General features: G+C 66.7%; 163 protein-coding genes, 1 tRNA gene and 2 pseudogenes. 72 read left to right on the top strand and 94 right to left on the bottom strand.

Annotation, left to right across the window (positions count from 1 at the left end; genetic code table 11):
• Both D2T30_RS10925 and uvrA read left to right on the top strand, forming a co-directional pair.
• Nucleotides 1-449, top strand: a pseudogene (locus tag D2T30_RS10925) (dihydrolipoyl dehydrogenase); the annotation flags it as partial.
• 151 nt (nt 450-600) lie between these two features.
• On the top strand, nt 601-3,471 hold the full coding sequence (uvrA, locus tag D2T30_RS10920) for an excinuclease ABC subunit UvrA (RefSeq protein WP_128208895.1): 2,871 nt from the start codon (nt 601-603) through the stop codon (nt 3,469-3,471).
• Nucleotides 3,472-3,507: 36 nt separating this feature from the next.
• On the opposite strand, the gene D2T30_RS10915 is transcribed toward uvrA, so the two are convergent.
• The 3 genes from D2T30_RS10915 to D2T30_RS10905 all read right to left on the bottom strand — a co-directional run bounded on the left by D2T30_RS10915 (nt 3,508) and on the right by D2T30_RS10905 (nt 5,871).
• Nucleotides 3,508-3,882, bottom strand: coding sequence for a hypothetical protein (locus D2T30_RS10915; RefSeq protein WP_128208894.1), 375 nt, complete (start codon nt 3,880-3,882; stop codon nt 3,508-3,510).
• A gap of 63 nt (nt 3,883-3,945) precedes the next feature.
• On the bottom strand, nt 3,946-4,818 hold the full coding sequence (gene mmsB, locus D2T30_RS10910; protein WP_128182536.1) for a 3-hydroxyisobutyrate dehydrogenase: 873 nt from the start codon (nt 4,816-4,818) through the stop codon (nt 3,946-3,948).
• Between the two features lie 15 nt (nt 4,819-4,833).
• Nucleotides 4,834-5,871 carry an enoyl-CoA hydratase/isomerase family protein gene (locus D2T30_RS10905; protein ID WP_128208893.1) on the bottom strand — a complete coding sequence of 346 codons (1,038 nt, stop codon included), beginning with the start codon at nt 5,869-5,871 and terminating at the stop codon, nt 4,834-4,836.
• Nucleotides 5,872-6,039: 168 nt separating this feature from the next.
• Here D2T30_RS10905 and D2T30_RS10900 point away from each other — a divergent pair, with 168 nt between their 5' ends.
• From D2T30_RS10900 to D2T30_RS10890, 3 genes are all read left to right on the top strand, one after another.
• Nucleotides 6,040-6,474 carry a CBS domain-containing protein gene (locus tag D2T30_RS10900; protein WP_128208892.1) on the top strand — a complete coding sequence of 145 codons (435 nt, stop codon included), beginning with the start codon at nt 6,040-6,042 and terminating at the stop codon, nt 6,472-6,474.
• 121 nt (nt 6,475-6,595) lie between these two features.
• Nucleotides 6,596-7,090 carry a pantetheine-phosphate adenylyltransferase gene (gene coaD / locus D2T30_RS10895; RefSeq protein WP_128182530.1) on the top strand — a complete coding sequence of 165 codons (495 nt, stop codon included), beginning with the start codon at nt 6,596-6,598 and terminating at the stop codon, nt 7,088-7,090.
• 63 nt (nt 7,091-7,153) lie between these two features.
• A complete protein-coding gene (locus D2T30_RS10890; protein ID WP_128208891.1) occupies nt 7,154-8,413 on the top strand; it encodes a glycerate kinase type-2 family protein in 1,260 nt (419 codons plus the stop codon).
• Between the two features lie 59 nt (nt 8,414-8,472).
• Here the strand turns inward: D2T30_RS10890 and D2T30_RS10885 are convergent, their stop codons facing one another.
• The 7 genes from D2T30_RS10885 to purB all read right to left on the bottom strand — a co-directional run bounded on the left by D2T30_RS10885 (nt 8,473) and on the right by purB (nt 15,473).
• Complete coding sequence (locus D2T30_RS10885; RefSeq protein ID WP_128208890.1) at nt 8,473-10,116, bottom strand: Na/Pi cotransporter family protein; 1,644 nt, start codon at nt 10,114-10,116, stop codon at nt 8,473-8,475.
• Nucleotides 10,117-10,273: 157 nt separating this feature from the next.
• On the bottom strand, nt 10,274-11,275 hold the full coding sequence (gene gap, locus D2T30_RS10880) for a type I glyceraldehyde-3-phosphate dehydrogenase (protein ID WP_128182524.1): 1,002 nt from the start codon (nt 11,273-11,275) through the stop codon (nt 10,274-10,276).
• A gap of 83 nt (nt 11,276-11,358) precedes the next feature.
• Nucleotides 11,359-11,502, bottom strand: coding sequence for a hypothetical protein (locus D2T30_RS23090; RefSeq protein WP_164881721.1), 144 nt, complete (start codon nt 11,500-11,502; stop codon nt 11,359-11,361).
• Between the two features lie 33 nt (nt 11,503-11,535).
• The gene (gene gap / locus D2T30_RS10875; RefSeq protein ID WP_128182520.1) at nt 11,536-12,540 is read right to left on the bottom strand and encodes a type I glyceraldehyde-3-phosphate dehydrogenase; all 1,005 of its coding nucleotides are present in this window, start codon (nt 12,538-12,540) and stop codon (nt 11,536-11,538) included.
• Between the two features lie 174 nt (nt 12,541-12,714).
• Entirely contained in the window at nt 12,715-13,707 is a 993-nt protein-coding gene (locus D2T30_RS10870) for a flagellar motor switch protein FliG (RefSeq protein WP_128208889.1), read from the bottom strand.
• Nucleotides 13,708-13,946: 239 nt separating this feature from the next.
• Nucleotides 13,947-14,099 (bottom strand): hypothetical protein, encoded by a 153-nt coding sequence (locus D2T30_RS23085; protein WP_164881722.1) that lies wholly within the window; start codon nt 14,097-14,099, stop codon nt 13,947-13,949.
• Nucleotides 14,100-14,168: 69 nt separating this feature from the next.
• Entirely contained in the window at nt 14,169-15,473 is a 1,305-nt protein-coding gene (gene purB, locus D2T30_RS10865; RefSeq protein WP_128208888.1) for an adenylosuccinate lyase, read from the bottom strand.
• A 77-nt stretch (nt 15,474-15,550) separates the two neighbouring features.
• Between purB and D2T30_RS10860 the strand changes: the two genes are divergently transcribed.
• The 3 genes from D2T30_RS10860 (at nt 15,551) to mprF (ending at nt 19,520) form a co-directional block, all read left to right on the top strand.
• The gene (locus D2T30_RS10860) at nt 15,551-15,988 is read left to right on the top strand and encodes a DUF6314 family protein (RefSeq protein WP_128208887.1); all 438 of its coding nucleotides are present in this window, start codon (nt 15,551-15,553) and stop codon (nt 15,986-15,988) included.
• Nucleotides 15,985-16,770, top strand: coding sequence for a heme-dependent oxidative N-demethylase family protein (locus D2T30_RS10855; protein ID WP_128208886.1), 786 nt, complete (start codon nt 15,985-15,987; stop codon nt 16,768-16,770). The genes D2T30_RS10860 and D2T30_RS10855 overlap by 4 nt, the downstream gene beginning before the upstream one ends.
• Before the next feature lie 89 nt (nt 16,771-16,859).
• A complete protein-coding gene (gene mprF, locus D2T30_RS10850; RefSeq protein WP_241651241.1) occupies nt 16,860-19,520 on the top strand; it encodes a bifunctional lysylphosphatidylglycerol flippase/synthetase MprF in 2,661 nt (886 codons plus the stop codon).
• Between the two features lie 371 nt (nt 19,521-19,891).
• Here the strand turns inward: mprF and acnA are convergent, their stop codons facing one another.
• A complete protein-coding gene (acnA, locus tag D2T30_RS10845; protein ID WP_128208885.1) occupies nt 19,892-22,645 on the bottom strand; it encodes an aconitate hydratase AcnA in 2,754 nt (917 codons plus the stop codon).
• 323 nt (nt 22,646-22,968) lie between these two features.
• On the opposite strand from acnA, the gene D2T30_RS10840 reads away from it, so the two are divergent.
• The gene (locus D2T30_RS10840; protein WP_164881723.1) at nt 22,969-23,901 is read left to right on the top strand and encodes a DUF1223 domain-containing protein; all 933 of its coding nucleotides are present in this window, start codon (nt 22,969-22,971) and stop codon (nt 23,899-23,901) included.
• A 4-nt stretch (nt 23,902-23,905) separates the two neighbouring features.
• Here the strand turns inward: D2T30_RS10840 and D2T30_RS10835 are convergent, their stop codons facing one another.
• Genes D2T30_RS10835 through tkt form a run of 3 tightly spaced genes read right to left on the bottom strand, consistent with a single transcriptional unit; the run spans nt 23,906 to nt 27,735 of the window.
• Nucleotides 23,906-24,793: a lysophospholipid acyltransferase family protein gene (locus tag D2T30_RS10835; protein WP_128182506.1), complete on the bottom strand. Its 888-nt coding sequence runs from the start codon at nt 24,791-24,793 to the stop codon at nt 23,906-23,908.
• A gap of 3 nt (nt 24,794-24,796) precedes the next feature.
• On the bottom strand, nt 24,797-25,720 hold the full coding sequence (locus D2T30_RS10830) for a DMT family transporter (RefSeq protein WP_128182504.1): 924 nt from the start codon (nt 25,718-25,720) through the stop codon (nt 24,797-24,799).
• Nucleotides 25,717-27,735: a transketolase gene (gene tkt / locus D2T30_RS10825; protein ID WP_128208883.1), complete on the bottom strand. Its 2,019-nt coding sequence runs from the start codon at nt 27,733-27,735 to the stop codon at nt 25,717-25,719. The genes D2T30_RS10830 and tkt overlap by 4 nt, the downstream gene beginning before the upstream one ends.
• 202 nt (nt 27,736-27,937) lie before the next feature.
• Between tkt and D2T30_RS10820 the strand changes: the two genes are divergently transcribed.
• Both D2T30_RS10820 and D2T30_RS10815 read left to right on the top strand, forming a co-directional pair.
• Nucleotides 27,938-28,522, top strand: coding sequence for a hypothetical protein (locus D2T30_RS10820; protein WP_128208882.1), 585 nt, complete (start codon nt 27,938-27,940; stop codon nt 28,520-28,522).
• The gene (locus D2T30_RS10815) at nt 28,515-28,940 is read left to right on the top strand and encodes a cell division protein ZapA (RefSeq protein ID WP_128182498.1); all 426 of its coding nucleotides are present in this window, start codon (nt 28,515-28,517) and stop codon (nt 28,938-28,940) included. The genes D2T30_RS10820 and D2T30_RS10815 overlap by 8 nt, the downstream gene beginning before the upstream one ends.
• Before the next feature lie 293 nt (nt 28,941-29,233).
• On the opposite strand, the gene purF is transcribed toward D2T30_RS10815, so the two are convergent.
• The 9 genes from purF to pyrC form a co-directional block, all read right to left on the bottom strand.
• Nucleotides 29,234-30,718 (bottom strand): amidophosphoribosyltransferase, encoded by a 1,485-nt coding sequence (gene purF, locus D2T30_RS10810; protein ID WP_128182496.1) that lies wholly within the window; start codon nt 30,716-30,718, stop codon nt 29,234-29,236.
• Between the two features lie 144 nt (nt 30,719-30,862).
• Complete coding sequence (locus D2T30_RS10805) at nt 30,863-31,456, bottom strand: CvpA family protein (protein ID WP_128182494.1); 594 nt, start codon at nt 31,454-31,456, stop codon at nt 30,863-30,865.
• A gap of 27 nt (nt 31,457-31,483) precedes the next feature.
• On the bottom strand, nt 31,484-32,851 hold the full coding sequence (radA, locus tag D2T30_RS10800) for a DNA repair protein RadA (RefSeq protein WP_128208881.1): 1,368 nt from the start codon (nt 32,849-32,851) through the stop codon (nt 31,484-31,486).
• Between the two features lie 164 nt (nt 32,852-33,015).
• On the bottom strand, nt 33,016-33,762 hold the full coding sequence (locus tag D2T30_RS10795) for an ABC transporter ATP-binding protein (protein WP_128182490.1): 747 nt from the start codon (nt 33,760-33,762) through the stop codon (nt 33,016-33,018).
• Nucleotides 33,759-34,538 (bottom strand): MlaE family ABC transporter permease, encoded by a 780-nt coding sequence (locus D2T30_RS10790; protein ID WP_128182488.1) that lies wholly within the window; start codon nt 34,536-34,538, stop codon nt 33,759-33,761. The genes D2T30_RS10795 and D2T30_RS10790 overlap by 4 nt, the downstream gene beginning before the upstream one ends.
• Entirely contained in the window at nt 34,535-35,584 is a 1,050-nt protein-coding gene (alr, locus tag D2T30_RS10785; RefSeq protein ID WP_128208880.1) for an alanine racemase, read from the bottom strand. Before alr ends, D2T30_RS10790 begins: the two co-directional genes overlap by 4 nt.
• A gap of 60 nt (nt 35,585-35,644) precedes the next feature.
• Entirely contained in the window at nt 35,645-37,141 is a 1,497-nt protein-coding gene (locus D2T30_RS10780; protein WP_128208879.1) for a replicative DNA helicase, read from the bottom strand.
• A 212-nt stretch (nt 37,142-37,353) separates the two neighbouring features.
• Complete coding sequence (locus D2T30_RS10775) at nt 37,354-38,031, bottom strand: orotate phosphoribosyltransferase (RefSeq protein WP_128208878.1); 678 nt, start codon at nt 38,029-38,031, stop codon at nt 37,354-37,356.
• A 3-nt stretch (nt 38,032-38,034) separates the two neighbouring features.
• On the bottom strand, nt 38,035-39,075 hold the full coding sequence (gene pyrC, locus D2T30_RS10770) for a dihydroorotase (protein ID WP_128208877.1): 1,041 nt from the start codon (nt 39,073-39,075) through the stop codon (nt 38,035-38,037).
• A gap of 132 nt (nt 39,076-39,207) precedes the next feature.
• On the opposite strand from pyrC, the gene D2T30_RS10765 reads away from it, so the two are divergent.
• From D2T30_RS10765 to D2T30_RS10725, 9 genes are all read left to right on the top strand, one after another.
• Complete coding sequence (locus D2T30_RS10765; protein ID WP_128182478.1) at nt 39,208-39,513, top strand: hypothetical protein; 306 nt, start codon at nt 39,208-39,210, stop codon at nt 39,511-39,513.
• A gap of 124 nt (nt 39,514-39,637) precedes the next feature.
• The gene (locus D2T30_RS10760) at nt 39,638-39,850 is read left to right on the top strand and encodes a hypothetical protein (protein WP_128208876.1); all 213 of its coding nucleotides are present in this window, start codon (nt 39,638-39,640) and stop codon (nt 39,848-39,850) included.
• Between the two features lie 246 nt (nt 39,851-40,096).
• Nucleotides 40,097-40,951, top strand: coding sequence for a hypothetical protein (locus D2T30_RS10755; protein ID WP_128208875.1), 855 nt, complete (start codon nt 40,097-40,099; stop codon nt 40,949-40,951).
• A gap of 116 nt (nt 40,952-41,067) precedes the next feature.
• The gene (locus tag D2T30_RS10750) at nt 41,068-41,601 is read left to right on the top strand and encodes a VIT1/CCC1 transporter family protein (protein WP_206612914.1); all 534 of its coding nucleotides are present in this window, start codon (nt 41,068-41,070) and stop codon (nt 41,599-41,601) included.
• A 29-nt stretch (nt 41,602-41,630) separates the two neighbouring features.
• Nucleotides 41,631-42,188: an NADPH-dependent FMN reductase gene (locus D2T30_RS10745; RefSeq protein WP_128208874.1), complete on the top strand. Its 558-nt coding sequence runs from the start codon at nt 41,631-41,633 to the stop codon at nt 42,186-42,188.
• Between the two features lie 91 nt (nt 42,189-42,279).
• Entirely contained in the window at nt 42,280-43,233 is a 954-nt protein-coding gene (locus D2T30_RS10740) for a 3-hydroxyacyl-CoA dehydrogenase NAD-binding domain-containing protein (protein ID WP_128208873.1), read from the top strand.
• Nucleotides 43,234-43,299: 66 nt separating this feature from the next.
• Nucleotides 43,300-44,448 carry a CaiB/BaiF CoA transferase family protein gene (locus tag D2T30_RS10735; RefSeq protein ID WP_128208872.1) on the top strand — a complete coding sequence of 383 codons (1,149 nt, stop codon included), beginning with the start codon at nt 43,300-43,302 and terminating at the stop codon, nt 44,446-44,448.
• Between the two features lie 74 nt (nt 44,449-44,522).
• Entirely contained in the window at nt 44,523-45,563 is a 1,041-nt protein-coding gene (locus D2T30_RS10730) for an aldo/keto reductase (protein WP_128208871.1), read from the top strand.
• Nucleotides 45,564-45,593: 30 nt separating this feature from the next.
• Nucleotides 45,594-46,094 carry a lipocalin family protein gene (locus D2T30_RS10725; protein ID WP_128208870.1) on the top strand — a complete coding sequence of 167 codons (501 nt, stop codon included), beginning with the start codon at nt 45,594-45,596 and terminating at the stop codon, nt 46,092-46,094.
• Here D2T30_RS10725 and D2T30_RS10720 read toward each other — a convergent pair.
• On the bottom strand, nt 46,091-46,741 hold the full coding sequence (locus D2T30_RS10720; protein ID WP_128208869.1) for an NUDIX domain-containing protein: 651 nt from the start codon (nt 46,739-46,741) through the stop codon (nt 46,091-46,093). The two genes, D2T30_RS10725 and D2T30_RS10720, sit on opposite strands and share 4 nt — an antisense overlap.
• A 155-nt stretch (nt 46,742-46,896) precedes the next feature.
• Here D2T30_RS10720 and D2T30_RS10715 point away from each other — a divergent pair, with 155 nt between their 5' ends.
• The 4 genes from D2T30_RS10715 to D2T30_RS10700 all read left to right on the top strand — a co-directional run bounded on the left by D2T30_RS10715 (nt 46,897) and on the right by D2T30_RS10700 (nt 49,077).
• The gene (locus D2T30_RS10715; protein ID WP_206612913.1) at nt 46,897-47,568 is read left to right on the top strand and encodes an EF-hand domain-containing protein; all 672 of its coding nucleotides are present in this window, start codon (nt 46,897-46,899) and stop codon (nt 47,566-47,568) included.
• Nucleotides 47,569-47,639: 71 nt separating this feature from the next.
• Entirely contained in the window at nt 47,640-48,224 is a 585-nt protein-coding gene (locus D2T30_RS10710) for an RNA polymerase sigma factor (protein ID WP_128208868.1), read from the top strand.
• Nucleotides 48,217-48,579, top strand: a complete 363-nt coding sequence (locus tag D2T30_RS10705; RefSeq protein ID WP_128208867.1) for a hypothetical protein — start codon at nt 48,217-48,219, stop codon at nt 48,577-48,579. Before D2T30_RS10710 ends, D2T30_RS10705 begins: the two co-directional genes overlap by 8 nt.
• Nucleotides 48,580-48,609: 30 nt before the next feature.
• Nucleotides 48,610-49,077, top strand: coding sequence for a periplasmic heavy metal sensor (locus tag D2T30_RS10700; RefSeq protein WP_164884282.1), 468 nt, complete (start codon nt 48,610-48,612; stop codon nt 49,075-49,077).
• Nucleotides 49,078-49,351: 274 nt separating this feature from the next.
• Here D2T30_RS10700 and D2T30_RS10695 read toward each other — a convergent pair whose 3' ends face one another.
• Complete coding sequence (locus tag D2T30_RS10695; protein ID WP_128208865.1) at nt 49,352-50,737, bottom strand: diguanylate cyclase domain-containing protein; 1,386 nt, start codon at nt 50,735-50,737, stop codon at nt 49,352-49,354.
• 114 nt (nt 50,738-50,851) lie between these two features.
• Here D2T30_RS10695 and D2T30_RS10690 point away from each other — a divergent pair, with 114 nt between their 5' ends.
• The 7 genes from D2T30_RS10690 to dacB all read left to right on the top strand — a co-directional run bounded on the left by D2T30_RS10690 (nt 50,852) and on the right by dacB (nt 57,784).
• The gene (locus tag D2T30_RS10690) at nt 50,852-51,130 is read left to right on the top strand and encodes a DUF3572 domain-containing protein (protein ID WP_128208864.1); all 279 of its coding nucleotides are present in this window, start codon (nt 50,852-50,854) and stop codon (nt 51,128-51,130) included.
• 9 nt (nt 51,131-51,139) lie between these two features.
• Entirely contained in the window at nt 51,140-51,859 is a 720-nt protein-coding gene (locus tag D2T30_RS10685) for an HAD family hydrolase (RefSeq protein ID WP_128208863.1), read from the top strand.
• Nucleotides 51,860-51,955: 96 nt separating this feature from the next.
• Nucleotides 51,956-53,689 (top strand): DUF4153 domain-containing protein, encoded by a 1,734-nt coding sequence (locus tag D2T30_RS10680; RefSeq protein ID WP_128182446.1) that lies wholly within the window; start codon nt 51,956-51,958, stop codon nt 53,687-53,689.
• Between the two features lie 76 nt (nt 53,690-53,765).
• On the top strand, nt 53,766-54,359 hold the full coding sequence (locus D2T30_RS10675; RefSeq protein WP_128208862.1) for a heme NO-binding domain-containing protein: 594 nt from the start codon (nt 53,766-53,768) through the stop codon (nt 54,357-54,359).
• Nucleotides 54,356-55,393: a GGDEF domain-containing protein gene (locus D2T30_RS10670; RefSeq protein WP_128208861.1), complete on the top strand. Its 1,038-nt coding sequence runs from the start codon at nt 54,356-54,358 to the stop codon at nt 55,391-55,393. The genes D2T30_RS10675 and D2T30_RS10670 overlap by 4 nt, the downstream gene beginning before the upstream one ends.
• An 85-nt stretch (nt 55,394-55,478) precedes the next feature.
• The gene (locus D2T30_RS10665) at nt 55,479-56,087 is read left to right on the top strand and encodes a nicotinate-nucleotide adenylyltransferase (RefSeq protein ID WP_128208860.1); all 609 of its coding nucleotides are present in this window, start codon (nt 55,479-55,481) and stop codon (nt 56,085-56,087) included.
• A 254-nt stretch (nt 56,088-56,341) separates the two neighbouring features.
• Nucleotides 56,342-57,784, top strand: a complete 1,443-nt coding sequence (gene dacB / locus D2T30_RS10660; protein ID WP_128208859.1) for a D-alanyl-D-alanine carboxypeptidase/D-alanyl-D-alanine endopeptidase — start codon at nt 56,342-56,344, stop codon at nt 57,782-57,784.
• On the opposite strand, the gene D2T30_RS10655 is transcribed toward dacB, so the two are convergent.
• Complete coding sequence (locus tag D2T30_RS10655; RefSeq protein WP_128208858.1) at nt 57,775-58,203, bottom strand: tellurite resistance TerB family protein; 429 nt, start codon at nt 58,201-58,203, stop codon at nt 57,775-57,777. The genes dacB and D2T30_RS10655 overlap by 10 nt on opposite strands.
• 120 nt (nt 58,204-58,323) lie before the next feature.
• On the opposite strand from D2T30_RS10655, the gene D2T30_RS10650 reads away from it, so the two are divergent.
• Nucleotides 58,324-59,931, top strand: a complete 1,608-nt coding sequence (locus tag D2T30_RS10650) for a lysine--tRNA ligase (protein WP_128208857.1) — start codon at nt 58,324-58,326, stop codon at nt 59,929-59,931.
• A 325-nt stretch (nt 59,932-60,256) separates the two neighbouring features.
• Complete coding sequence (locus tag D2T30_RS10645; protein ID WP_128208856.1) at nt 60,257-62,548, top strand: glycosyl hydrolase family 28-related protein; 2,292 nt, start codon at nt 60,257-60,259, stop codon at nt 62,546-62,548.
• Nucleotides 62,549-62,656: 108 nt separating this feature from the next.
• Here the strand turns inward: D2T30_RS10645 and D2T30_RS10640 are convergent, their stop codons facing one another.
• From D2T30_RS10640 to D2T30_RS10615, 6 genes are all read right to left on the bottom strand, one after another.
• The gene (locus D2T30_RS10640) at nt 62,657-63,655 is read right to left on the bottom strand and encodes a site-specific integrase (RefSeq protein WP_128208855.1); all 999 of its coding nucleotides are present in this window, start codon (nt 63,653-63,655) and stop codon (nt 62,657-62,659) included.
• Nucleotides 63,649-63,858, bottom strand: a complete 210-nt coding sequence (locus D2T30_RS10635) for a hypothetical protein (protein WP_128208854.1) — start codon at nt 63,856-63,858, stop codon at nt 63,649-63,651. The genes D2T30_RS10640 and D2T30_RS10635 overlap by 7 nt, the downstream gene beginning before the upstream one ends.
• Nucleotides 63,858-64,406, bottom strand: a complete 549-nt coding sequence (locus D2T30_RS10630) for a MerR family transcriptional regulator (protein ID WP_128208853.1) — start codon at nt 64,404-64,406, stop codon at nt 63,858-63,860. Before D2T30_RS10630 ends, D2T30_RS10635 begins: the two co-directional genes overlap by 1 nt.
• A 66-nt stretch (nt 64,407-64,472) precedes the next feature.
• The gene (locus tag D2T30_RS10625) at nt 64,473-64,835 is read right to left on the bottom strand and encodes a hypothetical protein (RefSeq protein WP_128208852.1); all 363 of its coding nucleotides are present in this window, start codon (nt 64,833-64,835) and stop codon (nt 64,473-64,475) included.
• A complete protein-coding gene (locus tag D2T30_RS10620; protein WP_128208851.1) occupies nt 64,832-65,035 on the bottom strand; it encodes a hypothetical protein in 204 nt (67 codons plus the stop codon). The genes D2T30_RS10625 and D2T30_RS10620 overlap by 4 nt, the downstream gene beginning before the upstream one ends.
• Nucleotides 65,032-65,223, bottom strand: coding sequence for a hypothetical protein (locus D2T30_RS10615; protein ID WP_128208850.1), 192 nt, complete (start codon nt 65,221-65,223; stop codon nt 65,032-65,034). Before D2T30_RS10615 ends, D2T30_RS10620 begins: the two co-directional genes overlap by 4 nt.
• An 89-nt stretch (nt 65,224-65,312) precedes the next feature.
• On the opposite strand from D2T30_RS10615, the gene D2T30_RS10610 reads away from it, so the two are divergent.
• Both D2T30_RS10610 and D2T30_RS10605 read left to right on the top strand, forming a co-directional pair.
• Nucleotides 65,313-65,561: a helix-turn-helix domain-containing protein gene (locus D2T30_RS10610; RefSeq protein ID WP_128208849.1), complete on the top strand. Its 249-nt coding sequence runs from the start codon at nt 65,313-65,315 to the stop codon at nt 65,559-65,561.
• 195 nt (nt 65,562-65,756) lie between these two features.
• Complete coding sequence (locus tag D2T30_RS10605; protein WP_128208848.1) at nt 65,757-65,966, top strand: hypothetical protein; 210 nt, start codon at nt 65,757-65,759, stop codon at nt 65,964-65,966.
• Nucleotides 65,967-66,121: 155 nt separating this feature from the next.
• Here the strand turns inward: D2T30_RS10605 and D2T30_RS10600 are convergent, their stop codons facing one another.
• The 8 genes from D2T30_RS10600 to D2T30_RS10565 all read right to left on the bottom strand — a co-directional run bounded on the left by D2T30_RS10600 (nt 66,122) and on the right by D2T30_RS10565 (nt 72,199).
• The gene (locus tag D2T30_RS10600; protein WP_128208847.1) at nt 66,122-67,189 is read right to left on the bottom strand and encodes a phage portal family protein; all 1,068 of its coding nucleotides are present in this window, start codon (nt 67,187-67,189) and stop codon (nt 66,122-66,124) included.
• Nucleotides 67,189-67,740, bottom strand: a complete 552-nt coding sequence (locus D2T30_RS10595) for an HK97 family phage prohead protease (protein WP_128208846.1) — start codon at nt 67,738-67,740, stop codon at nt 67,189-67,191. Before D2T30_RS10595 ends, D2T30_RS10600 begins: the two co-directional genes overlap by 1 nt.
• Complete coding sequence (locus D2T30_RS10590; protein ID WP_128208845.1) at nt 67,740-68,993, bottom strand: phage major capsid protein; 1,254 nt, start codon at nt 68,991-68,993, stop codon at nt 67,740-67,742. The genes D2T30_RS10595 and D2T30_RS10590 overlap by 1 nt, the downstream gene beginning before the upstream one ends.
• A 2-nt stretch (nt 68,994-68,995) precedes the next feature.
• A complete protein-coding gene (locus D2T30_RS10585) occupies nt 68,996-69,334 on the bottom strand; it encodes an HNH endonuclease (protein ID WP_128208844.1) in 339 nt (112 codons plus the stop codon).
• Nucleotides 69,325-70,974: a terminase large subunit domain-containing protein gene (locus D2T30_RS10580; protein WP_128208843.1), complete on the bottom strand. Its 1,650-nt coding sequence runs from the start codon at nt 70,972-70,974 to the stop codon at nt 69,325-69,327. The genes D2T30_RS10585 and D2T30_RS10580 overlap by 10 nt, the downstream gene beginning before the upstream one ends.
• A 354-nt stretch (nt 70,975-71,328) precedes the next feature.
• A complete protein-coding gene (locus tag D2T30_RS10575; RefSeq protein ID WP_128208842.1) occupies nt 71,329-71,565 on the bottom strand; it encodes a hypothetical protein in 237 nt (78 codons plus the stop codon).
• Nucleotides 71,562-71,852, bottom strand: coding sequence for a head-tail connector protein (locus D2T30_RS10570; RefSeq protein WP_128208841.1), 291 nt, complete (start codon nt 71,850-71,852; stop codon nt 71,562-71,564). The genes D2T30_RS10575 and D2T30_RS10570 overlap by 4 nt, the downstream gene beginning before the upstream one ends.
• A complete protein-coding gene (locus D2T30_RS10565; RefSeq protein ID WP_128208840.1) occupies nt 71,849-72,199 on the bottom strand; it encodes a hypothetical protein in 351 nt (116 codons plus the stop codon). The genes D2T30_RS10570 and D2T30_RS10565 overlap by 4 nt, the downstream gene beginning before the upstream one ends.
• Nucleotides 72,200-72,482: 283 nt before the next feature.
• Between D2T30_RS10565 and D2T30_RS10560 the strand changes: the two genes are divergently transcribed.
• Nucleotides 72,483-72,794, top strand: a complete 312-nt coding sequence (locus tag D2T30_RS10560; protein WP_128208839.1) for an ETC complex I subunit — start codon at nt 72,483-72,485, stop codon at nt 72,792-72,794.
• Between the two features lie 327 nt (nt 72,795-73,121).
• On the opposite strand, the gene D2T30_RS10555 is transcribed toward D2T30_RS10560, so the two are convergent.
• On the bottom strand, nt 73,122-74,960 hold the full coding sequence (locus tag D2T30_RS10555; RefSeq protein ID WP_128208838.1) for a M3 family oligoendopeptidase: 1,839 nt from the start codon (nt 74,958-74,960) through the stop codon (nt 73,122-73,124).
• A 347-nt stretch (nt 74,961-75,307) separates the two neighbouring features.
• Here D2T30_RS10555 and D2T30_RS10550 point away from each other — a divergent pair, with 347 nt between their 5' ends.
• The 4 genes from D2T30_RS10550 to D2T30_RS10535 are packed head-to-tail and all read left to right on the top strand — an operon-like array spanning nt 75,308 to nt 79,262.
• A complete protein-coding gene (locus tag D2T30_RS10550) occupies nt 75,308-76,720 on the top strand; it encodes a circularly permuted type 2 ATP-grasp protein (protein WP_128208837.1) in 1,413 nt (470 codons plus the stop codon).
• Between the two features lie 4 nt (nt 76,721-76,724).
• Nucleotides 76,725-77,678 carry an alpha-E domain-containing protein gene (locus D2T30_RS10545; RefSeq protein WP_128182424.1) on the top strand — a complete coding sequence of 318 codons (954 nt, stop codon included), beginning with the start codon at nt 76,725-76,727 and terminating at the stop codon, nt 77,676-77,678.
• A complete protein-coding gene (locus D2T30_RS10540) occupies nt 77,675-78,487 on the top strand; it encodes a transglutaminase family protein (RefSeq protein WP_128182422.1) in 813 nt (270 codons plus the stop codon). Before D2T30_RS10545 ends, D2T30_RS10540 begins: the two co-directional genes overlap by 4 nt.
• Nucleotides 78,488-78,536: 49 nt before the next feature.
• Nucleotides 78,537-79,262 (top strand): peptidase, encoded by a 726-nt coding sequence (locus D2T30_RS10535; protein ID WP_128182420.1) that lies wholly within the window; start codon nt 78,537-78,539, stop codon nt 79,260-79,262.
• Here the strand turns inward: D2T30_RS10535 and D2T30_RS10530 are convergent.
• Together D2T30_RS10530 and D2T30_RS10525 are read right to left on the bottom strand one after the other, a co-directional pair.
• A complete protein-coding gene (locus D2T30_RS10530) occupies nt 79,259-80,203 on the bottom strand; it encodes an alpha/beta fold hydrolase (protein ID WP_241651239.1) in 945 nt (314 codons plus the stop codon). The two genes, D2T30_RS10535 and D2T30_RS10530, sit on opposite strands and share 4 nt — an antisense overlap.
• Nucleotides 80,200-80,487, bottom strand: coding sequence for an SCP2 sterol-binding domain-containing protein (locus D2T30_RS10525; RefSeq protein WP_128208899.1), 288 nt, complete (start codon nt 80,485-80,487; stop codon nt 80,200-80,202). The genes D2T30_RS10530 and D2T30_RS10525 overlap by 4 nt, the downstream gene beginning before the upstream one ends.
• 159 nt (nt 80,488-80,646) lie before the next feature.
• On the opposite strand from D2T30_RS10525, the gene D2T30_RS10520 reads away from it, so the two are divergent.
• The 5 genes from D2T30_RS10520 to D2T30_RS10500 all read left to right on the top strand — a co-directional run bounded on the left by D2T30_RS10520 (nt 80,647) and on the right by D2T30_RS10500 (nt 85,577).
• Nucleotides 80,647-81,147 carry a tetratricopeptide repeat protein gene (locus tag D2T30_RS10520; RefSeq protein WP_206612912.1) on the top strand — a complete coding sequence of 167 codons (501 nt, stop codon included), beginning with the start codon at nt 80,647-80,649 and terminating at the stop codon, nt 81,145-81,147.
• A gap of 24 nt (nt 81,148-81,171) precedes the next feature.
• Entirely contained in the window at nt 81,172-84,000 is a 2,829-nt protein-coding gene (locus D2T30_RS10515) for a helicase-related protein (protein ID WP_128208835.1), read from the top strand.
• Between the two features lie 6 nt (nt 84,001-84,006).
• Nucleotides 84,007-84,309, top strand: coding sequence for an RNA-binding S4 domain-containing protein (locus tag D2T30_RS10510; protein WP_128208834.1), 303 nt, complete (start codon nt 84,007-84,009; stop codon nt 84,307-84,309).
• A gap of 111 nt (nt 84,310-84,420) precedes the next feature.
• Entirely contained in the window at nt 84,421-84,759 is a 339-nt protein-coding gene (fdxA, locus tag D2T30_RS10505) for a ferredoxin FdxA (RefSeq protein WP_128208833.1), read from the top strand.
• A gap of 308 nt (nt 84,760-85,067) precedes the next feature.
• Nucleotides 85,068-85,577 carry a CarD family transcriptional regulator gene (locus D2T30_RS10500; protein WP_128182405.1) on the top strand — a complete coding sequence of 170 codons (510 nt, stop codon included), beginning with the start codon at nt 85,068-85,070 and terminating at the stop codon, nt 85,575-85,577.
• A gap of 211 nt (nt 85,578-85,788) precedes the next feature.
• Here D2T30_RS10500 and D2T30_RS10495 read toward each other — a convergent pair whose 3' ends face one another.
• The 16 genes from D2T30_RS10495 to fdnG all read right to left on the bottom strand — a co-directional run bounded on the left by D2T30_RS10495 (nt 85,789) and on the right by fdnG (nt 106,421).
• Entirely contained in the window at nt 85,789-87,681 is a 1,893-nt protein-coding gene (locus D2T30_RS10495) for a monovalent cation:proton antiporter-2 (CPA2) family protein (RefSeq protein ID WP_128208832.1), read from the bottom strand.
• 142 nt (nt 87,682-87,823) lie between these two features.
• Nucleotides 87,824-90,448 carry a type IV pilus biogenesis protein PilM gene (locus tag D2T30_RS10490; RefSeq protein WP_128208831.1) on the bottom strand — a complete coding sequence of 875 codons (2,625 nt, stop codon included), beginning with the start codon at nt 90,446-90,448 and terminating at the stop codon, nt 87,824-87,826.
• A 170-nt stretch (nt 90,449-90,618) separates the two neighbouring features.
• Nucleotides 90,619-91,611, bottom strand: coding sequence for a hypothetical protein (locus D2T30_RS10485; RefSeq protein WP_128208830.1), 993 nt, complete (start codon nt 91,609-91,611; stop codon nt 90,619-90,621).
• A gap of 29 nt (nt 91,612-91,640) precedes the next feature.
• A tRNA-Sec gene (locus D2T30_RS23080) sits at nt 91,641-91,736 on the bottom strand.
• A 66-nt stretch (nt 91,737-91,802) separates the two neighbouring features.
• Nucleotides 91,803-91,979, bottom strand: coding sequence for a hypothetical protein (locus D2T30_RS23075; protein ID WP_164884281.1), 177 nt, complete (start codon nt 91,977-91,979; stop codon nt 91,803-91,805).
• A 656-nt stretch (nt 91,980-92,635) separates the two neighbouring features.
• Nucleotides 92,636-92,800: a hypothetical protein gene (locus tag D2T30_RS23070; RefSeq protein WP_164884280.1), complete on the bottom strand. Its 165-nt coding sequence runs from the start codon at nt 92,798-92,800 to the stop codon at nt 92,636-92,638.
• Between the two features lie 358 nt (nt 92,801-93,158).
• Nucleotides 93,159-94,088 (bottom strand): glycosyltransferase family 2 protein, encoded by a 930-nt coding sequence (locus tag D2T30_RS10480; RefSeq protein ID WP_206612911.1) that lies wholly within the window; start codon nt 94,086-94,088, stop codon nt 93,159-93,161.
• Between the two features lie 177 nt (nt 94,089-94,265).
• Complete coding sequence (gene cysN, locus D2T30_RS10475; RefSeq protein WP_128208828.1) at nt 94,266-96,203, bottom strand: sulfate adenylyltransferase subunit CysN; 1,938 nt, start codon at nt 96,201-96,203, stop codon at nt 94,266-94,268.
• Nucleotides 96,203-97,129, bottom strand: coding sequence for a sulfate adenylyltransferase subunit CysD (gene cysD / locus D2T30_RS10470; protein WP_128208827.1), 927 nt, complete (start codon nt 97,127-97,129; stop codon nt 96,203-96,205). Before cysD ends, cysN begins: the two co-directional genes overlap by 1 nt.
• 111 nt (nt 97,130-97,240) lie before the next feature.
• Complete coding sequence (locus tag D2T30_RS10465) at nt 97,241-97,444, bottom strand: hypothetical protein (protein WP_128208826.1); 204 nt, start codon at nt 97,442-97,444, stop codon at nt 97,241-97,243.
• Nucleotides 97,437-99,341, bottom strand: a complete 1,905-nt coding sequence (selB, locus tag D2T30_RS10460) for a selenocysteine-specific translation elongation factor (protein WP_128208825.1) — start codon at nt 99,339-99,341, stop codon at nt 97,437-97,439. The genes D2T30_RS10465 and selB overlap by 8 nt, the downstream gene beginning before the upstream one ends.
• Nucleotides 99,338-100,714: an L-seryl-tRNA(Sec) selenium transferase gene (gene selA / locus D2T30_RS10455; RefSeq protein ID WP_128208824.1), complete on the bottom strand. Its 1,377-nt coding sequence runs from the start codon at nt 100,712-100,714 to the stop codon at nt 99,338-99,340. The genes selB and selA overlap by 4 nt, the downstream gene beginning before the upstream one ends.
• Nucleotides 100,714-101,625, bottom strand: coding sequence for a formate dehydrogenase accessory protein FdhE (gene fdhE, locus D2T30_RS10450; protein WP_128208823.1), 912 nt, complete (start codon nt 101,623-101,625; stop codon nt 100,714-100,716). Before fdhE ends, selA begins: the two co-directional genes overlap by 1 nt.
• 34 nt (nt 101,626-101,659) lie before the next feature.
• Nucleotides 101,660-102,349, bottom strand: coding sequence for a formate dehydrogenase subunit gamma (locus D2T30_RS10445; RefSeq protein ID WP_128182385.1), 690 nt, complete (start codon nt 102,347-102,349; stop codon nt 101,660-101,662).
• On the bottom strand, nt 102,349-103,341 hold the full coding sequence (fdxH, locus tag D2T30_RS10440) for a formate dehydrogenase subunit beta (protein ID WP_128208822.1): 993 nt from the start codon (nt 103,339-103,341) through the stop codon (nt 102,349-102,351). The genes D2T30_RS10445 and fdxH overlap by 1 nt, the downstream gene beginning before the upstream one ends.
• The gene (fdnG, locus tag D2T30_RS10435; protein ID WP_338325442.1) at nt 103,338-106,421 is read right to left on the bottom strand and encodes a formate dehydrogenase-N subunit alpha; all 3,084 of its coding nucleotides are present in this window, start codon (nt 106,419-106,421) and stop codon (nt 103,338-103,340) included. The genes fdxH and fdnG overlap by 4 nt, the downstream gene beginning before the upstream one ends.
• 553 nt (nt 106,422-106,974) lie before the next feature.
• Here fdnG and selD point away from each other — a divergent pair.
• On the top strand, nt 106,975-108,051 hold the full coding sequence (selD, locus tag D2T30_RS10425) for a selenide, water dikinase SelD (protein ID WP_128208819.1): 1,077 nt from the start codon (nt 106,975-106,977) through the stop codon (nt 108,049-108,051).
• A 17-nt stretch (nt 108,052-108,068) separates the two neighbouring features.
• On the opposite strand, the gene D2T30_RS10420 is transcribed toward selD, so the two are convergent.
• From D2T30_RS10420 to infC, 9 genes are all read right to left on the bottom strand, one after another.
• Nucleotides 108,069-109,013: an AEC family transporter gene (locus D2T30_RS10420; protein ID WP_128182375.1), complete on the bottom strand. Its 945-nt coding sequence runs from the start codon at nt 109,011-109,013 to the stop codon at nt 108,069-108,071.
• Complete coding sequence (locus D2T30_RS10415; protein WP_128182373.1) at nt 109,010-109,810, bottom strand: MBL fold metallo-hydrolase; 801 nt, start codon at nt 109,808-109,810, stop codon at nt 109,010-109,012. The genes D2T30_RS10420 and D2T30_RS10415 overlap by 4 nt, the downstream gene beginning before the upstream one ends.
• Entirely contained in the window at nt 109,807-110,652 is an 846-nt protein-coding gene (locus D2T30_RS10410; RefSeq protein WP_241651238.1) for a TatD family hydrolase, read from the bottom strand. Before D2T30_RS10410 ends, D2T30_RS10415 begins: the two co-directional genes overlap by 4 nt.
• Nucleotides 110,653-110,677: 25 nt before the next feature.
• On the bottom strand, nt 110,678-111,763 hold the full coding sequence (locus D2T30_RS10405) for a DNA polymerase III subunit delta' (protein ID WP_128208818.1): 1,086 nt from the start codon (nt 111,761-111,763) through the stop codon (nt 110,678-110,680).
• Nucleotides 111,760-112,371, bottom strand: coding sequence for a dTMP kinase (gene tmk / locus D2T30_RS10400; protein ID WP_128208817.1), 612 nt, complete (start codon nt 112,369-112,371; stop codon nt 111,760-111,762). The genes D2T30_RS10405 and tmk overlap by 4 nt, the downstream gene beginning before the upstream one ends.
• 6 nt (nt 112,372-112,377) lie before the next feature.
• Nucleotides 112,378-113,601: a D-alanyl-D-alanine carboxypeptidase family protein gene (locus D2T30_RS10395; protein WP_128182367.1), complete on the bottom strand. Its 1,224-nt coding sequence runs from the start codon at nt 113,599-113,601 to the stop codon at nt 112,378-112,380.
• A 9-nt stretch (nt 113,602-113,610) separates the two neighbouring features.
• Complete coding sequence (locus D2T30_RS10390; RefSeq protein ID WP_128208816.1) at nt 113,611-114,588, bottom strand: SPOR domain-containing protein; 978 nt, start codon at nt 114,586-114,588, stop codon at nt 113,611-113,613.
• A 250-nt stretch (nt 114,589-114,838) separates the two neighbouring features.
• Complete coding sequence (locus tag D2T30_RS10385; protein WP_128182363.1) at nt 114,839-115,432, bottom strand: L,D-transpeptidase; 594 nt, start codon at nt 115,430-115,432, stop codon at nt 114,839-114,841.
• A gap of 168 nt (nt 115,433-115,600) precedes the next feature.
• The gene (infC, locus tag D2T30_RS10380; RefSeq protein WP_164881729.1) at nt 115,601-116,149 is read right to left on the bottom strand and encodes a translation initiation factor IF-3; all 549 of its coding nucleotides are present in this window, start codon (nt 116,147-116,149) and stop codon (nt 115,601-115,603) included.
• A 199-nt stretch (nt 116,150-116,348) separates the two neighbouring features.
• Between infC and D2T30_RS10375 the strand changes: the two genes are divergently transcribed.
• Nucleotides 116,349-117,167: a hypothetical protein gene (locus D2T30_RS10375; protein ID WP_128208815.1), complete on the top strand. Its 819-nt coding sequence runs from the start codon at nt 116,349-116,351 to the stop codon at nt 117,165-117,167.
• A 208-nt stretch (nt 117,168-117,375) separates the two neighbouring features.
• On the opposite strand, the gene D2T30_RS10370 is transcribed toward D2T30_RS10375, so the two are convergent.
• The 5 genes from D2T30_RS10370 to D2T30_RS10350 all read right to left on the bottom strand — a co-directional run bounded on the left by D2T30_RS10370 (nt 117,376) and on the right by D2T30_RS10350 (nt 121,391).
• Nucleotides 117,376-118,200: a ferredoxin--NADP reductase gene (locus tag D2T30_RS10370; protein ID WP_380729476.1), complete on the bottom strand. Its 825-nt coding sequence runs from the start codon at nt 118,198-118,200 to the stop codon at nt 117,376-117,378.
• A gap of 118 nt (nt 118,201-118,318) precedes the next feature.
• A complete protein-coding gene (locus D2T30_RS10365; RefSeq protein WP_128208813.1) occupies nt 118,319-118,690 on the bottom strand; it encodes a DUF934 domain-containing protein in 372 nt (123 codons plus the stop codon).
• Entirely contained in the window at nt 118,687-119,442 is a 756-nt protein-coding gene (locus D2T30_RS10360) for a phosphoadenylyl-sulfate reductase (protein ID WP_241560634.1), read from the bottom strand. The genes D2T30_RS10365 and D2T30_RS10360 overlap by 4 nt, the downstream gene beginning before the upstream one ends.
• Nucleotides 119,417-121,078 (bottom strand): nitrite/sulfite reductase, encoded by a 1,662-nt coding sequence (locus D2T30_RS10355; protein WP_128208812.1) that lies wholly within the window; start codon nt 121,076-121,078, stop codon nt 119,417-119,419. Before D2T30_RS10355 ends, D2T30_RS10360 begins: the two co-directional genes overlap by 26 nt.
• Nucleotides 121,071-121,391, bottom strand: a complete 321-nt coding sequence (locus tag D2T30_RS10350) for a DUF2849 domain-containing protein (protein ID WP_128182354.1) — start codon at nt 121,389-121,391, stop codon at nt 121,071-121,073. Before D2T30_RS10350 ends, D2T30_RS10355 begins: the two co-directional genes overlap by 8 nt.
• Nucleotides 121,392-121,541: 150 nt before the next feature.
• Here D2T30_RS10350 and D2T30_RS10345 point away from each other — a divergent pair, with 150 nt between their 5' ends.
• Nucleotides 121,542-122,003, top strand: coding sequence for an Lrp/AsnC family transcriptional regulator (locus D2T30_RS10345; protein WP_128182352.1), 462 nt, complete (start codon nt 121,542-121,544; stop codon nt 122,001-122,003).
• Nucleotides 122,004-122,303: 300 nt separating this feature from the next.
• Here D2T30_RS10345 and tpiA read toward each other — a convergent pair whose 3' ends face one another.
• The 4 genes from tpiA to D2T30_RS10325 all read right to left on the bottom strand — a co-directional run bounded on the left by tpiA (nt 122,304) and on the right by D2T30_RS10325 (nt 125,154).
• Complete coding sequence (gene tpiA / locus D2T30_RS10340) at nt 122,304-123,047, bottom strand: triose-phosphate isomerase (protein WP_128182350.1); 744 nt, start codon at nt 123,045-123,047, stop codon at nt 122,304-122,306.
• Nucleotides 123,048-123,156: 109 nt separating this feature from the next.
• Nucleotides 123,157-123,516: a HesB/IscA family protein gene (locus D2T30_RS10335; protein ID WP_128208811.1), complete on the bottom strand. Its 360-nt coding sequence runs from the start codon at nt 123,514-123,516 to the stop codon at nt 123,157-123,159.
• 87 nt (nt 123,517-123,603) lie between these two features.
• Entirely contained in the window at nt 123,604-124,677 is a 1,074-nt protein-coding gene (locus tag D2T30_RS10330) for an alkene reductase (RefSeq protein ID WP_128208810.1), read from the bottom strand.
• A 99-nt stretch (nt 124,678-124,776) separates the two neighbouring features.
• The gene (locus tag D2T30_RS10325) at nt 124,777-125,154 is read right to left on the bottom strand and encodes an SUF system Fe-S cluster assembly protein (RefSeq protein WP_128182344.1); all 378 of its coding nucleotides are present in this window, start codon (nt 125,152-125,154) and stop codon (nt 124,777-124,779) included.
• Nucleotides 125,155-125,404: 250 nt separating this feature from the next.
• On the opposite strand from D2T30_RS10325, the gene prfA reads away from it, so the two are divergent.
• The 3 genes from prfA (at nt 125,405) to D2T30_RS10310 (ending at nt 128,313) form a co-directional block, all read left to right on the top strand.
• Nucleotides 125,405-126,460 carry a peptide chain release factor 1 gene (prfA, locus tag D2T30_RS10320; RefSeq protein ID WP_128208809.1) on the top strand — a complete coding sequence of 352 codons (1,056 nt, stop codon included), beginning with the start codon at nt 125,405-125,407 and terminating at the stop codon, nt 126,458-126,460.
• Complete coding sequence (gene prmC, locus D2T30_RS10315) at nt 126,457-127,314, top strand: peptide chain release factor N(5)-glutamine methyltransferase (RefSeq protein WP_128208808.1); 858 nt, start codon at nt 126,457-126,459, stop codon at nt 127,312-127,314. The genes prfA and prmC overlap by 4 nt, the downstream gene beginning before the upstream one ends.
• A gap of 264 nt (nt 127,315-127,578) precedes the next feature.
• Nucleotides 127,579-128,313 carry a DUF4167 domain-containing protein gene (locus D2T30_RS10310; RefSeq protein WP_128208807.1) on the top strand — a complete coding sequence of 245 codons (735 nt, stop codon included), beginning with the start codon at nt 127,579-127,581 and terminating at the stop codon, nt 128,311-128,313.
• 78 nt (nt 128,314-128,391) lie between these two features.
• On the opposite strand, the gene D2T30_RS10305 is transcribed toward D2T30_RS10310, so the two are convergent.
• The 7 genes from D2T30_RS10305 to lptF form a co-directional block, all read right to left on the bottom strand.
• A complete protein-coding gene (locus tag D2T30_RS10305) occupies nt 128,392-128,682 on the bottom strand; it encodes an alkylphosphonate utilization protein (RefSeq protein ID WP_128182336.1) in 291 nt (96 codons plus the stop codon).
• Nucleotides 128,683-128,702: 20 nt separating this feature from the next.
• Nucleotides 128,703-129,542 (bottom strand): 16S rRNA (adenine(1518)-N(6)/adenine(1519)-N(6))-dimethyltransferase RsmA, encoded by an 840-nt coding sequence (gene rsmA / locus D2T30_RS10300; RefSeq protein WP_128208806.1) that lies wholly within the window; start codon nt 129,540-129,542, stop codon nt 128,703-128,705.
• A gap of 99 nt (nt 129,543-129,641) precedes the next feature.
• Nucleotides 129,642-130,646 (bottom strand): 4-hydroxythreonine-4-phosphate dehydrogenase PdxA, encoded by a 1,005-nt coding sequence (gene pdxA / locus D2T30_RS10295; protein WP_128208805.1) that lies wholly within the window; start codon nt 130,644-130,646, stop codon nt 129,642-129,644.
• Nucleotides 130,643-131,914, bottom strand: coding sequence for a peptidylprolyl isomerase (locus D2T30_RS10290; protein WP_164884278.1), 1,272 nt, complete (start codon nt 131,912-131,914; stop codon nt 130,643-130,645). Before D2T30_RS10290 ends, pdxA begins: the two co-directional genes overlap by 4 nt.
• A 132-nt stretch (nt 131,915-132,046) precedes the next feature.
• A complete protein-coding gene (locus D2T30_RS10285) occupies nt 132,047-134,254 on the bottom strand; it encodes an LPS-assembly protein LptD (protein WP_128208803.1) in 2,208 nt (735 codons plus the stop codon).
• Entirely contained in the window at nt 134,254-135,360 is a 1,107-nt protein-coding gene (gene lptG, locus D2T30_RS10280; protein ID WP_128182326.1) for an LPS export ABC transporter permease LptG, read from the bottom strand. Before lptG ends, D2T30_RS10285 begins: the two co-directional genes overlap by 1 nt.
• Nucleotides 135,357-136,487 (bottom strand): LPS export ABC transporter permease LptF, encoded by a 1,131-nt coding sequence (gene lptF, locus D2T30_RS10275; RefSeq protein ID WP_128208802.1) that lies wholly within the window; start codon nt 136,485-136,487, stop codon nt 135,357-135,359. The genes lptG and lptF overlap by 4 nt, the downstream gene beginning before the upstream one ends.
• A gap of 181 nt (nt 136,488-136,668) precedes the next feature.
• On the opposite strand from lptF, the gene D2T30_RS10270 reads away from it, so the two are divergent.
• From D2T30_RS10270 to tgt, 3 genes are read left to right on the top strand one after another with little or no spacing between them, the layout of a single operon-like run.
• Nucleotides 136,669-138,126 carry a leucyl aminopeptidase gene (locus D2T30_RS10270; protein ID WP_128208801.1) on the top strand — a complete coding sequence of 486 codons (1,458 nt, stop codon included), beginning with the start codon at nt 136,669-136,671 and terminating at the stop codon, nt 138,124-138,126.
• A complete protein-coding gene (locus D2T30_RS10265; RefSeq protein WP_128208800.1) occupies nt 138,126-138,578 on the top strand; it encodes a DNA polymerase III subunit chi in 453 nt (150 codons plus the stop codon). The genes D2T30_RS10270 and D2T30_RS10265 overlap by 1 nt, the downstream gene beginning before the upstream one ends.
• A 55-nt stretch (nt 138,579-138,633) precedes the next feature.
• Nucleotides 138,634-139,764, top strand: a complete 1,131-nt coding sequence (tgt, locus tag D2T30_RS10260) for a tRNA guanosine(34) transglycosylase Tgt (RefSeq protein ID WP_128208799.1) — start codon at nt 138,634-138,636, stop codon at nt 139,762-139,764.
• Between the two features lie 18 nt (nt 139,765-139,782).
• Here tgt and D2T30_RS10255 read toward each other — a convergent pair whose 3' ends face one another.
• The 3 genes from D2T30_RS10255 to ccmI are packed head-to-tail and all read right to left on the bottom strand — an operon-like array spanning nt 139,783 to nt 141,666.
• Nucleotides 139,783-139,953, bottom strand: a complete 171-nt coding sequence (locus D2T30_RS10255) for a DUF1289 domain-containing protein (RefSeq protein ID WP_128182316.1) — start codon at nt 139,951-139,953, stop codon at nt 139,783-139,785.
• Nucleotides 139,946-140,425 carry a Holliday junction resolvase RuvX gene (ruvX, locus tag D2T30_RS10250; protein WP_128182314.1) on the bottom strand — a complete coding sequence of 160 codons (480 nt, stop codon included), beginning with the start codon at nt 140,423-140,425 and terminating at the stop codon, nt 139,946-139,948. Before ruvX ends, D2T30_RS10255 begins: the two co-directional genes overlap by 8 nt.
• The gene (ccmI, locus tag D2T30_RS10245) at nt 140,422-141,666 is read right to left on the bottom strand and encodes a c-type cytochrome biogenesis protein CcmI (protein ID WP_128208798.1); all 1,245 of its coding nucleotides are present in this window, start codon (nt 141,664-141,666) and stop codon (nt 140,422-140,424) included. Before ccmI ends, ruvX begins: the two co-directional genes overlap by 4 nt.
• Nucleotides 141,667-141,892: 226 nt before the next feature.
• Between ccmI and D2T30_RS10240 the strand changes: the two genes are divergently transcribed.
• The 6 genes from D2T30_RS10240 to rarD all read left to right on the top strand — a co-directional run bounded on the left by D2T30_RS10240 (nt 141,893) and on the right by rarD (nt 149,120).
• On the top strand, nt 141,893-143,140 hold the full coding sequence (locus D2T30_RS10240) for a sarcosine oxidase subunit beta family protein (RefSeq protein WP_128208797.1): 1,248 nt from the start codon (nt 141,893-141,895) through the stop codon (nt 143,138-143,140).
• Nucleotides 143,141-143,237: 97 nt separating this feature from the next.
• A complete protein-coding gene (locus tag D2T30_RS10235; protein WP_128208796.1) occupies nt 143,238-143,561 on the top strand; it encodes a sarcosine oxidase subunit delta in 324 nt (107 codons plus the stop codon).
• Nucleotides 143,558-146,512, top strand: coding sequence for a sarcosine oxidase subunit alpha family protein (locus D2T30_RS10230; protein WP_128208795.1), 2,955 nt, complete (start codon nt 143,558-143,560; stop codon nt 146,510-146,512). The genes D2T30_RS10235 and D2T30_RS10230 overlap by 4 nt, the downstream gene beginning before the upstream one ends.
• A complete protein-coding gene (locus D2T30_RS10225) occupies nt 146,505-147,056 on the top strand; it encodes a sarcosine oxidase subunit gamma (protein ID WP_128208794.1) in 552 nt (183 codons plus the stop codon). The genes D2T30_RS10230 and D2T30_RS10225 overlap by 8 nt, the downstream gene beginning before the upstream one ends.
• A 495-nt stretch (nt 147,057-147,551) precedes the next feature.
• Nucleotides 147,552-148,151 carry a superoxide dismutase gene (locus D2T30_RS10220; RefSeq protein WP_128208793.1) on the top strand — a complete coding sequence of 200 codons (600 nt, stop codon included), beginning with the start codon at nt 147,552-147,554 and terminating at the stop codon, nt 148,149-148,151.
• Between the two features lie 72 nt (nt 148,152-148,223).
• A complete protein-coding gene (gene rarD / locus D2T30_RS10215) occupies nt 148,224-149,120 on the top strand; it encodes an EamA family transporter RarD (RefSeq protein WP_128208792.1) in 897 nt (298 codons plus the stop codon).
• 28 nt (nt 149,121-149,148) lie between these two features.
• Here the strand turns inward: rarD and D2T30_RS10210 are convergent, their stop codons facing one another.
• Nucleotides 149,149-149,718 (bottom strand): LOG family protein, encoded by a 570-nt coding sequence (locus tag D2T30_RS10210; protein WP_128208791.1) that lies wholly within the window; start codon nt 149,716-149,718, stop codon nt 149,149-149,151.
• 138 nt (nt 149,719-149,856) lie between these two features.
• On the opposite strand from D2T30_RS10210, the gene D2T30_RS10205 reads away from it, so the two are divergent.
• The 5 genes from D2T30_RS10205 to der all read left to right on the top strand — a co-directional run bounded on the left by D2T30_RS10205 (nt 149,857) and on the right by der (nt 156,710).
• A complete protein-coding gene (locus tag D2T30_RS10205; protein ID WP_128208790.1) occupies nt 149,857-150,984 on the top strand; it encodes a LysM peptidoglycan-binding domain-containing protein in 1,128 nt (375 codons plus the stop codon).
• A gap of 157 nt (nt 150,985-151,141) precedes the next feature.
• On the top strand, nt 151,142-152,977 hold the full coding sequence (locus D2T30_RS10200) for an ABCB family ABC transporter ATP-binding protein/permease (protein ID WP_241651242.1): 1,836 nt from the start codon (nt 151,142-151,144) through the stop codon (nt 152,975-152,977).
• Between the two features lie 90 nt (nt 152,978-153,067).
• Entirely contained in the window at nt 153,068-153,742 is a 675-nt protein-coding gene (locus D2T30_RS10195) for a tetratricopeptide repeat protein (RefSeq protein WP_164884277.1), read from the top strand.
• 82 nt (nt 153,743-153,824) lie between these two features.
• Complete coding sequence (locus tag D2T30_RS10190) at nt 153,825-155,108, top strand: outer membrane protein assembly factor BamB family protein (protein ID WP_128208896.1); 1,284 nt, start codon at nt 153,825-153,827, stop codon at nt 155,106-155,108.
• Between the two features lie 45 nt (nt 155,109-155,153).
• A complete protein-coding gene (gene der / locus D2T30_RS10185; protein ID WP_128182290.1) occupies nt 155,154-156,710 on the top strand; it encodes a ribosome biogenesis GTPase Der in 1,557 nt (518 codons plus the stop codon).
• 315 nt (nt 156,711-157,025) lie between these two features.
• Here der and serS read toward each other — a convergent pair whose 3' ends face one another.
• Together serS and D2T30_RS10175 are read right to left on the bottom strand one after the other, a co-directional pair.
• Nucleotides 157,026-158,315 carry a serine--tRNA ligase gene (gene serS, locus D2T30_RS10180; RefSeq protein WP_128208787.1) on the bottom strand — a complete coding sequence of 430 codons (1,290 nt, stop codon included), beginning with the start codon at nt 158,313-158,315 and terminating at the stop codon, nt 157,026-157,028.
• A gap of 77 nt (nt 158,316-158,392) precedes the next feature.
• The gene (locus tag D2T30_RS10175; RefSeq protein WP_449295452.1) at nt 158,393-158,707 is read right to left on the bottom strand and encodes an ArsR/SmtB family transcription factor; all 315 of its coding nucleotides are present in this window, start codon (nt 158,705-158,707) and stop codon (nt 158,393-158,395) included.
• A gap of 255 nt (nt 158,708-158,962) precedes the next feature.
• On the opposite strand from D2T30_RS10175, the gene D2T30_RS10170 reads away from it, so the two are divergent.
• A complete protein-coding gene (locus D2T30_RS10170; protein WP_128182286.1) occupies nt 158,963-159,931 on the top strand; it encodes a magnesium transporter CorA family protein in 969 nt (322 codons plus the stop codon).
• Here D2T30_RS10170 and D2T30_RS10165 read toward each other — a convergent pair.
• Both D2T30_RS10165 and D2T30_RS10160 read right to left on the bottom strand, forming a co-directional pair.
• Nucleotides 159,928-160,506 (bottom strand): retropepsin-like aspartic protease family protein, encoded by a 579-nt coding sequence (locus D2T30_RS10165; RefSeq protein ID WP_128208786.1) that lies wholly within the window; start codon nt 160,504-160,506, stop codon nt 159,928-159,930. The two genes, D2T30_RS10170 and D2T30_RS10165, sit on opposite strands and share 4 nt — an antisense overlap.
• Nucleotides 160,507-160,576: 70 nt before the next feature.
• The gene (locus tag D2T30_RS10160; protein WP_128208785.1) at nt 160,577-161,221 is read right to left on the bottom strand and encodes a MarC family protein; all 645 of its coding nucleotides are present in this window, start codon (nt 161,219-161,221) and stop codon (nt 160,577-160,579) included.
• Between the two features lie 159 nt (nt 161,222-161,380).
• Between D2T30_RS10160 and D2T30_RS10155 the strand changes: the two genes are divergently transcribed.
• Genes D2T30_RS10155 through D2T30_RS10140 form a run of 4 tightly spaced genes read left to right on the top strand, consistent with a single transcriptional unit; the run spans nt 161,381 to nt 163,991 of the window.
• On the top strand, nt 161,381-161,620 hold the full coding sequence (locus tag D2T30_RS10155; protein WP_128182280.1) for a twin-arginine translocase TatA/TatE family subunit: 240 nt from the start codon (nt 161,381-161,383) through the stop codon (nt 161,618-161,620).
• Between the two features lie 27 nt (nt 161,621-161,647).
• Complete coding sequence (gene tatB, locus D2T30_RS10150) at nt 161,648-162,331, top strand: Sec-independent protein translocase protein TatB (RefSeq protein ID WP_128208784.1); 684 nt, start codon at nt 161,648-161,650, stop codon at nt 162,329-162,331.
• Nucleotides 162,328-163,158, top strand: a complete 831-nt coding sequence (gene tatC / locus D2T30_RS10145; RefSeq protein ID WP_128208783.1) for a twin-arginine translocase subunit TatC — start codon at nt 162,328-162,330, stop codon at nt 163,156-163,158. The genes tatB and tatC overlap by 4 nt, the downstream gene beginning before the upstream one ends.
• Nucleotides 163,155-163,991 (top strand): ATP-binding protein, encoded by an 837-nt coding sequence (locus D2T30_RS10140; protein ID WP_128182274.1) that lies wholly within the window; start codon nt 163,155-163,157, stop codon nt 163,989-163,991. Before tatC ends, D2T30_RS10140 begins: the two co-directional genes overlap by 4 nt.
• Nucleotides 163,992-164,552: 561 nt before the next feature.
• Here the strand turns inward: D2T30_RS10140 and hrpB are convergent.
• Complete coding sequence (gene hrpB, locus D2T30_RS10135; protein WP_128208782.1) at nt 164,553-166,988, bottom strand: ATP-dependent helicase HrpB; 2,436 nt, start codon at nt 166,986-166,988, stop codon at nt 164,553-164,555.
• Nucleotides 166,989-166,995: 7 nt separating this feature from the next.
• Nucleotides 166,996-167,748: a DUF3108 domain-containing protein gene (locus tag D2T30_RS10130; protein ID WP_128208781.1), complete on the bottom strand. Its 753-nt coding sequence runs from the start codon at nt 167,746-167,748 to the stop codon at nt 166,996-166,998.
• A gap of 180 nt (nt 167,749-167,928) precedes the next feature.
• Here D2T30_RS10130 and D2T30_RS10125 point away from each other — a divergent pair, with 180 nt between their 5' ends.
• On the top strand, nt 167,929-168,849 hold the full coding sequence (locus D2T30_RS10125; RefSeq protein ID WP_128208780.1) for a manganese-dependent inorganic pyrophosphatase: 921 nt from the start codon (nt 167,929-167,931) through the stop codon (nt 168,847-168,849).
• Nucleotides 168,850-169,009: 160 nt separating this feature from the next.
• Nucleotides 169,010-170,038: pseudogene (locus D2T30_RS10120) on the top strand (IS5 family transposase).
• Nucleotides 170,039-170,395: the final 357 nt, after the last annotated feature.

The following is a 170,395-nucleotide window of genomic DNA, read 5'->3' as shown; positions in this document are numbered from 1 at the left end:
GGCTTGCGCACAAGGCCAGCCACGAGGGCGTCATGGTGGCGGAACTGATCGCGGGCGGCCATCCGCATCCGATCAAGCCGGGCGCCATCGCCGGCTGCACCTATTGCAGCCCGCAGGTCGCCTCGGTCGGTCTGACCGAGGAAAAGGCCAAGGCCGCGGGATATGAGATCAAGGTGGGCCGCTTCCCCTTCATCGGCAACGGCAAGGCGATCGCGCTTGGCGAACCCGAGGGGCTGATCAAGACGGTGTTCGACGCGAAAACCGGCGAGCTTCTGGGCGCCCACATGGTCGGCGCCGAGGTGACCGAGCTGATCCAGGGCTACATCATCGGCCGCACGCTGGAAACGACCGAGGCGGAGCTGATCGAAACCGTCTTCCCGCATCCGACGCTTTCGGAAGCCATGCACGAATCCGTCCTCGACGCCTACGGCCGCGCCATCCATTTCTGATCGCGCTCCCGGGGCCGTGCCGCGCTGAAAAAGCGGGCGCGGCCCCGGTCCACCCGCGCAGGGTGTGAAAATGTTCTCTTTCCGTTCGTATTATTTTATTGGAGACTCGCCTCCGGTCCCCTATCTAGGGAAGGGTTAACCGGGGACAGTCATGGCCGAGCAGAAATTCATCGAAATCCGCGGTGCGCGCGAACACAATCTCAAGAACATCGACCTCGATATTCCGCGCGACAAGTTCACGGTGATCACGGGCCTGTCGGGGTCAGGGAAATCCAGCCTCGCCTTCGACACGATCTATGCGGAAGGCCAGCGGCGCTATGTCGAAAGCCTGTCGGCCTATGCGCGGCAGTTCCTCGACATGATGGGCAAGCCCGATGTGGATCATATCTCGGGGCTTTCCCCGGCGATTTCCATCGAGCAGAAGACCACCTCGAAAAACCCCCGCTCCACCGTCGGCACGGTGACCGAGATCTACGACTACCTGCGCCTTCTGTTCGCCCGCGCGGGCACGCCCTACAGCCCCGCCACCGGCCTGCCGATCGAGGCGCAACAGGTTCAGGACATGGTCGACCGCGTCATGGCCATGCCCGAGGGCACGCGCGGCTATCTGCTGGCCCCCGTGGTGCGCGACCGCAAGGGAGAATACCGCAAGGAATTCCTTGAATGGCGCAAGGCCGGGTTCCAGCGGGTCAAGGTCAACGGCCAGTTCTACGATCTTGAGGAACCACCCACCCTCGACAAGAAGTTCCGCCACAATATCGACGTGGTGGTGGACCGGATCGTGGTGCGCGAGGGGCTGGAAACGCGGCTGGCGGACAGCTTCCGCACGGCGCTGGACCTCGCCGACGGGATCGCCTTCTTTGAAGAGGCTTTGCCCGCCGACGCGCCCGAGGATGCCGAACCCGCCCGCGTCACATTCTCGGAAAAATTCGCCTGCCCGGTCAGCGGCTTCACCATCCCGGAAATCGAACCGCGGCTGTTCTCCTTCAACGCGCCCTTCGGGGCCTGTCCGGTCTGCGACGGGCTGGGGGTGGAGCTGTTCTTCGATGCGCGTCTCGTGGTGCCGGACCAGTCGCTGAGCATCGCGGCGGGGGCCATCGCGCCCTGGGCGAAATCGAAAAGCCCCTATTTCACCCAGACGATCGAGGCGCTGGCGAAGCATTACAAATTCGACAAGCGCGCCGCGTGGAAGGATCTGCCCGAGAAGGTGCAGAACCTGTTCCTTTATGGTTCCGGCAAGGAAGAGATCCCCTTCCGCTTTGACGAGGGCGGCCGCGTCTATCAGGTCAGCCGCACCTTTGAAGGCGTGATCCCCAACATGGAACGCCGCTACCGCGAAACCGAATCCGCCTGGTCGCGCGAGGAGATGGAGCGGTATCAGAACAACCGCCCCTGCGGCGCCTGCCACGGCTACCGCCTGCGGCCCGAGGCGCTGGCGGTCAAGATCGCCGGGCTGCATATCGGCCAGGTGGTCGAGATGTCGATCAAGGATGCCTATGCCTGGGTCGCCACGGTGCCGGGGCAACTGACGCAACAGAAGAACGAAATCGCAAGATCGATTCTGAAGGAAATCCGCGAACGTCTTGGATTCCTTGTGAATGTCGGTCTGGACTATCTGACCCTGTCGCGGGCGGCGGGCACCTTGTCGGGCGGTGAAAGTCAGCGGATCCGGCTGGCGAGCCAGATCGGCTCGGGGCTGACCGGCGTGCTTTACGTGCTCGATGAACCCTCCATCGGGCTGCATCAGCGCGACAATGACCGGCTGCTTCTGACGCTCAAGAACCTGCGCGATCAGGGCAATACCGTGCTGGTCGTGGAGCATGACGAGGATGCGATCCGCCACGCCGATTTCGTCGTGGATATCGGGCCGGGGGCCGGGGTGCATGGCGGCAAGGTCATCGCCAAGGGCACGCCCGAGGAAATCGCGCGGGATCCCGCCTCGCTCACCGGGCAGTATCTGGCCGGCACCCGGCGGATCGAGGTGCCGAAGGTGCGCCGCAAGGGCAATGGCAAGAAGCTGACGGTGGTCAAGGCCTCGGGCAACAACCTCAAGAACGTCACCGCCGAGTTCCCGTTGGGCAAATTCGTCTGCGTTACCGGCGTTTCGGGGGGCGGCAAGTCCACCCTGACGATCGAGACGCTGTTCAAGAATGCGGCGATGCGGCTGAACGGCGCGCATGAGACCCCGGCGCCCTGCGAGACGATCAAGGGCTTCGAGCATCTGGACAAGGTGATCGACATCGACCAGCGGCCGATCGGGCGCACGCCGCGCTCGAACCCTGCGACCTATACCGGCGCCTTCGGCCCGATCCGCGACTGGTTCGCAGGTCTGCCCGAGGCGCAGGCCCGCGGCTACAAGCCCGGCCGGTTCAGCTTCAACGTCAAGGGCGGCCGCTGCGAGGCCTGTCAGGGCGATGGCGTCATCAAGATCGAGATGCACTTCCTGCCCGACGTTTACGTCGAATGCGAGACCTGCAAGGGCAAGCGCTACAATCGGGAAACGCTGGAAATCAAGTTCAAGGACAAGAGCATATCCGACGTTCTTGAGATGACGGTTGAGGATGCGCAGGCCTTCTTCAAGGCCGTCCCGTCGATCCGCGAAAAGATGGATGCGCTGGTCGAGGTGGGCTTGGGCTACATCAAGGTCGGCCAGCAGGCCACCACGCTGTCAGGCGGCGAGGCGCAGCGGGTGAAGCTGTCCAAGGAACTCAGCCGCCGGGCCACGGGGCGCACGCTCTACATCCTCGACGAGCCCACGACGGGGCTGCATTTCGAGGATGTGCGGAAACTCCTTGAGGTGCTACATGCGCTGGTCGATCAGGGCAATACGGTGGTGGTGATCGAGCACAACCTCGACGTCATCAAGACCGCCGACTGGATCATCGACATCGGTCCCGAGGGGGGCGAGGGTGGTGGCCGGATCGTGGCCGAGGGCACGCCCGAACAGGTCGCCGTCGATCCGCACAGCCACACCGGGCGGTATCTGGCGCCGCTTCTGGGCATCAGTCTGGCCGCGGAATAGGGTGCCCGCCGGGCGGGCGAACCGGCGGGCCTCCGGTCATTTCAGGATGTCTTTCACCATGCCGATGACGGCGACGACCTTCATCGTCTTGTCGTCGACCCGCACCACGCGGTCATCGAGAACGCGGTAATGCTGGTTCTTCGGCGGGGCTGGAAGGCGGCTGTTCCTTGCCTGCTGCAAAGGCGGCGCCTTGCGCGCGGAATCGCCGATGCGCGGCGCCGTCTGCGCCGTCTGGGGCGCGGGTTTGGCGGCGACTTGTTTGGCGCAGGGTTGCTTCTGCCCCTGCTGGCATCCGACAGCCGCGACGGGCTTCTGCTGCGGTCCCGGCTGCTGCGCCATGACGGCGGGCGCGGCGAGGCCGAGCGTGAAGGCCGTGGTCGCGGCGATCAGGATGGCGTTCTTCATTCGCATGACTGCTCTCCTTGCGATGGTGCGGATTATACGCCGGGTGCCGGCGTTTCCATCGCGGCGGTGTCAGGCGTGGCCGCGTTTTTCGAACCGCGGCAGCATGGCGGAGAAATCCTTGCCCGCGCCGCCTTCCTCCTCGACGAAACGGGCGTAAAGCTCGGTCGCCAGCGCGGCCATCGGCGTGTCGGCATCGGCGCTTTGCGCCGAAAGCTGCGCCATCCGCAGATCGCCCAGCATGAATTCCGATGAAAATCCGGGCAGGTAGCCATTGTCGGCCGGCGTCTTCGGGCCAACGCCCGGGGCCGGACAATAGGCCTCCAGCGACCAGTTCCGCCCCGAGGAATTGGACACCACCTCATACATCTTCTGCCGGTCGAGATCGAGCTTGTCTGCCAGTGCAAAAGCCTCGCAGGTGGCGATCATGCCGACGCCCAGCATCATGTTGTTGATCAGCTTCGCCGCCTGCCCGGTGCCCGATCCGCCGCAATGGACCACCCTCTGGCCGAGAATGTCCAGAAGCGGCATGACCCGGGTGACCGCCTCGTCCGTGCCGCCGACCATGAAGAACAGCCGCCCTTCCTCGGCCCCGATCCGTCCGCCGGAAAAGGGCGCATCGACGGGATGAAGCCCCGCCGCCAGCGCCTCGGCCGCGATCGCGCGGGCGGTGTCGACATCGACGGTCGAGCAATCGCACAGCACCGCCCCTTCGCGCATCGCCGGGATCACCGTCGCCGCGGTGACGCGCAGCCCCTGCGCATCGGGCAGCATGGTCATGACCACATCCGCGCCCTCGACCGCCTCCGGCGCGCTTGCGGCGGCGGTGACGCCCTCGGGAGCCGGGGCCTCGGGGTCGTAGCCGGTGACCTGATGGCCGGCCTCCACCAGATTGGCGGCCATCCGCGCGCCCATGCCGCCAAGACCGATGAATGCGATCTTCATGCTGTCCTCACCCGTTCATATGAAATCGATGCGCCACTCCGCAGGCAGGGGGGCGAGCATCTCGTCCGGTTTCGCCGCGGGCAGGGTATCAAGCGTCCAGGTCCAGTTCGGGTTCCGGTCCTTTTCGATCAACTGGGCGCGCACGCCCTCGATGAACTCGCCGCGTTTCGCCGCCCGCAGGGTGAAGCGGAATTCGTTCGACAGCGCATCGCGGATCGTCGGCGTTTCGCGGGTCATCCGCACCAGCCGCAAGGTCGCCTCTTCGGACAGTGCGCAGTTGCGGCGCAGGACGGCCAGCGTCTCGGCGGCGAAAGCGGTTCCGGTCGCTTCCAGCGCGTCGATGATCGCGCGCATGTCGGGCAGGGCAAAGATCCGGTCGATCTCGGCCTGCAGGTCGGCAAGGCGGCCGGGCGGCGGGACATGGCCCGAGGGCAGCACGCCGGGATCGCCGGTTTCCGCCAGCCGCGCCTTGAGCGATGGCCATTCCGCCTCGGGGATATACAGATCCGCGAAGCCCGCAAGCAGCGCATCCGCCGCCTCGATCCGGCTGCCGGTCACGCCCAGATATTCGCCGATGCGCCCCGGCGCGCGTGCAAGGATCAGCGTCCCGCCCACGTCGGGGACCAGCCCGATCCCGGTTTCCGGCATCGCGATCTTGGTGGTTTCGCCGACGATCCGGTGGCGCGCATGGCCGCCGACGCCGACCCCGCCGCCCATGGTGAACCCCTGCATGAAGGCGATGACCGGCTTTGGATATTCCGCGATCAGCGCGTTCATCCGGTATTCGTCGCGAAAGAACTCCGCGCCGGTGCGGAAATCGCCGCGCCGGGCGGCGTGCCAGACCGCCGCGATGTCGCCCCCGGCGCAAAAGGCACGCGGGCCCTCGGCGTCGATCATCACCAGATCGACCTCGGGATCGTTGCGCCAGTCCCGCAGCGCCTGCACCACGACCGCCGCCATCCCGCCGTCGAGCGCGTTCAGCGCCTGCGGCCGGGTGAAGGTCAGCCAGCCCGCGCGCCCGACCTTGCGGGCGGACATCCAGGTTTCGGTCATTCTCTCCTCCTTTGGTTTCGCTTCGGGGATGGGCATGTCGCCTTCCCCGAAGTCAGTCGGCCGAGATTAGCCGCGGGACGGCCCCCGCCACAACCGCCTTGGCCCACGCCGCTTGACAGAACTGCACATGCTTGTGACGCTGACCGGACATCATTGGGGGAGGATGATATGCAAGTTCTTCAGATACTGAAAAGCAAGGGCGATGCCAGCGTCATCACCGTGCCGCCCGAAATGACGATCACCGCCGCGGCGCGGCTTCTGTCGGAAAAGCGGATCGGGGCGGTTGTCGTTTCGGGCGCGGACCGGCATGCCGACGGCATGCTGTCGGAACGCGACATCGTGCGCGAGGTGGGCCGGCAGGGCGCGGCGGCGCTGGAGCTGACGGTCGATGCGATCATGACGCGCAAGATCGTGTCCTGCACCCGTACCGACACGATCGAGGACGTTCTGGAACGCATGACCGCCGGCCGCTTCCGCCACCTGCCGGTGATCGAGGAAGGGGAGATGGTCGGCCTGATCTCGATCGGGGATGCGGTCAAGGCGCGGCTCGAGGCGCTGCACATGGAAAAGGAAGCCCTGACCGGGATGATCATGGGGACCTGATCCCGCATGGCGGCGCGCCGAACTGCGCCGCCGCCGACGCTCGGCGCTTGCAAAAGCGCGCGCGATATTGTTGCGTGCGCCCATCCGCGCCATTGCGGGATGACTGAGGAGGACCAACCCGATGCGCATCGGACTTTACCCAGGAACATTCGATCCGGTGACGCTCGGGCATATGGACATCATCCATCGGGCGACGGCGCTTGTCGACCGGCTGGTGATCGGCGTGGCGATCAACCGCGACAAGGGGCCGCTGTTCTCGCTCGAGGAACGGGTCGAGATGATCGAGGCGGAATGCGCCTGCCTGAGCATCCCCCCTGGCTGCGAGATCGTCGTGCATCCGTTCGAGAACCTGCTGATCCATTGCGCCCAGGACGTGGGGGCGAATGTCATCATCCGCGGCCTGCGCGCGGTGGCGGATTTCGAATATGAATTCCAGATGGTGGGGATGAACCGCGCGCTGGACGCCAAGATCGAGACGGCCTTCCTGATGGCGGATGTGCGGCGGCAGGCGATCGCCTCGAAGCTGGTGAAGGAGATCGCCCGGCTCGACGGCGATGTGACGAATTTCGTGCCCGCGGCGGTGGCTGAAAAGCTGCGCGAGCGGCTGGGGCGGTAGGGCGCTCTTGCAGGCTGCCGGAAGGGGCGGCAATCTGCGCGGACCGGATGGGAGGAAGATGGAATGAACAGCGAAGATCGCGCGTTTCTGACGGGGCTTTTCGATGCGGCGGTGCAGGCCGCGGATCCGCAGGCGGCGCTGGCGGCGCATCTGCCGGAACGGCCGCGCGGGCGCACCGTCGTCGTTGGCGCGGGCAAGGGGGCGGCGCAGCTCGCCGCCGCGTTCGAGGGGCTGTGGCAGGGGCCGGTGTCCGGCGTCGTCGTGACGCGCTACGGCTATGGCTGCGAAACGGAACATATCCGGGTGATGGAGGCCGCGCATCCCGTGCCGGACGAACCGGGGCTTGCCGCCTCGGCCGCGCTGCTGGAGGCGGTGTCCGGGCTGACCGAGGATGATCTGGTCATCGCGCTGGTCTGCGGCGGGGGCTCGGCCCTGCTGCCGGCGCCGCCCGGCGATCTGACGCTGGCGGATGAACAGGATCTGAACCGGGCGCTTCTGGCCTCGGGCGCGCCGATTTCGGTGATGAACGCGATCCGCGCGCAGGTGTCGGACATCAAGGCCGGGCGGCTGGCGCAGGCGGCGGCGCCCGCGCGGGTGGTGTCGCTGATCGTGTCGGACGTGCCGGGGGACGATCCCTCGCAGGTGGCCTCGGGTCCGACGGTGCCGGGGACGCTCAGCCGCGAACAGGCGCGGACGCTGGTGCGCAACTGGCGCATCGAGCTGCCGCCGAAGGTGGCGGACTGGCTGGCCGGGGACGCGGGCCTGCCGCCCGATGCCGCCGATCCGGTTTTCGCGCGCAATGAGGTGCGGGTGATCGCCTCGGCGGGGATCTCGCTCGAAGCGGCGGCGGCGCGGGCCGAGGCGGCGGGGATTCCCGCGGTGATCCTGTCCGACGCGATCGAGGGCGAGGCGCGCGAGATCGCCCGCATGCACGCCGCCATCGCGCGCGAGGTGGCGACCCGCTCGCGGCCTTTCGAGGCGCCGGTGGTGATCCTTTCGGGCGGCGAAACCACCGTGACCCTGCGCGGCGAGGGGCGGGGCGGGCGCAACAGCGAATTCCTGCTGTCGCTAGCACTGGCATCCGAAGGGCTGCCCTTCGCGGCGCTGGCCGCCGATACCGACGGGATCGACGGCAGCGAAAGCAATGCCGGGGCCTTCACCGATGGCGCGGCGATGGCGCGGCTGCGCGAGGCGGGATCGGATCCGCTGGCGCTGCTGGCCGACAACGACGCCTATACCGCCTTCGAGCGGCTGGGGGATTTGTTCGCCCCGGGGCCGACCGGCACCAATGTCAACGATTTCCGCGCGATCCTGATCCGCTGATCCAGACAGAAGCCCTGCACCCCCGGGCGCAGGGCTTTTGCAACACGCGGGTGAACCCGTCAGGTCGGGGCGGGCTGCGGCGCCTTCTTCAGGCGGCTTTCGATCAGCAGCCCTTCCTCATCCAGAATCGGATGCGCGACCGACACGATATGGGCGTTGACCCGTTTCAAGTCGCGCAGCATGTCCAGATGCAGCGACGAGGTCTGCTGGCTTTCCGAATGCCCCTCGCGCAGCCGCATCAGATGGCGCTGCGACGACAGGCGTTCGAGCTTGCGGATGTCGACCTTCACCTCCATCATCCGGCGCGCCAGCGTGCGGTCCCGGGTCATGAAGATCGTCTGCCCGACGCGCAGATTTTCCAGCGTCATCAGGAACATGGTGTTCAGCTCGGCATAGCCTTCGTCGGAAAAGCGCAGCCGCAGGCCGACCTTCTTGCGCACCTCGGGGGCGAGGCCCTTGTCGATGATGTCGCCGATATGCTCGAGGTTGATGACATAATCGAGGATGACGATGGCGCGGCGGCGGTCTTCATCATCCGCGGCGCGGCCGAGGCGCGAGAGGTAAGCCTTCACCTCCTGCTGCAGCCGGTCGACACGCTCTTCGAGCTGGCCGACCTCGGCCAGCGGCGCGGCGTCGTTCTTCTGGAAGGCGATCTGCGTCTGCTGCATCATCCGTTCCACCAGATCGCCGATGGCAAGCGCCTCGCGGCTTGCGCCCGCCAGCGCGACGGTGGGTGTTTCCAGCGCGGAGTCGTCCAGCCATTGCGGGCGGATCTCTCCGGGCGTTTCCTGTTCCGGCAGCATCCGCGCGATGAAGGCGGCGAGGCGGCCGACAAAGGGCCAGACCAGCACCGCCAGCGCCAGATTGAAGAGCAGATGGAATTCCACGGCGAGCCCGGTGCGCAGCGGCAGGGCCGTCATCGCCGCACCGATGGGGGCGCAGAAGGGCAGGGCGACCAGCACCCCGATCGCGCGGACGAGCAGGTTGCCGACCGCCACCCGCCGCGCCGCGACCCCGGCCGCCGCCGTCGCCAGCACCGGCGTCACCGCCCCGCCGACATTCGCGCCCAGCACCATCGCCACCGCCAGATCCGGCGGCAGCGACAGGCTCAGCACCAGCATCACCACCGCGAGGGACGAGGAACAGATCACCGCCAGCACCGCGGCGACCGCCGCAGCGACGGGCCAGGCGCCATCCAGCAGCGACAGAAAGGCGGCCAGCGCCGGCGCATCGCGCAACGGCTCGGTCGCGATGTCCAGGAGCCCCAGCGACAGCAGCATCAGCCCGAGCCCGATCAGCGCCCGCCCGCCGCCGCTCCACGCCGGGCCCTTGCGCCGCCCCGTCAGATAGCCCACCAGAATCAGCACCGGCGCCAGCACCTGCATCCCCGCCGCCACCAGAACCGCCGTCAGCGCCGTGCCGACATTCGCGCCCAATAGGACGATCTGCGCCATCCGGGGGAGAATCATCTCCCGCTCGACAAAAGATGCCGTCATCAGCGCCGTTGCGGTGGAGCTTTGCAGCCCGAGCGTCGCCACCAGACCGGAACAGAAAGCCTTGATGCCAGATTTCGTGCCCCGGCCCAGAATCATCCGCAGCCGCATGCCGAACGCCTCCGTCACGCCCTCGCGCACCAGACGCAGGCCGAACAGCAGCAGCGCCACGGCGCCGGCCATCTGCAGGAAGACGAGGATGGACTGCACGGCGGAGCGACCCCTCAGGGCTGGAGATACGTCAAACTGTCATCTGTCCGTTACAATTTGGTGTATTCCACACAGGGTCAAGGGCGTCCGGCGGCGAACGGCCCATGAAACCGGCAAACGCCCGGGAAACGCCCACGCGGCGGCGTTCCCCGGCGGGTCAGATCAGCTTGCCCATCGCGACGGCGGTATCGGCCATCCGGCAGGAGAAGCCCCATTCGTTGTCATACCACGACAGGATGCGCACCATCGAGCCTTCCAGCACCTTGGTCTGGTCCAGATGGAAGACCGAGGAATGGCTGTCGTGGTTGAAGTCCATCGAGACGTTCTTGTAGGTCGTATAACCCAGAATGCCCTTCATCGGGCCATCGGCGGCGGCGCGGATGGCTTCGTTCACCTCTTCGACCGTGGTGGGGCGCTGCGCGTCGAACACCAGATCGACGGCGGAGACATTCGGCGTCGGTACCCGGATCGCCACGCCGTCAAGCTTGCCCTGCAATTCCGGCAGCACCAGCCCCACGGCCTTCGCCGCCCCGGTCGAGGTGGGGATCATGCTCAGCGCCGCGGCGCGCGCGCGATACAGATCCTTGTGCAGCGTGTCGAGCGTCGGCTGATCGCCCGTATAGCTGTGGATCGTGGTCATGAAGCCCTTCTGGATGCCGATCGCGTCATTCAGCACCTTCGCTACCGGGGCAAGGCAGTTCGTCGTGCAGGAGGCATTCGAGACGACAAGATCATCCTTCGTCAGGGTCTTGTCGTTCACGCCGAAGACGATGGTCTTGTCCGCCCCGGCGCCGGGGGCCGAGATCAGCACCCGCTTCGCACCATTCTGCAGATGCGCCTCGCATTTTTCCTTCGAGTTGAACTTGCCGGTGCATTCCAGCACCACGTCGATGTCCGACCACGGCAGCTCCGCCGGATCGCGCAGCGCGGTCACCTGCATCGGGCCTCGCCCTGCGTCGATCCAGTCCTCGCCGGTAGTCACCTCGCCGGGGAAGCGTCCGTGAACGGAATCGAACCGCAGCAGATGGGCGTTCGTTTCCACCGGGCCAAGGTCGTTGATCGCCACGACCTCGATATCCGTCCGTCCGCCTTCGATGATCGCGCGCAGAACGTTGCGCCCGATCCTGCCGAAGCCGTTGATTGCCACCTTCACCGTCATCCTCGCCTCCTTTTCCGCGACCCTTTCGCAGTTAGCGCTAACATCGCCGAGCGCCGCGAAAGGTCAAGGGCAGAGTGCCGCAGTCAACGCCAGAACGCCACCCAATCGATGAGTTCGGTGACCTTGATGGCCAGAAAAAGTGTCGCAGCCCAGTGGTTCGCCAGCCCGTCGAGGGCAAGTGCGAGCAAAAGCAACAGGGCGAGCCCGATGGCGACCGGATTGGTCATCCGTTTCCCCGCTCCGGGCACGCCCCGAGGAGGTCAGTGCAGCAGACGCCCGATCGCGCCGGCCACATCCGCCATCCGGCAGGAGAAGCCCCATTCGTTGTCATACCACGACAGCACCCGCACCAGCCTGCCGCCGGTGACCTTGGTCTGGTCGGGGGCGAAGATCGAGGATTGCGTGGTGTGGTTGAAGTCGATCGAGACCTTCGGCTCCGGATCATAGCCCAGCACCGCGCCCATATGGCCCTGTGCCGCTTCGCGCATGATCTCGTTGATCTCGTCGCGGGTAACCGATTTCGAGGCGATGAAGGTCAGGTCCACCGCCGAAACATTGGGCGTCGGCACCCGGATCGAGCTGCCGTCGAGCCGCCCGGCCAGTTCCGGCAGAACCTCGCCAATCGCCTTGGCGGCGCCGGTCGAGGTCGGGATCATCGCCAGCGCGGCGGCGCGGGCGCGATACAGGTCCTTGTGGCGGCGGTCGAGCGTCGGCTGGTCGCCGGTGTAGCTGTGGATCGTGGTCATGATGCCCGATTCTATGCCGACCGTGTCGTTCAGCACCTTGGCGAGCGGGGCGAGGCAGTTCGTCGTGCAGGAGCCGTTCGAGACGACCAGATGTTCGGCCCGCAGTTCGCGGTGGTTGACGCCATAGACCACGGTCTTGTCGACGCCGGTCGCCGGGGCGGAGACCAGAACCCGCTTGGCCCCGCGGCCAAGGTGGACCGAGGCCTTGTCCTTCGAGTTGAACTTGCCGGTGCATTCGAGGACGACATCGACGCCCTCCCAGTCCAGATCTTCGGGATTGTAGGTCGACATGACCTCGATCGGGCCTTGGCCGAGGTCGAGCGTCTTGCCCTCGACCGTGATCGGCCCGCCAAAGCGGCCGTGGACCGAATCGTATTTCAGCAGATGGGCGTTGGTTTCGATCGGGCCGGTGGCGTTGATCTTGACAACCTGAACGTCGTTGCGCGCCGCCTCGGCGATATGGGACAGCGTGCAGCGCCCGATACGTCCGAAACCGTTGATGCCGATGGTGACGGTCATTTGGCTCTCCTGTCTGGGCGGTGCGCAGACACCGCGCGTCAATCTCCCGGAGGATTTGATGCGCGAATACCACGGTATTCAATACAGGAAAACACACGATTTCAGGGTGATAGCGGAAACATCGACTGGTTGCGTTAACATTGGCTGCGATGGGTGGAAAAAACCGGCACCGGGTCATTCATCCTCGGGCGCGACAAAGGCCAGCTCGCCCGCCGCCTCCAGATCGCGGGCCGCGGCAACGACCTGTGCCCGGGCCGCCTCGCCTTCGCTTTCTCGGATCTTGCCAAGCTGCTCCATCTCTTCGCGCAGGGTGGCGGCGAGACGTTGCGAGATGTTCGCAAAGATGAATTCCGCCGCCGCCGCATCCGGCCCGGTCGCCGATGCGAGCGCGGTGAGAATCACCTTCTGGTCCAGCCCGCGCAGGATCTTCGGCACGTCGCGCGCCTCGATCCGCTGCGGGATCAGCGCGAAGGTGAAGATCGCTTTCCGGACCTGTTCGGCGAACTGCCTGTCCTCCTCCTCCAGCCCCTCGATCACCGAATCGCGCACCCGCGAGGGCGACTGGTTGAGGATCGCGCCGACCCGTTCCACCGGCCCGGAGGTGAACGCCTTCGCCGCCACCACATCGAGCTGCTGCGCCAGCACCATGCCGATCCGCTGGACGACCTCGGGCGCGACATTCCCCGTCAGCGACACCGCATAGGCGATGCGCCGCGCCTTTTCGCCCGGCAGTTTGCCCAGAATCTCGGCCGCCGTAGGCACCGGCAGTTTCGACAGGATCACGGCCGCCACCTCGGGGCTTTCCTCCAGAATGGCGGGCTCCAGCACCTCGGGCGCAAGCCCGGCGATCCGCTGCCAGGGGTCGCTGTTCGCGCTGTTGGAGATCATCCGGCGCAGGCGGCTTGCGGCGGTGGTGGACAATTGCCCGTCCAGCAGCGTCAGCGCCCCGTCCAGCCCCTTGGGAAAGGTCAGGCCGATCGATTCGAGCTGGGTGCAGAATTCCTCGATGATCTCGTTCAGCGTGTCGCGGTCGATCGGGCGCATCTGCGCGATCTGCCCGGTCAGCAGCGTCTGCTGTTCATCGCTCAGCTCCTGCAAGGGCAGGGTCATCCCCTCGGCGTTCAGTAGCCGCACGATCACCGCGGCCTTCTGCCGCGGCGTGAGCATCGGGCGGATTCCGCCGCTTCTGATGGTCGCGTTCGGTTGTGTCTGCGCCAAGACTGCACCCCTTCCTGCGGCGAATGATTCCGCCGGGTGCAGGGTGTCAGCAGCACGTTAAGAGCCAGTTATCGCAAACCCTCAAGAACCGCGAAACGGCCTTCCCGCCTTCATTCTTCCATAAATATCCCGGGGGTGAGGCCGCAGGCCGAGGGGGCGGCGCCCCCTAGCCCCCGTCAGGCACGCGCTCAGCTCGACGTCGAAACGCATCTGTGCGTTGCCGCATCCCATGTCTGGCCGGTTTCGCAGGCCATCGCGGTCCGTTCCGAGACGGGACAGTTGGCATATGCCAGCGCCGGCAGGAGCGTCAGCGCCAGCGACGCGAGGATCGTGGTCTTCATGGTCGTCTCCTTTCCTGAAAGGGAAATGACACCACGAATCGCCGCGATCCCCGCATCACGCTTTCGCGATCACTCCCCGAAGACGCGGCGGAAGATCGTGTCGACGTGCTTGGTGTGATAGCCGAGGTCGAATTTCTCCTCGATCTCGGCGGGGCTCAGCGCCGCGGTCACCTCGGGATCGGCCAGCAGCTCGGTCTTGAAATCGGCGCCCTTTTCCCAGACCTTCATCGCGTTCCGCTGCACCAGCCGATAGGCATCCTCGCGCGAGACACCGGCCTGCGTCAGCGCCAGAAGAACCCGCTGCGACATCACCAGCCCCTTGAACTTGTTGAGGTTCTTCAGCATGTTCTCGGGATAGATCACCAGCTTCTCGATCAGCCCGGCCAGCCGGTTCAGCGCGAAATCCAGCGTCACGGTGGTATCCGGACCGATGCCGCGCTCGACCGAGGAATGCGAAATGTCGCGCTCATGCCAGAGCGCCACATTCTCCAGCGCCGGGATCACCGACATCCGCACCAGCCGCGCAAGGCCGGTGAGGTTTTCCGACAGCACCGGGTTGCGCTTGTGCGGCATCGCCGACGAGCCCTTCTGCCCGGGGGAGAAGAATTCCTCCGCCTCCAGCACCTCGGTCCGCTGCATGTGGCGGATCTCGATGGCGATATTCTCCATCGACGAACCGATGACGCCGAGCGTGGCGAAGAACATCGCATGCCGGTCGCGCGGGATCACCTGGGTCGAGATCGGCTCGGGCCGCAGGCCCATCATCTTGCAGACATGTTCCTCGACATAGGGATCGATGTTGGCGAAGGTGCCGACCGCGCCGGAGATCGCGCCGGTGGCGATTTCCTCGCGCGCAGCCTGCAGGCGGCGCCTGTTGCGGTCCATCTCGGCGTAGAAGCGCGCGAAGGTCAGGCCCATGGTGGTGGGTTCCGCGTGGATGCCGTGCGAGCGGCCGATCCGCACCGTGTCCTTGTGCTCGTAGGCGCGCTTCTTCAGCGCCGCCAGCACCCGGTCCAGATCCGCCAGCAGGATGTCCGAGGCCCGCACGAGCTGCACGTTCAGCGTGGTGTCCAGCACGTCCGAAGAGGTCATCCCCTGATGGACGAAGCGCGCCTCGTCGGCGCCGATATGTTCCGCCAGATGGGTGAGGAAGGCGATGACGTCATGCTTGGTCACGGCCTCGATCTCGTCGATGCGGGCGACGTCGAAGGCCACGTCCTTCGCCTTCCACACCGCCTCCGCATTCGCCTTGGGGATCACGCCAAGCTCGGCCTGCGCGTCGCAGGCATGGGCCTCGATCTCGTACCAGATCTTGAACTTGGTGGCGGGTTCCCAGATGTCGACCATCTCTTTGCGGGAATAACGCGGGATCATGGCGTCTCTCTCGGTTGTGGAGGATTTGGGGCGCTTCTAGACTGCGCGCGCCCGTGGGGCAAGGCAAAGGGGCGGCGATGCGGGTTGGTCTGGCGGATTTCGAGGGCGAATGGGGGATTTCGCGGCGCATCTTTCAGGCCACGGGCACGGCGCATTTCACCGGACGGGCGGTGTTCCGGCCCGATGGCGCGGGGCTGCACTACCATGAGGAAGGCCTGATGCACCTGCCCGGCACCGTGCCGATGCGGGCCGAACGCGACTATCTGTGGCGCCAGACGGACGACGGGATCGCGGTGCTGTTCGCCGATGGTCGGCCATTTCACGATTTCCGCCCCGACGCGCCCGAGGCCGCGCATTGGTGCGACCCGGACGATTACCGGGTGCGCTATTCCTTCGGCCTCTGGCCCGAATGGCAGGCGGAATGGCGCGTGCGCGGCCCGCGCAAGGATTATCGGATGGTTTCGCGCTACAGCCACTTGCAAGCTGCGGAATTTGCGGAAAATCTCGCGCCATGAGCCATGTTCTCCAAAGCCGCCTGTCCTTTGCCCCCTGGGCCGATCCGCGCACCCGCCGCCTGCCGGGCGTGGTGCCGGTCACGCCAGAAGAATGGCTGGAGGTCGACGATGCCTATGCCGGCCAGATGGCCCTGCGCGAGGATCTGATCGCCCATGAACGCGACCGGGTGATCGGCTGCGCCCCGGCGGCGGCGGACGCCGTGCGGGAACTCTACGCCCTTGTTCTGGAACAGCTCCCGGCGCTTGGCTTTCGCGTGACGGGGCAGGGGATCCGCCGCCCCGACGGGGTCGAGGTCACGCCCGATCCCGCCGATCCGCTCGCCACGCTCGGCCGGCTCGTGCAGGAGGATCTGTGCCTGATGCGCGCGGGGCCAGAAGGTCATGTCCTCGACGCCGCGGTGCTGTGCTTTCCGGCGGGCTGGACATTGGCCGAGAAATTCGGTCGCCCGATGATGGGCATCCACCGCCCCGTCAGGATCTACACCGAGGATGTCGGCGCCCGTGTGCAGCGCCTGATGGACGGGGTGCAGCCCGGCCGTCCGCTGATGCGCGGCACCGCCCACCATTCCGACGCTCCCCTCTTCAACCCGAGGACCGAGGCAGACGGCCGCCATCCCCCCGCCGATCTGCCCTATATCCGGGTCGAGCGTCAGGTTCTGCTGCGCCTGCCCGTCACCCGCTACGTCGCCTTTTCCATCCATACCTATGTGGTCCTGCCCGAAGCGCTCAGCCCCGAACAGGCGGCCCTGCTGGCGGAATTCCCCATCCGCTCCGCCGCCTGACCGGGGCAGACAGGGCAAGCCTTGCCTTCGCCGCCGAATCCTATAACTCAGGACCGGATGAGGAGGAGTGACACGATGCGGAAAGGTTCATGATGACGGAACCGGCCGGTCCCCATTCTTCCTCCCACCCCCATTCCCGTTCCGGCATGTTGCGGCATCTCGCGCCGGTGCTGGTGGGGCTCGGGCTGTTCGGCGTCGGGTTGTGGGCGCTGCACCGGCTGCTCAAGCCGGTCGATCCCGCCGATGTCCTTGCGCAGATGCAGGCGACGCCGCTGCATGTGCTGCTGATCGCGCTCGGGGCGACGGCGATGGGCTATCTCGCGCTGATCGGGTATGACTTCTGGGCGTTGAAATACCTCGACAAAAAGCTGCCGGTGCGGGTCGTGGCGCTTGGCGGTTTCCTTGGCTACGCCTTCGGCAACACCATCGGGGTCAGCGTGCTGTCGGGCGGCGCGGTGCGCTACCGGATCTATTCGGCCTTCGGGCTGAATGCGTTCGAGGTGGCGGCGCTCGCCTCCTACATCGCCATCGCCATGGGGACCGGGCTCAGCCTTGTGGGCATCCTCGCGCTGGCGCTGCATCCGGCCGCGCTGGCAGGCCTGTTGCCGCTGTCCGAGGGCGCGGTGCGGGCGCTGGCGCTTCTGGGCGGGGGCGGGACGCTGGCGCTCCTTTACGCGCTGGCCTTTTCCGGCAAGTCGCTGCACTGGCGCCGGTATGAGCTGTCGATGCCGAACCCGAAGATCCTGACCGGGCAGATGGTTGTCGCGCTGTTCGATTCCACCATGGCCTCGCTGACGCTCTATATCCTGATGCCGGCGGGCACGCCCGATTTCGTCACCTTCCTCGCCATCTACGCCGCGGCCACCATGGTCGGCGTGATGAGCCACGTCCCCGGCGGCGTCGGCGTGTTCGAGACGGTGGTGATGGCCGCCATGCCCGCGGGCGTGAACGCGGGCGAGGTGGCGGCCGCGCTGCTGATGTTCCGCATCATCTATTACCTGCTGCCCTTCGCCATCGCCTTCATCATCGTCTCGCTGAACGAGGCGCGCCTTGCCGGAGGCTGGGCCGTGCGCCTGTTCGGAGAGGTGTCCGAGCCGATGCGCCCGGCCTTCAGCGCGCTGTCCGGCGTGGTGCCCTGGCTTGCCGGGGCATGGGCGCTCGGCTTCGGCAGCTATCTGCTGGCGGTGTCGCTGATGCCCTCGGTGCGGGCGGCGGCGGCGGATGACAATGACATCGTGGGGGCGATCCTGCTCGAAGGCGGAACGCTGACCTCGGCGGTGACGGGGATCGTGCTGCTGATCCTGTCGCAAGGGCTGGCGCGGCGGATCTCGGGCGCCTTCGTGCTGACGCTGGTGGCGCTTGGCGGCGGGGCGGTGGCGGCGCTGCTGAATGGCCTGAGGATCGACAGCGCGCTGCTGCTGATCGGCGGGGCCTTGCTGCTGTTGCCGTTCCGGCATGAATTCTACCGCCGCGCCGCGATCACCGAGGGTGTGCTCAGCCCGGTCTGGTTCGGGCTGGTGCTGGCGGTGGTGCTGTCGGCGGGGACCTTCTTCTTCTTCATCCACGCGGCCACGCCCTGGTCGCAGGCCATGTGGTGGGATTTCGCCACGTCGGCCAATACGCCGCGGGCGCTGCGGGCGGGGCTGCTGGCCTCGGCGATGCTGCTGGTGTTCACCATCGTCCTCGCGCTGCAACCCGTGCGCCGCCGCGCCGCCGCGCCGCCCTCCGACCCGCTTGAACATGCGGCGCGGATCGTCGTCGCGCAAGACCGCCCGCAGGCCTGCCTCGCGCTGACCGGCGACAAGGAATTCCGCTTCTCGCCGGACGGGCGCGCCTTCATCATGTTCGCGCGCCGCCGCAACCACTGGATCGCCTTCGGCGACCCGGTCGGGCCGGAAGATGCGCTCAACGCCGCCGGCTGGGCCTTCGTCGAGGCGGCGCAGAATGCCAACGGCCGCCCGGTCTTCTACGAAATCTCGCAGCGCCACCTGCCGCTGATGGTGGAAATGGGCCTTTCGCTGCATGAGGTGGGGGAAGAGGCGGTGGTGCGGCTTCCGGATTTCTCGCTCGCGCGGTGCGACCTGCTGCGGCCCGCCCATGCGGCCGCGCTGCGCGCCGGGCTGACGGTCGAGGTGATGCAGCCCCCCCATGCCCCCGAACTGATCGAGGAACTGCGCGCCATCTCCGACGCCTGGCTCGCCGCCCCCGTGGGGCTCGAAAAAGGCTTCTCCGCCGGACGGTTCGAGACCGCCTATCTGAACCATTTCCCGATCGCGGTGGTGCGGCGCGCGGGCAAGGCCGTCGCCTTCGCCAATATCCTCTCGCCGGGCTCGGGGCGGCGGGTGGCGCTCGACCTGATGCGCTATCTGCCCGAGGACGCGGCGGGCCTTTCGCCCGTGGCGATGATCGAATTCCTCTTCGTCTCGCTGATCGAGCGGTATCGGGATGCCGGGGCGCAGGAATTCAGCCTCGGCATGGCGCCGCTCGCGGGTCTCTCCGAACGGCGGACCGATCGGCTGTGGAGCCGCTTCGGCTCGATCATGTTCCGCCACGGCGGCGCCTTCGAGGATTTCGACAGCCTGCGCAGCTTCAAGCAGAAGTTCCTCCCCGACTGGCGCCCGCGCTACATCGCCCTGCCGGTGGGGGTGTCGCCGATGATGGCGATGGCCGATGTGGCGACCCTGATCGCTGGCGGCCCGCACGGGCTGCTGCGCAGGCCCGGAGGGGCGAAGGCACCGGCCAAATCCTAGGGGATTCTATCCTTCCGCTCGGGACATGCCGTCATGGCCCGTAGCGATGCGCCGTCGGTTTTCCGTCGCCCGCAGAGACGGAGCATTTCGCTGCGACAGGCGCGGCACCCCCTTGGCTTGCCGTATCGACCGCATCCACGGCCGGGGCAGGTATGCCGCTCGGCCACCCCTCCGCCGAAGGCCGCCCCGCCTTGAACACCTCAATCCTTGAGGCATCACGCTAGGGACCGCTGTTGCCGTCGTTTTTCCAAAAATATCCTCGGGGGTCCGGGGGCAGACAGCCCCCGGCGCTCAGACAAGAGCGGGACCGCCGATATCCCAAAGAAAAACGCCCGGCGCAGGCCGGGCGTCTGACATGTCCGTAGACCCGATCAGGACTTGGCGAGGTTGCGCAGCACGTAGTGCAGCACACCGCCGTTCTTGAGGTAGACGATCTCCACCTCGGTATCGATCCGGCTCTTGAGCTGGATCGTCTTCACCGTGCCGTCGGCATACTGGATCGTGCAGGGCACCAGCGACAGCGGCTTGATGTCGCCTTCCAGCCCCTCGATCGTCACCACCTCGTCGCCCTTGAGCCCGAGCGTCTTGCGGTTCTCGCCGCCGGTGAACTCGAACGGGATGACGCCCATCCCGATCAGGTTCGAGCGGTGGATCCGTTCGAACGACTCGGCGATCACCGCCTTGACGCCCAGCAGGTTCGTCCCCTTGGCCGCCCAGTCCCGCGAGGAGCCCGCGCCATATTCGATGCCGCCGAAGATGACCAGCGGGATACCCTCCGCCTGATATTCCATCGAGGCGTCGAAGATGGTCGTCTGTTCGCCGTCCGGCCCCTTGGTGTAGCCGCCCTCGACGCCATCCAGCATCTCGTTCCGGATGCGGATATTGGCAAAGGTGCCGCGCATCATGATTTCATGGTTGCCGCGGCGCGAACCGTAGCTGTTGAAATCCTTCGGCGCGACCTGCCGCTCGATCAGATATTTGCCGGCCGGGGTGGTCGGCTTGAACGAGCCGGCGGGCGAGATGTGGTCCGTGGTGATCATGTCGCCGAGGATCGCCAGAATGCGCGCATGCTCGACGTTCTTGATGACCCCGGGTTCAGGCGACATGCCTTTGAAATAGGGCGGGTTCTGGATGTAGGTCGAGGTCGGAGGCCAGTCGTAGGTCTCCCCCTCGGTCACCTTCACCGCCTGCCAGCGTTCGTCGCCCTTGAACACATCGGCGTATTTCTCAAGGAAGGCGTCGCGGGTCACGACCCGTTCGACGATCTCGGCGATTTCCTTGTCGGTCGGCCAGATGTCCTTCAGATAGACCGGCTTGCCGTCCTTCGAGGTGCCAAGCGGTTCGGTCGTCAGGTCGATGTTCATGTCGCCCGCGATCGCATAGGCGACGACCAGCGGCGGGCTTGCCAGATAGTTCGCCCGCACGTCGGGGGAAATCCGCCCCTCGAAGTTGCGGTTGCCCGACAGCACGGCGGTGGCGACAAGATCGTTTTCGTTGATCGCCTTGGAAATCGCCGGATCGCCGAGCGGGCCGGAGTTGCCGATGCAGGTGGTGCAGCCGAAACCGACGATGTTGAAGCCGAGTGCGTCCAGATCGTCCTGCAGATCGGCCGCCGCCAGATATTCCTGCACGACCTGCGACCCGGGGGCGAGCGATGTCTTGACCCACGGCTTGCGCGTCAGGCCGAGCGCGCGCGCCTTGCGCGCCACCAGCCCCGCGCCGATCAGCACATAGGGGTTCGAGGTGTTGGTGCAGGACGTGATCGCCGCGATCACCACCGAGCCGTCGTTGATGGTGAAATCCTTGCCCTCGACCGGGACGGACCGGCAGACCTGGATCTGCTTGGTCGCGACCGGGCCTTCGTCGGCCATTTCCTTGGCAGCCGAGGAAATGTCGATGCCACGGTAGGAGGCGACGACATTGGTGAAGGCGGTCGAGGCGTCGGTCAGCGGCAGGTAGTCCTGCGGCCGCTTCGGCCCCGAGATCGCCGGGACGATCGTCGCCATGTCGAGTTCGAGATGCGAGGAATAGATCGGCTCGTAGAATTCATCGCGCCAGAAGCCGTTTTCCTTGGCATAGGCTTCGACAAGGGCGATGCGGTCTTCGTGCCGGCCGGTCTGGCGGAGATAGCGCAGGGTTTCCGCGTCGATCGGGAAGAAGCCGCAGGTCGCGCCGTATTCCGGCGCCATGTTGGCGATGGTGGCGCGCTGCGCCAGCGGCAAACGGTCCAGACCGGGGCCGTAGAATTCGACGAACTTGCCGACCACGCCATGCTTGCGCAGCATCTGCACGACCTTGAGCACGAGGTCCGTGCCGGTGGTGCCCTCGACCATCGCGCCGGTCAGCTTGAAGCCGACGACCTCGGGGATCAGCATCGAGATCGGCTGGCCCAGCATCGCGGCCTCGGCCTCGATCCCGCCGACGCCCCAGCCCAGAACGGCCGCGCCGTTGACCATCGTGGTATGCGAGTCGGTGCCGACGAGCGTATCCGGGTAGGCCACTTCCTCGCCGCTCTGGTCCTTGTCGGTCCAGACCGTCTGCGCCAGATATTCGAGGTTCACCTGATGGCAGATGCCGGTGCCGGGCGGCACGACGCGGAAGTTCTCGAACGCGCCCTGACCCCATTTCAGGAATTGGTAGCGTTCCATGTTGCGCTGGTATTCCAGATCGACGTTCGCCTGAAAGGCGCGCGGGGTGCCGAATTCGTCGATCATCACCGAATGGTCGATGACCAGATCGACGGGGACCAGCGGGTTGATCTTGCGGGCGTCGCCGCCAAGCGCCTTGATCCCGTCGCGCATCGCCGCAAGGTCGACCACCGCCGGAACGCCGGTGAAGTCCTGCATCAGCACGCGCGCCGGGCGATAGGCGATCTCGCGCGGGTTCTTGCCGCCCTGCGCGGCCCATTCGCCGAAGGCCTTGATGTCATCGACCGACACCGTGAAGCCGCCGTCCTCGAACCTCAGCAGGTTTTCCAGAACGACCTTGAGCGAGGCGGGCAACTTCGAGAAGTCGCCGAGCCCGGCGTCCTGCGCGGCCGGAATGGAATAATAGGAATAGGACTTGTCGCCGACCGTAAGTTTCCGGCGGGTCCCTGCGGTATCCTTGCCTGTAACGATGGACATGTTGGCCTCCCCTGGCTGAATGGGTGTCGCTGCGAGTGTCATGCATGATAGCGCGGAGTCGATCAAGGGGGACACGGAAAATTTGTATACCGTTGCACACCGAAATCCCTCCGGTCCTCGTCCGGCGGCGGGGCGGGACGGGGTTTCGGCCCAAATTACGGGAAAATCCCGGAAAAATTCCGGCATCGGCACATCGGGTGACTTGCAGGGGCGGAAAAATGCAGGCGTTGCAGCTATGCCCGGATGCCGGAAAAATCGCAAAACCTTGATTGGCAAAGCCCCCGCCGCCGTCTTAGGTAGGAAACGCAATGGAGAGAGGCGGAATGACACGGGTTTGCGCGATCATCGGCGCCACTGTCGGGGGATGGCTGGTTTTCGGCCTTTTGCCGGGGATATGGCAACCCGCCACGGCGCAGGATCTGTCCGCGCCGAGCGTCGTGCCTGTCGAACAGCCCGCCGTCCCGCCGGCCGGGGAAATGACCGGTCAGTCGCTGATCGAACATCTGAACCACGCGCTGGACAAGGCGCTGTCGGGATCGGTGGGGGCGGTGACCGGCAGCGGCGCGATGCCGCTTGTCGCCAGCCGCAAGGCGCGGCCCGCGCGTGGTCCGGTGGTGGTGGAACTGTTCACCTCGCAGGGCTGTTCCTCCTGCCCGCCGGCGGATGAGATGTTCGCCCGCTTCGCCGCGCGGCCCGATGTCATCGCGCTGTCGCTGCATGTGGACTATTGGGATTACCTCGGATGGGAGGATCCCTTTGCCCAGCCCGCCTTCACCCAACGCCAGAAGGGCTATGCCCGCGCCGCCAAGAGCCGCTCGATCTACACGCCGCAGATGATCGTCGAGGGGCGGCAGTCCCTGATCGGCGGCGACGAGACCGCGCTCGACATGATGGTGCGGGAAGAGAAGGGGCGGCAGAAGGCCGTCTCGATCTCGGTTTCCGGCAGCGACGGGCAATATCAGATCGAACTCAGCGCCGATCCGCCGCAGCCGCAGGGCGCGATCGTGCAGATCGTGCGCTACATGCCCGCGGCCCGGGTGGAAATCCTGCGCGGCGAGAATGCCGGCATGGTGGTGAATTACGCGAATGTGGTGACGGCGTGGCATGCCGTGGCCGAATGGGACGGCCGCACCGCCACCCGGTTCAACGCCAAGATCGAGGGCGACGATCCCGCCGTGGTGATCGTGCAATCGGCCGTGCCGGGGAAATCCGCGCCGCTGCCGGGGCCGATTCTGGCGGCCGAGCGGCTGAACTGACGGCTCAGCCGCCCTTCACATCCTTCCAGCGCCGATGCACCCAGAGCCACTGGTCCATATGGGCGCGGATCTGCGCCTCCAGCTGGTCGTTCAGCGCCTGCGTCATGGTGTCGGCATCGGTGTGCGGCACCGGCGCCTCGGTGATGATGCGGAAGGACAACCCGTCGGGCTGGCGGATCGCATAGATCGGGATCAGGTCGCAGCCGAGCTTCAGCGCCATTTCCGCGGCCGAGGTCGGCGTCTTCGCCGGCAGGCCGAAGAAGGTCAGCGGTGCGCCCTTGCGGAAATACTGGTCGAAGCCGAAGGCCACCATGCCGCCCGAACGCAGAAAGCGCAGCATGTCGCGCAGGTCCTTGTCGCGGGCGAAGAGCGGCTTGGCGATGGCCGAGATCGCCTCGACGTAATGGTTGTTGAACAGCACATTGTCCATCGGCCGGTAGATCGCGCCTACCGGATAGCCGCGCCCGGTCAGCGCCCCGCGCCATGCGTCGTAATTGCCGAAATGCCCGGCGGCGATGATGACGGGGCGGTTCGCGGCATGGGCGGCCTCAAGGGCGGCGGCACCGGGGCCTTCCAGCGGCAGGTCCCGCACCCGGCGCAGGAATTCCTCGCCCGAATAGATCTCGGCCACCATGCGGCCGATGTTGTCGGGCACGGCGCGGACCAGATGTTCCACCTTGTCATGCGGCATGCCGGGAAAGGTCAGCGCCAGATTGCGCCGGATCCGCCGCCGGTAGCCCGCGACGGGCGCGATCAGCCGCGACACGATCCAGCCCACCATCGGCACCCGCCGCTCATAGGGCAGGGCGCGCGCGACCGACATCATCGCGCGAAAGGCGGCGTCGGAGATCCGGTCGGTCAGACTGGGTAGCGGGGGGGGATTGTGCTGCATCGCTCAGGTGCTTTTCCGTTCACGATACCAGACATAAATACCCGCGCCGACGATCACAAGCGCACCGGCCACCGTCCAGCGATCCGGCAGCTGGCCGAAGAACAGCCAGCCCCAGAAGCCCGAGAACAGCAGGCTGAAATAGCCGAAGGGCGCAAGGACGGATGCCTCGGTCAGCGAAAAGGCGCGGATCACAAGGAATTGCCCGATGGTGCCAAGCACGCCGATGGCAAGGAAATAGGGCATGTCGGCAAAGGCCACCTCTTTCCACACGAAGGGCAGCACGGCGGAGGCCATGACCGTGCCCACCGCCGCCGACCAGATCACCGAGGTGGCGATGGAATCCGACCGCACCGCCCGCGTCAGCAGGTTGCCCGCCGCATAGGAAAAGGCCGAGGCGAAGGCGAAGACCGCGCCCAGTTCCATCGCGCCCATGCCGGGCCGCAGGATGACCATCGCGCCCACGAAGGAAATGGCGATGGCGACGGCCCGCCGCGGGCCGATGCGCTCGCCCAGAAACAGCGCCGCGCCAAGCGCGATCAGCACCGGGTTGATGTCGAACAGCGCATCCGCCTCGGCCAGACCGATGGTCTGGAGCGCGATGAAGAACAGCGTGATGGTGATGACCTGCATCACCCCGCGCGCAAGCTGCAACCCCGGCTGGCGGGTGCGGAACAGGGGCAGGAAGCTGCCCCGATACATCAGCCCGACGATCGCCAGATTGATCGCGAACCGCGCCCAGATGAGCTGGGCGGGGTGATAGCTGTTGCCCAGATGCTTGGCGGCGGCATCCATAAGCGTGAAGAACGCCAGCGCGCCGAGCAGCAACAGCACCGCCAGCCCGAGCCGCGACGGCGGCACGGGGGGCGCAACGAGAGAGGGGGCCGCAGCCGGCCCCCCCGCATCGCTCTGGGTCTCGACTGGGCTCAAAGCAGGCTCACGACCTTCTGGGCCACCGCTTCGGGCGTGATGCCGAATTCCTGATACAGCCGTTCCGCCGGGGCCGAGGCGCCGAAGCCCTCCATCCCGACGAAGCCCGCCTTGCGCTCGCTGCCGCGCTCGCCCAGAAGCCAGCGGTCCCACGGCTGGCGCACGGCGGCCTCGACGGCCACGCGCACCGCGCCCGGCGGCAGGATGCGGCGCCGGTAGGCCTCGTCCTGCGCGGCGAACAGCTCCATGCAGGGCATGGACACGACGCGGGTGCCGATCGCCTGCGCCTGCAGGATGTCGCGCGCCTTCAGCGCGATCTCCACCTCGGAGCCGGTCGCCATCAGGATCGCCTGCCGCTTGCCGGCGGCTTCCTCGATCACATAGGCGCCCTTGGCGGTCAGGTTGGCGTTGCTGTGGGTCTTGCGCAGGGTGGGCAGGTTCTGCCGGCTGAGCGCGAGGACCGAGGGCGTCTTTTCCGACGACAGCGCCAGCTCCCACGCCTCGGCGGTTTCGATCACGTCGGCGGGGCGGAACATCCAGGTGTTCGGCGTCGCGCGGCAGATCGCCAGATGCTCGACCGGCTGGTGCGTCGGGCCATCCTCGCCCAGACCGATGCTGTCATGCGTCATGACATAGACCGCAGGCACCCCCATCAGCGCCGACAGGCGCATCGCGCCGCGCGCGTAATCGGTGAAGCAGAAGAAGGTCCCGCCATAGGGCCGCACGCCGCCATGCAGATAAAGCCCGTTCATCGCCGCCGCCATGCCGTGTTCGCGGATGCCGTAGCGGATATAGCGGCCCTTGCGGTCCTCGGGCGTGAAATCGGTGATGTCCGGCGTCTTGGTCAGGTTCGAGCCGGTCAGGTCGGCCGAGCCGCCGACGATTTCCGGAATGACCGGGTTCACCGCCGCCAGCACCATTTCGGATGCCTTGCGGGTCGCGACCTTGGGCGCGGCCTCGGACTGCGCCTTCTTGAAGGCGCGGATCGCGGTGGCGAGCTTCTTCGACACGACATGATCCATCTGCCGTTCGAATTCCGCCTTCTTCGCGGCGGACAGCGCGTCGAGCCGCTCTTCCCATTCGGCGCGGGCGGCAGCGCCCCTGGCGCCGATCTCTTCCCATTCGGCCTTGATCTCGGCCGGGATCTCGAACGGACCATAGGGCCAGCCATAGGCTTCCTTGGTCGCGGCCAGTTCCTTTTCCCCAAGGGCCGAGCCGTGGACGGCATAGCTGTCGGCCTTGGTCGGCGCGCCGAAGCCGATGATCGTCTTGCAGTCGATCATCACCGGGCCCTTGGCCTTCTTCGCCGCGGTCAGGGCGCGGTCGATGTCGTCGGGGTCATGGCCGTCGCAGGCCAGCACGGTCCAGCCCGAAGCCTCGAACCGCTTGCGCTGGTCGGTGATGTCGGACACCGTGACCCGGCCGTCGATGGTGATGTTGTTGTTGTCCCAAAGCACGATCAGGTTGTCGAGCTGCTGCTTGCCCGCCAGACCGATCGCCTCCTGCGAGATGCCTTCCATCAGGCAGCCGTCGCCGACGATCACCCAGATCTTGTGATCCACGACCTTGGCGCCGAACCGCGCTTTGAGCGACTTTTCCGCGATCGCCATGCCGACCGAGGTGGCGATGCCCTGACCCAGGGGGCCGGTCGTCGTCTCGATCCCCTCCAGATGGCCGTATTCCGGGTGCCCCGCCATGCGCGAGCCCCATTGCCGGAACGACTTGATCTGATCGAGCGTCGCCTGTTCGTAGCCGGTCAGATAGAGCAGCGCATAAAGCAGCATCGAGCCATGGCCCGCCGACAGGATGAACCTGTCGCGGTCGGCCCAGTGCGGGGCGCTCGCGTCGAACTTCAGGTGGTTGCGATAGAGCACCGTGGCCACGTCGGCCATGCCCATCGGCATGCCGGGGTGGCCGGAATTCGCCGCCTGCACCGCATCCATGGCAAGCGCGCGGATCGCGGTGGCGAGTTTCCAGTGATCGGGGTGATTGGCGCGGAGCGTGGCGATATCCAAGAGCCTCTCCTCTAGGGTCTGGTGACGGGAACTTGCATTCCTGATAGCAGGGATCGGGGCAAGTTCAAGCGCAACCCCCAAGTCTTTGAAGACAAAGGGTGGGCGGCCCGGGGACTGCGCGATAAACTGCCGGAAGGCCGGGGCTTGGCGCGATTCGCCCGCCCCGGAGCCGGATTGGGCGGAGGAAGCTGAAAGGGTGCCGATGACCGACATCGCGGAATATGAACGCCGGATCGCTTTTGCGCTCGAACGGATCGGGCGGCAGGTCGGGGCTTTGCAGGCCCGCGCGGCCGGCCCCGCGCCGGAGGCAGCGCCCGCGGCGGCGGCGGCGCCGTCCGGACTTGGAGAGGATGCGGATGCGGCGATGCTCGCGGCCGCCGATGAAATCCACAGCCTGCGCGCCGAGCTGGAGGCCGAACGTCAGGCGAATGCGCAGATGTCCGATCGTGTCCGGGCGCTGCGCGAGAAACAGGAAACCACCCTGTCGGCGATGGAGCGCCGGCTGGTCGCGGCGGCGCAGCAGGCCGAAACGGCGCAGGCGGAACTCGACCGGCTGAAACGGGCCAACCTTGATCTGGCGCAGGCGAACCGCGCGCTGATCGAGGCCGCGGGCGACGCGCCGCAGCATCTGATCAACAGCGCCCTGCAGGCCGAAGTCGAAACCCTGCGCGCCGCCCGGGCGATCGAGGCGGCGGAGCTGGACCAGATCATCGCCGCCCTGACGCCGATTCTGTCCGCCCATGAGAAGTCGGGCCATGCGAAACAGGAGGCCGACAAGGATGCCTGATCTGAAAATCACCATCGGCAGTCGCGATTTCGACGTGTTCTGCCAGCCCGGCGAGGAACATTTCCTGCGCACCGCCGCCACCCTTCTGGACGCCGAGGCAAGCCTGCTGATCGGTCAGATCGGGCGCATGCCGGATATCCGGATGCTGCTGATGGCGGGGCTGATGATCGCCGACAAGACCGCCGCGATGGAGGATCAGCTGCGCGATCTGCGCGCCCGACTGGCCGAGGCCGAGGCACAGGTGGCGCAGGCACAGACCCTGCTGGAAGAGGCGCAGGCCAATCCGGGCACGGTCGAAGTGCCGGTCGAAGTCCGCGTCGAGGTCCCGGTGGTGCCCGAGGATCTGCTCGACCGGCTGGAGCAGCTCGCCGAGGATGCCGAGGCGCTGGCCGACCGGGTCGAGGACGCGGCGCCCTGATCCGATTCCCGCGCCGGTATCCGGGCGCGCTTCCGGCCCTGAAAACGGATTTCTCCGTGCTCTGGGCTGTCGTTTTTCCATAAATATCCCGGGGGTGAGGCGCTTGCGCCGAGGGGGCAGCGCCCCCTTGCTCCGCCGACGCATAGACAACGCCGGTCCTGAGGCGCCGACCTCCAAGCCGCTCAGGGAAACCCCGACAAACGGATCCCCGGAAGGGAGTCATTCCGCGCCCGGGACCAACGGAACAATCCCGTCCCGCCGGTCCCGCCAAATCGCGCAGCCTTTCCCTCGGCTTATTCGGCGGCCTTCATTTCCTTCATCTCGAAGCCGCGCGCCAGTTGATCCGCCGGGGCCACCGGATATTCGCCCGAGAAACAGGCATCGCAATATTGCGGACAGGCGTCGTTGCGGCCATTCACCTCGCCCGCCGCACGATAAAGCCCGTCGAGGGAGATGAACTTCAGGCTGTCCACGCCGATCCATTCGCGCATCTCGTCCTCGCTCATCTTCGCGGCGAGGAGCTTCGAGCGGTCCGGCGTATCGACACCGTAAAAGCACGGCCACGCGGTGGGCGGCGAGGCGATGCGGAAATGCACCTCGGCCGCGCCGGCTTCAAGGATCATCTCCTTGATCTTGCGCGAGGTGGTGCCGCGCACCACCGAATCGTCGACGAGGATCACCCGCTTGCCCTTCACCAGCGAGCGGTTGACGTTGAGTTTCAACCGCACGCCCATGTTGCGGATCTGCTCGGTCGGCTCGATGAAGGTCCGGCCCATATACTGGTTGCGGGTGATGCCGAGCGCGAAGGGGATACCCGATTCCTGACTGAAGCCGATCGCCGCCGGGGTGCCGGAATCGGGAACGGGGCAGACCAGATCCGCCTCGACCGGGGCCTCGCGCGCCAGCTCGACGCCGATCTGGCGGCGGGTTTCATAGACCGACCGGCCGCCGATGATGCTGTCGGGGCGCGAGAAATACACATGTTCAAAGATGCAGAAACGCGGCGTCGCATTGTGGAAGGGGCGGGAACTGTCGACCTTGCCGTCCTGGATGACGACCATCTCGCCCGGTTCGATCTCGCGCACGAAATGCGCGCCGATGATGTCGAGGGCGCAGGTCTCGGACGACAGCACATAGCCATTGTCGCCGATCCGGCCCAGCACCAGCGGCCGCACACCCAGGGGATCGCGAACCCCGATCAGCTTGCTGCGGGTCATGGCGACGACGGAAAAGGCCCCCTCGCAGCGGCGCAGCGCATCGGCGATCCGGTCGGCATGGGTCTTCTGATAGGACCGCGCCATCAGGTGGATGATGCATTCGCTGTCCGAGCTGGACTGGAAGATGGCGCCATGGTCGATCAGTTCGTGGCGCAGGGATTCCGCATTGGTCAGGTTGCCGTTATGCGCGATGGCCGCCCCGCCCATCGAGAACTCGCCGAAGAAGGGCTGCACATCCCGGATCGCCGCCGCCTTCTTGCCCGCGGTCGAATAACGAACATGCCCGATCGCAAGGGGACCGGGCAGCGTTTCCATCAGCGAAGCCTTGGTGAAATTGTCGCGCACATAGCCGAAGCGATGGGCCGAGTTGAACCCGTGGGCAGGGTCATGCGCGACGATGCCGCCCGCCTCCTGTCCGCGGTGCTGCAGGGCATGCAGCCCGAGCGCCACGAAGTTCGCGGCATCCGTCACGCCGATGACGCCGAAGACGCCGCATTCTTCCTTGAGCTTGTCGTCGTCGAACGGATGGGAATAGAAAACTGGGCTGGCCGGTTGGGTCATTGGGGGGTGCTCCGGGTCCGGGGTGCTTGCGCAGGTCATTTAGTGCGAAACGGGAAGGCTGTTAAGCCCTCCCGTCCGAAATTCGTTCATCTGTCTGTCATTATGACCGCACCGGCCCTGTGCGTAAAGGGCCGGATGGGCCGATCACTCCTGCACGGGGGTCGTGGCGTCGACCGGCGCGTTCGGCGCCGGGCAGGAGGAGACGAGCTGTTCATACCGCGCGACGATCCAGCCCGGCGCATCGGTCGGCACGGATTGTTCAAGCCTGTTGCTGAAATTGGCGAAGATCTGCGCCGAACGGGACTGATCGACGACGGGGACCGCCTCGTCCGCCATCAGCCGGTCGTAGACCACGAAGGCCACCGCGATCAGGATGATCCCCCGCAGCGCGCCGAACAGGAAGCCGAGCGCCTGATCCACCCCGCCAAGCGCCGAGCGCTGCACCACCGAGGCGAAGAGCGGCGTGATGATCGAAAAGACCACCAGCGCCAGCGCGAAGACCGCGGCGAATCCGCCGATCGTCGCCAGTTCGCAGCTCTCGCCGAGGAACTTGTTGACGAAGGGCAGCTGCGCGATCAGCGGCCGCGCGGCGGAGGCGAACATGAACGCCACGACCGCAGCCGCGATCCAGCCGACGATGGCCAGCCCCTCGCGCACGAACCCCCGGCTGTAGGCGAGGATCGCCGACAGGATGATGACGACCGCCACGATGGCGTCAACGATGGTAAAGCCTTCCATGATCCCCGCGCTGCCTCTCGGTCCGTGTTATCCGGCGCCGAACATGTCCCCAACAAAAGTCACGAGATCGGGCAACTTGCGCAGCCGCATTCCGCCGCCCCCTTCGACCTTGGTTCCCCGGGGCGCGATCGCCTGTGTGAAACCAAGTTTCGCCGCCTCTTTCAACCTGTTTTCCGCCTGACCGACCGGCCGAAGCGCGGCAGAGAGCGAGATTTCTCCGAAAATCACCATATCGGCGGGCAGGGCAACGTCCTCGCGCGCGCTCAGCAGCGCCGCCGCCGCCGCCAGATCGGCGGCCGGTTCGCTGACCTTCATGCCCCCCGCGACGTTCAGAAAGACGTCGAGCCCGGTGAAGGGAATCCCGCAGCGGCTTTCGAGCACGGCAAGGATCGTCGAGATCCGCCCCGAGTCGAGCCCCACCACCGTCCGCCGGGGCGAGGCCAATGTCGAGGGCGCGACCAGCGCCTGGATTTCCGTCAGCACCGGGCGCGTGCCCTCGATCCCCGCGAAGACGGCCGATCCCGGCGCCGCCTCGCCGCGTTCGGACAGGAACAGGGCGGAGGGATTGGCGACCTCGGCCAGCCCCGCGCCGGTCATTTCAAACACGCCGATCTCCGAGGCCGGGCCGAAGCGGTTCTTCACCGCGCGCAGGATGCGGAACTGGTGGCCGCGCTCGCCCTCGAAATAAAGCACCGTATCGACCATGTGTTCGACCACGCGCGGCCCGGCAAGCTGGCCTTCCTTGGTGACATGGCCGACGAGGACGACGGACACCCCGCGGGTCTTGGCGAAGGTCACCAGTTCATGCGCGGCGGCGCGGACCTGACTGACCGAGCCGGGCGCGGCCTCGACCATATCCGCCCAGACGGTCTGGATCGAATCGATCACCACGAGATCGGGGCGTTCGCTGTCCATCGTCGTCAGGATGTCGCGCAGGTTGGTTTCCGCGCCCAGACCCACCGGCGCATCCGCCAGCCCCAGCCTGCGGGCGCGCATCCGCACCTGCTCGGCCGCTTCCTCGCCCGAGATGTAGAGGCATTTCAACCCTTTGCGGGCGAAGGCCGCGACGGCCTGCAACAGCAGCGTGGATTTGCCGATCCCCGGATCGCCGCCCACGAGGATCGCCGAGGCGGGCACCAGCCCGCCGCCCAGCACCCGGTCGAATTCCGCCATGCCCGACAGCGCGCGGGGCGGTGGTGTTTCCTGCGTCGCCAGCGTCGTCAGCGTGATGACCTTGCCCTTCGCCGCGCCGAGCGTGCGGCTGGCGGGGCCGGCGCTGAGCGGCGCCTCCTCGACGATCGTGTTCCAGGCGCCGCAGGCATCGCAGCGCCCCGACCATTTGCGATGGACGGCGCCGCAGGCGGAACAGATGAACTGGGCGGATGTCTTGGCCATCGTCTGCTTTCGGCTGTCTGCCCCTGTGAGCGGGTGCGGAGTGGGGCGCTGCCCCACACCCCGGGATATTTATGGAAACACGAAAACAGGCATTGCTTTCATCTTTCTCTAAATATCCCGGGGGTGAGCCCGGAACGGGCGAGGGGGCTGGCCCCCTGCGCGGCTTACCTCAGCGCGGTGATCGGACCCTTGGCGCGCCCGTGAATGAACTGGTCCACGTAAGGGTCGTCTGTCGTGTCCATCTCGGCCACCGTGCCGTGCCAGTGGACGCGGCCTTCATGCAGCATCGCCACCTTGTCGGCGATCGCCCGGACCGAGATCATGTCATGCGTGATGGTGATCGCCGTCGCGCCCATTTCGGTGACGATCGAGCGGATCAGATCGTTGATCACCCCCGCCATGATCGGGTCGAGCCCCGTCGTCGGCTCGTCGAAGAAGATCACCGCCGGATCGGTGGCGATGGCGCGGGCAAGGCCGACGCGCTTTTGCATGCCGCCCGACAGCTCGGCCGGGTAAAGGTCCGCGACCTCGGGGCCCAGACCGACGCGGCGCAATTTGTCGAGCGCGATGGCGCGCGCCTCGTCCTTCGGCCGGCGGGTCGAGCCGCGCAGCAGGCGGAAGCCGACATTCTGCCAGACCGTCATGCTGTCGAACAGCGCGCCGCCCTGAAACAACATGCCGAAGCGGGCAAGGAAGGCCTCGCGTTCCGCGCCGTCCACGGGCTTGCCGTCGATCCGGATCTTTCCGCCGTCGGGCCGGACCAGCCCGAGCACGCATTTCAGCAGCACCGATTTGCCGGTGCCCGAACCGCCGATCACCACAAGGCTTTCGCCCTTGGCCACCTTCAGGTTCACATCCCGCAGGACGACCTTCTTGCCGAAGGATTTCTTCAGGCCCTCGATCTCGATCATGAGGAGAAGAACACCTCCGTCAGCAGATAGTTGGTGGCGAGGATCAGCACCGAGGCGGCGACCACAGCGGTTTTCGTCGCCCGGCCCACGCCCTGCGCGCCGCGATCCGAATTCATCCCGTAGTAGCAGCCCATCACCGCGATGACGAAGCCGAAAACCGCACCTTTGACGAGGCCCGATCCCACGTCCCAGAATTCCAGATAGGCCCAGGTGTTCTTGAGATAGGTGGCCGAGTTGAAGCCGAGCCGTTCCGTCCCCACGAGCCAGCCGCCCATGATGCCGATGATGTCGCCGATGCCGACAAGGAACGGCACCGAGACGACGGCCGCCAGCACCCGCGGCACCGCAAGGTATTTCGTCGGATCGGTGGACAGGGTGACCAGCGCGTCGACCTGCTCCGTCACCTTCATCGTGCCGATTTCCGCCGCGATGGACGATGCCACCCGCGCCGCGACCATCAGCCCGCCCAGAACCGGGCCAAGCTCGCGCGTCATGCCGATGGCGACGATCGACGGCACCACCGATTCCGCCGAGAACCGCGCCCCGCCCGCATAGATCTGCAGCGCCAGCGCCGCGCCGGTGAACACCGCCGTCAGCCCGACGACCGGCAGCGACAGCCAACCGATCTGCAGCACCGATTGCAGGAATTCCCGCCAGTAGAAGGGCGGGCGGACCAGATGCGACAGGATGTTCAGCGCGAAAAGCGCGATGCTGCCCGCACCCGCCAGCCCGTCGAGCACGAAGCGCCCGATCGTGGCGAAAAATCGTCCGATCACGAAGCACCCCCGACATAGTGACGTTCATAGCGATGGCCGAGCGAGGTCATCACCTCATAGCCGATGGTGCCGATCACCTCGCCCACGGCATCGACGCCCTGACGCGGCCCGAGCAGGTCGAATTCCCGCGGCGTGTCGTCCAGATGGGTGATGTCGACGGTGATCAGGTCCATCGAGACGCGGCCGATCACCGGGCAGGGCACGTCGCCGAACCAGACCTGCGCGGCATTGCCGAGCCGGCGCGACAGGCCGTCGGCGTAGCCAGCGGCGACGGTGGCGACGCGGCTCGGCACTTCGGCCGTCCAGGCGGCGGAATAGCCGACCGTCTCGCCCGGATGCACGTCGCGCACTTGCAACACCGGCAGGGTCAGGGTGACGACGGGCTTCGCCTCGGCGAAGGGCAGACCGCCATACATGCCCATGCCGGGGCGCGTCACGTCGAAATGGTAGTCCTTGCCCAGCAGGATCCCCCCCGTCGCCGCCAGAGAACGGGGAACATTCATCCCCTCGGTCATGCGGCGGAATTCGGTGAGCTGCGCGAGGTTCGCCGGATGTTCGGGCGTGTCGGCGCAGAACAGATGGCTCATGATCAGCTTCGGCCCGGCATGGAGCACGGCGGGCGCGGCCTTGAACCAGTCGTCGGCCTCGAACCCCAGACGGTTCATCCCGGTGTCGAGCTGGATGCCGAAGGGCTTGCCCGGCAGCGCCTCGAAATGGCGGTTGAGCTGTTCGGGCGAATTCAGCAGCGGGATCAGGTTCAGATCACCGATCATGTCGCTGTCGCCCGCCGCATGGCCGCCGAAGATATAGATCTCGGGCGCCTCACCCACGGCCTGCCGGATGTCGGCGCCTTCCTCGGCGCAGGCGACGAAGAACTTGCGGCAGCCCGCCCGCGCCAGCACCGGCGCCACGCGCGCGGCGCCCAGGCTGTAGCTGTCCGCCTTGACGACGGCGCCCGATTCCGTTTGCGGGCCGCTCAGCGCGTCGAGGGCGCGCCAGTTCGAAAGGATGGCATCGAGGTCGATGCGGAGGGATGCAGTAGCCATGAGCGATTTCTTGGACTTGGGGAGGGGAAGGTCAAGCACATTCGGGGGGAGGGGGCGGGGTCAGAACCCGTCCGGACCATCCCCCTGCCAGGCTTTGGCGAGATCGGAGAAGCGGGTGAAGCGGCTTTCAAACGCCAACTCGACGGTGCCGATCGGCCCGTGGCGCTGCTTGCCGAGGATCACTTCGGCCTTGCCGTGGACACGTTCGGCCTTCTGCATCCATTCGGCGAATTTCGGGTCGTCTTCCTGCGGTTTCATCCGTTCATGGTAATATTCGTCGCGGTAGACGAACATCACAACATCGGCATCCTGCTCGATCGAGCCGGATTCGCGCAGGTCCGACAGCTGCGGGCGCTTGTCCTCGCGGCTCTCGACGGTCCGCGACAGCTGCGACAGCGCGACCACGGGGATGTTCAGTTCCTTGGCGATCGCCTTGAGGCCCATCGAGATCTCGCCGATTTCCTGCACGCGGTTGTCGGTCCGCCCGGTGCCGCGCAGCAGTTGCAGGTAGTCGACGAACACCACGTCCAGCCCATGCGTGCGCTTCAGCCGGCGGCAGCGCGCGGCCACCTGACTGATCGGCAGGGCGGGCGTGTCGTCGATGTAAAGCGGGCAGGTTTCGAGCGCCTTCGCCGCCTCGACGAAGCGGCGGAACTCGCCCTCGGTCATGTCGCCGCGGCGGATCTGTTCCGAGGGCACCTCGGACGCCTCCGACAGGACGCGCGCCGCCAATTGCTCCGCCGACATTTCGAGCGAGAAGAACCCGACGACGCCGCCTTCGACCGCGCCCTCGGTCCCGTCATGGCGCAGGCCGCGCTTGTAGGCCTTGGCGATGTTGAAGGCGATGTTGGTGGCAAGCGAGGTCTTCCCCATCGACGGACGCCCCGCAAGGATCAGAAGGTCCGAAGGATGCAGCCCGCCGAGCTTCTTGTTCAGATCGGTCAGCCCGGTGGAGACACCGGCGAGCCCGCCCTCGCGCTGATAGGCGGCGTTGGCGGAATGCACCGCCTCGGTCACCGCCTTGAGGAAGCTGACGAAGCCCTTTTCCGCGGTGCCGGTTTCGGCCAGCTTGTAGAGCGCGCCTTCGGTCCGCACGATCAGCTCGTCGGGTTCCAGCCCCACCTCGACCTTCTGCGCGGCCGAGGACAGGTCCTTCCCCAGCCGGATCAACTCACGCCGCAGCGCGAGGTCATGGATCATCTGCGCATAGTCGCGCGCCGCGTAGGACGAAATCGCCGCCCCCGCCAGCCGCGCGAGATAGGCCGCGCCGCCAAGCGCCTGAAGCCCCTGATCGTCCTCAAGGTAAGCCTTGATCGTCACCGGCGAGGCCAGCGCGTTCTTCTGGATCCGCGCGATCGCGGTTTCAAAGATCGTGCGGTGGACGGGTTCGAAGAAATGCTCGGGCTTCACCACCGCGGCGATGCGGTCGTAAATGTCGTTGTTGGTCAGAATCGCGCCCAGCAGCTGTTGCTCGGCCTCGATGTTGTGGGGCAGGGCGTCGCCCTCGGGCTCGGCGGGGGTGTCCTGCGCGTCGCGGATCGCGGTCGTTTCGTTCATCTCTGCCTCATGCCATGAGGCGCCCGGATAACCGATCAGGACAGAAATCCCAACGGGGAAATCTTTGTGGATAACCGGCCCTTTCGGGCGTCACTTGCGGCTTTTCTTGTGGTTGTCTGGCGCAATCCTACCACGGATTGCGATGCGGTGCGAGGCCCGCCGAGTCGCGGACAGGTTGATCCACAACCTGTCCACAGGGTTGTCCCCGGAAATCACTTCTTGCGGGCGTCCTGCCAGGCGCGGGGCGCTTCGAGGAAGGCGCCGACCTCGTTCAGGGTCTTGTCGTCGAAGGCGCCCTGGGCACGGGCCTCGGCCAGAACGTCCCACCAGGTGCAGAGGTAATGCAGCTCGACCCCGTGGTCCTGCAGCTTGCCGACCGTTTCCGGGAAGATGCCGTAGTAGAAGATCACCGCCGTATGGGCGCAGCTGGCCCCCGTCTCGCGGATCGCATCGACGAAGCTGAGCTTCGAGCCGCCATCGGTCGTCAGATCCTCGACCAGCAGCACCCGCTGGCCTTCGGTCATGGCGCCCTCGATCCGGGCGTTGCGACCGTAGCCCTTGGGTTTCTTGCGCACATAGGTCATCGGCAGCGCCAGCCGTTCCGCGACCATCGCGGCGAAGGGGATGCCCGCCGTCTCGCCGCCGGCGATGTTGTCGAAGGCCTCGAAGCCCGCCTCGCGCAGCACCGTCACCGACAGGAAATCCATCAGCGTCGAACGGATGCGCGGGTAGGAGATCAGCTTGCGGCAGTCGATATAGGTCGGGCTCGGCAGGCCGGAGGCAAGGATGAAGGGGTCCTCGGCGTTGAAATGCACCGCCTTGATTTCCAGAAGCATCCGCGCCGTCAGGCGGGCGATCTCTTCCTTGGTGGGGTAGGAACTGGGGATCATGGATCAGCCTTTCACATGCCAGTAGACCGGGAAGCCCGGATCGAAGACGGTGACCGGCCCCGCGCCGGTGACGATCTTTGCGGGCCATTCGGCGGGGGTATCGGTCTTTTCAAGCACCAGCGTGCCCGCGTTCACCGGCAGCCGATAGAAGGCGGGGCCGTTCTCGGACGCGAATTTCGCGAGGTTCTCGAGCTTGCCCTCGCGCTCGAACACATGGGCGAGGAGCGCCATCGTGTTCGTCGCGGTGAAGCAGCCCGCGCAGCCGCAGGCGCATTCCTTGGCGGGGTCCGCATGGGGGGCCGAGTCGGTGCCGAGGAAGAAATGCCCGTCGCCAGAGGTCGCCGCGGCGACCAGCGCCAGACGGTGTTCTTCGCGCTTCGCCACGGGCAGGCAGTAGTAATGCGGCTTGATCCCGCCGACGAGGATATGGTTGCGGTTGATGATCAGGTGATGGGTGGTGATCGTCGCCCCCATGTCGTCGCCCTGCGCGGCCACGTAATCCACGCCGTTCTTGGTGGTGACATGTTCCATCACCACGCGCAGCCCCGGCGTGCGGCGGCGCAGCGGGTCCAGCACGGTGTCGATGAACACCGCCTCGCGGTCGAAGATGTCCACGGCCGGATCGGTGACCTCGCCATGCACGCAGAGCGGCAGGCCGATCTCGGCCATCTTTTCCAGAACCCCCGCGACCCGCGCGAAATCGCGCACGCCCGAGGCGGAATTGGTCGTGGCCCCCGCCGGATAGAGCTTCACCGCCTTCACCAGACCCGAGGCATGGGCGGCGGCCACATCGGCGGGGTCCGTCTCCTCGGTCAGATAGAGCGTCATCAGCGGGGTGAAATCCGCGCCCTCGGGCAGGGCGGCAAGGATGCGGTCGCGGTAGGCGGCGGCCTCGGCGCCGGTGACGACCGGCGGCACGAGATTTGGCATGATGATCGCGCGGGCGAAATGGCGCGTGGTTTCCGGCACGATGCCTTGCAGCATGGCGCCGTCGCGCAGATGCAGGTGCCAGTCGTCGGGGCGGGGAACGGTGATCTGGGTCATGCGTTTCGCCTACACCGGGACGGGGTGCGAATCCAGTGGGCCCGTTGCGGATTCAGGCCGGATTCCGGCCGGGGGATTGTCGCCGCCCGCGGCATTTGGCAATCTGGCCCGACCCGGAAGTGGAGATCTGTCATGAAAGCCGTCCTGTCGCCCGTCATCGCCTTTGCCTTGTTGGCCGGATGCAACGATCCGGGGTTCCGCGGCAGCAGCGCCGTGCGCGTCGCCTCGGCCGATGAGGTCGGTGCCTGCCGGTTCATCGAGAACGTTTCCGTCAAGCCAAGCGTCTATGGCCCGATTCTCGGCGATCAGGGGGTGAAATATTCGCGCAACCAGCTGCTGGAAAGCGCGCGGCGCGACGGCGCGAATACCGTGGTCTTCGATCAGGTCGATCCGGGGGCGGCGGTCTATGTGGTTTCGGCCAAGGCTTATGCCTGCTGACCTTGGCATGATTTCGGCGCATATCCGACATGCGCAATGCGCATTGGATATGGCAGCGAAGCTGACGCATCCTGAGAACGTGGGAGGAACCTGACCCGACGTTTGATCTCAGGAGGTTTCGACGATGTTCACGACACTATCGACTTCTGAAGACAAGACTGCGCGGCTGGATTTCGCGGCGCGGATGAGCGGTGTTTTCGGACGAAAGCCCGACCGCGAACCGCAGTTGCGGGAAATCGACCGGCTTTCGGCGCTGAGCGATGCGGAACTGGCGCAGATGGGGCTGAGGCGCGGCGGTATCGCCGGGTCGGTTCTGGGCAACCGCTTCTGTTACTGAGAACGGACTTGTTATTGAGAACGGGTTTCAAAGCCCGGATCCGGGGTGCGAACGGATGGCGGGCAGGGGGCCAGCCCCCTCGCGCGTTCCGCGCTCACCCCCGGGATATTTATGGAAACACGAAAAGAAGAAGGGGCGTTCGGGGATCCTGAAATGCGTGAAGGCCTGAGCGGGCGCGGGGCGGGCTTGGTTCGCGGGTCCCGCGGCGCTATAGCGGGGTGAGAGATCCTTGCCGGAACCACGCCCTTGAATGCCGAAGATCTGACCCTTGTCTTTCCGCTGAGACCCGGCGCCGGCAGCCTGATGGCGCGGATCCTGAGCTTTTCCGCCCGCATGTTCCTGCCCGGCGGGGTGCGGATCGTGGCCATCGCGCCGCTTCACGCCACGCCGCCGGCGCCAGAGACGCTCGATTTCCTCGACGAGATGGAGGTCGAGCGACGCGCGATCCCCACGCCCCTGCTGTTTCGGCACAATATCGGGGCGCTGCTGAAGGTCGATGCGGCCGCGGCGGAATATGACACGGGCCGGGTGCTGCTGCTGAACCCCAACTGCCTGTTCCTGCAACGGACCGATCTGGCGGATCTGCCCGATCCGGCGGGCGGGTTTTCGGCGTGCCGCACCTTTCGCCGGACCCTGTTCGAGGGCGACACCGCCCGCGCGCTGACCACATTCGCGGCCCGACGGTTCGGCATTCCCGTGGCGGCCGACGGCGATGGCGTCGGTTTCGAGACCTGCAATTCCGGCGTGGTGCTGTTTTCGCGCGGCGCGGCGCTGCGCGGCCAATGGGGGCGGGTGGCGGCGGAATTCCTTGCCGCGAAGATCGGCGGCGATGACGTGCCGGCGGAGGCCGATCAGCTTGCGCTTGGCGTATTGGCGGCGCGGGCGGGTGCGGGGTTCACCCGGCTTCCGCCGCATTACAACATGCTGGCGCGCGATGCGGGGCACGCGACGCTTGCGCAGTATTTCAGCCTTGCCGAACTGATCCGCAGCCCCCGCCTGCGCGAGGTGCTGCTGTCGCTGGCCGAGGCGGCGGATGAACGCGGGCTCAACCTTCTGGGGGAGATCGAGCCGCGAGATATCCGCCAGCTTGCCCGTCCCTGAACTGCGCCGCCGATCTTGCGGAAATCGCCGAAAATTTCGTCGCTGTGGAAGATTCGCCTTGGCAACGGCGGAGTCCGAGTATTCACTATCCCGTGTCGCGCGGGACGCAGGGAACCATGACCGAAAGCCAGTCGCAGGAAAAGCCGCCGGAAAATCAGGGTGATGCCGCATCGCGCCGGGCGGTGGTGTTGCAGGAGGTGCAGCCCGCGCTCCTTGGGCTGATGGACGGTTCGGTGTCCACGCTGGCGCCGATCTTCGCGGCGGCGGGCATCGCCTCGACCACCTTTTCCGCCTTTCTCGTCGGGCTCGCGGCCTCGCTCGGGGCCGGGATCTCGATGGGGCTGTCCGAGGCGCTGTCGGACGACGGATCCATCACCGGGCGCGGCCGGCCGGTCAAGCGCGGCGCGATCACCGGGGGGGCGACGGCGCTTGGCGGGATGCTGCACACGCTGCCCTTCCTGATCCCGGATCGCGATACGGCGCTGAACATCGCCTATGCGGTCGTGGTGGTCGAACTGATCGCCATCGCCTGGATCCGCCACCGTTTCATGGGCGGAAAGCTGGGCAAGACCATCGTTCAGGTTATCTTCGGTGGTGCCATCGTTTTCATGATCGGGGTCTGGCTGGGCCAGATGGGGGCCAGCAGTTAACCCCCCGGTCGCAATCAGGAGTCCTTCCCATGAAACTGAACGTGATCCTTACCAGCACGCGCCCGGGACGCAACGGCAAGCCCGTGGCGGACTGGTTCACCGACTTTGCCCGCCAGAACGCGGCGGGATTCGACATCGAATTCACCGATCTGGCCGAGGTCGCGCTGCCGATCATCGACGAACCGAACCACCCCAAGGCGAAGAAATACCAGCACGAGCACACGAAGAAATGGAGCGCGATCGTCGACAGTTCGGACGCCTTCGTCTTCGTGCTGCCGGAATACAACTACACCATGCCGCCGGCCTTCGTGAACGCGGTGGATTACCTCTACAGCGAATGGAACTACAAGCCCGCGGGCTTCGTCAGCTATGGCGGCGTCTCGGGGGGGCTGCGGTCGGTGCAGACGGCCAAGACGCTGCTGACCACGCTCAACGTCATGCCGATCAACGAACAGGTGACGATCCCGATGGTCTTCAATCATCTGGCGGACGGCAAGTTCAATGCCGAAAAGGTGCATGAAGACAGCGCGAAGCTGATGATCAGCGAGCTTGCGCGTTGGGCCTCGGCTCTGGCCGTGCTGCGCTGACGCAGCGATGCGCTTGCGCCCCGGATCGGGGCGGGCATAACCGTGACGGCGCGCCCCCTGCGGGCGCGTCTTTGGTTTCAGGAGGAAAGACATGACGGATATCAATGCGATCCGCACCATCGCGGTGATCGGCACCGGCACCATCGGCGCAAGCTGGACGGCGCTGTTCCTGGGCGCGGGCAAGGCGGTGCGCGCCTCGGACCCGGCGCCGGGCGCGGAGGAGCGTCTGCGCGCTGCGGTCGGGCAGGCATGGCCGTCGCTCGAGGTGCTCGGGCGTCATGGCGATCAGACCGCGGAAGAGGCGCTGGCCCGGCTGACCTTCCACGCCGATCCGGCCGAGGCGGCGACGGGCGCCGATTTCGTGCAGGAAAACGCCCCCGAACGGATCGAGATTAAGCGCGACACCTATGCCAAACTCGAATCGGCACTGCGCGACGATGTGATCATCGCCTCTTCGACCTCGGGCATCATGCCGAGCGAATTGCAGGCCGGGATGACGCATCCAGAACGGCTGGTCGTCGGGCATCCGTTCAACCCACCGCATCTGGTGCCGCTGGTGGAGATCGTGCCGGGCGGGCAGACCTCGGAACAGGTGGTGGAGGATGCGACGGCCTTCTACCGCGCCATCGGCAAGACCCCGGTGCGGCTGCACAAGGAAGTCACCGGCCATATCGCCAACCGGCTGCAGGGCGCGATCCTGCGCGAGGCGGTCTATCTGGCGCTGGAGGGCGTGGCCTCGGTCAAGGACATCGACCTCGCGCTGGCCGAAGGGCCGGGGCAGCGCTGGTCGATCATGGGGCAATGCGCGGTGTTCAACCTTGCGGGCGGCATCGGCGGTATGGCGCATTTCCTCGAACATCTCGGCCCGGCGGTGCAGGACTGGTGGGACGATCTGGGGGCGCCGAAGCTGGACGACCGGGCGAAGAAGGTGCTGATCGACGCCTTTCCGAAGATGGACGAGGACAGCTTCAAGGCCGCGCTCGACCACCGCGATCATGCGCTGCTGCGCCGGCTGAAGGCGCTGGCGGAAGACAAGCTCGACTGATCCGCAAAAGGCCTCGCCTCCCGTTTCCGCCGCGCTAGAGTGTGGGGGAGGAAACGGGAGGACGGAATGAACGAGGATGCGCCCCTCAAGGGGCTTCGTGTGGTGGAGCTTGCGCGGATTCTGGCGGGGCCGTGGATCGGGCAGACGCTGGCCGATCTGGGGGCGGAGGTGATCAAGGTCGAGGCGCCCGAGGGCGACGACACCCGCCGCTGGGGTCCGCCCTTCATCGACAGGCCGCGCCCGGATGGGACGACGGAACGTGTGGCGGCCTATTTCCACGCGGCGAACCGGGGCAAGACCTCGGTCCTGTGCGATTTCTCAAACCCGGAAGATTTGAGCAATCTCAAGGCACTAATCGCCAAAGCTGATGTTCTGGTCGAGAATTTCAAGGTCGGTGGTCTCAGGCGCTACGGGCTGGACTACGCAAGCCTTTCGGCGCGGCATCCGGGGCTGGTCTATGTCTCGGTCACCGGTTTCGGGCAGACGGGGCCGCGCGCGGCGCAGCCGGGATATGACTTTCTGATCCAAGGGTTGTGCGGGATCATGGATCTGACGGGTGAACCGGATGGCCCGCCGGAAAAGATCGGTGTTGCGTGGATCGACATCCTGACCGGGCTTTACGGCGTGATCGGGGTGCAGGCGGCGCTGGCGGAACGGGCGCGCTCGGGCCTCGGGCAGCATGTCGATCTGTCGCTCTTCGATTGCGGGGTGGGCGCGCTTGCCAATCAGGCGATGAACTACCTGCTGGGCGGGCGGGTGCCGCATCGGATGGGGAATGCGCATCCCTCGATCGTGCCCTATTCGGTCTTTCCGGCTTCTGACGGCCATTTCATCATCGCCTGCGGAAATGATCGACAGTTCAGGGATTTGTGCGCCCTTCTTCAGATGGAAGAAGCGGATGACCCGGCTTTCGCCACCAATCCCGCGCGGGTGCTCAACCGAGACGAGATCTGCGCCCGCATCGCCGCCCGCACCGCGCTGCGCCCGAAGGCCGAGCTGATCGCCGCGATGGAGGCCGCGGGCGTTCCGGGCGGGCCGATCAACGATCTGGCCGAGGCGCTGGCCGATCCGCAGGTGACGGCGCGCGGCATGCGCATCGCGCCCGAGGGGATCGCCGCGCTGCGCACGCCCATCCGCTTTTCGCGCAGCCCGCTGGCGACCGGAACGGCGGCGCCCGCGCTTGGCGCCGGTCGATGGGCCTTTCGTGCCGACTGACGTTGGGGCAGGATCGGGGCTTTTCCGCCGCCCCGCTCTGTGGCAGGGTCGCGCCGACACGACAGGGGACCGATATGGAAAAGCGCGAATTGGGCGGCAGCGGAGTGATGGTTTCGGAGCTTTGCCTCGGCACGATGACATGGGGCACGCAGAACACCGAGGCCGAGGCCCATGCCCAGATCGACCTCGCGCTCGGCCGCGGCATCGACTTCATCGACACGGCGGAAATGTATCCCACCAACCCCGTCAGCGCCGAAACCATCGGCCTGACCGAGGATTATATCGGCAGCTGGATCGCCAAGACGGGCCGGCGGGATGCCTTCGTTCTGGCGACGAAGATCACCGGCGAGGGGCGCAGGCAGGTGCGCGACGGCGAGGGGATCACGCCCGCCTCGATCCGCCGCGCGCTCGAAGCCTCGTTGCGCAGGCTGCGGACGGATTACGTCGATCTCTACCAATTCCACTGGCCGCAGCGCGGCAGCTATTCCTTCCGCCAGAATTGGGATTTCGATCCGCGCAAGCAGCCCTCGAAAGCCGAGGTCGAGGAGGACATGGCCGCCTGCCTCGCCGTGCTGGCCGATCTGGTGGCCGAGGGCAAGATCCGCCATTTCGGCCTGTCGAACGAAACCACCTGGGGCATGGCGGAATGGCTGCGTCTGGCCGGGCCGGGGCCGCGTGCGGTATCGATCCAGAACGAATATTCGCTGATGTGCCGCCTTTACGACACCGATCTGGCCGAGCTGGGCCAGCAGGAAAAGGTCACGCTGCTGGCCTATACGCCCCTTGCCGCCGGGATGCTGAGCGGGAAATATTCTGGCGGCGCGGTGCCTGCGGGCTCGCGCATGTCGCGCACGCCCGATCTGGGCGGACGGGCGCGGCCGCGCGCCTTCGAGATCGCCGACCGTTATGTCGCCATCGCGCGCGAGGCCGGGATCGACCCGGTGACCATGGCCATCGCCTGGCTGCGGACGCGGCCCTTTCCGATCATCCCGATCATCGGGGCGACATCCTGCGCGCAGCTGGAAAAATCGCTCGACGCGGCGGGATTCGACCTGCCGCAGCCGGTGCTGGAGGCGATTGATCAGGTCCACCGCGACCATCCCATGCCGTTCTGATCCCCCGGCGGCCCATACAAAGGACATCACATGCGTCGATTGATCTGGGCCGCCGTTCTGGCGCTTGCGGCCTGCGGGCAGAAACCCGCGCCCGAGCCGGTGGCGCTGCGCGATCCGAAGGGATGGATCTCCTCGGCGGTGCTGTTCGATCCGGCGCGGTTCGCGGGCACATGGTATGTCGCGGCGAGCGGCGTTCCGGGCTGCGCCGGGGCGCGGCAGGACTGGGTTCAGGACGGGCAGGGCTGGCGACTGTCGGGAACCGATTGTTCCGGCGGGCGTGCGGCGACGGCAAGCGGGCGCGTGGCGCTGACCGGGCCGGGCGCGCGCTTCACCCCCGACAGCGCCTTTGGGCGTGAGCCGGTCTGGGTGCTCTGGATGGATCAGGATTACCGCGTCGCCGTTCTGGGCACGCCGTCCGGATATTTCGGCATGGTCCTGTCGCGCAGCCTGCCGCCGCGCGGAGACCTGATGAACGCCGCACGCGAAGTGCTTGATTTCAATGGATATGACGTCCGCCGGATCACCCGTTAACGGAGCCGTTCCAGAACCACGCCCGACCCGCGCGTATCCAGAAACGGCACCGAGGATGGCTCCCGCGCCGGGCCTTCGGCCGACAGCGCCAGCGCCTCGGCCAGCACCAGTTCGGTGATGAACGGCAGGTCGAGCTGACGTGCGCGGCTGAGGGGCATCCATTGCAGGGGCGACAGTTCGCCATCCGCGCGGGACAGGTCGTCCGGGTCGCAGCACAGCAGCCCCGCATCGGCCAGAAAGAACCGCGCGTCGAACCGGCGCGGCGCGCCGGGCGGCGTGATGGCGCGAAAGATGAAGCGCAGCCCCGCCGCGTCCGGCCGCGAACCGGCGGCGGCGAAACCTTGCCAGCCGGCGGGTGGATCGGGCCAGGCGCCGCGACGGCCAAGGATCAGGCCGGTTTCCTCCCACAATTCGCGGATCGCCGCGGCGGCCAGCGCGGGCGCCATCGCGCCCAGCCGGCGCAGGCTGTCGCCGCCCGGCGGCGCGGCCAGCGGCACCCGCGCGTCGGCCGCATCCACGGCGCCGCCCGGAAAGACGAATTTCGACGGCATGAAGGCGGCCCGCGCCGCGCGACGGCCAAGCAGCACGGCAGGCCCTTCGGGCCGGTCGTGGCGGACCACGACGATTGATGCGGCATCACGGATCATCGGCACCTCCCCGATCCGATCTCTATCCGGGCGGGCCGGGGGTGTGCAACGGATATGCGCCTTCACGGTCGCGAGAGGGCGCGACGGATCCCCCGGCGCGGCGCGTTCTTCCTGCATCCGCGGCCAAGGCGCCGTGAGGACAGAGGAGAGCAGACATGAAACCGACGATCAGGCCGACGCTTCTGGCTGGATTTCTGGCACTGACGACCGCCATTCCGGCGCTGGCGCAAGAGGCGCCGCCGCCCGCGCCCGAGGCCGAGGCCGGGGCCTCGCAACCCGGTGCGCGTCCCGGCCCCGCACGCGGCTGGCCGGCATTCGATCTGAACCGCTTCGACGCGGATGGCGATGGCCGCGTCTCGCTGGCCGAGATTCAGGAAAAGCGCCGGGCCGAGGCCGCTGCGCTGGATGCGAACGGCGACGGCAAGCTGAGCGCCGAGGAGATGGTCAACGCCGAGATCGAGCGCCTTCGTCCGCGGATCGAGGCCCGGGTGCAGGCCCGGATCCAGGCGCTGGATGTCGACGGCGACGGGCTGCTGTCGGCCGCCGAACTCGCCATGCCGCCGGTGCCGGAACGGATGTTCGAGCGGCTTGACGCCGATGGCGACGGGGTTGTGACGCGCGAGGAAATGCGCGCCATGCACGAGCGGATGATGCCGCGCATGCAGGCGCAGGGGCCGAAGGGGCGTCCGGGCGACCGCGGACAGCAGCAGGCCGGCCGGCAGGGGCCGGGCCACGGGGCGGATCACGGGTCCGCCGGCAAGCCGGGCAACCGGCCCGCGCCGGCGGATGCCCCGCCCGCGCCGCCCGCCGAGGGTGACGCGAACTGAGATGCCGGCCCGGCCCCTTTCGCGGGGCCGGGTTTGCATGCCGATCTTCCTCGGGGTAAGACCGGGACGGAATGGATATGGCCTTTGACGCGCGCGACGATGTCTCGGACGAGACTTTGCTGATCCTCTATGGCAAGGGGGACGGGCGGGCCGCGCGCGCGCTGACGCTGCGGCTCGGGCCGCTGGCCTACCGGGTCGCGCTGCGGATGCTGGGCGACCGGGCGGAGGCAGAGGATCTGACGCAGGAAGCCTTGCTGCGGCTGTGGAAGATCGCCCCCGACTGGCGGCGGGGCGAGGCAAAGGTTTCGACCTGGCTTTACCGGGTGGTGACCAATCTGGCGACGGACCGGCTGCGGCGGCGTCGGGGCGTGGGTCTGGACGAGGCGCCGGAGGTGCCGGACGAGACGGCCTCGGCGCTGGAACGGATGATCGAGACGGACCGGGCGCGGGCGCTTGATCTGGCGTTGGCGCAACTGCCGGCGCGGCAACGGCAGGCGGTGGTGCTGCGCCATCTGGAGGGAATGTCGAATCCGGAGATCGCCGCAGCGATGGAAATTGGCGTCGAAGCCGTAGAAAGTCTGACATCGCGCGGCAAGCGGGCGCTGGCGGCCCTGCTGCGGGACCGGCGCGAGGAACTGGGGTATGGCCATGACTGACAAACGCACGGACGACGACCGGATGCTTGAGCGGTTCTTCGCGGCGGCGCGCGACGCGGCCCCGGTGCCGGAGCCGGCCTTTCTGACGGTCCTGATGAACGAGGCCGAGGCGGCGCTGCCCGCCCGGCCGCAGCGGCGCGCGGCGGGCGGGCGGTTCACCGGCTGGCTTGCGCTGCTTGGCGGCTGGAAGGCGGTCGGCGGGCTGGCGACGGCGGCGGTGGCCGGGCTCTGGATCGGCTTCGCGGGGGTGGAACGCCTGCTGCCCGTGACGGACAGCGCGGCGGGTCTGGTCGAGGCGGACGCAGGCTCTTCGTTCCTCGCAGACAGCGATATTCTGGTTCTGGCGGCACAATAGGGGATGACGGACGGTTCGATGGGCAAATCCATGAAAATGCTTCTGATTGCGTCGCTGGCGGTCAATGTTCTGGTCGTCGGGGTGGCGGTCGGCGGCTATCTGGGGCTGGACCGCCAATCCCCGCCGCGCCCGCCGCAACCGCCGGACATGGCGCTCGGCCCGCTCGGCAGCGCGTTTTCGCGCGAGGATCGGGCCGCGATGATGCGCGAGGCGGAAAAAGCCGGCGCGGATCTGGGCATGATGCGCGACAGCCTGCGGCAGGACATGCAGGCGCTGCTGGCCGCGCTGACGGCGGAGCCCTGGGATCCCGACCGGGTGAAACAGTCGCTGGCCGAGATGCGGGTCCGGACCGAGCGGCGCGCCGAACTGGGCGAAAAGGTGATGATCGACCGGCTTTCGGCGATGAGCCCGGAGGAACGCCAGGCCTATGCGGCAAAACTGCGGGCGCGCTTCGACCGGCTCCTGTCCCGCGCCCCGTCGCCCGGGCAGGGCGATTAGAGCGTTTCAGTTCCGCCGGGCGCGCCCTTTCCCTTTCGTGTTTCCATAAATATCCCGGGGGGTGAGCCGGGAGAGGGCGGTCTTCCGGTGGAAGACCGCCCCCGGCGAACGCGCGGCCCGTGGCCGCGCCGGGCCAGCGGCCCGAAGGGGGCGGCGCCCCCTGCGACCCGTCCGCGCGCGCAGCGGCCCCGGGGCGATCTGACGCCAACAGCAGCGATCGCATCAGGACCTGTCCGCGCTGCGGCCGGGTTTTGAACGGCGTCAGACACCCGGATCAGGCCGCGGTGCGGCGAAAGACCGTGACCTGATTGCGCCCGTCGGCCTTGGAATCCAGCAGCGCGTGATCGGCGCGGTCGATCAGTTCCTCGATCGAGGTGTCGGCGCTGTCGCCGCCGATCGCCAGACCGATCGAGGCGGTGACGGGGATGACCCCATTGCTGCCGCCAAGGACCACCGGCCGCGCGCGGATGGTTTCGCAGATCTGGTCGGCGATACGGCTTGCCGCCGCCAGAGTGGTGTCGGGCATGGCGATCAGGAATTCCTCGCCGCCGATCCGGGCCAGAAGATCGCCGGGGCCGAGACTGCGGCACAGGCGCTGGCCAACCTCGATCAGCACGGTATCCCCGGCCAGATGCCCCCAGGTGTCATTGATCGCCTTGAAACGGTCCAGATCCAGAACCATCACTGCGAAGGTCTGGCCAAGCCGCCGCGCCCGGTCCGCCATGCGCAGCAGCTGCGGCATCGCGTAGCGGCGGTTGTGCAGCCCGGTGAGCGGATCGGTGACGGCCAGCCGCAGCCCGGTGCGCAGGTTTTCCCGGCGCCGGTCCGAGGAACGTTTCTTCGCGATCAGCCGACGCAGACGCAGCGCCGCCTGTTCCGCCATCAGCGGCCGGTGGACCGGCCCGACCAGCAGGTCATCCGCACCGAGGTCGAAAGCCGCCGACACCCGGCTGGGACGTTCGGACGGCAGGGCGATGCAGATCGCCGCGTGGCGGGCGCCGGTCCGCGCGCGCAGATCCGACATCAGGCGCAGCCCTTCGTTGCGGTGGCGCAGGTCGGCGGCGATCAGGAAGGCCTCGGGGCAGTTCGCGGCGGAGGCGGCGGCCAGCGCCTCTTCGGGGGCGAGGGCAAGCAGCGTATCCCCCGGAAGATGCCGGCCAAGCGTCACCTTCCAGCTCAGCGCGGTTTCGCGATCGGCGGTGACGATGCCGATCCGCCCCGGATGGGCGAAGGCCGCCCCGGCTTCGGCAAGGCCGAAATCCTCCTCGACCAGCAGGTCGCGGCCGGCGTCGCGGGTGCGCATGAGCGTGCGCACCCGCGCCAGCAGATCCGTCTCGTCGCAGGGATGGGGGATGAGATCGTCCGCCCCGGCCTGAAGCGCATCGCGCACCAGCGCGAGATCCGCCTGCGCCGAGGTCATGATGATCGGCAGATCGGCAAAGCCGGGCAGGGCGCGCAGGCGCCGGCACATGTCGAACCCGTCGCAATCCAGAAGCTGCGCGGCGAGCAGCACCAGATCCGGCTGTTCATCACGGATCAGGCGCAGCGCCTCCACCCCGCAGCGCGCCAGAAGCACGGTATAGCTCGCCCGGGCGAGTCGCGACTTCAGCACGATGCGGGTCGTGGCGACGTCATCAACGATCAGGATTTTCCCGGCCACGACGCCTGCACTCCTTCAACTGACATGCGAATAGGGTTATGTTTCGGACCAATTAGTTAATAAACTCTTGCTCAAATTGGGCAGGAAGTGGCGCGAAGAGGGCAGGGACAGGCGATGCGGCGGGATTCCGCTCAGGTGACGGGGTTGAAGGTTCTGGGATGGCTCGCGTCGGAGGATGAAATCTTCGGCGCCTTTCTTGGCGCGACGGGGGCGAGCCTCGATGACGTGCGGGCGGGGGCGGAAAAACCGGCCTTCCTGATCTCGGTCCTCGATTTCGTGCTGCAAAGCGACGACTGGGTGCTTGCGGCGGCCGCGGCGGCGGGGCAGCCTCCGCAGGAGATCGGGCTGGCCCGGGCCGTTCTGGGCGGGCACGATCGGATGCACTGGACCTGAGAGGCGCGCATGACGGATATTTCGGCGGTCATCTTCGACAAGGATGGCACGCTTTTCGATTTCCAGAAAACCTGGGGGGGCTGGGCGGCGGCGACGCTGGACACGCTGGCCGGGGGGGATAGCGCATTGGCGGACCGGCTGGCGCGGGCGATGCGCTACGATCCGGTCGCGCAGCGTTTCGCGCCGGATTCGCTGGTTATTGCCGGCACGACGGGCGAGGTGGCGCATCTTCTTCAACCCCTGTTGCCGCATTTCGGGGTGGATCAGCTTGCGGATGAACTGAACCGGCTGTCCTGCGACGCGCCGCAGACGCCGGCGGTCGATCTGCCCGCCTGCCTTGGCGGTCTGCGCGCGCGCGGACTGCCGCTTGGCCTTGTCACCAACGATTCCGAAGCGGGCGCGCGGGCCCATCTGCATGGCGCCGGCGTGGCGGGCCTGTTCGATTTCATCGCGGGCTATGACAGCGGATACGGGGCGAAGCCGGAGCCGGGGCAATTGCTGGCCTTCGCCCATGCGGTGGGGATCGCGCCCGCGCGGATCGCCATGGTGGGCGACAGCCTGCATGATCTGGCGGCGGCGCGCGCGGCCGGCATGCGGGCGGTGGGGGTGCTGACCGGCCCCGCGACGCAATCGGTGCTGGCACCGGCCGCGGATGTGGTTCTGCCCGATATCGGCGGCCTTCCGGGCTGGCTCGATTCCGGCGCGCGGGTGTTTCGGAAGCCCGCCTGATCCCGCGCCCTCTGCGCCGACGAGGTGCGAAAGACTGGCATTCGGGCGATCCCGGGGCTAGTTGGGGCCGAAGCCGACTGTCCAACGGAGGATCCGATGGCGCGCAGACTGCAATTCATCCTTCTGGGCCTGCTGGCCGGGATCGCCTTCTGGCAATTGTCGGAGCTTCCCTTCACCGTGCAGGAAACCCGGGCCTTCGCCGCGGTGGCGGTGCTGGCATTGTCGTTTTTTGGCGGCACGCTCGGCATGCTGGGCGAGCTGGGCCTGCGCCGGGCGCTGATCGCCGCGCTGGCCATCGCGGTGCCGGCGGCGGCCCTGACGCTGCTGGCGTCGCATCGCTTCGCCGATGTCGAACAGATGCTGCGCACCGGCCATATCGCGGTGGCGCTGGCCGTGGTGATGGTGCTGCCCGTGCCCTTCGCCATCGCGCTGGCGAAGAAGGGCCGCGACGGCTGGAAGGATTACGCCTGCCTGTTCAGCGAAAGCTGGAACCTCGTCGTGCGCTATGCGGCGGCGTGGCTGTTCGTCGCGGTGCTGTGGCTGGTGCTGTGGCTGCTGTGGTCGCTGCTGGAACTGGTGGGGATCGAGGCGGTGGGGCGTTTCCTGACCCGCGCGCCGGTGGTCTGGCTGGTCAGCGGGGCTGCGACGGGGCTGGCGCTGGCGGTGGTGACGGAACTGCCGGACATGATCTCGCCCTATCTGCTGCTGCGGCTGGCGCGGCTTTTGCTGCCGCTGGTGCTGCTGGTCGAGGTGGTCTTCGTCGCGGTCCTGCCGGCGAGCGGGCTTGGCCATCTGTTCGGCTATATCTCTCCGGCGGGGATATTGGTGGCGACGGCGCTGGCCTCGATCCTGCTGGTGACGATCGCGGTGGACGAGAATGACGAGGAAGCGGCGCGGGGCCGGATCCTGACATGGTCGGCGCGCGGGCTGGCGTTGCTGCTGCCGGTGCTGGTGGCACTGGCGGGCTGGGCGCTGTCGCTGCGCGTGGGGGCGCTTGGCTGGACCCCGCCGCGGATCGGCACGGCGGCGATGATCGCGTTGATCGGCGGTTACGCATTGTGCTATGCGGGGGCGGTGTTGCGCGGGGCGGACTGGCGCGCGCGGCTGCGGCGGGCGAATATCGGCATGGCGCTGGTGGTGATCGCCGTGGGGGCGCTGTGGCTGACGCCGCTGCTGTCCGCCGAGGCGCTGTCGGTGCGCTCGCAGATGGCGCGCTATGCCGACGGGCGCCTGCCGGCGGACCGGCTGCCGGTGTGGGAATTCGCCCATGAATGGGGCCGGCCGGGTGAACGCGCCGTGGCGCGGTTGCGGCAAAGGGCGGACCGGCCGGGCGAAGAGGCGCTGGCGCGGCGTCTGGCCGTGCTCGACCGGGCGCAGAGCCGGGGCGACGCGGCGGCCGAGGGACAGCCCTCGATCGCCGCCCGGGCCGAGGAACTGCGCGGTGTCATCCCCGTCCTGCCGGCGGGCGAGACATTGCCCGACGGGCTGCTGACGGCGATCGCGCGCGCCTCCGAGGCCGACTGGGCGCAGGGCTGCATGCAGCGCACGGCCGGGGGCAACCCGGCCTGTCTGGCGGTCGTGGGGGATTTCGACCCGCGCCGGCCGGGGCGTGACGCGCTGTTCCTGCGGCAGGAGGGGTTCGGGACCGTCCTCGCCTTTCAGGAACGCGGGGCGCGCTGGATCGGGGCGCGGCCGGTCTTTCTGGGCGCGGGGGTGCCGCCTTCCGGGGGGGCGCTGATCGACGCGCTGGTGGCGGGCGGTGGTGCCACCGCGCCGGCCGAATTGCAGGCTCTGCCGCTGGGATCTCGGCAATTGACGATCCTCCCCTGATTTCCAGGGGTGATTTCTGTTTCATTAACGCTCGAACCGTACCCTGCGAGGATTGATCCAATAGGGTATTGTCGGGATGTATGGGCTCATCAACAAATCCGTGCAGGCATTTTTACGCGACAATTACGGATCTGCCCTCTGGGCACAGGTGGCGCATCGCGCGGGCATCGGCGTCGAAGGATTCGAGGCGATGCTGCGTTATGACGATTCCCTGACCGAACATCTGATCGACGCCGCCTGTGCGGTGCTGGACCGCCCGCGGAACGCGCTGCTTGAGGATATCGGTGCCCATCTTGTCACCTTCGACACCGTGCGGCGGCTGTTGCGCTTCGGCGGAGTCGACTATTGTGAATTCCTGTTTTCTCTGAACGAACTGCAGGACCGGGGCAGGATGGCGCTTGGCGATCTGGAATTGCCCTCCCTGTTCTTGATACGGCAATGCGGTGGCCGGTTCCTGTTCGAGGTACGAGGAGCGATATGCGGATGGGGAGCGGTTACAGCAGGACTGCTGCGCGCCATGGCGGATGATTATGGTGCGCTCGCGCTGATCGAGGATCAGGAACTGGCCGGTCATGGGGCCGAGCGCGTGCAGGTCCTGCTGCTCGATCCCGAGTTCAACACCGACAGGGGCTTCGCCCTGACGGCCCCGCGATCCCGGGGCGCGGCATGACGCCGCCCGCCGCCACGCCACAGGGGTCCGTCGTGCTGAGCGCCGACGCTCTCGGCCGGCTGATGCCGATGTTCCTGATCTGCGACGCGCAGGGCCGGATCGACGCGCTCGGCCCCACGATGAAGAAGATCCTTGGGGGGGAGGCGGCTCTGGGCGCGCTGCTCACCAGCCATTTCACCCTGCGCGTGGCGCAGACGGAGGAAGGCGACAGCCCGGATCGCGTGGCGGGAACACGGCGGCGGCTGCATCTCGTCCTGCGGGCGCGGCCGGAAATCGTCCTGCGCGGCAGCTCGGTCGAGCTGGGGGAAGGGCGCGTGCTGATCAACCTGACCTTCGGCATCCATCTGGCCGAGGCGGTGCGGGCCTTCGATCTGACGGAAACGGATTTCGCCGCCTCCGACATGGCGATCGAGTTGCTTTACATGGCCGAGGCGAATGTGGCGGTGCTGGGCGAGCTTGGGGCGCTGACCAGCCGGCTGGAAATGGCGCGCCGCACCGCCGAGGCGCAGGCGCTGAGCGATCCGCTGACCGGGCTGGCGAACCGGCGCGGACTGGATCAGGCGATCGACGCCGAAATGGCCGCGCTGGCGCAGGGCGGGTCGGCCTTCGCGGTGGCGCATCTCGACCTCGACTATTTCAAGCAGGTCAACGACACCTTGGGCCATGCCGCCGGGGATCATGTGCTGATGATCGTCGCGCAGCGGCTGACGCGGGAACTGCGGCGCGGCGATATCGTGGCGCGCACCGGGGGGGACGAATTCCTGCTGCTGCTGCGCGGCGGCACGGACGAGGCGGCCCTGCGCCGGCTGGGGGAACGGCTGATCCACCGGCTCGAACAGCCCTATACGTTCGAGGGCAAGACCTGCCAGATCTCCGCCTCGATCGGGATCGCCGTCTCCCTCCCGATCGAGGAAACGGCGGATCACGGCCAGCAAACGCAGCGGCTGATGGAGGCGGCGGACCGCGCGCTTTACGCCGCCAAGCGCGGCGGCCGGGGGCGCTGCGTCATGGCAGGGGAAATCGGGGCTGGCTAGCCACCCCGGCGGCGGCGGCCTGCCGAGACGCGGCTGCATCACATTCCACCTTCCAAGACCGCGAACGATCGGCTAGGGCTCCGGCATGAGAGAGGGATTTCCCATTGCGTATCGGGGGATGCGGATCGGCATCCTGGGTGGATCGTTCGATCCCGCCCACGAAGGGCATGCCCATATCACCCGCGAGGCGATGCGCCGCTTCGGGCTTGACCGGGTGTGGTGGATGCTGTCGCCCGGCAATCCGCTGAAGGCGCAGGGCCCGGCGCCGATGGCCGAGCGCATCGCCGAGGCGCGCCGCATCATGCCCGACCCGCGCGTGGTCATCACCGATGTCGAGGCGCGCCTGGGCACACGCTACACCGCGCAGACCCTGCGCCGGCTGCTGGCGCTCTATCCCGGCGTGCATTTCGTCTGGCTGATGGGGGCGGACAATCTGCTGCAATTCGACCGCTGGGACAACTGGCGGGCGATCATGCAGATGGTGCCGGTGGGCGTGCTGGCGCGGCCGGGTGCGCAGCTCGCGGTCCGCCATGCGCGTGCGGCGCGGATCTATGCCTCAGCGCGGCTCGATGCCGCACAGGCGAAGCGCCTGCCCGAGGCGCTGCTGCCCGCATGGTGCTTCGTGCAGATCCCGATGTCGGACCTTTCCTCCTCGGCGATCCGGGCGAACGGCGGCTGGCACGGCCGGATCTGAAGGCCCCGCCTCGGCATTCCGAGCGCCTTCCTGCCGTCGTTTTTCCATAAATATCCCGGGGGTGAGCCGGCTCCGCCGGCGAGGGGGCTGGCCCCCTTGCGCCCTCTCAGCCCCGCGTCGCGGTGGCTTTGATCCCGAAACATATCCTTAACCACCCTGCCGCAGACTGACATGGCTTGAAGGCCGGTTGCCGCAGGCGCAAGATGACCATGGCGCCGGGCGGGCGCGGAATCTGGGCGAGGGCCGGGACGGACATGCTGACAAGACGGGGGGCGCTCGGGGCGCTGGCGGGCGGTGCGATGGCATGGACATTGCCGCGGGCGGGCTGGTCGCAGGCGGCGACGGTCCGCGTCGGATCGGTGTCCGACCTTCTGGCGGCGGCACAACTCTCGGGCGAGGTGGGCTTCGCCGTCGTCGATCCGCGCACCGGCAAGGTGCTGGAGGCGCAAGGCGCCGATCGCGCCATGCCCCCCGCCTCGACGGTCAAGACGATCACGACGCTTTACGCGTTGGAAACGCTCGGCTCCAGCTGGCGTTTTCCAACGCGGCTGATCGCGACGGGGCCGGTGTCGGGCGGCAAGATCCGCGGCGATCTGATTCTGGCGGGGGGCGGTGACCCGACGCTCTCGACGGATGATCTCGCGGATATGGCGGCGCAGCTTGCGCGGCGGGGGATCATCGGGGTGACCGGGCGCTATCTGGTCTTCGGCGCGAGCCTGCCCTATGCCGAACAGATCGCCGATGATCAGCCGGTCTATGCGGGCTACAACCCGGCGATTTCCGGGCTGAACCTGAACTACAACCGGGTCTATTTCGAATGGAAGCGCGCGGCCTCGGGCTATGCGCTGTCGATGGATGCGCGCGGGCGGACGGCGGTGCCCAAGGTCTACACGGCCAGCGTCGCGGTGGCGCAGCGGCAGAGCCCGCTGTTCACCTACAAGCGCGGGCAGGGGCGCGAGGCATGGACGGTGGCGCAAGGCGCGCTTGGCGCCTCGGGGAGCCGCTGGCTGCCGGTGCGCGATCCGGTGGGCTATGCGGGCGACGTGTTCCAGACGCTGGCCCGCGCGCAGGGGATCGCGCTGCCCATGCCGGAACGGGTGGGCGGTCTGCCGCAGGGCACGCTGCTGGTCGAGCGGGGCTCGGACGCGCTGCCGGTGCTGCTGCGCGACATGCTGAAATATTCGACCAACCTGACGGCGGAGACGGTGGGGATGACGGCCACGCTCCGCCGCGGGCAGACGGCGACGCGCGGGGCCTCGGGCTCGGCGATGAGCGCCTGGCTGCGCGGCCGCATGGGCGGCGGGACGGCGCGGCTGGTCGATCATTCCGGACTTGGGACGGACAACCGGATCGCGCCGCTGGAAATGGCGCAGGCGGTGGTGCTGCTCGGCCCCAAGGCCGGGCTGAAGGGGCTGATGAAGCCTTTCGCGCTGCGCGACGCGCAGGGGCGGCCGACGCAGGCGGGGCCAGTGCAGGTCGCGGCGAAGACCGGCACGCTGAACTTCGTCTCGACCCTCACCGGCTATGTGACCGCGCCGGGCGGGCGCGATCTGGTCTTTGCGATCTTCACCGGGGATCTGAAACGGCGCGCGCAGGCGATCGGGGTCGAGGATCCGCCGGGCGGCAAGGCATGGGTCGCGCGGTCCAAGATCCTGCAAAGCGGCCTTCTGGAACGCTGGGGGACGCTTTACGCCTGAAGCCGCATGTGGCGGACACGGGCGCTCCATTCGATGGCGGCGGCGTGCAGCCGGTCCACGGCCAGCTCGCCGCGGATTTCCTCGAGCATGCGGAGTTCGGCCTGATACAGTCGGCCATCCGCCGCGGCCACGTCGCAGGCCAGCGCATAGGCGGTCTCGAACAGCTTTTCGGGCAGCGCGTCGCGGACGAGGCCGAACAGCGCCTCGATCCCCTCTTCCTCCTCGAACAGGGAATAGACGGTCTGGGCGACGACGCGCATCCGGTCGATGTCGTAACCGGCGAAGACCGGCATGTGGTTTACCGTGCGCTCGATCGCGACGAGTTCCGAGGTGCGGATATTGCTGTCCGAGGCGGAAACCGCCACCATCACGGCGATCAGCGCATCCTGCGGGGAAAGCGAGGGGAGGGTATCGGTCACGGGCAATCCTTTCGTGGACCCGGGCCTTTCCGGGATTTTCGCCCAAGAATTATTGACGATTGCCGGGGCGTTCAATAGGTGAGGCGCGTGAGGGCGCATGGGGCGCCCCGAGAGGTGACCATGACGACCCTGCGCGACGCTGCGATGAACTCCAAAGCCTGGCCTTTCGAGGAAGCGCGCCGGGTTCTGAAACGGTATGAAAAAGCGCCGCCGGAAAAGGGCTATGTGCTGTTCGAGACGGGCTACGGCCCCTCGGGCCTGCCGCATATCGGCACCTTCGGCGAGGTCGCGCGCACGACGATGATCCGTCGGGCGTTCGGGATCATTTCCGACATCCCGACGAAGCTTCTGTGTTTCTCGGACGACATGGACGGCATGCGCAAGGTGCCGGAGAATGTCCCGCAGCAGGAGATGCTGCGCGCGAATATCCAGAAGCCGCTGACCTCGGTGCCCGATCCCTTCGGCGAATATCCGAGCTTCGGGGCGCATAACAACGCCATGCTGCGCCGGTTTTTGGACACGTTCGGGTTTGAATACGAATTCGCCTCTTCGACGGAATATTACAAATCGGGCAAGTTCGACGACTGGCTGATCCGCTGCTGCGAGAAGTATGACGACATCATGGCGATCATGCTGAAGTCGCTGCGCGAGGAACGCCAGCAGAGCTATTCCTGCTTCCTGCCGATCCACCCGGAAACGGGGCGGGTCCTTTATGTGCCGATGAAGCATGTGGATGCCAAGGCCGGCACCGTGACCTTCGACGACGAGGACGGGCGGGAATGGACGCTGCCGGTGACGGGCGGCCATGTGAAGCTGCAATGGAAGCCGGATTTCGGCATGCGTTGGGCGGCGCTTGGCGTCGATTTCGAGATGTATGGCAAGGATCACAGCTCGAACACGCCGATCTATGACGGGATCTGCCGGGTGCTGGGGGGCCGCGCGCCCGAGCATTTCGTCTATGAGCTGTTCCTGGACGAGCAGGGCGAGAAGATCTCGAAGTCCAAGGGCAACGGGCTGACCATCGACGAGTGGCTGACCTATGCGGCGACCGAGAGCCTTGGTTATTTCATGTATCAGAAGCCGAAGACGGCGAAACGGCTGTGGTGGGACGTGATCCCCAAGGCCGTGGACGAATATCACCAGCAGTTGCGGGCGTTCGAGGCGCAGCCGCTGGACAAGCAGATCGACAATCCGGTCTGGCACATCCACGGCGGCCAGCCGCCGAAATCGACGATGGTGGTGCCGTTCGCGATGCTGCTGAACCTCGCCTCGGTATCCGGGGCGAAGGACAAGGACACGCTCTGGGGCTTCATGCGCCGCTATGCGCCCGAGGCGACGCCGGAGGCGAACCCGGATCTGGATCAGGCGGCGGGCTTCGCGGTGCGCTATTTCAACGATTTCGTGGCGCCGACGCGGACGTTCCGGTTGCCCTCGGACAAGGAACGCGCGGCGATGGAGGATCTGGTGGCCCGGCTGAAGGCGCTGCCCGACCTGCCGCTGGCCGAGATCTTCGAGGACGATCCGGCCGAGGGCTTGCAGACCATCGTCTTCGCGGTCGGCAAGGAGCATGGATTCGAGCCGCTGCGCGACTGGTTCACGGCGCTGTATGAGGTGCTTCTGGGGCAGTCGCAGGGGCCGCGTTTCGGCGGGTTCATCGCGCTTTACGGCGTGAAGGAAAGCATCGCGCTGATCGAAAGGGCGCTGACCGGGGAATTGGCGGGCGCTTGAAGATCGCCGCGCAACCTATTGCGATAAAACTATATTTAAAATCGTCTGTGCGGTCGTCCTCCCCATCGCGTTTCCATAAATATCCCGGGGGTGAGGCCGGAACGGCCGAGGGGGCAGCGCCCCCTGCGCGTCCTCCGCGCGTATCACGGTCCCGTTTCTGAATGCGCCACAAAAACGCCCGGCTCCGCGCCGGGCGTTTTGTCATTTCCGGCGTTCGGTCGTCTCAGTGCTTCTCAACGCTTTCGACGCACCTTTTGCGCGATCCGGGCATCGGTCCGGCGTCGGGGTCCGGTTTGGCCCAGGCGCAGCGCAAAGGGGAACGTGGATGAACATGGCGGTTACCGACGGGCTGGCACTGATGCCACCCGCATTCGAGGCGGGTCTGGGCGTATGGTCGCGGGAGGACGGTCTGCCGGGATCGGCGACCTATCTTGGCTCCGGCACGGCGGCGGTCGTGGCGGCGGATCCCGATTTCGGTTCCTGTCTTGAACTGGTGAAGACGCTCGGCACGGAAAAGCTGCGCTACATGGGGCAGACGCCGATCCTGCCCGGCTGCTATCTGCGGATCACCGCGCGGCTCAAGGCGATGAGCGGCAACCGTCCGAATGTGCGGATCGCGGGATATGCGGTCAATGCCGCGGGCGCGCATGTCGGCGGGCTGACCGAGGTCGGCAGCACCGTCACCCTGTCGGATTACGGCCGGGTCACCACCGTTTCGGCGATCGTCGGCACCGGTGCGCGGGGCGGGGTGGACATGGTCTGGGGCACCGCGCCGGCCTATGGCCATTTCGGGCTCGACCTGATCGGGCTGAACGGCGGCGTCGTGCGGATCGACGATATCCAGATCGAGGATGTGACCGACGTCTTCCTGCGCACGATGATGGATTGGGTCGACGTGCGCGACTATGGCGCAAAGGGCGACGGCGTGACCAATGACCGCGCGGCCTTCGCCGCGGCGGATGCGGCCGCGAACGGGCGCTCGATCGTGGTGCCGGCGGGAAAATACTATATCGGCAGCAGCCTGACGATCACCGCCCCGGTGCGGTTTGCGGGAACGGTGGCAATGCCGGTCGCGGCGCGCCTGATCTTGCAGGGGAGCTACGATTTCCCGACCTATGCCGCGGCCTTCGGCAACGAGCTTCTGGGCTTCAAGAAGGCCCTGCAGGCGCTGTTCGCCTATACCGACCACAACACGCTCGACCTCAAGGGGCGGCGCATCGAGGTGACCGAGCCGATCGACGTCAAGGCGCTGGCACCCGACATCACCTCTTTCTCGAACCGGAGGGTGCTGCGCAACGGTCAGTTCAACATCATCGAGGGGACGGCGTGGAACGACACGGTCGTGACCTCGCAGGCGACCTATTCGACGCTGAACCCCAAGGTGCTGACCAATGTGGCGAATATCGCCAATATCCCCGTCGGCGCGCGGGTGACCGGCACCGGCGTCGGGCGCGAGGTCTATGTGCTGGCGGTGGATGTGGGGGCGGGCTCGCTCACGCTGTCGCAGCCGTTCTACGGTGGCTCGGGGACGCAGGTGCTGACCTTCACCCGGCACAAATATGTGCTGGATTTTTCCGGGCTGGCGAAGCTCGACCGGTTCAACATCGATGACGTCGAATTCCTGTGCAATGGCGCGGCAAGCTGCATCATGCTGCCGCCCTCGGGCGAGATGTTCCAGATCCGCGATTGCTACGTGGTGCGGCCGAAGGACAAGGGCATCACCTCGATCGGGCGCGGCTGTCAGGATCTGCTGGTGGACCGCTGCCAGTTCCTGTCGAATGAAATGACGGTGGCGGCGCCCGAGCGGGTGTCCATCGCGCTCAACGTCAATGCGAATGACGTGAAGATCCGCGAAAGCCGCTTTGTGCGGTTCCGCCATACGATGCTGCTGGCCGGGACGGGGCATCTGATTGTCGGTTCGCACTGGTTCCAGGGGGATGACACGACGCTGGGGCCGCGGCTGCCGGGGCTGGTCTTCTGCCAGCCGAACGTGCAATCGGCGGTGACGGGCAATTACATCGACAATTCGACCATCGAATGGACCAACGAATATGCGCCGGATCCGAAGTTCGGGACGGAATATTCCTTTGGCGGGCTGACGGTGACGGGCAACACCTTCGTCTGTATCCGCACCACGTCCTGGTTCACCTGGTTCTCGGTGAAGCCTTATGGCGCGGGGCATTTCATCCATGGTCTGAACGTGTCCGGCAACGTGTTCCGCACCGTCGACTGCACCATCGACCGGATCGAGGCGGTGGATACGACCTTCGCCACGCTCGACAACGAGAGGATGCGCAATGTGCGGTTCTCGGGGAACGCGTTCAACGGGGTGAACCAGCTGACCGCGAATCCGGTGATGGTCGAGGTGAACCAGGCCACGGCGCAGTCGGTCTGGACCGTTGCGGCGGGGGCCTATCTGCCCTTCGCCGGCTGGGCGCGGAATGTCGAAAGCGTGGTCAGCGAGGGGCCGATCACCAATGGCGCGGGCGCGCGCGTGACGGGAATGCCCTTCGTTCAGGTCGAGCAGGGCACCGCCCGGCGAAACGTGACGCTGAACTGGCCGGAGCCGGCGATCGGGCGGGTGCAGATGGTGCTGCGGATGGACAATCCGAACTGACGGGCATCTTTTCCCGGTCAATATTCATATAATTCAGTCCCTTGGCGGAGCACGCTTCGCCAAGGGTATCACCAAGGGTATCACGTTTCTGTTCTGTGCCTGTTCTGTTCACTGGCGTTTCTCCCGCGCCTGACGCGCACGCACGATCTGGCGGGCTTCGCCTGCATACTTGATGACCATCTTTTTCGTGGCGTGGCCGGAGTAGGCGGCAATCTCGTCGTCATCGCAGCCTGCCCATGCCAATTCCATCACGCCACGATAGCGCAGGGCATGCAGGTCATAGGCCTCAAGCCCGAGGCGCTGACGCTCGGCAAGCATCAGGTGGGACATGCCGTTGTAGTTCATGGGGTTCCCGTCCCGCGTGATGAGAATGGAACGGGCGGCGATCGGCACGGCGCCGAGCGACGCCTTGGCGCAGTCCAACGCGGCCTTGAGGTTCGCAGTGCAGGGCAGCACCAGCGGCTTGTCGGTCTTGTTCTGACGCAGGGTGAGGGAATCGCCGTCATAGTCACCCCACCGGAAGCCCACCCAGTCGCCGGGGCGCTGGACACTGCCCACGCCGATCTCGAAGATCAGACGGGGAAGCGGCTTGGCCTCGGCCCGGAACTTGTCCACCGCCCAATCGGGCCAAGGCAGATGTTCTTTCTTCCGCTCAGTGGGCGTCTTGAGCGCGCGGACACCTTTCGCCGGATTGTTCTGGATCCACCCCAGGTCAATCGCGTGTTCGCAGAGAACCACGAGCATCTGGGGGATGTAGTTCGCAAACCGGGTGCGGTGCGCGTTCGCCTTCTGCGCCGCGATCACATCGGAGCGGCTCAGCGCCTTCACGTCCCGGGTGCCGATCTTTTCGCGCAGGTAGTCCATCACCCTGTCGTAGTCCGAGCGCGTGCGGGGCTTGAGGCTCGTCCAGCGATCCGAGGTCCGGTAGTCATCCATCAGCGCGGCCCATGAGGTTTTCGCCTCGAACCGCTTTCCGGTCAGGATTTCCCAATACTGCTGATCGAACGCTTCCGTGCCCTCGTGGGCATCGATGCGGATCAGCTTCATGCCCTTCTTGCGGAAATAGATGCGTCCCGAGGGGTGCCTCCACAAGTATTTTTTCACCATTGCACGCCTCCCATCCCTTCCACCGCGTCACCGTTCCCGATCATGCGCAGGGCCTCGGCACTCCACCGAATCGCACCGGGGGCGATTTCCCGGCCACGCGGAAGGTGTCCCGCCTCCACATGCGAACGGAACTCCGCGACGCCCATATCCAGCAGGGCGGCGGCGTTCTTCTCGTTCACATAGAAGGGGGGCACGCGGCTCATCAGGCGGTGGCCCCCTTCGGATAAGCGATCCCGAGAACCTCGACGGGGCGATAGCCCACGCGAACTACGACTCTGTCGAATACGTCGCTCATATTCACGAAAATGCAGCCTTCGCGTCCAGCGGGCGCTTTGAATACGAGGTCGGTGTAGAGCTTAAGCGCCGAGTCATTGGGCGCCATGAAAACTTCATCGGACCAGCCCGGTCCAGCGACCAAAAGTGTGATTCCGGGGCACTTATTGAAAGGGCAGCCGGGCACGCGTTCGGGGGTGCCGCCAAGGGGGCCGCCCCCGGTGTGCGCAAACATGTTAGCGGCTTTAAACGCCGACTTAAGATCCCCCATGCCAGCATCCACCAGAGCCTTGGCGGCGGCAATTTCGATCAGGTTGAAAAAGCTGTACTGACGGTGGCGACCTTGCGATCCCCCACCTACAATATCCTTTTGGCCGATAATCAGCTGACGCTTTAGCCAATTTTGCAGCGTGTCGTTGTTCACTCCGGTGGCCTCGGTAATTTGGCTCGTGGAGAACTTGGCGTGAAAGATATTCATGATAACCCCCTATGGTTGCCTGACCATATATCGGCGTCAGGCATATTGTCAACTGACCATATGAAGTTATGCCCAAACTAATGCCCGCGCCTCTGCCCAGAAACCCGGAGCCTCACGTTCACTGGGCAGCCCAAACACGCCAAAGCTAGTCCATGCGGCCACCTTCGCCGTGAAGTCTTGGGCGGTCACACAGGGAGTGGCCATCATACGGTCTTCGATATCGGTGCGGCGTTTCCTCATGGCTTCACAGATCGCGTCGCCTTTCGGCGTGTCGGGGTGCGCGCGATATGCCGCGCATTCTTCGGCCTCTGCCGCCTGCCATGCGCGGAAGAGGCGCATGACCGGAGTTTCTGTAGCATCGGCCTGCCCGGGTGCGGTGATGGGCAGAAGAGCGAGCGGGGCAACACAGAGAAGATCACGGCGCATCATGCTGCTTCACCTTTCGGCAGATTGACGACATCCAACCCGGCATTCAATTCTTGAGCCAGCTCCTGCGCGCCTGAAGTGAGGCACAACGCAAGATCAATCCGGTCAGGATCATCCACGACCGCATCAAGAGCCGCCAAGACGGCTTTGAGCTGCCGGGAACATGTCCGCATTCTGTCCATGTGATTTTCACGGCCAATCATGCCCGGACCTCCATCAGCTTGCAGGTCCGGCGCAGGGCGATGCGCATGTAGCTGCGGGCTTCGCGTTCGGTCTGGCTGTAGCCGGTCGGGCGTTCGGTGGCGTCCAGCGCCAGCGTGAGCATGTCGTGGATTTCATTCAGGCGGTCGGAAGGCAAGCCGGTGACGGCTGCCGGAACAGGGTTCGGCATGACAGGACTCCATTGATCTCAAGTTTCAGTATGATACTATTGGCTCAGAAAAAGCTTAAAGTCAATACCTCGGGATAAATGTGATCCTTATGGATGAAAAACGCCCAACCGGACGTCAACTTGCCGCAGCCCGCGCTCTTGCAGGCCTCTCGCAAGCAACAGTTGCAGCAGTTGCGCGGATTTCTGTGCCCACGCTAAAACGTATGGAAGCCAGCGAGGGGCCTGCGGTAGGTATGGCGAACAACGTCGAAGCTGTGTGCCGCACCCTAGAAGCCGCTGGCGTCGAGTTCATCCCCGAGAACGGCGGCGGCGTCGGGGTGAGGTTGCAGAAATCTTAGCGTGGGCCTAAGCTTCTTATCCATCGTGGGACCGCTTACCGAAACTGTTACCAGAACAGAATATAACTGTTCCACATACATTGGTAACAGTTACCAACTATAAGATAAGAAAAGAAAATATAAGAAAATAAAGCACACGGAACGGAACAGGAAAACTGACGGAACCTGTGGATAACCACGAAAGGACCATCGATAATGGATGATGGAATTGCGCAGGATATCGCCACTGAGTTGGAAGATATCGCAAAGAAGCTGGCAAAGCAGAACGAACTGCGTGAGGAATCTAACGACTTACACAGATCATTGATACCGGTGCTGCAAGCAGTGGCGCAGGAGCTTTTGGAATTGCGGAAACATCTCGCCGATGAAGGCCCCGCCAGCGCGAAGCATGACGAGGCCAGATGATCGCCCCCGGCTCTATAACCGTGACGATCTGCGCCGCGCCCCCGGAAGTTCAGAAGGGCCGCGCCTTGACGGGGTTTTCGGGTATGACGCCGGGCACTCACCGTCTAATCCCAGGTGCTTCGCGTGGATAAGCCGCAGGCGCACCCCGCCTAAACTCAGTCCTGCCAGTCGATGAATGACAGCGCGTCCTGTAGGGTAGGGCCGTCGATCCCGGCTTCCTTGGCCTGCGCCAGAGCGCCGATCATCGTTGCCAGCGCGCGGGCCTTGCCGCCGGCGTCGAAAGCCTGCATCGGGCGCACCACGTCGACCTGAACGCCTGCGCCGAGCTTCTCGGCCGCTTCCTCGGCCATGATATTGGCGATCGGCTGCAATACGATCTGGGCAAGATGACGCTGCGCCTCGCGAACCAGCGGCCCGGTGGTCGCCGGGTTGAACAGCCCGGGCAGGATACCAAAGGTGCCGTAGATCGCGCCCTTGGCCTCGGTCAGCATCTTGTCCGCCAGCGTATCGGACAGATCCGGCGAAAGCTGATCCGGGGCCTTGCCAAGCTGCGGGTGCATCCCGGCTCCGACAGCCTGCGCTACGCCTTCCACAACCATCGTCGCGCCACGTTTGCCGACAAAGGCAGAGCGCAGCGATGCCATATCCTCGGCCGAGCCTTCCGGCATCGGCACGATCTGGCTGCCGATCGGGGCATCCCGGAACACGTCGCGGAGCGCAGTTTCCAGCTGTTCCAGCAGATCCGCCGAAAGCCGCGCCCGCCGCAGCGGTGCCGTTCCGGTCCAAGGGGCCACCACGTCCGAGCCGATGCGGAAGTGCAGCACCTCGCCCGCCAGCACGGTGTCGGAGCGCGGCCCGCCCGCTTCGGGGATGGAAACCCGATAGGCCCGGGGCTCGCCGTCGCGCGTGGTCAGATCCCAGTCCGAGCAAGGCACCAGCCGGTCGCGGATCAGCCAGACGCTTTCGCCCCGCAGCGCGAGAGAGCGTGCGGTGAGTGCCAGCATCCTCCGGGACAGCAGATCCGTGCCCTTCACATCCGCGAGGCTCAGGCCGCTTTCCCACAGGCTGACCGACGATTGCACCGCCGCCGTCAGCTCCCCGAGGCCCGAAACGCCCGAGATATAGGACTGTCGCGCCGCAAGGATTTGCGCCGTGTAGCCGGTCGAGGATGCCGAACGGGTTTCAACCTGGGGGACAACCTGCCGTTTGAACCATCCGAACATCAGAGCCTCCAGCGGTTCAGGTGATGCGCCACGACACGTTCCGCCACCTCGCCCACGGGCTGCCAGTTGCGGGCCTCGATCTGGGCTTCGGAATAGGCCGGCCGGGTGACGGCCGACAGCTCGAACAGCTCGGCCGAAGCGATGGTGCGCAGGATGTCAGCGCCCCGGCGTTCGATCCGCTCACCGCCACTCGGAACACGGAAGCCCGGCGAAAGTCCCCGGATCAGCCCCGCCGCATGGGCCGAGAGGAAGTCCCGCGCCCATGTGGTGGCGCCCTCGATCCGCGCCTCCAGCGTCAGTGCATCATCGGAATCGGTCAGTGTCAGGGTGCCGGCCGAGCGCGAGGCCAGCGGCTTTTCGTAGTCGTGACCGGACAGCAGGTGGATTTCGTCACCTGCCTCGATCCTGGTGCGGAAGGCGCGGGGGGCAATCACCTCGCGCCGCCCCGCCGCGATTTCAGTTTCCCGGCCATAGGGGAAACGGGCCGTCAGGCGGGTTGCCCCGCCATCAGACCGCAACTCAAGGCTGCCCGTGTGATCGCCCCAGAGCATCAGATCTGCACCCCGGTCAGGACGCGCAGCTGCGCCGGGCGGGCCACCGCCACGTCAACCGTGGTCAGCGCCGTGAGCCGCAGGCCACCCGACTGTGCGTCCGAGAACGGATCACGGATCACGTCGATCGCGCCCCAGATGCCCACCGTGATCGGGGGGATGCCGCCCGCCCCCGTGGTCAGCAGCGCCGTGGTCGCCGAAGCCGCCGGAGCCGCCAGCGCGTTTGCCGACATGGCGATGTTGCCCGCCGGAATGTTGCCGGTCAGGCGGTCCCATTCCGAAACGGCGGTGCCGGCGATGAGCGTATCGTCCAGCTTGGACCAGACCTCGGGCCGGATCAGCGCCAGCACGTCCGAAGCCGCGGCGGCCGCGTTGCCGGTCATGAAGGCCACGACTGCGGCGCGGAACGCCGACCAACTGGCCGCAGCGCTCACCGCCTGTTCGGTGATGCCGTAATCCGCCGCCCCGGTGATGACGCCGAGCGGTTGCCCATCCACGCCCGTGCCGAGGAACACCGCCTTGTCGAGTTCGGCCCCGATCGTGCCGAGCATGTCCGACCGGATCGACTGTTCCAGCGTCTGCCCGGAGTATTTCAGGGCGTTGCGGGTGATGCGCATATGCACGCCGAGGTTGTGATCCGGTTTCAGGGTCCGGGTTTCCTCGGTGTAGGGCACCGGCCCCGGAACATTGTCCGCCTCGCCAGCCCATCCCGCCGTGACGCTGGACGAGGTGACGGGGATCCACACATCACCCACATCGACGTTGATCGTCGCCGCGCCCATCTTCGCCGCGACAGAAGCGGGGAACAGCCGCGCGACCGTGGCATAGAGCTGGCCGGGATAGGTGATGCCGCCCGAAGTGGTTTCGCCCGCACGCTGTTCCAGAGCGGCCAGCGGCACCGGCATCCCCTGAAACGATCCGCGGTTGCGCAACTCGGTCACGATTTCCGCCGTCTGCCCCGAGAGCATCTTGCCGGTGTCGAGCGCATGAACGATCTGGCGCACCTCGAAGCGGCCCATCAGATCCGCCCATTCCTTGCCCGAGCGGGTTTCCAGATCAGCCCCGGCCTCGCGCCGTTCGGTATCCTCGGCAATGAGCGCCGCACGATAGCGGGTTTCATTCGTCGAGTATTCCCGGTCGAGGTCGCCCATCTGGCGCACTTCGTCCTCGGTCGGGTTCGTCTTGCCTGCCAGCGGCGCAATGGCCTGGCGGATTTCGGACTGCCGTTTGGCAATCTTGACACTATCGAGCATGGTCATTCCTTTTCAGCTCGGGTTGCAGTTTCCGCTGCCAGATCGGCAACGGCATCGGCCCAAGCTTTGCGCTCGGGGGATTTCTCTTTGTGGCCGCACTCGATCCGGGTCTTGCGCGTGTGGCAGGCACCGCAGAGGGCTTGCAGATTGCGCGGGTCGAAGGACAATTCCGGGTGCGTCCGCACGGATTTGATGTGGTCGATTTCCAGCCGCCGCCGATCGCCGCAGCACCGGCATTTCCAGCCGTCACGTTCGAGGATCTGTTGCCGCAGCACCTGCCAGCGCCGGGTCGAGGTGACATGCTTGGAATGGCGCGCGTGTTCCTTCCGGCTCACAGCCATAGCGCCCTCGCTTTCCGGGCCGGGGCCGCTTTCATCCGGGCGCCCTGCGCCACCGCCAGCACAGTTGCCGCCGCCGCGTCGATCCGCCCGAGGCTGCGCGCCTTCGCCAGCTTGTGGTTGCCTGCCGGATCAACCAGCGTGATCGCGTCCGAGAAGGCGAAGCGCAGAAGCATGGACGGGGCCACCTTCACCTCGCCGTCGAACAGGCCGCGGCGGAAGCGTTCAATGTCCTCGCTGCCGTCTTTCCAGCCGAAGCCGCGCCAGATGAACGGGACACGGGCCAGCCCCGCCGCCTGCATCGCCTCGGTGAATTCGGCATGGCGAAAGCGGTCACCGACGATGCAATCCGGGGTGATGCCGTCCAGGTGCTGGACGATCTGCGCCAGCCACGGGCCGGGCGGCACGGTCGCCTCGCCCAGAACCGACAGCTCGCCGCGTTCCTGCATCTGGCAATATCGGTCGGACACGCCATCGGACGCGCCGCGATCCGCGAGGGAAGGGGTTGCCGGGAAAGTGCCGAGGGCTTCCAGCCGCCCGGTTTCCGGCCAGTAGAACGCCGCCGCCGACATGCTGCGAGAGCCGCCGAGGTCCACGCCGAGGATGCAGGGGCCTTCGCGCTCGGGCAGATCGTCGGGCGAGACTTCGGCGCTCATCCATTCGTCAACCGTGACCAGCACCGAACGATCCTCGGTCGAAACCCGCTCGTTGCGGTTCAGGTTGCGGAAGCTGGACAGGGCCGAGCCGCCACGGGCGATTGCGCGCTGCGCCTGCGACACCAGCCACTCCGGGGTCGCGCCGATTCCCTCGGTCGCGCCGGGATTGGCAATGAGTAGGCTGTCCAGATCATCGGCGGGCAGGCCGAACGCCGGGCGATGCTCCTGAACATAGGTGCTAGGCGGCGGATCATCGAGCCAGCGGGAGAAGGTGTTGGCATCGTCCGGGGCCGAGGTCGAGATGATCAGCGCCCGCCCGTCACGCTTGCCGAGGCCGGAGAGGATCGCGTTTTCGAGGTTGTCGCCCTTCTCGCGTTCCCATGCCGCCCGTTCGTCCATGATCGCCAGCGTCGGAGCGCCGCCGAGAATGGATTTGCCATCAGCCGCGATCACCCGCGCCAGACCACCGCCGTTGCCAGCGAATTCCACTTCCAGCTTGGAGCCGCGCCGGACGATGAACTGGCCCTGATCCGCATCGGGCAGTCCTTGGATGTAGCCGAGAAGGAAGTTGAATGCGGTGCGGGCCTGATCGCGGTTTCGGGCTGCGAGGATGATTTCCCGCTTGGGTTGCGGCTGTTCTTCAAGCGCCCCCACCAGTTCAGCCAGCGCCAGACCTGCCGAGAGTGCGGTTTTCGCATTGCCGCGCCCGATCGACAGCACCCCGACCATGACTTTCTTCGCGAGAGCGCCTTTCACGAATTTTCGCTGGAAATCGGCCAGTTTCAGCGGTTTTCCGGCCTTTTTCCCCTCGGGAACGCACAAAAGGCCCAAAAACTGGATTGCGCGGATCGCCTGCGATTTTCCCCGGATTTTTTTCAGGAGAGAGAAAGGAACACTCCCGCCCCCGGTCCTCTGTCCCGCAGCTTTGGGGGCATTGGGACCAGTTTCCCCGAACAGGTCGCCCGCGGCTGCGGCGTGGTCGATCATCGTTTTGCCTTCCTCTCTAAATTCCACCGTCCTGCTGGATGGTGAGGGTTGTTGTGATGGGCATAGGACGACAGCCCACAGCGCTTGGCCGTGGCTGTCCCTATGCCCACCGCGATCTTGCTGGCCGGAGCCGGGCCGCCGCTTAGGGCCTCTCTGTGCGCGCGTCCTTCGCCAGAGAATTGACCGCTACTTTCCGCACTCGAACGCTGTGCGGGGGGTCGGGCTTCGGTCTTTCGGACTGCCCTTTGCATCTGACCCCACCCCGTGGTATGCTTCCTTCAATGTGAGCGGCCACCGTCTGAACCGTCCCGCGCACATCGGCCCACCGCGCCAACGGTGGGCTTTCTTCTTTCCTCAGTCCCCCTCGATCGGATTGAACTCGGGATCCTGCGGGCCGCTGTATTCGGTCAGCAGGCGACGCATGATCGCCTCTTGCTTGGCGGTCGGTTGCCAGTCCGGGCGCTTGCCGTGCTTCGCGATCGAGCGCACGAAGCCCCTCACGAAGTCATTCGCGTCGAGGTCGCCCATCACCCGGCGCACCACACCGGGCCAGCGCAGGGTCAGCATTTCGTCCAGTTCCAGCGAGGTCATATCGCCACCCCGCGATATCGCGCGACGATACGGGACGCGGCGAGGGACAGGCCCACGGGTCGCTCAGTGCTGCCGCCGCGGGCATCGAACAGCATCGCCGCCTGATCGAGGATCGCCAGCTTGAGGTCATCGGGCAGATCGCCCGCATCCTCGGGTAGCGTATATTCCGCCGCGTGGGCGACATCGCCAGCCGCCGCCGCCAGCATCAGCAGCAGGTCGGCGTCATCATCGGCGAAGTCGATGCGCGCATGGAACTTCGCAGCAGGAAGAAGGGCGGAAACGTTCATGCGGCCACCTCGATATTGCTGATGTGATGGAAGAACGCCGCCTGATCCTTGGGCGTCATCGCCTCGAACGCGGCCAGCGCATAGGCCTTCAGCTCATTGCGCGAGGCCCAAGACGCCCACGACCGGGCGTCGTCCATGCCGCCGAGGAACGCGGGCAAGGGGCTGCCGGTCGCGCCAATGGCGGCGGCGGCGGTCATCGCCGCGGTGTCAGCATCGAGCGAGGTGAGCGCCGAACAGGCCAGCATCGCCCGCTCGGCTTTGGTCATCCGGGCTACCGCGACGAAACGGAAATCGGACCAGGCATCGGGGGTGCCAAGCGTCAGCGTATAGCCGAGCATGCGCGACATGCGCTTGTGCTCGGGTTTCATGAAGCTGGAAAGAGCGTTTTTCTGCTTTCGGATGGCGGTATCATGTTCACCCGCCGTTCCCTTTTTGTCGCGATACTTTTTGTGACTTATGCCAATGTTTTCGCCAGTTTTTGTTTTGGATGGACAATCCGAACTGACGGGCCGAACTGACAGGGCGGGCCGGCGGGGCAGGTTGTGCCCGCCGGCTTCGCGCCGCGCTTGCATTCGGATGCGGATCGGCTAGTAAATCGGATGTCGGAGGTTCTCATCGAAAGGACGCCCCATGCGCGCGCGCATCTATCAGCCGGCCCGCACCGCCATGCAGTCGGGGCAGGCCAAGACGAAGGCCTGGTATCTGGATTTCCCGCCCGCGGATGCGCGGGAACTGGACCCGTTGATGGGCTGGACCAGCTCGGACGATACGCAGGCTCAGGTCCGGCTACGGTTCGACAGCCGCGAGGCCGCCGAAGCCTATGCGCAGGAGAACAACATCGACTATACGGTGATCGAGCCGCACAAGCGCGGGGCCAACATCCGCCCGCGCGGCTATGGCGAGAATTTCGCCTCGGACCGCTGGGGGAACTGGACCCACTAGGTTCTGCAATCCGGGTGAGGCGTCGCGCTGCCTCAGGGAATACTTTGGGCTGACTTCAGGTCAGTTACTGACGCCCGGAATTGCGCAACCATGGATCCGAAGAAACGGCATTCCCCAATCGGTCGGCCTTGCTTTTTCAAAGTCACCCGACCGGATTGTCTTCCATTCATCTTTCCTTAAATATCCCGGGGGTGAGGGCCAGCGGCCCGAGGGGGCAGCGCCCCCTTGCGCCCTATCCGCATGCCATGCGATCGGGATTCTGGACCTTGGTGCGGTTTGCGGGCGGGATGGCCCGCAGCGGAAGGGGCCCGAAGGCCCCCTCGGCGATCAGGCTTCCATCGCCTCGAGTTCGTCGATGAAGCCCGCGATCATGTCCAGCCCGCGATTCCAGAAGGCCGGATCCGACGCATCCAGCCCGAAGGGCGCCAGCAGCTCCTTGTGGTGTTTCGAGCCGCCCGCCTCCAGCATGGCGAAATACTTGGACTGGAAGTCCGGCAGGCCGCCCGCATAGGTCGCATAGAGCGCATTCACCAGCCCGTCGCCGAAGGCATAGGCATAGACGTAGAAGGGCGTATGGACGAAATGCGGGATATAGCACCAGAACGTCTCATACCCCGGCATGAAGTCGAAGGCATCGCCCAGACTTTCGGCCTGCACCGACATCCAGAGCGCGTTGATATCCTCGGGCGTCAGCTCGCCCTCGGCGCGCGCGGCATGCAGCTTGCATTCGAAATCGTAGAAGGCGATCTGGCGGACGACGGTGTTGATCATGTCCTCGACCTTGCCGGCGAGCAGGGTCTTGCGCTCGGCCGGGGTCTTGGCGCGATCCAGAAGGGCGCGGAAGGTCAGCATCTCGCCGAAGACGCTCGCGGTTTCGGCGAGCGTCAGCGGGGTCGAGGCCAGAAGTTCCCCCTGTTTCGCGGCCAGAACCTGATGCACGCCGTGGCCGAGTTCATGCGCCAGCGTCATCACGTCGCGCGGTTTGCCCAGATAGTTCAGCATCACATAGGGATGGACGGTGGTCACGGTCGGATGGGCAAAGGCGCCGGGCGCCTTGCCGGGCTTCACCCCGGCGTCGATCCAGCCCCGCTCAAAGAACGGCTGCGCGATTTCCGCCATCTTCGGTGAAAAATCCGCATAGGCGCCCAGAACGGTGGCTTTCGCCTCGTCCCACATGATGGTGCGCGGGGTTTCGGTCGGCAGGGGGGCGTTGCGGTCCCAGATCTGCAGCCTGTCGAGGCCGAGCCATTTCGCCTTCAGCCGGTAATAGCGGTGGCTGAGCCGCGGATAGGCGGCGACGACGGCGTTGCGCAGCGCCTCGACCACTTCGGGCTCGACATCGTTCGACAGGTGGCGCGCGGTCTGCGGGGTGGGCATCTTGCGCCAGCGGTCCTCGATCTCCTTGTCCTTGGCGAGGGTGTTGTGGACCCGGGCAAAGATCTTGAGGTTGTCGTCGAACACGCCGGCCAGCGCCTTGGCCGCCGTTTCGCGTTTCGCGCGGTCGTGATCCTGCATCAGCGTGGTGGTGGCTTCGAGGTTCAGCTTTTCCCCGTCCACGTCGAATTCCAGCGCCGCCGTGGTTTCGTCGAACAGCCGGTTCCATGCGGCCGCGCCGACGACCGACTGGTCATGCAGGAATTTCTCCAGTTCATCCGACAGCTGATAGGGCTTCATCGCCCGCATCCGGTCGAAGACCGGCTTGTAACGCGCAAGCGCCGGGTCCGAGAAGAGCGCCTGATAGGTCGCATCCTCGATCCGGTTGAATTCGAGCGAGAAGAACACCAGCGGCGTGGTGTAGCCGGTGATCCTGTCCTGCGCGTCGGACATGAATTTCGCCCGCCCGGCATCGACGGTGTTCTGGTAGTAGCGCAGCCCGGCGTAGGACATGATCCGCCCGGCGGTGGTGTCGATCGCCTCGTAGCGGTGGATGCATTCGGCCATCGCGGCGGCGTCGAGGGTGGCGAGCTTGCCTTCGTAATCCCGCGCGAAGGCCGCGCATTCGGTTTCGAGCCAGCCCATGTCACGGGCAAGTTCCGGCGCGTCGGGCGCGGTGTAGAGATCGCTCAGATCCCAGTCGGGCAGGGCGCCGAAGCCACCCGCCCCGCCGGGCGCGGCCCCGGATCCGGAGTTGGCATCGGCAAGGGGAAGGGGGGAATATCTGGTCATGGCGTCCTCATTTTCCGGTTGCCTTCCAGATAGGCGCGGGGGTGGGCCGGGCGCAAGGGCCGAGGCCCCCGCCCGGGTCATGTCCTGCCTTGCCGGGGGCCGGATCCACCCCCGATCCCCGTGTGTCCCGGGTGGGATAGGGGCGCCGTCTTGCGGAAAAATTGGGCGGTTATCGCCGGTATTGCGAATATTTGGTCGAAATCCGTCGCGGATGTGCTAACGTAATAGGCAATGTCGTAAAAAATAGTCACACGCCCCCGTGGGAAAGGGAATAACTGATGCGGTGTGCTTCCTTCCCCGGAAACCGCTGCTTAAGCTTCACTCAAGGCCGGAGGAATCAACGCGCCATGAGCACCTATTTCAACGAGATGTACGAGCACGGTCAGGTCCGTGAGCCCTATGCACGGCTTGAGGACTGGACCAGGGCGATGCCCGCCGAATTGCGGCAGATGAAGCAGGCGGAGGCCGAGGCATTGTTTCGCCGGATCGGCATCACCTTCGCCGTCTATGGCGAGGGTGGAGACCCGGATCGCCTGATCCCTTTCGACATGTTCCCGCGGGTCTTCACCCAGAACGAATGGCGCAAGCTGGAACGGGGCATCAAGCAGCGCGCCCGGGCGCTCAACGCCTTTCTGCTGGATGTCTACGGCCGGGCCGAGATCGTCAAGGCGGGCAAGGTCCCGGCGACGCTCGTCTACCAGAACGAGGCCTATGAACGCGCCGTCGCGGGCTTCACCCCGCCGCGCGGGATCTACAGCCACATCGTCGGCATCGATATCGTGCGCACCGGGGCGGATGAATTCTTCGTGCTGGAGGACAACTGCCGCACCCCTTCCGGCGTCAGCTACATGCTGGAAAACCGCGAGATCATGATGCGGATGTTCCCCGACCTGTTCCGCGAAAACCGGATCGAGCCGGTGGACGGTTACGCCGATGCGCTGCGCCGCACGCTCGCCTCGGTCGCGCCGGCGAAATGCGACCGCGAACCCACGATCGGCATCCTGACGCCCGGCCATTTCAACTCGGCCTATTACGAACACAGCTTCCTTGCCGACCTGATGGGGGTCGAACTGGTCGAGGGGGCGGATCTGTTCGTCGAGGGCGGCTTCGTCTGGATGCGCACGACCGAGGGGCCGAAGAAGCTCGACGTGATCTACCGCCGGATCGACGATTCCTTCCTCGATCCGCTGTGCTTCCGGCCGGATTCGATGCTTGGCGTGCCGGGGCTGATGGATGCCTACCGCTCGGGCGGGGTGACGATCTGTTCCGCGCCGGGGGCGGGGGTGGCCGACGACAAGGCGATCTATACCTTCGTGCCGGAAATGGTGCGCTTCTATCTGGGCGAGGAGCCGATCCTGAACAACGTGCCGACCTGGCAATGCTCGAAGGCCGACGACTGCAAATATGTGCTCGAACATCTGTCGGAACTGGTGGTCAAGGAGGTTCACGGCTCGGGCGGTTACGGGATGCTCGTCGGTCCGAAATCGACCAAGGACCAGATCGAGACGTTCCGGCTGAAGATCGAGGAGAATCCCGACAATTACATCGCGCAGCCGACGCTGTCGCTGTCCACCACGCCGACCTTTGTCGAAGAGGGGATCGCGCCGCGTCACGTCGACCTGCGGCCCTATTGCCTTGTCGGCGAAAAGATCGAACTGGTGCCGGGCGGGCTGACCCGCGTGGCGCTGACCGAAGGCTCTCTCGTGGTGAACTCCTCGCAGGGCGGGGGCGTGAAAGACACCTGGGTATTGGCGGAGTAAGACCATGCTGAGCCGGACGGCGGAAAATCTGTTCTGGATCGCGCGTTACATCGAACGCGCGGAAACCATGGCGCGCCTGCTTGAGGTGGGGGCGCGGATCGCGCTGATGCCCTCGGCAGGGCATGGCTACAGGAGCGAATGGGAAAGCCTTTTGCAGGCATCGGGCACGGCCGAGGGCTTCGCCGAGAAATACGGCGACCCGGTGCAGCGCAACATCGAAAGCTATCTGTTCTTCGACCGCGACAACCCCTCTTCGGTCGTGTCCTGCATCGAGAGGGCGCGGGAAAACGGTCGGATCGTGCGCACAGCGCTGACGGCGCAGGTCTGGGACGCGCTGAACGTCGCGTTTCAGGAGATACGCCAGCTCGAACGCCGGCCCCGGTCGGAGCTGGAGCTGACGGTGCTGACCGAATGGGTGATGCGGCAGGCGGCGATGCTGCGCGGCGCGATTGAGGCGACACTGCTGCGCAACGACGGCTATTGCTTCCTCAACCTCGGCTTCGCGCTGGAGCGGGCGGACAATACGGCGCGGCTGCTGGACGTGAAGTATTTCGTGCTGCTGCCCTCGGTCGAACTGGTGGGATCGGGGCTCGACAATTACCAGTGGCAGACGCTGTTGCGCGCCTTTTCCGCCACGCGGGCCTTTCACTGGGCCTATGGCGGCGACATCACCGCGCGCAAGATCGCCCATTTCCTGATCCTGAACCAGCAAAACCCGCGGTCGCTGATTTCCGCGACGATTTCCGCGATGGATCATCTGGACGACTTGGCGCACACCTATCACAAATCCGGCCCGGCGCAGATGCGCGCCCGCGCGCTGGTGGGCGAATTGTCCGAGCTGCACATCGAAGAGGTCTTCGAGGAAGGTCTGCACGAATTCCTCACCCGCTTCATCCGCGATGTCGGGGAACTTTCGGACATGGTCTACAACGCTTATCTGAGCGGAGAATCCCGATGATCTTCACCGTCAGCCATGTGACGACCTATCGTTACGAAGTGCCAATGCGCTCGGCGGTGCAGTCGCTGCGGCTGTTCCCCTCGCGCTTCGACGGGCAGCGGACGATCCACTGGGATGTCGCGGTCGAGGGCGGCGTGCGCGGCGGATCCTTCCGCGACGGGGCGGGCGACAAGGTCGAGGGCTGGTCGATCCGCGGCCCGGTGACCGAGGTGTCGATTTCCGTCTCGGGGCAGGTCGAGACGATCGACAATGCGGGCGTGCTGCGCGGCCACCGCGAGGTGGCGCATCCGCTGGCCTATCTGCGCGAGACGACGGCGACATGGATCGACGACTCCATCGCCGCGCTGGCGATCGAGGCGGCGGGCGATGTCACCGATCCGCTGAGCCGCGCCCACCGGCTGTCGCGTGCCGTCAGCGAGGCGATCGCCTACACCCCCGGCCGCACCGATGCGCAGACCACCGCGGCCGAGGCGCTGGCTTTGGGCGAGGGGGTCTGTCAGGACCATGCCCATGCGCTGATCGCGGCGGCGCGGTCGCTTGGCATGCCGGCGCGCTATGTCTCGGGCTATCTCCATGCCCGCGACGACGGCGAATCGCACGAGGCGTCGCACGCCTGGGCGGAGCTTCATGTCGCCGGCATCGGCTGGATCGGGTTCGACGCGGCGAATCGCTGCTGCCCGGATGCGAATTACATCCGGCTCGGCTCCGGTCTCGATGCGCGCGAGGCGGCACCGATCAAGGGCGTGGCGCAGGGCGCGGGGGAAGAGGCACTCGAAGTCACGGTTGCCCTCGACGCCGTGCAGCAATAATGTGCCCCGATCTGCGAGCCCTGCCGCCTGTCCCGTGGGAAGAGCGTAAATGACCTATTGTGTTGGCCTTCTGCTGAACGAAGGCATGGTGCTGTTGAGCGATACCCGCACCAATGCCGGGCTCGACAATATTGCGACCTATCGCAAGATGTTCACCTTCGAGAAGCCGGGTGAAAGGGTGATCGTCATCATGACGGCCGGCTCGCTGTCGGTGACGCAGACGACGATCGCGCGCCTGCGCGAGGCGATCGACGACAAGGATTCCACCCCGGATCAGTCGATCATGCTGGCGCCGACGATGCTGAAGGTCGCCGAGATCATCGGCAATGCGTTGGCCTCGGTGCGGCTGGACATCGAATCGAAGATGGAGGCGTCGAAGGTTTCGACCTCGGCCTCGATGATCGTCGCCGGGCAGCGGCGCGGCGGCGGGATGCGGATGTTCCTCGTCTACCCCGAGGGGAATTTCATCGAAGCGACGGAAGACACGCCGTTTCTGCAGATCGGCGAGCACAAATACGGCAAGCCGATCCTTGATCGCGTGGCGCGGATGGACATGTCGCTGGACGAGGCACGCAAGGCGATGCTGCTGTCGATGGATTCGACGTTGCGGTCGAACCTGTCGGTGGGGATGCCGCTCGATCTGGTGATCATCCACAAGGACGATTGCCAGATTTCGGAACGGCGCCGCATCGAAAAGGGCGATCCGGATTTCTCGCGCATGTCGGAGATGTGGTCCGAGGCGCTGCGCGACGGCTTCACCAAGATCCAGATCTAACGCGCGGCGTCGAACAGCGCCGCCACCGCGTCATAGAACCGTTTGCGGCGGGCGGGCGTTTCCATCATCACCTCATGCTCGCCGCCCTCGACCACCAGCAGGCGGCCGCCGGGCCAGCGGGCCATGCGCTCATGCACCGGCCGGGTGTTGATGATTCGCTCATGGCTGCCGATCACGGTCAGGCAGGGCAGCGCGGGCGAGGGCAGGGCGGCCAGCGCCTGACATTCCAGAATGCTTTCCGCCGCCCATTGATAGCTCGGACCGCCAAGCGCCAGCCGGGGCTCGGCGCCGGCCTGATCGACGAGCCAGGCCCACATCCGCGCGTCGGTGGTCAGCATGTTGTCCTCGAACGGGGCGTGCAGGACGTAGGTTTCCGCCGTGGTGCCACGCACATAGGCCTCGGACAGGCGCCCGCCGCGCAGCCAGCGCGCAAGCTGCGGCGCCCAGGGCCGCAGCCAGCGCGGCACGCCCACCCCCCACATCGGCGCGGAAAAGGCGCAGGCGCGGAACGGATGCGCGCCCATCAGACGGCGCAGCGCGATCGCGCCACCCATCGAATGCGACAGCACGAACCAAGGGCGCGGCAGGTCCAGCGCCGCGCCCTGCGCCAGAAGCGCGTCCAGATCCCGCTGGAAATCGCCGAAGCGCAGCAGATGGCCGCGCGCGGGATCGGCATGGAGGCGCGGCGACAGCCCCTGACCGCGCCAGTCGATCGTGATCAGGCCATAGCCGCGCGCCGCGAATTCCATGGCTGCAGGCCCGTATTTCTCGACATATTCCGACCGGCCGGGCAGCAGGAAGACCGTGCCCTTGTCCGCGCCCTTGTCCGCCCCCGGCCAGTGCCCGACGCGCAGCCGCAGCCCGTCCGCCGTCGTCACCCAGAAGGCCCGCCCGCCATCCGGCCCGCGGGCAAGATCGTTGCGCAGCGGGGCTTCGGTCACGACAGCGCCGATCCCAGCTTCATCGCCAGCATCATCGGCCCGTCGACCTTCAGCCGCCCTTGCATGAAGGCCACCGTCGGGTTCACCCGCCCCTCGAACAGACCGCGGAACGTGTCGAGATCGGCGCTCAGCGTCACCTCGGCCGGGCCGTCGCCGGCGCGCACGCCCTGCGCATCGGCGATGATGCTGCCCTCGCCCTCGATCACGAATTTCGCGACCGGGGAAAATCCGTCCGGCAGACGCTTTGCCAAAGCCTCCACCGCCTTGTCGATCACCGTGCTCATCTGTTCCCCCGTCATCCGCTGTCCGTCATCCGCTGAAAGTGAACGAAACGCCGGGGCCAAGGCTCTCGCTTTTTGCGGCGCTTCGATTACATTCGTCTTATGAGCATCGGTGCGCGGAATAACAATTCAATCCTTATGGTCGTGATCGCGGCAGTGCTGATGGCGCAGCCCCTGCATGCGGAAACCGAAGGGTTGGACCGGCAGTTCGGTGAACTGGCCGATCCCGGTTACGCCGGCTGGTCGCGGGCCGAATCGGAAATCCGCATGGCGTGGTCGCGGTCCGGGTCCGCGCCGATGGATCTGTTGCTGAAGCGGGGGGAGGATGCGCTCGATGCCGGGGATCCGGCGGCGGCGGTCGAACATCTGACCGCGCTGACCGATCACGCCCCGGATTTCCCCGAGGGCTGGAACGCGCGCGCCACCGCCTATGCCATGTCGGGCGAATACGGCCCGGCCGTCGCCGACCTGCGCCGGGTGCTGAGCCTTGAACCCCGCCACTGGGGGGCGCTGTCGACGTTGGGGGGACTGCTTGATGAAATGGATGACAAGCCCCGGGCGCTTGCCGCTTTCCGTGCCTCTTTCGCCTTGAACCCGCACCAGCAGGATGTGAAAGACGCCATTGTCAGGCTGGAAAAGGAACTGTCGGGCGTCGCGCTGTAACCGCGCCCCCCGCGATGAGGAACAATGGCAGGGCGGATCACCGCGGTCCTCGGGCCGACGAACACCGGCAAGACGTATTACGCGATCGAGCGGATGCTGGCGCATCGCACGGGGGTCATCGGCCTGCCGCTGAGGTTGCTTGCGCGCGAGGTCTATGACCGCATCGTCAAGGCGCGCGGGCCATCGGTCGTCGCGCTGGTGACCGGCGAGGAACGGATCGTCCCCGAACGCGCCGCCTACTGGGTCGCCACGACCGAGGCGATGCCCGAGGTCGGCGCCGATTTCGTCGCCATCGACGAGATCCAGCTTTGCGCCGATCCGGAGCGTGGCCATGTCTTCACCGACCGACTGCTGAACATGCGCGGGCTGCACGAGACGCTGTTCCTCGGCTCGGATGCGATCCGGGGTGCGATCGCGGCGCTGGTGCCCGGCGTGCAGTTCATGCGCCGCGAACGGATGTCGAAGCTCACCTGGGCCGGATCGAAGAAGATCAGCCGCATGCCCGCGCGTTCGGCCATCGTCGGCTTCTCGGTCGAGAATGTCTATGCCATCGCCGAGCTGCTCCGCCGGCAAAAGGGCGGGGCGGCGGTGGTGATGGGCGCGCTGTCCCCCCGCACCCGCAACGCGCAGGTGGAGATGTATCAGAACGGCGACGTGGATTACCTTGTCGCCACCGACGCGATCGGCATGGGGCTGAACCTCGACATCGACCATGTGGCCTTTTCCGCCACGGCGAAATTCGACGGGCGCCGGATGCGCCCGCTCTTCCCCTACGAGATCGGCCAGATCGCCGGGCGGGCCGGACGCTACACCCGCGACGGCACCTTCGGCGTGACAGGCGAGGCTTCGCCCTTTCCGCCCGAGGTGGTCGAGGCGGTCGAGGACCACCGCTTCGCGCCCCTCCATCGCCTGCAATGGCGCAATGCGCGGCTGGAATTCGGCACCGCGGAACGGCTGATCCGCTCGCTCGAGGAAAGCCCGCAGAACCAGTGGCTGACCCGCGGGCGCGAGGCCGATGACCTGCGCGCGCTGAAGACGCTGACCGCCTTGCCCGAGATCGCGGACCGTCTGCGCCACCCCGCGGATGTGCGTCTTCTGTGGGATGTGTGCCGGATTCCCGATTTCCGCTCGATTTCCGAGGCCGAACATGCAACGCTTCTGGCGCGGATCTTCGGCTTTCTGCTGACGGGGCACGGCGTGCCGTCGGACTGGCTGCGGGGACAGATCGAACGCATCGACCGCACCGGAGGGGATATTGACGCTTTATCGCGCAGGCTGGCGTTTATCCGCACATGGACCTACGTCGCGCAACGCAAAGGCTGGGTCGATGATGAATCCCATTGGCGCGGCGAGACGCGCGCGGTAGAAGACCGCCTGTCGGATGCGCTGCACGGCGCGCTGACCCAACGATTTGTGGACCGGCGCACTTCCGTGCTTCTGCGCCGGCTCAAGCAGAAGGAGACCCTCGTGGCCGAGGTGAACGACAAGGGCGAAGTGACGGTCGAGGGCGAATTCGCCGGCCGTCTGGACGGCTTCCGCTTCCGGCAGGACGGGACTTCCTCGCCAGACGAGGCGAAGATGCTGGCGCGCGCCGCCTATGAGGCGCTGAAGCCCGAGTTCAGCCTGCGGGCGGACCGGTTCTACAATGCGCCCGACACCGAGATGGATTTCACCGAACAGGGTGGCCTGATGTGGGGCGACACGGCGGTGGGCAAGCTCGTCAAGGGCCCGGAGCCGCTGAAACCCTCGGTCGAGCCCTTCGTCGACGAAGAGGCCGGGGCCGATGTCGCCGAAAAGGTGCGCCGCCGTCTGCAGCATTTCATCGACCGCAAGGTCGCCGCGCTGTTCGAGCCGCTTCTGGCGATGAGCCGGGACGAGACGCTGACGGGCCTGGCCCGCGGTTTCGCCTTCCGTCTGGTCGAGGGGCTGGGCATCATCCCGCGCGAGACCGTGGCCAGCGAGGTCAAGGAACTGGATCAGGAGGCGCGCGGCAGCCTGCGCAAGCATGGCGTGCGCTTCGGCCAGTATACGATCTTCCAGCAGGCCTTGCTGAAACCAGCGCCGACGCGGCTGCGGCTGGTGCTGTCGTCGCTCTGGGACGGGTTGCAGGAATTTCCCGAAAGCCCGCCTCCGGGCCTCGTGACGATCCCGCATATCCCCGAGGTTCCGGCCTCGGCCTATACGCTGTCGGGCTATCGTCCAGCGGGGGCGCGGGCGATCCGCATCGATATGCTGGAACGGCTGGCCGACATCCTGCGCACGCAGGACACGCGCGGCGGGTTCGAGGCCAATCCCGACATGCTGTCGATCACCGGGCTGACGCTGGAACAATTCGCCGATCTGATGCAAGGGCTTGGCTACAAGGGCGAACGCGGAGAACGCGAAAAGACCCGTCCGACGCCGGAGCCGAAGCTGCCCGAAGAGGGCACTGAAGCCGCCGCGAACCCGATCCCCGAGGAAACCTCGCCCGTCGCCGAGGCGGAGGCCGAGGCCGCGGAAGCCGCGCCCGAGGTCGAGGTGTTCTACACCTTCGTCTGGGCCCCGCGCCCGCGTTCTCCGCGCCCCGAGCGCGGCCCGCGCCGCGATGCCGGCGGCGAGGGTGGCAACCGCCGCGAAGGCGGCAAGCCCGAGTTCCGCGGTGACCGTGAAAAGGGCGGCGGCAAACAGGGTGGCAAGCCGAGGGGCGACGGAAAGCCCGGCGGGAAGTTCGGCGGCAAACCCGGCGGCAAGCCGCGCCGTGACGACGCCGACAAGGGCGCCCGTCATTTCGAGGCCCGCCCGCCGAAGAAGGAAAAGCCGATCGATCCCGACAGCCCCTTTGCCGTTCTGGCCGCCCTGCGCGACAAGAAATAAGGCGGGATGGAGGCGCGGATCCGCATCGACAAATGGCTCTGGCACGCGCGGCTGGTCAAGACGCGCGGCCTTGCCGCCGATCTGGTGTCGGGCGGCAAGGTGCGGGTCAATGGCGCGCGGATCGAAAAGCCGGGCCGGGCCGTCGGGCCCGGCGATGTGCTGACCGTCTCTGTCGCCGGGCGCGTCCGTCTGCTGCGGATTCTCGACTGCGGTCTGCGTCGCGGCCCGGCAGGCGAAGCGGCGGAGCTGTTCCTTGATCTTGAGGCAGCGGTTCCACCGGAAGGCGGCATGGGCGAACAGGCGTCCTGACCGGATCGCGGCTTTGCGGCGGCTGGTCTTTCCCGCACCGATCCCCTTGATTGATGCCGCAACCGGGTCTAGGTAACCGGCGAACAAAGAAAGAATGATCCGGGGTTTTCCATGACCTATGTTGTCACCGATAACTGCATCGCCTGCAAATACACCGACTGCGTCGAGGTATGCCCGGTCGACTGCTTCTACGAGGGCGAGAATACCCTGGTGATCCATCCCGACGAATGCATCGACTGCGGCGTCTGCGAACCGGAATGCCCGGCCGATGCGATCCGCCCGGACACCGAGCCGGGGGCCGAGGAATGGGTTGAATTCAACCGCAAATATGCGGAACTCTGGCCGGTCATCACGCAAAAGAAGGATCCGCTGCCGGATCACGAACAGCATGACGGCGAAACCGGCAAGCTGGAAAAATACTTCTCCCCCAACCCGGGGTCGGGAGACTGATTCTACCCGGTTGCGGCGCTAACACGGCGATGCGGGGCAGGGCGGCGTTTCCCTTGCCGAAACGACCGGAAAGGCCGCTTTTTAGCGGGAATCCGGCTGTTCACCACATCGTGGGACATGGCGGCGCTTTGAGATAGCGCATTTTTGTGCTATATACTTGTCACATAAGAATTCGACCCCTCCCCTGATGGGACATCTGTCCATCGGTTGTTTCGGTGACGATTGAGAAAACATCGCGTCGCTTCGGCGACGGGGGTGTTTTCTGCGCTGAACGGGGGCCGCTGGACCGGCTGCAAGGAAGCGACTGAATGACCAAGACCAAGAAGACCGAGTTTCGTCCGGACGATTTCGTTGTCTACCCCGCCCATGGCGTCGGCAAGATCATGTCGATCGAGGAGCAGGAGATCGCCGGACTTCGGATGGAACTGTTCGTGATCTCCTTCGAGAAGGACAAGATGACCCTGCGGGTCCCGACGGCCAAGGCGCTCGACATCGGGATGCGCGGGCTGTCGACCCCGGATGTGGTGCTCAAGGCGCTGGAAACGCTGAAGGGCAAGGCCAAGGTGAAGCGGGCGATGTGGTCGCGCCGCGCGCAGGAATATGAACAGAAGATCAATTCCGGTGACCTGCTGTCCATCGCCGAGGTGGTGCGCGACCTGCACCGCGCCGATGACCAGCGCGAGCAGAGCTATTCCGAACGGCAGCTGTATGAAGCCGCGCTGGAACGGCTGACCCGCGAAGTCGCCGCCGTGTCGGGCACCGACGAAGCCGGCGCCGCGAAGAAGGTGGACGACGTGCTTCTGGGCCGAGCCGCCTGATCGGCAGATCTGGATGATAGATGTGAACAGGCCCCGGTGGGGCCTGTTTTTTTATGGCGTGGTTCGTTGCGGGCGCGTTTCACAAGCGGAAACGGAGTGCTGGCCGATGGAAAGAGAGGGGGCCAGCCCCCTCGCGCGTGCCGCGCTTCACCCCCGGGATATTTATGGAAACACGAATGGGAGGAAGCGCGTTCTGGCGCTTTGGGCATTTTCAGGGTGCGGTCGGGGCGGGCTTTTCCGGCGCGGGCTCTGACGTCGAAGGCTCCAGATCCGCGCGGCGGGAAAAGCGCGCCATCATCGCCGCTTCGAGCTCGGTGTTCAGTTCGCGCGCGCGGCGGATGTAGTCCGGATTGTCGGCCAGCGCCACGCCGGGCTTCCAGTATTGCGCCAGATCGCGCAGCGAGGCGCGGTCGAACTTGAAATACAGCCGTTCCAGCTCGGCCGCCTCGAATTCGCTCAGCCCGACATTTTCCAGAACGTAGCGCGCGGCGCGCAGGCTGGAATCGAACATCTCGCGGACGATGTCGTTGGCGCCGGCCTTGTAGAGCTCGAACACATGTTCGCGGTCCTTGGCGCGGGCGATGATATGCAGGTCCGGCCGCATCTGCCGCGCATAGGCCACCAGCCGGTTGGCCGAGGCCCGGTCGTCGAGGCTGACCACCAGCACCTTGGCCTTGCCGAGCCCCGCCGCCGCCAGCAGGTCGGGCCGCGTCGGGTCGCCGTAATGGCCCTTGAAGCCGAAGGTGCGCATGAGCTGGATGGTCTTGAGATCCGTGTCCAGCACCGTCGTCGGAAAGCCCGACATGGTGACCATCCGGTTCACCACCTGGCCGAAGCGGCCGATGCCGGCGATGATGATCGGCTGCTGTTCGTCGATCTGGTCGGCCTCGCGCGTCTCGTCCGACCGGATCCGGCGGGAAATCTGTTCCTGCAGGATGAACAGCAGCGGCGTGATCAGCATCGACAGGGCGATCAGCACCAGCACCTTTTCGGCGATGATGCCGGGCAGGATGCGTTGCGTGACGGCGAAGGAGACCAGCACGAAGCCGAATTCCCCCGCCTGCGCCAAACCGAGCGTGAACAGCCCCCGGTCCGATCCGCGCAGCCGGAAGACGATCGCCAGCACGTAGAGGATCGCCGCCTTCACCGCCACCAGCGCGATCACCAGCCCCATGATCTGGAAGGGCTGCGCGAGGATGACCGAGAACTTGATCCCTGCGCCGACGGTGATGAAGAACAGGCCCATCAGCAGGCCCTTGAACGGCTCGATGTCCGATTCCAGTTCGTGGCGGAATTCGCTGTCGGCCAGAACCACCCCGGCGAGGAAGGTGCCAAGCGCCGGCGACAGCCCGACGAGGTTCATCAGCGAGGCGATGCCCACCACCACCAGCAGCGCCATCGCGGTATTGATCTCGCGCAGGCGGGCGAGGTGGACGAAGCGGAACAGCGGCCGCACCAGATAATGCCCCGCCATCACGATGAAGGCGACGGCGGCCAGCGTCAGCAGCGTCACGCCCCAGCCGGGCAGGGATTCGATGAAATGCGTCGCGGCATTGTCGCCCGCCTCGGCCTTGGCAAGCGCCCGGGCGCCGGGCAGGGCCAGCAGCGGCAGGATCGCCAGCATCGGGATCACCGCGATGTCCTGCGTCAGCAGCACGGCAAAGGCGGAGCGCCCTCCGGCCGTCTGCAACAGCCGCTTTTCCGTCAGCGTCTGCAACACGATCGCGGTCGAGGACAGCGAGAAGATCATCCCGAGCGCCAGCGCCGTCGGAAAGCTCAGATGGAACGCAAGGCAGATCGCGCAGACCACCGTCATCGTCAGCACCACCTGCAGCCCGCCAAGCCCGACCAGCTTGTCGCGCATCTGCCACAGCGCCTTGGGTTCCAGTTCCAGCCCGATCAGGAACAGCATCATCACCACGCCGAATTCGGCGAAATGCTGGATCGAGCTGACATCCGACCCCGCGAGCCCCAGCACCGGCCCGATCACGATCCCCGCGCAAAGATAGCCGAGCACCGATCCCAGCCCCGCGCGGGTCGCCAGCGGCACGGCGATCACCATTGCAAACAGATACAGGGTCGCCTGAAAAAGAAAGCTGGTCATGACTGTCGGGACTCGGAACACGGGCCGCGAAAGCGGCCGCGCGGGGGATCATCTGCGAATGGATCGAACCTAGATGTTTTCGCCCCGGCGACAAGCCCGAAAACCGGGAAAACCCGTCCGGTTCCAAAGCTGTGACTGAAGCCTAGCTGCCTTGCAGCATCTTCAGCTGATAGAGCCGCACGCCCTTTTGATAGGTCAGCTGACCATCGCCGATCGCCGTGACCCGGCCGCCGTCCAGAAGATCGCCGACCGCGACCTTGATCATCCGCCCGTTCGGCATCCGCACCAGCGCGCGCCGGTTGCTGGAGGCGCCGTAGAGCCCGATCAGATTCATCTGCCGCATGGCCAGCGCGTTGGTCTGCGTCGCCTGCTTGGCGACCGAGGCGGAGGTGGGCATCTTGCGCAGCACCTCGGTCGGTTCGGGTTCGTCCAGTGCCTCGGTCGGGTCGGGCTTGCGCACGGCGACGGCGGCCTGACGGGTCTGTGCCGGGGCCTGCGGTTGCGCCTGCGCGGCGGGCTGCTGTTGCGTGCGCTGCGGCAGCTGGACCACCTGTTTCGCCGGCGCTGCGGGGGCGGGGGCCGGCGCGGGCGCCGCTGCCACGACGGGCTGGGGCGCCGGTTCGGCAATGGCCGAGGCCAGCGCCTGATCGATCGAGTTCCTGAACGTGCGCGGCCGCGAAGGCGGATGACGCGATACCGAAACCGCCTGCGCCGTCGCCCCGGCGAGATCGGCGGGTGCGACGGTTGCGGACGCGGCGGCAGGCCCGGGCGCAGAGGCGCCGGCAATGGCGGCGGGCCGCAGCGCCGGACGCGGGCTGAGGTTCAGCCCCGGCGTCGAAGGGGCCACGCGGTCCTGGGTACTTTCGGCGACAGCCGGCGTGCTGGCGGCCGGGACGGACAGCAGGGCCGCGGGGCGCGGCGGCGGCACCCGGCCGGGCTTGCCAGAAAACAGCGTGATCCCCTGCGGCAGGACGACGCCCGCCTCGGTCGGTTGGATCGCGCCATTCGCCGCAAGGCGGACGGGCTCGGGCGTGACCGTTTCGGCCCGGGCGAGGGTCGACAGGCTTTCCGCGCCTGCCTCCGGGCGGAACGCGGCACGGGTATCGGCCAGCGCGGCGACGATGGTCATGCACAGGATCAGCAGCGCCACCAGAATGATGCCCAGATAGCGCGGCTTGCCCCGCCGGACGGGCGCGTCGCTGGCCTCTTCCGGTGTGGGGGCGGTGCGGGTCTTCGGGGCGGCGGTCTGCAACTGGACCGGCGGACGCGGTTGCGCGGTGATCCTCGGCTCGGTCTTGGCGGGGCGGGAACCACGTCCGGGCCGTTTGCCGGGGCCTGCCAGCGCGAACCGGCCATCGCCCTGAGCGGTGCTGGCCGGCATGACGATCTCCGGCCTGTGCGAGGATCCGCCCGCCGGCAGCGCATCGCGGCTGACCCCGCCAAGGCGCGGCGCCTTGCCCGCGGATCGCGCGGTCGCACGGTGCGACAGCGCGGCGCGCGCCCCGCCGCCCGCAGCCGCGGCCAGCAGGGGGGGCGCAAGATCCTCGGCCGCCATGTCGTCTTCTGCTGCGGCCTCTTCGGGCACGGCGGCTTCCTCTTCGACGAGGGCCTCTTCCGCCGCGACGATTTCATCGAGGGCGGATTCTTCTTCGGCAAGCTCCTCGACGACGACCGCTTCGGCCTCGACCTCGGCTTCCGGCTTCGACTCCTCTTTATGGGAGGCAAGATATTCGGTCACGCGGGCAAGCGCGTCCACGGTCTGCGCGGGTTCCTTGGCCTCTTCCGGCACGGCCTCGGCGGCGACGGGTGTTTCCTCGACAACGGGTTCCGGTGCCGCTTCGGCGGCGACGGGCATTTCCTCGACAACGGGTTCCGGGGCGGCGATTTCCGCCGCGACAGGCACCGGCGGTTCCGCAGTTTCGGGTTCCGCCGGGACCTCGGGTTCGACGTATGGGGCAACGGCAATCCCCGGCTTGCCGGCGCGCCATTGTGCGATGCGTTCGGGATCCGGCAGGGGCTGGTCCGCCTCGTCAAGATCCGACCAGTCGTCCTCTCCGAGCGCGAAGAGATTGCGCAGCGCATCGTCTTTCGATGTCGCCTCGGCGGGGGCTTCCTCCGGCATATCCGCGCTGGCGATCGCGGCCTCGAACAGATTGGCGGCGGTCGCTTCCGGCTCCGCGGTCTCGGGCATCGCGGCGGCGAAAGCCGCATAGGCGGCGGCCAGCGGCACCGGCACGCCGTCGCGTTCCACCCCCTCTTCGGCGCCCAGCTGGGCGGTCACCGTTTCGGACTGCCCGAACCACGGTTCCCCGTCGAAGGCGCCGGGCTCCGGCACGGCGACGAAAGAGGCGGGGTTGAAGCCCCAGTCCTCGGCAAAGGATTCCGCCTCGCGCAGGGTTTCCTTGGCGACCACGGCGACCCGCACCTGTCCCGGATCCTCGGCCGCGCACCAGTCGAAGACGACATCCTCGACCGCATAGGGCGTCAGCCCGTCCAGCGCGGCGGCGATCTGGGCCAGCCGTTCCGCCTCATCCGTCGCGGAAACCGGCACCGTCGTGTAAAGGATCTGCGAGGCGGGGATGATGATCTTGCTGACCGGCACGCCGAATTCGGCCTTTTTCGCCGCGCGGGCGTGCAGGTCCATCATCTCTTCGGAAAAATCCGGAGCCTCAAGGGACACCTGCCCCAGAAGCGCCCATTCCCCGGCGCTGCGATAGAGCAGGCCAATCCCGTCATGCGAAAGATTGAGCGCGAATTCTGGCGTCATCAGGGGCTCGATCGGTCAGGGCAGCCCGTTGTCCGGACCGCAGATGTTTTTTCCTTGGTAATCCAGTTTTGCCTTGCTGAAAAGCCGCCTCGTCCCCCGATACGGCCGATCCGGCCAAATTTGACCACAAACTCTGGGAAACGGGCGCGCCTTCGGCCCCAGATGTCGCCCTACCGCAGCCAGAGCCCGCTGTCGCGCAGCGCATCGCGCAGCAGGCCCTCGGTCGGGGGCAGGCCGTCTCGGGCGAAACGGGCGCGCAGGGCGCGGCCTTGCCCGTCGCAGATCAGCACCCGGTGCGCCTCGCGCCCGGCGAGGATGGCGCGGACCTCCGCCGGCGCCGCGATGCGTTCCAGCATTTCCACCGCAGTCGCGCTTTCGCGCGCGTAAAGCAGCGCGAGCCAGCGGTAATGGCAACTGACATTGCCGTCGAGCCCCGCGAGGTCCGGCCCCGGTCGCCCGCCGCCGAAGGAATGGATCACCAGCGGCAGGGCGATCTGGTCGAGCCACGGGTCCAGCGCCTGACAGGCAAGCTCGGGCGGCGTGTTCCAGCGGATGCGGTGCGCGTAGTTCAGGAACCTCTCGCCGAACGCCAGCGCATCCGCGCCAAAGAACCAGCCGGCGTTGAAATACAGATACCGTTCCCAGTATTCGTCGCGCTTTGTCCGGTCGAGCGAGCTTTCGAAATCCAGCCCGAAATCCTCGTAAAGCCGCTTCCAGATCCGCGTATAACCCGGCCCGTACAGCGGCGGCTCGGGCCATGTCGCGCTGCGCCGCATCGAAGCCGAGGGACGCGCGAAATCGAAGCCCACCCCCGACAGCGGGCCGGTGAAGATCGTATCGGTATCGAAGAAGACGAACGGCCCGGGGGGCAGGGCGGCGAGCGCCTCAATCTTGTTGCCATGGGGGTAGGACTGGCCGAAATGCCGGTTCTCGAAGGGGACGATCTCCACCCCGGCCCCGGTCAGCAGGTCCCGCACCGGATCGGAGATCCGCGGCGATTGTGGCCATTTGTCGTTCGGCACCGGTTCCGCCATCAGCAGACGCCCCCGGAAATCCGGGTTGGCGGCGCGGAAGGACAGGGCGAAAAGCACGGCCTCCAGTTCCAGCCGGCCGCGCTGCACGACGCAGAAAACGTTGAAGGGCTGGGGCGTCGCGGGTGTCATCTGCAGGCCGGTTCGGGGGTGGCAGGCTGTGGCGGAGGGGAGTGGGAGTCGAACCCACCCGGGACAGGCTCGCTGCCCCAACCGGATTTGAAGTCCGGCCGCCCCACCGGGGACGATTCCTCTCCAAGCTTTATAAAACAACTACTTACTTTGCGAGGTGGAGGCGGGCAATCCCGCTTTGCATCAACGCTTCAACTTTCGGTCCCGTTCCCGTGGCGCTGAACCGCGATCTTGGTGCGGCCGAGGTGTCGCCATTGCGCTGGCGCCGCATCCGTGCGGCAGGGAGATGGGTGCCGTTTGGATATGATATAGATATCATGTGGTTGCTCGTCGATCTTGCCGCAGATCTTCATGATCGTCATCGTCATCGTCGTCTCATGTCCGTTGAAGTCGGTGTCATCGGGTTGGTGGCGGATGCGCCATCCGCCCCGATCGTGACGCCGCGAATGGGCCTGCCGCGCAGTGTCTGATGTGTCTTGGTGAACGGGATGCGCCTGCGCATTCTTTCCGCGGGGAAAATCAGATTCCCGTGGAACCTTCGCCTTCCGGTTGCGTTACGGATCCACTTCCCTGTTGGAAACTGGTTCCGGGTGGGCTTCCGGCTCACCCGGCTTTTCTTTGAGCGGTCCGGCAGGGGCAGCGGCGGGCAGGTTTTTCCTGTATGGGATGCTGTGGATCTGTGTATCCCGGGGCTTTGCGGCGCGCGGAAAATCCGTGGTCCACCCGCCACAAGGTATTCGTGTGTGGCCATTCCCGTGCCGGGGCAACTGTCCTTGACCATCCATCCGCGTCATGCGCGGCGGACGACCGGCGGTTTCGGCAAAGCGTATTTCCGCGGCTCTCATCACCCATATGGGTGATAGGACCGCTTAACGCAAAGGCCTCGCGTGGTTCTGGTTAGCCGGCGCTTCACCCTGTCAGGGACATGCGGGCAGGACTCAGGTTAGAGCTGATTCGTTAAATGGTGTGGTGGTTGGTGGATGAGGGGTCGTCGCTCGACTCGAAAGACCGGGCAACAGACCTCTCATGCATCATATTGCGTACCGGAAAACGGTCGCGTCGTTTCAATTTTGGAGGCGATATATTTCATGGCGGGACAAGGAAATACGGCTTGCCCGCAGAATTGTTGTTCGCGTGTGAATGGTCTGGCACATATTGAATGCGTGATCAGGCTCCATTCGTCGCTCATTTTCATTATCCGGTAAGTCCTCCGACTGGCTCCCGCCAGCCGGATGTGACCTACATCAAAGACATGCAAGCAATATTCAACTTATAGTTGCATCATTTCAAACGGAGATATTTTCATCACGTTCAGGCAGCCGTCCGAGGTGAGTGGCGGACGGCTGCCTTTCGGGATCATTCCGTTCCGGTATGGTGGCTGGAAGGTTGTGCGCCGCCTGATCTTCTGTTGCAAGAGAGGTTTCTACCGTGGGCTGTCTGTCGCTCATGGCCTCTGGCCGATCCTGTGATGGCCGGGGGCTTTTGCGGTTTCGGGGCTCGGTTATCGTGATTTTCCCGGTGCCGAAACGCACCGATCATCGTCGCGATCAGGGGGTGACGATCCTGCGGACGAAATCGTGCTGCTGCATCCAGTCCATATAGTCACCCTCGGCGCCGTAAAGTTCCTTGAACAGCGCCAGACGGAAATCCTCGCCCTTGCCCAGATAGAGCAGGTCGGTCAGGGCCCGGCGCCAGTAGGACTGTCCGCCCATCTTGCCGTCCGGCTTGCGCCGTTGCAGGAACTTATCCTTCCACTGATGATAGCTGATCGCATCGTAATGGAGCAGATTGATCTGCGTTTCCAAAAGCTTCAGCGGCCTGCGTTCCTCCTTCACCAACCGGAAGGCGCGGTGGATACCCGGAATGCAATCGGGGATACCGGCGCGCACCAGTGCCTTGCCTTCGGAATGTCCGCAAATGCCGTTTCCGGTGAAGCTGGTATAGAAGGGACGATTATGCCTCAGCCATTTGCGGCGGCCTTCGTTCCAGATCGCGCGGCGGCAGAGGTTGGCGCTGAAGTCGCCATAGCCTGTGTGGCCCGGCCCCCAGACCGCCTCCCAGGTGGTGGCGACGTGCATCTCGATGTCTTCCGGTGTGGCGTCGAACAGCGTCCGGAAATCGGCTTTTGGCACGAAGAATTCGTCGATGTCGCAAAAACCGATCCATGCCGTCGCGCATCTTTCGTAGGCGTGGCGGTAGGCTTCGGACTGGCGCGCCTCCACGAAAGGCGACCGGACGCCTGCATCCGACTGAGCCCAGAAAGCGTCATCGCAGCAGTGGACGCTCACGGTGTCGCCTCTCATGGCATCCAGGGTGTCACTGCATTGCGCCGCGTCAAGATAGATATGCACATGCCGCACGCCAAGGCGCAGGTTCGTGCGGATGAAATGCAGGATGACGCTGTCCGGGGCGTTGGTCAGCACGGCGATGCTGACATCCGCTGTCTGTCGCTCATGAAGGGAAATCGGGGGCAGCATGGCGGAGACCGGGACAGGAACAGCGGATTGTCGGGCCTGTATGGAATGCGTGAACTGGCCTGTCAACGCCCGCCCGATATGTGATCGCGCGATGCCGTAAAGGGACAGGGCGATGCGCCGCGACCGGGCCGACATATTGCGGCCCCGGCCGGAAAGGACCGGCGGGGGGAATGCCGGTCAGCGGCGCAGCAGGGCCTCGACGATCAGGTCGGCGGCCTCTTCCGGGGTCTGGCTCACGGTGTTCACCGCGATCTCCGGTGCCTCGGGCGGCTCATAGGGGCTGTCGATGCCGGTGAAGTTCTTCAGCGCGCCGGCGCGGGCCTTGCGGTAGAGGCCCTTGACGTCGCGCGCCTCGGCCACCTCCAGCGGGGTGTTCACATAGACCTCGAGGAACTCGCCATCGGCGATCAGTTCCCGCACCATGCGCCGTTCCGAGCGGAAGGGCGAGATGAAGGCCGTCAGCACGATCAGCCCGGCATCCGTCATCAGCTTCGCCACCTCGCCCACACGCCGGATGTTTTCCACCCGGTCGGCATCGGTAAAGCCCAGATCGCGGTTCAGCCCGTGCCGCACATTGTCGCCGTCAAGCAGGAAGGTGTGCTTGCCCATCGCATGCAGCTTGCGCTCCACCAAATTGGCGATGGTCGATTTTCCCGATCCCGACAGTCCGGTGAACCAGATCACCGCGGGCTTCTGGTTCTTCAGGCTGGCATGGGCGTCGCGGTCGACATCCAGCGCCTGCCAGTGGATGTTCTGGCTGCGGCGCAGCGCGAAATGGATCATCCCGGCGGCGACGGTCGCATTGGTCATCCGGTCGATCAGGATGAAGCCGCCAAGATCGGGGTTGTCCCTGTAGGCCTCGAACGGAATGGGCCGGTCGGTCGAGATGTTCACCACCCCGATCGCGTTCAGCGCCAGCGTTTTCGAGGCAAGCTGTTCCAGCGTGTTGACGTTCACCTCGTATTTCGGCTCGGTCACCGTGGCGGTCAGCATCTGGGTGCCGGTCTTCAGCAGATAGGGGCGGCCGGGCAGCATCTCGGCATCCGACATCCAGACGAGCGTGGCCTCGAACTGGTCCGCCACCTCGCAGGGCGCATCGGCGGCGGTGATGACGTCGCCGCGCGAACAGTCGATCTCATCCGCGAAGGTCAGGGTGACGGACTGGCCCGCGACGGCCGTGGCCAGATCGCCATCCCATGTCGGGATCGACTTGACGGTCGTCGTCTTGCCCGAGGGCAGCACCCGGATCGCATCGCCCGGCCGGACCTGACCGGAAACGATCTGCCCGGTGAAGCCGCGAAAGTCGAGGTTCGGCCGGTTCACCCATTGCACCGGCATGCGGAACGGGTGGTCCTGCATGCGGCTGTCGTTCAGCGGCGCGGTTTCCAGATGGTCGAGCAGCGTCGGCCCACGATACCACGGCATGTTCGCGGAGGGCGCGGCCACGTTGTCGCCCGCCAGACCGGAAATCGGGATCGCAAGGAAATCCTCCATCCCGATCTTCTGCGCGAAGGCGCGGTAATCCGCGACGATCTCGTCGAACCTGTCGGCGGAATAGCCGACCAGATCCATCTTGTTCACCGCCAGCACGATGTTGCGGATACCGAGCAGGTTCACCAGATAGCTGTGCCGCCGGGTCTGTGTCAGCACGCCCTGCCGCGCGTCGATCAGGATCACCGCAAGATCGGCGGTCGAGGCGCCGGTCACCATGTTGCGGGTGTATTGTTCATGCCCGGGCGTGTCGGCGACGATGAACTTGCGCTTTTCGGTGGCGAAGAAGCGATAGGCAACGTCGATGGTGATGCCCTGTTCACGCTCCGCCGCCAGCCCGTCCACCAGCAGCGCGAAGTCGATCCCACCGCTTTGCGTGCCGAGCACCCTGGAATCATGTTCAAGCGAGGCGAGCTGATCCTCGAACACCATCTTGGTGTCATAGAGCAGCCGCCCGATCAGCGTCGACTTGCCGTCATCGACCGAGCCGCAGGTGATGAAGCGCAGCATCGTCTTGTGCTGGTGGCGGTCCAGATAGGCGTCGATGTCCTCGGCGATCAGCCGGTCGGCGACATAGACGTGATCGTGGAAATCCCCCGGCGTGGTCATGTTGCGCGCGGTCATCAGAAATAACCCTCCTGCTTCTTCTTCTCCATCGAGGCGGCGCTGTCGTGGTCGATCGCGCGCCCCTGACGTTCCGAGGTGGTGGTCAGCAGCATTTCCTGAATCACCTCGGGCAGGGTCTTGGCATGGGATTCCACCGCCCCCGTCAGCGGGTAGCAGCCAAGCGTGCGGAAGCGGACGGATTTCATCACCGGCTTTTCGCCGGGGCGAAAGCGGAAGCGGTCGTCATCGACCATGATCAGCAGCCCGTCGCGGTCCACGACCGGGCGTTCCTCGGAAAAATACAGCGGCACGATCTCGATGCCTTCGAGCTGGATATATTGCCAGATGTCCAACTCGGTCCAGTTCGACAGCGGGAAGACGCGGATGCTTTCGCCCTTGGCCTTGCGGGTGTTGTAGAGCTTCCACAGCTCGGGGCGCTGGTTCTTGGGATCCCAGCGGTGATTGGCGGAGCGGAAGGAAAAGATGCGTTCCTTGGCGCGGGATTTTTCCTCGTCGCGCCGGGCGCCGCCAAAGGCCACGTCGAAGCCGTATTGGGTCAGCGCCTGCTTCAGCCCCTCGGTCTTCCACATGTCGGTGTGCAGGCTGCCGTGGTCAAAGGGGTTGATGCCCTTCGCCAGCGCCTCGGGGTTCTGGTAGACGATCAGCTCCATCCCCGCCTCCCGCGCGGCGCGGTCGCGCAGGGCATACATGGCGCGGAACTTCCACGTCGTGTCCACATGCAGCAGCGGGAAGGGCGGCGGGGCAGGGTAGAAGGCCTTCTTCGCCAGATGCAGCATGCAGGCGGAATCCTTGCCCACGGAATACAGCATCACCGGGTTTTCCGCCGTGGCGACGACCTCGCGCATGATCTGGATGCTTTCGGCCTCAAGACGCTGCAAATGGGTCAGGCGGTCCGTGCCGGGATGAAGAGCTTCTTGTGACATCTTTTCGCTGCAATTCCCTTCGTAACGGGGCTGCTTTCGCAGGTTTCGCGCCGAATTCCAATTCCCCCCGCCGGCGCGCGCGCCGACGATGGGCATTTGTCCTTCATAATATCACGCCAAATCAAGGCGTTGATTTTTTCCTGCCGTGCGGTTGCGGTGGTATGAAACCGTCGCCGGGGGCAGGGTATATGGAATAATGTCTCTGCGCGCGGGGGCATCAGGGATGAATTTCCGATTTTCCGCGCAAATTCCCGGAAATGCGTCCTGTTTGACCTGTTGCCGGGAAAATCTCCCGCGCAGGGTCGTTTCAGCCATCGAACAGGTCGATCCGGTGCGGGTTGATGCGGCGCAGGTCGCCCCGGCGCAGGGTCAGCCCGTGCCGGTCGAAGAAATCCAGAATCTCGATCGCCACCTTGCGGCCGTTCCGCACCCGGTCGCGGAAGGCGGGGGCGGTGAACCATCCGTCCGCCGCCTCGGCCGCGATGTCGCGGATGATCGCCACCATCTCGCGCGTGACGGGGCGGGCAAAGAAGTGATCATGCGCGATCTGGTCGGTGCGGCCAAGCCGCTGGGTCAGCTTCATCACCCGGCGGATCTCGCGTTCGTCGAGGCCGAAGTCATGGGCGAAATCGCGTACCCGGGGCGGGCGGAAACGGTGTTCGCCCAAAAGGCCCGGAAGGATGCGCCGATACAGCGCCTCGTCCTCGGGGGTCAGCTGCACCTCATGCCCCGGCAGATGGACGAAGGCGCCGTCGAGCCCGACGCGCCCGGCCCCCGCCTCCTGCCGCAGGAAGGTCAGGAAAACGTCCTTCGGCAGGCGCGGCAGGATCGCCATCCGCAGCCGTTCCCGCCCCATGCCGGGCAGGTCGGGGTTTTCGTCGTGAAAGGATTCCAGCGTGGACACCACCGCCGCGCGCAGCCCGCGCAAGGCGTTGCCCGACAGGACCAAGGGCCCGATCGCCTCCACCCCGGCAGCGGCCATGATCGCCGGTCCCGTCTCGGCGGCAAGGCTGCGGTCGCGCAGGAAGGCGGGCAGGTCGACCGGCCCGATCGCCGCCAGCGCGGCCAGCGCCCGGGCGGGGTCGCCTTCCCGCGCCGCGGCGATGCGCGCCAGCCGTTCGGGCGTGCGGCGCTTGCGCGCGGGCGGGCGCAGGTCGAGGAACGTCCCCCCGCCGATCGTCCGGCTGGCCGAGGTGTCGCGCAGGATGAAGCGGTCGCCCACCGCCGCCGCGATGGCCCGGTCCAGCACCAGTTGCACCGGGCCGCGTTCACCCGGCGCGATCGGATCGCCCAGAGGCACGATCCGCGCGCCGACCTCGACCGAATGGCTGTGCAGCCGCGCCGGGAACCATGTGCCGAGGGGCTTCGGCTCGGCGCCCAGCACCATCAGCTCCGCGTCGATCCGGTCGGTCGGCGCATGGAGCGCGGGGGCCAGCACCACGTCGCCGCGATGGATCGCCTCCTTGCTGATGCCGTCGCCCGTCAGGTTCAGCGCGCAGCGCTGCCCGGCCAGCCCCTCGCGCGTCTTGCGGTTCTGGGCGTGGATGCCGCGCACCCGCGCCGTCAGGCCCGAGGGGCTGACCGTCACCACATCCTCCACCGCGACGCGGCCCGTCAGCATCATTCCCGTCACCACCGTGCCCGCGCCCGACAGGGTAAAGCTGCGGTCGACGGCCAGCCGCATCGGCCCCGCCGCATGGCGGGCAGTGGTCTCCGCCTCGGCCGCGATCAGCGCGTCGCGGAGCGCTCCGATCCCCTCGCCGGTCAGGGCGGAAACCGCGATCACCGGCGCCTCGGCAAGGCCCGTCGGCGCCAGCGCGGCGCGGATCTGCGCGGTGACCGCTTCGCGGCGCGGCGCCTCGGCCAGATCCGCCTTGGTCAGCGCGACGATCCCGCGCCGGATGCCCAGCAGATCGAGGATCGCCAGATGCTCGCGCGTCTGCGGCATCACCCCGTCATCGGCGGCCACGACCAAAAGCGCCATGTCGATTCCGCCGGCCCCCGCCAGCATCGTGTGGATCAGCCGTTCATGCCCCGGCACATCGACGAAACCCGTCACCCGGCCCGCACCCAGATCGGCATAGGCGAAGCCCAGATCGATGGTGATGCCGCGGGCTTTTTCCTCGGCCAGCCGGTCGGCGTCGGTGCCGGTCAGCGCCTTCACCAGCGCGGTCTTGCCGTGGTCGATATGCCCCGCCGTGCCGACGATCATAGCGCCGCCAGCGCCCCGGTCAGCGCCTCATCCGCATCGAGGCAGCGCAGGTCGAGGATCAGCGCGCCGTCATGGATATGCCCGATGACCGGGACGGGCAGGGCGCGCAGTCGTGCCGACAGCCGGTCGGGCGCGTCTCCGCCCGCGCCGGTCAGCCGCAGCCCCGCGCTCGGGATCATGTCGACGGGCAGGGCGCCAGAGCCGATCTGGCTGGCGCAATCGCAGACCCCGGCGCGAAAGCCGTGCGGGGCCAGCGCCGCATCGACCCGCGGCGCAAGGCGGGCGGCCTGCGCGGTGATCTCGGCCTGCGGGCGCGCCAGATGGCGCAGGGTCGGCAGCCGCTCGGTCAGCCGGTCCGGATCGAGATACAGCCGCAGGGTCGCCTCCAGCGCCGCGATGCGGATCTTGTCGAGCCGCACCGCCCGTTTCAGCGGGTTCCTGTTGATCGCCGCGATCAGATCCCCGCGCCCGACGAGGAAGCCCGCCTGCGGCCCGCCCAGCAGCTTGTCGCCCGAGAAGGTCACCAGATCCGCGCCCTCGGCCACCGCCTCGGCGACGGTGGGCTCGCGGCGCAGGCCGAACCGCGCCAGATCGACCAGCGAGCCGGAGCCGAGGTCGTTCAGCAGCGGCACCCCCGCCGCCCGGGCGATCTGTGCAAGACGGGGCGCGGGCACCTCGGCGGTGAAGCCCTCGATCCGGTAGTTCGAGGTATGGACCTTGAGGATCAGCCCCGTCTCCGGCCCGATGGCGCCTTCGTAATCGCGCGGATGGGTGCGGTTGGTGGTGCCCACCTCATGCAGCCGCACGCCGGCGCGGGTCATGATGTCGGGCATGCGGAAGGCGCCGCCGATCTCGATCAGCTCCCCGCGCGAGACGATGGCCTCGCGCCCCTGACCCAATGTGTTCAGCGCGATCAGCACGGCGGCGGCGTTGTTGTTGACGACGGTGGCATCCTCGGCCCCGGTCAGTTCGCACAGCAGGCCGCGCAGGTGGTCGTCGCGCTGCCCCCGCCCGCCGCCATCCAGATCGAATTCCAGCGCCAGCGGATTGGCCATCGCGGCCATGGCCGCCTCGATCGCCGCGTCGGCAAGGATCGCGCGGCCAAGGTTGGTGTGCAGCACCGTGCCCGTCAGGTTCAGCACCGGGCGCAGTTTCGGGCGCGCCGCGCGGGCCAGATCGCCCGCGACGAGCAGGGGAATATCCGCCGCGAGCTCGGCCCCCGCCGCGCCTTCGCGGATCGTGGCGCGGGCCGCCTCTAGCCGCGCGCGCACCGCCGCCACGACCAGCGCGCGGCCATGCCGTTCGACCAGTTCCTGTCCGATCGCGGACAGCAGCACCTGATCGACCGAGGGAAGCGCGCGCAGGGCCTGCATCAATACCCCGTCAGATAGGGATCGAAGCCGCCGCGCCGATAGGCCGTCTCCTTCATCATGAGATCGAGCCCGAGCGAGCCGACATCATCCGCGATCGGCTCGATCGCAGGATTGGTCAGCGTGTAGAAGATCTTCACCCAGGATTGGCATTCGTCGCAGGTTTCCGCCTTGACCGTCGCTTTGGCCGTTTCGGCGGAACGGTAGGACAGCCCCTTGGTCGAGCCGCAGCACAGGCATTTGATCCGCACCTCGTTCCACTGCGTCGCGCAGGTGGCGCAGGCGGCGTAGCGGACATTTTCAAGTTCCTTCAGGCCGATCACGCTCGATGTCGCGGCGCGGCCGCCGCAGCAGGGGCAGATGCCGGTGCGGATCGGCACGAGTTGCGCCACATCCAGCGTGGCCGCGATCCGCGCCATGTGGACCTGCGCCGCCGCCGCCGCGAACAGATGCGGCGCGACACTGTCGGCGGGGATGGTGTCGGTCAGGACATTGCCCAGCAGCCAGTCGCGATCCTCGCGCGGGGCAAGGCTCACCGCCTCGAGCGCCTGCCGCGCGGGGGCGGGCATGTCGATCGCCGCCGCCGCGGCGCACAGCCGGTCCAGTGTTTCATGCAGCACCGGATCGGCGATCGCCGCCTGCCGGTCGATGGGCGGCATGCGCGCGGCGCGGGCCACTTCGATCCGCGCGGCATCGGGCAGGGCGGGGGGCGGCAGGTCCGGCACCAGCCGCGCCTGCACCTGCGTCAGATCGCCAAGGAAGCTCAGATAGGGCGCGAGGTTCGAGCTTTGCGCCAGAAAGGCGAACCGCGCCGCCCGCTTGGCAAAGAGCCTCTCCGGCTCCGGCAGAAGCGCGAAGGGCGCCACCGGCACACCGCCGATGACCGAGGGATCGGGTTTCAGCTCTGTCGTCATGTCTTCCTCCGGCCGGCGCAGGTCCGGCCCCGGTTCATTTTGCCGATCCGCCGTCCGAACGTCCAGCCAGTTCGCGCAGCCATTTGCGATGATGCTTGAACGCCCATCCGCCGGTGACGGTGCCGCGCGTCATCGCGCTGATCGTGCCGCGCGCCCAGAAGGCGGCATAGACATGCATGATGAAGATCAGGATCACCGCGAAGGCCGCGAAGGCGTGGACCGCGACGGCGATGCGGCGCACCGGGATCGGCACGAGCTTCGGGAAGAACTGTTCCCAGATCATCACGCCCGAGACGATCAGCACCACGATCATCACCGACATGCCCCAGAAGACGACCTTCTGCCCGGCGTTGTATTTGCCAAGCTCGGGCATTTTCGATTCATCGCCCTTGAGCACCAGCTCCGGCAGGTTCGCCGTCCATTCCACGTCTTCCTTGCGCGGCAGGTTGAGCCGCCACATCTGCACGAAGAGGCCCACGAAGCTGAAGAACAGCACCACCCCCACGATCGGATGCAGCCAGCGGGTGTTCTGCCCGCCGCCGAACAGTTTGGTCAGAAAGAACAGATCCGGGTGGAACAGCGAAAAGCCCGACAGCAGCAGCACGATCATGCAGGCCGCGGTGATCCAGTGGTTGACCCGGGTGAACCCCCGGTAGCGGTTGACGATCACCGGATGACGGGTCTCGATCTCGTCGCCGGGGGCGGAAAACTTGCGGCGCGCCATCACGCATCCCCCTTGTCCGCCGGGGCGCCGGGGGTCGTTTCATCGACCAGTTCCTGCGCCTCTTCCTCCTCATGCTCGGTCACTTCGAGCGCGCGGCCGAAGAGGCCGTGCAGCGCCGCGCCGACGGCGGCCAGACCGATCGCCGCCAGCCCCACCGTCTTCGCCGGCCCCTTCCATTCGCGCACGAGGGGCGAGATCGCTGGTTCGTCCGGCAGCCCGGCATAGAGCGAGGGCTTGTCCGCGTGATGCAGCACATACATCACATGCGTGCCGCCGACGCCCTGCGGATCATAAAGCCCCGCATGTTCGAAACCGCGCGATTTCAGGTCCTCGATCCGTTCCTCGGCATGTTTCTTCATCTCTTCCTTCGGGCCGAAGGTGATGCATTGCGTCGGGCAGGCCTTGGCGCAGGCCGGCCCCTGACCCATCGCCACCCGGTCGGAGCAGAGCGTGCATTTGTAGCTTTTGTGATCGGTCTTCGAGATCCGCGGAATGTCGAACGGGCAGCCGGTCACGCAATAGCCGCAGCCGATGCAGTTTTCATGGATGAAATCCACGATGCCGTTGGAATATTGCACGATCGCGCCGGGGGCCGGGCAGGCCTTCAGGCAGCCCGGATCCTCGCAATGCATGCAGCCGTCCTTGCGGATCAGCCATTCCAGCTCGTTCGTCTCGGGGTTCTCGTATTCGGTGAACCGCATCAGGGTGAACATGTCCGGGGTCAGGTCATGCGGGTTTTCATAGACCCCGACGTTTTCCTCGACCGTCGGATGGGTGTCGTTCCATTCGATGCAGGCCGACTGGCAGGCCTTGCAGCCGATGCATTTCGACACGTCGATCAGCTTCGCCACTTCGGTCAGCTGCCGGTCCGGTTTCGGGACATCCTTCGTCGCCGACACGCGGACGACATCCGAGGGCAGCAGGTTCGACTCAAGCGGCTGTACCGGCGGATTCGCCGCCGCGGTCAGGGGTTGAGGGGCGCGGTCGGTCATGCGAGTGGCCCTTTCTCTGCTGCCTCGATGTTGACGAGGAATGCCTTGAACTCCGGCGTGTCGATATTGGCGTCGCCGACGAAGGGGGTCAGGGTGTTGGCGCTGTAGCCCTTGCGCGCCGCCCCCATGAAGCCCCAGTGGATCGGAATGCCGATCACGTGGATGGACTTGCCGCCCACCAGCATCGGCCGGATGCGCTTGGTCACCACGGCCTTGGCAAAGACCTCGCCGCGTTTCGACCAGACGCGCACCTGCCCGCCCTTGCGGATGCCTTTCTCCGCCGCCAGCTCCTCCGAGATTTCCACGAAGAATTCCGGCTGCAACACGGCATTCACCCGGCTGTGCTTGGTCCAGTAGTGGAAATGTTCGGTCAGCCGGTAGGTGGTGCCGACGCAGGGGAAGTCGGGATCGGCGATCCCGGCCATCTGCTCCAGATCGTTCGAGAAGACCCGCGCGACCGGATTGCCCCTGAGCGAGGCGTTCAGCGCATTCGGCACCGGGCTTTCGAACGGCTCCATATGCGTCGGGAACGGCCCGTCCTTCAGCCCCTTGCGGGAGAAGAGCCGCCCCACGCCCTCGTCGGTCATGATGAAGGGCATGACCTCGCCGGGCTTCGCGGTGGGCGAGATGTCGGGCACGTCATAGCCCGTCCACCGTTCGCCGTCCCATTCGAGCAGCTTGCGCGCCGGATCCCAGGGCTTGCCCGCAAGGTCCGCCGAGGCGCGGTTGTAGAGGATGCGCCGGTTCGCCGGCCAGGCGAAGGTCCAGTTCAGGAACAGCCCCACATCGCCCGGATCGCTGTTGTCGCGCCGCGCCATCATGTTGCCGTCCTCGGTCCAGCTGCCGGCATAGATCCAGCAGCCCGACATGGTGGACCCGTCGTCGCGCATCACCGCGAAGTTCGGCAACTGCTGGCCCGCCTCGACCAGAACCTTGGCCGGGTCCGTTGGATCGTAAAGCGTGCTGAGCGCGCGGCCGTTCATCTCCTTCGCCAGTTCCGCGGGCGTGGGTTCGTAGGGATCCTCGTAATCCCACGTCAGGTTGAGGATCGGGTCCGGGAAAGGCCCGCCCTCGGTCCGGTAAAGCTCCTTCACCCGCAGGAAGACGTTCGACAGGATCCATGTGTCGGGCTTCGCCTGACCCGGAGGGGTCGCCCCCGGCCAGTGCCATTGCAGCCAACGGCCAGAATTCACCGTGGCGCCTTCGTCCTCGGCAAAGCAGGTGGTGGGCAGTTCCAGCACCTCGGTGGCGATCTGCGCCGGATCGACATCGTTGAACGGCCCGTGGTTTTCCCAGAAATGCGCGGTTTCCGTCTGCAACGGATCCATCACCACCAAGAGCTTCAGCTTCGACAGCGCCTCGGTCAGCTTCGCCCGGTTGGGGAAGGACATCAGCGGATTGAACCCCTGGCAGAAATACAGGTTCACCTGTCCCTTCGACATCATGTCGAAGAACCGCAGGATGTCGTAATAGGGCACATCCAGCTTGGGCAGATAGTCGTAGGCCCAGTCGTTTTCCGCGGTGGCGGCATCGCCCCACATCGCCTTCTGGAACGAGACCATGAACTTGCGGTAATTCTGCCAGAAGCTCGTCTGTCCGCGCTGCGTCGGCTTGTTGAGCTTGGTGGACATGAAGGTCTCGAAATCTACCTCGTCGTCCTTCGGCATGCTCAGATAGCCCGGGATCGTATGCGACAGCAGCCCGATATCGGTCAGCCCCTGAATGTTGGAATGCCCGCGCAGCGCGTTCACCCCGCCCCCCGGCATGCCGATATTGCCAAGGATCAACTGCAGCATCGCCATGCCGCGGATGTTCTGCGCCCCCTTGGAATGCTGCGTCCAGCCAAGCGCATACATCGAGGTCATCACCCTGTCGGGCGCCGAGCATTCCGCGATCATCTCGCAGATCTTCAGGTAGCGGTCCTTCGGCGTGCCGCAGACATCGGCCACGAAATCGGGCGTGTAGACATCGACATGCTTCTTCAGCAGGTTCCACACGCAGTTCGGATCCTGAAGCGTCGGATCGGTCAGCGCATAGCCTTCGTCGTCGCGCTGGTAATCCCAGCCGTCCATGTCATAGGCGCGTTTTTCCGGATCGTAGCCGTCGAACAGCCCATCCTTCCAGCCGAAGCCCTCCTGCACCAGCAGGGCCGCGTTGGTGTAGTTGCGGACATATTCCCACTGCACCCTGTCGTTCTCGATGCAGTAGCGGATCACCCCCATGAGGAAGGCGATGTCGGACCCCGGGCGGACCGGCGCGTAGTAATCGGCGACAGAGGCCGTGCGCGTGAACCGCGGGTCCACGACGATCAGCTTGGCGCCGCGATGCGCCTTTGCCTCGGTCACCCATTTGAAGCCGCACGGATGCGCTTCAGCGGCATTGCCGCCCATGACGATCACGAGATCGGTGTTCTTGATGTCGGTCCAGGCGTTCGTCATCGCGCCGCGGCCAAAAGTTGGAGCCAGACTGGCTACCGTGGGGCCGTGTCAGACGCGCGCCTGATTGTCGAATGCGAGGATCCCCATCGAGCGGACCGTCTTGTAGGTCAGCCAGCCCGTTTCATTGGTGGAGCCGGACGCCGCGAGAAAGCCGGTGGTCAGCCAGCGGTTGACGGTCTGGCCCTTCTCGTTCTTCTCGATGAAGTTCTGGTCGCGGTCATCCTTGAGGGCGCGGGCCATCTTGTCGAAGGCGGCGTCCCAGGTGATCTCCTGCCATTCGGACGAATGGGCGGCGCGGTAGCGCGGCTGCGTGGCGCGGGTTTCGGATTTCACGAAATCCTTCAGCGCCGAGCCCTTGGGGCACAATGTGCCGCGGTTGGTCGGATGGTCCGCATCGCCCTCGATATGGATCAGCTCGGCATGTTCCCCGGCCTTCAGATCGCCCTTGGAATACATGATGATGCCGCAGGCGACGGAACAATAGGTGCAGATGTTGCGGGTTTCGGTGGTGGTGGCCAGCTTGAAGGCCCTGACATGGGCGGCCTCCGCCGCCTCCGCCGCGTCGAAGCCCATGGCCCCGAGCGATGTCGCCGCCACCCCCGCTCCTGCCAGCTTCAGAAAGCCGCGGCGCGAAAGGTCGATATTCACGAGACCCTCCTGTTACCTGTCGAATAGATTGGTGCCTCATGGTCCCTTTTTCCGGCAATCGAGTCAAGCTGACCCTAGGGGCAACGCCGATAAAACGACGGTCCATCAGGGCCTTGCGGCCCGTTCCGTAATATTCCGATGGCTATATCGAATTCCCCCAAAACCGCCCCGACGGGCGATTTCGGGCGCGGATTCCCCCTCAAACGCCGCAGGAACGCCCCCCTCCCGAACCCGCCCGAAAGCCAGCTTCAACACCCCGTGATCCGCTTTTCCGCCTTCATTCTTCCCTAAATATCCCGGGGGTGAGGCCGAAGGCCGAGGGGGCAGCGCCCCCTGCGCCACATCGGCATCCCCCCGCTCCGGCGCCAAAGCACACCGTGGACGCGCGCGCCGCTTGCCGTAGGGCCGCCGCAATGGCATTAAGAAAGACGCAGCAGGCGTCCCGGCATCGCTCGATGTCCCGGCGCCATCACCGCAAAGGGCGGAACGCCCCGACAACCGGATCGTGCGGCGAACATCCCGGACCTTTGCCCGAAAGGAACACGCCATGACCGAGACATCCTCCATCGCGATCCCCGATGCGACGACCGAGCCGCGGCTGACCTCCCTTGCGCATGGCGGGGGCTGCGGCTGCAAGATCGCCCCCGGCGTTCTGGAACAGATCCTGCATGGCGCCACCGCGCTGCCGGTTCCGCCCGAATTGCTGGTCGGGATCGAAACCTCGGACGATGCGGCCGTCTACCGGCTCAATGACCGGCAGGCGATCGTCGCCACGACGGATTTCTTCATGCCGATCGTCGATGACCCGCGCGATTTCGGCCGCATCGCCGCGACCAATGCGATCAGCGACGTCTATGCGATGGGCGGCACGCCGATCTTTGCGCTGGCGATCGTGGGAATGCCGGTCAACGCCCTGTCGCAGGGCACGATCCGCGGCATCCTCGACGGCGGCGCCGAGGCCTGCCGCGCCGCGGGCATTCCGATCGCCGGCGGCCACACGATCGATTCGGTCGAGCCGATCTATGGCCTCGTCGCCATCGGCCTTGTGGATCCCGCGCATATCCGCCGCAATGCCGATGCGCGCCCGGGCGATGTGCTGATCCTCGGCAAGCCGCTTGGCGTCGGCATCTTCTCGGCCGCGCTGAAGAAGGGCGCGCTGGATGCCGATGGCTATGCGCGCATGATCGCGACGACGACGCGGCTGAACACGCCCGGCCCGGATCTGGCGCGGATCGAGGGGGTTCACGCGATCACCGACGTGACGGGCTTCGGCCTTGGCGGCCATGCGCTCGAGGTCGCGCGGGGCTCGGGTCACGGGGTGGAGATCGACTGGGCGGCGGTGCCGTTCCTGCAAGGGGCGCGCGATCTGGCGGGGCAAGGGTATATCACCGGCGCCTCCGGCCGGAACTGGACGAGCTATGGCGCGGGCATCCGCTTCGGGCACGAGATGCTGGATCTCGACCGGGCGCTTCTGTGCGATCCGCAGACGAGCGGCGGCCTGCTGGTCGCCTGCGCGCCCGAGGCGGCGGACGAGGTGCTGACCTGCTTCCGTGCCGAAGGCTTCGACGAGGCCACGGCGATCGGGCGGGTGATCGCCGGGGAGCCGCTGCTCCACATCCTCTGACCGTCAGGCTCTGACCGTCAGGGCAGGATCGACAGCCAGACCCAGATCGTCAGCAGCGAGGCGATGGTCGAGATAAGCACCGAGGAGGCCGCGACGCGCTTGGCCGCGCCATACATGTCGGCGAACAGATAGGCGTTGATGCCGGGTGCCATCGCGGCCGTCAGCACGGCGGCGCGCAGCGGCCCGGTGTCCAGATCCAGCACCCAGCGGCCCAGCACATAGGCGATGCCGGGATGCACGACCAGCGAACACAGCACCACCATCGTGATGGCGCGGCCGTCGCCCTCGGGCTTGTAGCGGTGCAGCACGCCGCCCAGACCGAACAGCGCCACCGGCACGCCCGAGGCGCCCAGCATCAGCAGCGCATCCCACAGGGGCTTCGGCAGGTCATGCCCGGTCAGCGACATGCCGATATTCGCCGCGAAACCGATGACGATGCCGATCACCATCGGGGTGCGCATCACGCCCTTGGCCGCGTTCAGCGCGACCTGTCCAAGGCCCGCGCCGCGCGCGCGGGCGGCCTCCATCATCAGGATGCCGATGGTGAACAGCAGGGGCGAGTGGACGGCGATGATCGGCACCGTGTTCATCACGCCCTCGGCGCCATAGGCGCGCTCGGTGATCGGGATGCCGATCAGGACGGAATTGGAGAACAGGCAGCAGAACCCGATGGCCGCCGCGTCGACGGGGCTGCGCTTCAGCCATGTGCGCGACAGCACCACGCCGATCGCATAGGACAACAACGCACCGCTGTAGAAGGCGACGAGCGGCGCGAGGTGAAACCCGGTCCGCAGGTCGATCCGCGCCGTCTGGATCGCCAGCAGCACCGGCACCGCATAGGTCTGCGCGAATTTCATCAGCGAGCCGATCGCCGGTTCGACGAAGATGCCCTTCCACGCCGCCAGATATCCGAAGCCCATGACAAGGAAGACCGGCAGCAGGACGTCGGCAAGATTGCTCATGGGGCGGCGAACTCCAGCACCATGCCGTCATAGGCGGGCCGGACATTCGCCGGGGTTTCCGCAGCAACCGCGTCGTAATCGAGGTCGACATGCATGTTCGTCAGCACCGCCGAGGCCGCGCCCGCCCGTTCCACCCATTCCAGCGCGCGCGCCAGATGGGCATGCGTCGGATGCGGGCGGCGGCGCAAAGCGTCGACGATCCAGCAGTCGAGGCCCTGCAGATGCTCCCACGCGGGTTCCGGGATCGCGCTCACATCCGGCAGATAGGCGAGCCCGCCGATGCGAAAGCCGAGCGCGTCGATATTGCCGTGTTCCACCCGGAACGGGATGAAGGGAATGGTGCCGCCCGCGCCGGTGATCTCGAACGGGCCGCGGATCGCGCGCAATTCGCAGATCGGGTGGTAATTGCTGTCCGGCGGCTGCACGAAGGCATAGGCGAAGCGCGAGATCAGCGCCTCCTGCGTGTCGCTGTCGGCCCAGACGGGCAGGCGGCGTTCCATCAGGAAGGCGACCTGCCGCAGATCGTCGAGCCCGTGGACATGATCGGCATGGGGATGGGTGTAGACCACGGCGTCCAGCTCGCCCACCCCGGCGCGCAGCAACTGTTCGCGCAGATCGGGCGTGGTGTCGATCAGCACGCGGGTGATTCCCTCGCGGGTGATGCGCTCGACCAGCATCGAACAGCGCAGACGCCGGTTGCGCGGGTTTTCCGGGTTGCATTCGCCCCAGATGTTGCCGATCCGCGGCACCCCGCCCGAGGAACCGCAGCCAAGGATGGTGAAGCGCAGCCGGCTCATTTCACGCCCTCCGCTTTCGCCGCACGGGAAAACAGCCGATCGAAATTGGCCGAGGTGCGGGCGGCGAATTCCGCATAGTCGAGCCCGAAGACCCCGGCGCCCACCCGCGCGGTCAGCGCGGAATAGGCGGGCTCGTTGCGGCGTCCGCGATGGGGCGGCGGGGCGAGATAGGGGCTGTCCGTCTCGACCAGGATGCGGTCGATGGGGGCAGCCGCAAAGATGTCGCGCAATGCCTGCGATTTCGGGAAGGCGGCGATGCCCGACATCGACAGGTAGAAACCCATTTCCAGCGCCTGTTCCGCCAGCCGCGCGCCCGAGGAAAAGCAATGCATGACACAGGTATAGGGCCGGATCTTCATCCCTTCCGCGAGGATTGCGGCGGTGTCCTCATCCGCGTCGCGGGTGTGGATGATCAGCGGCAGGCCGGTTTCCTGCGCCGCCTCGATATGGATGCGCAGCGAGGTTTTCTGCGCCTCGGCGCTGTCCGCCGAATAATGGTAGTCGAGCCCGGTTTCCCCGATCCCCACGAATTTCGGATGGGCGGCAAGGGCGATCAGCGCCTCGGCCGTGGCCATCGGTTCCTCATGCACGCTCATCGGATGGGTGCCGGCGGCGTAATAGACGCCCTCATGCGCCTCGGCGATGGCGCGCACGGCGGGTTCCTGCCGCAGCCGGGTGCAGATGGTGACCATCCGCGTCACCCCGGCGGCGCGGGCACGGCCGATCACCGCATCGCGTTCGCGGTCGAAGTCGCTGAAGTCGAGGTGGCAGTGGCTGTCGACGATTTCAGGCGGCAGGGTGTCGGGTTGCGGGTCGGTCTGCGCCAAAGAATTGTTTGCCACGGGGCTCGTCCTTTCGGCGGTTGCCTCATGCGGCAGCCGTAGTCATCTCCAGCACCATATCCATGACCAGCGCGGCGGGGTCAAGGTTCACCCCGCGCCCGTGGCGCGCGCGGGCGCCCAAAGACTGCTGGAGTGATGCCCATTTCATCGCTGCCGCGGCATTCGGGGCGAGGCGGGCGAACAGCTCCGACTCGCCCGGCGCGGCCTCGGGCACGGGCGGTCCCTGCACGCCGCTGCGCGCCAATCGGGCCAGAAACGTGTCGATCAGGCCCAGCATCAGGTCCAGCCGCGTCTCGTTCTGCTTGCCCGCCATCTGTTCGGCCAGCGCGATGGCCTGCGGCCGGTCGAGCCGGGGCAGCGTGGCGAAAAGCCGCACCAGCCGGGTATAGCCTTCCAGCCCGTCGAACCGGATCAACCGCACCGCCTCGCCCACCGAGCCCGCGGCCAGCGTGGCGAGCGCGGGGGTGTCGTCGCCCTCGGTCTCGATCCCCGCCTGGGCGAGCGCCTGCGCCATGTCGCCGGGCGCCAGCGGCACCAGCCGCAATTCCCGGCAGCGGGACCGGATCGTCGGCAAGAGCCGCGCCGGCTGATGCGTGACAAGCAGGAAGGTCACCCGTTCGGGCGGTTCCTCCAGCAGTTTCAGCAGCGCATTGGCGGCCTGGGTGTTCATCTCATCCGCCGCATCGACGATGACGACGCGCCGCCCGCCCTCGGCCGCCGAGAGGAACAGGAAGCTTTTCAGTCGCCGCACCTCATCGACGCGGATATCCTGCGAGAGCGCGGTTTCGCGGTCATTCATCCCGCGTTTCAGCACGAAGACGCCGGGTTCCGCCCCGGCGCGGATGCGCCGCGCCACCGGACTTTCGGGATCGGTGTCGAGCGTGCGCGCCATCCCCTGCTGCGTCAGCAGGAAGCGCGCGATGCGCCATGCCAACGTCGCCTTGCCCACGCCGCGCGGGCCGGTCAGCACCCAGCCGTGATGCAGACGCCCGGTGTTGAACGCATCCAGAAAATCCGCCTCGGCCCGGGACTGGCCGTAAAGATGCCCGGTGTCGCGCGGATGGGGGGCGCCTTCGACGGCGGTCGGATCGGGAAGTTCCGCCTCGCTCATTTCAAAGCCTCGCGCGTGATCGACATAATGTCGCGCGCAACCTCCGCCGGATCGCGCGCGCCGTCGATCACCCGGAAACGGGAGGAGAATTCTTCGGCAAGGGCCAGAAAACCCGCCCGCATCTTCTGTTGCAGCGGCAGGCCGAAATCCTCGAACCTTTCCTCATGCCCCCGGCGGCCCTTGGCGCGCGACAGGCCGATTTCCGGGTCGATGTCGATCAGGAAGGTCAGGTCGGGTTCGCGGCGGATCATCAGCCGGTGCAGTTCATCGACCAGATCGCGCAGATCGCCGCGGCTCAGCCCCTGATACATCCGGGTGGAATCGGCGAAACGGTCGGAGATGACGATCCGGCCTTGCGCCAGAGCGGGCTCGATCAGCCGTTCCAGATGGTCGCGCCGCGCGGCGGTGAACAGCAGGATCTCAGTTTCCGCGGACCAGCGGTCGGGATCGCCCTGCAGCACGAGGGCGCGGATCTCCTCCGCCCCCGGGCTGCCGCCGGGTTCGCGCGTCAAGACCGGATCGAGGCCAAGACCGCGCAGCGAATCTGCCAGCAACCGCGCTTGCGTGGATTTCCCGGATCCGTCGATGCCTTCAAAGGTGATGAACATCGGGCCTCAGCTGCCCACGGCCTGCGTGGCCGAGCTGATGACCCGCTGCATCAGATGCTGCGCCGCCGTCCGAACGCGCACGAGGAAGCCGCCCTCGGCCACGTCATGTTCCGCCAGCAGCGGCACCTTTTCCGGCTGCGCGAGCCCCGGCACCTGGATCACCAGATCGGCCAGATGATCGCCCGCCCGGATCGGCCCGACCTTTTGCGTGTCGGGATCGCGCGGCAGGGTGACCGGGCCGTCATAGACCACCTCGGCCCGGATCTGGTCCTGCGATCCCGTCGGCACCAGCACCTTCACATCCTCGCCGGGGACGAGGCCGACCGTCGCATCCGCGCCGAGCCAGACCGGCACCTCGGCCAGCCGCGTGCCCTTGGTGGCGATGGTCTTGGCGGTGAACTGGTGGAACGCCCAGTTGGAAATCGCCTCGCCCTCCTGCGCGCGTTCCCGTTCGGAATTCATCCCGCTCAGCACGAAGACGATGCGCCGATCCTCCATCACCGCCGAACCGACGAGACCGAAGCCCGCCTCCTGCGTGTGGCCGGTCTTCATCCCGTCCGCATGCCAGTCATAGCCCTTGATCGCCAGCAGCGGGTTGCGGTTGTTGGCATTGGCGGGCGAGCGGTTCTTGTAATCGTAGGTGGTTTCCGAAAACAGCGGGTAATATTGCGGATAGGTGGCGATCAGATGCGCGGCCAGCACGCCCAGATCGTGCATCGACATCCGCTGGCCGGGATCGGGCCAGCCCGAGGAATTGGTGAAGTTCGACTGCGTCAGGCCAAGCTCTTTCGCACGCCGGGTCATCCGCGCGGCAAAGGCCTCTTCGCTGCCGCCCAGACCTTCGAGCGTGGACAGGTTTTCCGCGACCACCACGCAGGCGTCGTTGCCCGAATTGATGATCATCCCCTGCATCAGTTCGCGCACCGTGGGGCGGTCCATCTCGTTCAGGAACATGGTCGAGCCGCCCATCGACTTCGCCTTGGTCGAGACGCTGAATTCGGTGTCCATCGAGACGATGCCCCGGTCCAGCGCCTCGAACAGCATGTTCAGCGTCATCAGCTTGGACATCGAGGCGGGGGGCAGGGGCACGTCCGCCTCTTTCTCCATCAGCACCGTTTTCGTCGTCATGTCATAGACCCATGCCGCCTTGGCGCGTGTCTCGAAGGCCGCGGCGGGCAGCGCCGTCGAAAGGGTGAGGCAGGCGATGGCGACGAGGCGAAGCAGACGCATGAGGGGTTCCTATTTCCTGACGGCATAGGCATCGGCATATCCGAGGCCTCTGATCTTTTTAAGCAGCAAATCCTGTTCGGCGGATGTTTTTACCGGGCCGGCGACGACGGACCAATAGGTTTTCCGGCCGGAAACCTGCTTGCGCAGCTCTCCCGGCGTGTCCGAACGGGCCAGCGCCTCCGCCGCCTGCCGGGCGTTCGCCTCGACCCCGAAAAGGCCGAGCTGCACATAATGACCGGGCGCGGCGGATTCGGCCGGGGCTTTCTCCGGTGCTTCCCGAGCCGCTTGCGGCGCGGCGGCATCGGCCTTTTCTGGAGTGGCTTTGGGGGTGGCGTCGGCCTTCGCCTGCGGGGGCGCCTTCGCTGCGGCGGCATCGGCTTTCACCGATGCCTTCGGCGCGGCAGGATCGGCTTTTGCCGGAGTGGCTTGGGGGGCGACGTCGGCCTTCGCCTGAGGGGGCGCCTTCGTTGCGGCGGCATCGGCTTTCACCGATTCCTTGGCAGGATCGGCTTTTGCCGCCGGAGCGGTAGCCGCGGCCTTCGCCGCGGTCCCGGCAGGCGGTTTCCCGGCCTTGTCCTCCGGTGGGTCTACCCGTTCCAGCGCGACGATCGACAGTTTGGCCGGCGCTCCGGCCAGCATGCCAAGCGCCTCCGCCGCGTCGGAGGATACCTGCAACGGTATGCCGGGCAGATTGCGTTCGCGCCGGAACAGCGCCCCGGCGATGGACTTGCCGTTTTCGGTATTGCGGATCAGGACGCGCCGCGGGCTCTTGACGCCCGGATGCGCGACCCAGACCCCACCGAGCGAGGGACGCCCATCCCACAGCCCCGGCTCCGTCCGGGAATAGGTCTTGGGGGCCTCGACCTCGCCCGATACGGCCGCGCCGGCGGCCAGACGGGCGCCGGATGTCGGCGCCTCCGTACACGCACAAAGGGCGAATGCCATTCCCAGCATGATACCGACCTGTATTGACCCGCGCATGGCCATCGCGCTTCCCCCGTCCGGAATCGGTGACCCGAATGTCACCAGCGACGGAGAGGCTAACGCCACGTGCTTAACAGGACTTTATCCGCAGCCGGGAAGCGAGAAAAGCATGCCCGATCGCTTTGCCGGGAAAACGGCTCACCGGCGGCTCATAATTGCGTGAAGGGGGGGGCTGCAGGGTGGCAGATAGGATCGCGCCGCGAAATCGGGCGCGGATCCGGGCGGCAGGCCCGCTAGAGCCTGCCACGGGAGATCAGATGATCTTCACCTGTGTGCCGATCGGGCACAGCTCGTAAAGTTCAGCGATTTTCGCGTTGAAGGTGCCGATGCAGCCCGAGGAGCTGCGGCGGCCGATCTTGCGCGTGTCATGGGTGCCGTGGATGATATAGGCGGGCCAGCTCAGATACATCGCATGGGTGCCCAGTGGATTGTCCGGTCCCGGCGGCATCGCGTGCAGCGTCGGATCCCGCGCGATCATCGAGGCGGTGGGCGTCCAGCTCGGCCCGACCTTCTTGCGCACGATTTCCGTATAGCCGCGCTTGGTCAGCTCGTCGCTCATCGGCACCGAGGTCGGATAGATCCGGTAATCCGTCCCGCCGACCGACCAGTAATGCAGCGCCTTGGACCGCGTGTCGGCGATCAGCGTCACCCTGTTGAGGTCGTCGAAATGATCCTGCCAGAGGATCTCGCGGAAGGACGAGATGTTGCTGCGCGCGGCCTGGGCGACGATCGCCTGCTGCTCGGCCATCGGAATGTCCTGCGTCGCGGCACGGGCGAGCGCGGGGGTGAACAGCGATGCTGCGCCCGCCGCCAGGGCCACACGCCGGGTCAGGCGAATTGTCGGCATGGAATGGCTCCTTTCACTGATCCTGTCCAATATATCATGGACTTGCATTCATGCTCTGCCACGGAGCGATGCCCCCGTCATCTCACGAAGACGCGAGCGGGCCGCCCCGACTCAAACGGCCCTTCCTCCATGCGGGGAAAGGGCCGGAAAAGCGGGGGCGCGGCGAGGTTACCTCGGGCCGATCATCATCACCATCTGCCGGCCTTCCAGCTTCGGCATGCTTTCGACCTTGCCCAGATCGCCGACATCGGCGGCGACGCGGTTGAGCAGTTCCACGCCCAGCTGCTGGTGCGCCATTTCCCGGCCGCGGAAGCGCAGGGTGACCTTCACCTTGTCGCCATCGCCCAGGAACTTCAGCACCGAGCGCATCTTCACCTCATAGTCATGGGTGTCGGTGCCGGGGCGGAACTTGATTTCCTTGATCTCGATGATCTTCTGCTTCTTGCGGGCTTCGGCCTCGCGCTTCTGCTGTTCGTATTTGAACTTGCCGAAGTCCATGATCTTGCAGACAGGGGGAACGGCGGTGGGCGAGATCTCGACCAGATCCAGCCCGGCTTCCTCTGCCATGGCCATTGCGCGCGCCGGGGTGACGACTCCGACGTTTTCGCCATCTGCGCCGATCAGGCGGATTTCCGGTGCGCGGATGCGGTCGTTGATCCGGGGGCCGGTTTCGCGTTGCGGCGGGGCGTTGTGCGGTCTGCGGGCTATGGCTGTCATCCTTCTGTAGCCAAATGGAGTGGCGCGCAAAATAGGGGCGATGGCGCCTTTATTCAACCGGAATCGGCATGTTCCGTCAGCGCGTCGCGGCGATCCGGCGGTTTTTGCAATCTGCGTAAAATTTAATCCGATGACGGGGAACCCGGTTCCTTTCCGGGTGTTGGAAACCGGATAATACCATCTGAAGAGAGGTGAGGATATGGGCAAGGTTCTTGGGCTGGCCGCCGTGGTTCTGGCGGCGCTGGCAGCCGGGCTTTGGTATGTCAACCGGACACCCGAGGGACAGCAGGCCGCAACCGATGCGGCGCGCACGACCGAAGAGACGACGCAGGCCGTCAAGGACGCGGTGCAGAGCGGCGCCGACAGGCTTGGCGAAGCGGCGCAGCAGGGCGCGGACGCCGTGGGCGAGGCCGCGCAGAGCGGCGCCGAGGCGATCGGCGAGGCTGTCGACAGCGCCGGCCACGCGGCGGAGAATGCCGCCGATCAGGCGCAGGATGCCGCGCGGGGCGCCGAGGATGCGGCGCAGAGTGCCGCCGAGGCCGCCCGCGAAACCGCGACGCAGGCCGGTGACGCCGCCGCCGAAGCCGCCCGCAACGCCGCCACGGCGGCGGATGACGCGGCCTCGGACGCGCTCGACAAGGCCGAAGCCGCGCGCGAGGCCGCCGGGCAGGCGGTCGAGAATGCACAGCAATCCGCCTCGGAAACCGCCACCGATGCGATGAACACCGCCCGCGACGCGGCACAAAGGGCCGAGGGCGCGGCGGATCAGGCGGTGGATTCGGCGCGCGAGGCGGCCTCGAACGCCGAAACGGCCGGGGTGAATGCGCTCCATGAGGCCGGGCAGGCGCTGACGGTTTCGGGCTTTAACGCCGACAGGGTGACGGCGCTGATTGACGGATCGTCGCTCGCCGACACCACGAAAGCGACGCTGAAAACCGCCGTGCAGGAGGCGCGCGAGGATGCCGCCAAGGTGCCCGAGGTGGTTGCCAGGGTGCGCGCGGCCTTCGGCCTGCAATGACCCGGACATGAAACAGAACGCCGCCCCAAAAGGGCGGCGTTCGTCATTATTCAACAGGGTCGGTATCCGTTAGGTCGGTAGACGCCTCAAGTTCGCTCAAATCGGCCTTCTGCCTTCATTCTTCCATAAATATCCCGGGGGTGAGCCCGGAACGGGCGAGGGGGCTGGCCCCCTTGCGACCCATCCTCCCGCGCCCCGGAACTTGCCCTCAGACACCTTCGCCGACGAAGGCCTTCTCGACCACATATTCCTTCGGTTCGGAATTCGCGCCCTCGCGCAGGCCGAAGCCTTCCAGAACCTCCATCACGTCCTTGTTGAAGGCAAGCGAGCCGCAGACCATCGCCCGGTCGGTTTCCGCCGACATCGGCGCGATGCCCAGATCGGTGAAGACCTTGCCGGATTTCAGGTTCTCGGTGATCCGGCCCATGTGGGGAAAGTCCTCGCGCGTCGTCGTCGGATAATATTTCAGCTTGTCGCCCACGAGTTCGCCGATCAGCGGATCTTCCCTCAGGCTTTCGACGAGCACCCGGCCGTATTCCAGCTCATCCACCGTGCGGCAGGTGTGCATCATCACCACTTCGTCGAATTTCTCATAGGTCTCCGGCTCGCGCATGAGCGAGGCGAAAGGCGCGATCCCGGTGCCGGTCGCCAGGAACCAGACCCGCTTGCCGGGCAGCAGCGCGTCATGCACCAGCGTGCCCACGGGCTTCGGGCGCAGGATGATCTCATCCCCCGGTTTGATGTGCTGCAGCTTCGAGGTCAGCGGCCCGTCCGGCACCTTGATCGAGTAGAACTCCAGCTCCTCGTCCCAGGCGGGCGAGGCGATCGAATAGGCGCGCAGGAGCGGCTTGCCGTTGTCGCCCATCAGCCCGATCATCACGAATTCGCCCGAGCGGAACCGCAGCGATTGCGGACGGGTCACGCGGAAGGAAAACAGCCGGTCGTTCCAGTGCCGGACCGCGGTCACGGTCTGGGCATCGGGCAGGAGCTTGGGCGCGGGAACGGCGGCGGTGGCTGTGGCGGTCTGGGTCACGGGAAAAACCTTGCTTCTGGCCCGGGCGGTCCGGGGAGGGCGGCCGCGGGGGCGGTGGATCATTCTGGCGGTGGGCTGCCCGTGTCATACGCGCAAAGCGCGCGGCGGGCAAACCCGTTCAGCCCTTCATCCGGGCACGGTAGTCATGGGCGCGCCAGTCGGCGCGGAATTTCCATTGCTCCTCGGGCTGGCGCGCGGCCAGATCGTCGGGGATTTCCACCTCGTCGAAGCCCGAGCGGCGCGCCATCGCATATTGGTCGGCGATCACCGGCCCGACGGCACGCAGCCGCCCGGCATAGCCCGCGTCGCGCAGACGCCGCGCCAGCGTGAAGCCGCGCCCGTCGGAAAAGGACGGAAACAGGATGCGCACCATATCGGCGCCCGAGGCAAGCTGGACAAGCTCGTCGGACTTGATGTCCGAGGCGATCTCGACCGCCGTTCCGGCGAAATCCTCGGCGTGGAAACCGTCGTCGCGCACGATCACGCTCATGCCGCATTCTCCTTGTTGCCATTCGCGCGCACGATCTTGCCGCCGATGAAATGGATGCCGCATTCCGTCTTCTGGCTGCCGCGCCAGCGGCCGGCGCGCGGATCCTCGCCGGGTTTCACCGGCGAGGTGCAGGGCGCGCAGCCGATCGAAGGGTAGCCCTTCGCCACCAGCGGATGCCGGGGCAGGCGGTTCTGCACCATGTATTCTTCCAGATCCTCGCGCCCCCAATGGGCAAGCGGGTTGATCTTCATCCGGGTCGGCGTCTCGACCTCGAAGAAGTCGAGCGCGGCGCGCGTCGCGGCCTGATAGCGCTTGCGCCCGGTGATCCAGGCGTCGAACCCCGACAGGGCCTGTTCCAGCGGCACCGTCTTGCGCAGCGCGCAGCAGGCGTCGGTGTTGAACTGGTGGAGCGTGCCGTCCGGATCCTCGAGGTCCAGCATCGCCTGTTCGGCGGTGATGGTGCGCACATCGGTCAGCCCGAGCGAGCGCGACACCTCGCGCTGATAGTCCAGCGTCTCCTGAAACAGCATCAGCGTATCGACGAACAGCACCGGCGTGCCCGGCGAGATCAGCGACACCATGTGCAGCAGCACCACCGATTCCGCCCCGAAGGAGGAAACCAGCGCGACATTGCCAACCTCGGGGTCCTTCAGCGCCTTTTCCATCACCGTGACGGCGGCATGGTGGCGATAGCGGTCGTTCAGCGCCGCGGCGCGTTGGGCTATATCAGGCTGCATCGCGGTTCTCGCCATAAAGCGCCTCCTTGAACGGCGCGGCGCCAAGGCGGCGGAAGGCGTCGATGAACGTTTCGGCGGGCGATTCCCGCAGCGCCAGATAGGCGCGCAGGATCCGCTCGATCGCCGGCACCACCTCGTCATAGGCGAAGCCCGGCCCGGTCTTGTCGCCGATCGCGGCCTGCGGCCCGGCATCCCCGCCAAGCGTGATCTGGTAATTCTCCACCCCCGCGCGGTCGAGCCCGAGGATCCCGATGTGCCCGATGTGGTGATGTCCGCAGGCGTTGATGCAGCCCGAGATCTTGATCTTCAGGTTGCCGATCTCGTCTTCCAGCCCGATGTCGCGGAAATGCGTGGCGAGGTTTTCCGCCACGGGGATCGAGCGCGCCGTCGCCAGCGCGCAGTAATCCATGCCGGGGCAGCAGATCATGTCGGACAGAAGCCCGACATTCGCCGTGGCCAGCCCCGCACGCAGCAGCTCGGCATGGACGGCGGGCAGGTCGGCCTTCGCCACATGCGGCAGCACGACGTTCTGTTCATGGCTGATGCGCAGCTCGCCATAGCCATAACGGTCGGCGAGATCGGCCATCACCCGCATCTGGTCCGCCGTCGCGTCGCCCGGCGTCTTGCCATGCTCCTTGAGCGAGATGGTCACGATCGCATGGTTCTCGACCTTGTGCGCGGTGATGTTGCGCGCGACCCAGCGGCGGAAGACCGGATCGACCGACAGAGCCGCCTCATAGGAGTCGACCGGATCGTTCTTGAACGCGGGCGGGGCGAACTGCGCCGCGATCACGCGCAGGATCTCCTGATCGACGCCGGAGAAGGTCGGGCGGATGCGGGCGAATTCCTCCTCCACCGCCGCCTTGAAGGCGTCGAGGCCATTCTCGAACACGGTGATCTTGATCCGCGCCTTGTATTTGTTGTCGCGCCGACCCATCAGGTTGTAGGTCGAGATCACGGCCTCCAGATAGGGCAGCAGGTCGGCCACGGGCAGGAAGTCGCGGATCACCTGACCCAGCATCGGCGTCCGGCCAAGGCCGCCGCCCACCAGCACCTTCAGCCCGATCTCGCCGTCCTTTTCCACCAGTTGCAGGCCGATGTCATGGGCGCGGATGACGGCGCGGTCGGCCTCGGTCCCGGTGATGGCGATCTTGAACTTGCGCGGCAGGAACTGGAATTCCGCATGGTCGGTGGACCATTCGCGGATCAGCTCGGCGATCGGGCGGGGGTCGGCGATCTCATCCGCCGCGGCGCCGGCGAAGACGTCGGTCGTCGTGTTGCGGATCGTGTTGCCCGAGGTCTGGATCGCGTGCATCTGCACATCGGCCAGCGCGTCGATGATATCCGGCACATCCACGAGCTTGGGCCAGTTGAACTGGATGTTCTGGCGCGTGGTGAAATGGCCGTAGCCTTCGTCCCATCGCTCGGCGATCATCGCGAGCTGGCGCATCTGCCCGGCGGACAGCGTGCCATAGGGGATCGCGATCCGCAGCATATAGGCATGCAGCTGCAGATAGAGCCCGTTCATCAGGCGCAGCGGGCGGAATTCCTCTTCGGTCAACGAGCCGTCCAGCCGCCGTTCCACCTGCTGGCGGAACTGCGCGGCGCGGGCGCGCACGAAGGCTTCGTCGAAATCCGAATATTCATACATGTGCCGTCCCCCGCTTGCTGTCCGCTTGCTTGCCCAGATCGTAATTCGAAGGCCCCCGCGAACGGAAGGCCTCGCGGAAATGCACAGGCTCCGGCCCGTCCGGCCCGGCCTTGGCATCCGCCAGATAGGCGCCGACGACGATGCCCGACTGGCCATGCGCCTTCAGCAGGCGCAGCTCGGCATCGGCTTCGTCCTCCAGCAGCTCCGCCTCGGCATGGCATCGCGTCCAGTCCCCCGAGGCGGTCATATAGACGACATCCCCCAGCCGCAGGTCATTGGCGGTGAGGACTTTCGGGGTGAATTTGCGGGCCATGTCTCCCTCCGGAATTTGGCGGGCTGTGAATCTCTGTCGCTATATAGGAAATTTTCCCTGTGCTGCGCTATTCCCCATTGAAAATAAGTCCATATGTTTCGTATGGCGGGGCATGGAATACGTATTTCCCGCGAAACGGAGAAAACGCGAATGACTGTCCGCCTCGATGACCTCGACCGGAAAATCCTCTCTCAATTGCAGGAGGATGCGAGCCAGTCTCTCGACGATATCGCCCGCAAGGTGGGCTCGTCGAAGACCCCGGTGTGGAACCGGATCCGACGGATGAAGGAGCAGGGCGTGATCGGCCGGCAGACCGTCCTGCTGGATCCCGAGACGCTGGGGCTGGAGGCCTGCTTCTTCGTGCTGATCCGCACGTCGGAGCATGAGGCCGCCTGGCAGCACCGCTTCCTCGCCGCCCTGCGCGCCCGCCCCGAGGTGCAGGAGGCGCACCGGCTGGCGGGCGACATCGACTATATCCTCAAGGTCCGGGTCAAGAACGCCCGCGCCTATGATGAGTTCTATCAGGCGCTGATTTCCGAGGTGAAGATCCACAACGTCACCGCGCTGCTGTCGATGGAAGAGATCAAGTCGACGACGTTGCTGCCGCTGTGAGGGGGGGCAGGGGCGCTGCCCCTCTTGCCCGTTCCGGGCAATTCACCCCGGGATATTTATGGAAACACGATGGCAGAAAAGCGGGGCTTCCGGGCAGGACAAGACCTCCGGACCTTCCTGATTTCGTGTTTCCATAAATATCCCGGGGGGTGAGCCAGGAAGAGGCGGCCTTCCAGTGGAAGGACGCCCTGGCGAACGCGCGGCCCGTGGCCGCGCCGGAGCGGAACGCGCGAGGGGGCTGGCCCCCTGCGACACCGCCGTATGCAGCCCGGATCTGGAACTGAAGCGCCCCCGGTGGCGTCAGGAGGCTTCGAGCGCCGCGACGATCGCGCCGAAATCCGAGGCCAGAAGGCTCGCCCCGCCGACCAGCGCGCCATCGACGTTCGACACGGTGAAGATATCCGCCGCATTCGACGGCTTCACCGAGCCGCCGTAGAGCAGCCGGATTTCCTCGCCGTCGTCGCCGAATTTCTTCACCATCTCGGCGCGCATGAAATCATGCACCTCGGCGATCTGCTCGAGCGTCGGAGTCCGCCCCGAGCCGATCGCCCAGATCGGTTCGTAGGCGATCACCAGCGAAGCGCCCGAGGCGTTCAGCGGCAGCGATCCCTTGAGCTGCGAGCTGATGACGTCGAGCGTCGCGCCGCGATCCCGTTCGCGTTCAGTCTCGCCCACGCAGATGATCGCGATCAGCCCTTCGGAAATCGCCGTGGTCGATTTGGCATGGACGAGTTCGTCCGATTCGAACCGGTCGGCGCGCCGTTCGGAATGGCCGAGGATCACGTGGCTGGCCCCTGCGTCCTTCAGCATCCGCGCCGAAATGCCGCCCGTGTAGGCGCCCGAGATCTGCGGGTGGCAGTTCTGGCCGCCAATGGCGATCCGCCCCTTGACCAGATCGGCCGCGGCCGAGACCAGCGTGTAGGGCGGGCAGATCAGCACCTCGCAATCGGGGGCGGGATGGGCGGCGATCAGCGCCTCGATCTCGCCCAGATTGGCCCTGAGGCCATTCATCTTCCAGTTCCCTGCCGCGAGCTTCCTGCGCATCTGTCGTCCCTCCGATGGATCGGGCGCAGATTAGGCCAGCGCGCAGGCCGCCGCAAAGGCGAAAACGCCCTCGAATCAATGATAACGCAAACATTCCGGCGGTGGCGGATCAACCCTCGGCGGTGTCGCGGAATTTCACCGATTCGCCGCAGCCGCAGCTTTCGACGACATTCGGATTGCGGAATTTGAAGCCCGATTCCAGCACGCCGATCTCATAGTCGATCTCTGTGCCGATCATGTACATCTGCGCCATCGGCGCGATGAGGACGCGGGCCGGGCCTTCCTCGACCACAAGGTCCATGGGGCCGGCCTCGGGGGCGATTTCCATCGTGTATTCCATGCCCGCGCAGCCGCCCTTCTTCACGCCGATGCGGAAGCCGGCGGCGTTTTCACGCGCCATCAGCCGCGCGATCTGGTCGATGGCGGCGGGGGTCAGGGTCACGGGCGGCTTGCCGGGCATGGCGAACATCGGAATTCTCCTTGGATCGGAACCAAGATAGGGCCGGGGTGGCTTTCACGCAAGCCGCCCCGCCCGGGTCATTTGAGGAACGGCCCGTCACTTCAGGAACGGGTAATCAGTATAGCCGGTCTCGCCGCCGCCGTAGAAATAATCCTTGCGCAGTTCGTTCAGGGCCGCGTCGGTTTTCAGCCGCTCGGGCAGGTCCGGATTGGCGATGAAGGGGCGGCCGAAGGCCACGGCATAGGCATCGCCGCTTGCGATGGCCCGGATCGCCATGTCGCGGTTGTAGCCGTTGTTCGCCACGTAAGGCGCCCTGATCGCGGCGCGGAAGGCCTTCAGCTCCGCCTCCGGATAGTCGCGCGGGCCGCCGGTCTGCCCCTCGACCACATGCACGAAGGCAAGGTTGTGGGCATTGAGCGCCCCGGCGACGGCCGCGAAAAGGGCGGGGGTGTCGCTGTCAAGCCCGACATTGTTCGCGTTCGACCAGGGCGACAGCCGGATCCCGGTGCGCTCGGCGCCAATGGTGCCGGCGACCGTATCGACCACCTCGGCGAGGAACCGCACCCGGTGCGCGATCGGCCCGCCATAGGCATCGGTCCGCTTGTTCGAGGTATCGCGCAGGAACTGGTCGATCAGATAGCCGTTCGCGGCGTGGATCTCGACCCCGTCGAAGCCCGCCTCGATGGCGCATTTCGCGGCATGGGCATATTCGGCCAGAACGCCGGGGATTTCCTCCAGCGTCAGCGCATGGGGCACCGAGGTTTCGACGAAACCCTTGCCGTCGAAGGTCTTCGCGTGGGCGGAAAGCGCCGAGGGCGCAACCGGCGTCCGGCCGTCGATGATCGAGGGATGCGAGACGCGCCCCACGTGCCAGAGCTGGCAGGCGATCTTGCCGCCCGCGTCATGCACCGCCGCGGTGACCTTCTTCCAGCCGGTGACCTGTTCGGGGCTGTAGATGCCCGGCGTCCAGGCATAGCCCTGACCCGTCGGCGAGATCTGCGTGCCTTCGGAGACGATCAGCCCCGCCGTCGCGCGCTGGCGGTAATATTCGACCATCAGGTCGTTGGGGATCAGGTCGAAGGCGCGGTTGCGCGTCAGCGGCGCCATCAGGATGCGGTTCGCGATCTCGATCCGGCCAAGGCGGCCCGGCGTAAACAGCGTGTCAGTCATGATTGATCCTTCACGTTCCGGGCCGGGGAGGCGGCCCTTCCACGAAAAGACAATCTGGCACGGCGCGCGACGATGGCAAGCCCCCGCGCGCCGGGCGGTTTACATGAAGCCGAGTTCGAGCCGCGCCTCTTCGGACATCATGTCCATGCCCCATTGCGGATCGAAGGTCATGGTCACGTTGACCTCGCGCACGCCGGGCACCGCCTCGATGGCGTTCTGCACCCATTCCGGCATTTCACCGGCCACCGGGCAGCCCGGCGCGGTCAGGGTCATCACCACGTTCACCACGCTCTCGTCGGTGATCTCGATCGTGTAGACCAGTCCGAGGTCGTAGATGTTCACCGGGATTTCCGGGTCGAAGACCGTGCGGCAGGCATCCGCGACCGCGTCGAACAGCGGATGTTCGGTGGTCGAGGGCTTGATCAGGGGGCTGCCCTCTGCGGGCATATCTGCGGACGTGTCGGCTTCGTTGGTCATGATGTCGCTCCGGCGAGGGATTGGCACAGGATATAGGAATTTCGCCGCGCAAGGTAAAGGCCGCTGGCGACGGGCGGCGCAGGCGCGTGTGGAAACCGGAGCGGGCAGGGGCGCTGCCCCTCTTTGCGCTGACGCGCAAATTCACCCCGGGATATTTATGGAAGAATGAAGGGCAGCCGGTCCCGATGTCTGGGGGGGGGGGCCGTGCCGGGTCTTGACCGGGACGCGCGAAACCGCCACAGGTGCCGGCATGGTTCCGATGGACAAACTCGCCCAGATCACGCAGCGCTTCGATTTCGTCGGGGCGAAGCTGAACGTGACCTCCGCGCCCGCCGAGATCGCCGCGCTCTCGCGCGAATATTCCGAATTGAAGCCCGTGGTCGATCAGATCGCCGCCTACCGGCAGGCGCTCGACGATCTGGCCGAGGCGGAAGGCTGGCTCCACGATCCCGAGATGAAGGATCTGGCGGAGGAGGAGCTGCCCCGCCTCAAGGCCCGCATCCCCGAGATGGAACAGGCGCTGCGGCTGGCGCTCTTGCCGAAGGACGCGGCCGATGCGCGGCCCGCGATCCTTGAAATCCGCCCCGGCACCGGCGGGGACGAGGCGGCGCTTTTCGCGGGCGATCTGCTGCGCATGTATCAGCGCTATGCCGAAACGATGGGCTGGCGGTTCGAATTGCTGGATCTGACGCCCTCGGAACTCGGCGGCGTCAAGGAAGTCACCGCCCGGATCGAGGGCGAGGGCGTCTTCGCCCGGCTCAAATACGAATCCGGCGTTCACCGGGTGCAGCGCGTGCCGGAAACCGAGGCGGGCGGGCGGATCCATACCTCGGCCGCCACCGTCGCGGTTCTGCCCGAGGCGGAGGATGTCGACATCGACATCCCCGCGGGCGACATCCGCATCGATACGATGCGATCCTCGGGCGCGGGTGGGCAGCATGTCAACACCACCGATTCGGCGGTGCGGATCACCCATCTGCCCACCGGGATCGTCGTCACCTCGTCCGAGAAGTCGCAGCACCAGAACCGGGCGAATGCCATGGCCGTGCTGCGGGCGCGCCTGTATGAGATGGAACGCGACCGGCTGGCGCATGAACGCGCGGCCGACCGCAAGGCGCAGGTGGGCTCGGGCGATCGTTCGGAGCGCATCCGCACCTACAACTTTCCGCAGGGCCGGATGACCGATCACCGGATCAACCTGACACTGTATGCGCTGCCGCAGATCATGAACGGCGACCTGACCGAGGTGATCGACGCCCTTACCGCCCATGATCAGGCGACGAAACTGGCGGAGATGGAGGGATGACCGCGCAGCAGGCGCTGGTCCTTGCCACGCGCCGGCTGACCGCCGCGGGCATCGAGGGCGCCGCCACCGATGCGCGCCGGTTGCTGGCGCATGTGCTCGGCCTCGCGCCGGAACGGCTGCTGCTGGCGATGCAGGACGAGATTTCCCCGGATCAGCAGGCGGCGTTCGAGGCCGCGACGGATGCCCGCGCCGCGCGCCGTCCGGTGGCGCAGATCACCGGATTGCGCCGCTTCTGGGGGCTCGATTTCCGCGTGACGCGCGACACGCTCGACCCCCGGCCGGAAACCGAGATTCTGGTGGAAGCGGCGCTTGAGGAACCCTTCGGCATGGTGCTGGACCTTGGCACCGGCACGGGCTGCATCCTCGTCAGCCTGCTGCACGACAGGAGCGACGCGAGGGGGACGGGGGTCGATCTGTCCGAAGCCGCGCTGATCGTGGCGCGGGACAATGCCGCGCGGCTTGGCGTGGCGGAGCGGGCGCGGTTCCTGCGTTCCGACTGGTTTTCCGCCGTCACCGGCACGTTCGACCTGATCGTTTCCAACCCGCCCTATATCGCCGCGGAAGAGATGCCCGCCCTCTCCCCCGAGGTGCGCGACTGGGAACCGCATCTGGCGCTGACGCCGGGCGGTGACGGGCTTGCCGCCTATCGCCTCATCGCGCGCGAGGCCGCGGCCCGGCTGACCTCCGGCGGGCGGCTGCTGCTGGAAATCGGGCCGACTCAGGCCGGGGCGGTCTGCGACCTCCTGCGTGACGGAGGATTCGAGCGGATCGAGGTCCGCCGCGATCTGGACGGGCGCGACCGCACCATTCTGGCCCGCAAACCCGCCGTGCCCGCCCCGCATCCGGGGAATTGAGCCCATCACGCGATCTTGGGCCGAAATTATGGGGAAACGCGCAATTCTTCCGTTTTCCCGCTTGCGCCCGCCCGGCTGGCATGCTTAGTGATCCATGTGCAGAACGGACATTTGGTCCGCTGCACGGATCAGCTCACACTGCGGGTCACAGGGTTTCGCGGGTCATACCCGCAAAACGCAACCCTTGCCCACATGGCGGGTCCCGGTCATTTCACGATCGCGGCCCGGACTTCAGCGCCCGAAGGGCACAACCAACGCAGGCACATGAGATCTTCGAAATCCCGTTCGCGCAACAAGTCGAACCGTCAGCGCACGATCGGCAATATCATCAACCGGGTCTTTGACAGCTCCGGTCCCGAGGGCAAGGTGCGTGGCACCCCGCAACAGATCATCGACAAGTATCTGGCGCTGGCGCGTGACGCGCAGCTTGGCAACGATCGGGTGGCGGAACAGAATTTCCTGCAGCATGCCGAACACTACACCCGCATGCTGGGCGAGGCGCAGCGCGAAATCGCCCGTGAACAGGAGGAGCGGCAACGCAACTACCAGCAGGGCGGATCCGGCCAGAACAATGGTCAGACCGGCGGCCAGAATGGTGGCAACCGCGATCGTCAGGAGCGTCCGGAACGCGAGGCGGAGCCGCGCTACGAAGCCGCCACTGACGCCGCCGATGCCCTGGTGACCGACGCCTTGGTGACCGAGGAAACCGGGACGGAGGAATCCGGTCTGGTGGAAACGCCGGAAATGCGCGCCGAAACCCGGCCCGCCGAAACCCCTGCCGAGCCGGAAGGCCCCGCGCAGCAGGTGGCCGAGGCGTTCGAGGTTGCGGACGAGGCCACCCCGGCCCCCGAAACGCCGGAACAGCCCGAAGCGGAAGCCCCGCCGCGCCGCGCCCGTGCGCCGCGCCGCACGCCGCGCAAGCCGCGCGCGCCGAAGAAGACCGACGCCGATGCGGCACAGCTTCCGCTCGATGCGCCGACTGACGCTTCGGGCGAATAACGGTCCCGGAAGCCCGACATGACGAAAGCCGCGCGGATCCCGCGCGGCTTTTTCATTCAGACGCCAACGCCTGCGCCCTCACCGCTTGCGGACGAATTCCGTGCGCAGCACCAGCCCCTTGATCGCCTCGTGCCGGCAGTCGATCAGCTCCGGATCGTCCGTCAGCCGGATCGAGCGGATCACCGTCCCCTGTTTCAGCGTGGTCGAGGTGCCCTTGACCTTCAGGTCCTTCACCAGCACCACCTGATCGCCATCGGCCAGCAGGGTGCCGCTTGCATCCCGGACCTCGCGCACGGCTTCGGCCTTCAGTTCCGAGGCGGGCCGCCATTCGCCGGTCGCCTCGTCGTAGATGTAATCGTCGTCGGACATTATTTGTCTCCCCTTCGGGGTCAGCGGGCCAGCAGCCGCGCGAGGTGGCAGAATTGTTCGAGCGTCACCCGCTCGGCCCGCTCGGTCGGCGGGATCCCCGCCGCTTCGAGCAGGGATTCGATCTGCGGATGCAGACCGCGCAGCGAGGCCCGCAGCATCTTGCGCCGCTGATTGAACCCCGCCGCGACGACCCGTTCCAATATCTTCGGATCGGCCGGATAGCGCGGTTCGGGCAGGGCCTGCAGATGCACCACCGCCGAATGCACCTTGGGCGCAGGGGTGAAGGCCTCGGGCGGCAGGACCATGACGATCCGCGCCTCGCACCGCCATTGCGCGAGCAGAGCCAGCCGCCCGTAATGCGCCGAACCGGGCTTCGCCACGATCCGCTCCGCCACTTCCTTCTGGAACATCAGCGTCAGGCTTTCCCAGAAGGGCGGCCAGACGGCGGGCGTCAGCCAGCGGATCAGCAGTTCGGTGCCGACATTGTAGGGCAGGTTCGCGGCGATCCGGATCGGCGGCGTCAGATGCGCCAGAACGTCGACCTCCAGCGCGTCGCCGTTGATCACCTCCAGCCGCCCGGGATAATGCGCCGCGATCTCGGCCAGCGCCGGCAGACAACGGCTGTCCTTCTCGACCGCCAGCACCCGCCGCGCCCCCTCGGCCAGCAATCCGCGCGTCAGCCCGCCGGGGCCGGGGCCGACCTCCAGCACGTCGCACCGCGTCAGATCGCCCGCCGCCCGCGCGATCTTCGCCGTCAGGTTCAGATCCAGCAGGAAGTTCTGCCCAAGGCTCTTCTTCGCCACCAGATCGTGATCCCGGATCACTTCGCGCAGCGCGGGAAGCCCGTCGATTGCCGCCATTCCCGAACCCGTCCTTCATTCTTCCAAAAATATCCTCGGGGGTGAGGCCGCAGGCCGAGGGGGCAGAAGGCCCCCTGCGCCCGTGCCGCGATCCGGCGCTCAGACGTGCCGCGCCGCCCCCATCCGCGCGGCCATCCGCAAAGCGGCGATCAGGCTCGCCGGATTGGCGCGCCCGGTTCCCGCGATGTCATAGGCCGTGCCGTGATCGGGCGAGGTCCGCACGAAGGGCAGGCCAAGCGTCACATTCACGCCCCCGTCGAAATCCAGCGTCTTGATCGGGATCAGCGCCTGATCGTGATAGGCGCAGATCGCCGCGTCATATTGCGCGCGCGCCGCCGCATGGAACATCGTGTCGGCGGGCAGGGGGCCTGCGACGGCGAAGCCCTCGGCCCGCAGCCCGGCCAGCGTTTCGCCGATCCAGTCGATCTCCTCACGCCCCATCGCGCCGCCTTCGCCCGCATGGGGGTTCAGCCCGGCCACGGCGATGCGCGGATTTTCGATGGCGAAATCGCGGCGCAGCCCGTTCGCGGTGATCTCGACCACCTCGCGCAGGACCTCGGGCGTATAGGCGCGGGGCACGTCCTTCAGCGCGATATGGATCGTCGCCGGAACCACGCGCAGCGGCGGGGCGATCCCCTCGGCCGCGAGCATCATCGCCACGCGCGCCCCGCCCGCCAGATGCGCGAGGAATTCGGTATGCCCCGGAAAGGCGAAGCCCGCCCCGTCCTTCAGCGCCTTCTTGTGGATCGGCGCGGTGGTCATGGCGATCGCCTCGCCCGCCTGCACCAGCGAAACGGCGCGGGCGATGACCTCGATCACCGCGGCGGCGTTTTCCGGCGCCGGACGGCCCGGCTCGGCGGCGGCGGGGAAGGGATGCGGCAGCACGGGCAGCGCCGCGCCCGCATGCAGGATCGCGTCCGAGGGCCGCTCGACCTCGCGCAGCTTCGTGCCGCGCGGCAGATGCGCCGGATCGCCGAGCCAGACGAAGGGCAGGCTGGCCCCCAGCGTTTCCCACGCCTTGACGGCGATTTCCGGGCCGATGCCAGAAGGATCGCCGCAGGTCAGGATCACGGGCAGGCGGGTCGGATCGGGGCGCGTCGTCATGGCCGCACGATCACCGCATTGGCCACCAGATCGGCAAGCAGGCTGTCCGCATAGCTGTTCATCCGCTGGTTCAGCAGTTGCGTCCGCACCGCGTCGCGCGAGGGCGCGGCCTCGCCCTCGGGCCGGACCTTTTCGCGCGAACACAGCATCACCAGCACCTCGTTGCCGCCGCGTTGCAGCCGCGTCGTCTCGCCGATGTCCAGATGCGCCAGCGCCAGACCGACGTCTTGCGGGATGGCCCCCTGCGCGGCGGGTTCCACCCGCGTCAGCCAGGACGGCGGCAGGCTTTTCGCCACGGTGTAAAGATCGTCGCAGCCCTTGGCGCTACGCGCGACGCGGCCGGCAAGCTCCGCCGCTTCGGGCGAGCCCGGAACACCCAGCGTCAGCAGCGCATAGCCAAGCGTCTGCGCCCCGGTGCTGGCCGGGCCGCCTTCGTCCATCCCCCGCAGCATGAAGACCGCGATGGCGCCGTTCAGCTCGATGGGGGCGCTGGCCTCGCCGGGTTTCAGCGCCATGATCGTCGGGCGCAGCGCCGGCGGCAGGTTCTGCAACGGCATCCATTGCAGCCGCCCGCCCTGCTCGCGGGTGGCCGAGGCCGAAACCTGCTGCGCGGCATTGGCGAATTCCGCCTCCCCGCGAATGGCCGAGACCTGACCGGCCAGTTCGCGCGCCTCGGCCGCATATTCGGGCGGCGCGGGGATGATGATTTCCGACAGCAGCACCCGGGTGCCGGCGCCGCGATCGGCCTCGACCAGCATGGCGCGGTCGATATCGGCCTCGGTGATCTGCACCCGCCCGGCGTAGCGCGCCCGGACCACATCGCGCCAGACGACGCCGGCCGAGACGAAATCGCGGAAGGTCTGTTCCGACACCCCGGCCCGCGACAGTTCGGCGATGAACTGTTCCTTGGTCAGGTTGGCCCGGCCGGCGAATTCGGTCATCCCCTCGTCGACCAGCTCGGGCGAGGCGGTCATGCCGTCGAGCTTGGCGCGCCATGTCCGCAGCCGGTCCTCGATCAGCGCATCCTCGGCGGCCTTGCGCAGATCGCCGCTTTGCCGCAGCAGTTGCAGAAAGCGCATCCGCTGTTCGATCTCATAGCGCGAGATGCCAAGCCCGTTCACCGTGATGACCGGCGCGAACAGACCGCCGCCCTGCGCCAGCGCGGGCGCGGCGGGGCCGCTGCCCGGCGTCCAGCCCAGACCGGCCGCCAGACCAAGCGCCAGAACGGCGGCGCTCAGCGGCCTGCAACGCGGGGTCAATCGCACCATTTTCGTCATCTCTCGTCCGTCCGTCATGTCTGCCCGCTCGTCTGTTTCGCGGTTCGAGGCCGCGCTTCCGATGCCTGTTTCCCGCCGCCTGTTCCCGCGGCCTCTTCCGATGCCCGCCCCCTTGCCTCCGGCTCAGCCGCGGCAGGCGCGGGCGGCCGTTCCGGTCTGGCTGTCGGCGCCGAAGCCCGCCAGCTGCACCTGAAAGCCGAAGCTGGTTTCCGGCTTCACACTAGAGGAGGACGTAAACCGACGCGAGAGGGAAAGATCCATCGCGATGCACTCATTGGCGTAACGCAGCCCAAGCCCCGCCCGGGCCATCCGCTCCGCGGTGAAATCGTAGCGGGTGTTGAACGTGCCACGCCATTCCGGGTTCATGTTGACCCCGCCCATCATCACCAGTTCGTCGGTGGCCTGCGGCCGTCCTTCAAGCTCGTTCGGCTTCATCCAGATATAACCCGTCGTCAGCTGGTATTTCGGCCCCAGATAGGCAAAGCGCAGCTCGTCGCGCGAAATGTCCAGCTCATCGTCGAACAGCGCCCTGTTGGAGATCGTCAGCCCCGTGGTCGTCGTCAGCGTGCCGCCCAAAAGCCAGTCCGAGGTCCGCCCCGACAGGCCAGAGCCGGTGCTGAACTGATCCAGATCCTCGGCCCGGAAGACGCGCCCCGCCGTCATGCCAAAGGACCAGCCCGCGGCGTCCATGCGGGTCCAGCTCATCCCCAGATTGGCGCGCAGGCCGCGTTCGCGCGTGTCACCGCCCGGATAGCGCGACAGGCTGAACAGGTTGCCCTCGTCGAATTCGACCAGCACGCTGTCCTCGTTCGGGGCGGCCTTCAGGTTGTCCGGGCTCCACAGGATCTGCGCCACCGGCTCGATCACATGCGAGGCACTGCCCGAGGTGGCGACCCACGGCCAGCGCACCTCCATGCCGAGGGTGGGCTGCGCGCGGATCGTGTCGCCCTCGTAGACCTGATCGTTGCGCACGGAAAACACATCCGTCGCCAGCCGCGCCTGACTGGTGGCCAGAATGCCCGCCGGCAGCAGCCAGTTGCGCTGCCAGTTCAGTTCCAGCGAGGTGCGCAGCATGTCGCGCCCGTCGGGCACGTCGTCGTAATCCTCGGCCGTGTCGTAATCGAGCGTGCTGGCCCGGTTCAGCGTATGGACATTCCATTCGACCGAGGCGAGCCCGCCCAGATAGCGAGGCCGGAACAGCCGGGTCCAGCTGTAGTCGCCCGCCAGCATCGGCTGGGTGCTGTTGCTTTCGCCTTCGCGGATCGAATGGGTGTTGCCCGCCCGCATCCAGATCATCTCGTTGCGGGTCACCCGGTCGAGCGTCACGCCCGACCACAGCCGGTCGATGTCGGAAATGTCGTAATCGACCAGATAGGCGGGATCCGTCACCACCTGCAACTGCACGCCCAGTTGATAGCCGCCCGGAATGCCGAACCAGCCGTTGGCGAACAGGTAGCCGCGCGTCTCGTTCTCGCGCAGGCTGTCGCGCGACAGGGCACCGTTGACCAGCACATAGCCGTTGTCGAGCGCCTGCCGGTAGCGCATGCCGAGCGTGCTGCTCCAATCCGTCGCGACGAAGGGTTTCAGCGTCAGGTCGGCCGAGGGGCCGAGCGTGAGGAAATAGGGCAGCTCCACCCCGAAGCCCATGCGGGAGGAGTTGGTGAAGCGCGGCCGCAGGATGCCGTCCATCCGGTCCACGGTCGGGTCCGGCATGCTCAGCACCGGCGTCCACAACAGCGGCACGCCCATCAGCCGGAATTGCGCATTGTCGAAGCGCAGCACCCGCGCCGGCGCGTCATGGGTGATCGTGCGGGCGCGGATTTCCCAAAGCGGCGTCGGGTCCGAGGCGCAGACCTGGCACGACGATCCCACCGCGTCATAGAGCGTGGTGACCTCGCCGTCCTTGCGCTCGACCCGGTTGGCGGCGATCTGCAATTCGCGCGCCAGCACCATCCGCGCGCCGATCAGCACACCGTTCTGCATGTCGCGCGACAGATCGGCCTGCGAGGCCAGCGTGACGGCGCCGCTCTGCCCGGGCTGCACCAGACGGATCGGTCCCTCGATCAGCATGCGGTCGGTGGACTGGTCGTAGGTGACGCGGCTGGCCGTCAGCCGGTTCTGCTGCCAGAACACCTCGACCGCGCCCTCGGCCACAAGGGTCTTGTCGCCGGTGACGGTGATCCGGTCGGCCAGCAGCGTCGCCGCCTCGGCCGCCTGATCGGCGGTATAGCCGGCGGCCGGGGCGGGATCCTGCGCGCGGGCGGGATCGGTCCCGGCCATCAGCGCAAGGGCCATCAGCCCGGTCGCAAGGCGGTTGTTGCGACGCGCCATCAGCCGTCCTCCCGTGCCAGAACCAGCGCGAGCGCGAGCATCAGCGCGATCGCGGGGGGCGCCCAGGCGGCCAGCCCCACCGGAATTTCCCCATTGTCGCCAAGGACCTGCGCGATGTTCCTCAGAAAGAACACCGAAAGCCCCGCGCCAAGGGTGATGAGCACCATCATCCCGCTTTTGCCAAAGCGGATATGGGCCATGTTGAACCCCGCCGCGATCAGCACCATCGCCGCCAGCACGATGGGCAGCGCCAGCTCCATCTGGAACCAGACCATGTGGCGCCGGGCGGAAAAGCCCGCCGCCTCGATCCCGCGGATGAAGCCCGGCAATTGCCAGATCGGCACCGCCGAGGGGGAGCCGAAGCTGTCGCGGATCCGTTCCGCCGTCAGCGAGGAGGACAGCGTCAGGCTGTCCGCTCGGGTCGCGTCGCGCTCGGGGTTGGTCGAGCTGCCCAACGGCCAGTCCTTGACGTTGCTCAGGTGCCACGCGCCGGGGGTGAGGTTGGCTTCCTCGGCCTCGATCCGGCGCACGGCGCCCTGACCGGGCGCGACGATCAGGAAGGTGACGTCATACAGCCGCGTCGCGTTCGGATTGGCGCGCGCGCCGTGGATCACCGCCTGTTGCCCGCTGCCGTCGCCCATGCCCTGCCGCATCCAGATTCCGTCCGAGCTGATCGAGGCGCTTTCGGCGCCCCCCGCGCGGAACTTTCCCGCGACCGTATCATAGCGTTTCGCGGTTGCCGAGACGATCGGATTGCCGATCGCCACCGCGAGCACGCCGATCAGCAAGGCGACGCTGACCGGCGTCAGCACCAGCCGCAGCGCCGACATCCCGGCCGCGCGGATCACCACCAGTTCGGACGACCGCGCAAGGCCGAGGAACAGCACCACCGCCGACAGCACCATCACCAGCGGCAGGATGTCATACAGCGACTGCGGCACCGACAGCGCCGACAGCATCGCCGCCTGACCCAGCGTGATCCCCGCGCTGGCGAAGGAGCGGATCTTTTCCACCATGTCGATCAGGAACAGCACCCCCCAGAACGACAGCAGGACGATGGCAAAGGCCGACAGGAAGCGGCGGGTGATATAGAGGGAAAGGGTCATGCCGCGGATCTCCGGACAGGGTGCGGGCGGACCCGGCGCGGGCGCGCGGCCCACCACAGCACCAGCCCCGCCACGGATGTCCCGATCAGCGCCGGCAGATAGGCCAGCGGCCAAAGGGCATTGTTGCGCTGCATCGCGCTGTCGACGGTATTGGCCAGCATCTGCAGCACGATCAGCCCGATGACCGCCAGCGTGATCTGCCGCCACATGCCGAAACGCGAAAAGCTGCCCAGCATCAGCGCGGCAAAGCCCAGCAGCACCGCGACCGGCGCGATCAGCGGCTGCGCCACCCGCTCGTTGAGGATGCGGAAGGCCTCGGGCTTGGTGCCGCCGGTGGCGGTCAGGATCTCGTCCGAGGGGAACAGCAGGTCCTGACTTGGCAGTTCGTCCCAGTCGATATGGCCTTCCGCCCGCGCGCCCATCAGCGCGCCGATGTCATAGGTCAGGTCGGTGAACCGGGTGAGGGCCAAGTTCTCGCCGGGATTGCGCAGGGTCTGCGCCGTGCCGTCGAACATCACCAGCTTCGGCCCGCTGGCCGAGGGGACCAGAACCGCGCGCTCGGCCACATAGGTCGTCTGTTCCTGCGGCTCGCGCGCATCGGAGAGGAAGAAGTCCAGCAATTCGCCGCGATCGGAAATCGCCCGGATGTAGATGGTGATTCCCGGGGCCGGATGCTGAAAGCTGCCCTCGACCAGAACCCGCGCGGTGATGTTTTCCGACACTTCCGCCTGCCGTTCCGCCAGTTTGGCGCGCGACACCGGCACCAGCACATGCACCAGCACCGCCATCAGCGCCGCGATCAGCAGCCCGAATACCGCCACCGGCCGCGCCAGCCGCCACGGCGAGGCCCCGGTCGCCTGCATCACCACCAGTTCCGAATCCGCGCTCAGCCGGTTGACCGCGTAGATCGTCGCCGCGAAGGCCGCGACCGGCAGCACCAGCCGGATCACGTTGGGCAGCGTCAGCAGGGTGAATTCCAGCACCACCCAGGCCGTCTGCCCGTCGCCGATCAGCTTGTCGAACAGCGATACCGCCCGGTTCACCCAGTAGACCGACACCAGCACGAGCGCGAAGAACCCGAACAGGGCCATCAGCCGGGAAAACAGATATCGGTCGAGTTGCTTCAAGATGCGGATGTCCGGGTTGGTCGGGCTCCGCCCTCTCTAACCCGTGCAGCGGCCACACGAAAGCCCTGCCGGTGCGCGGGATGCCGGTGCCCGCCCCGGGCGCTTCCCATTTCGGCCGCCGATGGTTAGGCTTCGGCGAAATTTCGCGCGGGCATCCCGCCCGGCCCGATCGGAGACCGCCATGACCCATCCCGTCGCCATCACCTTCACCGCCACCGATCCCGGCGTGCTGCCGGAACGCGCAGGGCGGATCGCCCTGATCGTGGCGGGGACGGGGCTGTCGCCGGTCGGGCGCAGGCTGGACCGGCTGACGCGCGGATCGGTGGCGCGGGCGATCGGCTCCGAGGCGTGGGAAAAGCTGGGGCCGGGCGAATCGCTCAGCCTCGGCTGGCCGGCGGGGCTGGCCTGCGCGGCGCTCGATCTGGTGAAGCTCGACCGCAAGGCGGAGGCGGAGGCCGCGCGCAAGGCCGGGGCGGCGCTGGCCAAGGGGCTGGGCGACAAGGGCCTGCTGGTCGTCGCCGAAAGCCATCCGCGCGCGGCCGAGATCGCCTTCGGGCTGGCTCTGCGGGCCTATCGCTTCGACTATCACACCGCGACGAAGCCCGCCTTCGGCCCGGTCGCGGTGATGGTGACCCGCCCCGAGGAGGTCGCCCGCAAGGCCGCCCCCCATGCCGCGCTGGCCGAGGGCGTGTTCTTCGCCCGCGACCTGACCAACGAACCGGCCAACATCCTGACCACCGACGATTTCGCCGCGCGGCTGGCTGCGATGCAGGAAATCGGACTCGACGTGGAAATCCTCGAAGAGGCCGATCTGGAAAAGCTCGGCATGCGGGCGTTGCTGGCGGTCGGGCAGGGGTCGGAAAGCCCCTCGAAGGTCGTGGTGATGCGCTGGCAGGGGGGCGAGGGGGCGCCGCTCGCGCTGGTCGGCAAGGGCGTGTGCTTCGACACCGGCGGCATTTCCATCAAGCCCGCGGCGGGGATGGAGGAAATGACCATGGACATGGGCGGCGCCGCGGTCGTGGCGGGCGTGATGCGCACGCTGGCGCTGCGCAAGGCGCGGGCGAATGTCGTGGGGCTGGTCGGGCTGGTCGAGAACATGCCTGATGGCAAGGCGCAGCGGCCGGGCGATATCGTCACCTCGATGAAGGGCGACACGATCGAGGTGATCAACACGGATGCGGAGGGGCGGCTCGTCCTTGCCGATGTGCTCTGGTATGCGCAGGAACGGTTCAAACCCTCGGCGGTGGTTGATCTGGCGACGCTGACCGGGGCGGTGATCGTGGCTCTGGGGCACGAGAACGCCGGGGTCTTCACCAATGACGAGGCGTTCAGCGCCGATCTGCTGAAGGCCGCCAAGGCCGAGAGCGAGGGGGCATGGCCCCTGCCGCTGTCGCCCGCCTACGACAGCCTGATCAAGTCGCGGCTGGCGGATATCAAGAACACCGGCGGGCGGGCGGGCGGATCCATCACCGCCGCCGCCTTCCTGAAGAAATTCGTGCGCGACGAGGTGCCGTGGTGCCATATCGACATCGCCGGGGTGGCGCTGCCGGTCGCCGAAACCACGCTCGCGCCGAAGGGGCCGACGGGCTGGGGGGTGCGCACGCTCGACCGGCTGATCCGTGATCGGTTCGAGGCCTGATGCCCGCGCTGTTCTACCATATCACCCGGTCCTCGACGGATGAGGTCGTGCTCCAGCTTCTGCCGCGCGCGCTTCAACGCGGCTGGAAGGTGGAGCTGCGCGGCCCCACGCGCGAGCGGATGGAATGGTATGACCAGCGGCTCTGGCTTGGCCGGGACGAGGATTTCCTGCCCCACGGCCTTGCCGGCGGGCCACATGACGGGTTGCAGCCGGTGCTGCTGACCGCCACCCCCGGCGCGGCGATGCGCGAGGCGCTGATGACCATCGACGGCGCCGATGTGGCGGCCGATGAAATCGCGCCGCGCGAACGGGTCTGGCTGCTGTTCGACGGCCGCGACCCGATGGCGGTCGAACGCGCGCGCGACCAGTGGCGGGTGCTGACCGCCGCCGGCACCCCGGCGCAATACTGGAGCGAGGAGTCCGGCCGGTGGGAGATGAAGGCCGAACGCTGAGCGGCTTTTCAATCCGCCGCTTTCGGTCTATCGGGGCTGCCTGAAGGAGAGCCCGATGACAGACCGTTTCCGCTTCACCCTGAACGCGACCGATGGCAAGGCCCGGACCGGGGTGATCCACACCCCGCGCGGCGAGATCCGCACCCCGGCCTTCATGCCGGTGGGCACGGCGGCGACGGTGAAGGCGATGATGCCGGAATCGGTCGCGGCGACCGGGGCCGATATCCTGCTGGGCAACACCTACCATCTGATGCTGCGCCCGACGGCGGAACGGATCGACCGGCTGGGCGGGCTGCACCGCTTCATGAACTGGGAAAAGCCGATCCTGACCGACTCGGGCGGGTTTCAGGTCATGTCGCTTGCCGATCTGCGGAAGATGAGCGAGGACGGCGTGACCTTCCGCAGCCATGTCGACGGCTCGAAACATTTCCTGTCGCCCGAACGCTCGATGGAGATTCAGCGGCTGCTGGGATCCGACATCGTGATGGCCTTCGACGAATGCCCGGCGCTGCCCGCGACGGATGAGGTGGTGGCGAAATCCATGCGCCTGTCGATGCGGTGGGCGCAACGGTCGCGCGACGCTTTTGGCGACCGGCCGGGGCATGCGCTGTTCGGCATCATGCAGGGCGGCGTGAACCGCGAGCTGCGCGCGGAATCGGCCGAGGCGCTGAAAGCCATCGGATTCGAGGGCTATGCGCTCGGCGGCCTCGCCGTCGGCGAGGGGCAGGAGGCGATGTTCGGTGTGCTCGACTACGCGCCCGGCTTCCTGCCCGAGGATCGCCCGCGCTACCTGATGGGCGTCGGCAAGCCCGATGATATCGTCGGCGCGGTCGAACGCGGCATCGACATGATGGATTGCGTGTTGCCCTCGCGCTCGGGCCGGACCGGGCAGGCATGGACCCGGCGCGGTCAGGTCAACATCAAGAACGCCCGGCACATGGACGATCCGCGCCCGCTCGACGCGGATTGCACCTGCCCGGCCTGCCGCAACTATTCCCGCGCCTATCTGCATCACGTCTTCAAGGCGCAGGAGATCATTTCCGCGATGCTGCTGACATGGCACAACCTGCAATATTATCAGGATCTGATGCAGGGGCTGCGCGATGCGATCGCGGCGGGGCGGCTGGCGGAGTTCACCGCCGCTTTCCACGCGAAACGCGCCGAGGGGGATATCGAACCCCTCTGACGGGGGGCGGCGCCGCGTTCAGGTCGGATCGCGATAGGTCAGCTCGCGCAGGATCCGCCGCCGCTCCTGCGGGTCCATGTCGCGCCAGCGGGCGATTTCATCGAGCGTCCGCAGACAGCCCATGCACAGCCCGCTGCGCGGGTTGATCCGGCACAGGCCGATGCAGGGCGTGTCGATCGGCTCAGCCATCCGCCCGCCCAAGAAAGCCCAGCCGGTCCAGCACGCCTTGCAGGATGATCCCCGCCGCGACGTGATCCTTCAGCTCCGCCCGGCGCTTGCGCGACAGATCGGCCTCCAGCATGGCGCGTTCGGCCGCGACGGTGGACAGCCTTTCGTCCCAGAAGGTGATCGGCAGATCGGTCAGCTTTTCCAGATTGCGGGCAAAGGCGCGGGTCGACTGGCTGCGGGGTCCCTCGCTCCCGTCCATGTTGATCGGCAGGCCCAGCACCAGCCCGACGACCTCGCGTTCGGTGGTCAGCGCCAGCAGCTTTTCGACATCGATGGTGAACTTCTCCCGCCGGATCGTCAGCACCGGCGTCGCCACCGAGCGGCGCAGGTCGGAAATGGCGACGCCGATCGTCCGCGTGCCGAGGTCGAGCCCCGCCAGCGCCCCGGTCCGGGGCAGGATCGCGGCGAATTCGGCGGTATCGGTCAGGATCATGGGGTCGCTTCCTGTTGCGGGGCCGTCACGGTCCCGGCGGGGGTGGAAAGGGCGGCGTCGATCCGGTGCAGTGTCTGCGGATCGGCGGCGAATGTCTGATGCGCCTCGTCGGCGATGCGCGCGGCGCGGTCGGTCTCGCCCAGAACCCTGAGGGCGGCGATCAGCCGCGCCCAGTCCTCGACGGTGCCGCCTTCGCGGGCGAGGCGGTCGCCCAGCCCCTCGACCATGCCACGGATCATCTGCGCCCGCTCCGCCTCGGGCAGCGCCTGCACCGCCGCCATATCCTCCTGCGAGGGGCCGGGGGCGGAGGGCGGCTGGTAATCCTCTTCCCCGGCAAGCCAGGCGAGCGCGCGGATGTTCTGCCGGATCGACATCTGCCAGGGGGCGTCGGCGGGCCCTTCGCGCAGCAGGGCGTCCCACAGGTCAAAGGCCCGGTCGCCGCGCCCGTTCTGCGCCAGCATCAGCCCCATGTAATAGCGCGCCTGCCCGTTCTTCGGGTCCTTGGCGAGCGCGGTGGCGAAGGCGGCCTCGGCCTCCCGCGTGACCAGCCCGCCCGCGGCGGCGGTCATGTTGGTGCCAAGCCGGGCGTAATCCTCCGCATCGGCGCGGGCGCCCTTCGCCGCGATCAGCCGCTGCTGTGCCTGCCAGCCGGCATGGTAATTGCCAAGCGCCATTTCGTTGCGCGCAAGCAGCGCCAGCCCGGTTTCGTCATCCGGCCGCTCCGCCACGGTGGCGCGCAGCTTTTCCATCAGCTCGAGATAGCCCGGATCGGCGGCGGGCGCGGGGCGGCGGGCCTCGGCCGCGCGGCGCTCGGCCTCCTCCTGCGCGGGGCGGCTGCTGTAAAGGTCCTCGGCGGCGGCCAGACGGCCGGCCAGCGGCTGATCGGGATAGTCCGGCGCCCCGAGGCCGAGATAGGCCACGACCGAGGACGCCAGCACCGCCAGCACCGCGCCGAAGGCCGCAAGGCTGACGCCTCGGGGCGCGGCCCCGCCCGGCGCATCCGCCTGCGCGCGGCGGTCGGCATCCAGCATCCGGCGCGACACCTCGATCCGGGTCCGCTCGGCCTCGTCGCCGGACAGAAGCCCGCGCGCGACGTCGCGATCCACCTCCGACAACTGGTCGCGATAGACCCGCAGGTCCTGCCGCGCGGTTCCGCGGCCGGCGCGGCGGCGCAGCATCGCCAGACCGAAGAGCAGCGCCGTGACGCAGACAAGCGCCGTGGCGACGATCCAGAACAGCATGAACTCTCCTTTCGACCGGCCCCGTTTAGGCGCTTTGCCCGCCGCCCGAAAGAGACAACCGCGTGAACCCCGCGGCCCCCGCCCGGGCTTTTCGCACCCGCGGCGAAAGATGTCGCTTTTTTCCCTCTTATGCCGCTTCGAGGTGGCTTTCCGCGCCCGGGCGGGTCCAAGTAGAGAGAAGGCCGCCCGTCGCGGCCGGACGGATTCGCGGCGCGAAAGGGACGTAATGAGACGGTATTCGATCTTTGCCGTGGCGCGCGAGGCGCTGCGCTACCATTCCGGGTGGGAACGCGCCTGGCGCGCGCCCGAACCGAAGAAGCGCTACGATGTCATCGTCGTGGGCGCCGGCGGCCATGGTCTTGCGACGGCCTATTACCTCGGCAAGGTCCACGGCATCAAGAACGTCGCGATCATCGAGAAGGGCTGGCTCGGCGGCGGCAATTCGGGGCGCAACACCACGATCATCCGCTCGAACTACCTGCAGGACGCCTCGGCCGCGATCTTCGAGAAGGCGCTGCAGCTTTACGAGGGCCTCAGCCGGGACCTGAACTACAACGTCATGTTCAGCCCGCGCGGCCTCTTGATGCTGGCACAGTCGGAACATGAGGTGCGCGGCTACAAGCGCACGGTCTATGCGAACGCGCTTCAGGACATCAAGACGGAATGGATCTCGCGCGAGCGGGTCAAGGAACTCGTGCCGATCATCAACCTCGACGGGCCGCGCTATCCGGTGCTCGGCGCGCTCTATCAGGAACGCGGCGGCACGGCGCGGCACGATGCGGTGAACTGGGGCTATGCGCGCGCCTGCGACGCGATGGGGATGGACATCATCCAGCAATGCGAAGTCACCGGCATCCGCACCGAAAACGGCGAGGTGCGCGGCGTCGACACCACCAAGGGGGCGATCGACTGCGGCAAGCTCGCCGTGGTCGTGGCCGGCCATTCGGGCGTTCTGGCGAATATGGCGGGGTTCCGGCTGCCGGTCGAAAGCTGCCCGTTGCAGGCCTGGGTCTCGGAACCGATCAAGCCGGTGATCGACGTGGTGGTGATGGCGAACCTCGTCCATTGCTACATCAGCCAGTCCGACAAGGGCGAGCTGGTTCTGGGCGGCGGCATCGACCATCCGAACAACTACACGCAGCGCGGATCGTGGTACACGCTCGAGGAAACCACCCGCGCGCTGGTCGAGACCTATCCGATCATCTCGCGGCTCAAGATGCTGCGCCAGTGGGGCGGGATCATGGACATCACCGGCGACCATTCGCCGATCATCTCGAAAACCCCTGTGCGCAACATGTTCATGGACTGCGGCTGGGGCACGGGCGGCTTCAAGGCGATCCCCGGCTCCGGCTGGGCGATGGCGGAACTGGTGGCGCGGGGCGAGCCCGGCCCGCTCGCCGCGCCCTTCGGGCTCGACCGCTTCCGCGAAGGCCGCTTCATCGACGAATCCGTCGCCGCCGGGGTGGCGCACTGATGGCCCCTTCATTCTTCCATAAATATCCCGCGGGGGTCCGGGGGCGCGAAGCCCCCGGCGGCCGCCCCGGAAAAGCCCGTCAAGAAAGCACGCCGAGATGCTGACCCTCACCTGTCCCTGCTGCGGCGTGACCGCCGAGGAAACCGAACTCACCTACGGCCACGAGGCGCATCTGAAGCGTTTCGGCCCCGGCTCCACCGATGCGGAATTCGAGGATTACCTGTTCAACCGCAAGAACCCCAAGGGCGTGCATTTCGAACGCTGGCGGCACAGCTACGGCTGCGGCAAATGGTTCCTCGCCGCGCGGTCGACCGTGACGCTCGAGGTCTACGGCACCTATTCCGCGCAGACGACCGAACCGCCGGCGGAACTGATCGCCAAAATCAAGGAAAAATGCCCCGGCTGGGAGGGTTGGCAATGAGCACACGTCTGTCCAAAGGCGGGCGGCTGATCGACCGCTCGAAACCTCTGTCCTTCCGCTTCAACGGCGCGCCGATGCGCGGCTTCGCGGGCGACAGCCTTGCCGCGGCGCTTCTGGCGAATGGTCAGGTGCTGCTCGGCCGGTCGTTCAAATATCACCGTCCGCGCGGCCTGATCGCCTCGGGCGCCGAGGAGCCGAACGCGCTCGTCAACCTTGGCCGCAACGCGCGCGTGGAACCCGACCAGCGGGTCACCACCACCGAACTGTTCGACGGGCTCGAGGCCGCAAGCCAGAACCACTGGCCCTCGCTCGATTTCGACATCGGCGCGATCAACAACACCTTCGGCAAGCTGTTCCCGGCGGGCTTCTACTACAAGACCTTCATGTTCCCGCAGATCGCGTGGAAATACCTGTTCGAGCCGGTGATCCGCCGCGCCGCGGGCCTTGGCACGGCGGCGAAGGAAGCCGACCCCGACCGCTACGAACAGGCCTATGCCTATTGCGACGTGCTGGTCGCGGGCGGCGGTGTCGCCGGTCTCGCAGCCGCGCTGGCCGAGGCGAAGGCGGGCAAACGCGTCATCGTCATGGAACAGACGCCGTTCTGGGGCGGTCGGGCACCCGTCGACGGCGGCACGATCGAGGGGCTGGCGCCCGCCGAATGGATCGACAGGACGCTCGACCTGCTGGCGACCTATCCGAACGTCCAGCTGATGACCCGCACGATGGTCGCGGGGCTGCACAACCACGGCTATGCGATCTGCTACGAACGGGTGGCCGATCACACCCCGGGCGACGGCCGCCCGCGTCACCGGCTCTGGCGGGTGCGCGCCGGCGTCACCGTCGCCGCGACGGGGGCGATAGAACGCCCGCTCGCCTTCGCGGGCAATGACGTGCCGGGTGTGATGCTGGCCTCGGCGGTGCGCGACTACATCGTCAACTGGGCGGTCAGCCCGGGCGACCGGGTGGTGATCGTCACCAACAACGACGATGCCTATCGCACCGCGCTGGCCGTGCTCGACGCGGGCCTGACGGTCGAGGCCGTGGTCGACGCGCGCGAGCGCGCGGGCGGCGACCTGCCGCAACTCGTCCGGGCGCGCGGCGTGCGGGTGATGGAAGGCCGCGGCATCGCCGGCGTCATGGGCCACAAGGCGGTGACCCATGTGCAGGTCTGTTCGCAGGCGGGCGAGGGCGGCGTGACCGAGACGCTCGAATGCGATTGCGTCGCCATGTCGGGCGGCTGGTCGCCGGTCGTGCATATTTTCTCCCATGTCGGCGGCAAGCTGCTGTGGGACGAGGCGGGCGCCATGTTCCGCCCCGATGCGACGCGTGCGCCCACCGGGCCGGACGGATCGGTCCTTGCCCGCGCGGTCGGCGCGGCGAACGGGCACCTGACGCTCGACGCCATCGCCGCCGAGGCGGGGCTGAGCGCCGAGGTCGAGCCCGAGGCGCCGCTGGCCCCCGTCTGGGTCATGCCGGCGGGCGCCGGGCAGGCGCTGCGGTTCAAGGCCTTCCTCGACTACCAGAACGACGTGAAGGTCTCGGATGTGGAACTCGCCGCGCGCGAGGGCTACACCTCGGTCGAGCACACCAAGCGGTATACCACGCTCGGCATGGCGTCGGATCAGGGGAAGCTGAGCAATATCAATGGCCTCGCGATCCTGTCGGACAGCCTCGGCCAGCCGATCCCGACCACCGGCACGACGACCTTCCGCCCGCCCTACACGCCCATTTCCTTCGGTGCGATGGCGGGCGAGGCGCGGGGCGATCTGTTCCAGCCGATGCGCCGCACCGCGATGCAGGACTGGCACGAGGCAAAGGGTTATCACTGGGAACCCGTCGGCTTCTGGCGCAGGCCCTATTGCTACCCGCGCGGAGCGGAAAGCCACCGCGACGCGGTGAACCGCGAGATCACCAATGCGCGGACGAATGTCGGGCTGCTCGACGCCTCGACGCTCGGCAAGATCCTCGTCAAGGGGCCGGATGCGGGGAAATTCCTCGACATGATGTATACCAACATGATGTCGACCCTGCCGGTGGGCAAATGCCGCTACGGGCTGATGTGCAACGAGAATGGCTTCCTGTCGGATGACGGCGTCGTGGTGCGGCTGTCGGATGACAGCTGGCTGTGCCACACCACCTCGGGCGGGGCGGACCGGATCCATGCCCATATGGAAGACTGGCTGCAATGCGAATGGTGGGACTGGAAGGTCTACACCGCCAACCTGACCGAACAATACGCGCAGATCGCCGTGGTCGGCCCGAAGGCGCGCAAGCTCCTGGAAAAGCTCGGCGGGATGGATGTCTCGAAAGAGGCGCTGCCCTTCATGACCTGGGCCGAGGGCACGCTCGCGGGCTTCCCGGTGCGGGTCTACCGGATTTCATTCTCGGGCGAGCTGTCCTATGAAATCGCCGTTCCCGCGAATATGGGCGCGGCGCTGTGGGAGGCGCTCAACACGGCGGGCGAGGAATTCGGCGCCATGCCCTACGGGACCGAGGCGCTGCATGTCATGCGCGCCGAAAAGGGCTTCATCATGATCGGCGACGAAACCGACGGCACGGTGATCCCGCAGGATCTGGGGCTGAATTGGGCGATCTCGAAGAAGAAGGCCGACTATCTGGGCAAGCGCGCGCAGGAACGGTCCTTCATGGTCTCGCCCGACCGCTGGCGTCTGGTGGGGCTGGAAACGCTCGACGGTTCGGTGCTGCCCGATGGCGTCTACGCGGTGGCCGAGGGCAACAACGCCAACGGCCAGCGCAACACGCAGGGCCGCGTGACCTCCAGCTATTATTCGCCGACGCTGAAGAAGGGCATCGCCATGGGGCTGGTGCTGCACGGGCCGGAACGGATGGGCGAGATCCTCGACTTCCCGGCCGACAAGGGCGCGGTGATCAAGGCACGGATCGTCGATCCCTGCTTCTACGACAAGGAAGGGGAGAAGGCCGATGCCTGAGGCTGTTTCCGCATTGAAGGGCGTCAGCCACACCGGCTTCGCCACCGTGGCCGAGGCGGGCCTGACCGGCATGATCCAGATCCGCGCGGATCTGGCCTCGCCCCGGCTCGCCGCGGTGCTGGCCGAACGCGGGCTCGCTGTGCCGGAGCAGCGCAAGGTGGTGACGGGCGGGGGCCGCCGCCTCGCCTGGATGAGCCCCGATGAACTGCTGCTGTTCTGCAGCTACGACGAGGCCCCGGTCCTTGCCGGCGACCTGACGGCGGAGATGGGCGGGGAACATGCGCTGATCGTCAACGTCTCGGACATGCGGGCGGTGTTCACCATCACCGGCGCGAAACGCGACGAGGTGCTGATGAAGCTCTGCCCCGTCGATTTCGCCACCCTGCCGGAGATGGAACTGCGCCGCACACGCGCCGCGCAGACGGGCGTCGCGCTCTGGCGCTCGGGACCGGAGGAGATCACCCTGATCTGCTTCCGCTCGGTCGCGGGCTACATGATGGGCCTTCTGGAAACCGCGTCGCGCAAAGGCGGCGAGATTTTCTGAGACCCTGCCTCCGACGAAGGCGGCCCCCTTCCGCCTTCGTTTCCAAAGGAACGTTTCAGTGCCCCGAAACGTCGACTCCTTCATCTTTCCATAAATATCCCGGGGGTGAATTGGCCGCAGGCCAAGAGGGGGCTGGCCCCCATTCTTCCTTTCCGCGGGCCGACGGCAGAAATTTCGCGCGCCCGCGAAATCAAGGCAGCGTGGATTGGGGGAGGAGGGTGGCAGGGGGCCAGCCCCCTCGCGCGTGTCCTGCGCATTCGGCGGGTCGATCTTCCGCCGGAAGATCGACTTGTCCGCCTCATCCCGGGATATTTATGGAAACACGAAGGGAGAAAGGGGTGGCGCGGGGACCAGATCGTTGGTGCGGTCCCGGGAATATAGCGCGCCTTTTCCATTCTTCGCCGATGCGCGTGAAAAGCTATCCGATCCGCCTTGACCTATCGTCGCGCCGGGCTTCTATAGAGGCGAAGCAAACCTTCGTGAAAGGATAAGGAAATGGCTTTTGAACTTCCTGCACTGCCCTATGCCCATGACGCGCTTGCCGATCTCGGCATGTCGAAGGAAACGCTCGAATACCACCACGACCTGCACCACAAGGCCTATGTCGACACGCTGAACAAGCTGGTCGCCGGCACCGAATGGGAAGGCAAGACGCTCGAAGAGATCGTGAAAGGCACCTACAAGGCCGGCGCCGTCGCGCAATCGGGCATCTTCAACAACGCCTCGCAGCACTGGAACCACACGCAGTTCTGGAACTGGCTGGCGCCGAGCGAAAAGAAGATCCCGGGCGAGCTGGAAAAGGCGCTGACCGAGGCCTTCGGTTCGGTCGCCAAGTTCAAGGAAGACTTCGCCGCCGCCGGCGCCGGACAATTCGGCTCGGGCTGGGCCTGGCTGGTGAAGGACACGGATGGTTCGCTCAAGGTCACCAAGACCGAGAACGGCGTCGACCCGCTGGTGTTCGACCAGACCGCGCTGCTGGGCGTCGACGTGTGGGAGCATTCCTACTACATTGATTTCCGCAACAAGCGCCCGGCCTATCTGTCGAACTTCCTCGACAAGCTGGTCAACTGGGAAGAAGTCGCCTCGCGCCTGTAAACGCGCGGCTGCGGTATCGGAAAGGCCCGCTGTTCCGGCAGCGGGCCTTTTCTGTGGAAGAAGGGCGCGGACATGACGGAAACGACCAAGGGCTTTCTGGCCATCCTCGGCACCTGCGTGGTCTGGGGGCTGTCGGGGATCTATTACAAATGGCTGTCGCATGTGCCGCCGATCGAGGTGCTGGCGCATCGCACGGTCTGGTCGCTTGTGTTCTTCGGCGCGATCATCCTTGCGCAGGGGCGGATCGGCATCCTGTGGCGGATGCTGTCGGGGCGCAGCGTCCTTCTGGTGGCGGTGGCCTCGGTGATGATCTCGCTCAACTGGTTCGTCTATATCTGGTCGGTGACCTATGGCCATGTGGTCGAGGCGAGCCTTGGCTATTTCATCTTTCCGCTGGTGGCGGTGGCGCTTGGCGCGGCGGTCTATCGCGAAAGGCTCGGCCGGGCGCAGGCGCTGGCGGTCGGGCTGGCGCTGATCGCCGTGTGCTATCTGACATGGGGGCTGGGCGTCGCGCCGTGGATCGCGCTGACGCTGGCGCTGACCATGGGCGTCTACGGCATGGTCAAGAAGAAGATCGCCTTCGGGTCGGACATCACCGTGACGGGCGAGGTGGCGCTGCTGGCGCCCCTCGCGCTCGCATGGCTGGCGGCGCTGCATTTCGGCTGGGGGGTGCCCGCGGAATCGGGGGCCTTCGGGTCCGACTGGACGACGAGCCTGCTGCTGATGTTTTCGGGCGTGCTGACCGGCGGGCCGCTGGTGCTGTTCGCCTACGGGGCGCAGAGGGTGCGGCTCGGCACGCTCGGCATCCTGTTCTACGTGAACCCGACGTTGCAGTTCCTTGTCGCGGTGATGCTGTTCGGCGAGCCGCTGACGCCTTACCACCTTGTCGCCTTCCCGGTGATCTGGGCGGCGCTGGTGATCTATTCGGCCGCGAGCCTGCGCGCCTCGGCCCAGCCGGCGCGGGCCTGACGGACCCGCGCCCGAGTTCGGCGCCCGGTCAGGCGAAGGTTTCCTCAAGGGCCTTTTGCAGCGCGGCGGCATCCGGCACGGCGATGGTGAAGTCGCGCAGCGAGGGCGCGGCGAAGCCTTCGGCGATGATTCGCTCGATCACCGCCAGCAGCGGGTCCCAGTAGCCCTCGACATTGACCAGGAAGATCGGCTTTTCATGCAGGCCGATCTGGCGCCAGGTCAGCACCTCGAAGAATTCGTCCAGCGATCCGGCCCCGCCCGGCAGCACCACGATCGCGTCGCAGTTCATGAACATGACCTTCTTGCGTTCGTGCATGGTCTGGGTGACGACAAAGGTGGACAGGTCGCGCTTGCCCACCTCGCGCGAGAAGAGATGTTCCGGGATCACCCCGAAGGTGCGGCCGCCGGCTTCCTGCGCGGCGCGCGCCACCTCGCCCATCAGGCCGACATCCCCGGCGCCGTAAACCAGTTGCCAACCATGCTGCGCCAGAATGGCCCCGGTCTCATGGGCGGCGCGCAGATAGGCCGGGCGGTTGCCGGTCCGCGAACCGCAGAAAACGCAGACCGAATGGGCGGGATTGGCGGCGGGATGGGGCATGGGAAGATCCTTTTGGCTTGGAACGGACGACTCGGGACGTGTTACAATGCGCGGAGAGTTGCCTAAATGTGTGATAATGAGTCAGATGGGTGCGCTCAAGGCGGCGTGGCAACGCATGGCCGGGGGCTGAAAGGGAAGATGATGGAACAAGGCCATGACAATCCGGAACCGCGGCAGCGTTCCGCCCGCGGCCCGATCGCCGGGGGCGCGGCCGCGGTCGCGCTGATCGCGCTGCTGTTCGGCCTGTGGTCCTATGACAGCGGGCGCAGCGCCGGGCAGGGCGACGCGCCGGCCTCTGCGGAAGCCGCCGTCGCGCCCGGCGCGGCGCAGACAGCCGCGCCGCAGCCGGGGGATACCGCAGCCGCGCCGACGGAACCCGCGCCGGTTCCCGTCGAGACGGCGGAGCCGACGTTCGACATGCTCCGCGCCGGTCCCGACGGGACGATCACGGTGGCGGGGCTCGCGGCGCCCGGAGCCACGGTGGAAATCCTGCTCGACGGTGCGGTGATCGACCGGGTCATGGCGGGGCGGGACGGGAAATTCGCCTCGGTCACGCTGGGACAACCCTCGGCAAGCCCGCGCGCGCTGACGCTGCGCAGTTTCGGCTCGGGCGGGCTGGTGACGGTTTCGGCCGAAAGCCTGACCGTGGCGCCCAGCCCGCGCGCGCTGGAGCAGGCGGCACAGGCGGCGGGCGAATCCCCCGAGGCGGTGGCCGACCAGACCGCGCAGGCCGAGGCGCTGGCGGCGAAGCCGCTGCTTGCCGATGGGGATGGGGTGCGCGTCCTTGCGCAGGGCAGCGGCGATCTGGTGATCGACACGCTGGCCTTCGACGCCAGTCACGGGGTGGAGATCAGCGGTCGTGGCGCGCCCGAGGGCGCGGTCCTGCGCGCCTATATCGACAATGCCGAGGTCGGGCTGGTCGCCGCGAACGGCGAAGGTGCCTGGCGGATGGTCCTGCCCGCGCCGGCGCCAGGGCCGCATCAGCTGCGGGTCGATGCGCTCGACGCCTCGGGGCAGGTTCTGGCACGGGCGGAAACCGAATTCACCGCGGCGCCGCGCGATGTGCTGGATGCCGCCGCCCGGCCCGGGGATGGCGACACGCGGCCCCGGCTGGTGACGATCGAACAGGGCTACACGCTCTGGGCCATCGCGCGGGAAACCTATGGCGACCCCTATCTGTATGTCCGCGTGTTCGAGGCGAACCGCGACCAGATCCGCGATCCGAACAGGATCTATCCGGGGCAGGTCTTTACTCTGCCGGACTGAGCTAGGGGCCTGACTGAGCTTGGGACCTGACTGACCTTGGGGCTGGACACCGCGCCATAGCGCGTTAGGTATGGCGGTCCCGGGCGGCTTGCCGCCTGCCTGCGGATTCCCGAAAGGTCAGACGATGCCGCCTTCCCAGATCACCCAAACCGGCCGGATGAACGCCGAGGAGCGCGCCCGCAACTCGCGCACGCTCCATGCCGTGCTGCCCTACCTTTGGCCGAAGGGCGAGGGATGGGTGAAGCGGCGGGTCATGCTGGCGCTGGTGTTTCTGGTGCTCGCCAAGGTCGTGTCGGTCGGCACGCCGTTCCTTTACAAGGCGGCGGTCGATGCGCTGGCGGGCGAGGCGCATGACGAAACCTGGCTGCTGGCGCTTGGCGCGGTCGGGCTGACGGTGGCCTATGGGGGCGCGCGGCTCGCCTCGGTTGGCTTTGGCGAACTGCGGGACGCGGTTTTCGTGCGGGTGGCGCAAAGGGCGCTGCGCAAGCTGGCGCTCGAAACCTTCCGCCACATCCATGCGCTGTCGCTGCGCTACCACATCACCCGCAAGACCGGCGGGCTGAGCCGGGTGGTCGAGCGCGGCGTCAAGGGCGTCGAATTCCTTTTGCGCTTCCTGTTGTTTTCCATCGGGCCGCTGGTGCTGGAACTGGCGCTGGTCAGCCTGATCTTCGCGCTGATGTTCGGCTGGCTCTATGCGGTGGTCGTGGTGGCGACGATCGTGATCTATGTCGTCTTCACCTTCAAGGTCACCGAATGGCGCGTGGCGATCCGCTACCACATGAACGAGGCCGACACCGCCGCGAACCAGAAGGCCGTGGACAGCCTGCTGAACTTCGAGACGGTCAAGTATTTCGGCGCCGAGAACCGCGAGGCGCTGCGCTACGATGCCTCGATGCGGGCCTATGAAAAGGCCGCGGTGAAAACCGGGCAGAGCCTCGCCGTGCTGAATTTCGGGCAGGGGCTGATCATCACGCTGGGTCTGGTGATCGTCATGGTCATGGCGGCGCGCGATGTGCAGGCGGGGCTGCTGACGGTGGGCGATTTCGTCATGGTGCAGGCCTATATGATCCAGATCACCATGCCGCTTGGCTTTCTCGGCACGGTCTACCGGGAAATCCGGCAGGCCTTGGTCGATATGGGTGACATGTTCGAGCTGCTGCACCAGCCCGCCGAGATCGTGGATGTGCCGGGCGCGCCCGATCTGCGCGTGACGGGGGGCGAGGTGGTGCTGGACGATGTGCGCTTTGCCTATGACGCGTCGCGGCCGATCCTCAAGGGCATCTCGCTCACCGTGCCCGCCGGGCAGACGGTGGCGCTGGTCGGGCCTTCGGGCTCGGGCAAGTCGACGATCGGCAAGCTGCTGTTCCGGTTCTATGACGTGACCGGCGGCGCGATCCGCATCGATAGGCAGGACATTCGCGGCGTGACGCAGAAAAGCCTGCATGACGCGATCGGCGTGGTGCCGCAGGACACCGTGCTGTTCAACGACACGATCCGTTACAACATCGGCTATGGCCGCGCCGGCGCCACGGATGACGAGATCATCGCCGCCGCCCGGGCCGCGAAGATCCACGATTTCATCCTGTCGCTGCCCGACGGCTATGACACGACCGTGGGCGAACGCGGGCTGAAGCTGTCGGGCGGGGAAAAGCAGCGCGTCGGCATCGCGCGGACCGTGCTGAAGAATCCGCCCATTCTGCTGCTGGACGAGGCGACCTCGGCGCTCGACACTCAGACGGAACGCGACATTCAGGAAAGCCTAAATGCGATGGGCCGGGGGCGGACGGTCATCACCATCGCGCATCGGCTGTCGACGGTGGCGGATGCCGATATGATCGTGGTGCTGGAACGCGGTGAGATCGTCGAACAGGGGCGGCATGAAGACCTGCTGGCCCGGCGTGGCCGCTATGCCGCGATGTGGGCGCGCCAATCTGCGGAAGACCCCGCCGAAGAGCCGCCCGCCGGGGAACCCGTCGGGCAAACCGGAACGTGACCGCCGATGGCGCGGGGCGCTCGGGGTGCGGCCTTGGCAACCCCCGGCCCCTTGCGTATAGAGACGTGGAAACTGCGCAGGAGCGGGGCCGTGAGCAACCAGACCGACAGCTTTATCAGTGAAGTCACCGAGGAGGTGCGCCGCGACCGGCTCTTCGCGATCTTCCGCAAATACGGCTGGATCGGCGTCGTCGCGGTGATCGGCATCGTCGGCGGCGCGTCGTGGTACGAATGGCAGAAGGTTCGCCACAGCGAGAATGCGCAGGCCTTTGGCGACCAGCTTCTGGCGGCGCTGCAATCCGAACATCCGCAGCAACTGCTCGACGGGATGACCGCGACCGGCACGCAGGGCGCGCTGGTCCGGCTGGCGTCCGCGGCGCAGGCGATGCGCGACGGCAACCCGGATCAGGCCTATGCCGCGCTGAAGGCGGCGGCGGAGGATGCCGCGCTGCCGGAGAACCTGCGCCAGCTTGCGCTGCTGAAGGCGGTGATGCTGGACGGGCAGATGCCCGCGGCCGAGCGGGAAGCGGCGCTGGCGGATCTGACGAAGCCCGGCGCGCCCTATCGGCTGATGGCGATCGAACAGCGGGCCGTCGCCGCGCTGGCGGCGGGCGACACCGCGGGGGCGATCGCCGGGGCAGAGGAAATCCTTGCCGACAGCGGCGCCACGCCGGGCTTGCAACAGCGCGCGACAGAGTTGATTGTGGCGCTCGGCGGAGAACCTCCGGCACCGATCCGGATGCCCGCTGCGGCGATGGCCGAGTGATCCGCTCCGGTCATCGGGGCAAGGACGGAGCAGGCAGGGAGAACTGGCGTTGAAGCTGATCCACGGAATCGCTGTGCTTGGCATGGCTGCGGCGCTGGCGGCCTGCGAAAGGGAAACGATCCTGCCGGGCGAGCGTCTTGATCCGCGCGACGTGATCGAGGGCGCGGCCGGCGCGCCGAAATCGGCGATGAATGTCGCGCGGCCGATCTCGCTGCCCGCGGCGCGGGCGAATGCGGACTGGCCGCAGCGGGCGGGCAATGCCGAACACAGTCTGGTGCATCCGGCCATCGGTGCGGGCACAAACTTGGTCTGGTCGGCGCCGATCGGCGCGGGCGACAGCCGCCGCTACCGTCTGGTCGCGGAACCCGTCGTTGCCGGCGGGCGGGTCTTCACCATCGACAGCCACGGGCTGGTGACGGCGACCTCGACCTCGGGCGGGCGTCTGTGGCAGGCGGATGCGACGCCGCCCGGCGACAGGGGCACCGATGCCTCGGGCGCGGGGCTGGCCTATGACGGCGGCACGCTGTTCGTCACCTCGGGCTTCAGCCAGCTCGTCGCGCTCGACGCGGCGACGGGGGCCGTGCGCTGGCGGCAGAATTTCGACGCCGGGATCGGCGGCGCGCCGACCGTCTCGGACGGGATCGTCTATGTTTCGGTCCGCGACGGATCGGCCTGGGCGGTGCGCGCCTCGGACGGCAAGGTGCTGTGGCTGATCAATGCGGCACCGGCGCGGGCGGGGATGGGCGGCAGTGCGGCCCCCGCGGTGACCAGTCGATATGTCATTTTCCCCTTCGCCTCGGGCGAGATGATCGCCACGATGAAGCGGCAGGGCATGACGATGTGGGAAAGCCGCGTCGCCGGCGGCCGGGTCGGGCGCGGCTACACCGTCATCAACGACCTGACGGGCGAGCCGGTGGTCGCCGGCAACACGCTTTACGCCGGATCCTCGGCGGGCCGGCTGTCGGCCTTCGATCTCGACACGGGCGAACGCAAATGGACGGCGGAGGACGGCGCGGGATCGCCCGTGCAGGTGGCGGGGGGCTCGGTCTTCCTGATTTCCGACCGGGGCCAGATCGTGCGGCTCGACGCGGCGACGGGGGCGGTGATCTGGTCGCATGACCTGCCCTATTACGTGCGCGAGAGACTCAAGAAACAGTCGCAGATCTATGTGCATTACGGTCCGGTCCTGGCTGGCGGCAAGCTGTTCGTCGCCTCGTCCGACGGGCTGTTGCGGGTGTTCGACCCGGTCTCGGGCAACCTGATCGGCCAGACGGAAATCCCCGGCGGCGCGGCCACGGATCCGGTCGTCGCGGGCGGCACGCTTTACGTCCTCAGCCGCGACGGCAACCTTCTGGCTTTCCGTTGACGCGAAAGCCGTGTAAAGCGGCGGCTTCCTTCCAAGGAGCGGAACATGAGCTTTACCCTGGCCATCGTCGGCCGTCCGAATGTCGGCAAGTCAACGCTGTTCAACCGGCTGGTGGGCAAGCGTCTGGCGCTGGTCGACGATCAGCCGGGCGTGACCCGCGATCTGCGTGAAGGCGACGCCCGGCTGGGCGACCTGCGCTTCATCGTGATCGATTCGGCCGGGCTGGAGCTGGCCGAGGACGACAGCCTGCAGGGCCGCATGCGGCGGCTGACCGAACGCGCGGTCGAAGAGGCGGACATCTGCCTGTTCCTGATCGACGCGCGGGCGGGCGTGACCCCTGCGGATGAGATCTTTGCCGATATTTTGCGGCGCAAGAACGCCCATGTCATCGTCGCCGCCAACAAGGCCGAGGGCAGCGCGGGCGACGCCGGCGCGATCGAGGCCTGGAGCCTCGGCCTTGGCGAACCGATCCGCATCTCGGCCGAACATGGCGAGGGGCTCGACGATCTCTATGACGTGCTGCGCCCGCTGGCAGACGGTTTCGCCGAACGCCATGCCGCCGACACGCCGGAAACCGATGTCGAGATCGACGAGGATTCCGAGGAAGAGGGCGTGTTCCGCATGCCCACCGCCGCGAAGCCCCTGCAACTCGCGGTGATCGGCCGTCCGAATGCCGGGAAATCGACGCTGATCAACAAGATCCTCGGCGAGGACCGTCTGCTGACCGGCCCCGAGGCGGGCATCACCCGCGACGCGATTTCCGTGACGACCGAGTTCATGGGCACGCCGATGCGGATCTGGGACACGGCGGGGATGCGCCGGCGCGGCAAGGTCAGCGACAAGCTTGAAAAGCTGTCGGTGGCCGATGGCCTGCGCGCCGTGCGCTTTGCCGAGGTCGTGGTGGTGCTCCTTGACGTCAACATCCCGTTCGAGACGCAGGACCTGCGCATCGCCGATTATGCGGAGACCGAGGGCCGGGCCGTCGTCGTCGCCGCGAACAAATGGGATCTCGAGGAAGACAAGCCCGAGAAGCTCAAGGAACTGCGCGAGGCGTTCGAGCGTCTGCTGCCGCAGTTGCGCGGCGCGCCGCTGGTGACGGTTTCTGCCAGAACGGGCAAGGGGCTCGACCGGCTGCATGCCGCGATCATCAAGGCCTATGAGGTCTGGAACCGCCGCATTCCCACGGCGAAGCTGAACCTCTGGCTACGCGCGATGACCGAGGCGCATCCGCCGCCCGCGCCGGGCGGGCGCCGGATCAAGCTGCGCTACATGACGCAGGCCAAGACCCGCCCGCCGGGATTCGTCGTCAAGGCCACGCACACCGACAAGATCCCGGAAAGCTACGGGCGCTATCTGGTGAACGGCCTGCGCGCCGATTTCGACATGCCGGGCACGCCGATCCGCATCTTCTTCCGCGATCAGGGGGTGGCGAACCCCTACAAGGAGCGGAAGAAATCCATCCCCTCGCGCCTGACCAAGCATGTCGAGGCGCGCAAGGCGGCGGAGCGCAAGGGCAAGTCCGCCTCGGGCGGCGTCGCGCCCGGCGGCACGATGCGCCCCGACAAGCCGAAGCCCAAGGGCCAGCGCCCGCCGAAGAAGTGACAAATCGCGGATCCGGCGGCACCGTTGCCGGGGGCGCTGCCCCCGCGCCTTCGGCGTCCCCCGGGATATTTGGGGAAGAATGAAGGGAAAACGCTTCGCCCTGAATTCTGAAACGCGCTCCTGAAAACGAAACAGAAACGCCCGGCTCTCGGTCACGAGGCCGGGCGTTTTCGATTTTCAAGGCTGGCGGCGCCGCCCGTCTGAAGAGATGGACGAGGCCTGAATGCCCTTCATTCTTCCATAAATATCCCGGGGGTGAGCGGCCTTGGCCGCGAGGGGGCAGCGCCCCCTGCGACGGTCGAGGTCGCGGGCCGCTCAGACGAGCGCGCCGTCCACCAGCCGGGTCTTGCCGCCCAGATAGGGGTGCAGCGCCTCGGGCAGGGTGACCGAGCCGTCGGCCTCCTGTCCGTTTTCCAGCACCGCGATCAGGCAGCGCCCGACGGCGAGGCCGGAGCCGTTCAGCGTCGCGACGAATTCCGGCTTGCCGCCCGCGGCGGGCTTGTAGCGCCCGTTCATCCGGCGTGCCTGGAACTGCCCGCAGGTCGAGACCGAGGAAATCTCGCGGAACGTGTCCTGACCGGGCAGCCAGACCTCCAGATCATAGGTCTTCTGCGCGCCGAAGCCCATGTCTCCGGTGCACAGCACGATGCGGCGATAGGGCAGGCCGAGCTTTTCCAGCACGTCCTCGGCGCATTTCACCATGCGGTCATGTTCGGCGATGGCATCCTCGGGGCGGCAGATCGTCACCATCTCGACCTTCTCGAACTGGTGCTGGCGCAGCATGCCCGCGGTGTCCTTGCCCGCCGATCCGGCCTCGGAACGGAAGCAGTTGGTGTGGGCGGTCAGCCGGGCGGGCAGGGCGCTTTCGTCCCAGACCTCGCCCGCGACGAAATTGGTCAGCGTCACCTCGGCCGTCGGGATCATCCACCAGCCGTTGGTGGTGGCATAGCTGTCCTCGGCGAATTTCGGCAACTGCCCGGTGCCGAACATCGCCTCGGGCAGCACGAGGACGGGGGTGATCGCCTCGGTCAGGCCGTGGTCGGTCACATGCAGGTCCAGCATGAACTGCGCCAGCGCCCGGTGAACGCGCGCGACGCCGCCCTTCAGCACGACGAAGCGCGATCCCGAAAGTTTCGCGGCGGTGGCGAAATCCATCCCGCCCTGCACGGCCGGAAGCTGGTAATGTTCGAGCGGCTTGAAATTCAGCGCGCGCGGCGTGCCCCAGCGGTGGATTTCGACATTCTCCGCCTCATCCGCGCCATCGGGCACATCGTCGAGCGGGCTGTTCGGCACCCAGAGCAGCCTGTCGCGCAATTCGGCATCGAGGCGCGCGGCCTCGGCCTGCATGGCGCCGACCTCGGCCTTCTTCTCGGCCACCAGCGCGCGCAGGCGTTCGAATTCGGCCTCGTCGCCGCGGGCCTTGGCGGCGCCGACCTGTTTCGAGGCGGCGTTCTGATCAGCCTGCGCGGTTTCCGCGGCATGGATGGCGGCGCGGCGCGCTTCGTCCAGCGACAGGATCTCCGACGACAGCGGTGCCAGTCTCCGGCGCGCAAGCGCGGCATCGAACTGGGCGGGATTTTCGCGGATCGTGCGGATATCGTGCATGGGATCACCTCTTCTGGTCGCCGCTCCGCGTTTAGCGCGGTTGCGGGCCTCAGAAAAGCCGAATCCCGTGCTGGGGCTCAGGTCACGGCGCAGCAGGTCCGGTAAAGTTCGGCGATGAGCCTGCGCGCCGGGCCTTCGGCCAGCGAATAGTGGATCGCCTTGCCGTCGCGTCGCGCCCGCACCAGCCCGTCCGCGCGCAGCCGCGCGAGCTGCTGGCTCACCGCGGCCTGACGCAGACCCAGAAGCCGTTCCAGTTCGGTCACCGACCGTTCCGCCTCGGCCAGATGGCACAGGATGGCCAGCCGGCCTTCATGCGACAGGGCCTTGAGCAGCGCGACGATCTGCGGCGCATTCCGCGCCATATGCGCGACGTCGAGGGGGGATTCGATCACGGGCGTTCCCGCGATTCCGTGGATGTGCGGTGTTTCGGCCGACATACTGTTGTGCTTTTCCATCGTCTTTCGCCGGGCGGAGGGCAGGGGATCCGCCCCGGCGGTGGGGTGAGCGGCAGCCTCTAGCACGGCTTCCCGCAAGAGGCGAGTGGCGCCGCGCCCTTGCGGGCGCATCACGGCAAGGCTTGATTTCCCGGCATTTCCCGATACCGATGACCAGAGAGCTACCGCCAGAAGACCACCGGGGAACCTGTCATGCTGCACGCCTATGTCGCCGGAAAACGCGGGCTGATGCGCGTCGATCAGGATACGCCGATGGCGCCCGGCCCGCAGATCAGCGACGCTTTGTGGGTGGATCTCTACCGGCCGCTCGACAGCCAGATCGCCGCGGTCGAGGCGCTTGGGGTCGAGGTGCCGACGCTCGCCGACATGGAGGAGATCGAGATCTCGAACCGGCTCTACCGCGATGACGGCATCGACTACATGACGGTGGTGGTGCCCGGTCAGACGCCCGAGGGGCGGCATGTTTCCGGCCCCGTGACCTTCATCCTCGGACCGAAGCGGCTGATCACGGTGCGCCACCACACCCCGCGCAGCTTCGAGACCTTTCCAGACCGGGCGGACCGCGCCACGGCGGGCTGTTCGACGCCGGACCGGATCTTCCTTGGCCTGATCGACGAAATCGTGGCGCGGCAGGCCGACCTGCTGGAAGGGATCGGCCGAGCGCTGGATGCCGTGTCGGCCCGCGTCCTTGGCAACGTGACGCAGGACGAGTTGCAGCACGCCCTGGGCGAGGTCGGCCGTCAGGGCGAGCTTCTGGGCCGGATCCGGCTGGCGCTGCTGACGCTGGAACGCACGCTGTCCTTCTACGATCAGACGCTGGTGGCCGGGACCGGCACCAAGGAGCTGCACGGCGTGGTGAAAAGCCAGATCCGCGACATCGGCTCGCTGTCGGAACATGGCGATTTCCTCAGCTCGCGGGTGTCGCTGACAGTGGATGCGACGCTCGGCATGATCAATCTGGCGCAGAACCAGACGGTGCGGATCGTTTCGGTCGTCGCGGCGCTGTTCATGCCGCCGACGCTGATCGCCTCGATGTACGGGATGAACTTCAACAACATGCCGGAGCTGAACCAGCCCTGGGGCTATCCGATGGCGATAGCGCTGATGGTCGGATCGGCGGTGGGGACATGGGCGTTCTTCAAATGGAAGAACTGGCTCTAGCGTTCGAGGATCATCCGGTCGCGGTCGAATTCGACGCGGGCAAAGCGGGTCAGATAGGTCATCCCCATCAGCGACAGGTCCATCTCGCCGCGATTCACCACGGCGCGCAGGTCGCGGTCGTGGATCGGGCCCAGATCGACGGTGCTCAGCCGCACCGGCGCGATGGCGACCGTGCCGTTCGCGGTATTCGCCTGACCGACATAGGCGAGCGATGCGGTTTCAATCCCCGCGCGTTCGGCGTCACGTTGCGACAGCACGATCTGCGAGGCGCCGGTATCCACGACGAAGCGCACCGGCACCCCGTTGACCGAGGCGGTCAGGTAGTAATGCCCGTCGGGGCTGCGCGGCACCTCGATCCGGCCGTCGGACAGCACGTTTTGTGCGGGAAACAGGTTCTGGCGGATGTCGTCCTTCAGCCCGTAGACGCCGATCAGGCCAAGGAACAGCAGCGCCCAGACGGACACCTGTTGCAGGGTCTTGCTGAAATTGTTGCGTAGCGACACGAAGAAATAGCCGCCGAACGCCATCAGCAGCAGCAGGTAGAAGATAAGCTGGGGGCCGAGGGAATCGAGCATGGTCCGTCCGGTCAGAGGTGTTGTCAGAAGATGTAGGAAGCCCGGGCGGGAATGTCACCCGGCCGCAAGCTCACCGTCCGGTGATTCCGGCGATGATGCCCGCGCCGCGCAGCCCGTCGAGGATGAACTGCACCGACAGCGCCGCCAGCAGCATGCCCAGAAGGCGCGTCACCACCATCGTCCCGGTGCGGCCGAGCGCGCGTTCCAGCGGCGTGGCGATCAGGAACATCGCCAGCACGCACAGCAGGACGACCGCCAGCACCGCCAGCACGGCGACGAAATGCAGGCTGTCCTGTCGCGGCCCGCCGGCCAGCAGGATCATCGTCGCCATCGCGCCCGGCCCGGCGATCAGCGGCATGGCCAGCGGAAAGACCGAAGGGTCGTCCGCGGCATCCTCGGCATGGGCGGCGGATTGCCCCTCGCGCCGCTGGGTGCGGCGCTCGAACAGCATGTCGAGCGCGGTGAGGAACAGCAGCAGCCCGCCCGAGATGCGGAACGCCGGCATCGAAATCCCGATCGCCGACAGGAGCTTGTCGCCGAACAGCGCGAAAACCGTCAGCAGCCCCGCCGCCACCGCCAGCGCCCGCAGCCCGACCCGCAGCCGGGCGCGGTGGCTCATCCCATGGGTCAGCGCGATGAACAGCGGCGCAAGGCCGATCGGGTCGACCACGACGAACAGCGTGACAAAGGCGGTGAGGGCTTCGGAATGGCTCATGGCCGCGACGATAGCCGCGCGCCCGACGCTGATCCAGCGCGATCACGGGAAAAACTTGCGTGAGAATGCCGAATCGCCCTTTGATTGGAGGGCGGCAGATCGTAAATGTGGACGGACATTCAACTGGCGCGGATGATTTCGCGCCGTGGGGAGACTGAAATGCTGCAAAATATCGGCCTTCCGGGCCTTCTTCTGATCGCGGTGGTGGTGCTCGTGCTGTTCGGCAAGGGCAAGGTTTCGTCGCTGATGGGGGAAGTGGGCAAGGGGATCACCGCCTTCAAGAAGGGCGTGAACGACGGCACGAAGGAACTCGAGGATGCCAAGGTGACCGAGGCCCGCGACGTGACGCCGCCGCCCGCAGCCGCACCGACCGCGCCGAGCGACAAGGACAAGGCCTGACGCTGTCGCGCCGGGGCCAGACACGCGATGCTTGATATCGGTTGGAGCGAGCTGCTTCTGATCGGCGTGGTTGCGCTGATCGTGGTGGGTCCCAAGGACCTGCCCGTAATGTTTCGCACCCTTGGCCGGATCACCGCCAAGGCGCGGCAGATGGCGCGCGAATTCAGCCGGGCGATGGAGGATGCGGCGAAGGACACCGGGCTTGACGGTGTGGCCGGCGATCTGAAGAACGTCGCCTCGAAGAAGTCGCTCGGGCTCGACGCGCTGGAACGCGCGACCGAGAAGTTCGAGAAATGGGATCCGAAATTCCCCTCGAACCGGGCGGAGCCCAAGGCCGCGTTGCAGGCCGATCCGAATGTCGCGCAGGATCTGGACGCGGCCGAGGATGCGTTCGAGCCGGAGGTGATTGCCGAGGCGGAAACCGCCACCGCTCCGGCGCCCGCCGTTCCCGCTGCACCTTCCGCCATTTCCGCGGCGCCCGCCGTCGCTGCCGCCGCCACTCCGGCATCGGCGCCCGCTTCCGTCGCCGCCCCCGCCATTCCGGCACCGGCCCCCGCCGCGCCCGCACCCGCCGCCGTGCAGGCGCCGGCCGACGCGCCGAAACCCGACAGGAAACCGCGCACGGCCCGCCCGAAGGTCGCCGCCGACACGGCCGAAAAACCGGCTCCGAAACCGCGCAAGAAATCCCCTGCGAAAAAGGACGAGGCATGACGGACGTGCCCGACGATCAGATCGACGATTCCGCCGCACCGCTGATCGAGCATCTGGCGGAGCTGCGCAACCGCGTCCTCTATTCGCTGGCGGCTTTCGTGGTGGCGATGATCCTCGCCTATACGGTCTGGAATCCGATCTTCAACTTCCTGACCCGGCCGATCTGCCACGCGCTCGAAATGCGCGGTCAGGCCTGCAACCTCGTGCTGATCAAGCTGCAGGAAGGCTTCTTCGTCGCCATCCGGATTTCCTTCATCGGTGGCTTCGCGCTGGCCTTCCCGGTGATCTCCTACCAGCTCTGGCGTTTCGTCGCGCCGGGGCTCTACAAATCCGAGAAAAGCGCCTTTCTGCCGTTCCTGATCGCCTCGCCGGTGATGTTCATCGCCGGGGCGGCCTTTGCCTATTACGTCGTCCTGCCGATCGCCTTCAGCTTCTTCCTCGGCTTTCAGCAGGGCAGCGTGGTCGATGGCGGCAACGAACTGGCGGCCATCGGCTTTCAGGGCTCGGTCGAGGAATATCTGGCGCTGACGACGAAATTCGTCATGGCCTTCGGCATCTGCTTCCAGCTGCCGGTGCTGCTGACGCTGATGGGCAAGGCGGGGCTGGTGTCGTCCAAGGGGCTCGCCTCGGTGCGCAAATACGCGGTCGTGCTGATCCTGATCGTGGCCGCGCTGGTGACCCCCCCGGACATGATGAGCCAGATCATCCTCTTCGTCGCGATCTACCCGCTCTATGAGGTGTCGATCTGGCTGATCCGCCGCATCGAAAAGACCCGTGAGGCGCGGATGCGCGCCGAGGGCACCTGGGTCGAAGAAGAGGACGCATGACCGAACCGCTTGTCCGTATCGCCGAGGCGCTGGAGCGTCTCGCCCCTCCGCCTGTGCCCGCGCCGGATCTGACGGCGGCCGATGCCTTCCTGTGGCAGACCGGGCCGGACCGTCTGGTGCCGGTGCCGCATGTCGCGCGGGTGGATATCGCGCTGTTGCAGGGCATCGACCGGGCCAAGGAAACGCTGCTCGCCAATACGCTGCAATTCGCGCGCGGGGCGGCGGCGAACAACGCGCTGTTGTGGGGCGCGCGGGGGATGGGGAAATCCTCCCTCGTCAAGGCCGTCCATGCCGAGGTGCTGCGTCAGGGCGTTCCCCTGAAGCTCGTGGAACTGGCGCGCGAGGATCTGCCGTCCGTCGGGCGGCTGCTCAACCATCTGCGCGGCGCGCCGGACCGTTTCGTGCTCTATTGCGACGATCTGTCCTTCAGCCATGACGACCAGCATTACAAGAGCCTGAAGGCGGTGCTGGACGGCGGGATCGAGGGGCGCCCGGCCAATGTGCTGTTCTACGCCACCTCGAACCGGCGCCACCTGATGCCGCGCGACATGATCGAGAATGAACGCTCCACCGCGATCAACCCCTCCGAGGCGGTCGAGGAAAAGGTCTCGCTCTCGGATCGGTTCGGGCTCTGGCTCGGCTTCCATCCCTGCGATCAGGACCAGTTCCTGTCGATGATCGCCGGCTATTGCGCGGCCTATGGCGTTGAAATCTCACCCGAGGATCTGCGCGCCGAGGCGATCGAATGGCAGGCGACGCGCGGTAACCGCTCGGGCCGAGTCGCATGGCAGTTCTTCACCGATCTGGCCGGACGGCGCGGCATCGCGCTCTAAGGGTTCAGTCGGGGTCGGCTTGCCCGGCCCCTTCAGAAGGGCGCGGTCCACGGGGAATTGCAGCGTCCCGGGGCGCAGTCCGCGCAGCATCCGGCGGGCCGAGGCTGTCATCTAATCGAATAGCTTGTTGCAAGGTCTTTCTTCGGCGCAGAACGTCGTTTGCCGGGACGTGACCAGAACCATTCCGCCGAGGCTGTTGCGCCATCCGCTGCGTCCAGATCGATGCGTGCGCTTCACACATTGGAAGATTCCCCCCGCGAAGCCCCACCATGCGGCGGCTCCTGCCGACCGCGAAGATGACACTGCTCCCGGCAAACGATGCCCCGCACCAAGCAGAAAGGTCTTGCAATACGATAGGCGATTAGATGACGACTCTCGGCCGCATCCCGCCTTGTCCCCGGACTGAGCGCACCCCCGCGCCGAAGAAACCTAGCCCTTTTCCCGTCGTTTTTCCATAAATATCCCGGGATGAGGCGGTCAAGCCGATCTTCCAGTGGAAGATCGGCCCGCCGAATGCGCGGGACACGGGCGAGGGGGCTGGCCCCCTTTCCCCGGCCGGGATCAGGTGCCGCGCGGTTTCGCCCGCGTCGTCGGATCGGCCTCGCGCGGGTTCTCGGGCCAGGGGTGGCGGGGATAGCGGCCGCGCATCTCCTTGCGCACCTCGGCGTAGGAACCGTCCCAGAAGCCGGGCAGGTCCATCGTCACCTGAATGGGCTTCATCCCCGGCGACAGGAGCGAGATCCGCAGCGGATGGCGCTTCGGCCCGACGGTGGGATGGGTGGTGACGCCATACATCTCGGGCAGCTTGACCTCGATCGCCGGGGCCTCGCCCGCATAGTCGATCGGCACCCGCCGGCCCAGAGGCGTCTCGAAATGCCCGGGCGCGAGCCGGTCGAGCAGCGCCATCTGTTCCCAGTCGAGCTGGGCGCGCATCGCCTCGGTCAGGTCGAGGGCGCGCAGGTCGGCCTCGCTCCGTTTGCCTCGCAGCCATGGCAGCAGCGCCTCGCCCGCCAGCAGGGCGGCATCCGAGAGGTCGGGCAGATCGGCCCCGTCGCGGCGCAAAAGATCCACCCGCGCGCGGAACCGCGCGGCGGCGGGCGTCAGCACCAGCCCGATCTGCCGCAGCCCGTCGAGCGCCCCGCGCGCCAGCGCCTCGGGCGGGGCGTCGGGCCAGTGCCGGTCCTCCAGCACCAGCGCGCCGAAACGTTCCTGCCGCCGCGCGATCACCCGGCCTTCGCGCCGCGACCATTCGCAGAGATCGACCCAGTGGATGCGATCCGCGTAAAGCGCGCGCAGTTCGGCATCGGCCAAGGGGGCACCCTGCCGCACGCGGGCCTCGCGCGGGTCGCCGTCAAGGTCGGTCGCCACGATCAGCCGCGATTTGCCCAAGGGATCGGTCTCGTTCACCACCGCGCCCTTGCCGCCCGACAGGATATAGCGCGCGTCGTCCCCCTTGCGGCGCAGGCCGATCCGGTCGGGATAGGCCAGAGCCGCCATCGCGGCGGGGGAGAGCGGCGGTTTCCCGGGTGCGAGGCGGGCAAGGCGGCGGGCCTCTTCGCGGATGCGCTCCACCGTGCCGCGATGCACGGGCCAAGGGTGATCGGATTCGAACCGGCCCGGATTCGCCACCGCCGCCAGCCGCAGCGCCAGATCGGCGGGCGCGCCGCGCACGGGATCGCGTTCGGCCAGGGTCGCCGCCAGAACCGCCGCCCCGGAGCCCGCCGTGATCAGCATATGCGCCAGACGCGGATGCAGGGGCGCTGCCGCCAGCGCCCGGCCATGCGCGGTGATCCGGCCATTTTCGAGTGCGCCCAGATCGGTCAGCAGCGCCCGCGCCTCGGCCAGTGCCGGGGCGGGCGGCGGTGTCAGGAAGGCCAGATCCGATCCGTCCGACCCCCAGAGCGCCAGCTCCAGCGCCAGCCCGGACAGATCCGCCACGGTGATTTCGGGCGGGGCAAAGGCCGGCAGCGCGCCTTCCTCCCCCTTCGTCCAGAGCCGGTAGCACAGCCCGGCGGCGACGCGCCCGGCGCGGCCGCGGCGCTGTTCGGCCTCGGCGCGGCTTACCCGTTCCGTCACCAGCCGCGCCATGCCCGAGGCCGGATCGAAGCGCAGCCGCCGCGCCCGCCCGGCATCGACGACGACGCGAATATCCTCGATCGTCAGCGAGGTTTCGGCGATGGCGGTGGCCAGCACCACCTTGCGGCCGCTGCTGACCGGGGCGATGGCGGCGCGTTGCCGGGCAAAGTCCATCGCACCGAAAAGCGGGCGCAGGTGGACATCCGGGCCGACGCGGGGGGCGAGCAGCGCCTCGGTCCGGCGGATCTCGGCCTCGCCGGGGAGGAAGACCAGAACGCCGCCCTCGGTTTCGGCCAATGCCTCTTCGACCAGCCCCGCGACGGCGGGCTCCAGCCGCATCCCCGGCGCGCGCGGACGGCCAAGCCAGCGGGTTTCCACCGGGAAGGCGCGGCCTTCGGAAATCACCACCGGCGCGTCGCCCAGCAGCGCCGCCACAGGTTCGGCATCCAGCGTCGCCGACATCACCACGACGTTCAGATCGGGCCGCAGCGCCCCGCGCGCCTCCCACGTCAGGGCAAGGCCCAGATCGGCGTTCAGGCTGCGTTCGTGGAATTCGTCGAAGATCACGCAGCCGATGCCCGCAAGTTCGGGGTCGGATTGCAGCATCCGGGTCAGGATGCCCTCGGTCACCACCTCGATCCGGGTGGATTTCGACACTTTCGCCTCGCCCCGGATGCGATAGCCGACCGTTTGCCCCACGGCTTCGCCGAGCGTTTCGGCCATCCGTTCGGCGGCGGCGCGGGCGGCAAGGCGGCGCGGTTCCAGCATGACGATCCGCCCCGCCACCTGATCCAGCAGCGCGAGCGGCACCCGCGTCGTCTTGCCCGCGCCGGGGGCGGCAACCAGAACGGCACGGCCTTCGCGGGCGAGGGCGGATTTCAGCCCGGGCAGGGCGGCGTCGATGGGAAGCGGTTGTGTCATCCCGCCCTTATCGCCGGATCAGCCGCCCCTTGCCAAGGATCGTATCGGTGTCGATCGACACGACGCGCAGGCGTTGCCCGTCGGGGGTGGGCGCATAGGTCAGGGTGAAGGGGAAGCGCGGCTTTTCGCGCATCTCGCGTTCGGAAAAGCCCGCGATGCGGCGGTATTCGCCGCTGCACCGCACGCCGTTGCCCGCCGCGACGGGTTCCGAAAGCGTCACCTGCGAGCGTTTCGATCCGTCGAACATATAGGCCGAGAAGCGGCAGGCCTCGCCCCGATCCACATCGCGCAGCACGGCATAGAGCGCGGTCAGCGGATCGATCGTGCCGCCCTGCGCCGCCGGATCCACATCCGATTCGCGCGGCTGGCGCGGCGGATTGCGCGTCACCCCGGCCGGCACGCCGTTCCGGTAGAGCATCACATATTCGACCCGTTCGTTGCCGCGCTGCGCCGTCTCGTCCATCCGGCTCGGGGTGAAGCGGCCCTGCGCATAGCGGCCCGAGACCTGCGCGTCGTAGCGCAGCGTCCGGATCGCGCCCAGAAAGCCCGAGGTCTTGAGCACGCCGCTGGCGCTGTAGGTATTGCCCTTGATCTCGCCGTTGATCGCCAGTTGCCCCGCCGTGATGCCACGCAGCGAGAAGTCGAAGACGATCCGGTCCGTCTGATCGGCCCGCGCGCCCTGCGCGCAGAACGCGGCCAGCAGCGCGGACAGCGCGAACCGCCGCAGGCGGCGGGCTCTCGACAGGGGCGGGACGGGCATCTGGCTCTCCTTGATCGGTTCGGATCTTCTACACCCGCCGGACGGTGGGTGACAGGGTCACAGCCCCCGGCGGGCGCTCCGGTTCCCTGACATTGCCGCGAGCGTCATCGCCCCTTCGGGATGACAAGCGGGCGGCGACGGCCTATAACCTCGCCAGAATCCGATCATTCGAGGTATTCCATGACCATCAAGGTTTTCGGCCACAAGTCGCCCGATACCGACGCCACCTTTTCCCCCATCGTCTGGGCCTGGTATCTGAAAGAGGTGAAGGGGATCGACGCCGTTCCCGTGCTGCTCGGCGAACCGAACACCGAAGCGGCCTTCCTGCTGAAGCACTGGGGCTTTGAGCGCCCGGCGATCATCGCCGCGCTGTCCGAGGGCGAAAAGGTCGTCATCGTCGACACCAACAACCCGGCCGAGCTGCCCGAGGGCATCGACAAGGCCGACATCGTGCAGATCATCGACCACCACAAGCTGGTCGGCGGGCTGGAAACCAAGGGCCCGATCGAGATCACGATCCGGCCGCTCGCCTGCACGGCGACGGTGATCTACGACCTGATGGGCGAGGATGTCGTCGCCCTGCCGAAGGCGATCAAGGGCGCGATGCTGTCGTGCATCCTGTCCGACACGCTGGAATTCCGCTCGCCCACCACGACGGAGCATGACCGCGCCGTGGCGGAAAAGCTGGCGGGCGAGATCGGCGTGACCATCCCCGAGCTGGCCGCCGCGATGTTCGAGGCGAAGTCCGACGTTTCGGCCTTCTCCGACGCGGCGCTGCTGCGGATGGATTCCAAGGAATACAACGTCGACGGGACGGAGCTGCGCGTCTCGGTTCTGGAAACCACGGCGCCGAAGCTGATCCTCGACCGCAAGGCGAGCCTGATGGGCACGATGCCCGACGTAGCCAAGGAAGACGGCGCCGATCAGGTCCTGCTCTTCGTCGTCGACATCCTGAACGAAGAGGCGACGCTTCTGGTGCCCAACGATCTGGTCAAGAAGATCGCCGAGGCCTCCTTCGGCTGCAAGGTCGAGGGCGATACCGTCGTCCTCCCCGGCGTCATGTCGCGCAAGAAACAGATCATCCCGGTGCTGAAGGTCTGATCCGGGGCGATTGAAAGGGGCGGTCAGCCGCCCCTTTTCAGTGTGATCAGGGGCGGGAATTGAAAAACAATTCGCGTGTTTTTGTTTCACGATGGCTTTGTTTCACTACCCCGTCGGATTACGGATTCATGTTTGTGAGTCAGCGGGTTAGGTTGGCGCCATGAGCAAGCCTGTCGCTGTTTTCCGGACCACGAACTGGTCGAGTTACAATGCAGCCCTGAAGCGCCGGGGCTCGCTGATGGTCTGGCTGGATCCAGGGATGTCCTGGTTAGCGACACCGAGCGGCAAGCCGGGTCATCCTGAGCGGTTCTCGGCGGCTGCCATTCAGTTCTGCCTCTCAATGAAGGTCTTGTTCGGCCTGCCGCTCCGGCAGACGACCGGGTTCGTGGAAAGCTTGCTGGCCCTGTCGGGTCTGGACTGGCCGGTGCCCTTCGTCGGGCGATCCTTCCACTGGAAGGATCGCTGATCCTTCTCAGTACACAACACTCTGTCGCAGGCAGAAGCACCTGAAGGTGCAGATCCCGTATCGGCCTGCATCCGCTCCACTGCACCTGCTGGTGGACATCGAGCCGGTGAACGCCACCGGTTCGAGAGAACCGGCGAGGGGGCATCAAGTTCTCGGGCAAAGGCGAATGGCAAGTCCACAAGCACGGGGCCAGTCGCCGCCAGCAGTGGCGCAAGATCCATATCGGGATCGATGCTGATACACTGGAAGTGCGGGCGGTGGAGATGACCGGTAACCGCATCGGCGATGCGCCCGTTCTGCCCGACTTGCTGGCGCAGATCCCGGCTGAAGAGCGGATCGGCAGTGTCACCGCCGATGGGTTCTACGACACCAAGGGCTGCCACGCCGCCATCGCGGCCCGAGGCGCCGATGCCGTTCGGGCCCGCCCTCGGACCAATGGCGGGCGGACCCTCACTACCGCCGCGACGAAATGCCAAGGTCTGGAAGGGACACGATCCGGGACTGCGATCACGCAATGAAGCGCTACGTGCCTGCAAGCGCTTTGGCCGGGCCAACTGGAAGAAATGGTCCGGATACCACCGACGAAGCCTGGTCGAAGCCAAGATGCGATGCGTCAAGCTGCTCGGCGAGCGCATCATGGCCAGAGAGTTCGACAGGCAGGATGCAGAGGTTCAGATCCGAATCCTTCGCAGGTTCTCTCGAACCGTCGCCCATCGGGCTTGAACCGATGGCGCCTCGATGGGCAACCGTTCACCTGCTCAGTCATGAACCGCTTCACATCACTCGGCGCACCCGAGACCGTCCGCATGCGCTGACCATAGCAGGGAAAGAGACAAATCCGACCTCATCCCGAATAGCGCAACAAAGCCGCTTTGAGGAAGACGTGCCGCAGCGTTTGACGTCCCGATCAATGTCGACAAAGGGCCGAGGCTGTGTCAAAATTTGGTGGCGGGGTCTGTCGGAGGGTGATTTTCCGTGCCGCCCGGCATAGCGACGTCAGGTCTTCCTTTCGCGCGGGTGGCGGCCCGATAAGCCTCGCCAGACGCAGTGCGGCGCCGGAGGTGGGACAGCTGAGCCCTG

It is taken from the genome of Paenirhodobacter populi, from assembly GCF_004022215.1.
Lineage (GTDB): Bacteria > Pseudomonadota > Alphaproteobacteria > Rhodobacterales > Rhodobacteraceae > Rhodobacter > Rhodobacter populi.
Note: the sequence above shows the minus strand (reverse complement) of the source record. Positions and strands in the feature narration are given on the sequence as shown.

What these genes read in the sequence shown, in the direction of transcription:
- selB (WP_128208825.1), bottom strand. Translation starts at nt 99,341, where the DNA reads ATGATCGTCGGCACGGCGGGGCATATCGACCACGGCAAGACCGCGCTG.
- D2T30_RS23090 (WP_164881721.1), bottom strand. Translation starts at nt 11,502, where the DNA reads ATGACCAATCCGGTCGCCATCGGGCTCGCCCTGTTGCTTTTGCTCGCA.
- fdxA (WP_128208833.1), top strand. Translation starts at nt 84,421, where the DNA reads ATGACCTATGTTGTCACCGATAACTGCATCGCCTGCAAATACACCGAC.
- D2T30_RS10480 (WP_206612911.1), bottom strand. Translation starts at nt 94,088, where the DNA reads ATGCTGCCCCCGATTTCCCTTCATGAGCGACAGACAGCGGATGTCAGC.
- D2T30_RS10265 (WP_128208800.1), top strand. Translation starts at nt 138,126, where the DNA reads ATGCCCGCGCTGTTCTACCATATCACCCGGTCCTCGACGGATGAGGTC.
- D2T30_RS10585 (WP_128208844.1), bottom strand. Translation starts at nt 69,334, where the DNA reads ATGGCTGTGAGCCGGAAGGAACACGCGCGCCATTCCAAGCATGTCACC.
- D2T30_RS10890 (WP_128208891.1), top strand. Translation starts at nt 7,154, where the DNA reads ATGAACAGCGAAGATCGCGCGTTTCTGACGGGGCTTTTCGATGCGGCG.
- D2T30_RS10915 (WP_128208894.1), bottom strand. Translation starts at nt 3,882, where the DNA reads ATGCGAATGAAGAACGCCATCCTGATCGCCGCGACCACGGCCTTCACG.
- tmk (WP_128208817.1), bottom strand. Translation starts at nt 112,371, where the DNA reads ATGTTCATCACCTTTGAAGGCATCGACGGATCCGGGAAATCCACGCAA.
- D2T30_RS10775 (WP_128208878.1), bottom strand. Translation starts at nt 38,031, where the DNA reads ATGATCCCCAGTTCCTACCCCACCAAGGAAGAGATCGCCCGCCTGACG.
- D2T30_RS10610 (WP_128208849.1), top strand. Translation starts at nt 65,313, where the DNA reads ATGGATGAAAAACGCCCAACCGGACGTCAACTTGCCGCAGCCCGCGCT.
- hrpB (WP_128208782.1), bottom strand. Translation starts at nt 166,988, where the DNA reads ATGACACAACCGCTTCCCATCGACGCCGCCCTGCCCGGGCTGAAATCC.
- D2T30_RS10570 (WP_128208841.1), bottom strand. Translation starts at nt 71,852, where the DNA reads ATGAACGTTTCCGCCCTTCTTCCTGCTGCGAAGTTCCATGCGCGCATC.
- D2T30_RS10685 (WP_128208863.1), top strand. Translation starts at nt 51,140, where the DNA reads ATGACGGATATTTCGGCGGTCATCTTCGACAAGGATGGCACGCTTTTC.
- fdhE (WP_128208823.1), bottom strand. Translation starts at nt 101,625, where the DNA reads ATGACGACAGAGCTGAAACCCGATCCCTCGGTCATCGGCGGTGTGCCG.
- D2T30_RS10360 (WP_241560634.1), bottom strand. Translation starts at nt 119,442, where the DNA reads ATGGCGAGAACCGCGATGCAGCCTGATATAGCCCAACGCGCCGCGGCG.
- fdxH (WP_128208822.1), bottom strand. Translation starts at nt 103,341, where the DNA reads ATGACCGACCGCGCCCCTCAACCCCTGACCGCGGCGGCGAATCCGCCG.
- gap (WP_128182520.1), bottom strand. Translation starts at nt 12,540, where the DNA reads ATGACCGTCACCATCGGCATCAACGGTTTCGGACGTATCGGGCGCTGC.
- D2T30_RS10165 (WP_128208786.1), bottom strand. Translation starts at nt 160,506, where the DNA reads ATGCTCGATTCCCTCGGCCCCCAGCTTATCTTCTACCTGCTGCTGCTG.
- gap (WP_128182524.1), bottom strand. Translation starts at nt 11,275, where the DNA reads ATGACGGTGAAGGTGGCAATCAACGGCTTCGGCAGGATCGGGCGCAAC.
- acnA (WP_128208885.1), bottom strand. Translation starts at nt 22,645, where the DNA reads ATGTCCATCGTTACAGGCAAGGATACCGCAGGGACCCGCCGGAAACTT.
- D2T30_RS10600 (WP_128208847.1), bottom strand. Translation starts at nt 67,189, where the DNA reads ATGTTCGGATGGTTCAAACGGCAGGTTGTCCCCCAGGTTGAAACCCGT.
- mprF (WP_241651241.1), top strand. Translation starts at nt 16,860, where the DNA reads ATGATGACGGAACCGGCCGGTCCCCATTCTTCCTCCCACCCCCATTCC.
- D2T30_RS10665 (WP_128208860.1), top strand. Translation starts at nt 55,479, where the DNA reads ATGAGAGAGGGATTTCCCATTGCGTATCGGGGGATGCGGATCGGCATC.
- D2T30_RS10750 (WP_206612914.1), top strand. Translation starts at nt 41,068, where the DNA reads ATGACCGAAAGCCAGTCGCAGGAAAAGCCGCCGGAAAATCAGGGTGAT.
- D2T30_RS10835 (WP_128182506.1), bottom strand. Translation starts at nt 24,793, where the DNA reads ATGCAGCACAATCCCCCCCCGCTACCCAGTCTGACCGACCGGATCTCC.
- mmsB (WP_128182536.1), bottom strand. Translation starts at nt 4,818, where the DNA reads ATGAAGATCGCATTCATCGGTCTTGGCGGCATGGGCGCGCGGATGGCC.
- D2T30_RS10335 (WP_128208811.1), bottom strand. Translation starts at nt 123,516, where the DNA reads ATGTTCGCCATGCCCGGCAAGCCGCCCGTGACCCTGACCCCCGCCGCC.
- tatB (WP_128208784.1), top strand. Translation starts at nt 161,648, where the DNA reads ATGCTTGATATCGGTTGGAGCGAGCTGCTTCTGATCGGCGTGGTTGCG.
- D2T30_RS10900 (WP_128208892.1), top strand. Translation starts at nt 6,040, where the DNA reads ATGCAAGTTCTTCAGATACTGAAAAGCAAGGGCGATGCCAGCGTCATC.
- D2T30_RS10575 (WP_128208842.1), bottom strand. Translation starts at nt 71,565, where the DNA reads ATGACCTCGCTGGAACTGGACGAAATGCTGACCCTGCGCTGGCCCGGT.
- D2T30_RS10190 (WP_128208896.1), top strand. Translation starts at nt 153,825, where the DNA reads ATGGCTGCGGCGCTGGCGGCCTGCGAAAGGGAAACGATCCTGCCGGGC.
- rarD (WP_128208792.1), top strand. Translation starts at nt 148,224, where the DNA reads ATGACGGAAACGACCAAGGGCTTTCTGGCCATCCTCGGCACCTGCGTG.
- tpiA (WP_128182350.1), bottom strand. Translation starts at nt 123,047, where the DNA reads ATGCGCAGGAAGCTCGCGGCAGGGAACTGGAAGATGAATGGCCTCAGG.
- coaD (WP_128182530.1), top strand. Translation starts at nt 6,596, where the DNA reads ATGCGCATCGGACTTTACCCAGGAACATTCGATCCGGTGACGCTCGGG.
- D2T30_RS10525 (WP_128208899.1), bottom strand. Translation starts at nt 80,487, where the DNA reads ATGAGCACGGTGATCGACAAGGCGGTGGAGGCTTTGGCAAAGCGTCTG.
- D2T30_RS10760 (WP_128208876.1), top strand. Translation starts at nt 39,638, where the DNA reads ATGTTCACGACACTATCGACTTCTGAAGACAAGACTGCGCGGCTGGAT.
- D2T30_RS10270 (WP_128208801.1), top strand. Translation starts at nt 136,669, where the DNA reads ATGACCCATCCCGTCGCCATCACCTTCACCGCCACCGATCCCGGCGTG.
- cysD (WP_128208827.1), bottom strand. Translation starts at nt 97,129, where the DNA reads ATGTCACAAGAAGCTCTTCATCCCGGCACGGACCGCCTGACCCATTTG.
- D2T30_RS10730 (WP_128208871.1), top strand. Translation starts at nt 44,523, where the DNA reads ATGGAAAAGCGCGAATTGGGCGGCAGCGGAGTGATGGTTTCGGAGCTT.
- D2T30_RS10715 (WP_206612913.1), top strand. Translation starts at nt 46,897, where the DNA reads ATGAAACCGACGATCAGGCCGACGCTTCTGGCTGGATTTCTGGCACTG.
- serS (WP_128208787.1), bottom strand. Translation starts at nt 158,315, where the DNA reads ATGCACGATATCCGCACGATCCGCGAAAATCCCGCCCAGTTCGATGCC.
- D2T30_RS10675 (WP_128208862.1), top strand. Translation starts at nt 53,766, where the DNA reads ATGTATGGGCTCATCAACAAATCCGTGCAGGCATTTTTACGCGACAAT.
- ruvX (WP_128182314.1), bottom strand. Translation starts at nt 140,425, where the DNA reads ATGATCCTGACCGATACCGCCGAATTCGCCGCGATCCTGCCCCGGACC.
- D2T30_RS23070 (WP_164884280.1), bottom strand. Translation starts at nt 92,800, where the DNA reads ATGAGCGACGAATGGAGCCTGATCACGCATTCAATATGTGCCAGACCA.
- D2T30_RS10510 (WP_128208834.1), top strand. Translation starts at nt 84,007, where the DNA reads ATGGAGGCGCGGATCCGCATCGACAAATGGCTCTGGCACGCGCGGCTG.
- D2T30_RS10160 (WP_128208785.1), bottom strand. Translation starts at nt 161,221, where the DNA reads ATGAGCCATTCCGAAGCCCTCACCGCCTTTGTCACGCTGTTCGTCGTG.
- D2T30_RS10155 (WP_128182280.1), top strand. Translation starts at nt 161,381, where the DNA reads ATGCTGCAAAATATCGGCCTTCCGGGCCTTCTTCTGATCGCGGTGGTG.
- D2T30_RS10310 (WP_128208807.1), top strand. Translation starts at nt 127,579, where the DNA reads ATGAGATCTTCGAAATCCCGTTCGCGCAACAAGTCGAACCGTCAGCGC.
- D2T30_RS10635 (WP_128208854.1), bottom strand. Translation starts at nt 63,858, where the DNA reads ATGAGCCGCGTGCCCCCCTTCTATGTGAACGAGAAGAACGCCGCCGCC.
- der (WP_128182290.1), top strand. Translation starts at nt 155,154, where the DNA reads ATGAGCTTTACCCTGGCCATCGTCGGCCGTCCGAATGTCGGCAAGTCA.
- D2T30_RS10240 (WP_128208797.1), top strand. Translation starts at nt 141,893, where the DNA reads ATGAGACGGTATTCGATCTTTGCCGTGGCGCGCGAGGCGCTGCGCTAC.
- D2T30_RS23075 (WP_164884281.1), bottom strand. Translation starts at nt 91,979, where the DNA reads ATGACGATGACGATCATGAAGATCTGCGGCAAGATCGACGAGCAACCA.
- D2T30_RS10230 (WP_128208795.1), top strand. Translation starts at nt 143,558, where the DNA reads ATGAGCACACGTCTGTCCAAAGGCGGGCGGCTGATCGACCGCTCGAAA.
- D2T30_RS10520 (WP_206612912.1), top strand. Translation starts at nt 80,647, where the DNA reads ATGGCGCAGCCCCTGCATGCGGAAACCGAAGGGTTGGACCGGCAGTTC.
- D2T30_RS10680 (WP_128182446.1), top strand. Translation starts at nt 51,956, where the DNA reads ATGGCGCGCAGACTGCAATTCATCCTTCTGGGCCTGCTGGCCGGGATC.
- D2T30_RS10500 (WP_128182405.1), top strand. Translation starts at nt 85,068, where the DNA reads ATGACCAAGACCAAGAAGACCGAGTTTCGTCCGGACGATTTCGTTGTC.
- D2T30_RS10640 (WP_128208855.1), bottom strand. Translation starts at nt 63,655, where the DNA reads ATGGTGAAAAAATACTTGTGGAGGCACCCCTCGGGACGCATCTATTTC.
- D2T30_RS10515 (WP_128208835.1), top strand. Translation starts at nt 81,172, where the DNA reads ATGGCAGGGCGGATCACCGCGGTCCTCGGGCCGACGAACACCGGCAAG.
- D2T30_RS10225 (WP_128208794.1), top strand. Translation starts at nt 146,505, where the DNA reads ATGCCTGAGGCTGTTTCCGCATTGAAGGGCGTCAGCCACACCGGCTTC.
- D2T30_RS10870 (WP_128208889.1), bottom strand. Translation starts at nt 13,707, where the DNA reads ATGCTCACGCCGCGGCAGAAGGCCGCGGTGATCGTGCGGCTACTGAAC.
- D2T30_RS10325 (WP_128182344.1), bottom strand. Translation starts at nt 125,154, where the DNA reads ATGACCAACGAAGCCGACACGTCCGCAGATATGCCCGCAGAGGGCAGC.
- D2T30_RS10615 (WP_128208850.1), bottom strand. Translation starts at nt 65,223, where the DNA reads ATGCCGAACCCTGTTCCGGCAGCCGTCACCGGCTTGCCTTCCGACCGC.
- D2T30_RS10645 (WP_128208856.1), top strand. Translation starts at nt 60,257, where the DNA reads ATGAACATGGCGGTTACCGACGGGCTGGCACTGATGCCACCCGCATTC.
- D2T30_RS10580 (WP_128208843.1), bottom strand. Translation starts at nt 70,974, where the DNA reads ATGATCGACCACGCCGCAGCCGCGGGCGACCTGTTCGGGGAAACTGGT.
- D2T30_RS10805 (WP_128182494.1), bottom strand. Translation starts at nt 31,456, where the DNA reads ATGGAAGGCTTTACCATCGTTGACGCCATCGTGGCGGTCGTCATCATC.
- D2T30_RS10620 (WP_128208851.1), bottom strand. Translation starts at nt 65,035, where the DNA reads ATGATTGGCCGTGAAAATCACATGGACAGAATGCGGACATGTTCCCGG.
- prmC (WP_128208808.1), top strand. Translation starts at nt 126,457, where the DNA reads ATGACCGCGCAGCAGGCGCTGGTCCTTGCCACGCGCCGGCTGACCGCC.
- D2T30_RS10795 (WP_128182490.1), bottom strand. Translation starts at nt 33,762, where the DNA reads ATGATCGAGATCGAGGGCCTGAAGAAATCCTTCGGCAAGAAGGTCGTC.
- pyrC (WP_128208877.1), bottom strand. Translation starts at nt 39,075, where the DNA reads ATGACCCAGATCACCGTTCCCCGCCCCGACGACTGGCACCTGCATCTG.
- D2T30_RS10385 (WP_128182363.1), bottom strand. Translation starts at nt 115,432, where the DNA reads ATGCCGACAATTCGCCTGACCCGGCGTGTGGCCCTGGCGGCGGGCGCA.
- D2T30_RS10330 (WP_128208810.1), bottom strand. Translation starts at nt 124,677, where the DNA reads ATGACTGACACGCTGTTTACGCCGGGCCGCCTTGGCCGGATCGAGATC.
- D2T30_RS10815 (WP_128182498.1), top strand. Translation starts at nt 28,515, where the DNA reads ATGCCTGATCTGAAAATCACCATCGGCAGTCGCGATTTCGACGTGTTC.
- infC (WP_164881729.1), bottom strand. Translation starts at nt 116,149, where the DNA reads ATGACAGCCATAGCCCGCAGACCGCACAACGCCCCGCCGCAACGCGAA.
- D2T30_RS10710 (WP_128208868.1), top strand. Translation starts at nt 47,640, where the DNA reads ATGGATATGGCCTTTGACGCGCGCGACGATGTCTCGGACGAGACTTTG.
- D2T30_RS10740 (WP_128208873.1), top strand. Translation starts at nt 42,280, where the DNA reads ATGACGGATATCAATGCGATCCGCACCATCGCGGTGATCGGCACCGGC.
- D2T30_RS10780 (WP_128208879.1), bottom strand. Translation starts at nt 37,141, where the DNA reads ATGAACGAAACGACCGCGATCCGCGACGCGCAGGACACCCCCGCCGAG.
- D2T30_RS10205 (WP_128208790.1), top strand. Translation starts at nt 149,857, where the DNA reads ATGATGGAACAAGGCCATGACAATCCGGAACCGCGGCAGCGTTCCGCC.
- D2T30_RS10765 (WP_128182478.1), top strand. Translation starts at nt 39,208, where the DNA reads ATGAAAGCCGTCCTGTCGCCCGTCATCGCCTTTGCCTTGTTGGCCGGA.
- D2T30_RS10465 (WP_128208826.1), bottom strand. Translation starts at nt 97,444, where the DNA reads ATGGCTGAAACGACCCTGCGCGGGAGATTTTCCCGGCAACAGGTCAAA.
- selA (WP_128208824.1), bottom strand. Translation starts at nt 100,714, where the DNA reads ATGCAGGCCCTGCGCGCGCTTCCCTCGGTCGATCAGGTGCTGCTGTCC.
- D2T30_RS23085 (WP_164881722.1), bottom strand. Translation starts at nt 14,099, where the DNA reads ATGAAGACCACGATCCTCGCGTCGCTGGCGCTGACGCTCCTGCCGGCG.
- tatC (WP_128208783.1), top strand. Translation starts at nt 162,328, where the DNA reads ATGACGGACGTGCCCGACGATCAGATCGACGATTCCGCCGCACCGCTG.
- D2T30_RS10550 (WP_128208837.1), top strand. Translation starts at nt 75,308, where the DNA reads ATGAGCACCTATTTCAACGAGATGTACGAGCACGGTCAGGTCCGTGAG.
- D2T30_RS10390 (WP_128208816.1), bottom strand. Translation starts at nt 114,588, where the DNA reads ATGGCCATGCGCGGGTCAATACAGGTCGGTATCATGCTGGGAATGGCA.
- D2T30_RS10855 (WP_128208886.1), top strand. Translation starts at nt 15,985, where the DNA reads ATGAGCCATGTTCTCCAAAGCCGCCTGTCCTTTGCCCCCTGGGCCGAT.
- D2T30_RS10290 (WP_164884278.1), bottom strand. Translation starts at nt 131,914, where the DNA reads ATGGTGCGATTGACCCCGCGTTGCAGGCCGCTGAGCGCCGCCGTTCTG.
- D2T30_RS10700 (WP_164884282.1), top strand. Translation starts at nt 48,610, where the DNA reads ATGAAAATGCTTCTGATTGCGTCGCTGGCGGTCAATGTTCTGGTCGTC.
- D2T30_RS10140 (WP_128182274.1), top strand. Translation starts at nt 163,155, where the DNA reads ATGACCGAACCGCTTGTCCGTATCGCCGAGGCGCTGGAGCGTCTCGCC.
- D2T30_RS10560 (WP_128208839.1), top strand. Translation starts at nt 72,483, where the DNA reads ATGCGCGCGCGCATCTATCAGCCGGCCCGCACCGCCATGCAGTCGGGG.
- D2T30_RS10495 (WP_128208832.1), bottom strand. Translation starts at nt 87,681, where the DNA reads ATGACCAGCTTTCTTTTTCAGGCGACCCTGTATCTGTTTGCAATGGTG.
- D2T30_RS10235 (WP_128208796.1), top strand. Translation starts at nt 143,238, where the DNA reads ATGCTGACCCTCACCTGTCCCTGCTGCGGCGTGACCGCCGAGGAAACC.
- D2T30_RS10905 (WP_128208893.1), bottom strand. Translation starts at nt 5,871, where the DNA reads ATGACCGAAACCTGGATGTCCGCCCGCAAGGTCGGGCGCGCGGGCTGG.
- D2T30_RS10490 (WP_128208831.1), bottom strand. Translation starts at nt 90,448, where the DNA reads ATGACGCCAGAATTCGCGCTCAATCTTTCGCATGACGGGATTGGCCTG.
- D2T30_RS10535 (WP_128182420.1), top strand. Translation starts at nt 78,537, where the DNA reads ATGACCTATTGTGTTGGCCTTCTGCTGAACGAAGGCATGGTGCTGTTG.
- D2T30_RS10725 (WP_128208870.1), top strand. Translation starts at nt 45,594, where the DNA reads ATGCGTCGATTGATCTGGGCCGCCGTTCTGGCGCTTGCGGCCTGCGGG.
- D2T30_RS10605 (WP_128208848.1), top strand. Translation starts at nt 65,757, where the DNA reads ATGGATGATGGAATTGCGCAGGATATCGCCACTGAGTTGGAAGATATC.
- purF (WP_128182496.1), bottom strand. Translation starts at nt 30,718, where the DNA reads ATGACCCAACCGGCCAGCCCAGTTTTCTATTCCCATCCGTTCGACGAC.
- purB (WP_128208888.1), bottom strand. Translation starts at nt 15,473, where the DNA reads ATGATCCCGCGTTATTCCCGCAAAGAGATGGTCGACATCTGGGAACCC.
- D2T30_RS10485 (WP_128208830.1), bottom strand. Translation starts at nt 91,611, where the DNA reads ATGACACCCGCGACGCCCCAGCCCTTCAACGTTTTCTGCGTCGTGCAG.
- D2T30_RS10375 (WP_128208815.1), top strand. Translation starts at nt 116,349, where the DNA reads ATGGGCAAGGTTCTTGGGCTGGCCGCCGTGGTTCTGGCGGCGCTGGCA.
- D2T30_RS10355 (WP_128208812.1), bottom strand. Translation starts at nt 121,078, where the DNA reads ATGTATGAATATTCGGATTTCGACGAAGCCTTCGTGCGCGCCCGCGCC.
- D2T30_RS10820 (WP_128208882.1), top strand. Translation starts at nt 27,938, where the DNA reads ATGACCGACATCGCGGAATATGAACGCCGGATCGCTTTTGCGCTCGAA.
- D2T30_RS10690 (WP_128208864.1), top strand. Translation starts at nt 50,852, where the DNA reads ATGCGGCGGGATTCCGCTCAGGTGACGGGGTTGAAGGTTCTGGGATGG.
- D2T30_RS10125 (WP_128208780.1), top strand. Translation starts at nt 167,929, where the DNA reads ATGACCATCAAGGTTTTCGGCCACAAGTCGCCCGATACCGACGCCACC.
- D2T30_RS10705 (WP_128208867.1), top strand. Translation starts at nt 48,217, where the DNA reads ATGACTGACAAACGCACGGACGACGACCGGATGCTTGAGCGGTTCTTC.
- D2T30_RS10540 (WP_128182422.1), top strand. Translation starts at nt 77,675, where the DNA reads ATGATCTTCACCGTCAGCCATGTGACGACCTATCGTTACGAAGTGCCA.
- D2T30_RS10420 (WP_128182375.1), bottom strand. Translation starts at nt 109,013, where the DNA reads ATGAGCAATCTTGCCGACGTCCTGCTGCCGGTCTTCCTTGTCATGGGC.
- dacB (WP_128208859.1), top strand. Translation starts at nt 56,342, where the DNA reads ATGCTGACAAGACGGGGGGCGCTCGGGGCGCTGGCGGGCGGTGCGATG.
- prfA (WP_128208809.1), top strand. Translation starts at nt 125,405, where the DNA reads ATGGTTCCGATGGACAAACTCGCCCAGATCACGCAGCGCTTCGATTTC.
- D2T30_RS10285 (WP_128208803.1), bottom strand. Translation starts at nt 134,254, where the DNA reads ATGGCGCGTCGCAACAACCGCCTTGCGACCGGGCTGATGGCCCTTGCG.
- D2T30_RS10555 (WP_128208838.1), bottom strand. Translation starts at nt 74,960, where the DNA reads ATGACCAGATATTCCCCCCTTCCCCTTGCCGATGCCAACTCCGGATCC.
- pdxA (WP_128208805.1), bottom strand. Translation starts at nt 130,646, where the DNA reads ATGACGACGCGCCCCGATCCGACCCGCCTGCCCGTGATCCTGACCTGC.
- uvrA (WP_128208895.1), top strand. Translation starts at nt 601, where the DNA reads ATGGCCGAGCAGAAATTCATCGAAATCCGCGGTGCGCGCGAACACAAT.
- D2T30_RS10745 (WP_128208874.1), top strand. Translation starts at nt 41,631, where the DNA reads ATGAAACTGAACGTGATCCTTACCAGCACGCGCCCGGGACGCAACGGC.
- D2T30_RS10625 (WP_128208852.1), bottom strand. Translation starts at nt 64,835, where the DNA reads ATGATGCGCCGTGATCTTCTCTGTGTTGCCCCGCTCGCTCTTCTGCCC.
- D2T30_RS10220 (WP_128208793.1), top strand. Translation starts at nt 147,552, where the DNA reads ATGGCTTTTGAACTTCCTGCACTGCCCTATGCCCATGACGCGCTTGCC.
- D2T30_RS10735 (WP_128208872.1), top strand. Translation starts at nt 43,300, where the DNA reads ATGAACGAGGATGCGCCCCTCAAGGGGCTTCGTGTGGTGGAGCTTGCG.
- D2T30_RS10210 (WP_128208791.1), bottom strand. Translation starts at nt 149,718, where the DNA reads ATGCCCCATCCCGCCGCCAATCCCGCCCATTCGGTCTGCGTTTTCTGC.
- D2T30_RS10670 (WP_128208861.1), top strand. Translation starts at nt 54,356, where the DNA reads ATGACGCCGCCCGCCGCCACGCCACAGGGGTCCGTCGTGCTGAGCGCC.
- D2T30_RS10650 (WP_128208857.1), top strand. Translation starts at nt 58,324, where the DNA reads ATGACGACCCTGCGCGACGCTGCGATGAACTCCAAAGCCTGGCCTTTC.
- D2T30_RS10255 (WP_128182316.1), bottom strand. Translation starts at nt 139,953, where the DNA reads ATGGCTGAGCCGATCGACACGCCCTGCATCGGCCTGTGCCGGATCAAC.
- D2T30_RS10565 (WP_128208840.1), bottom strand. Translation starts at nt 72,199, where the DNA reads ATGTCGCGCATGCTCGGCTATACGCTGACGCTTGGCACCCCCGATGCC.
- D2T30_RS10365 (WP_128208813.1), bottom strand. Translation starts at nt 118,690, where the DNA reads ATGAGCGTGATCGTGCGCGACGACGGTTTCCACGCCGAGGATTTCGCC.
- D2T30_RS10630 (WP_128208853.1), bottom strand. Translation starts at nt 64,406, where the DNA reads ATGAATATCTTTCACGCCAAGTTCTCCACGAGCCAAATTACCGAGGCC.
- ccmI (WP_128208798.1), bottom strand. Translation starts at nt 141,666, where the DNA reads ATGCTGTTCTGGATCGTCGCCACGGCGCTTGTCTGCGTCACGGCGCTG.
- D2T30_RS10395 (WP_128182367.1), bottom strand. Translation starts at nt 113,601, where the DNA reads ATGCGTCTGCTTCGCCTCGTCGCCATCGCCTGCCTCACCCTTTCGACG.
- D2T30_RS10545 (WP_128182424.1), top strand. Translation starts at nt 76,725, where the DNA reads ATGCTGAGCCGGACGGCGGAAAATCTGTTCTGGATCGCGCGTTACATC.
- D2T30_RS10405 (WP_128208818.1), bottom strand. Translation starts at nt 111,763, where the DNA reads ATGAGCGAGGCGGAACTTCCCGATCCGACCGCCGTCGAAGGCGCCCCC.
- D2T30_RS10415 (WP_128182373.1), bottom strand. Translation starts at nt 109,810, where the DNA reads ATGAGCCGGCTGCGCTTCACCATCCTTGGCTGCGGTTCCTCGGGCGGG.
- D2T30_RS10720 (WP_128208869.1), bottom strand. Translation starts at nt 46,741, where the DNA reads ATGATCCGTGATGCCGCATCAATCGTCGTGGTCCGCCACGACCGGCCC.
- D2T30_RS10345 (WP_128182352.1), top strand. Translation starts at nt 121,542, where the DNA reads ATGACTGTCCGCCTCGATGACCTCGACCGGAAAATCCTCTCTCAATTG.
- D2T30_RS10840 (WP_164881723.1), top strand. Translation starts at nt 22,969, where the DNA reads ATGACACGGGTTTGCGCGATCATCGGCGCCACTGTCGGGGGATGGCTG.
- tgt (WP_128208799.1), top strand. Translation starts at nt 138,634, where the DNA reads ATGACAGACCGTTTCCGCTTCACCCTGAACGCGACCGATGGCAAGGCC.
- alr (WP_128208880.1), bottom strand. Translation starts at nt 35,584, where the DNA reads ATGGCTACTGCATCCCTCCGCATCGACCTCGATGCCATCCTTTCGAAC.
- D2T30_RS10305 (WP_128182336.1), bottom strand. Translation starts at nt 128,682, where the DNA reads ATGTCCGACGACGATTACATCTACGACGAGGCGACCGGCGAATGGCGG.
- radA (WP_128208881.1), bottom strand. Translation starts at nt 32,851, where the DNA reads ATGGCCAAGACATCCGCCCAGTTCATCTGTTCCGCCTGCGGCGCCGTC.
- D2T30_RS10860 (WP_128208887.1), top strand. Translation starts at nt 15,551, where the DNA reads ATGCGGGTTGGTCTGGCGGATTTCGAGGGCGAATGGGGGATTTCGCGG.
- D2T30_RS10595 (WP_128208846.1), bottom strand. Translation starts at nt 67,740, where the DNA reads ATGCTCTGGGGCGATCACACGGGCAGCCTTGAGTTGCGGTCTGATGGC.
- selD (WP_128208819.1), top strand. Translation starts at nt 106,975, where the DNA reads ATGACCGAGACATCCTCCATCGCGATCCCCGATGCGACGACCGAGCCG.
- cysN (WP_128208828.1), bottom strand. Translation starts at nt 96,203, where the DNA reads ATGACCGCGCGCAACATGACCACGCCGGGGGATTTCCACGATCACGTC.
- D2T30_RS10170 (WP_128182286.1), top strand. Translation starts at nt 158,963, where the DNA reads ATGCTGCACGCCTATGTCGCCGGAAAACGCGGGCTGATGCGCGTCGAT.
- D2T30_RS10130 (WP_128208781.1), bottom strand. Translation starts at nt 167,748, where the DNA reads ATGCCCGTCCCGCCCCTGTCGAGAGCCCGCCGCCTGCGGCGGTTCGCG.
- D2T30_RS10590 (WP_128208845.1), bottom strand. Translation starts at nt 68,993, where the DNA reads ATGCTCGATAGTGTCAAGATTGCCAAACGGCAGTCCGAAATCCGCCAG.
- D2T30_RS10350 (WP_128182354.1), bottom strand. Translation starts at nt 121,391, where the DNA reads ATGGCCCGCAAATTCACCCCGAAAGTCCTCACCGCCAATGACCTGCGG.
- D2T30_RS10445 (WP_128182385.1), bottom strand. Translation starts at nt 102,349, where the DNA reads ATGGCGCGCCGCAAGTTTTCCGCCCCCGGCGACGAGATCGAGACCCGT.
- rsmA (WP_128208806.1), bottom strand. Translation starts at nt 129,542, where the DNA reads ATGGCGGCAATCGACGGGCTTCCCGCGCTGCGCGAAGTGATCCGGGAT.
- lptG (WP_128182326.1), bottom strand. Translation starts at nt 135,360, where the DNA reads ATGACCCTTTCCCTCTATATCACCCGCCGCTTCCTGTCGGCCTTTGCC.
- D2T30_RS10200 (WP_241651242.1), top strand. Translation starts at nt 151,142, where the DNA reads ATGAACGCCGAGGAGCGCGCCCGCAACTCGCGCACGCTCCATGCCGTG.